Raw genomic sequence first — 220,911 nt, 5'->3', positions numbered from 1 at the left:
GCATGCCGGACGCGGCCCGGAGACGCGTCGGCACCCGGATTCGCGCCCGCTGCCGCCCGAACTCGCGGCGCTCGCGGCGACCGGTTTTCCGCCTGGCCCTCTGATGAACGCCCTTGCGGAGGCCGAGCGGGCAGGCGTCGCGCCGTTCGACGCGCTCGCCGCGTCCTGCGGCGTCTCGGAAGATTCCCTGGTGGCGACGCTCGCCGCGAGCATCGGCGTCGACGTCGTCCAGCCGGAGGACTTCGCCGGCGGGCCGATCGACGCCGACACATGGGCGCTCGCGCTCCGCAGCGGGGCGCTTCGGTCGGCGACCGCGGACGGCCGGACCCGCCTGATCGTTGCCGCGCGCGGAGAGCGGGTGGGGCGGCTGGCGCTTCTGGCGCGTGGCCGCGGACGCGAGATCAACGTCGCGCTGGCTGGCGCCCAGGCCTTCGCGGACCTGCTGACCGCGCGCGCCGGTCCGGCGCTCGCCGAGCGGGCCTGCGAGGGGCCGGCGGCGTTGTTCCCGGAGCTGAGCGTGGCGCGGCTGCCCGTCGTTCCGCGACCGCTGCGCTACGCGGCATGCGCGGCGGCGTTCGCCGTCGCGCTGGCCGCATTCTGGTTCGACTCCGTGGGGCTTGCGGCGATCGGAACGGCCGGCCTGCTGTTCGGGACGCTCAACGGCTTCCGGCTGTGGCTCGCATGCACGCCCGCAAGCGACGGCCAGCCTCTGCGGCGCGGCGAGGACCGCGATCTTCCGACCTATACGGTGCTGGTGGCGCTCGCCAGGGAGGCGGCGGTCGTGCCGGGACTGCTCGACGCGCTTGAACGGCTCGACTATCCGCCGGCGAAGCTCGACATCAAGCTGCTGATCGAGCAGGGCGACGCAGAGACGCTAGGCGCGCTCGCGGCGCGGCCGCCGCGGCCCGGGATCGAGGTGCTCGTCCTGCCGCCGGGCGGCCCGAAGACCAAGCCGCGGGCGCTCAACGCCGGCCTGCTCGGCGCCCGCGGCCAGTTCCTGACCGTGTTCGACGCCGAGGACAGGCCGGACCGCGACCAGCTCCGCGTCGCGGTGGATGCATTCCGGCGCGGCCCGGCGAATCTCGCCTGCGTGCAGGCGCGGCTCGCGATCGACAATCTCGCGGATGGCTGGCTCGCGCGGCAGTTCGCCATCGAATACGCCGCGCTGTTCGACGTCGTGCTGCCGGCGCTCGCGACGCTCGGCCTGCCGATCGCGCTCGGCGGAACCTCAAACCACTTCCGGACGGCGGCGCTGCGCTCGGTGGGCGGCTGGGACCCGGGCAATGTCACCGAGGACGCTGACCTCGGCCTCCGGCTCGCCAGGCTCGGCTGGACGACGCGCACGATCGACTCCACCACCTGGGAGGAGGCTCCGGTCCGGCTGTGGCCGTGGCTCAAGCAGCGGACCCGCTGGATCAAGGGCTTCATCGTCACGGCGGCGGTGCATGGCCGCGACCTGCCCGGGCTCGCGCGGCGGCTCGATCCGCTGAGCTTCGCGGCGGCGCAGATGCTGATCGGCGGCGTGGCGGCGACCGCGCTCGCCTACCCCTGGGTGCTGGCGCTGATCCTGTGGCGCGGGCTGGACGGGTCTCTGCTCGCGCCCGCCGAGAGCCTGGCGGGCGCGGCCTTCACCGGCCTGCACGTGACCAATCTGATCGTCGGCTATTCGGCTGGCCTGGCGTGCGGCTGGATGGGGATCGATCGCCGGGGGCCCTCGGCGCTCGTCCGCGACCTGATCACCATGCCGTTCTATTGGCTGCTGGTCGGCGCCGCGGCGTGGCGGGCGCTCTACCAGATCGCCACCGCCCGAACGAGCCACTGGGAGAAGACGACCCATGGCGTCTCCCGGCGTCGAGCGACGCCGCCTCAGATGTAGCGACGGATCTCGGCCGCGACCTCTTCCGGGGAGCGCTTCAGATTGAGCGGCGCCACGAAGTTCCCGTTGCGGTCCATCAGATAGACCACCGCGGTGTGGTCCATCGTGTAGTCGCCGCCCTCGAGCGGCTGCTTTCGCGCATAGACCTTGTAGGCCTTCACCATCCCGTCGACCTGCTCCTGCGTGCCCGTCAGGCCGCGGATGCGGGGCGAGAAGCTTTTGAGATAGCCTTTCATCGCCTCGGGGGTGTCGCGCGCCGGGTCGACCGTGACGAAGAACGCCTCGGTCTTCTCGGCGTCCGCGCCCAGCGCGTTGAGCGCCTGGGTCATCTCGTAGAGCGAGGTGGGGCACACGTCGGGGCAGTGGGTGAAGCCGAAGAACACGAGGTGCGGCTTGCCCTTCATGTCCGCCTCTGTGACCGCCTGCCCGTCCTGGTCCACGAGGATGAACGGTCCGCCGACCGAGGACGCCTGCGTCGCCGTCTGACTCTCGCCCTGGAGATGCAGCAGCGCGGCCGCGAGACCGGCGGCCCCGAGCGCGAACACGATCGCGCCGGCGAAAAAAGCGGTTCGAGGGGACATGACCCAAACTCCGTCAGAAGCACGCAGCGAGCGCGGCGAAGGCGGCCTGCATGAAGACCGAAGCGCCTTCCGAAGCCCACAGGGCGGCACCCCCGACGGCCAGCATGGCTGCGCCGAGGCCCGCTGCGATCCACGAGACCGTCGCAAGCCGCGGTCCCGCAGCGCCGCTGTCTGGCTGAACCTGACGCCCGCTCATGCGGCTCCTCGACTGCGGCCTCCCGCCGGCGCTTCCTACGCTTCTGTCGGGCCGGCGTCGACGTGCGGTCTCCGCGGGTCCGATCACGACCCTGCGTTCCGGCCGCCAAGACGCTGCAGCGGACGCTTGTCCGCGGCCGCAGCGCATCTTATGGTCTCGCGGCCGCGGGCGTAGTTCAATGGTAGAACGGCAGCTTCCCAAGCTGCATACGAGGGTTCGATTCCCTTCGCCCGCTCCAGTTCCTCCCGATCATCGCTGCTGCGCCGCCATCTTCCGGCTGCGCGCTTTGCCGGCTTCGGCAGGATGGCGTATCGGACGGCCAGACGTTCAGGCGCGGCGCGTTCGCCGCATGTGAAGGCCCGATGACTGTTCTCGACGCCGCCTCCCCCGTACCAGCCGAAACGCTCGCGGCGGCGCCGCGCCCGGATCATCTGCTGGTCGCCGAGATGGTGCAGCCGGGATCGCGCGTGCTCGACGTCGGCTGCGGCGACGGCGCGCTGCTGCGGCTGCTGATCGCGCGGCGCGGCGTCGACGGCCGCGGCATCGAGATCTCGCAATCCGGCGTCAACGCCTCCGTGGCGCATGGGCTTTCGGTCGTCCAAGGCGACGCGGACGCCGACCTCGCGCATTACCCGGACGACGCCTTCGACTACGTCATCCTGTCGCAGACGCTGCAGGCCACGCGGCGGCCAAAGGCGGTGGTCGAGGACCTGCTGCGCATCGGCCGCCGCGCGATCGTGTCATTCCCGAATTTCGGCCACTGGCGGGTCCGGATGCAGTTCCTGCTCGAGGGCCGGATGCCGCAGACGGCCAATCTGCCGGACCCCTGGTACGAGACGCCGAACATCCACCTCTGCACGATCCGTGACTTCGTCGATCTCGTGGACCTGTTGGGCGCGCGCATGGAGCGGGCGGTCGCGCTCAACGCCACCGGCCGCCCTGCGCCCGTCAACGCGCCGTGGTGGTTCTGGAACCTGTTCGGCGCACAGGGCGTGTTCCTGCTCAGCCGGAAGTGACGTCGCGATGCGGCGCAGGCGCCGGAACCCCGATCGGCGCTGGCCGCAAAATCCGCGCGGGCGCCACGCGCCGCGTGGAGCGGACCGGCAGCGGCCGCACCGCCTGCTTGCTCGCCTCGACGATGTGAACGCCTGCGAACGGCGCCCATAGCCGCGAGCCCAGACGCTCCAGCGGCACAGCGGACCGGAACACCAGCCCGCGCTCGACCGGCGGCATGAACAGCGCCTCGTCCCATCCCTCGGGCGCGAACAGCGCCTCGCGCAGCAGCTCGGTAAGCTGACTGCGGCTGAACGGCCGGCCGTGGCCGAACGGCGTTGTGTCCATCTTCGCCCAGGCCCCGCGGCGGTTCGGAACGATCGCGATCAGCCGCCCGCCCGGGGCGAGGCAGCGCCACGCTTCGTTGAGGAACTCCGTGGCGCTGCCGCAGGTCTCGAGCGCATGGACCGCAACGATCCGGTCGACCGCGGCGTCCGGCAGCGGCCACATCTCGTCGTCGACCAGGCCCGCGGCGTTCAGCCGGTCGAGCGGCCAACCCGCCACCCCCTGCTGCGACGGCGAAAACGCCAGCACGCGCTCCGCATCCTCCCGAAACACCCCCACGAAGGGCGTCGCGAAACCGATCCCGAGCACGCGCAGGCCGCGCACGTCGCTCCAGCGGGACCGCAGCTTGCCGCGCAGGATGCGGCGCGCGAGCTCGCCGAGCGGCCGGCTGTAGAAGTCGCGAAGATCGAGAATGTCCAAGGCCATGCTCTTCTTGTACCCGGCCCTTGCGCTTCATTCGACTCGCGGCTTCGGCGATCTCGTAAGCTTGACCGCGAGGCGGTCGCCTATAGCTTGAGCGCCCGTCCGAACTGGAGACGTCATGCCTGCCGAGATCGTCCTGATCCCCTGCCTGTCCGACAATTACGCGGTCCTGCTGCGCGACCCCGCGAGCGACACGGTCGCGCTGATCGATGCGCCCGAGACCGCGCCGATCGCAGAGGCGCTCGAGAGCCGCGGCTGGGGGCTCAGCCACATCCTGATCACCCACAAGCACAACGACCACATCGCGGGGCTCGCCGAGCTGAAGAGCCGGTTCGGCGCCACGGCGCTCGGCCCGGCGGCGGAGGCGGCTTCGATCCCCGGCCTCGACAGGACGCTCGCCGAGGGCGACGTCGCCGAGGTCGGCCCGTGGCGCTTCGAGACCATCGCGACGCCGGGCCACACCAAGGGCCACGTGGTTTTCCACGAGCCGACAGAGAAGTGGCTGTTCGCCGGCGATACGCTGTTCGTCATGGGCTGCGGGCGGTTGTTCGAGGACACGCCGGCGGCGATGTGGGATTCGCTGTCCAAGATCGCCCGACTGCCGAGCGACACCACTGTCTGGTGCGGCCACGAATACACCGCGTCGAACGCGCGGTTCTGCGCCTCCGTCCTCCCGGACGACGCGGCGATCGCCGAACGGCTGAAGAAGGTCGAGGCTCAGCGCGCCGCCGGCCGGCCGACAGTCCCGACCACGATCGGCGCCGAGAAGGCGACCAACGTCTTCCTCAGGGCCGGCGAAGACAAGGTCGCGGCGGCGCTCGGCCTGCCGTCCGGCGACCCGGTCGCGGCCTTCGCCGAACTGCGCGAGCGGAAAAACCGCGCGTGAGCGCGCTCGACGGCCTCTCGGCCGATGAGGTCGTGCGGCTGCTCGACCTCAAGCCCCATCCCGAGGGCGGCCATTTCCGGGAGACCTTCCGGGATCCGGCAACGGACGCGGACGGCCGCAGCCGCTCGACGGCGATCTACTTCCTGCTCGCGGCCGGCGAGCGATCCGCCTGGCACCGGGTCGACGCCATCGAGATCTGGCACTTCTACGCGGGCGACGCGCTGGCGCTCAGCCTGTCGGCCGACGGCGGCGCGACGCAGGTCGCCCGGCTCGGGCCCGACGTCATCGCCGGCGAGGCGCCGCAGCTCGTGGTCCCGACCGGCTGGTGGCAGGCCGCCGAGCCGCTCGGGCGCTGGACGCTGGTCGGCTGCACAGTCGCGCCGGGCTTCGATTTCGCGGGCTTCGAGCTCGCGCCGCCGGAGTGGCGGCCGTCAGGCGGCTGACGGTCCTCGGGAGCTTCTGCGGCGTGGCCGTCGAAGCGTCGCGAGCAGCGCGCCGCCGACGATGAGGCCGCAGCCCAGCGCCAGCGCGCGGCTCGGCGCCGCATAGCCGAACGCCACCAGCAGGAGCGTGGAGAGCAGCGGGGCGGCGTAGGCCGCGACGCCCAGGAGCCGCACGTCGCCGTGCTTCATCCCGACGTCCCAGGCGAAGAAGGCGAGCCCGACCGGCCCGAGGCCGAGCGCCGTCACCGCCAGCCATTCGCCCGTGCTTGCGGGCCAGACCGTCGGCTCCAGAGCGACGTGGCAGAGGCAAGCGAGCGCCGCGGTGGCGAGGCAGAAGCCGGAGAGCGCCTGGGTGGGCACGTGCGCAAGCAGCCGGCCGGTGACCGAATAGGCGGCCCAGATCACCGCGCAGGCGAGCGCGGCGCCGTAGCCTATAAGGTGAGCGCCGCCGAAGGCCAGTCCGGCGCCGCGCCCGCCGATCAGCAGCGCCGCTCCGGCGAGGCCGCAGAGCGCGCCCAGCGCATGGCGCGGCGCCAGCCGCTCCCCGGGCAGCGCGGCCGAGAACAGCACGATCAGCAGCGGCCACAGATAGGCGACAAGGCTCGCCTCCGCCGGCGGGCTGAGCCGCAGGGCGGTGAAGTAGAAGAAGTGGAACCCGAACAGCCCGCCGACGCCATGCAGCCAGACCGGCCATGGCTGGCGCAGCTTTGCGAGCCCGCCTGGGCGGCACGCCGCGACCGCAAGTCCGGCCGCGCCCGCGATCGCGAAGGTGAGCGCCGTCAGCAGGAAGGGCGGCGTCGCGCCGGTCGCGGCGGTGAGCAGCGCGAGCGTCGACCACAGCAGGATGGCGACGAAGCCGATGGCGGTGGCGCGGGCGGAGGGCATGGCGCGTTCCTAGACCGCCATGCCCTCGCCGTCATCGCGACCCGTGCGCCCAGTCGCGGTCAGGCGATGTATTGGCCGCCATTGATCGTCAGCGTCGAGCCGGTGACGAAGCCGGCCTTCTCGCCCGCCAGATACAGCACCGCGTCGGCGATCTCGTCGGCCTCGCCGAGCCGCCCGACCGGAATCGTGGCGATGATCGAGTCGCGCACCTTCTCCGGCACCGCCATCACCATCTCGGTGGCGATGTAGCCAGGCGCGATGGCGTTCACCGTGATGCCCTTCTTGGCGTTTTCCTGCGCCAGCGCCTTGGTGAAGCCGATCACGCCGGCCTTGGCGGCGGAGTAGTTCGCCTGGCCCATCTGGCCCTTCTGGCCGTTGATCGAGGTGATGTTGATGATGCGGCCGAAGCCGCGCTCGCGCATGCCGTCGATCACCGGCTTGGTCATCGTGAACATCGAGTCGAGATTGGTGCGCATCACGTCGCGCCACTGGTCGAACGTCATCTTGTGGAACATGCCGTCGCGCGTGATGCCGGCGTTGTTCACCAGCACGTCGACCGGACCCAGTTCGGCCTCGACCTTGGCGACGCCCGCGGCGCAGGCCTCCGGGTCGCCGACGTCCCACTTGTAGACGGCGACGCCATGCGCAGCCTTGAAGGCCTGGGCCTTCTCGTCATTGCCGGCATAGGTCGCGGCCACGTTGTAGCCGGCCTTCTTGAGCGCGATCGAGATCGCCTCGCCGATGCCGCGGGTTCCGCCAGTCACGAGCGCAGTGCGCGCCATTTCGTCCTCCCGTCGAGATCAGGGCGCAAGCGCCCCGCGGCCGGGACGACCGCGCCCCGCCCTGCCTGCCGTTGCAGCTTGAAGTTCCAGGACCGTAGAGACGTCAGTCCCGAGCGACGCACATGGCGATGCCCATGCCGCCGCCGATGCAGAGCGTCGCGAGCCCCTTCTTGGCGTCGCGGCGGATCATCTCGTAGATCAGCGTGGTCAGCACGCGCGCGCCGGAGGCCCCGATCGGGTGCCCGATCGCGATCGCGCCGCCATTGACGTTGACCTTGCCGGTGTCCCAGCCGAGATCCTTGTTGACCGCGCAGGCCTGGGCGGCGAACGCCTCATTGGCCTCGATCAGATCGAGATCGCCGATCGACCAGCCCGCCTTCTCGAGCGCGCGGCGCGAGGCCGGGATCGGCCCGGAACCCATCAGCGCGGGATCGACGCCCGCCTGCGCCCAGCTGACGATGCGGGCGAGCGGCTTCAGGCCCTTGGAGGAGGCGCGGGAGGCGGAGGTCACCACCAGCGCAGCCGCGCCGTCATTGATGCCCGACGCGTTGCCGGCCGTGACCGTGCCGTCCTTGGAGAAGGCCGGGCGGAGCTTCGCCACCGAGTCGAGCGTCGCGCCATGGCGGATGTACTCGTCCTGGTCGACGATCGTGTCGCCCTTCCTGCCGGAGATCGTCACCGGCGCGATCTCGTCCTTGAAGCGGCCCTCCTTCTGCGCGGCCTCGGCCTTGTTCTGGGAGGCCACGGCGAACTGGTCCTGCTGCTCGCGGGTGATCTGCCACTTCTCGGCGACGTTCTCGGCGGTGGTGCCCATGTGGTAGCCGTTGAAGGCGTCCCACAGGCCGTCCTTGATCATCGTGTCGATGAACTTGACGTCGCCCATCTTGGTGCCGGAGCGCATATGCGCGGCGTGGGCCGACTGGCTCATGCTTTCCTGGCCGCCGGCGACCACGATGTCGCTGTCGCCGTTGCGGATCGCCTGCGCGGCGAGCGCGACGGCGCGGAGCCCCGAACCGCACACCTGATTGATGCCCCAGGCCGACGCGCCGATCGGGATGCCGGCCGCGATCGACGCCTGGCGGGCCGGGTTCTGCCCCTGCGCCGCGGTCAGCACCTGGCCGAGGATGGTCTCCGACACCTCGCCGGCGTCGACGCCGGCGCGCTCGAGCGCCGCCTGGATCGCCACCTTGCCGAGCTCGTGCGCCGGCAGCGAGGAGAGGCCGCCGTTGAAGGCGCCGACCGGGGTGCGCGCGGCTCCAACGATGACGACGTCGGTGTCTGCCATGGAAGTCTCCTGATCGACGGGCCGCCACGACGGCCGCGAATGTCGCTGGTTAATGGGACGGGGGTCGGAAGAGCGTCAAGACGACCTTCGGAGTTGGAAGAAAGGCTTATCCGCCGAGCCGGCGGCTGGATCCGCAGCGAAAACCGCTCGCCTTCTCGTCCGCGAGATCGCGCGCCTTCTTCGCGTCTCCGGACGGCAGCACGGCCATCACGCAGCCGGCGCCGGAGGTTTCCAGACGATAGACCACCACGCGGCTCGCCGGGAGCGCGCCGGCGCGTTCGCCCACCCGGTAGCGCACGATCGCAGCCACCGGCCGGCCCAGCGAAGCCGGCGTCGCGCGCCACTCGACGCTCGCGTCGGGCCGGAACACCGTCCCGAGATTGAGGCTCTCCTTGAGCGGCTTGCGCCCGAACCACAGCGCCGCCGAGGCGCCGTCCGAACTCCAGACCACCGGCACGTTCGCGACGCCGAGGCACATCCGCGCACCCGGCCCCTCGCCCGAGGCAGGCGCCGCGGGGCACTTCTTGTAGTCGTGGCGCGTATAGGTGCTCGGCTTCAGGTCGAGCCCCGCCGCCGCTTTCGCCGCCGCCGGGCCGAACAGCAGCAGAGCGCCGGCGAGCGCCGCGCCTGCCGGCCGAACCCGCCGGACCACCGGGCTACCTTCGCAGTCTGATCGCATGCTCATCATCCGTCTAAGGTTCTACTCTGCACTGCACAAAAATCTGGCCGGTCTGCTGGTTTCGCCTTATCGTTCCGCTTCTCGTGGCCGCTCAGGCGGCTATCGCGCCGCGGAAGAACGAACAATGAAACCCTCGCCGGCCAGAGATCAGCGCGACATGTCGAGCACCAACAACGCGATCACGATCAAGAAATACGCCAATCGTCGGCTCTACAACACCGGGACCAGCACCTACGTCACTCTCGAAGATCTGGCCGCGATGGTGAAGCGGGGCGAGGATTTTCAGGTCGTCGACGCCAAGACGAACGATGACATAACGCACCAGGTGCTGACGCAGATCATCTTCGAGCAGGAGAACAAGGGGCAGAACCTGCTGCCGATCACCTTCCTGCGGCAGTTGATCCGGTTCTATGGCGACAGCGTCCAGAGCTTCGTGCCGAAATATCTTGAACTGTCCATGGGCGCGCTAACCCGCGACCAGGACAAGATGCGCGAAACCATGAAGACCTTTGGCGCGGGCTCGTTCCAGTCCGCCGTCGAGGAGCAGATGCGCACCAACGTCGCCATGATGGAACGCGCCTTCCGCATGTTCTCCGTATTCCCGGCGAGCGGCGAGGCGGCGCCTGAGGCGCCCGCGGCAGCCCAGCCGGCGCCGCGTGAGGCCGGGGCCGGCGACCTCGACACGCTGCGGCGCGAGATGGCCGAGATGCGCGCGCGTCTCGACAAGATGGCGCCCGCCAAGAACTAGCTCAGCTGTCCCGTGCGGCGACGAAGCGCGCAGCGCAACGCAGCGGCTCGGCCGCCTCGCCGAATGTCTCCAGGGCGCCGATCGCCTCGGCCGTGAGCGCCTCCAGCCGCCGCCTCGCGCCGTCGACGCCGTGGACCGCGACCAGCGTCGCCTTGCCGGCCGCCGCGTCCTTCCCAGTCTTCTTGCCAACGGTTCCGGTCGCGCCTTCGGCGTCGAGCAGGTCGTCCGCCACCTGAAACGCGGCCCCGAGCGCACGTGCGTAGCGACGCAGCGCGTCGCGCGCGGCAGGGCTCGCGCCGCCCAGAATCGCGCCCATCTCGATGGCGGCCTCGATCAGCGCGCCCGTCTTCATCGCCTGCATCCGCCGGATGTCCGCCTCGGACCGCACGTCCGCGCCGTCGAACCGGCCCTCGGCCGCGAGGTCGAGCATCTGCCCGCCCGCCATGCCGCCGAGACCCGCCGCCCGCGCGAGCGTGAGGACAAGCTCCACCCGCACGGCGGCGTCGGCGTGGACCCGCTCGCCCGCAAGCGTCTCGAACGCGATGGTCTGCAGGGCGTCCCCCGCCAGGATCGCGGTCGCCTCGTCGAATGCGCGATGCGCGGTCGGCCGCCCGCGACGAAGATCGTCATCGTCCATCGCCGGCAGGTCGTCATGCGCCAGGCTGTAGCCGTGGACGCATTCGATCGCGAGGCCGGCTGCGAGCGGCCCGTCGCCCTCCGCGCCGAACATCCGCGCCGCCCCGACGAGCAGCGCGGGACGCAGCCGCTTGCCGCCCCCGAGCATGACGTAGCGCATCGCCTCGACCAGCCGCGGTGGACGGGCGGCTTCGCCGGGTTGGGCCTTTGGCGACAGAATTTCGTCGAGCCCCTCCTCGATCCGGCGCGCGACGTCGGCGCGGAGTTCTTCAAAGGAGGGCTGCGGCATGAACGGTTTCCGGCAGGGCGCGCTTCGCCGCTTGCGCTGCCCGACCATGGCGGGCGCGTCAAGCCGGCCGCGCCGCGTCCGGCGCGTGGCTTAGCCGGAGCCGTCTGCTAGATTGCCCGCGCCGCGCGACCGGGGGAGGAAAGCAGTCGATGGCGTTCTTGGCGCGGACCGCGCCCGGTCAGAGGCTTCGGCCGAGGATGTCGGCGGTCGCCATCGTGATCCGCGTGCTGATCGCGCTCATGGCGCTTCCGGTCGTGCTGGCGCCGCTCTATGCGATCGTCCCGCCGGTCTCCACGCTGATGCTCGCGCGCTGGGCTATGGGGCGGCCCGTGGAGCGCGTCTGGACGCCGCTCGACCAGATTTCGCCGGCGCTGCCACGGGCGGTGCTCGTCTCTGAGGACGCCCGCTTCTGCCAACACCATGGCGTCGACTGGGGCGCAATCCGCGACGTCTTGAAGTCGGGCGGCGAGTCAGGGCCCGGGCGCGGCGCGTCGACCATCGCGATGCAGGTCGCCAAGAACCTGTTCCTGTGGCAGGGCGGCGCCTACGCGCGGAAGCCGATCGAGATCGTGCTGGCGCACTGGATCGACCTCGTCTGGAGCAAGCGCCGGGTGATGGAGGTTTATCTCAACGTGGCCGAGTGGGGGCCAGACGGAATCTTCGGCGCCCAGGCCGCCGCGCGGCGCGCCTTCGGCCGGGACGTGAAGGCGATCACCCCGCAACAGGCGGCGCTGCTAGCGGCGGCGCTGCCGAACCCCGTGCTGCGCGACGCCCGCCGCCCGAGCCGCCAGGCGCGCGTCCACGCGGCGATCGTGGCGAGCCGCGCCCGCGCGGCCGGCGCGCTGACCGCCTGCCTCAAGTGAGACGGGCGGCCTGATTCCTGCTGGCGTTCCGGCCGGGATGCCGCTATAAGCCCGCCCGACGAGGCGGCGACTGAGCTCCGCCCGCTTTTCTGCGCGCCGAACAGGCCGCGCACCCGAATTGACGGAGTTTGCGAAATGGCCGTTCCGAAGCGAAAGACGTCCCCGATGAAGCGCGGCCACCGGCGCTCCGCGGACGCGCTCAAGTCGCCCACTTACATCGAGGACAAGGACTCCGGCGAGCTGCGCCGTCCGCACCACCTCGACCTGAAGACCGGCATGTATCGCGGCCGGCAGATTCTGACGCCGAAGGCGGAAGCCTGACGCCTCGCAGATCTCGTTTCTGACAAAAGGCCGGCCTTGCGCCGGCCTTTTGCGTTTCCGCCTGTCAGGCGACGCCGCGGTCGCGCTTCGGCCGGTCGCGCGGCCAGCTATAGGCGGCGAGCGCTTCGGCCACGGCGGCCCGCCGGCGGACGCGCGTCTGCCCCACTCCGAGCGCGCCGGCGATCAGCTGCGCCACGAGCGGCGCGTAGCTACGTCCCGCCCAGCTTCGGCCGCCGCGCCGGGCGTCGGCCTTCTGCGGCTGCTCGGTCGGCCCGTTCGCCGCGGCGCTCTCGTCCGCCGGCTCGACGCGCGGCGTTTCGGCTCGCGGCGCCGCCTCGGCTTTTTTCGCCTTTTCGGGCTTCGCCCGCCCCCGCGCGGCGGCGCCCGATCTTTGGATGGGAGGCAACATCAGCATCGCAGTGCTGTCCCGCTCGTGGATTTTCTATGCTCGGGGCGCAATACGGACCATTAACCAAGTATCTCCGGCGCCCAAGCGGCCATCTGCGCTTACGAAGCTAGAGTTTTTGTGAGTAGAGTCCAGAGCACTGATTCGTCGTCCACATCTGCGCGTGGAACCAGCCGGGATGGCGCAAGCCCGAACCACCGCTCAGCCGGGCCTCAGCCAGGGTTCGCCGCTCGAGGATCTGCTGACCGCGGTCGGCGAGGCCGCCTATGTGTGGGACGTCGAGAGCGACCGGCTCGACTGGACGGCGGCCGCCCATGAGGTCCTCGGGCTCCCGCCGGCGACGCCGCTCGAGACCGCGACCCGGTTCGCGGCGCTGTTCGATCCGGACGCGCTGACCACGAGGCGCGAGGCGGTGTTCGGCGCGAGCGCCGCGGATCGCGGCGACGGCGTTCCGTTCGAGGTCGAATATCCGCTCGCCCCCGGCGGCCGCGCCAAGCGGCTCTGGGTGCAGGATCGCGGCCGCTGGTACGCCGGTCCCGAGGGTCGCCCCGCCCGCGTCGTCGGGGTCGTGCGCAGGCTCGGGGCGCATTACGAGCACGCCCACAACGCCGCGACGCTCGCCCGCTTTGACCCGCTGACCGGCCAGCTCTCCCGCGCCCGGCTGCTGGAGGTCGCGGGGGCGACGCTTTCGGCCACTCTGCGGATGCAGACCGCCTGCTGCCTGGTGCTCGCCTCGCTCTCCAATCTCGGCGCGATCAACGAATCCTACGGCTATGACGTCGGCGACCTCGCGGTGGTGGAGGTCGCCCGCCGTTTCAGGCTGGCGATGCGCGGCGGCGACACGCTCGGACGGTTCTCGACCTCGACCTTCGGCCTCGTGCTGCAGGAGTGCGACCGCGCCGAGCTCGACGTGGTGCTGCGGCGGCTCGCGGCCGCGGTCCATGACGAGCCGATCGTCACCCCGGCGGGCCCGGTGTCGGTCCGGATGGCGATCGGCGGCGTGGTCGCGCCCCGGCACGCGCGCGACGTCAACGAGTTCGTCGCGAAGGCGCGCGCCGCGCTTGCGCGCGCCTTCGCGCTCCCGACCGGGATCCACGTCTACGCGCCCGATCCCGAGCGCGAGGCCGCCCGCCGCACCCATATGCGGCTCGCCGACCAGCTCGTCACGGCGCTCAACGAGCGACGGGTGCGGCTCGCCTTCCAGCCGGTGTTCCGCGCCACGACGCGCGAGCACGTCTGGAGCGAAGCGCTGGTGCGCGTCGTCGCGGAGGACGGCGAAGTCTTTTCGGGCGGGCCGCTCGCGAGCGCCGCCGAGGAGGTCGGGCTGATCCACATGCTCGACCGCCGCGCGCTCGACCTCGCGGCCGCGCATCTTGCGAGCCTGCCCGAGGCGCGCGTCGCGGTGAACGTCTCGGCGGCGACGACCGCGGATGAAAGTTGGCTCGAGGCGCTGTCCTCCTGGCTGGCGATGCGGCCGGATCTGGCGGACCGCCTGATGGTGGAGGTCACGGAGACGGCGGCGATCGCCGATCTCGGCGTCACGGCCGCTTTCGTGACGGAGCTCCACGCCCGCGGGGTCAAGGTCGCGATCGACGATTTCGGCGCCGGCCACACCTCATTCAGGGCGCTGCGCGAGCTCGCGGTCGACCTCGTCAAGATCGACGGCACCTTCGTGCGCGATCTGCAGAACGACCCGCGGTCAGGCGCCTTCGTGCGCGCGCTTCTGGCGCTCGCGCGCGAGCTCGGCTTCGAAACGGTCGCCGAGCAGGTCGAGACCCGCGCGGCCGCCGAGATGCTGACGGAATGGGGCGCGACCTACCTGCAGGGCGAACTGCTGGCGGCCGCGGAGCTCGCCTGAGCCGTCATTCCGCGGCGTCGCGCCCGGCCGCGCCGCCGCCGAACCGGCGGGCGACATAGTCTTCCACCATCGCCTTGAACTCGGCGACCAAGCCCGGCCCGCGCAGCGTCGCGACCTTCTTGCCGTCGACGAACACCGGCGCGGTCGGGCTCTCGCCGGTGCCAGGCAGCGAGATGCCGATGTCGGCGTGCTTCGACTCGCCCGGCCCGTTCACGATGCAGCCCATGACGGCGACGTTGAGCGTCTCGGCCCCGGGATAGAGCGTCTTCCACTCCGGCATGCGGGCGACGATGTGGTCCTGGACCTCGCGGGCGAGCTCTTGGAACACGGTCGAGGTGGTCCGGCCGCAGCCCGGACAGGCCGCCACCAGCGGCACGAAGGTGCGGAAGCCCATCGTCTGCAGGATTTCCTGCGCGACCTTGACCTCCACCGTGCGGTCGCCGCCCGGCTCCGGCGTGAGCGAAACCCGTATCGTGTCGCCGACGCCCTGCTGCAGCAGCACGCCGAGCGCAGCGGAGGAGGCCACGATCCCCTTCGAGCCCATTCCGGCCTCGGTGAGGCCCAGATGCAGCGCGTAATCGGCGCGGCGCGCGAGCTCCGCATAGACGGCGATCAGGTCCTGCACGGCCGAGACCTTGGCGGACAGGATGATCTTCTCGCGCGGCAGGCCGAGCTCCTCGGCGCGCGCGGCGGACAGCAGCACCGAACGGATCAGCGCCTCGCGCGTCACCTCGCGGGCGTCCTTCGGGCGCGGGGCGGCGGCGTTCTCGTCCATCAGCCGGGTGAGCAGTTCGCCGTCGAGCGAACCCCAATTGCCGCCGATCCGGACCGGCTTGCCGTTGCGCGCGGCGATCTCGATGATCTGCGCGAAGTGCCGGTCCTTCTTGGCCCCGAAGCCGACATTGCCGGGGTTGATCCGGTATTTGGCGAGCGCCTCGGCGCAGGCCGGATGCTCGGCCAGCAGGGTATGGCCGATGTAATGGAAGTCGCCGACCAGCGGCACGTTCACGCCGCGCCGGGCGAGCTCGTCGCGGATGTGCGGCACGGCGGCCGCGGCCTCCGCGCGATCGACCGTGATGCGGACGAGCTCCGAGCCGGCGCGCGCCAGCGCGGCGACCTGCGCGACCGTCCCGGCGATGTCGGCGGTGTCGGTGTTGGTCATCGACTGCACCACGATCGGCGCGCCGCCGCCGACCGTGACGTCGCCCACCAGCACAGGCCGCGACGCGCGGCGCGCGGCGAGCGCGGCGGGACAATCCACCGGCGCGGACGAATGATCAGGCGTCAGCGGCATCGGGACTTCTCAGCTTGAGCTTGGCGCGACAATGGGCGCATTCGCCGGAGACCTCGATCACCGGCGCGCGCGGGCGAAAACCGGACGCCCGGGCGAGGCCCTGCAGCGCGTTCGCGAAGGCCTGCGTCGTCGCTTCGCCGACGGCCCCGCAATCCTCGCAGATCAGGAACACCACCGGCGCGTCGCCGGTCGCGCCGTGATCATGGCTGCACGCCACGAAAGCGTTGCGGCTCTCGATCCGGTGCACGAAGCCCTGCTCCTGAAGGAAATCGAGCGCGCGATACACTGTGATCGGCGCAGGCGGCCGCTCGCCGGGCCGCGACAGCCGCTCGATCACCTCATAGGCTCCGGCCGGCGCGTGGTCGGCCGCGAGCGCCTCCAGCACGCGGCGGCGGATGTCGGTCAAGCGCGCCCCGCGCTCCGCGCACAGCCGCTCGGCGCGCTGCAGGACTTCGCGCGCGCAAGCGTGATGGTTGTGCCCCGGCTCGGCGAAGGGACGTCCGGCGGCGGTCTCGGGGTGCGTCATCTCGACCGATCTCTTAGCACGAAGCGCCGCGCGTCGCGTCACCGCGGCGGCTCACATTGCGCATCGGCCCGCAGCGCGCCAGCTTAGCCGCGGCAGGACCCGCGCCATTCCCGAAAGGCCTCACAATGTTGCAGGACAAGACCGCCGTCGTCACCGGCTCCACCAGCGGGATCGGGCTCGCCATCGCCCGCGCGCTGGCCAAGGCCGGCGCTAACGTCGTGATCAACGGCTTCGGCGACAAGGCCGAGATCGAGCAGATCCGTTCCTCGATCGAGGCGGAGCATGGCCATGCCGTGGCGCATGACGGTGCGGACATGCTGAAGCCGCAGGAGATCGCCAGAATGATCCGGGCTGCCGAAGAGCGCTTCGGGGCGGTCGACATCCTGGTGAACAACGCCGGCATCCAGCACGTCTCGCCGGTCGACGAATTTCCCGAAGACAAGTGGGATCAGATCATCGCGATCAATCTGTCCGCCGCGTTCCACGCCACCAAGGCGGCGCTGCCGGGCATGAAGCGGAAGGGCTGGGGCCGCGTCGTCAACACGGCCTCGGCGCACGCGCTTGTGGCGTCGCCCTTCAAGTCGGCCTATGTGGCGGCCAAGCACGGCATTGCTGGGTTCACCAAGTCCTGCGCGCTCGAAGTGGCGCAGCAGAAGATCACCGTGAACGCGATCTGCCCGGGCTATGTGTGGACGCCGCTGGTCGAGCGGCAGATCCCCGACACAATGAAGGCGCGCGGCATGACAGAGGAAGAGGTCAAGCGCGACGTGCTGCTTGCGGCGCAGCCGACCAAGGAATTCGTTACGCCCGATCAGGTGGCGGCGCTCGCCGTCTTCCTGTGCTCCGACGCAGCGGCGCAGATCACCGGCGCGCTGCTCACGATGGACGGCGGCTGGACCGCCGCCTGAGGCGAGAGCGCGCAACCTGCGCGTCCCCAGGAGAATCGGTCAGCGCGGCTTCAGGTCGCCCGCCGGGGCCTCGGTGTGGCCGCGCAGCTTATCCGCCGAAGGATTGCCGCTCGACTTGGAAGACGGCGCCTGGCCGGCCATCGGCTCCGCGCCCGCGCCTGTCGCGCCGGCGCCCGACGAGCTCGTTCCGCTCGAGCCGGAGGCGCCCATATCGCCCGTGCTGGCCTTGCTGTCGCTCGGCGACGGCTTCGTGGAGTCGCTCGAATTGGGCTGAGCCCAGCCTGCCGCCGGGGCAGCCGCCAGCATTGTGGCGGTCAGCGCAACGGTCCATCGCTTGTTGAACTTCATAACGTCTCCCATGCGGACTGATTTGACATGGGATCAACTTCCGGAACGGCGCTGTGTTCCTCCGAATCATCACCGGACGTCCGGAAATGCGAGGCGGGGTCTGTTCGACCGCCGCCTCGCCCGGCTCCGGCGGGAATGGCTGACCGGAACCGTATCTGTCCGCAGCGCCAGATGATTAGACGCTGCGCAAGATCGGCGGCCCAGATGTAGAAGCACAGCCGCCGGCCGTTCAAACGAATTCGACTCGAATTTGACCGAAATGGCCACGATTTACTTGAGTGGTTAATCGCCGCCGGAGCGCTGTTCAGCGCCCGCGCGCTTCCGCCAGCGCGGCGCAGCCGACCAGTCCGGCGACCGGAGAGGTCACGAGCAGCGTGGCGGTTTCGCGCATCATCCCGCGATGCGGGCCCTTCGCCTCGAAGCTCGACCGGAACGCGCCCGTATCCACGAAGCCGATAAGCTTCGGCAGCACGCCGCCGCAGAAATAGACCCCGCCGGCGCCGAACGTCAGGGCGACGTCGCCGGCGAACCGGGCGAGGATTCGGAGAAAGATCTCGATCGTCTCGAGCGCCGCGGGATCATTGCGCGCGGCGCCTTCGGACACCGCCGCCGCCGAAATCGCCGCGCCGCCATGCAGCGCGCGATGAAGACGCGCCAGTCCGGGTCCGGACAGCACATGTTCGGCCGACACCCGGCCGTGCTCCCGCCGGATCGCCGCGAACGCCGCGTCTTCGCGCTCCCCCACCGCCGCGAGTTCGACATGGCCGCCCTCGCTCGCGACCGGCAGCCATGTGCCGCCGACCCGCAGCAGAGCGGCGACGCCGAGGCCGGTGCCAGGCCCGACCGCGGCCTTCACGGCCTCAGGCCGAGGCTCGGGGCCGCCGATGCGGCGCAACTCGTCCGGCGCGAGATGCGGCAGCGAGGCGGCCTGCGCCACGAAGTCGTTGATCACCTTCACCGCCGCAAAGCCGAAGCGGCGCGACAGCGCGGCGGCGTCGATCGTCCAGTCGCGGTTGGTGAGGTGAGCGGCGCCGTTCCGCACCGGCCCGGCGACCGCAAACGCCGCTCGGCGGGGCTTCTCGCTGGTCTTGTGCAGATAGGCCGCAACGGCGTCTTCGAACGCAGGATAGGCTTCGTCGGGCGCGGTCTCGACCGAGCGCGGCCGCAGCTCGCCGGCGCAGATGAGGCCGAAGCGGCTGTTTGTGCCGCCGATGTCGCCCACCAGCAGATCCGGTCGGGGCGCCTCAGCCAAGGTCGAGCAGGCGCACGCGCTGCCGCCTCACATAGGGTTTGACGGCCTCCTCGAAGGCGCGCCCGGCTTCTGTCGCATGCCGGGCGGATGCGGCGGCCTCGCTCTCATACAGCGCGGAGGTCAGGAAGAAGCCCGGCGTCGACGGGTCTTCCGCGATCGCGACCCCGCGGCAGCCCGGATCATTGCGCTCCACGGCGTTCGCATTCGCGAACACCGCCGCCCTGAAGGCGCCCGCATGTTCCGGCGCGACCTCGAAAACGGTGGAAACCAACTTCATGGCCGCGACATAGTGCGGCCCCGCCGTCCGCCCATACCGGGCGCCGCCGCAGAGTTCCATGCTCGATCCCTCAATCCTGTCTCCCGACGCCATCGCCTCCCGGGTGCTTCACCGCGACGGCCTGATGCTCATCCTCGACAAGCCGGCCGGGGTCCCGGTCCATGCCGGCCCGAAAGGCGGCCCGAATCTCGAGGCGAGCTTCGGCGCGCTGCGCTTCGGGCTGCCGCGCGACCCCGCGCTCGCGCACCGGCTCGACAAGGACACCAGCGGCTGTCTGGTGCTCGGGCGGCACCGCAAGGCGCTGGCGCGCCTCGGCAAGCTGTTCTCCTCAGGGCGCATCGGGAAGACCTACTGGGCGGTCGTGCAGGGCGCGCCGGAGGCCGACCAGGGCCGCATCGACGCGCCGCTCGCCAAGCGCAACCCCAATCGCGGCTGGTGGATGGCGGTCGATCCCGCGGGCCTTCCCTCGGTCACGGAATGGAAGGTGATGGCGCGCGGCGCCGGGCTCGCCTGGATCGCGTTTACGCCGCTGACCGGCCGCACCCATCAGATCCGCGCCCACGCCGCCCATGTCGGCATGCCGCTGCTCGGCGATCCGATCTATGGCGCCGCGCCGCAGGGCGGTCCGCCGCTGCACCTTCACGCCCGGGCGGTGTCAGTGCCGATGCGCGAGAGCCGGCCGCCGATCGAGGCCGAAGCGCCGCTCCCGCCCCACATGGCGGCGACCTTCGCGGCGCTCGACTGGCAGGCGCCGGCGCCCCGCGCCTCCTCCGTGGACGAAGCGTCCTGACCGCGATGGCGCGCTGCCTCGTCCTGCTCAACCCCCGCGCCGGCGCGCTGAAAGACCTGGAGCGCGCGCCGGGGCCGCAGACGGCGGCGGAGCGGATCGGGGAAGCGTTCGCGGCGGCCGGCAAGCAGGTCGAGGTCCGCATGGTCCCGCCACGCGATCTCGGCGCCGCGCTGGACGAGATCGCCCGCGCGGACAGCCATGACGAAGTCATCGTGGGCGGCGGCGACGGCTCGGTGTCGCGTTCGCTCGGCCGCCTGCTCGCGCTCGGGAAGACGTTCGGCGTGCTGCCGCTCGGAACCGTGAACCTGCTGGCGCGCGACCTCGGCGTGCCGCAGCCGCTGGAGGCGGCGATCGCCGCGCTTGCCCAGGCCGAGCCGCGGCGCGTCGACCTTGCCTCGGTCAACGGCCGCCCGTTTCACTCGATCTCCGGGCTCGGCTTCTTCGCCCAGATGGCGCGCGCCCGCGAGGCCGCGCGGAGCAGCCGCGGGCTCGGCCGATATCTCGGCTTCGCGCTGGCGGCGTTTCGGGCGTTCTTCCGGTCCGGACGCTCGCGCTACGAGCTCGTCATCGACGGCCGCGCGCAACGCGTGGACGCCACGGCGGTCCTGGTCACCAACAACGCCTTCGCCGACGACAGCTGGCGGCGGCCGCGGCTCGACGGCGGCGAGATCGAGGTGATCGTCGCCCATGCCGGCGGCATGCGGGAGCGGCTCCGGCTCGCGGTCGACGTCGTGACCGGAGGCTGGCGCAGCAATCCCCTGATCGAGGCGTTCTGCGCCCAGGAGGCCGTGGTCACCAAGCTCCGGCGGCGGCGGGTGTGGGTGGCGACCGACGGCGAGCTCAGCCGCGAAGCCTGCCCGCTGCGCTATGCAGCCCTGCCGGCCGCCGCGACCATGATGCGCCCGATCGTTCCGCTCGGCGCGGCGGCCGATGCGCCGCCTGCAGGCCAGCCCCGCGGAACATGACGGACCCAAGGGCGTTGGTGCGGGTGAGCGGAGGACGGCGATGAAAAATCCCTGGATGAGCGCCTGGCTGAGCACGGCGAACGCGCTGACGGGCGCGGCGCGCGGCCGAGCCTATTCGGAGGCCCGGCGCGCGCAGGAAGCCTGGCTCGCCGAGACGAACCGGCGGATGATGTCGCTGTGGTTTCCCGGCCTGGCGCAGCCCAAGCCGAAGCCTGTCCCCGTCAGACGCCGCAAGAGCCGCTGAGAGCGGCGTTCAGCTTGCGCAGTGCCGGATCAGCCGGCGCATAAAGGCTTCGCACTGCGCCAGCTGGGCCTCCTCGACGTATTCGTCGGCGCGGTGCGCCTGGGCAATTGAGCCCGGCCCGCAGACGACCGTCGGGATTCCGGCGGTCTCGACGAACAGTCCCGCCTCGGTTCCATAGGCGACCTTGGCGTGCTCGTTGCGGCCGGCGAGCCGTTTCACGAGCGTGACGATGTCGGCGTCGGGCGCGGTGGCGAGGCCGGGAAACTCCGATTTCATCGAGACGTCGACGGCCGCGCGCGGGTCACGCGCCTGCATCTCAGCCTCGAGCTCGGCCGCGTAGGCGCGGAACTCCTCCACGAGCGCGTCGGCGTCCTCTTCCGGCAGCACCCTGAACTCCAGTTCGACGACCGCTTCGTTGGGCACGATGTTGAGCGCGACGCCGCCATGGAAGACGCCGACATGGGCGGTCGAATGCGGGATGTCGTAGAGCGAGTCCTTGAGGCCGGACAATGCGAGCCGGCGGCCGATCTCGGTGGTGCGGGTGACCAGCCGGGCGGCGTATTCGACGGCGTTGACGGCTTCGGGCGCTCGCGAGGAATGGCCGCCGGTCCCTCGCACGTCGACTCGCAGCGAGCGCTTGGACTTGTGCGCGATCACCACCTGCATGTCGGTCGGCTCGCCCACGATGCAGCCGAGCGGCTTCACCGGCCGAGCCGCCAGCATCTCCAGCAGTTCCCGGACGCCCAGACAGCCGACTTCCTCGTCATACGAGAAGGCGAAGTGGATCGGTATCCTGAGCTCGGCGGCCGCCATTTCGGGCGCAAGCGCGAGGCAGACGGCCAGAAAGCCCTTCATGTCGCAGGCGCCGCGGCCATACAGGCGGGCGTCGCGCCGAGTCAGCCGGAACGGATCGGTCGACCAGCGCTGACCATCGACCGGCACGACGTCGGTGTGGCCGGAGAGCACGAGCCCCGGCCGATCGGCGGGCCCGATGGTGGCGAACAGGTTCGACTTGTCGCCATGGGCGCCGGCGGCGCGCTCATGCGCGATCCCGAGACCGTCGAGGTAGCTCTCGACATGCCGGATGAGCGGCAGGTTCGAATTCCGGCTCGTGGTGTCGAACGCGATGAGTTCGCCGAGCAGCTCGATCGTCTTGTCGGAGGCCATTTCGCGCCAATCAGCTCGTGAGCCCGCAGCCTAGACGCTGGGCCGCGCAAGCTGAAGGCGCCGTGCGGAACCCGGTTTGCACGAGGCGTTGCGCCCGAAAACGCGAGGAACGGAGAAGCGCCATGTCGAAGGCATACGCCGTCGGAGCCAAGGTCGCGTGGAACTGGGGCTCTGGACGCGGGCACGGCGAAGTCGCGGAGGTTTTCCGCCGCCGCGTCCAGCGCACCATCAAGGGCGCGAAGATCGTGCGCAACGGCAGCGACGCCGAGCCCGCCTATCTGATCGAGCAGCCGGACGGCGATCGCGTCCTGAAATCGCATTCGGAGCTCGGCGCAGACTAGGCCAAGCGTCGTTTCCTCCGCGGGCCCGCACCCTATCTGCTGCCATCTCTCTCCGTGACGCAGCTTTGTCCGCCTTCATGACCGTTCTGCGCCGCCTGCTGGCTGGACTTCTGGTGATCGCGGCGGCGTGCAGCGCGCCTGGTCAGCTGCGCGCTGAACCGGCGCAGAACCCTGAGCAGGCGCAGCCGTCCGGCGACGTCGACGCGCTGATCCGCATCCTGGAAGACGATCGTGCGCGGGCCGCGCTGATCGAGCGGCTCCGGGCCGCGCAAGGCCAGGCCGCGCCGTCAGGGGCGCCGGATCAGAACCAGCCGGTCAAAAAGCCGGGCGAGGTGGACGGGCCGTCTTCAGCGCCGGACGACGCCTCGGCCGTGCAGTCAGCCCGAGCCGCGGAGGGCGACGCCGAGCCGACGCTCGCGCGGCGGGCCGCCGAATACACGCGCGCCGTAGCGGAACGTGGCGCAGCGCTCGTGGCGGCAAGCTCGACGCTGATCGCCGATCTTGGAAGCATTTTCGCGGGCCCGCTGCAGCAGAACGTCGACTGGCCGCGGCTGCTCGCCCTGGCGCTCACGATCGGCGTCACGTTCGGGGCCTTTCTGGCCCTGCGGGCGCTCGGAATTCCATTTTACCGCAGCATCGGCCGGCGCTCGATCAGCGCCCGGCTGCCCGAACGGGTCGCGCTGATCGGGGTGAGCGCGCTTGTCGACGCCGTGATGGTGCTCGTCGCCTGGGCGGGCGGCTACGTGTTCGCGCTGCAGTTCGGCGCATATGGGGTGATCACGATCCAGCAGTCGCTCTTCCTGAACGCCTTTCTGGCCATCGAACTGCTCAAGGTCGTGCTGCGCGCGACGACCTCGCCCCGCTATCCCGGGCTTCGCGCGGCGCCGATTGGGGACGAGGCGGCAGCCTACTGGTACTTCTGGGCGAGCCGGCTGATCTCGACGCTCGGCTACACCTTCCTTTTCGTCGCCCCGATCCTCACCGCGGCGGTATCGCCCGGCGCGGCCCAGGCGGTCCGGGTGGTGGTCGCCTTCGCGAGCCTGATGATGGCGGTGGCGATCGTGCTGCAGAACCGCGAGCGGGTGCATCAGCGGCTCGCGGCGCGCACGCAGGCGGCGCACACCGAACTCGTCTCCGCCTTCTACGGCTTCCTCGCCCGCTTCTGGCATTGGATCGCGATCGCCTGGCTGGTGGCGCTGTTCACGGCGTGGCTCGTCAATCCCGGCGAGGCCCTGCCCTTCATCGCGAAGGCGACGCTTCAGACGCTCGCGGCCGTGGCGATCGGGGCGATCGCTACGGCGCTGATCTCGCGACTGATCGCCGGCGGCATGCGCGTGCCGGCCGACGTCAGGGCCCGGCTGCCGCTGCTCGAAAGCCGGCTGAACGCCTTCGTGCCCGCCGTGCTGAAGGCGGTGCGGCTGATCGTCCTGCTGATCGTCCTGCTCGCCGTGGCGCAGAGCTGGGCGCTGGTGGACCTGCTCGGCTGGCTGTCGACGGCGGCCGGCGCCCGGTTCGCGGCCTCCACCCTGACGGCCGGGCTGATCATCATCATCGGGCTCGCGGCCTATGTAGCGGTCTCCTCCTGGATCGAATACCGGCTGAACCCGGCGTTCGGGCACGTTCCGACGGCGCGCGAGAGCACCCTCCTCACGCTGTTCCGGAACGCCTTCACGATCGCCCTGTTCGTGCTCGTCGGCATGCTCGCGCTCGCCGAGATCGGCGTGAACATCGCCCCGCTGCTCGCCGGCGCCGGCGTGCTGGGGCTCGCGATCGGTTTCGGCGCCCAGAAGCTGGTGCAGGACATCATCACCGGCGCGTTCATCCAGTTCGAGAACGCGATGAACGCCGGCGACAACGTCAAGGTCGGCGGCGTGCAGGGCACGGTGGAGCACCTGACGATCCGCTCGGTCGGCATCCGCTCGGTCGACGGCGTCTACCACCTCATCCCGTTCTCGTCGGTCGACAGCGTGTCGAACGCGACCAAGACCTTCAGCTACCACATGGCCGAGATCGGGGTGGCGTATCGCGAGTCCATCCCGGAGGTGAAGCAGGCCATGCAGGACGCATTCGACCTGCTCAAGGAGGGGCCGCACGGCGCCGACATCACCGGGCCGTTCGAACTGCACGGGCTGACCAAATTCGGCGACAGCGCGATTACGGTGCGCGGCCGGATCAAGACCGTGCCGGGCCGCCAGTTCATGGTCGGCCGGGCCTATAACGAGATCGTCAAGGAGATCTTCGACGAGCGCGGCATCGAGATGCCGTTCCCGCATCTGACGCTCTACATGGGCGAGGACAAGCGCGGCGACGCGCCGCCGCTCCGGGTGACGGCGGCCGTCGATCTCGCGAGCCGCCGGGAGCCGCATTCCGCGGCGTCCGGCAGACAGGGCAAGGCGGCGCTGGCGTCCGAGACCTTCCAGGGTCATGACGGCGCGCCCGACGAAGGCGGCGGCGCAACCAACGGCTGACGCGCGGCCGCGCACGCGTTCGTGGGCGCGGGGGCTCGCCACCCTGCTGCAGTTTCGTGCTAGCCTCCAGGCTCGGCGGGGGGCTTCCCGCCGCGTCCCGGGCCTCGCGGCCCGTGGGAGCTTGCGGGCCGCCAGATGACGTCCATGCCTGCGACCTTCTGGAACGATCCCGCCGCCGAGCCGGAAGGCGGTCGCACGGCTCTTGAGCTGCCGCCGCCGGGTTCCCCCGAGACCTGGCTGAAGGCGCTGACCGACGACGCGCCGCAGATCGTCTGGTCGGCCCCCCTGACGGGCGAGCACGATTATTTTAATCCCCACTGGCGGCGCCTGACCGGGGCCCCGGAAGCCGAGGTCGGCCGCGACGCCTGGCTGTCGCGCATCCATCCGGACGACCGGCAGGAGTGCGCGACGCGCTGGAGCCGGAGCCTCATCACCGGCGAGCCGTTCGTGCTGGAGCATCGGCTGCCGGACGGAAGCGGCGGCTGGCGCTGGTTCCTCAGCCGCGGCTGGCCGCAGCGCGACGAGCGTGGCGCGGTGACCCGCTGGTTCTGCGTCGGCGACGACATCGACGAGGCCGCGCGGCTGCGCGAGGCGGCCTCGCGCCAGGAAACCGAGTTCGAGCGACTCGTCGCGCAGCGGACTGCGGACCTCGCCCACGCCTATCAGCGCGTGGCCGCCGAGGCGGCCGGTCGCCGCCACGAGGAGACCGCGCGGCGCCACATCGACGCGCTCTACGCCGCCTATGTGGACAACACGCCCGACGGCGTCTTCGTCGTCTCGATCGCCTCCGACGGCGCGGTCGCCGTCGAGACGATGAACCGCGTGCTGGAGCGGGCGCTCGAGATCGGCGAGGAGGGCGTCCAGGGCCGCCGGCTCGCCGAATTCATGCCGGCCCCGATGGCCGCCCGGCTGACGCGCAAGATCGCCGAATGCCTCGCGGCGGGCGCCCCGCTCCGTTACGAGGAGGTCGCGGAGATCCAGGGTCTCGAGCGCGTCTTCGAGGTCATGCTGGCGCCCGTGGAGGCTCTGGCCGGCGGGACGCGCCGTGTGGTGGGCTCGGCGCGCGATCTGACCGAACGCCGCGAGGCGGAACGCCAGTTGCGGCAGGCCCAGAAGATGGAGGCGATCGGCCAGCTTACCGGCGGCGTCGCGCACGACTTCAACAACCTGCTGCAGGTCGTGAAAGGCAATCTCGAGCTGCTCGCCGAGGAGCTTGCGGGCGCCATGACGCCGACGACCGAGCGACGGCTGCGCGACGCCATGGCGGGCGCGGCGCGCGGCGCCAAGCTGACGCGCCAGCTGCTCGCCTTCTCCCGCCGCCAGCCGCTGACGCCCAAGCCCACCCATGTCGGCGCGCTGGTCGCCGCCATGACCGATCTGCTCGACCGCACCCTCGGCGAGCAGGTCGAAATCGAGATCACGGCCGATCCGGAGCCGTGGGCGGCGCTGGTCGATCCGATTCAGCTCGAGAACGCCGTGCTGAACCTCGCGATCAACGGCCGCGACGCCATGCCGGACGGCGGCAAGCTGACGATCTCGGTCAAGAACCTCGCGGCGGACGAGAGAAATGGCGAGCGGATCGAGATCGCCGTGGCGGACGCCGGCTTTGGCATGACCCCCGCGGTGCTTGCGCGGGTGTTCGAACCCTTCTTCTCCACCAAACCGGAGGGGCGCGGCACAGGGCTCGGGCTGCCGCAGGTGCAGGGCTTCATCGAACAGTCGAACGGCGGCGTCGCGATCGAGAGCGTCGCCGGCCAGGGCACGGTCGTGCGCCTGACCCTGCCGCGCAGCGAGGCCGCGCCGCCGGAAGACGCCGAGGGCGTCGGCCGGGCCGATCTGCGCGCCCGGGGCGAGACGATCCTGCTGCTCGAAGACGACGACGGCGTCAGGACCGCCGTCTCCGATCTGCTCGTCGCGCTGGGCTACAAGGTCATCGCCGCGGCTTCCACGGCCGAGGCCACGCCGCTGATCGAGGGCCGGCAGGCGTTCGACCTGCTGCTGTCGGATGTGGTGATGCCCGGCGCGCCCAAGCCGCCCGAACTCGCCCGCCTGGCGCTATTGCGCCGCCCGGAGCTGAAGGTGCTGTTCATGTCCGGTTATGCGGAGAGCGCCATCGTTCACCAGGGCCGCGTCGATCCGAACGTGCATCTGATCGAAAAACCCTACCGCAAGGAGACGCTGGCGCTGAAGCTCCGCCAACTGCTCGACGACCGGAAGCCTGCGGCGCCCGAGAAGCCGTCGCCGCTCCGCATCCTGCTGGTCGAGGACGAACCGCTGATCGCGATGGGCGTCGCCGAACTGCTCGAGAGCTTCGGCCACACGGTCAAGCAGGCCCACAACGCCGCGGCGGCGCAGGCCGCGCTGGCGAACGACGCCACGATCGACCTGTTGCTGACGGATCTCGGCCTGCCAGACATGGACGGCGAGACGTTGGCCGAATGGAGCCGCGGCGTGAGGCCGCGGCTGCCGATCCTGTTCGCCACCGGGCGCGACGATTTCCAGGCGCCGCCGCTGCTGGCCGCCGGCGGACCGGTGGCGGTCGTCACCAAACCGTTCGACGGCCACACGCTGAAGCGCGGTCTCGAGGCCTGCGCATCCGGAAGCTTCTGACAGGGCTGCGCCGCCGCCGCTTGACCCGCGCAAGGCCGCGGGTGCATTCGACGCGCCGACAGGCCTTGTGACGCAGCGACCGATCGGAGCCGCATTGGAACTCGACAGCATGGACCAGGCGATCGCCGCGATCGCCGCAGGCGAACTGGTCGTCGTGGTGGACGACACCGATCGCGAGAACGAGGGCGACCTCATCATGGCGGCCGCCAAGGCGACGCCGGAGACGCTCGCCTTCATGATCCGCCACACCAGCGGCATCATCTGCGCGCCGCTCACCGCCGAGCGGGCCGAGGCGCTGAACCTCGCCCCGATGGTCGCGACCAATCTCGACCCGATGCGGACGGCCTTCACGGTCTCGGTCGACTACAAGATCGGCCTGACCACCGGCATCTCGGCCGAGGAGCGCGCCAACACCGTGCGCGCGCTCGGCTCCGACAACGCGATCTCGTCCGATTTCCTGCGGCCCGGTCACGTCTTCCCGCTGATCGCGCGCGAGGGCGGCGTGCTGACCCGCTCCGGCCACACCGAGGCCGCGACCGATCTCGCGACCCTCGCAGGGCTTCCCGCGGTCGGCGTGCTGGCCGAGGTCGTCAATGACGACGGCACCGTGAAGCGGCTGCCGGAGCTGATCGCCTTCGCCCGCGAGCACGGGCTGAAGATCGTCTCGATCGAGGATCTCATCAATCACCGGTCGAGGCGCGAGACCTTCGTGCGGCGGGTCGATCGGTTCGAGCGCCTGATCGGAGGCCGCGACGCCATCATCACGGTCTACGACACGCCGTTCGAGCAGACGCAGCATGTCGCGATCGCCGTCGGGGACGTCAGCGGCGACGGCGCCGTGCCCTGCCGCATCCACCGCGAGCACCTGCTGACCGACCTGCTGCGCGGCGCGGCGACCTCCAAGGGCTGGCTCGACAATGCGCTCGCCCGGTTCGGCGAAACCGGCCGCGGCGTGTTCATCCTGATCCGGGATCCCGCCGTGCTGCGCGACCCGCGCGACGCCGCCGGCGAGAAGGGCTCGGACGATCCGGCCGCCGAGCGCCATATGTCGGCCCGCCAGCGCCGCCAGCGCTGGCGCGAGATCGGCGTCGGGGCGCAGATCCTGCGCGATCTCGGGGTCCGCAAGATCTCGCTGCTCGCCGGCCACGAGCGGCAATATGTCGGCATCGCGGGCTTCGGCATCGCGATCGAGAAGACCGAGATCCTCGACGAGTAGCCGGAGACGCCGGCTTCAGGACGAGGCGGCGGGCTTCGGGTTCGCCGCCTTGGCCTTCTCGAGCTGCGGCCGCAGCGTCTTTTCGGCGCTTTCGTCGGTCAGCGGACCGACGAACTTGAACGCGATGCGGCCGTCGCCGCTCACCACGAAGGTCTCGGGCACGCCGTAGACGCCCCACTCGATCGCGGCGCGGCCGCCCGGATCGACCCCGACCTTCTGGTACGGATTGCCGAGACCGCCAAGGAAGCGCCGGGCGTTCTCGGGCGCATCCTTGTAGTTCAGCCCGAACATCCGCACGCCGCTTTGGCTGAGCTTAAGCAGAATCGGGTGCTCCTGGTGGCAGGGCACGCACCAAGACGCGAACACGTTGACGACCGTCACCTCGCCGGTCGCGAGATCGGCGCGCGAAAAACCCGGGACCGCGCCGCTTTCCCCCGTCAGACCTTCGAGCGCGGGGAGCGTCAGGTCGGGCGCCGGCCGGCCGATCAGCGCGGACGGCAGCGCCGAGGGATCGCCGCTGTAGAGGCGCACATAGAGCAGCGCGGCGAGCGCCACGAACACCACGATCGGAACCGCCACGAAGCCCCGCCGGCGCCAACCCGCCGCGGGCGCGGCGGCCTCGTTCTCCGGGGTCACGGGCGGCCCCGCCGGCGGCCGGAACGGGCCTCGAGCCGCTCGAGCGCGCGCGCCTGGACGCGGTGGTCCAGGACCGTCCACACGATCAGACCGGCCACGACCACGAACCCGATCGCGTAGGAGGCGACGATGAAGCCGAGATGCGGATCGCTCATTCGGCGGGCTCCGGCGCGAAGGCGGCCGACGCGGCCGCGGTGATCCGGAGCGTGCGCAGCCGCCGCCGGATCAGCTCCGTCCGCATCGCGGCGAGGTGCAGCGTCACGAACAGCAGCGTGAAGGCGAGCGCGTTCGTCAGCAGCGGCCACAGGATCGAGGGATCCATGGCGGGCTTGCCCATGCGGGTGATCGAGGCCGGCTGGTGCAGCGTGTTCCACCAGTCGACCGAGAACTTGATGATCGGGATGTTGACCGAGCCGACCAGCGTCAGCACCGCGCAGGCCTTGGCGGCGCGCGACGGCTCCTCGATCGCGGAGCGCAGCGCCATCAGGCCGAGATACATCAGGAACAGGATGAGGAACGAGGTCAGCCGGGCGTCCCACACCCAGTAGGTCCCCCACATCGGCTTGCCCCAGAGCGAGCCGGTGGCGAGCGCGAGAAACGTGAAGGCGGCGCCAAGCGGGGCCGCCGCCTTGGCGGCGACGTCGGCGAGCGGATGGCGCCAGATCAGAACGCCGAGACTCGCGACCGCCATGATGGTGTAGCCCATCATGCCGAGCCAGGCGGCCGGCACGTGCAGGAACATGATGCGCACGGTCTCGCCCTGCTGGTAGTCGGCCGGCGCGACCAGGAGGCCGAGATAGAGCCCGAGCGCCAGCGCGACCGCGGTCGCGCCTGCAAGCCAGGGCAGCGCGCGCGCCGCGAAGCCCGCGAACCGGGCCGGGTTGGCGAGCGCCGTAATGGAAGTGAGCAGGGCCATGGCTCGGCCTTTTATGTCGAACTCGGTCCTCACAACAGACGTCCGTGGCGAAAATCAGCGCGCCTCGGGGCCGCAGCGCAGCCTCAGCCGCTCATCCTTTCAGCTAACCGACGGCCTCTGGAACCGTTCAGCCTCTTCGTTCCTGCCGGAGCAGCCGGCCGGCCTCGACGTTCCGCGGCTGGGCCCGAGCCGTTCGGGAGCCATTTAGGGCGCTCGAGACCCAAGGAGCCGATCACATGAAAATCATCTCTCTCCTCGCCATTTCAGCGGTCGCGCTCGCGCTCGGCGCCTGCGAGCACGACCGGGCGCGGGGCTATGGCTACCATGACCGCACCTTCGTCGAAGGCGACCGCGGTCATTGGGGGCAGGGCCGCTATCGCCATGGCGATGGACGGTACGAGCGCAGCCGGTATGACGGCCGGCGCCACGACCGCGACCGGGACCGCCGTCACGACGGCCGCGAGCGGCGCGGCGACGACCGGGGCGGGCGGGAGCACGGCCGCATCGACGGTCGGTACTGAACGAACCTGAAGCAGGGCCGGGCCTTAGCGCCAGGCCCTGCCCGCGTCAGTCGCGCAGCAGCCGCAGGGCGGCCGCGGCCGCGACCGGGCCGAGCACCGCGTAGCCGAGCGCCAGCCCGGCCAGCACGCTCAGCGGCGCGAGGCTTTCGCGCGAGGGGTCGCAGGCCGCGACGCCGAAGATCAGCACCGGCACGGCGAGCGGCAGGATCAGGACCGGCACCAGCAGCCCGCCGCGCCGCAGCCCCACCGTCAGCGCGGCGCCGACGGCTCCCAGACAGGCGAGCGCCGGCGTCCCCACCAGCAGGGCGAGCGCCACGTGGCCGGAGACCGCCGGACCGACGTCGAGCATGACGCCGAACAGCGGCGCGGCGAGCACCAGCGGCAGCCCCGTCGCGAGCCAGTGCGCGAGGATCTTGGCGGCGACCTGCAGCTCCAGCGGGGCCGGCGCGAGATGCATGAGATCGAGGCTGCCGTCCTCATGGTCGGCCTGCAGCAGCCGGTCGAGCCCGAGCAGGCTCGCCAGCAGCGCGCCGAGCCACAGGATCGCGGGGCCGATGCGGGCGAGCAGCGCGAGATCGGGACCGACCGCAAATGGCGTCAGCGTCACGACCAGCAGGAAGAACATCACGCCAAGTCCTGCGCCCCCGCCCCGCGCCAAGGCCAGATCGCGCGACAGCACGGCGGCGAGCGGCGAGTTCATGCGGCGTCTCCGCGAGCCGGACTCAAGAAGAAGGACAGGCAGCCTCTCACGGGTATTTCACCTCCGACGCTGAACATATGCCCGCGATCCGCGTTGCTGATGACTGGTCAGCGTTTCGCCTGACCGAGACAGGAGAACAATCATGAGAATCAACCTTACTTCCTCACTGTCCGCTTTGGCGATCGCAGGCGTGCTGTCGGTAGCGCAGACCGCGCCCGGTTACGCCGCCGACGAAACCGAGATGGCCAAGAATGCGAAGGTCACGATCGGCCAGGCTGTCGAGGCCGCCGAGCAGAAGGGCATGGGCAAGGCCACCGAGGCCGAGTTCGAGGACGATTACGGCGGGCGCTGGGAGGTCAAGGTCCTGAGCCAGGGCGGCGACAAGCTGACCAAGTATTTCGTGGATCCGAACAGCGGCGAGGTGACTGGCCAGGAGGAGCAGACCTTCGAGAAATACTGGACCATGCTGAAGCCGGCGGATTTCCAGAAGGCGCAGACCCAGCTCAAGGAAGCGATCGCTGCGGCCGAGAAGGCGGCGAACGGCAAGGCGACCAGCGCCGAGGTCGAGCGCTCGGGCGACGCCGTCGCCTATGAGATCGACGTCGCCACCGCCGACGGCTCGAAGGACGTCGACGTCGACGCCAACGGCAAGGCGGTCGTGGACGACTGACTCATGCTGGGGCGGCCGCGCGCGCTCGTCGACTGAGATCGAGCGTCGCGCCGCCCTCGAAGCCGAGCTCCGCATGGGTGGCCGCGATCACCATGCCGCCGCGCCCGCGGTGCTCGGCGACCAAAGCCGCAAGCAGCGCCTGCCCGGCCGCGTCGAGCGCCGCGGTCGGTTCGTCGAGCAGCCACACCGGCCGCGGAGCGGCGATCAGGCGCGCAAGCGCCAGCCGGCGGCGCTGGCCCGCCGACAGAGCCCCGCCGGGGAGATCGGCGATCGCCCCGAGCCCCACGCGCGTAAGCGCCTCCGCCAGATCGCCTTCCCCGCCGAGGACGTCCCGCGCGAAGGCCAGATTGCGCTCGACACTCAGCCCCGCCTTGACGGCATCGAGATGGCCGAGCAGGTGCATCCGCTCCCTCACCGGCGCGTCCTCCTCGTCGCCTTCCAATCTGACCGAGCCTGACAGGGGCTTCAGCAAGCCGGCGAGCGTCCGCAGCAGGGTCGACTTGCCGGCGCCGTTGGGGCCGACGACCGCGAGCGCCCCGCCCTCCTCGACGGCGAGGCTCACCCCATCCAGGATCGGGCACCCGCCGCGGGCGACCGTCAGGGCTTCGGCGACGAGCCTCATGCGGCCGCCGGGACAGATGTTGGAACGCCTCGAAGCCCGGCGGTTTTCGCAAGGCGCACGCAGGACTCAAGCGTCTTCAACCGGGGCAAGACTTCACCTATAAGGACCTCACGTCTATCTTGTGCAGCGCACCCGCGCGGGTCCGAGCCGCCGCGCCGCCGTGCATTCCAAGGAGCGAGCCCCTCGTGTCCCATCCCGACAGCTTCCGTTCGGCCAAGACCCTGTCGGTGGGCGGCGAGACCTATCGCTACTACAGCATCCCCGACGCCGAGGCGAACGGACTTGCGGGCGTGTCCCGGCTGCCCTTCTCGATGAAGGTGCTGCTCGAAAACCTGCTGCGCTTCGAGGACGGCCGCACCGTGGTGGCCGACGACGCGCGCGCCATGACGGGCTGGCTCGCCGACCGGCGCTCGGATCGGGAGATCGCCTTCCGGCCGGCGCGCGTGCTGATGCAGGACTTCACCGGCGTGCCGGCCGTAGTCGACCTCGCCGCGATGCGCGACGCCATGAAGCATCTCGGCGGCGATCCGAAGAAGATCAACCCGCTGGTGCCGGTCGACCTGGTGATCGACCATTCGGTAATCGTCGACGAGTTCGGCAACGCCCGCGCCATCGGCCGCAATGTCGAGCTCGAATATGAGCGCAATGGCGAGCGCTACCGCTTCCTGCGCTGGGGCGCCCAGGCGTTCGACAATTTCCGCGTGGTGCCGCCCGGCACCGGCATCTGCCATCAGGTGAACCTCGAATATCTCTCGCAGACGGTCTGGACCCGGGACGAGGACGGCGCGACCGTCGCCTATCCGGACACGCTGGTCGGCACCGACAGCCACACCACCATGGTCAATGGCCTCGCCGTTCTGGGCTGGGGCGTCGGCGGCATCGAGGCGGAGGCCGCCATGCTGGGCCAGCCGATCTCGATGCTCATCCCGGAGGTGATCGGCTTCAAGATCACCGGCGCGCTGCGCGAGGGCGTGACCGCGACCGACCTCGTGCTGACCGTCACCCAGATGCTCCGCAAGAAGGGCGTGGTCGGCAAGTTCGTCGAGTTCTATGGCGCAGGCCTCGACAACATGGCGCTCGAGGACCGCGCCACGATCGGCAACATGGCGCCCGAATACGGCGCGACCTGCGGCTTCTTCCCGATCGACGCCGACACGATCCGCTATCTGCGCGAGACCGGCCGGGACGAGGCGCGCGTCGCGCTGGTCGAGGCCTACGCCAAGGCGCAGGGCATGTTCCGCACGTCCGGCACGCCGGACCCGGTGTTCAGCGACACGCTGGAGCTCGATCTCTCCACCGTCGAGCCGTCGATCGCCGGGCCGAAGCGGCCGCAGGACCGGGTGCTGCTGAAGGAGGCCAAGGCCGGCTTCCTGGCTTCGCTCGAGGGCGAGTTCAAGAAGCCCGGCGAGGCGGCGAGGCGGGTTCCGGTTGCGGGCCGGGACCATGATCTCGGCCATGGCGACGTGGTGATCGCCGCCATCACCTCCTGCACCAACACCTCCAATCCGAGCGTGATGATCGGCGCCGGGCTGCTGGCGCGCAACGCCGCCGCCAAGGGCCTGACGCGCAAGCCGTGGGTGAAGACCTCGCTCGCGCCCGGCAGCCAGGTGGTGGCGGGCTATCTGGAGAAATCCGGCCTGCAGACCGAGCTCGACAAGATCGGCTTCAACCTCGTGGGCTTCGGCTGCACCACCTGCATCGGCAATTCGGGACCGCTGCCGGAGGAAATTTCCGCCGCGATCAACGAGTCCGATCTCGTCGCCGCCGCCGTGCTCTCCGGCAACCGCAATTTCGAAGGCCGCGTGAACCCCGACGTGCGGGCGAACTATCTCGCCTCGCCGCCCCTGGTCGTCGCCTATGCGCTCGCAGGCTCCATGCAGATCGATCTCGCCACCGAGCCGCTCGGCGTCGGCTCGGACGGGCAGCCGGTCTACCTGCGCGACATCTGGCCGTCCTCGGCCGAGATCGCGGACTTCATCCGCCAGACGATCACCCGCGAGCTGTTCCAGTCGAAATACGCCGACGTCTTCAAGGGCGACGCCAACTGGCAGGGCATCCAGGTGTCGGGCGGCATGACCTATGAGTGGGTCAGCTCCTCGACCTATGTGCAGAACCCGCCTTATTTCGAGGGCATGGACCGCGAGCCCAAGCCGGTGACGGACATCGACGGCGCGCGGGTGCTCGGGCTGTTCCTCGACTCGATCACCACCGACCACATCTCGCCGGCCGGCTCGATCAAGCAGGCGAGTCCTGCGGGCGAATATCTGCGCGACCATCAGGTCCGCCCGCAGGACTTCAACCAGTACGGCACGCGGCGCGGCAATCATGAGATCATGATGCGCGGCACCTTCGCCAACATCCGGATCAAGAACCAGATGGTTCCGGGCGTCGAGGGCGGCGTCACCATCCACTATCCGAGCGGCGAGCAGCTGCCGATCTACGACGCCGCGATGCGCTACAAGGCCGAGGGCGTGCCGCTGGTGGTGTTCGCCGGCCGCGAATACGGCACCGGCTCGTCGCGCGACTGGGCCGCGAAGGGCACCAGCCTGCTCGGCGTGCGGGCCGTGATCGCGCAGTCCTTCGAGCGCATCCACCGCTCCAACCTCGTCGGCATGGGCGTCGCCCCGCTGACCTTCGAGGAGGGCACGTCCTGGCAGACGCTCGGCCTCAAGGGCGACGAGACTGTGACGATCCACGGGCTCGCCGACGGGCTGCGGCCGCGCGTGACGCTCGAGGCGGAGATCGCCTCGGCGGACGGCGCCGTGCGCAGGGTCCCGCTGCTCTGCCGGATCGATACGCTCGACGAGCTCGAATACTTCCGCAACGGCGGCATCCTGCACTACGTGCTGCGGAGCCTCGCGGCCTGAGCGGTCATCACGTCGCCGCGCGTCACCGCCATGTGAGTGGCGGGCGGCGGCGGCGATACCCATAACCTGCCTCTGGTTCATTCAAGCCCCGCCGGACCTGATGCGCTTCGCCCTGGCTGCTTTTCTCGTCGGATGCCTGACCTCGTCGGGCGGCGCGACGGCTGACGAGCAGACGCCGCGGGGCGTCGTCGAGCTGTTCACCAGCCAGGGCTGCTCGTCGTGCCCGCCGGCCGACCGGCTCGCGAGCGAGCTCGCGCGCGACGGCCGGACCCTCGTGCTGACCCTGCCGGTCGACTACTGGGACTATCTCGGCTGGAAGGACACGCTCGCCAGCCCGTCCAACACGGCGCGGCAGCGCGCCTATGCGCTCGCCCGCGGCGACCGCAAGGTCTACACGCCCCAGATCGTCGTCAACGGTCGCGAGGCCGCGGTCGGCGGCGACGGCGCGGCCGTGATGGGCGCCATCACGCGCGCCGAAGCGGACGGCGGGCTCGCACTGCCGGTGAACCTGAAGATCCGCGACGGCCGCATCGAAGTCGCGGTTGCCGAGCCGCGCCGGCCGCTCGCCGCGCCGCACGCGGAGGTTTGGGCGTTTTCGTTCGAGCGCGCCCACGAGGTGCAGATCGGGCGCGGCGAAAACGCCGGGCGCACCGCCACCTATGCGAATGTCGTGCGCCATATGACGCGGCTTGGCGCCTGGGACGGCGCGCCTGCGAAATTTGAGGTGCCGGCCGAAGAGGTTCTCAGAGCGGGCGCGGACGGGCTCGCCGTGCTGGTGCAGTCCGGCACCGGCGGACAGCCCGGCGCGATCCTCGGCGCGGCTCAGGCCGATCCGGCGGTGTTCGACGCCACCACGACCGCAGCCCGGCTGGCGCGCGATCCCTATTGAGAGCTCTCCGTCTCATCGCCGCGTTGCTGTGCGCAGCGCTTCCGGCGAGCGCCGGCTTGGCGGCCGATCACCCATCCTACGGGCCGGAGCTCGAAGGCTTCGATTACCCGCACGAGGTCCGGCGCTTCGACTTCGTCTCGCAGGGTCAGCGCCTGTCGATGGCCTATATGGACGTGGCGCCGGCCCGCCGGAACGGGCGCACCGTGGTGCTGCTTCACGGCAAGAACTTCTGCGGCGCGACCTATGAGAGCGCGATCTCGGCGCTGACCGCGGCAGGCTATCGGACGATCGCGCCCGACCAGATCGGCTTCTGCAAATCCTCCAAGCCCGACGGCTACCAGTTCAGCTTCCCGCAGCTCGCTGCGAACACGCACGCGCTGCTCGAGAGCCTCGGCGTCCACAGGGCGACGATTCTGGGCCATTCGATGGGCGGCATGCTGGCGGCCCGCTACGCCCTGACCTACCCGCAGGCGACCGAGCGGCTGGTGATGGTCAACCCGCTCGGGCTCGAGGACTGGAAGGCCGAAGGCGTACCCTACGCCACGATCGACGCGCTCCACGAGAGCGAGCTGAAGACCACCTTCGAGACCGTGAAGGCCTACCAGACGAAGTTCTATTACGCGGGCGAATGGAAGCCCGCCTATGACCGCTGGGCCGAAATGAACGCCGGCATGTATGCCGGGCCAGGACGCGACCGGATCGCCTGGATCGGCGCCCGCGCCTCCGAGATGATCTACGCGCAGCCGGTGGTCTACGAGTTCCCGCGGATCGCCGAGCCGACGACGCTGATGATCGGGCAGGCCGACCGCACCGCCCCCGGCGCCAATCGCGCGGCTCCGGAGATCGCGAAGCGGCTCGGCGACTATCCCGCGCTCGGCCGCCGCGCCGCAGCCGCGATTCCGGGCGCGAAGCTCGTCGAGTTCCCCGGCCTCGGACATGCGCCGCAGATCGAGGCCCCTGCGGATTTCGAGGCCGCGCTGCTCAAGGCGCTCGCCGAGTGACGCCGCGGCGCCTTGCGCCGGTCGGCTGCGTCCGCGATCATGGCCGCATGCCTTGGGGCGCTTTCTGGGAGGCTGAATGATCGATCCGGAGCCTATACGGCTTGTCCCGCGTCGCGCGTCTTCGGCGGCGGCTCCGGAACTCTCGCCCGCTCAGGTCACGTTCAACCGGCAGGAGCTCAACGAGATCCTCAATCTCTACGGCCGCATGGTCTCGGCCGGAGAGTGGCGCGACTACGCCATCGACTTCCTGAAGGACCGGGCGGTCTTCTCGGTGTTCCGGCGCGCCGGCGAGCTGGCGCTCTACCGGATCGAGAAGAACCCGGCGCTCGCCCGGCGGCAGGGCGCGTATTCGGTGGTCACGACCACCGGGCTCATCCTGAAGCGGGGCCCTGAGCTGAAGCGGGTCCTGGCCGCGGTCGACGGCGGGTCGCTGCGGCTCGTCAGTTCCTGACGCGGGCCGTCACCTCGATCTCGATCTTCATTTCCGGCTTCAGCAGACGGCACACGATCAGCGTGTTCGCCGGCCGGATCTCGCCGAAGATCTCGCCCGTGACCCGGAACAGCGCCTCTGCGTCGGACGGCTCCACCAGGTAATAGCGCGTCTGCACGACGTCCTCGAAGGAGGCGCCGGCTTCGGCGAGCGCCTTTTGGATCGTCGCGAAGGCGTTGCGGGCCTGCGCTCCGACGTCCTCCGGCATCGTCATCGTGGCGTAGTCATAGCCCGTGGTGCCGGACACGAAGACGAGGTCGCCATCCACGACCGCACGGCTGTAGCCCGCGGTCTTCTCGAAGGGGGAGCCGGTGGAGATCAGGCGACGTGTCATGGATCTGTCTCGGATGGACGCGAAAGTGAGGCGGGTCGCTTCCAAGGAAGCGGCCGTAGGGTTGAACTCAGGCGGAGGACAGGCCGGCCCGCGATCGGGGCCGGAGGAGAGCGGCAGGCGGAGACGCCGTCAGGCCCAGGGACGCTCCGCCGCGAGCTTCGTCTCGAAGCCCGCGATGCGGTCCGCCTTCTGCATGGTCAGGCCGATGTCGTCGAGGCCTTCCAGCAGGCAGCGCTTGCGGAACGGGTCGATGTCGAACCTGACCACGCCGCCGTCGGGGCCGCGGATCTCCTGCGCCTCGAGGTCGACGGTCAGGCGGGCGTTGGCGCCGCGCTCGGCGTCGTCCAGCAGCTTGGCGTGATCCTCGGGCGAGACCACGATCGGCAGGATGCCGTTCTTGAAGCAGTTGTTGTAGAAAATGTCCGCGAAGGAGGTCGAGATCACGCAGCGGATGCCCTTGTCGAGCAGCGCCCACGGCGCGTGTTCGCGCGACGAGCCGCAGCCGAAATTGTCGCCCGCCACCAGGATCTGCGCGTCGCGATAGGCCGGCTTGTTGAGGACGAAGTCCGGGTTCTCGCTGCCGTCGGCGTTATAGCGCAGCTCCGAGAACAGTCCCGCCCCAAGACCGGTTCGCTTGATCGTCTTCAGGTATTGTTTAGGGATGATCATGTCGGTGTCGATGTTGATCATCGGCAACGGGGCGGCGACGCCGGTCAGGGTATCGAACTTCTGCATTTCTCTGGCTCCTGAGGCCCGTGTCATGCTCCCGCCCGAAACGGCGGTCAACCCCGTCCGGCGCCCTCGCCTCGCAGGCGCGACCGTCGCGCAGCTCCCGGTCTGGAGACCTCTCGCCGCATGATCTTCTCGATCCACATCCCGAAAACCGCCGGCACCAGCTTCCGGAACGCGCTCAAGGAGCTTTATGGCGAGCGGCTCGCGCTGTTCTACGGCGAGAACGATCCGGCGACGCATCCGCTGCTTCGCGTGCCGCGCGCACAGCTCGCCTCCCGGCTGCCGGCGCTCGCCGACGAGGGCGTCGAGGTGCTGCACGGGCACTATTATGTCAGCCTCGTCGAATCCGCGATCGTCGATCCGCGCCGGCAGCTCTGGACCTGGCTGCGCGATCCGGTCGACCGCGTGATCTCGCACTACTCCTTCATCAAGGAGCGCCCGACCAAATGGGCGTTCGACAAGGAGATCAAGGCCGGCCAACTGCCGCTCACCCACTTCGCCCGCAAGCGCCGGATCCGCAACATCCACTCGACCTTCCTGGCCGGCGTCGAGCTCAAGGATTTCGCCTTCGTTGGCATCACCGAACGGTTCGAGCTCGGGCTCGCGCTGCTGTTCGGGTCCGACGCGCCGCAGCTCAACCGGCGCTACAACGCGATCAACGAGCGGGTCGATGTGACGCCGCGCGAGATCGCCAAGCTGCATGCGCTGAACCGCGCCGACATCAATCTCTACGCCGAGGGGCTCCGGCTGATGATCGATCGCGTCGCCGACGCCCAGGCGGTCGAGACCCCGGAACGGCCAAAGACGGCCGGCACCGGCATCGTGCGCCGGCTGATCCGCAAAGCCTCCTGAGCCGGGCGGCTCACCTCAACGGATAGGCGGCCTCGACCACATAGGGGCCGCCGCCGACCGAATCGCGCGACGAGTACAGCACGAAGCGCTCGGCCCGGAACGACAGGCCCGGCGGCCCGCCGCGCAGGCCGAGATAGTCCGCGACCGCGCGCGAAGAACTGTCGCGCAGCCGCGCCAGCGTGACATGCGGCGTGAACTTGCGCCGCTCGGCCGGCATCCCGGCGCGCCGCATCAGCCGCTCGTGCTCGGCCTGCAGCTCGATGATGGCGGAGGACGGCGTCACCCGGGCGATCAGCGCCCTCGGGCGCGCGCCGCCGAAGGCGTCGAGGCCGCCAAGCGTCACGTCGAACGGCGCCCGGCGGACCTGGCCCAGCAGATAGGCCGCCTCCTGAGCCGTGTCCTCGTCGATGTCGCCGAGGAAGCGCAGCGTGACGTGGTAATTCTCGGCGTCGAGCCAGCGGGCGCCCGAAAGCCCGCCCCGATAGGTCGACAGCGCCGCGCCGACGTCGTCCGGAATCTCGAGTGCGGTGAACAACCGCGGCACGCTGGCCTCCCTGGCGCCCTTCCCCCGTCCGCGGCGGCGCCGCTCAGGGGCAGGGATTGGTCCGCAGCAGATGGATCGCGTCCACCCGCCGTTCCGTCTCCTCGCTCCACGGCGCGTCGAAGGCCGCGAGGTCGTGCTCGAGCTGCTCCGGGCTGGTCGCCCCGATGATCACAGACGTCACGAAAGGACGGGTGGCGGCGAACTTCAAGGCGAGATGGGCGGGCGAAAGCCCGATCTCCCCAGCTAGATCGACATAGGCCTCTATCGCGGCGTCGGCGCCGGGCGTTTCGTAACGCTGCAGCCGGTCGAACAGCGTCTTGCGCGCGCCAGGGGGCAGCGCGCCGCCCCGGTACTTGCCCGTCAGATAGCCCTGCGCCAGCGGCGAATAGGCCAGCAGCCCGACATCCTCGCGCAGCGCGATCTCGGCGAGACCGCACTCGAAGGTGCGGTTGAGCAGGTTGTAGGCGTTCTGGATCGACGCGACGCGCGGCAGGCTCCAGGTCTGCGCCTCGGCGAGGAAACTCATCACGCCCCAGGGGCTCTCGTTCGACAGCCCGACATGCCGGATCTTGCCTTCGCGCTGCAGCTCGCAAAGCGCCTCGAGCGTTTCTCGGACCGAATGCTCGAGCGCCGGCTCCGGAGCGCGATAGATCGTCGGGTTGGAGCCGAACTGGCTGACCGGCCGGTCGGGCCAGTGCAGCTGGTAAAGATCGATGTAGTCCGTCTGCAGCCGCAGCAGGCTGCCCTCCACCGCCTCGCGGATCTGCGCACGCGACAGCTCCGCCGGCGCCGGCGGGTCGCGGAACCACTCCATTGCGCTCCGCCCCACCGCCTTGGTGGCGACGATCGTTTCGGCGCGGCCGCCGCGGGCCTTGAGCCACGTGCCGATGATCTCCTCGGTGCGCCCCTGGGTCTCAGGCTTCGGCGGGATCGGGTAGAGCTCGGCCGCGTCGAGGAAATTGACGCCGGCGTCCCGCGCGCGATCAAGCTGAGCGTGCCCCTCGGCCTCGGTGTTCTGCTCGCCGAACGTCATGGTCCCGAGGCAGCAGAGGCTGACCTCGAGCCCGGTGCGGCCGAGCTGGCGTCTTTCCATACGGGCGATCCTCAGGCGCGGTTGGTGGAGATCTGGTCGAGGAAGCGCTCGACCGTCGGGACGATGTCGCGGACGATCGCGGCGACCCCCTGCGCGTTGGGATGGACGCCGTCGCCCTGGTTGAGGCTGCGGTCGCCGGCTACGCCTGCGAGGAAGAACGGGTAGAAGATCAGCCCGCGCTCGCGGGCGAGATCGACATAGATCTGCTCGAACCGCCTGGCGTAGTCCTCTCCCAGGTTCGGCAGCGCGCGCATCCCGGTCAGCATCGCGGCGATGCGACGCTGTTGGAGCCGGTCGAGGATCCGGGTCAGCGCCGCGCGCGTGACCTTCGGATCGACGCCCCGCAGCATGTCGTTCGCGCCGAGCTCGACGATGACCCCGTCGGTGCCGTCCGGCACGGACCAGTCGACCCGCTCGGCCCCGCCGGTCGCGGTGTCGCCCGACACGCCCGCGTTCGCGATCGTGACCGACCGGCCGGCCGACCGGAGCGCCGCCTGCAGCCGGGGCACGAATCCGTCCTCCGGCGGCAGGCCGAAGCCCGCCGTAAGACTGTCGCCGAGGGCGACGAGCCTGAGAGGGGCCGCCGCCCCGGCGCCGCGCGGCAGCATCACGGTTGCGAGAGAGGCCGCGGCTCCGGCGATCACGACGCGGCGGGACGGGTGGCGCGTGGCCTCCCGATCAATATATGCGGGGTCCGGCCGAGCTTCCGGCCCGCTCCCCTCAGAGACGAAGAGCTTCATGGCGGCGATCGATCTCCTAGGCGTCAATCTGGCGCTCGGCCACGGCGCTGCGCGCGTGCATATCCTGAAGGACGTAAGCCTGAAGGTCGCGGCAGGCGAGACCGTGGGGCTGGTCGGCCCCTCGGGCTCCGGCAAGTCGACGCTGCTGATGACCCTTGCGGGGCTCGAGCGGCCGGACTCCGGGACGGTGCGGGTTCTGGACCAGGATCTGTCGCGGCTCGACGAGGACGGGTTGGCGCAATTCCGAGGCCGGAACATAGGCGTGGTGTTCCAGTCCTTCCACCTCATCCCGACGATGACGGCGCTCGAGAACGTGGCGACGCCGCTGGAGCTCGCAGGCGCGGAGGACGCCTTCGAGCGGGCGCGCGCCGAGCTCGCCTCGGTCGGGCTGGCGGAGCGCCTGCAGCATCGCCCGGCCGAGCTTTCCGGCGGCGAGCAGCAGCGCGTCGCGCTCGCCCGCGCGCTCGCGCCGCGGCCCGCCATCGTGGTCGCCGACGAGCCTACCGGGAATCTCGACGACGCGACCGGCCGCCAGGTGGCCGAGCTGCTGTTCGCCAAGACCGCGGAGCGCGGCGCGACCCTGGTGGTCGTCACCCATGACGCGAACCTCGCCAGCCGCTGCGCGCGGACGGTCCGGCTCCGCTCGGGCCGGATCGAGCCCGAAGCGCAGGCGGCCTGAGGAGCGTCCCGGTCTTGGCTTCCACGCACGCCTCTGACGCCGAGGGCGCGTCGGCCCCCCGGCCCGCGCCGCATCGTCTGGCCTTCGGCGTCATCCTGCGCCTCGCCGCCCGCGAGCTGCGCGGCGGCGTCCGGGGCTTTGCGGTGTTCCTGCTCTGTCTCGCGCTTGGCGTCGCCGCCATCGCAAGCGTCGGGTCGCTGGCGCGCAGCCTGACCGAAGGGCTTTCGCGCGAAGGGCGCGCCATTCTGGGCGGTGACGCGGCGTTCTCTCTCGTCCCCCGCGAAGCGTCTCCCGCCGAGCGCGGGCTGCTGGAGTCGAAGGGCCGCGTCTCCGCGATCGCGACGCTGCGCGCGATGGCGCGGGCGCCCTCCGGCGACGCTGCTCTGATCGAGCTCAAGGCGGTCGACCGCGCCTGGCCGATGGTCGGCGCCGCCGGGCTCGATCCGGCCGTGCCGCTTGGCGGCGCGCTGGCGGAACGCGACGGCGCCTGGGGCGCGGCGGTCGATCCCGCGCTGCTCGCCCGGCTCGAGCTGAAGCCCGGCGATCGCTTCGCCATCGGGTCGGCGACCTTCGAGGTGCGGACGCGGCTGACGAGCGAGCCGGACCGGCTCTCGGGCGGCGTCGGCTTCGGCCCGCGCGTGATCATCGGCGAGGACGCGCTGCGCGCTTCCGGGCTGATCCAGCCGGGCAGCCTCGTGCGCTGGACCTACCGGGTCGCGCTGCCGGACGCGGCGCGCGGCGACCAGGCCGTCCGGGACCTGGTGAGCGCGGTCGAGCGCGAAGCGCCGGAGGCCGGCTTCGAGGCGCGCTCGCGGCTGAACGCCGCCCCGCAGCTCGAGCGCAATGTCGGACGCTTCACCGAGTTCCTGACCATCGTAGGGCTCGCGGCGCTGGTCGTCGGAGGCGTCGGCGTCGCCAATGCGGTGTCGAGCTTCGTGGAGCGCAAGCGCGCCACGATCGCCATCCTGAAGAGCGTCGGCGCGTCGGGTCGGACGGTGTTCCTGATCCACCTCGCCGAGGTGGCGGCGCTGGGGGCGCTCGGAACCGCGCTCGGGGTTGCGGTCGGCGCCGCCCTGCCCTTCGGGGCGATCGCCGCGCTCAAGGGCCTGGTCCCGCTTCCGCTCGCGCCGTCGGTCTATCCGCGCGAGCTGGCGCTGGCCTTCGCCTATGGGGCGCTGACGACGCTCGCCTTCGCGGTCTGGCCGCTCGGCCGCGCCCATGACGTGCCGGTGGCGGCGCTGTTCCGCGAACATGTCGCGCCCGAACGGCGTCTCCCGCGCCCGGCCTATATGGCGGCCACCGCGCTGTTCGCGGCCGGGCTCGCGGCGCTCGCGGTGTTCGCCGCCTATGACCGGCGCATCGCCCTGATCTTCGTCGCCGCCGCGATCGCGGCCTTCGTGGCGCTGCGGCTGGTGGCGTGGGGCATCATGTGGGGCGCCGCCCGTCTGCCGCGGCCGCGGCGGGTCGAGCTCAAGCTCGCGCTCGCAAACGTCCACCGCCCGGGCGCCCTGACGCCCTCCGTGGTGCTGTCGCTCGGCCTCGGCCTCGTGCTGCTCGTCACGCTGACGTTGATCGACGCCTCGATCCGCCGGCAGATCGCAAATGAACTGCCGGCGCGGGCGCCGTCCTTCTTCTTCCTCGACATCCCGTCAGGCGAGCGCGAGCGCTTTACGGAGCTGATCCGCAAGGACGCGCCGGCCGCGACGTTGGACAGCGTGCCGATGCTCCGCGGCTCGTTCGCGACGATCAAGGGCGTGCCGGCGGAGGAGGTCAAGATCGACCCGGAATATCGTTGGGCGCTGCGCGGCGACCGTGGCGTGACCTTCGCGACCGACGTGCCGAAGGGCTCGAGCGTGGTCCAAGGCGAGTGGTGGCCAGCCGACTACGCGGGCGAGCCGCTGCTGTCGTTCGACCAGAAGCTCGGCGAGGCGCTCGGCCTCAGCATCGGCGACGAGATCACCGTGAACGTGCTCGGCCGCCCGATCGCCGCCAGGGTCGCGAACTTCCGCAAGATCGCCTGGGAGACGCTCGGCATCAATTTCTTCATGGTGTTCTCGCCGAACGCTTTCGCGGGCGCGCCTTACATGAACCTCGCCACGGTCTCCTTCCCCGGCGGCGGAACCGATCAGCAGGAATTCGCGCTGATGCGCGAGGCGACCCGCGCCTTTCCCTCGATCACGGCGATCCGGGTCAAGGACGCGCTGAGCTCGCTGTCGGAGGTCATCGGCAACCTCGCGCTGGCGATCCGCGTAGCAAGCGGCGTGACACTCGCCGCGAGCGTGCTGGTGCTCGCCGGAGCGCTCGCGGCCGGCCATCGCCGGCGCGTCTACGAGGCGGTGATCCTGAAGACGCTCGGCGCCACGCGGCGACGGCTGCTCACGGCCTTCGCTGCCGAATACGCGCTGCTCGGGCTGATCACAGCCGCGTTCGGCCTGGGCGTGGGGTCGCTCGCGGGCTGGGGCGTGACCGAAGGCGTGATGGGCATCGACTTCGCGTTCGACCCCCTGGGCGCGGGCCTTGCGGCTGTCGGCGCGCTGGCGCTCACCGTCGTGCTCGGGCTCGCCGGGACCTGGCGGATACTCGGCGAGAAGCCGGCGCGCCACCTGCGCGACATGTGAGCCGATCCGGCGTCGCGGCCAAAAGAAAAGGGCGCCGCGGCCTTGGCCGCTGGCGCCCTTTGTTCTGGCCCGGGGCTCAGCTCAGTGCAGGAAGCCGAGCAGCCAGAGCACGATGATGATCGGCAGCGGAATGCCGATCAGCCAAAGAAGTCCACCCTTGAACATCACTCGCCTCCCTGTTCCGTGTCACTGAACGCGCGGCCTAGGACAACGTTCCCGACAGCGTCCCGCGCCCGTGAGCGGCGGCGAAAGCAGCTCAGATCTGGTCGCGCTGGTCGGTGATCAGCCGAGCCCCGCGCTGGAAGGTCGCGAAGTCCCACACCCATTTGAACGCCACCGCGATCCGGTTGCGCGCCCCGATCAGGAAGTAGATGTGGGCCACGCACCAGAACAGCCAGGCGATCAGGCCGGTCAGGTTCATGAAGCCGAGCTTGAGCACGGCCGAGCGCCGCCCGATGGTCGCGATGTCCCCCTGGTGGCGGTACCGGAACGCCCGCGGCGGCACCGCGCCCCTGGCGCGCGAGGCGATCACGTCGGCCACATACGCGCCCATCTGCTTCGCCGCAGGCGCCACGCCCGGCACCGGGCTGCCGTCGTCGCGCTGCACCGAGGCGGTGTCGCCGATGACGAAAACCTCCGGGTGTCCCGGCACGCTCAGGTCCTTGTTGACGATCACCCGCCCCGCGCCGTCGCACTTGGCGCCGATCCACCGGCCGGCCTCCGAGGCGACGACGCCTGCGGCCCAGATCACCGTGGCGGCCTCGAGCCGGCCGCCCTCGAGATCGACGCCGGTGTCGTCGCAATTGGTGACGCGGGTGTTGGTCATCACCTCGACGCCCATGCGCTCCAGCGACTCGCGGGTGTACTGGGAGAGATTCTCCGGGAAAGCCGGCAGCACGCGCGGGCCGGCCTCGATCAGGATCACGCGCGAGGTGCGCGGGTCGATGTGGCGGAACTCGTTCGGCATCACGTGCCGCGCGACCTCGATGATGGCGCCGGCGAGCTCGACGCCGGTCGGTCCCGCGCCCACGATCGCGAAGGTCAGCAGCCGCTCGCGCTCGGCCGGATCCTCGGCGAGTTCGGCGCGCTCGAACGCGATCAGCATCCGGCGCCGGATGATGGTGGCGTCCTCGACGCGCTTGAGGCCCGGCGCCGACTTCTCCCACTCGTCATGGCCGAAATAGGAGTGCGTCACGCCGGTTGCGAGCACCAGCTCGTCGTAAGGCACGGTGGTCGTGTCCGCGATCACCTGCCGGTTCTCGAGGTCGATCCGGTGAACCGCGCCGAGCAGCACGCGCGCGTTCTTCTGCCGCCGCAGCACGTGGCGGATCGGCCAGGCGATGTCGGCGGGCGACAGTTCGGCGGTCGCGACCTGGTAGAGCAGCGGCTGGAAGCAATGGTAGTTGTGGCGATCCAGCACCGTGACGTCGACGTCTGCCTTGGCGAGCTTCGTCGCGACGGTGAGCCCGCCGAAGCCGGCTCCAACGATCACCACCCTCGGCCGCCTGAGCTCTGCGACGTCCATCCTGTCTGCTCCTCTGAGGGAAAGCCGCCGCCGCGCGACGGCGGTTGTATATAGGTCGCCCGCACGAGAGCGACGCCCCTCGGCGGCGGCAGGCGGGACTGCGAAACTGCAGGGTCTTCATTAAGAGCCGCTGAAGGCGAGCGCCAGCGGAGCGCCGCGGCCTTGTGACCTTTTGTCGATGACCGGCGCGCAATTGCATTCAAGGGCGGGTTCCCCCATTTGTGAGCCGATCGCGCAGGCGCCGCTGCGGGCGGCGCGAAAGGAGAGTCCGTATGGCCGCCGGAGATGACGTTCTGGCCTCCGCGCCCGACGATCTGATCGTCGAGACCACGACCCAGACCTTCATGACGGATGTGGTGCAGGCCTCCACCAGGACGCCTGTGCTGGTCGATTTCTGGGCCCCGTGGTGCGGGCCGTGCCGGCAGCTGACGCCGGTGCTCGAAAAGGTCGTCCGGGCGGCTGGCGGCAAGGTCAAGCTCGCCAAGATGAACATCGACGATCACCCCCAGATCGCGGGCCAGCTGGGCATCCAGTCGATCCCGGCGGTGATCGCCTTCACGCGCGGCCAGCCGGTCGACGGCTTCATGGGCGCGCTTCCCGAGAGTCAGATCCAGGCGTTCGTGGAGCGCATCGTGGGCGGCCCCCTGCCGGACGAGGCGGGCGACCTGCTGGCGGAGGCGGACGCGGCGCTGGAGGCCGGCGACGTCGCCGGCGCGGCCGCGATCTATTCCGAGCTGCTCGCCGAGGAGCCCGACTCGGCGCCCGCGATCGCCGGGCTCGCCCGCGTCCACATCGCGGCCGGCGATCTCGAACAGGCGAAGGCGACGCTCGCGTCCGCGCCGGCCGAAAAAGCCAAAGATCCGGCGATCGCCGCCGTCGCGGCGCAGATCGAGCTCGCCGAGCGGGCCGCCGCGATCGGCGATCTCGCGCCGCTCGAGGCGCGGGTCGCGACCGATCCTGCGGACCATCAGTCCCGCTTCGACCTCGCCCTTGGGCTGGCGGCGGCCGGCCTGCGCAAGGAGGCGCTCGACCACCTGCTGGAGATCGTGCGGCGCGACCGCGCCTGGAACGACGACGGCGCCCGCAAGGAGCTCGTCAAGCTGTTCGAGGCGTGGGGCCCGAAGGACGAACACACCATCGCGGGCAGAAAGCGGCTGTCCTCGCTGCTGTTCGCGTGATCTAACACGCGCATGGCCTCGAACGTCACCTACCACAAGATCGAGGAGCTGCCGGAGGTCATCCCGGTGTTTCCGCTGCGAGCGGCGCTGCTGCTGCCGCGCGGCGAGATGCCGCTCAACATCTTCGAGCCGCGCTATCTTGCGATGGTCGACGACGCGATCCGGGGCGAGCGCATCATCGGCTTGATCCAGCCGGACCCGGACTCCTCCGATGACGAAGAGCGGCCCGCCCTCGTGCGGGTCGGCTGCGCGGGGCGGCTGACGGCTTTCGGCGAGACCGGCGACGGCCGCTATCTGGTGACCCTCACGGGGATCTCCCGCTTCCGCGTGATCGACGAGCTGCCGGGCGACGCGCCCTATCGCCGCGCCCGCGTGTCGTTCGAGGACTTCGTGGCCGATCTCGCGCCCGGCGAGGGCCAGGAAAGCGTCGACCGCGAGGCGCTCCTGAAGACGCTCAAGGACTATCTTGAGGCCAACAATCTCGAGGCGGACTGGGACGGCATCCGCCGCGCTCCGAACGAGGCGCTGGTCAACGCGCTCGCCATGATGAGCCCGTTCGGCCCGCGCGAGAAGCAGGCCCTGCTCGAGGCCGCCGACCTGAAAACGCGTGCGGAGATCCTGGTCGCCGTGACCGAGATGGAGCTTGCGCGCGCCAGAGGAGACGCGAGTTCGTCGCTGCAATGACCGACGCCCCCGAAGACGCACGCCGTTCCGCCGGCGTTGACCCGAAACTCCTGGAAATCCTGGTGTGCCCGCTCACCAAGGCGACGCTGATCTATGACGCGGAGCGCCAGGAGCTGATCTCGCGGCCGGCGAAGCTCGCCTATCCGATCCGGGACGGCATACCGATCATGCTGCCGGACGAGGCCCGCCCGCTCGACGATTGAGCGTCTAAAGGCCCGACGCGGCCGCCACGATCCGGCGCTTGAGCGCCGGCGCGCGGTCCACGAGCCCCATGCCGACGTCCCGCAGCCCGCGCGTTCCGGGCGCGGCGAACAGCCGGTAGAGCGCGTCCGTCGCGGTCGCGACGCTCGCGACCTCGAAGCGCCGCGCGCTTTCATAGCCGTCCAGCACAGCGTCCGAGCCGATGTCTTCGCCCGCGCGGGCGGCGGCGGCGACGATCCGGGACAGCGCCGCGACGTCTCGGAGCGCGAGATTGAAGCCCTGCCCGGCGAGCGGGTGGACCACATGGCCGGCGTCACCCACCAGCGCGAGCCGCCTTCCCACGAAGCTTCGCGCCAGCACGAAGCGCAGCGGAAACGCGCCGCGCGGGCCTGCGAGGCTCAGGCGGCCATAGTCCGGGCCCGCGCGCCGCTCGGCCTCGCGCAGAAAGGTCGCGTCATCCGACTGCGCGATGCGCTCGGCCTCCGGCCGGCGCTCGCTCCACACCAGCGAGGAGACGTGCCCGCCGAGCGGCAGCATCGCGAAGGGACCGCCGGGGAGGAAATGCTGGACCGCGACCCCACGATGCGGCGCCTCATGGGCGAGCGTCGCGACCAAGGCCGTCTGGTCATAGGCGAAGGCGTAGGTCGGAACCCGTTCGCGGGCGCGGATCGGCGACCCGGCGCCGTCGGCCGCAGCGAGCAGGCGCGCGGCGGCCTCCCCGCCGTTCGGCAGCCCGAGCCGAACGTGGCCGCGCTCCTCAGAGTGGCTTTCAATCGGCTGCGCCACCAGGTCGACCTCCGCGGCCCGCGCACGCTCGAGCAGCCGCGTCCGAAGCGCAGCGTCGAACACCATGTGGGCGAACGGCGCGCCATCCGCGCGGGCCTCGCCGAGCTCCAGGAAGGTGGGACGGACCGCAGCCTCCAGGCGGCTGTCGGTGATGCGCAGCCCGGCGACCGGCGCGGCGTCATCCGGCCAGACGCCGATGCGCTCCAGCAGCAGCCGCCCGTCTGCGGCGATCATCGAGGCGCGGGCGTCGCGCGGCAGCGCGCGGCCGAGCGCCGGATCGAACACCGCGACCCGCAAGGACGGCCCGAGCTCGGCCTTCAGCGCCAGCGCGAGCGTGAGCCCGGTCGGCCCTGCGCCTGCGATCGCAACGTCCAGCGTCTGGGAGGGTCCTCGGATCATGGCGCGAGGCATAGCATGAAAGCCGGCGCGCCGGCCGTCATGCGGGGCGGCATTTCCACGATTTGACGAGCCAGCCGGGATGATCCTCGCCCCACTCGACGATCACCGTCTGGGCCTGGACCAGACAGGCCATGACCGGGCCTGAGAACTCGATCCGCTCCTCGCGGCATTTGTCGGCCTCGCCCTGGAGACAGACATGCATCAGGACGGCGAACAGCATGGCTCTTGTCTCCACCGCGAGCGCATTTCGGCATCAACTCGCGCGATCCCCTTTCCGTTCTACGTTCCGGGCCCGCCCGCCGATCATCGCCCGGCTGTGCCTCAGAGGTTGACGGCGGCGGCGTCCCGGCTCCTCCTCTGGACTGTCGCCCGCAGGGGAATCGCTTCGTGTCCGCCATCTCGCAACTGCTCGACATCCTCGACCTCGAGCCTCTGGAGCGAAACCTGTTTCGCGGCCGGAGCCCGCAGACCGGGTGGCAGCGCGTGTTCGGCGGCCAGGTGATCGGCCAGGCGCTGGTGGCGGCGACCCGGACGGTCGACGGACGTTGGCCGCACTCGCTGCACGGCTACTTCATGCTGCCGGGCGACCCCGCGGTGCCGATCATCTACGAGGTCGACCGCATCCGCGACGGGCGCAGCTTCGTCACGCGCCGGGTCGTGGCGATCCAGCACGGCCAGGCGATCTTCTCGATGTCCGCCTCGTTCCACCGCGAGGAAGAGGGCTTCGAGCACCAGATGGACATGCCTGACGTGCCGCGGCCGCACGAACTGCCTGACGAGCAGATGCTGAAAGAGCGCCTGCTGCCCGACATGCCGGAGGCGATCCGCAACTATTTCGAGCGGGAGCGGCCGATCGAACTGCGGCACGCCGATCCGATGCGCTATGTCGACGGCAAGCCGCGAGGGCTCGGCCAGAATGTCTGGATCCGCACCACCGGGCCGCTGCCGGACGAGCCGGCGGCGCATCAATGTGTGCTCGCCTACGCCTCCGACATGACGCTGCTCGACTCCGCGCTGGCGCCGCACGGCGCGTCGGTGTTCTCCGGTGAAATACAGGCCGCCAGCCTCGATCACGCCTTGTGGTTCCACAAGCCGTTCCGGGCCGACCAGTGGCTGCTTTACACCCAGGACACGCCGTTCGCCGGCGGCGGTCGCGGCCTTACCCGTGGCCGCATCTACACCGAGGCCGGCGAGCTCGTGGCGTCGGTCGCCCAGGAAGGCCTGATCCGCCGTCGCGCAAAATCCTGACTGGCTGCCGCTTTAATCGCCAGTGCTCAGCCGGAGCCGGAACAGCCGGGCAAACCTGCATAGATTCTATGCAGGTTGACGCCTAAGTGGGCGAAAAGCCGCCTTCCGGGCTTCCTTAGCCGGCCTCATGCCTCCCCACGGCCTCAAAATTCCGGATCGGCGCCGCCGATTTGGAGTTGGCACGCGCCTTGATTGCAGAGGCGGCAAGGCGCGGCCGCCAGAGGGCTGCGCCGTGTGATCATCAACTGTCGACCGTTCGGGCGCGCTTGCGCGGACGGTGGGCCAACGGGGAACGAGACGCATGAAACTCGTGATGGCCATCATCAAGCCGTTCAAGCTGGACGAGGTGCGCGACGCCCTGACCGGCATCGGGGTCCACGGCCTGACCGTCACCGAAGTGAAAGGGTACGGGCGCCAGAAAGGGCACACCGAAATCTACCGCGGCGCCGAGTACGCGGTGAGCTTCCTGCCGAAGCTGAAGATCGAGGTCGCCGTTGCGTCCGCCTCCGTCGACAAGGTGGTCGAGGCCATCGCGGCGGCGGCGAAGACGGGCCAGATCGGCGACGGCAAGATTTTCGTCTACGCGATCGATCAGGCCCTGCGCATCCGCACCGGCGAGACGGATGTCGACGCGCTTTGAGCCGCGTCCGACGCCCCCTTCCCCTTCTCAAGACGTCTCGGGAGTTCACTCGATGAAACTGGGTTCCGTACTCCGCTGGGGAGCGCCGGCTCTGGCCGCCGGCCTTCTGGTCGCGGCCGCCGCTTATGCGCAAGAGCCCGGCGTGGCCGCCGCCGCCGCGCCTGATCCGGCGCCCACCGTCGACAAGGGCGACACCACCTGGATGATGATCTCCAGCGTGCTGGTTCTGCTGATGACCGTGCCGGGCCTCGCGCTGTTCTACGGCGGCCTCGTCCGCCAGAAGAACATGCTGTCGGTGCTGATGCAGGTCTCGACGATCTGCTGCCTGATGATGGTCGTGTGGGTGATCTACGGCTACAGCCTCGCCTTCGGCGAAGGCGGCGCCTTCATCGGCGACTTCTCCAAGGTGTTCCTCTCCGGCGTGACCACGGAATCGACTTCGGCGACCTTCACCAAGGGCGTCGCCATTCCGGAATACGTCTTCATCTGCTTCCAGATGACGTTCGCCGCCATCACCCCCGGCCTGATCATCGGCGGCTTCGCCGAGCGCATCAAATTCTCGGCCGCGATTCTGTTCGCGGTGCTGTGGGGCACCTTCGTGTACTTCCCGGTCGCCCACATGGTGTGGGCTTCGAACGGCCTGGTCTTCGGCTGGGGCGGCCTCGACTTCGCCGGCGGCACCGTGGTGCACATCAACTCCGGCGTCGCCGCGCTGGTCGGCGCCCTGCTGCTCGGAAAGCGCCTCGGCTACGGCAAGGAAATCATCGCGCCGCACTCGCTGCCGATGACCCTGATCGGCGCCGGCCTGCTGTGGGTCGGCTGGTTCGGCTTCAACGCCGGCTCCAACCTCGAAGCGAACGGCGTCACCACGCTCGCGCTGATCAACACCTTCGTCGCCACCGCGGCCGCCGGCCTCGCCTGGATGTTCGCGGAGTGGATGACCAAGGGTAAGCCCAGCATGCTCGGCCTCGCGTCGGGCATCGTGGCCGGCCTCGTCGCCGTCACGCCGGCGGCGGGCCTCGCGGGTCCGATGGGCGCGCTGGTGCTCGGCGCGGTCGCGGCCGTGGTCTGCTACATCGCCTGCACCGGCCTGAAGAACGCGCTCGGCTATGACGACAGCCTGGACGTCTTCGGCATCCACGGCGTCGGCGGCATCGTGGGCGCGATCGGCACCGGCATCGTGGTCGCGCCGGCGCTCGGCGGCGTCGGCGTCGCCGACTACACCATGGCCGGCCAGGTCCTCACGCAGATCAAGGCGGTGCTCGTCACCGTGGTCTGGACGGGCGTGGGCAGCTTCATCCTGTTCAAGATCGTCGACGTTCTGGTCGGCCTCCGCGTCAGCCCGGACGCCGAGCAGGAAGGCCTCGACCTCGTCTCCCATGGCGAGCGGGCCTACCACGTCTGACGCAGCGCTCCCGGGGGCGGCCCCAGGGCCGCCCAACCTCCCAGGGCCCCGGCATCGCCGGGGCCTTTTTTCATTGGCGCTTCAATATTTTTCCCGCGGCGGCCCACAGTCGGCAAAGCCGCCAGCGGGATGCCGGGTAAGCGGCTCTTAACCCTCTTCGGCTACCGTCCTCCCGGAGATCGGAGAAAATCGATCAAGCGTTCACAAGGGATCGGCGTCGCAGATGCAGGCATCGGGCGGAGCAGCACGCGCGGCGGCGGCCGGCGCGGCGCCTCGGGTCTGTCACGGCCCGGGCGGGAGCATCCGATGAGCCTGCGCGCGATCAGAACGCGCCCGCGCGGCTTCCAGCCGGTGGCGATGCTGCCCGACGGCGTGCGCGCCATGCTGCTCAGGCGGGCGACGGAGCTCGGCGGGCTGTCGCTGGTCGCGGTCGCGGCGCTTTGCGGCGTCGCGCTCGCGACCTGGTCTGTGCAGGACCCGAGCCTGAGCCACGCCACCGACGGACCGATCCACAACCTTCTCGGGGGCGCGGGCGCGATCGTCGCCGACCTGCTGACCCAGCTGTTCGGGCTTGCGGCCGCAGCCTTCGTGCTGCCGATCGGGGTGTGGGGCTGGGCCCTGCTGACCCGCCGCTCGGTCGAGGGCGAAAAGCTCAAGCTGATCTCCTGGGCGATCGCCTCGGTGCTGCTGGCGGGTCTCGCCGGCCTTGTTCCGGCGCCGGCTTCCTGGCCGCTGCCGACCGGGCTCGGCGGCTGCCTGGGCGACCTGTTCGCCGTCGCGAGCGACGCGACGGGCCTCGGCTCCGGCGTCGGCCGACTGGCCGCCGGCGCCGCGCTCGCGATCTCCGGGGCGGCGGCGCTGGCGCTCGCCATGGGGGCGATCGCCCCGAGCTCGCGCGCCTTCGCTTCGGGCGGGGACGAGACCGCGCCGCGGCGAGAGCCTTCGGTCGCCCGCGACCGTCGGCCGGAGCCGGAGGCCGAGAATTTTGACGAGGAGGACGAGGACGACCAGCGGCTCGTGTCGCTCGGCCTCGTCGCGCACTGGGCGCTGTCGGCGCGCGCCGCGGTCGGCCGCGCGCTTTCGCGCGGCGGAGCCCGCCGGGACGATGACGAGCGCGCCCTGTCGCGCATTCTCGCCCGCGCCAGCCGCGACCCGGAGGATTTCAGCCCGCCCCGGCGCGAGCCGGCGTTCGGCGCTGGCGACGTCGGCCTCGACGGCGCGCCCGTCCGGGCGAACCGCCGCGCGGTGGTCGAAGACGAGCTGGCGGCCGTCCAGCCCGAAGGGCCTGCGCGCATCGCGCCGCCGGCAGGTCCGGTGCGGCCGGGCCGCCGGGCGGTCCGCGAGCAGCAGCCCTCGCTGCTCGACCGCGACGATTACGAGCTGCCGCCGCTCGCCTTGCTGGCCGAGCCCCGCAAGGGCGCCGCGCCCACGATCAGCCAGGACGCGCTCGAGCAGAACGCGCGGCTGCTAGAAGGCGTGCTCGAGGATTACGGCGTCCGCGGGAAGATCGGCAATGTGCGGCCCGGTCCGGTCGTCACCCTCTACGAGCTCGAGCCCGCGCCTGGCATCAAGTCGTCGCGCGTCATCGGGCTCGCCGACGACATCGCCCGCTCGATGAGCGCGGTCGCGGCGCGCGTCGCCGTCATCCCCGGCCGCAACGCGATCGGCATCGAGCTGCCGAACGCCCGGCGCGAGACGGTCTATCTGCGCGAGTTGCTGGCCTCGGCCGACTTCGAGAAGGCCAAGATGCGGCTGCCGCTCTGCCTCGGAAAGACGATCGGCGGCGAGCCGGTGATCGCCGAGCTCGCCCGCATGCCGCATCTGCTGATCGCCGGCACCACCGGCTCGGGCAAGTCGGTCGCCATCAACACCATGATCCTGTCGCTGCTCTACCGGCTGAAGCCCGAAGAGTGCCGGCTGATCATGATCGACCCCAAGATGCTGGAGCTCTCGGTCTATGACGAGATCCCCCATCTGCTGACGCCCGTCGTGACCGACCCGAAGAAGGCGGTGGTCGCGCTCAAATGGGCGGTCCGCGAGATGGAGGACCGCTACAAGAAGATGTCGAAGCTCGGCGTGCGCAACATCGACGGCTTCAACGCCCGCGCCGAGCAGGCGCTCGCCAAGGGCGAGGCCATCACCCGCACGGTGCAGACCGGCTTCGACCGCGAGACCGGCGAGGCGATCTACGAGCAGGAGGTGATGGAGATCGGGAAGCTCCCGTACATCGTCATCATCGTCGACGAGATGGCCGACCTGATGATGGTCGCGGGCAAGGAGATCGAGGGCGCGATCCAGCGGCTCGCCCAGATGGCGCGCGCGGCCGGCATTCACCTGATCATGGCCACCCAGCGGCCCTCGGTCGACGTCATCACCGGCACCATCAAGGCGAACTTCCCGACCCGCATCTCCTTCCAGGTCACGTCAAAAATCGACAGCCGCACGATCCTGGGCGAGATGGGCGCCGAGCAGCTCTTGGGCCAGGGCGACATGCTGCACATGCAGGGCGGCGGCCGGATCAGCCGCGTGCACGGCCCGTTCTGCTCCGACGCCGAGGTCGAGGCGATCGTGCAGCACCTCAAGCGGCAGGGCCGTCCGGCCTATCTCGATTCCGTGCTGGCCGAAGAGGACGACGCCGGCGCTGGGGACGACGGCGCGGTGTTCGACAAGGGCTCGTTCGGCGACGAAAGCGCCGACGTCTACGACCAGGCGGTCGCGATCGTGCTGCGAGACAAGAAGTGCTCGACCTCCTACATCCAGCGCCGGCTGCAGATCGGCTACAACCGCGCCGCCTCGCTGGTCGAGCGCATGGAGAAGGAAGGCGTGGTGGGTCCCGCCAACCACGCCGGCAAGCGCGAGATCCTGCTCGCGACCCAAGAGGCCGACGACGACGCGGCGTGAGCCTCAGTCCTCCTCCAGGAGCCGGCTGACGACGAGTCAGCGTCGATTTTCCAGAGCCGTTCGCGCCGACGAACATCACGATCGGCGCGTCGAGATCGAGCTCCTGCACCCAGCGATCGCAGGCAGGTTGTATGGGTAGGCGGCGCAATCCTCGACCCGCGCCCATTCCATCCGCAACGAGATCAACACTCTCGGCGCTCCCGTCATGGCGCCACGTGAAATCGCCACGAACGGACCCTAAGTGCGTCAGCGTGTCGACCCGATCTCCTGTCATCCGCCTGAGGACGCCATTGCCGATGTTTCGTCTCCGCCCGCTCGCCGGCCTCCTGCTCCTGACCGCGGCCCTTGCGGCGGCGCCGGCCGCCGCTGATCCGCTGTTCGGCGGCCTGTTCGGCGGCAAGAAGAAGGGCGTGCCGGTGACGCAGCTCGATCCGGCGCAGCGCGCCACGCTCCAGCGCGTCAACGCCTATTTCAACTCGATCCAGGACATCACCGCGAATTTCGAACAGACCGGCCCGGACGGCTCCCGCTCCGTCGGCAAGCTCTACCTCTCGCGCCCCGGAAAAATCCGCTTCCAGTACGCGCCGCCGAGCCCGCTCGAGATCGTCTCGAACGGCAGTTCGGTGATCGTCAAGAACCGCAGGCTCGCCACGCAGGAGCTCTGGCCGCTCAGCCAGACGCCGCTGCGCTTCCTGCTGGAGGACAAGATCGACCTCCTCCAGGACGCCAACGTCAAGGCGGTCTATCAGGAGCCGGAGATGGTCTCGGTGGTGCTCGAGGAGAAGAACGCGATCGGCGGCACGGCGCAGATCCAGCTGCTGTTCAGCGGCCAGAACTATGAGCTGAAGCAGTGGACGGTGACGGACGCACAGGGCATGGACACCTCCGTCACGCTGACGGACACGACCCGCACGGCGAAGCTCGACCCGAACCTGTTCAAGATCGTCCAGCCGCGCTGGCCGACCCAGGCGCGCCCCTGAACCGGGCTGCGCGCGCTCACGCAGACGTGCGCTTGAACTCTTTCGGGCGGCCCCCCATCTCGGCTTTCGAGCGAGGCGTCGCCACTCAGGCTGCGTTCCCCCGTCGCGGCCATGGCTAAGACGCTTCGTTTCCGCCGTTCCTCCGATCGGCGGAGCGCCCAGCGCGCGGACGCCCGGCCTTTCCCCCCGGAGGCCGGGCGTCTTTGCGTCTGTCCCCCTGCGCGGCCGCCGCTTCCCGAACGTCCTAAGCGCAGGTAAAGGGAGCGCCCGCCTCTTCCCCGGTCGCCATGCCCGTCCGTCTCGCCACCTGGAACATCAACTCCGTACGGCTGCGCATCGGCCTCGTGGCGAAGCTCGTCGACGAGCACGCGCCCGACGTGCTGTGCCTGCAGGAAACCAAGTGCGCGGACGACTGCTTTCCGCTGAGCGCGGTGCGCAAACTCGGTTATGAGCACGTCGCGATCCACGGCCAGAAGGGCTACCACGGCGTCGCGACCTTCTCGCGCTTCGCCTTCGCGGCGACGGCGCGCGAGCGCTGGGCCGACAAGGACGACGCGCGGCATCTCGCGACCACCTTCGCCGAAGGGCCGCTCGCGGGGGTCACGGTCCACAATTTCTATGTGCCGGCGGGCGGCGACGAGCCGGACCCGGCGATCAATCCCAAGTTCGCGCACAAGCTGCAGTTTCTCGACGAGCTGACGCACTGGTCCGGCCGCATCGCCGAGACCGGGGGGCGCATCATGGTCGGCGACCTCAACGTCGCGCCGCATGAGAGCGACGTCTGGAGCCACAAGCAGCTGCTCCGCGTGGTCAGCCACACCCCGGTCGAGACCGACGGCATGAACCGGATGCAGGAAGCCGGACGCTGGGTGGACCTCGTCCGGCGCCACACGCCGCACCCCGAAAAGCTGTTCTCGTGGTGGAGCTACCGGGCGGCGGACTGGCAAGCCTCCGACCGCGGCCGCCGCCTCGATCACGTGTGGGCGAGCGCGGACGTGGCGGAGCGCATGACGGAGGTCCGGACGGTGCGCGAGGCGCGCGGCTGGGAGCGACCGTCGGACCATGTTCCGGTGGTCGTCACGATCGGCTGACGCTTCGGCTACTTGCGCAGCAGCGCCTCGACCGACCTGAGCTCGGCCACATTGGCCTGCACGCGCGCGGCGAGCCGGCCATGCAGCTTTCGGGCGAGGTCCGGATATTCCTCGAACAGCCGCGAGAACAGGCCGCGGGCGATCTTCAGCACTTCCGAGGGTTCGTGCGCGGTGGCGGTGGCGGGCCTGGTGGTATCGCAGATCAGCGCGAGCTCGCCGAGCAGCGCGCCGCGGCCGACCGATCGCGTACGTCCGCCGGCGCGCGCGACCGTCAGCGCGCCCGAGACCACGACGAAGCCTGATTCGGCGCTATCGCCTTCCCGGAACAGCACGTCGCCGGCGTTCAGCCGCACCCGGTCAGCCGAGAAGGCGACCAGCCGCAACGCATCCCGTCCGAGTTCGTCGAACAGCGGCGTCTCGCTTAGAGCCCGGATGTCGTCCTCAAGCGCCACGCGCCTCTGCTTTCGCCATGCGCCAAGCCGCCCTTAAGGGACGAGCTTGTAGCCCCCTGCTTCCGTGACGAGCAGACGCGCATTGGACGGGTCGGCCTCGATCTTCTGGCGAAGCCGGTACACGTGCGTCTCGAGCGTGTGAGTCGTCACGCCCGAATTGTAGCCCCACACTTCCTGAAGAAGCGTTTCGCGCCCGACGACGGACGAGCCGGCGCGATAGAGGTAGCGCAGGATCGCGGTCTCCTTCTCAGTGAGCCGGATCTTGGCGTTCTTCTCAGTCACCAGCATTTTGGCGCCCGGCCGGAACGTGTAGGGCCCGATCGAGAAGATCGCGTCCTCGCTCGCCTCGTGGCTGCGAAGCTGCGCCCTGACGCGGGCGAGCAGCACTGCGAAGCGCACCGGTTTGGCGACGTAGTCGTTGGCGCCGGCCTCGAGGCCGAGGATCGTATCGGCGTCCGAATCCTGTCCAGTCAGCATGATCACCGGGCCGCGGAAGCCGTTGCGGCGCATGATCTTGACCGCCTCGCGGCCGTCCATGTCCGGCAGCCCGACATCCATCAGCACGAGGTCCAGGTGGTCCGCCTTGACGGCCTCGATGCCCTCAGCCGCCGTCGCGGCCTGCGTGGCCTCGAATTCGTCGTGAAGGTCGAGCTGCTCCGCGAGTTCCTGGCGGAGGTCGGCGTCGTCTTCGACGAGGAGGATCTTGCGCTTAGTGGCCATTCAGCAATCTCTGAGGGTCGAGCGCCGAAACGGCGCAGGCGCCAGTCAAGTAGGGCGCCCACACCACATTTCGCAAGTCAGAGACGCCTTTTGGCCACGTCCCACACCCCAAAGAAGCGCCTTCTGGCGTCGATCCGCGTGTTCGGGCTGCCGTCCGACCGCGCAAAGGGCCGGCTCGTCGCGGGCCGGCTCGCATTCCGTTGCGCGCTCGGGCCGGCCGGAATCGTCGCCTCGAAACGCGAGGGCGACGGCGCGACGCCGCGCGCCGAACTTCCGCTCCGCAGGCTGTGGCGACGGCCCGATCGCGGCCCGCGGCCGCCGACCTTGCTCGAGGTCCGGCGCATCCGGCACGATGACGGCTGGTGCGACGCGTCCGGAGACCCGCGCTACAACCGCCCGGTTCGGCTGCCGTTCGGCGCGTCGCATGAGCTCATGTGGCGGCAGGACGGGCTCTACGACCTGGTGGTCGAGCTCGGCTGGAACGATCGTCCCGCGCAGGCCGGCCGCGGCAGCGCGATCTTCATGCACGCCGCCCGGCCCGGCTTCACGCCGACGGCCGGCTGCGTGGCGCTCGCGCCCGGCGCGCTGCGGCGGCTGATCGCCCGGCTCGGCCCCGAAACCGTGCTCCGGATCGGCTTGCCGCCGCAAAAGCTGCGCGGCGGCCGCCGTTAGTACATCTTAGCCAAGCGCTTGTTCTGACGAAGATGTCAGAATCGAATGACCTTCGTGAACTTGTGCGGGGGGCCGCAATCCCCATATTCTTCGTGCCCAAAGGGACCGCCGCGCCGCGGCGGCCGCGACGGGACAATTCGCGAGGATTGCAGACGATGTCCGACTTTAACCGCAACGCTTATGGCCGGGCCGGCTTCGGCGGGGTCGCTGCGCCGAGCGCTGCGATCGACCCGGGCCTCCGGTCCTACATGCTGAGCGTCTACAACTACATGTCGCTCGGCCTCGCCATCACGGGCTTCGCCGCGATCGGCGCCTTCATGCTCGCCGTCACCAGCGATCCGGCTTCCGCGGTCGCCACCGCGCGCGGCATGCACCTGACCCAGTTCGGCTACGCGCTGTTCGCCAGCCCGCTGAAGTGGGTGGTGCTGCTCGCCCCGCTCGGCATGGTGTTCTTCCTGTCGGCGCGCATTCACAAGATGAGCGCCGCGGCTGGCCAGATCGCGTTCTACGTGTTCGCCGGCCTAATGGGCCTTTCGCTGTCGTCGATTTTCCTGGTCTACACCGGGGCTTCGATCGGCCGCGTGTTCTTCATCACGGCGGCGGCGTTCGGCGCGCTCAGCCTGTGGGGCTACACCACCAAGCGCGACCTGACCGGCATGGGCTCGTTCCTGGTGATGGGCCTTTTCGGCATCATCATCGCCAGCCTGGTGAACATCTTCATCGGCTCGAGCATGGTGCAGTTCGTCGTGTCGGTGCTCGGCGTGCTGATCTTCTCCGGGCTGACCGCCTACGACACGCAGCGCATCAAGGAGATGTATTACGAGCTCGACGACAGCGACACGATGGGCCGCAAGGCCATCCTGGGCGCGCTGTCGCTCTATCTCGACTTCATCAACCTGTTCACGATGCTGCTGTCGCTGTTCGGCAACCGCAACTGACCAAGGCCGTTCCGGCTCCGGCCGGAGATCGAGCGGAAGGCCCCGGCGGAGACGCCGGGGCCTTTTTCATGTCGAGCGCTTGCGTGTCGCCGGCGCTGCTGCATCTTCGCCCGCGCAAGACTCCAGGGAGGCCGCCATGGCGAAGATGATCCACTCGATGATCCGGGTGCGCGACGAGGAAGCCTCGGTCGCCTTCTACCGGACGGCCTTCGGGCTCGAGGTGGCGGACCGCTACCCGTTCGACGGCTTCACGCTGATCTACATGGCGAACGAAGAGACCGGCTTCGAGCTGGAGCTCACCGTCAACGCCGGCCGCGACGCGCCCTACGAGCTTGGCGACGGCTACGGCCATCTCGCGGTGTCGGTCGACGATCTCGCGGCCGAGCACGCCCGGTTCGAAGCTGCGGGCCTCAAGCCGAACCCGCTCAAGACCATGGAGCGCGACGGCAAGCCGTTCGCGCGGTTCTTCTTCGTCTCCGACCCCGACGGCTACAAGATCGAGGTTCTGGAGCGCGGCGGCCGGTTCAAGTGAGCGGCCGGGCGCACTAGGGCCGCGGAGCGCGCCGAAGCGACCAGCAGGAGGACGCCGCCGCGGCCGCGCGTCGCCGGGCGGCCGGCGCGCTGGGTTCGAGAAAGCTTGCCAACCGGGCGAGCCCCGGTCAAAACCCCGGCGGCTCTCTGGCATACACAGATGACGAGGATCCCCATGGCGGCCCAAAAGCTTCTTCTTCTGCCCGGCGACGGCATCGGCGTCGAAGTGCTGGCGGAAGTCCGTCGCATCCTCGCCCTGATCGAGCAGAAGGGGATTCTCTCCTTCGAGATCGAGGAAGATCTCGTGGGCGGCGCCGCCTATGACGCGCATGGCGTGGCGATCACCGACGCCGCCATGCAGAAGGCCAAGGCGGCGGACGCCATCCTGTTCGGCGCGGTCGGCGGACCGCAGTGGGACGGCGTGCCCTACGACGTGCGGCCGGAAGCCGGCCTGCTGCGGCTGCGCAAGGACCTCGAGCTGTTCGCCAATCTGCGACCGGCGATCTGCTATCCGGCGCTTGCCGACGCCTCCGCGCTCAAGCGCGAGCTGGTCGACGGGCTCGACATCGTCATCGTGCGCGAGCTGACCGGCGGTGTCTATTTCGGCGAGCCGAAGGAGATCATCGACCTTCCGAACGGCCAGAGGCGCGCCGTCGACACCCAAGTCTACGAGACTTACGAGATCGAGCGCATCGCCAAGGTCGCGTTCGAGCTCGCCCGCGTGCGCTCGAACCGCGTGACCTCCGCCGAGAAGCGCAACGTCATGAAGTCGGGCCTGCTGTGGAACCAGGTCGTCACCGCGACCCACAAGCAGGGCTACGAGGACGTCCAGCTCGACCACATGCTGGCCGACGCGCTCGGCATGCAGCTGGTGCGCGCGCCAAAACAGTTCGACGTGATCGTCACCGACAATCTGTTCGGCGACATCCTGTCCGACGTCGCCTCGATGCTAACCGGCTCGCTCGGCATGCTGCCCTCCGCCTCGCTCGGCGCCGAGGATCCGGCGACCGGCAAGCGCAAGGCGCTCTATGAGCCGGTGCACGGCTCCGCCCCCGACATCGCCGGCAAGGGCCTCGCCAACCCGATCGCGATGATCGCCAGCCTCGCGATGGCGCTGAAATATTCGCTCGGCAAGCCTGACCTCGCGAACCTGCTCGACCGGGCGATCTCCGAGGTTCTCGCGGATGGCCTGCGCACGGGCGACATCTGGACCGAGGGCATGACCAAGGTGGGCACCTCCGAGATGGGCGGCGCCGTGCTCAGGAAGTTCGACGCGCTGCTCTCGGCCTAAGACGGCTCACCCGACGCGACGGAGACGACAAAAAGCCCGGCGGCCCCCGCCGGGCTTTCTTGTTGCCGACGTGCTCAGACGAAGAGCGGTCTTTCCCTCCCTCGCTGAGGGAAGCGTGGACGGGCGAAGCCCAGCCGGGTGGGATGCGCGTAGGACGGGGCGCCGGGACCTCCGCGCGCGCCTTCACGACGTCGGAGGTTGCCGACGGGAGAAGTCCCATTGCCGCGTCAGAGCTTGACGCGGGGCGGTCGGGTCACGAGATGCCGATGCGGAAGCCGCGAGGGCTTCAGTAGCCCGGCAGGTCCAGGGTGGACGGCAGCGGCGAGCGGCTGAAGCTGATGCTGTTCCGCGCCTGATAGGTGGGCTGGTAGAGCGCCGAGGTGTCGTATTTCGCGGCTGACGGAGGACCGTCAGGGGTGGTCCGCGTGTTGAGGTAGCTCGGCTGCTTGGTGATGGTCACGGAGACGCCGCCGCTGCTCGCCGGCTCCCACGGGTCAGCCGACGCGAAGGACGCGATCAGCGGGACCGCGGCGATCGCCGCGGCGAAGATAAATGAACGCGTCAGGGGAAAGGACATCGGTCTGGCTCCGGCGCCTGAGTGCCACAATCCCGCAACGCGGGAAAGCGGCTTTGGTTGCGCCAGATCGGCCGCGGCCGTTGAATTTTCCGCCGTTTCACGGCATTGGAACGCCCGCGGCAAGACGCCGCTGAACTGAAGAGCCGCGGAGCGCGGCTCTATGGAGCTTGCAATGGGTTATCGGATCGCCGTCGTCGGCGCCACGGGCAATGTGGGCCGGGAAATGCTGAGCATCCTCGACGAGCGGGAGTTCCCGGTCGACGAGATCGTCGCGCTCGCCTCGCGCCGCAGCCAGGGCACGGAAGTGTCGTTCGGCGACCGGACGCTGAAGTGCCAGACGCTCGAGATGTTCGATTTCTCGAAGACCGACATCTGTCTGATGTCGGCCGGCGGCGCGATCTCGAAGGAGTGGTCTCCCAAGATCGCCGCTCAGGGCGCGATCGTGATCGACAACTCCTCGGTCTGGCGCATGGACCCGGACGTGCCGCTGGTGGTGCCCGAGGTGAACGCCGACGCGGTCGCGGGCTACACGAAGAAGGGCATCATCGCCAACCCGAACTGCTCGACCGCCCAGCTCGTCGTGGCGCTGAAGCCGCTGCACGACGCCGCGAAGATCAAGCGCGTGGTCGTCTCGACCTACCAGTCGGTCTCCGGCGCCGGCAAGGAGGCGATGGACGAGCTCTGGAACCAGACCAAGGGCATCTACGTGAACCAGGCGCCGGAGTTCGAAGGCGGCAAGTTCCCGAAGCAGATCGCCTTCAACGTCATTCCTCACATCGACGTCTTCATGGAGGACGGTTACACGAAGGAGGAATGGAAGATGGTCGCGGAGACCAAGAAGATCCTCGACCCGAAGATCAAGCTGACCGCGACGGCCGTGCGCGTGCCGGTGTTCGTCGGCCACTCGGAGGCGGTGAACATCGAGTTCGAGCGGCCGCTCTCGGCCGATGAGGCGCGCGACATTCTGCGCGAGGCGCCGGGCGTGCTGGTGGTCGATAAGCGCGAGCCCGGCGGCTACGTGACGCCGATCGAGTGCGTCGGCGACTTCGCGACCTTCGTCAGCCGCATCCGCGAGGACCCGACGGTCGACAGCGGGCTGGCGATGTGGATCGTCTCCGACAATCTGCGCAAGGGCGCGGCGCTCAACGCGGTGCAGATCGCCGAGTGCCTCGCCAATCGCGGCCTGCTGAAGCAGGCGGCGTGAGGGCGCGATGAAGCTCTACCGTTTCCTCACAGGCCCGGACGACGCGGCGTTCTGCCGCCGCGTCTCGGACGCGATCAACAAGGGCTGGAGCCTGCAGGGCGATCCGACGCTGACCTACGACCCGGAGAAGAAGACCGTGGTCTGCGGGCAGGCGATCGTGAAGGAGATCGTCGGCGTCGAGTGGTCGGACGACATCAAGCTGTCCGACTGGTGACGATCGACAGGGCCGGCCGGCGCGGCGGAGTCCGGCCGCTCTCCTGAACGTCGCCTTCGATCGCGACAAGCTTCGGCCGGGCGGGCTTCTGCTGGGGTCCGCGCAGCACGGTTTCGGCGCGCAGCAGCAGTTCCTTGGCCTGCGCCTGGGAGCCCACCGCCTGGAGCGTCGCTGCGAGCCGCAGGCAGCTCTGCGCGAGCTCCGGGGCGAGCGGCGCGAGCGAAGGCGCGGAGATCGCGACGAGGTCGAGGGCCACGGTGGCGGCGGCGCCGGCGGCCGAGACCTGGCGCCGGTCGCCCGTGGCGTTCACCGGCGCGCCGGCCTCCAGCGCCTCGCGAACCTCGCGCGTCCAGCCTTCGCCGAACGCCCGCAGGATGCAGCGCTGCTCGCAGGCGCGGGCCACCAGCATCAGCCGCGCCACGTCGTCGGACTGGGCGCTGAGATCGACGGTGAGGATCGCGACGCCGCGCACCAGAGCCTCTTCGGCCTCGCGCAGCGAGCCCTCCTCGGCGTCGGCGGTCCATTCCAGCGCGAAGCGCAGATAGCTCGCGGCGAGCGGCGCGTTCCAGTCCGAGCGGTCGGGGTGGGAGGACCGCAGTTGCTCCCAGGCCGTCCAGGCGTCGCGATAGCGGCCGGCCCGTTCATGCGCGAGCGCGAGGCGCGCAAGGGCTGCGACCGGCGACTGCGTCCCGCTTGTTACGGGCCGTTCTGCTGCGTCGCGCGCCATCTCGCATCCTCATCGTGTCGTCGAACGGCGGACCCCGCCGGCCGCCAGACAATGGCCCATCCGGCTTGAAGGCCGCGTGAAGCCAACGGACTCGAATCGCGCGATCGTCTTCATCCTCCGGAAAGGCCGTTCCCGACGACGAATGTCGATGTCGCCTCGTCAGGCGCGGCGTGCCACATACCGCAGCGCAACCAAAGCGGAGCGCGGCATGGCCGGAGCAGGTCGTTTCTTCGAGGATTTCGTCGTCGGCGACGTCATCAGGCACGCCACCCCCCGGACGGTGACGGTGGGCGACGTCGCGCTCAACCAGGCGCTCTACGGCAACCGGTTTGTGGTCCAGTCCTCTGATGCGTTTGCGCAGGCGGTCGGCTATCCGCGGAGCCCGGTCGACGACCTGATCGCGTTCCATGTGGTGTTCGGCAAGACGGTGCCGGACGTCTCGCTCAACGCCTTCGCCAATCTCGGCTACGCCTCCGGCCGCTTCCTCGCGCCCGTTTTCCCCGGCGACACGCTGGTCTCGACCTCGGAAGTGATCGGCGTGCGCCCCACCTCGAAGGGCGACGCCGGCGTGGTCTGGGTGCGGACCCGCGGCGTGCGCGCCGACGGCACGCCCGTGCTCGAATATGTCCGCTGGGTGCTGGTCCGCATCCAGGGCGGCCGCCCCCTGCCCGATCCCGTGGTGCCTACCTTGCCGAGCGCGGTCGACCCGTCGGAGCTCGGCGCCGCATGCCCGCGCATCGATCGCGCCGCCTGGGACGACGCCGAAGCCGGGAGCGCGCGCCGCTTCGACGACTATGCGGTCGGCGAGAAGATCGACCATGTCGACGGCATGACGATCGAGGAAGCCGAGCACCAGCTCGCGACCCGGCTGTGGCAGAACACGGCGCGGGTGCATTTCGACGGCTACGCGCAGAAGAGCAGCAAGATCGGCCGTCGCCTCGTCTATGGCGGCCACGTCATCAGTCTGGCCCGCAGCCTCAGCTTCAACGGCCTTGAGAATGCGTTCCACATCGCCGGCATCAATGGCGGCCGGCACGTCGCGCCGATCTTTGCGGGAGACACGCTCTACGCGTGGTCGGAGATCATCGACAAACAGCCCCTGCCGGGCCGCGACGACGTCGGCGCGTTGCGGGTGCGGATCACCGGCCTGAAGGACTGCCCACCGACGGAGTTTCCGCGCGCAGCGCCAGACGGAAAGGATCACCCTTCCGTGGTGCTGGACCTCGATCTGTGGGTCCTGATCCCGCGTTAGCGGCTCAGGCGGCCTCGAGCGACGGATTGTGGGCGATCGCGCAACGTCGCTCGCTCGCCTCGCCGGCATGCAGCCGGCGCAGCACCACGCGAATGCCGGCGTCCTGCGTTTCCGAGATCTGGCGTATCTCGTCGGCGTCGCTCAGCCAGCGCGGAGTCCGGAAGACGTGCTCGCGCACGCGGATCATCGTCATGGCGTTGTGCAGGGCGATCATCAGCATACGCTCGCCCTCGAGCATCGGCTTGCCGGCCAGGGTCGGCAGACCTTCCTCGCGCCGCCACTCGGCAAGCATGGCGTTCCAGAGCGGCAGGCTCTTGCTGGCGCTGCGATAGATCGGCTCCGCATAGGCGTCGAGGCCGGCGCGGAAGAACAGCCGCGTCGCCGTCGGCGTCATGCGCGGCAGCATGTGGCCGTAGACCTCCGCGACCCGATCGACCATCGGCGCTCCAGCCGACGCCTCAAACCGCTCGAGCGCGCCGACGCTCCAATGTTCGCGGAACACCTCCGCGAAAACGGCGTCGATCAGATCGGTCTTGCTGTCGAAATAGCGATAGAGAAGCGCCTGCGTGACGCCGATCGACGCCGCGAGGTCGCGAGTGGGTCCGCTGAAGCCGTTTTCCGCGAAGAACTGACAGGCGGCTGTGATGATCTGAGCGCGCCGCACGTCGCCAGCGAGCCGCGCGGCCCGAGGCCGAACGATGGGCTCGCCGCGGCTCATGATCGACGTGATCGTCATGTCTTCTCTCGCCTCAGCCCTACAGACCAAATCAGGATGAGGGGAACGCAACCCTGAGGCATAGTTAGGGCTGCTCCTTAGCGACAATATGCCGCGGGGTCATGTGCGTTTATTTTCTCGGTGTGGCTGCGCGCCGATTCGGCTCCCTACCAAAGAGGGCCGCAGACCCGGGCCGCGCGCCGTTGCGCTGCGGCGCACCATCCGCTAGTTGCTGTGCGCGCACTTCGAAAAGGTCCAAAACCCATGGACTCGCCGAAAGCGGCCCCTTCCGCGGCCCGGCCGCTGTCTCCGCATCTTCAGATCTATCGGCCGATGCTGTCGATGATGATGTCGATCGTGCATCGCATCACCGGAGGCGCGCTTTACTTCGGCACGGCGCTGATCGCGATCTGGCTCGTGGCCGCCGCCTCGGGGCCTTCGGCCTTCGCGACGATCCAGGAAATCTACGGCTCGATTCCGGGGCTGCTGGTGCTGTTTTTCTACACCTGGGCGCTCATCCACCATGCGCTGGGCGGCGTCCGGCATCTGATCTGGGACACCGGCCATGGCTTCGAGCCCCGCGAGCGTGAACTGCTCTACCGGCTGACTCTCGGCGGCTCGATCGTGCTGACGCTGCTGATCTGGACGGTCGGCTACGCCGTGCGCGGCGGCGCAGGCTGAAGGAGACGCTCATGAGGACGCCCCTCGGCCACGTTCGCGGCCTTGGCGCCGCGAAGGCCGGCACCGAGCATTTCTGGATGCAGCGCATGACGGCGGTCGCGAACCTGCCGCTGACCCTCTTCTTCGTGGCCGTGGTGGTCGCTCTGTCGGGGTCGAGCCACGCCGGCGCGACCGCAATGCTGGGCACGCCCTGGATCGCCATCCCGATGCTGCTGCTGACCCTCTCGGTCACCTTCCACATGCGCATCGGCATGCAGGTGATCATCGAGGACTACGTGCATGACGAGCTGCTGAAGCCGATCGCCATCATGGCGAACAGCTTCTTCGCCGTGGCGGTCGGACTCGCCAGCGTGTTTGCGCTCCTCAAGATCAGTTTCGGGGTCTGAGCTATGGCCGGACCTGCGAGCCCCTCCCGCGGAGCCGGCGTCACGCCGGCCGTCAACGGACGCGCCTACCCGTTCACCGACCACACTTTCGACGTGCTGGTCGTCGGCGCCGGCGGCGCCGGCCTCCGCGCTGTCGTGGGCTGCTCCGAGGCGGGGCTCAAGACCGGCTGCATCACCAAGGTGTTCCCGACGCGCTCGCACACGGTGGCGGCGCAGGGCGGCATCTCGGCCGCGCTCGGCAACATGGGCGAGGACGACTGGCGCTTCCACATGTACGACACCGTCAAGGGCTCCGACTGGCTCGGGGACCAGGACGCGATCGAGTACCTGGTCCGCAACGCGCCGGCCGCCGTCTACGAGCTCGAGCACTGGGGCGTGCCGTTCTCGCGCACCGAGGAAGGCAAGATCTACCAGCGTCCGTTCGGCGGCATGACGACCCATTACGGCAAGGGCACCGCGCAGCGCACCTGCGCGGCCGCCGACCGCACCGGGCATGCCATCCTGCACACGCTCTATGGAGCGGCGCTGAAGGCCAAGGCGCAATTCTTCATCGAATACTTCGCCATCGACCTGATGATGGACGAGGAGGGCGCCTGCATCGGCGTCGTCGCGCTCAGAATGGACGACGGCACGCTGCACCGCTTCCGGGCCAAGCGGACGATCCTCGCGACCGGCGGCTACGGCCGCGCCTATTTCTCGGCGACCTCCGCGCACACCTGCACGGGCGACGGCAACGCCATGGTGCTGCGCGCCGGCCTGCCGCTGCAGGACATGGAGTTCGTGCAGTTCCACCCGACGGGGATCTATGGCGCAGGCTGCCTGATCACGGAAGGCGCGCGCGGCGAAGGCGGTTATCTGACGAATTCCGAGGGCGAGCGCTTCATGGAGCGCTATGCGCCCTCAGCCAAGGACCTCGCATCGCGCGACGTGGTCTCGCGCTCGATGACGATCGAAATTCGCGAAGGCCGTGGCGTCGGCAAGAACAAGGACCACATCTACCTGCATCTCGACCACCTCGACCCCGCCATTCTGCACGAGCGCCTGCCGGGCATCTCTGAGAGCGCGCAGATCTTCGCTGGGGTCGACCTGACGCGGGAGCCGATCCCGGTCCTGCCGACGGTGCACTACAACATGGGCGGCATCCCGACGAACTTTCACGGCGAGGTGCTGACCAAGGTGAACGGCGATCCGGATTCGGTCGTACAGGGCCTGATGGCGATCGGCGAGGCGGCCTGCGTCTCCGTCCATGGCGCGAACCGACTCGGCTCGAACTCGCTGATCGACCTGGTGGTGTTCGGCCGCGCCACCGCCGACCGCTGCGCCGAATTGGTTGAGCCGAACTCCAGGCATCCGGAGCTGCCGCGCGGCGCCTCCGATCCGGCGCTGGCCCGGCTCGACCGGCTGCGCCACGCCTCCGGCGGCACGCCGACGGCCCAGCTCCGCCTGAAAATGCAGAAGGTGATGCAGTCCAACTGCGCCGTGTTCCGCACCGGCGAGGTGCTCGAGGAAGGGCGCGGCCTGATCCACGACGTCTGGTCCGGCTCCGACGACGTCGGCATCACGGACCGCTCCCTGATCTGGAACTCCGACCTGATCGAGACGCTCGAATTCGACAATCTGATCGCGCAGGCGGTGGTCACGATGGAGAGCGCGGTCAACCGGCAGGAAAGCCGCGGCGCCCACGCCCGCGAGGATTTTCCGGACCGGAACGACAAGGAGTGGATGAAGCACACGCTGGCCTGGGCCGACACGCAGACCCGCGAGGTGTCGATCGACTACCGCCCGGTGCACACCTACACGATGACGAACGACATCCAGTACATCGAGCCGAAGGCGCGGGTTTATTGACCGCCCTGGCGTCGGCCGGCGCGCCAAGAAGCGCCTCGAACCTGATCGGGGCCTGAGGGAACATGGTCCAGCTCACCCTCCCGAAGAACTCGCGGATCATCGAAGGCAAGACCTGGCCGAAGCCTGCTGCCAAGAACGTCACGCCGTTCAAGGTCTATCGGTGGAATCCTGACGACGGCATGAACCCGCGCGTCGACACCTTTTGGGTCGACCGGGACGACTGCGGCCCGATGGTTCTGGACGGGCTCATCTGGATCAAGTCGAACGTCGATTCGACGCTGACGTTCCGGCGCTCCTGCCGCGAGGGCATCTGCGGCTCCTGCGCGATGAACATCGACGGGACCAACACCCTCGCCTGCACCAAGGGCATGGATGACTGCGCCGGCGGCAAGATCGTGAAGATCTACCCGCTGCCGCATATGCCGGTGGTCAAGGACCTCGTTCCGGACCTCACCCAATTCTACGCCCAGCATGCTTCGATCGAGCCCTGGCTCAAGACCGACACCCGCGAGCCGGGCGACGAGTGGCGGCAGTCGCGCGAGGATCGGGCCAAGCTCGATGGACTCTACGAGTGCATCCTGTGCGCCTGCTGCACGACGTCGTGCCCGAGCTACTGGTGGAATGGCGACCGCTATCTCGGCCCCGCCGCCTTGCTGCAGGCCTATCGCTGGCTTGTCGACAGCCGCGACGAGCGCACCGGCCAGCGCCTCGACGAGCTGGAGGATCCGTTCCGCCTCTACCGCTGCCACACCATCATGAACTGCGCCAAGACCTGTCCCAAGGGCCTCAACCCCGCCAAGGCCATCGCTCAGATCAAGCAGCTCATGGTCGCGCGGCAGTTCTAACCCTGCCCGCCATCCGATTGCTCATCAGAGCGTCCGCCGATAATTTAGGCGTGCCTAGCTGTCGACGCGCTCCGGCCGCGCGCCTAGCTCCCTAGTGTCCATAGGGCAAGGGAGGCCGCAATGAACGACACCGTCGAGCAGGATCGTCCCTGGACGCTCGAAAACGTACAGCAGCTGCAGGAGCTCGCACGAGAGAAGGCCCCCGCTGGCCTGATCGCCATGCGCCTGCGCCGGTCGCAGTCCGACGTTCACGCCAAGGCGTCGGAACTCGGGCTCACCCTCGCGGCCGAGTAGCCGCGACCTGCCTCCAGCCGGGCGCGCGTCGCCCGGCCCGGAGTCTTTTGTCCCGCATGGTTAACAAAAGCCTTCGGTTTGCTCCCGAACTTGAGTCGAATGCGAACGAATCGAGAATCGGCGATTCGTCCGCGATTCGTTCTTCTGGAACGAACCGTGACTCGACTCCCGCTGATGGAGATGCAGGAGCTCAGGACTCGCCCGAGGTCCTGTTAGTCCCGCGAATACTTCCGGGCGATCAGCCTGGACTCGCCGCCGACTCAGCCGCGGAGGGTCGCGCCCGTCGCCTTGGCGACCTGCGCCACGATGCGCTCCGCGATGGCCTCGATCTCGGCGTCGGTAAGCGTCTTCTCACGCGGCTGCAGCGTGACCGCCAGAGCGAGCGAGACCTTGCCTTCCGGCACGCCCGGTCCCTCGTAGCGGTCGAACAGGTCGACGCGCGTGACCAGCTTGCGGTCAGCGGCTTGGGCGGCCCGGATCAGCTCGGCCGCCGGCACATCGCGGTCGGCCAGGAAGGCGAAATCGCGCGAAACCGGCTGCAGGGCTGAGCCCTCGAAGGGCGGCTTGGCCCGCGTCGGTTTCGCCTTGGGCTGCGGCGCGGCGTCGAGGGTCAATTCGAAGCCGACGAGCGGGCCGGAGGCGCCGAGCGCCTGCAGCGCCCGGGGGTGAAGCTCTCCGAACGCGCCGAGAATAACCTTAGGACCAAGCTGCAGCGCCGCCGACCGGCCCGGATGGAACCAGCTGGGCGCGGCCCCTTGGGCCACTTGGACGGAGGCGGGCGAAACGCCGAGCGCGGCGAGCGCCGCCAGCGCATCGCCCTTAGCGTCGAAGGCGTCCACGGGGAGCGTCGCCTCACCCCAATGCCTGCCGGCGCCACGCGCCTTCGCGGTTCCGCGCCGGACGCCGGCGGCCGACATGCGTTGGTCCTCTGGGCGGTCCCCCAGAAAGGTTTGTCCGACCTCGAACAGCGCCACGTCGCCGACGCCGCGGTCGGCGTTGCGCTGCGCCGCTGCGATCAGGGCCGGCAGCAGGCTCGGCCGCATGTCCGAGAGGTCGGCCGAGATCGGATTGGCGAGCGCGAGTTCCGCCTTGCCGCCCCCAAAGGCTTCGGCCTGAGCCTTCGACACGAAGGACCACGTCACCGCTTCTACCAGCCCCCGCGCGGCGAGCGTCCGCCGCGCGTTGCGCGCGCGGCGCTGGATCAGGCTCAGCCTCGCGCCCGACACGCTGGCGGTCGCCGGCAGCGGGGTCGCGGCGACGCGATCAAGTCCGATGATCCGCACCACCTCCTCGACGAGGTCGGCCTTGCCCTCGACGTCGGGCCGCCAGCTCGGAACCGCGACCTTCAGTCGATCGCCATGGCCGGTGACCCAGAAGCCAAGCAGGCCAAGCGTGGCCTTGATCTCGGCCGGAGCGAGATCAAGGCCGGTGAGACGGCGCACCTCCGAGACGGGGAAGTCGATGATCAGGTTCCGCTCGGGGACTGCGCCGGCCGAGACGATCTCGGACGGCTCGCCGCCGCAGATCTCGAGCACGAGCTGGGTCGCAAGCTCGAGGCCCGGAACCGTGAAGGCCGGATCGACGCCGCGTTCGAACCGGTAGCGGGCGTCCGAGTTGACGTTAAGCGTTCGGCCGGTGCGGGCGATGTTGAGCGGGTCCCAAAGCGCGCTTTCGATCAGCACGTCGGTCGTGCTCTCGTCGCAGCCGGTAGCCGCGCCGCCGATCACGCCGGCGAGCGACTGGACGCCATTGTCGTCCGCGATGACGCACATCGTCTCGTCAACCGCATAGGTCTTGCCGTCGAGCGCGAGGAAGCTCTCGCCGGCGCGCCCGCGGCGCACCATGAGGTCGCCCTTCACCTTGGCCGCGTCGAACACATGCAGCGGCCGGTTGCGGTCGAAGGTCATGTAATTGGTGACGTCGACCAGCGCGTTGATCGGCTTTTGGCCGATCGCCTTGAGTCGGCGGCGCAGCCATTCGGGCGCCTGGCCGTTCCGGACGCCACGCACCAGCCGCAGCGCGAAGAAGGGCGACAGCGGCTCCGCGTCGCCGAAGTCGAACCGCACCGCCTTGGGGCACGGGAAAGCGCCTACGACCGGCTTGATCGCCGGGTCGCGCAGTTCGCCGATCTCGGCGGCGGCGAGATCGCGCGCGACGCCGTGCACGCCGAGGCAATCCGGCCGGTTTGGGGTGACGGCGATCTCGATCACCGGATCGTCGAGCCCCACCATGGGGGCGAAGGGGCGGCCGACCGGCGCGTTCTCGGGCAGCTCCATGATGCCGTCATGCTCGTCGCCCAGCCCAAGCTCGCGCGAGGAGCACAGCATGCCGCCGGAGGCGACGCCGCGGATCTCGGACGCGCCGAGCTTCTGGCCCGTCGCCGGAATGACGGTCCCCGGGGCGGCGAACACGACCTTGAGGCCCGGCCGCGCGTTCGGAGCGCCGCACACCACCTGCAGGGGCGCGCCCTTGCCGACGTCCACCATGCAGACCTGGAGCTTGTCGGCGTTCGGGTGCCGGCTGGCTTCGAGGATGTGGCCGACGATGAACGCCGACAGATCCCCCGCCTTATCCTCGACGTGCTCCACCTCGAGGCCCACGCGGGTCAACGTGTCGGTGACCGTCTTGAGGTCGGCGTCGCCGCCGAGGTGCTCTTTCAGCCAGGAGAGCGAGAACTTCACGACGACAGCCCTCCGGCGAGCGTCGGGAAGTCGAGCGGGCGGAAGCCGTAATGCGCGAGCCAGCGGGCGTCCGCGCCGAACAGGTCGCGCAGATCCGGCATGCCGTATTTCAGCATCGCGATCCGGTCGATGCCGATGCCCCAGGCGAAGCCTTGCCAGACGTCAGGGTCGAGGCCGCAGTTCCGCAGAACGTTGGGATGGACCATCCCGCAGCCCAGAATCTCGAGCCAGTCGTCGCCCTCGCCGATCCGGATCTCGTTCGGCAGCTTGCGACAGCGGACGTCGACTTCCATTGACGGCTCGGTGAAGGGGAAGAAAGACGGCCGGAACCGCAGCTCGACCGACGGCACCTCGAAAAAGGTCTTGAGGAACTCTTCCAGCACCCATTTGAGGTGGCCGAGATGGGCGTCGCGGTCGATCACCAGCCCCTCGACCTGATGGAACATCGGCGTGTGCGTCTGGTCCATGTCGAAGCGGTAGGTGCGGCCGGGGCAGATCACACGGATCGGCGGCTCCTGCGACTGCATGGTCCGGATCTGCACCGGGCTGGTGTGGGTCCGCAGCAGCAGGCGCTCGCCGTTCTCCTTCTCCGGCAGGAAGAAGGTGTCGTGCATCTCCCGCGCCGGATGGCCGACGGGGAAGTTCAGCTTGGTGAAGTTGAGGTCGTCGGTCTCGATGTCCGGGCCTTCGGCGACGGAAAAGCCCATCGCGGAGAAGATCGCGACGAGTTCGTCCGTAACCTGACTGACTGGGTGAATGCGGCCGGTCTCGAGCGGGCTCTCCCGCACCGGAAGCGAGACATCGAGCTTCTCGGACGCGAGCCGCGCCTCGAGCGCGGCGTCCGCAATTGCCGCCTTCTTCTCCGCGATGGCGGCGGCGACGCGGTCGCGCAGCGCGTTCAGGGCCGGGCCGACCGTCCTGCGCTGCTCGGGGTCCATGCCGCCGAGCGTCTTCATCTTCTCGGAGACCGAGCCCTTCTTCCCGAGCGCCGCGACGCGCACGGCCTCGAGCGCGGCTTCGTCGGAGGCCGCGCCGATCGATCCGAGGATCTCGGCTTCAAGGGTGTTCAGGCTGTCGAGGTCGGACATGGGGGAGGACGCCGGATCGCGATACAGCGCCGTGCTCGCGACAACGGCGCCTCCACCCGCGGCGTCGTCCTCCGGTTCGACCGGAGGACCCATGTCGGGTCCGGAGCTCTACGCCTGAGATGGATCCTCCGGACAAGCCGGAGGATGACGAGCTCTATGCGGGAAGGCCGGCGCGGAGCCGGCCTCAGGGCCTCACGCCGGAAGCGCGGCCTTGGCCTTTTCGGCCAGAGCGGCGAACGCGGCCGGCTCGGCGATGGCGAGCTCCGACATTGTCCGACGGTCCATCTCGATGCCGGCCTTGCCGAGGCCGTCGATGAACCGCGAATAGGTCAGGCCGTGCTCGCGCACGGCGGCGTTGATGCGCTGGATCCAGAGCGCCCGGAAGGTCCGCTTCTTGTTCTTGCGGTCCCGGTAGGCGTACTGCATCGACCGATCGACGGCCGCCTTGGCGGCGCGGATCGTGTTCTTGCGGCGGCCGTAAAAGCCCTTCGCGGCGGCGAGGGTCTTCTTGTGTTTGGCGTGGGACGTAACGCCCCGTTTCACGCGAGCCATGGTCTAATCTCTCAAGCGTTTATGGGGAAAAGCAGCTTCAGCCGTAGGGCAGGAACGTCCTGACGATCCGCGCGTCCTGCGGCGTCAGGATGGTGGTGCCCCGCTGATTGCGGATCTGCTTGTTGGTGCGCTTGATCATGCCGTGGCGCTTGCCGGCCTGGGCAGAGATGACCTTGCCGGTCCCGGTGAAGCGGAAGCGTTTCTTCGCCGCCGACTTCGACTTGATCTTGGGCATTTCGCTCTCCGAAGTGAGGAGAGGCCTCGCTGAACGATCGCGCCGCCGCCGGGCGAACCGGAGACGGAGAAATCAGGCGCAAAGCCTCGAGCATGGGGCGCGCCACGGCAGCCCATACTGGCCGGGCCCGCGCGGAAGCCGGGCTTATAGGCTGCAGCCCGCGAATTTGCAACGGCTGGAGCCCGCCGACGCGCCGGTGCGGGGCGGCTATTTGGGCGGCGTCAGCGCGACGCCGATGCTGCGGCCCGGCGCATTGCTGATCTGCAGCGTGGCGGGGCCGGCCGAGAGCTCGTAACGCAGCGTCTTGCGGGCGCCTTCACAATCCAAGACGCCTGAGAATTCCGTTGGCTGAAGCGCCCTGCCGTCCTGCACCAGATCCGTCCACGCCGCTTCGGTCAGGGTGATCTGGTAGACGCCCGCCTTCGCCTCGAAGCGCAGAATGCCGCCTTGAGAGCGTGGCGCAGGCGTCCGCTGCGGCGGAAGGGCGAAATCCGCCGAGGCGTCGTCCTTCAAGCCAAGGCGCAACCCGATGGGCGCCGCGACGTCGACGCTCGCGCCGCTCTCCACCCAGCGCGGCTGCGCGAGCAGCTTCAGGTCAGGCGCGATCGGCCAGGCGAAGGCGCCGCAGCCGCCTGTCTGGGCTGCGCCGGCCGGCGCGGCCATGAGCGCGCCAGCCAGGATCAGGAAGCTGAGGCGAACGGGCTTCATTGCGACGCCTTTGCCCACTGTTGGTCGATCCCGCCGGTCTGTCAGGCCGACGCGCCGGTCAGCGCCCGCAGGGCCGCCCCGACCGGATGGCTCGAATCCAGCATCAGCCTGAGCGCAAGCGCAAGCGCGACCACGACCAGCAGGGGCTTCACGAGACCGACCCCATGCTTCAGCGCCAATGCCGAGCCGATGCGCGCGCCCACGAAGGCGCCGGCCGCCATGGCGAGGCCGGCCGACCAGACGATCGTGCCGGCGGCCAGGAAGACGAGCAGGCTCGCGACGTTGGAGGCGAGATTGAGGAGCTTGGTGCGCGCCACCGCGCGCAGGGCGCCGAGGCCCGCAAGGCCGACGATCGCGATCATGAAGAAAGATCCGGCGCCAGGGCCGAACAGACCGTCATAGAAGCCGATTGGGAGGGCCGCGCACAGGGCGAAAGCGCGCGGCGACAGGCGGGCCGTCACGTCGATGTCCGACATCCGGGGGCCGAAGGCGAAGTAGAGCGCGACCGCGATCAGCAGGAAAGGCAGCCCGACCCGCATCACGTGGATCGGCGCGAAAGCGATGCAAAGCGCTCCAAGGATAGAGCCGGCGAAGGAGGACGCCGCGAGCCCCCAAGTTTCGGCGGCGCGGAGGTCGAGCAGGCCGGCGCGCGCGAACCGGGCGGTCGCGGTCGCGGTTCCGAGCGTGCCCTGAAGCTTGTTGGTCGCGACCGCAGACGCCGGATCGAGCCCGCCGAGGAGCAGAACCGGCAGCGCGATCAATCCGCCGCCGCCTGCGATCGCGTCGATCGTGCCGGAAACGACGCCCGAAAGCGCGAACAGGAGCAGGGTTTCGGGCGGAAAGGACAACAGCAAGCCGGAGGCTGACGCGAGGCGGGGCATGCTGATAGCACCCCGGAAGAGCTCCGTCAGGCGTTCGGTCGCTGGCGCGCCTGCCGCAGGCTATCATGGCGCGAGATATTCGATGCAGGAGCGGGGATGATCGACGAAACGGCCGTGACTGCGCTGTTCGAGGCCGCGCTCACTGCGCGCGCGCATGCCTACGCGCCCTATTCGGGTTTTGCGGTCGGCGCGGCGGTGCTGACGCAGGATGACGCGGTCCATGCCGGCTGCAATGTCGAAAATGCCGCCTATCCGGTCGGCGCCTGCGCGGAGGCGGGGGCGATCTCGGCGATGGCGGCTTCCGGGGCCCGGAAGATCGCCGCCGTCCTTGTGGTGGCGGATGGCGAGGCGCTCTGCACGCCATGCGGCGCCTGCCGGCAGCGCATCCGCGAATTCGCGGCCCCGGACGCCGTTGTGATCGTCGCCGGCCCTGAAGGCGTCCGGGCGCGCTTCACCCTGGAAGCGCTGCTGCCGGAGAGCTTTGGCCCCGCCAATCTGCCCGACGCGGCCGCACGTGATTGACAAGCTCGTCTGCGGGACCCCAAACGTCCCGCGCCAGCACGTCAGGAGTTTTCGCCCATGAGCCACGCCGATCTCGCCTCCGTCATCGAGGCCGCCTGGGAGCGCCGCGCCGAGATCGGACCTTCGACCAAGGGCCCGGAACGCGAGGCTGTCGAGCGCGTCCTCGCCGCCATGGACAGCGGCGAACTTCGGGTGGCGACGCCCGAGAACGGCGGCTGGACGGTGCACCAGTGGGTCAAGAAGGCCGTGTTGCTGTCGTTCCGCCTGAACGACATGGAGCGCATCCCCGGCGGGCCCGGCAAGGCTGCCTGGTGGGACAAGGTCGCCTCCAAGTTCGACGGCTGGGACGAAGGACGCTTCAAGCAGGCCGGCTTCCGCGCGGTGCCGGGCTCGATCGTCCGACGCTCGGCCTATGTGGCGCCGGGCGTGGTGCTGATGCCGTCCTTCGTGAATGTCGGCGCCTATGTGGACAGCGGCACGATGGTCGACACCTGGGTGACGATCGGCTCCTGCGCGCAGATCGGCAAGGATTGTCACATCTCCGGCGGCGTCGGCATCGGCGGCGTGCTCGAGCCGCTGCAGGCCGGACCGGTCATCATCGAGGACAACTGCTTCATCGGCGCCCGCTCCGAGGTCGCCGAAGGCGTGATCGTCCGCAAGGGCTCGGTGCTGTCCATGGGGGTATTCCTTGGCGCCTCGACGAAGATCGTCGACCGGGTGATCGGAGAGGTTTTCGTCGGAGAGGTGCCTGAATACTCCGTCGTGGTTCCGGGCGCGCTGCCCGGCAAGCCGCTGAAGGATGGCTCGCCCGGCCCTGCCCTGTCCTGCGCCGTCATCGTGAAGCGCGTCGACGAGAAGACCCGCTCCAAGACCGGGATCAACGAGCTGTTGAGGGATTGAGGTCGTAAGCGGCCTGCCCTCTCCCGCTCGGGCGGCAGGGAAGAGACCGCCGGCCAGGCGCTACGGCTGGAGGACGCATCGATGAACGTCGATCCCCGGGATCCCGTCGCCGTCGCGCAGGCGCTGATCGCCTGCCCGAGCGTCACGCCCGAGGAAGGCGGCGCGCTCGCGCTGCTCGAGGGCCTGCTGCGGCCGCTCGGCTTCGAGGTTCACCGCCCGGTTTTTTCGGCCGAGGGAACGCCGGACGTCGAGAACCTGTTCGCCCGCAGGGGCGAGGGCGAGGCTTTCGTGTTCGCCGGTCACACGGACGTCGTGCCTCCGGGCGACGTCGGCCGCTGGCGGCGCGGACCGTTCTCGGGCGAGATCGTCGGCGGCGAGCTGTTCGGCCGTGGCGCGGTCGACATGAAGGGCGCGATCGCCTGCATGGTCGCGGCTGTCGCCCGCAATCCGAGCCTGAAGACGCCGCTGGCCTTCCTCATCACCGGCGACGAGGAGGGCCCGGCGGTGAACGGCACCAGGGCGCTGCTCGAATGGGCCGTCGCGCGCGGCGACCGTTTCTCCGCCTGCCTGCTCGGCGAGCCGACGAACCCGGAGGCCTTGGGCGACGCCGTGAAGGTCGGCCGGCGCGGCAGCCTGTCGGGAACCGTCACGATCCGAGGCGTCCAGGGCCACGTCGCCTACCCCCAGCTCGCCGACAATCCGATCCGCAAACTGCCGGGCGCGCTCGCAGCGTTGCTGGACGAGCCGCTGGACCGCGGCACGGAGCACTTCCAGCCGTCCAATCTGGAGATCGTCGGGCTCGAAAGCGGCGCGGGCGCTTTCAACGTGATCCCGGGCGAGGGGCGGGTCCGGTTCAACATCCGCTACAACGACCGTCACACGGCGCAGGAGCTGATGGCGCTGGTCGCCGCCCGCCTCGACGCAGCGATCGGGCCCGCGGCCTACCAGCTCGCGTTCGAGCCGCCGAACGGCGACGCCTTCCTGACGCCGCCGGGACCGCTTGTGGAGTTGGTGTCGGAGGCGATCGAAGCCGAGACCGGCCGCCGGCCGGAGCTCTCTACGAGCGGCGGCACGTCGGACGCCCGCTTCATCAAGGCTCACTGCCCCGTGGTGGAGTTCGGCCTCGTCGGCCGCACGATGCACCAGGTCGACGAGCGCGTCGCCGTGGAGGATCTCGAGCGGCTGACCCGCGTCTACGAGCGCATTCTGGAGCGGGTCGCTAGGCTCTAAGGGCGGCGCTCAGATCTTGCGGAGCCGCACCTCTTCGATGCGGTGGCTCTCGCCCTTCCTGAGGATGAGATCGGCGCGGGGACGCGTCGGGCGGATGTTCTCGCGCAGGTTCGGCAGGTTGATGTCGGTCCACAGCGTGTCCGCCGTCTCGAGCGCGTCCTGCCGCGACGCTTCAGCGTATTTGCGGAAATAGGACTGCGGATCGCGGAACGCGGTGTCGCGAAGACGCATGAACCGGTCGACATACCAGCGCCGCAACAGGCCCTCGTCGGCGTCGAGATAGATGCCGAAATCGATGAAGTCGGACACGAAGGGCTGCACGCGCCCGTTCCTCGGCTTGTCGCCGACCTGGAGCACGTTCAGGCCCTCGAGGATCACGATGTCGGGCTTCTCGATCACCATCTCCTCGCCCGGCACCACGTCATAGACGAGGTGGCTGTAGACCGGCGCTGTGACGCGCTGCTTGCCGGCCTTGATGTCGGACACGAAGCGCAGCAGGCCCTGGACGTCGTAGCTTTCCGGAAAGCCTTTGCGGCCCATCAGGTTCTCGCGCGCCAGGATCGCGTTCGGCAGCAGAAAGCCGTCGGTGGTGACGAGATCGACCTTCGGCATGTCGGGCCAGCGGGCGAGCAGCGCGCGCAGCACGCGCGCCGTCGTGGACTTGCCCACGGCGACTGAGCCCGCCACCGCCACCAGGAACGGCACGCGGGTTTCGCCGTGTCCGAGGAAGCGCTGCGTGGCGCGATAGAGCTCCTGGCGGGCGGCGACATAGAACGCCAGCAGGCGCGAGATCGGCAGGTAGATTTCCTCGACCTCGTCCATGTCGATCGGATCGCCGACGGAGGCGAGCCGATCGAGGTCGGCGTCGTCGAGCGTCATCGGCGTATCGGCGCGCAGGGCCGCCCAGTCGCGGCGCGTAAACGTCGTGTAGGGCGAAGGGCTACCGATCCGCGGCTTGTCGTCCATCAAGGCTCTTTCCGCGACGCCTTCTCCGCCAGCCCCGACTGGCCCGTGCGCTGCTCAAGCACCCGCATCACTTCAGCGAGCGTCACGCCGCGGACCTTGAGCGCCACCAGCAGGTGGTAGAGCACGTCAGCCGCCTCGGAAGCGAGATCGACCTTCGTGCCGGCGACCGTCGCGAGGGCCGCCTCTACGCCTTCCTCGCCGAGCTTCTTGGCGCAACGGGCGGGACCCGCGTCGATCAGCGCGCGCGTGTAGGAATCCGTCGCAGACGCGGAAGCGCGCGCTTCCACGATGCGTTCGAGGTCCTCGATGGTGAAGCGCGTCATCCGACAGCCTCTCGCTTGCGATCCGGGCGGCGCCTACGCGCCGGGATCAAGCCTGACCGGCAGGCCTGCCTCGGCCATACGAGCCTTTGCCTCGCCGATCGTGTGCTCTCCGAAATGGAAGATCGACGCGGCCAGCACGGCGCTCGCGCCGCCTTCGCGCACGCCCTCGACCAGATGGTCCAGCGAGCCGACGCCACCGGAAGCGACCACCGGGACCGGCACGGCCTCCACCACCGCCCGAGTGAGCGCGAGATCGTAGCCGTCGCGGGTGCCGTCGCGGTCCATCGAGGTCAGCAGGATCTCGCCGGCCCCGAGGCTCGCGACCTCCGCCGCATAGGCGACGGCGTCGAGACCCGTCGGCCGCCGGCCGCCATGGGTGAACACCTCCCAACGGTCGGGCTCGCCGGGCGCCGAAACCTTCTTGGCGTCGACCGCGACCGTGATCGCCTGCGATCCGAATTTCTCCGCCGCGCGCGCCACGACCGAGCGGTCGTTCACCGCCGCGGACATGATCGAAACCTTGTCGGCGCCCGCAAGCATCAGCGCCCGCACGTCCTCGACCGAGCGCACCCCGCCGCCGACGGTGACCGGCATGAAGCAGTTCTCGGCGGTGCGGGCGACGACGTCGAGCAGGATCGCGCGCTCCTCATGGCTCGCGGTGATGTCGAGGAAGCAGAGCTCGTCCGCGCCGGCCGCGTCATAGGCGATCGCCGCCTCCACCGGATCGCCAGCGTCGCGCAGGTCGACGAACTGGACGCCCTTCACGACGCGCCCGTCCTTGACGTCGAGGCAGGGGATGACGCGAACTTTCAGCATGAAGCAATATCTTTCGAACTCACCGCTGAATGTGTCTGCGAAGGATGGGGATCATGACGCCAGCCAGCCAGATCGTGGGATTCGCGGCAACCGGGGTCGGAGCTCTCTGCATCGCCTACACGATCTGGCTGGCGTCCCGCATGCAACGTCAGGCAGGTCACGACCCGGTTCTCGGCAAGGCCATATCCAAATTCCTTCTGACCCATCGGCCCCACATCGCAATCTGGTTTCTGCTGTACGGCGTGGTCCTCGCGCTGATGGTGACGGCCGGCATCCTGCAACGCCACTCCTAGTTCACGCCCCCTTGGCCGCCCTGACGAAGGCGAGCGCCTCACGGCCGTCGAGGCGACCGTCGTAAAGCGCCCGGCCGGTGATGGCGCCGGCGATCGCGGCGTTCTGGGGCTGCAGCAGGCGACGGACGTCCTCAAGGTCGGCGAGGCCGCCGGAGGCGATCACGGGGATCGACACGGCTTCCGCGAGTTCGCGGGTGCTTTCGAGGTTCAGCCCCTTGAGGAGCCCGTCGCGCGCGATGTCGGTGTAGATGATGGCGGCGACGCCAGCGTCTTCAAACCGGCGGGCGAGGTCGAGGGCCGTCATGTCGGACACCTCCGCCCAGCCCTGAACGGCGACTCGGCCGTCGCGGGCGTCGATGCCGACGGCGACCCGCCCGGGATGAGCCTGCGCCGCAGCCTTCACGAAGTCAGGGTCGCGCACGGCCGCGGTGCCGAGGATGACGCGGGAGACGCCGCGCTTCAGCCAGGCCTCGACCGCCTTCATGTCCCGAATGCCGCCCCCGAGCTGCACGGGCACGCCGGCCGCGTCCAGGATGCCGTCGACCGCCGCCGCGTTCACCGAGGCGCCGGCGAAGGCGCCGTCGAGGTCGACGACGTGGATCCAGCTGAAGCCGATCTCGGCGAAGGTGCGCGCCTGCGCGGCGGGATCGCTGCCGTAGACGGTGGCGCGCTCCATGTCGCCTTCCTTGAGGCGCACGACGGAGCCGCCCTTCAGATCGATCGCAGGATAGAGGATCACGGACGCCACCGCAGGAACGCGTCGAGCAGCGCCAGGCCGAGGCGCTGGCTCTTCTCGGGATGGAACTGGACGCCCGCGACGTTGTCGCGCGCCACGAGCGCGGTCACCGGACCGCCATACGACGCCGAAGCCACCACGTCCGCCGGATCGTCGGGAACAAGGTGGTAGGCGTGCAGGAAATAGGCGTGCAGACCCTGCGGCCCAAGCGCGAGGCCGTCGAGAAGCGGATGCGGCCGGCGCGCCTCCAGCGTGTTCCAGCCCATATGCGGGACCTTCAGGTCGGCTTCGCCCGGCTCGATCCGCAGCACCCGACCTGGAATCCAGCCAAGGCCCGGCGTCGGCCGGTATTCCTCGCCCTCGGTCGCAAGCATCTGCATCCCGATGCAGATGCCGAGGAACGGACGGCCGCGCGCCTTCACGACCTCCTGCAGAGCCTCCCCGAGCCCGGAGACGTCGCCGAGCGCCGCGCGGCAGTCCGGAAAGGCGCCGTCGCCGGGCAGAACGACCCGGTCGGCGCGCGCGATCACGTCACAGTCGCTCGTAACCAGGACATCGCTCGCGCCGGCGCGGATCAGCGCCTTCTCAACCGAACGGAGATTGCCGGCTCCGTAGTCGACGATCGCGGTCGTCACCGGGCGCCGCCCGGCTGCGGAAACAGACCCAGCACCATCGACGGCTGCGCGCGGTAGCCGCCGCCGTCACGGACGGACGAGGTCCGCTCGCGCGTCGTTTCGCCAAGCCATTCGTGGAAGAAGTGCGCCTCGGCTTCCTCCTGGGTGCGGGCGAGCGTCGACCCGACAAGCCGATATCCGCGCCGCTCCAGCGAGCGGGCGCGCAGCCAGGCGGCCTCGAGCCCGAGCGCCAGGTTCGGCAGGAAGGCGAGCACGACCGCGCTCCCGCCGCCGACCCCCGCCCATTGCACGACGATAGCGAGCGCGATCTCGACAAGCGCATAGACCACGAGCGCGGCCCAGCACCTGCGCCAGACGAGCCAGACCAGCGGGACCAGGAAAGCGAACTTCGAGAAGCCCTCCCGCACCGTGACGAACGCCTCGACGCCCTCGAGCGTCGGCTGCGCGCCGCCCGGCGGTTCATAGATCAGCCAGTTCCGCATTCCGAAAACCTTGTCAGTCGCCGATCCGGCCCTTGGTCGAGGGCAGCCGGTCGCCGGCGCGAGGATCGATCGCGAGCGCCGCCTTCAGGCAGCGCGCGAGCCCCTTGAAGCAGGACTCGGCGATGTGATGCGCGTTTGCGCCATAGAGCGTCTCGACATGCAACGTCACCGCCGCGTGGCTGGCGAACGCCTGGAAGAACTCCCGCACCAGTTCGGTGTCGAACTCGCCGATCTTCGGCACGGCGAACTCGGTCCGCCAGACCAGGAAAGGCCGACCCGAGACGTCAAGCGCGACGCGCGTCAGCGTCTCGTCCATCGGCATGTGGACGTCGGCGTAGCGCGTCAGGCCCTTCATATCGCCGAGCGCCTGCCGCACCGCCTGTCCGAGCGCAATCCCGACGTCCTCGGTGGTGTGATGAAAATCGACATGCGTATCGCCCTGCGCCCGCACATCGAGGTCGATCAGGGCGTGGCGCGACAGCAGCTCGAGCATGTGGTCGAGAAAGCCGACGCCGGTCGCGATTTTCGACGCGCCGGTGCCGTCGAGGTCGAGCGACAGCTCGATCTCGGTCTCGGCGGTTTTCCTCGTCACTTCGCCCCGTCGCATGGGCGCGTCTCCAGCGCGGCTCGCGCGCATGTGTCTTGGAACGAAACGGCGCGTGACTACCACGGCCGGCGCGTCAGAGCCATGGCCCGGACCAACCGCGGTCGAAATGCCCGTCGGCCCCGCGGAAATCAAGGCGTCGCGCCCTCTCGACATTCGTTGCGGAAAACATACCTCGGCCTGAGGCCGGCGCCGCGGCTCCCCTCATGCTCGACATCCGGCCCCCCCGGCGCGGCGGGCTTCCTTCCGGAGCCGCTTCCATGGCGAAGAACACGCAGAGCAAGAGCCAAAGCGGCAAAGCCGCGAAGATGTCCGAGGCGAGCGCGCAGGAGGCCAAGACGCGCCGAAAGGCGGCGCTCGCCACCCCGACGCGGCTCGGCTCGAACGCCACGCGCGACATCGAAGGCGCGATGAACGCGCTGCTCGCCGACACCTTCGCGCTGTTCCTCAAGACAAAGAACTTCCACTGGCACGTCAGCGGACCGCACTTCCGCGACTACCATCTGATGCTCGACGAGCAGGCGGCCCAGATCCTCGCGACCACGGACGATATGGCGGAGCGCGTGCGCAAGATCGGCGGCACGACCCTCCGCTCAATCGGCCACATCTCCCGGCTGCAGCGTGTCGCGGACAATAACGCGGACTTCGTGGAGCCGCTCGACATGCTGGCCGAGCTCCGCCAGGACAATCTCGACATGGTGGTGCGCATGAAGGAGGTCCACGACCTCTGCGACGATCATGACGACGTCGCGACCGAGAGCCTGATCGAGAACTGGATTGACGAAGCCGAGCGCCGCGCCTGGTTCCTGTTCGAAGCCTCGCGCGGGCCGTCGAGCGGCCACTGAAGTCATGACCGGCCGCTGGCGCTCCTGATTGTCGCGCCAGCGGTCCTGCAAACCTCGCCCTCGCGACGCAGGTCCTGAAGCCAAGTTGCCAAAGGCTCGCGAATGATTACGTGAGGCTCCGAATTCTCCTGCGGAGCCTCGATGTCCGACAATCAGATGCATGGCACGACGATCCTGCTCGTGCGCAAGGGCGGCCGCGTCGTGATCGGTGGCGACGGCCAGGTCAGCCTCGGCCAGACGGTCATGAAGGCTACCGCGCGCAAGGTTCGCAGGATCGCCAAGGGCGAAGTCATTGCGGGCTTCGCCGGCGCCACCGCGGACGCCTTCACGCTGTTCGAGCGGCTCGAAGCGAAGCTCGAACAGTATCCCGGACAGTTGCTGCGGGCCGCAGTGGAGCTCGCCAAGGACTGGCGGACCGACCGCTATCTCCGCCATCTCGAGGCGATGATGCTGGTGGCCGACCAGAACACGGCGCTGGTGATCACCGGCAATGGCGACGTGCTCGAGCCCGAAAACGGCGTCGCGGCGATCGGCTCGGGCGGCAATTACGCGCTCTCGGCCGCCCGCGCGCTGATTGACACCGAGGCGGAGGCCGAGACGATTGTGCGCAAGGCGATGAAGATCGCCGCCGAAATCTGCGTCTACACCAACGACAACGTCACTGTTGAGAGCCTTGAAACCGTCGGCTGACGGGCTCGAGGCCGCGGTCGCCGCCGGCGTGATCGACGCTGGCCAGGCGGAGCGGCTGCGGGCCTTTCTTGCCGCGCGAGACGCTCCGCCGCCGGCCGGCGCTCTGAGCCTGCCGGATCGCGAGGGCGTCCGCTTCGTGCGCGGCTTCCACGACGTCTTCATGAGCGTCGGCCTGGTGGTTTTGCTAGCGGGGCTTCGGCTCGCCATGTCCGCGCTTCTGCCGCCGCAGGCCCTGGCGGCGGGGATTGCGGCTGGCGCTGCGGTCGTCTGGGTGCTCGCGGAGGTCTTCACGCGCCGACAGCGCCTGGTGCTGCCGAGCATCGTGCTCGCCGCCGCCTTATCGATCTACGCCGCGATGGCGGCTTCGTTTGCGTTTGACGGCCGGGACTTCGACGATCCGCTGGGGACGCAGGCCCCTTGGGTGATCGCGGCGGCGCTCGCCGCGGCGGCGGCCTTCCGCCTGCGCTTCCGGCTGCCGTTCTCGGTCCTGTTGATCGCCGCCTGCGCGATCGGCCTTGTTCTGTCCCTGCTGGGCTTGCACGCTGAGGCTCTGCTGGAGCAGCGCTGGCGCGAGTTGCTGCTGGTCCTGGGCCTGCTCGTGTTCGCGACCGCCATGGCCTACGACCTGCGCGATCCGGAGCGCCGGACGCTCGCCGCCGACAATGGCTTCTGGCTGCATCTGCTGGCGGCGCCGATGATCGTGCACGCGCTGCTGAGCTTCGTGGTGGCCGAGCCTGCAAATCCTACGTCATCCGAAGCAGCAGCGGCGGTTGGGATCCTGGCGGCGCTCGCGCTGGTCGCGCTGGTCGTCGACCGCCGCGCGCTGCTGATGTCAGGCCTGATCTACTTCGGCGCGGCGATCGGGGCGCTGATCACCCGTGCGCAGTTCGACTCGGCCACCATCTTCGCGCTGACCCTTGTCATTCTGGGCGGCATCGTGGTCGCGCTGGGCGCCGGATGGCGTCCGGCGCGCCGTCTCGCGCTGGCGCCGCTGCCCGCTTCGCTGCGCGCCGCCCTCCCTCCATCGTCCTGAGATTCCGAAGCCCCGCATGACCGATCTTTCCCCCCGAGAAATCGTCTCCGAGCTCGACCGGCACATCGTCGGCCAGCGCGACGCCAAACGCGCCGTCGCGATCGCGCTCAGGAACCGCTGGCGTCGTCTGCAGCTGACCGGCGCGCTGCGGGAAGAGGTGCTGCCGAAGAACATCCTGATGATCGGCCCGACCGGCGTCGGGAAGACCGAGATCTCGCGCCGGCTTGCCCGCCTCGCCAACGCCCCCTTCCTGAAGGTCGAGGCCACCAAGTTCACCGAGGTCGGCTATGTTGGCCGCGACGTGGAGCAGATCGTGCGCGACCTGGTCGAGGTGGCGATCGGCCTGGTGCGCGAGACCAGGCGCAAGGACGTCCGGGCGAAGGCGGAGCTCGCCGCAGAGGAGCGCATCCTGGTCGCGCTGGTCGGTCCCGCCGCAAGCCCCGCCACCCGCGAGTCGTTCCGCCGGAAGCTGATGGCGGGCGAGATGGAGGACAAGGAAATCGAGATCGAGGTCGCGTCTTCCGGACCGGCCATGATGGAGATCCCCGGCATGCCCGGGCAGGTCGGCATGATCTCGCTCGGCGACCTCATGGGCAAAGCCTTCCAGGGCCAGAAGAAGGCGCGCCGCGTGCTTGTCAGGGACGCGCGCGACCAGCTGATCGCGGACGAGTCCGACAAGCTGCTCGACCAGGAGCAGCTCACGGCGGAGGCCATCAAGGCCGTCGAGAACGCCGGCATCGTGTTCCTCGACGAAATCGACAAGATCTGCGCCCGCGAGGGCCGCGCCGGCGACGTCAGCCGCGAAGGCGTGCAGCGCGACCTGCTGCCGCTGATCGAGGGCACCACGGTCGCGACCAAGCACGGGCCGGTGAAGACCGACCACATCCTGTTCATCGCGTCGGGCGCCTTCCACGTCGCCAAGCCCTCCGACCTGCTGCCGGAACTGCAGGGGCGGCTGCCGATCCGCGTCGAGCTCAACGCGCTCACCCGGGAGGACTTCGTCCGGATCCTGACCGACACCGAGGCGAGCCTGGTCAAGCAGTACGTGGCCCTGATGGCGACGGAAGGCGTGACGCTCGACATCACCGAAGACGGCGTCGCGGCGCTCGCCGACATCGCGGTCGAGGTCAACGCAAGCGTCGAGAACATCGGCGCCCGCCGGCTGCAGACCGTGATGGAGCGGGTGCTGGACGAGATCAGCTTCACCGCCGCCGACCGCGGCGGCGAGACAGTCGTGGTCGACGGCGACTACGTCCGCAAATATGTCGGCGACCTCGCCAAGAACGCCGATCTGAGCCGCTTCATCCTTTGACGCGGCTCAGCGCCGACCGCTGCGTCTGATCCGGACATAGAGCGCGCCGGCCCCGCCATGGACGGGGTCGGCGGGTTCGAAGCCGATCACGACGTCCCGCGCCGCCGGAGAGCTCAGCCAGTGCGGCACGGACCGGCGGAGGACGCCGCGTTCGGACCCGAAGGCCTCTTCTGCGCCGGGGCGGCCTTTGCCGGTGATCACCAGCACCACCTTGTGACCCTCCGCCTGCGCGCGGATCAGGAACGACGCAAGCCGCCGGTGCGCTTCGTCCTGCCTCAGGCCGTGAAGGTCGACGCGCGCGTCGATCTCGACCACGCCCCTGGCCAGTCTGCGCCGCAGCTTGGCCTCCAGGGGCGCGAGCGGCGGGGGCGACGGACGGAGGGGTTTCGGCGCAACGACGGCAGCCGACGGCGGCGAGGCGGGACGCTCCTCGACGGGCTTAGGCGGCGCCGGCTGCGCCACAGGTTCGGGAAGAGCGCGGCCGGGGAGCGGCTCGACCGTCTCGGCGACCTTCATCCACAGCGCGAGCTCTGCCTCGGAGACGACCCGGCGGCGCCTCCCGCCGCTCATCGTTCCGGAGCCGCGTCGCCGCGCGGCAACAACACGACAAAGCGGGTCTGTTGTTTCATGCCGCCCGCAACCGAGCCGGGGGCGTCGCCGGTTCCGGCGAAATAATCGGCGCGCGCGGCGCCGAGGATGGCCGACCCCGTGTCCTGGGCGATCATCAGCCTGCGGAGCGTCTCGCCGTCCGGAAAGCGGCTGTCGAGCCAGAAGGGCAGCCCATAGGACCAGAGGCCCCGGTCCACTGCGATGCTGCGCCTGGGCGTCAGGGGCACGTTCTCGGCGCCTCGCGGTCCGTCCTTCTCGTCGAGCGAATCGTCGATGCGGAAGAAGATGTAAGAGGCGTTCTCGCGCATCAGCGCGCGGCCCTCTCGCGGATTGGCCGCAAGCCAGGCGCGGATCGCGGCCATCGAGGCGCCGGACTTCGTCATCAGGCCGCGCTCGACCAGCAGCCGGCCGATGCCGCTGAACTTCCGGCCGTTGCGGCCGTCGAAGACCAGGCGAAGCGCGGAGCCGTCCGGCAGCCGCACGCGGGAGGAGCCCTGGATGTGGACGAAGAACGCGTCGACCGGCTCGACATAGACGAGCTCGAGGCCCCGTCCGGCAAGCGCGCCGTCCTCGATCGCGGCGCGGTCCGGATAGGGCTCGAAGCCGCCGCCTGCCGCCTTGCGTGCGCCGCCGAGTCCCGGCGGCACGCCCGGCAGGGTTTCGCCATCCGGAATGGTCACGAGATCGTCCGGCCGGGCCAGAAGCGGCGTGTTGAATCGCCCGATTGGCGTTCGCGAACCGTCTATCTCGGGCTCGTAATAGCCGGTGAGCATTCCATCGCCGACCAGGAACGGCTGAAAAGACCGCTCAAAAAACGCGCGGGCGGCGTCGCCGTCAGGCGTTCCGAGCCCCAGCGCATCCTCGCATGCCCGCACAAGGGCAGGTGTCGGCGGCAAGGCCGCCCGTGACGGCGGAACGCCGTCGCGGATCGCCCTGCATGAGGCCGCGAAGGTGCGGAAAGCCGCCGCATGGTCGTCCTGCGCCCAGCCGGCGAGATCCCCGAAGTTCATGGGCGTGAGCGTTCGCGAAGCGGCCGCCGCGCCCGGCGCCGGCAGCAGCGCCGCACAGATCGCCATTGCGGCCCCCCAGCCGCGCACCCCGCTTCCGCCTCCCGTCAGGAGCCGGTCGCGACGAGGCGCCAGTTCGGGTCGCGCGCGTTGAGCTCGCGGGCGAAGGTCCATACGTCGACGAGATCGACGATCTCCGTCGGGCTGCCGTCGATCACGGCGCCGCCACGGTCACGCGTCACGGTGATCAGCTTCGAGACGAACCGCAGCGTGATCTGAGCTGTGCGGCCAGCCACCTCCGCGCCCACGATCTCGGACTTGTCGATCGAGACGAAGTTCGACTCCATGGTCTCGCCGCGATTTTCGCGATCGGCGATCGCGGCCGAGAAGCTCTCGAACACGTCGCGCGCCAGCAGCGGCTTCAGGGTCTTCCGGTCGCCCGCGGCGAAGGCCGTCACGATCATCTCGTAAGCGCTTCGCGCGCCAGCGACGAACGCGCGGGCGTCGAAGCCCCCCTCCGCTTCGGCAATGCGGTCGAGACCAAGCGCAGCTGCGCTGTCCGGATCGACGAGTCCGGACCAGCGAGGACCGGGCTCCGGCTCGGCGACCTCCGGAGCCGGTCGCTGCGGCTCGGAATTCCGCTGCGGCAGCGGGATGACCTTGTCGTTCGCCGGCGGCTCCGGCTTCGGCTGAGGCCTTCCCACGAAAGGATCGCTCGGCCGCCGCTCATTGCCCGTGCGGGTGCCGAGCACCGACCGCAGCCGCAGGAAGATGAACACCGCCAGCACAAGGATGATCACAGTGTAGATGTCGAAGCCGTCGCTCATCTTGTCTCGCAGTCTGTCGGGCCTTGGCCCCGGCAATTTCGCGGGCGCACTCTATATGTGATGAGCGCGGCGCCCGATTCCAGTCACGCAAACGCGCTTGCGCTTGAATCAGGCGCGCATGAGCCCCCACATGATGACCTAAGCCGTTCGGCATCAAGGATCTTCACGGACACGTCATGCCTCGCATCCTCGGTCTGATACTCATCCTGCCCGTCGCTGAGCTGATCGCGTTCGTGCTGGTCGCGAGCGCCATCGGCTTCGGGAAGGCCATCCTGCTGCAGCTCGGCATTTCGCTGATCGGCGTCGCCATGCTCGGCTCGCTGCTGAGCGAGGCCAGAGTGCGCGCGCGCAGCGGCGGGGGCCTGATGTCGATCGCGCTCGACAAGTCGCACAGCCTGCGCGGCCTCGCCGGCCTGCTGTTCACCATCCCAGGCTTCATCACCGACACGCTCGGCGTGCTGGCGCTCGTTCCGGAGGTGCGCGAGCGGCTCAGCCGGCTTATCCGCGGCGCCGAGCCCGTCCGGCAGCAGCGGCCGCAGCAGCAGGCGGCTCGCGGCCGGGCCGAGATGCTCGACCTGGATCGGCAGGAGTGGCGCGAGGTGCAGCCGACCGGCAGGCGGGAAGCCTGAGCCGCTCATCGTCTTGAAGACGGCTGCCGCCTTGCGACGCCGGCGAACGTCATGCTACGCCGCGCCACCGTCGCGGCCTCATTGATCCGCCCGACGTCCCCTCGAGCCGATAGAGACGAAACGCATGGCCAGCAACAACGGCGCGCCCGCGGGCGAGAACAACGCGCCCGCCATCAACGTTCTGGCGCAATACGTCAAGGATCTGTCGTTCGAGAATCCTAACGCCCCGCGCTCCCTCGCGCCGCGCACGACGGCTCCGCAGATCGAGATCAAGGTGAACGTCAACGCCCGCAAGGTCGGCGACGCCGATTTCGACGTGGAGCTCGCGATCGAGGGCCAGGCGAAGGACGGCGAAAGCCTCGTGTTCCGGGTCGACCTGTCCTATGGCGGCGTGTTCCGGGTGATCAACATCCCCGAGGAGCAGCTGCACCCGGTGGTGATGATCGAGTGCCCGCGCCTGCTGTTCCCGTTTGCGCGGCAGATCGTGGCCGACGCGGTCCGCAACGGCGGCTTCCCCCCGCTGATGATCGATCCCGTGGACTTCGCGGCGCTCTATCGCGCCCGCGCCGAAGACGCTCAGGGCACCGCCTGAGCTCCTGAACTCAGGCCGCCGCCTCGGCGGCGGCCGTGTATTCCCGCCAGATCGGCTCGCCCCCGAGCGTCGCCACAAAGGCGAGATGCGCCGCGACGTCCGCCTCGGTCAGGCGCGGCTCGAGCGGCGTCGGCCGCTTCCCCACGCCTGCGCCCCGCGCCAGGGCGCGGCCGGCGAGATGCGACAGGCCGAGCGACGCCTGCCGGCCGCCAAGCAGCTCCAGATAGACCTCGGCGAGGATTTCGCTGTCGAGCAGCGCGCCGTGTTTCGTGCGGCGGGAATTGTCGATCCCATAGCGCTGGCACAAGGCGTCGAGCGAATTCGCGCCGCCTGGGTTCTTGCGGCGCGCCAGCATCAGCGTGTCGACCACCCGCTCGCGGCCGATCGGCGGACGCCCCAGGCGCTTCAGCTCCGCGTCCAGAAACGCCATGTCGAAGGCGGCGTTGTGGATGACCAGCGCTCCGTCGGCCACGAACTCCAGAAAATCTTCCGCGATCTCGGCGAAGCGCGGCTTGTCGGCCAAAAAGTCCGCTGAAAGGCCGTGAACGCGGAACGCCTCTTCGGGCATGTCGCGCTCGGGGTTCAGATAGACGTGGAACGTCGCGCCCGTGGGAATACGGTTGAGCAGCTCCACACAGCCGATTTCCACGACGCGATCGCCGGTCAGCGGATCGAGCCCGGTGGTCTCGGTGTCGAGCACGATTTCCCGCATTCTTCAGCGCCCCAGCAGGCGGGTAAGGGCGGCGCGGACCTGCGCCCGGGCGTCCTCGACGCCGCGGGACGTGTCGATCACGACATCCGCACGGGCGCGCTTCTCGGCGTCGGGCATCTGACGCGCGAGCACGCGCCGGAAGATCTCTTCCGTCATCCCCGGCCTTTCCATCACCCGCCGCCGCTGTTCGGCTTCGTTCGCGCTCGCCACCACGACAGCGTCCACCTGACCCGCGCGACCGGTCTCGAAGAGCAGCGGAATGTCGAGCACGGCCACCCGCACTCCGCTGGCGCGGGCGTCGCGCAGGAACTCGGCCTCCGCCTCACGCACCAGAGGATGGACGATCGCCTCGAGTTTCGCGAGGGCCGCGGCGTCTCCCAGAACCCTCTTCCCCAGCTCCTTTCGGTCCACCTGCCCGTCACGCGTGACGCCGGGGAAAGCGGCCTCGATCAGTGGCGCAGCCTTTCCTCTGTAGAGCGCATGTACGGCCGCGTCGGCGTCGTGAACCGCGGCGCCCTCCTCGGCGAACAGCCTGGCGGTGGTGCTCTTGCCCATGCCGATCGAGCCGGTCAGGCCGATCACCAGCATTTTTGGCGCGGGCGGCGGCGCCTTCGTCATCGACCGAGCAGGTTGTCGATCAGAATGCTGCGCAATTCCGGCGTGACCTCGGGCCGGACGCCGAACCAGCGTTCGAAGCCGGGCGCGGCCTGGTGGAGCAGCATCCCGAGCCCGTCAACCACTGCGTTTCCTCGGGCGCGAGCCGCCGCCAGCAGGTCGGTTTCGAGCGGAGCGTAGACCAGGTCGGTCACGACGGCGCTGCGGGAGAGCGGCGCGAGATCGATCTTGAGCGGCGGCTTGCCCGTCATGCCGAGCGACGTGGCGTTGACCAGGAGACCGGTCTCCGCAAGCAATTCGGGCAGATCGTCCGGCCCATAGGGTTCGCCGGCCCGCCCCGCGAGGCGAGCGACCTCGAACGCGCGGGACGCTGTCCTGTTCACCACCGCAACGCGCGCGAAGCCACGCCCGGCAAGCGCCGCAACAACGGCGCGCGACGCGCCGCCCGCGCCGAGCACCACCGCGAGCCGGCGGCGCCCTTCCCAGCCTGGAGCGGCGTCGTCGAGGTTGGCCAGGAAACCGAACCCATCCGTGTTCGTTCCCTTGAGAGCGCCGTTGTCGAGCCAGAGCGTGTTCGCCGCCTTCAGCTCCACCGCTGCAGGCTCCGCCGCGTCGAGCAAGGCATAGGCCGCCTCCTTGTGAGGCACCGTGACGTTCCCGCCCACGAAACCCTGCGCCGCAAAGCTTCGAACGAAGGCCTCGAACGCGTCGGGCTCGACCTCCGCAAGTTCGTAAGAGCCCTCGACTCCGTAAAGGCGGAGCCAATAGCGGTGGATCAGCGGGGAGCGCGACTGCCGGACCGGCCAGCCGATCACACAGGCTTTCGGCCCGTTCATGCTCGGATCGCTCCTTGGTCACGCAGGGCCGCGAGGAGCGGCAACAGCGGCAGGCCCAGGATGGTCCGGAAGTCTCCCGTGACCGCCGCGAAAAGATGCGCGCCAAGCCCCTCGAACTGGTAGCCGCCCACGCTCTTGAGGATCTCGGGGCCGGCGGCGGCCAGATAGGCGTCGACGAAGTCGGGCGACAGCGGCCTCATCGTCAGCCGCGCCTCGTCCACGAAGCTCCACAGAGCCTCGCCGCCCCGCGCGATCGCCACGCCCGAAAAGAGGCTGTGGGTCTGCCCGGACAGCCGCCGAAGCTGCTCCCGCCCGGCGGCGATATCGGCCGGCTTCGTGAATCTTTCCTCGCCCAGCGCGAGCGTCTGATCAGCGCCGATCACCAATCGATCCGGATATCGGGAGGAGACCTCCGCCGCCTTGGCGGTCGCGAGAGCGCGCGCGACTCCGGCTGGCGTTTTGTGCGCGGGATCGAGCTGAGCCTCGACGCGCCGTTCGTCAATCCGGGAAGGGACAATCTCCGGCGACAGGCCTGCCTCCCTGAGGATCTGAGCGCGAATTCCGCTTTTCGACGCGAGCGCCGGCGGCGCCCGGTCGAGCCATAGCGGGCTCACTGCCCCTCCGCCGCGCGCTTCGCCTTGTGCTCGGTGAGCATTGCGATCACGGACGCAGCCGTCTCCTCGATCGAACGGCGCGTCACGTCGATGGTCGGCCAGCCGTGACGCGCGCAGAACCGGCGCGACAACATGACCTCGGACGCCACAGCTTCGGGATCCACGTAGGAGCCGTCCCCAAGAACGCCGGGAGCCTGGCCCTCAAGGCCAAGAATTCGGTTATGCCGCATCGCAACGATCCGTTCGGGCGACGCCACGAGGCCGACGATGAGCGGGCCGGTCAGTGTCTCGAGACCATGGGGCGGCGGCAAGTTCGGCACCAGCGGGATGTTGGCGGTCTTCACGCCGCGATTGGCGAGATAGATCGAAGTCGGCGTCTTCGAGGTGCGGCTCACCCCCAGCAGCACGACGTCGGCTTCTCCAAGGTCGCCCGCCTCCTGACCGTCGTCATGGGCCATCGTGTAGTTCAGCGCCTCGATGCGCTTGAAATAGCCCGCGTTCAGCGCGTGCTGGGCGCCCGGCGTGTTCGCCTGCTCCGCGCCCAGATAGGACTGCAAAAGCTGGAACACCGGGGCGAGCACCGAGAGGCACGGACAGCCAAGGTCGCCGCAGCGGCTCTCCAGCATGTCGATCAGTTCAGGCTCGACCAGCGTATAGAGCACGATGCCGGGTTCGGACTGGATCTCGTCGAGCACCCGCTCCAGCTGCCGGACCGAACGCACCAGCGGGTAGACATGCTCGACGCTCGCGATGGCGGCGTATTGCGAGGCGGCGGCGCGCGCGACCGCGACCAGCGTCTCGCCGGTCGCGTCGGAAACGAGATGGAAATGGAACGAGTTCTGGGACGACATCAGAGCTGCAGTGCGGGGGACCGCCTGGCGTAAGGCTGTCGAGGATGCGGTGGACGCCTGTGGATGATCGAAGCCGCTTTGGCGGGCCGGGGCCGTACTGTCGCCGAGGCGGTCATTTTCATCAACACCCCTCAGCGTCGGGATAGCGATGCGGGCCGCTTTCGGGAAAATGGTGAACAACTCCTTAACCCGTCGGTAATGCAGGCTTCGCCTCAGGCGTTAACGGATGGTTAACGAGAGGGCGTCTGTGGACGGGTTGTGGAGGGGTCGTAACGGCTGTAATCCGCCTGCCTAGAAAAAGAAGCAGAAAGACTCGAATCTTAGAGTCTGGAAGAGAGGCCCGAGTGAACCCGCCTGTGGTTGAGCGAAGACAATCGCCTTCGAGAGACGGGTCTCTGTTCCTCAGAACGCTCGCCGGAGAGACGCTTCCGACGCCTCCGGTCTGGCTGATGCGCCAGGCGGGACGCTATCTCCCGGAGTACCGTGAGCTCAGAGCCAAGGCAGGCGGCTTCCTCGATCTCTGCTACACGCCGGATCTCGCGACAGAGGTAACGCTGCAACCGATCCGTCGGTTCGATTTCGACGCTGCGATCCTGTTCTCCGACATCCTGGTCGTCCCCCATGCGCTCGGGCAGCATGTCGGTTTCGTCGAGGGCGAAGGACCACGGCTCGAGCCGGTCTCCTCGCGCGCCGAGTTCGGCCGCCTGCGGGAGGAAATCGATCTGGCCATGCTCGCGCCGGTCTATGAGACGGTTCGGCGGGTTCGCGCCGAGCTCGCGCCGGACAAGGCTCTGATCGGCTTCTGCGGCGCGCCCTACACGGTCGCGACCTACATGGTCGCGGGCCGCGGCGGCGACGAGCAGGCCCCCGCGCGCCTGCTCGCCTATCGCGATCCAGACACGTTCGCGGAACTCATCGAGCGGCTCGTCGAGGCTTCCGCCGCGCATCTCCTCGCCCAGCTCGAGTCGGGCGCCGACGCGGTCCAGATCTTCGACAGCTGGAGCGGCGACCTGCCGCCAGATGAATTCACCCGCTGGTCGACCGAGCCGATCAAGGCGCTCTGTGAGCGCGTTCGCGCGAAAGCGCCAGACGCCAAGATCCTCGCTTTCCCTCGCGGCGCGGGGGCCAAGCTCGCGGGCTTCGCCCGCGAAGTCCCGGCAAACGCCTTCGGGCTCGCCACCTCGGAAGATCTCCGCGCCGCGCGCGCGGCCGTCCCGGCGGGAGTCGCGCTTCAGGGCGCCGTCGACCCACTGGCGCTGATGGCCGGCGGAGCGCCGCTCGACCGGGCGGTGGACCGCGTGATCGAGGAGCTCGGAGAGGGGCCGCTCGTGGTCAACCTCGGGCATGGGGTGAGGCAGCACACGCCCCCGGAACATGTGGCGCAACTCGTGGCGCGCGTGCGGCGAAGCCGCTAGGCTGCCTTTGCGCGGCGGTTCCGATTCGAGGGCAGATGGACGTCTATCTCTGGATCAAGGCGCTCCACGTCGCCGCGGTGATCGCCTGGATGGCGGCGATGCTCTACCTGCCTCGCCTGTTCGTCTATCACGTCGGGGCTCCAGCCGGCTCGGAGACCTCCGAGACCTTCAAGGTCATGGAGCGACGGCTGCTGAGAGGAATTGCGACGCCGGCGATGATCGTCACCTGGCTGGCAGGTCTCACGCTCGTCTGGCAGGGCGGCTGGATCACCTCCGGGTGGCTGCACGCCAAGCTGCTTTTCGTGCTGGTCCTGTCCGGCATGCACGGCGCGCTCGCCCGCTACACGCGCGATTTCGCGAATGACCGGAACGCCCGGTCGGCGCGCTTCTACAGGATCATCAACGAGGTTCCGGCGGTGCTGATGCTGGCGATCGTCATCCTGGTGATCGTCAAGCCGTTCTGACGTCTGAAATCCTCGTGACGCGTAGCATTCCCCTTGTGGAGCGCCGCGGCACCCGGTATGACGGACTCCTCTCAAGAGTCGGTTGTCGGCGCACGGGTTCAGTTCAGAGCTCGTTAAGTTCCGTGAGCGGGGCCTAGCCCCTCCGACGCCACGACCACGGAAGACCGGACGGTCCTCCGCTGACGCGCCGCCCGGCGAACGTCCGTCTCCTTCTCTCCTTCCTTTCGCCCGGCCAGCTTGCGCCGGACTCCACTGCCAAAGGCCCCCGATGCCAGAAGTCAGGCTCTTTGATCTCAAGGCCAAATCCCCGACCGAAATCCTCGCTCAGGCTGAGGAGCTCGAGGTCGAGAACGCGAGCACGCTGCGCAAGCAGGAGCTGCTGTTCGCGATCCTGAAGCAACTCGCGGCGCGGGACGTCGACATCATCGGCGGCGGCGTGGTCGAGGTCCTGCAGGACGGTTTCGGCTTCCTGAGGTCGCCGGACGCCAACTATCTGCCGGGCCCGGACGACATCTACATCTCGCCCTCGCAGATCCGGCGCTTCTCGCTCCGCACCGGCGACACGGTCGAGGGCCAGATCAGGAGCCCGAAGGAGAGTGAGCGTTACTTTGCGCTACTCAAGGTCAACACGATCAACTTCGAGGACCCTGACAAGGCGCGCCACAAGGTGCATTTCGACAACCTGACCCCGCTCTATCCGGACGAGCGGCTCAGGATGGAGATCGAGAACCCGACCAAGAAGGACATGTCGACCCGCGTGATCGACATCGTCGCCCCGCTCGGAAAGGGCCAGCGCGCGCTGATCGTCGCGCCGCCGCGGACGGGCAAGACGGTCATGATGCAGAACATCGCGACCGCGATCGCCGCCAATCACCCCGAGTGCTACCTGATCGTGCTGCTGATCGACGAGCGGCCGGAGGAAGTCACCGACATGCAACGCTCGGTGAAGGGCGAGGTGATCTCCTCGACCTTTGACGAGCCGGCGCAGCGCCACGTCCAGGTCGCCGAGATGGTGATCGAGAAGGCGAAGCGCCTCGTCGAGCACGGCCGTGATGTGGTCATCCTGCTCGATTCGATCACGCGCCTCGGCCGCGCCTACAACACGGTCGTGCCCTCGTCCGGCAAGGTGCTGACGGGCGGCGTCGACGCCAACGCCCTGCAGCGGCCGAAGCGCTTCTTCGGCGCGGCGCGCAACATCGAGGAAGGCGGCTCGCTCACCATCATCGCGTCGGCGCTGATCGACACCGGCTCGCGCATGGACGAGGTGATCTTCGAGGAGTTCAAAGGCACGGGCAATTCCGAGATCATTCTCGACCGCAAGGTCTCGGACAAGCGCGTCTTCCCGTCGATGGACATCACGCGGTCCGGAACCCGCAAGGAAGAGCTCATCGTCCCGGCCGATCAGCTCAAGAAGATGTATGTGTTGCGCCGCATCCTGAACCCGATGGGGACGGTCGACGCCATCGAGTTCCTGCTCGACAAACTGCGCTCAACCAAGACCAACGCCGATTTCTTCGAGTCGATGAACACCTGAGGCAGGATCGCCGGTCCCGCTTCGGCCGGCCTCGGCTTCCTTCGTGTGGCGCCGGCCGGACGGACCGGGGAACGGCGGCGGCTTCTGCTAAGTTTGCGCCATGATGACCACGCGCGTTCTCGGCAGACTTCTCGCGCTCACGATCTTCGCGCTCGCGGCGCTCGCGGCGCTCGCGCCCGCTCGGGCCGAGCTCTCTTTCCCGGCTTTCACGAATTATGTGGTCGATGCGGCGGACGTTCTGCCGCCCGCCAACGAACAGGCGCTGGTCGAGAAGCTCAAATCCTTCCGCGAGCGCACCGGCCACCAGTTCGCTGTCGCGACCGTTCCCTCCCTGCAGGGCACGAGTGTCGAGGACTTCGCCAACCGCCTGTTCCGTGAGTGGAAGCTGGGCGACGCCACGCGCAATGACGGGGCGCTGCTGCTCGTCGCTCCGAATGAGCGGAAGGTGCGGATCGAGGTCGGCTATGGCCTCGAGGGCGATCTGACCGACGCGGTCTCCCGGCTGATCATCGAGAACGCGATCCTGCCTCGCTTCCGCGCCGGCGACATACCGGGCGGAATTGCGCGTGGCGCCGACGACGTAATGGCGGTGTTCTCCGGCCAGGCCGAGGACTACAAGGCCCGCGCGGCGCAATTGAGCCAGCAGGAAGAAGCGCCGGCGGGCGTCAGCATCTTCATGATCCTGTTCCTGGCGTTCTTCCTTTTCGTGCTGTGGCGCTCGATCCGCGGCGGCGGCCGCTCCAGACGCTATTCGCCCTGGATCATTGGCGGGCCCGGCGGCTTCGGCGGCGGGGGCTGGTCGGGCGGCGGGGGCGGAGGTTTCGGCGGAGGCGGGGGCGGCTCATCGGGCGGCGGCGGAGCGTCCGGGGGATGGTGAGCGAAGCGCCCTGCGCCCAGCAAACGGCGCTCACCGCGGCCGACCGGGAGCGGATCACGGCCGCCGTACGCGCCGCCGAGAGCCGTACGGCCGGCGAAATCGTCGTGGTGATCGAGACCGAGCCTTGCGAGGAACGGGACGTCACGATCGCGCTCGTCATTGCGGGCTTTCTGGCGATCCTCTCGGCGGCGCCTTTGTCGCTGCTTCGCCTGCCGCTTGAGCACCTTGTGATCGGCCAGGCGGCGGTCTTCGCCGCGCTTGCGGTTCTCGCCGTGTCGCCGCGCGTCCGGGGCGCGCTTCAGCTCGACAGGCTGCCTGCGTCGGCTGCGCGCCGGGCGGCGGAGCGCGCCTTCTCGGAGCTCGGGCTCGGCCGCACCAAGGAGCGCACCGGGGTGCTGATCCATGTCGCCCTCGCCGATCGGCACGTCGAAGTCATCGCCGATCAGGGGGTGCACAGCGCCGTCGCGCCGGAGACGTGGCGCGAGACTGTGATGGCGGTGGTCGCCGCCGCCAAGCAGGGCCGGCTCGCGGACGGCATCGTCGCGGCGGTCGAACGATGTGGCGACGCGCTCGCCGATGTCCTGCCGCCGCAGCCCGGCCTCGGAGACGAACTCCCGAACGAGCCCGTGACGCGCTAAGCCGTCACCGTCCCTTGAACTGCGGCTTCCGTTTCTCCAGGAACGCCGCCATTCCCTCTTTCTGGTCCTCTGTCGCGAACAGCGCCTGAAACGCGCGTCGCTCCGCCCGCGCTCCGTCGGAAAGCGGACTCTCGAAAGCGGCGTTGACCGATTCCTTCGCGGAAAGCACCGCGACGCGCGGCAGCGATGCGATGCGATCTGCGATTTGGAGCGCCTCCTCGGTCAGGCGCTCGGCCGGGACGAGCCGCGCCACGAGTCCCGAACGCTCCGCCTCCTGCGCATCCATCATCCGCCCCGTCAGGACCAGGTCCATCGCCTTCGCCTTGCCGACGGCGCGGGCCAGACGCTGCGTTCCGCCGAAGCCCGGGATGATCCCGAGCGTGATCTCCGGCTGGCCGAACTGGGCGTCATCCGCGGCGATGATCAGGTCGCACATCATCGCGAGCTCGCAACCGCCGCCGAGCGCGTAGCCGGCGACGGCGGCGATCAGCGGCTTGCGGCAGCCGAGCAGCTTCCCCCAGCCCCTGCCGAGGTCGGCGAGGTAGACGTCGGAAAAGCTCTGCTCCGCCATCTCGCGGATGTCCGCGCCCGCCGCGAAGGCCTTCTCGTTTCCCCGGATCACCACCGCGCCGATCGCCTCATCAGCGTCACAGGCGGTCACCGCTTCGCCGAGCTCCCGGACGAGCTGCGCATTCAGCGCGTTCATCGCCTTTGGCCGGTTGAGCGTGATCAGCCCGACGGGGCCGCGCGTCTCGAGCAGGATGGTTTCGTAGGATGCAGTCATGGGGCCTCGGAGGTGGCGGGGGTCATCCGGCCGGAGCAAGACCGGGATCGCCCGCCAGCATAGAGCGCCTCACCCGGATGACGATCCGGGATCGGAGATCCGGCGCCCAGGACGACGCTCTGCCGCAGCCGCCGCGTTTGCGGGTCATTTTTGGCAGACGGGGCAAAAAAAGGTCGAGCGGCCGGTTTGCACGATCCGCCGAACGACTCCGCGGCAGCCAGGCGTCGGACACGGCGCGTCCTCGCGGTCGTACACTCGGAAGGAATGCTGGAAATAGCCGAGCTCGCCATCGGCGTGAGCAAAATCCCGCAGCGTCGAGCCGCCGGCCGCGATCGCCGCCTCCAGCACCTCGCGGATCGCCAGCGCCAGCCGCTCCGAACGCGCGGTGGACCCGCCATCCTTCCGCGCGATTGCGCCAGCAAGACGCTTCGGGGAGAGGCGGGCGCGGTGCAGCGCTTCGCAGACGTAGATGTTTCCCAGTCCGGCGATCAGCCGCTGGTCGAGCAGCGCCGCCTTCAGACTGGTCTGTTTGCCCTCGAACAGCCGCGCGAGCAGCCCGCCGTCGAGCTCGTTGCCGAGCGGCTCAATCCCGACATGTCGGAACAGCGGGTGCGCCACGAGCCCGGCGCGCGGGATCAGCGCCATGAAGCCGAACCGCCGCGGGTCGTTGTAGGTCACGGTCGCGCCGCCCGACATGGCGAACGCCACATGGTCGTGAGCGGCCGCTTTAGGGCGCGCGTGATGGAAAGCGCCCGGCGCCTCTTCGGCGTCCGGCAGCTTGACGCGGAACGAGCCGGACATGCCGAGATGCATCACCAGCGTCTCGCCGTCGTCCAGATCCGCCAGCAGGTACTTCGCGCGGCGGCCGAGCGACAAGACGGTCCGGCCGGCGAGCCGTTCGACGAAGCGCGGCGGGAACGGGAAGCGCAGATCCGGCCGTCGCGCCTCAACCCGCTCGATCCGGCGTCCCTCCATGACGGGCGCAAGCCCGCGACGCACGGTCTCGACTTCGGGCAGTTCGGGCATGGCGGGACTCTCGCGAACGCGCGGACCTTGGCGGGCGCTGAATGTCGGGTCCTGCGCGCCGCCGCTCAAGGGCGACGCGTTCGCGACTGGCGCCGCTACCGCCCCCGCGCTAGGGTCCGCGCCGCCCTCCCCGAGGATTGCGACGCCCATGGACGGACAGCACGGCCCCGGCTCCGGGACCGAAACCCATTTCGGCTTCACCGAGGTTCCGCTCGGCGCAAAGCAAGGACTAGTGGACGACGTCTTCCACAAGGTCGCGTCCCGCTACGACCTGATGAACGACCTGATGTCGGGCGGGCTGCACCGCGCCTGGAAGTCTGCGATGACGACGGCGATAGGCCTGCCGCGCGGACCGCGGCGGTTTGATCTGCTGGATGTCGCGGGCGGCACGGGGGACATCGCGTTTCGGGCGATCGGCGCCGGCGGCGTCGGGGTCGCCGTGACGGTGCTCGACATCAATGGCGCGATGCTCGACGTCGGCGCCGCCCGAGCGGCGAAGAAGCGGCTCTCCGACCGCATCACCTTCGTGCAGGGCAACGCCGAGGATCTGCCTTTCCCCGACCGCTCGTTCGACGCGGTGACGATCGCCTTCGGCATCCGCAACGTTCCCCGCATCCCGCTCGCGCTGAAGGAGATGCGGCGCGTGCTGAGGCCTGGCGGCCGGCTGCTCGTGCTTGAATTCTCGAAGGTCGACGTTCCGGGCCTTGACCGGGTCTATGACGCGTTCTCGTTCAAGGTCATTCCCCAGCTTGGGCGAATGGTGGCGGGCGACGCCGAGCCCTATCGCTACCTCGTTGAGTCGATCCGCAGGTTCCCGGACGCGGAGACCTTCGCGGACATGATTCGCGAGGCCGGCTTCGAGCAGGTCACGGCGACGCCGATGACCGGCGGCATCGCGGCGCTGCACGTCGGGTTCAGGATCTGACGTGGCTGTTTCGCGGAAACGCCGCGCGCGTCCGATCGGCTAGGCTTCGGCGATGCCCATCCTGAGCGCCGTCCCAAACCTGTTCCGGCTCGCCCGCGGCGGCTTCGTCATGTCGCGCGAGGGCGCGCTGCGGCTCGCCGATCCGCTGGAGCTTCCGCCCCTCGCCCGAACCCTCCTGCGTATCGGGCGGCTGATCGAGAAGCGCTCCGCCAAGGATGGCGGCGAAGGCCTCGCCAACGCGCTTGAACGGCTCGGGCCATCTTATGTGAAGCTCGGCCAGTTCCTCGCGACGCGGCCGGACGTGGTCGGCTTCAAGACCGCGCGCGACCTCGAACGGCTGCATGATCGTGTGCCGCCTTTTCCTCAGGAGGTGGCAGAGGCCGTCATCGTGGAGGCGCTCGGCGCGCCGCTCGAGGCGCGCTTCGTATCGCTCGGGCCGCCGGTGGCTGCGGCGTCGATCGCGCAGGTCCATCGCGCCATCGTGCGGGATGCGGACGGCCGCGAGCGGCCGGTCGCGGTGAAGATCGTGCGGCCTGATGTCGGCCGGCGCTTCTCCCGCGATCTCTCCGCCGTGTTCGTCGTTGCGCGGCTGCTGGAGCGCTGGGCGCCCAAGACGCGCCGGCTGAAGCCGATCGAGGTCGTCAGGACGCTTGCGCGCTCCGTGTCGATCGAGATGGATCTGCGGCTCGAGGCGGCTGCGCTCTCCGAAATCGCCGAGAACACCGCGGCTGATCCGGGCTTCCGAGTGCCGGCCGTCGATTGGGAGCGGACCACCCGCAGCGTCCTCACGCTCGAATGGATCGACGGCGTGAAACTCTCCGACCGCGCGGGCCTCGCGGCGGCGGGTCACGATCTGCCGGCGCTCGGCCGGCATCTGATGCAGACCTTTCTGCGCCACGCGATGCGCGACGGTTTCTTCCACGCCGACATGCATCCCGGAAATCTGTTCGTCGAGCCGGCCGGAACGCTGGTCGCGGTGGATTTCGGGATTACCGGGCGGCTCGGCCTCAAGGAGCGCAGGTTCCTGGCCGAAATCCTCCATGGCTTCATCGTGCGCGACTACCGGCGGATCGCCGAGGTGCATTTCGAAGCCGGCTATGTTCCGGCTGACGAGTCGGTCGACGAGTTCGCGCGGGCGCTTCGCGCCATTGGCGAGCCGATTCATTCGCGTACGGCCGACCAGATCTCCATGGCGCGCCTGCTGACGCTGCTGTTCGAGGTCACCGAGCTGTTCCGGATGCAGACCCGGCCGGAGCTGCTCATGCTCCAGAAGACCATGGTGGTGGTCGAAGGCGTCGCGCGCACGCTGGATCCGAAACTCGACATGTGGCGGACGGCGGAGCCCGTGGTGCGCGAGTGGATCGAGCGCAATCTCGGCCCGATCGGGCTCGCCGAGCGCGCCACGGGCGAGCTGCGCAAGCTGGCGCGCGGCCTCGAGGGCCTTCCGGACCTGATGCTGCGGGTCAACCGCACCTCCGTCGAACTCGAAGAAGTCGTTCGCGGCGGCTTCACCTTCTCGGACGAAAGCATCCAGGCGATCGCCTATGCGGTGCAGCGGCGCGCCTTCTGGGGCGATCTCGCGCTCTGGGTGATCGCGATCTCGCTCGTGATCTATGTGTTCCGCTGATCCGGGGGTTCAGGGTGGCCGGCTTGAGCGACACCGCAGGCGCAACGCGCATCCTTCTCGTCATCGGCGGCGGCATCGCGGCCTATAAGTCGCTCGACCTGATCCGCCGGCTGAAGGAGCGCGGCTATGCGGTGCGGGCGATCCTCACCGCGGCTGCGGCCGAGTTCGTGACGCCGCTCTCGGTTGCGACGCTTACCGGCGAGCGCGCCTTCCAGAACCTGTTCGACCTGACGGACGAGCATGACGTCGGCCACATCCGGCTGGCGCGCGACGCCGATCTGGTTCTGGTCGCGCCCGCGACCGCGGACCTCCTGGCCAAGATGGCGAACGGGCTCGCCAACGACCTCGCCTCGACAGCGCTGATCGCCACCACCGCGCCGGTGCTGGCGGCGCCGGCCATGAACCCGACCATGTGGGCGCATCCGGCGACGCGCCGCAATGTCGCGCGTCTGGAAGCCGACGGCGTGAGCTTTGTGGGGCCCGCAGAGGGCCTGATGGCGGAGCGCGGCGAGAGCGGGCTTGGCCGGATGAGCGAACCGCTCGAAATCGTCGCCGCCGCCGAAGCCCTGCTGCGCCCCACCGGAGCGCCTGGACTGTCTGGCCCGCTGGCCGGCCGGCGGGTGCTCGTCACCTCCGGTCCGACCCATGAGCCGATCGACCCTGTGCGCGTGCTGGCGAACCGATCTTCCGGCCGCCAGGGCCACGCCATCGCGGCCGCGGCCGCCCGCGCAGGGGGCGAGGTCACGTTGATCTCCGGCCCGGTCGCGATCCCCGACCCCGCCGGGGTGACGGTGGTCAGGGTGGAGACCGCCCGAGAAATGCTCAACGCGGTCGAGGCGGCGCTGCCCACCGACCTCGGCGTTTTCACCGCCGCGGTCGCCGACTGGCGCGTCGCGGACGGCGCCGCGCAGAAGATCAAGAAGGGCGCGGGCGGGCCGCCTGCGCTGACGCTCGTCGAGAACCCGGACATCCTTGCGACGGTGGCGCGCGGGTTGCGCCGCCCGGCGCTCGTCGTCGGCTTCGCGGCCGAAACCGAGAACGTCGTTGAGCATGCGCGGGCCAAGCTCACCCGCAAGGGCGCGGACATGATCGTCGCGAATGACGTCTCGCCCGCGACGGGCGTGATGGGAGGCGACCGCAACACCGTGCACATCGTCACCCATGACGGCGTCGAGGACTGGCCTGCGCTTTCGAAGGCTGAGGTGGCGGAGCGGCTGGTCAGCCGGCTCGCAGCGCTGCTGGGCCCCGGCTGATGGATCTGCGCGTCCGGTTTCTCGCACATGCCGAAGGGCTGCCGGCGCCGTCCTACGAGACCGCGGGCGCGGCCGGCATGGACCTGTGCGCCGCCGTTCCGGAGGACCAGCCGGTCCTGATTTCTCCCGGCGGCCGCGCTCTTGTCCCGACTGGGCTGGCGCTCCAGTTCCCGGTGGGGTTCGAGGCCCAGATCCGACCGCGTTCGGGGCTTGCGCTCCGGCATGGGGTGACGGTTCTCAACGCCCCAGGGACGATCGATGCGGACTATCGCGGCGAGGTCAAAGTTCTTCTGGTCAATTTTGGAAGCGAGCCGTTCGCCGTCGCGCGGGGAGCGCGGATTGCGCAACTTGTCGTCGCTCCGGTCGTTCAGGCGAAGGTGGTGACGGCTGAGACGCTAGATCCCACCGCAAGGGGGGAAGGCGGCTTCGGCTCAACGGGGCGGTGATCCCGCGAGGAGACGTCATGAACTTGTTGCCGCGTCGGAGCCTGTTGGCCGTCGCCGCCGTCGTGGACATCGCGTATCACGCGCGCCCCACTCCGATCGCCGCCAAAACGCTTGCGGCGCGTCACGGGCTGCCGCCGCGCCATCTCGAGACCCTGCTCCAGGTTCTGGTTCGAGCCGGCATCCTCAAGGGCGTGCGCGGGCCGCGCGGCGGCTACGAGCTCGCCCGCGAGCGGCGCCGCATCTCGATCGCGGACATCGTGCGGGCGGCGCTCGGGGAGCCGGAGGATGAGCCGGAAGGCCGCGCACGCGAGCCGAACGGCAAGATCATTCCCTCCCCGCTCGTGTCCGAGGTGGTCACGCCGATGATCCGCTCCGCGTCGGAGAGCTTCCTGGAGCGGCTGGACGAGATCACCGTCGACGACCTCTGCATGGAGGCGGAACGGCGGTCCGTGTTCGCCGACAGCCGGCCGACCTATGATTTCACGATCTGATTTTGGCTATGCGCCAATCATCGACATGCACCTGTGTCATGCCTATCTTGCGGTGACCTGAACGGCCGCGCCCGCCAGAGGCGCGACGATCCTGGAGGATGACCCGCATGAGCGAGCCCGCATACAAACTCTCCGAGCCGGCCGCGCATGCGCCGGGCCGCGGTCGCGTCTACGATTCGATCACCGACACGATCGGCGACACGCCCCTGGTGAGGCTGGACCGGTTGGCGGCGCACAAGGGCGTCAAAGGCACCATTCTGGCCAAGCTCGAGTTCTTCAATCCGATCGCGAGCGTGAAGGACCGCATCGGCGTCGCGATGGTCGACGCGCTCGAGCGCGACGGCATCCTCCGGCCGGACAGCGTGCTGATCGAGCCGACCTCCGGCAACACCGGCATCGCGCTCGCTTTCGTGGCGGCCGCGCGCGGTTATCGCCTCATCCTGGTCATGCCTGAGACGATGTCGATCGAGCGGCGCAAGATGCTCGCGCTGCTGGGCGCGGAGCTCGTGCTGACCGAGGGCGCAAAGGGCATGAAGGGCGCCGTCGCCCGCGCCCAGGAGCTGGTGCGCGAGATCCCGAACGCCATCATTCCCCAGCAGTTCGAGAACCCCGCCAATCCGGAGATCCACCGTCGGACGACCGCCGAGGAGATCTGGAACGACACTGCGGGCGAGGTCGATTATGTGGTGTCCGGCGTCGGCACGGGCGGCACCATCTCGGGCGTCGGGCAGGTGCTGAAGCCCCGCAAGCCTTCGCTCAAAATGGTCGCGGTAGAGCCTGAGGACTCGCCCGTCCTCTCCGGCGGCCAGCCCGGTCCCCACAAGATCCAGGGCATCGGCGCAGGGTTCGTTCCCGGCGTATTGGACCGTTCGATCATCGATGAGGTCGTGACCGTCGGCAATCAGACCTCGTTCGAGACCGCCCGTCTCGTGGCGCGTCTCGAAGGCGTGCCGGTCGGCATTTCCTCCGGCGCGGCGCTCGCGGCGGCGCTCGAGGTCGGCGCAAGGCCCGAGGCGGCCGGTAAGACGATCGTGACGATCATCCCGAGCTTTGCCGAACGCTATTTGTCGACGGCGCTGTTCGAAGGGCTCTGACCCTCACGCCTCCCACACCTCGCCAGGCCTGAGCGCGCGAAAGCGCTCAGGCGGAATGCTCTTCTCGCGCAGCGCCGCCTGGAGCGCGATGACGGGCGCGTCGATCCCCTCGGCGGTCAGGCGGAAGACGCCCCAATGGCAGCCGATGGCCTGTTCGGCGCGGAGCAGGCCGAAGGCCTCGACGGCTTCGGCTGGGTTGAGGTGCTGGTCTTTCATGAACCAGCGCGGCTCGTAAGCGCCGATCGGCAGGATCGCCAGCCGGAACGGCCCGTGCAGCTCGGCCGCATGGCGGAAATGCGCGCCGCTGAAGAGCCCGCTGTCGCCCGCGAAGTAGAGGCGGCCCGCGGAGCCGGCGTCGATCGCGAACGCGGTCCAGAGCGCCTTGCGGCGGTCCGTCACCCCGCGCGCCGACCAGTGGCAGGCGACGGTGAGCGCGGCGGTCACGCCGTCGCCCAGGATGACTCGGTCCCCCCAGTCATAGGCCTCGACGCGGGCGCGCCGATCGTTGGCTCTTACGATGACGTCGTTGCCCAGCGCGGTGACAATGCGCGGGTCATCCCGCGCGACGAGACGCGAGAGCGTCGCGACGTCGAGATGGTCGTAGTGATTGTGCGACAGCAGGATGACGTCGATCTTCGGCAGATCGTCGAACGCCACCCCGGGAGCGCAGACCCGCTTCGGCCCGGCGAAGCTCACCGGCGAGCAGCGTTCGGACCAGACCGGATCTGTCAGAATGTTGAGCCCAGCCGCCTGGATCAGATGCGTGGCGTGACCGACCGCCGTCACGCGCAGCCGGGATCCGGTGACTCGCGCCGGCGGCTTGTCGGCGAACGGGCTTGGCCAACTCTCCGGCCATGGGGCCTTTTCGGTGAGTTGCAGCGCCTGGAACGCCGCGAGCGGCGACTTGTCCGGCGGCTGCTCGGGATGGAAGAAGCGCAGCCCGTCGAAATGGTCCGAAGGCGGCCCGCCATAATAGGGGTTGCGGCGGCGGGCCCAGCCGAACCAGCCGGCGGCGGCGAGCGGCGCCGCGGCCAGGAGAGCGAGCAGGCGACGGCGGGTCATGCGCCGTCTCCGGCTTCAAGCGCGCGCTTCGCGCGGACAACCGCGTGTTCAAGCTGCTGCAGGAACCGGGACCGGTCGCGTGGCTGAAAGGCGCTCGGGCCGCCGGTGATCTCGCCGACTTCGCGGAGATGGCTCATCAGCTCGCGGCTGGCGAGCGCGGCGCCGATGTTCGCCTCGGTGAACGCGCGTCCCGAAGGACCGAGCGCCGCGGCGCCTTTGGCCAGACATCGCGCCGCCAGCGGCACGTCCGCCGTGACCACGATGTCGTGAGCCGTGGCGTTCTCGACGATCCAGTCGTCGGCTACGTCCGGCCCTGCCGGCACCACCTCAAGGCGCACCGCGGCGTCCCGTGGGGTGAAGATGAAGCGGTTCGCCACCACGATCGTTTCGAGCCCATGGCGTTCGGCGACGCGATAGACCTCGGCTTTGACCGGGCAGGCGTCGCCGTCGATGAACAGTCGAGGAAGCGCGCGCGAATGGCTCAAGAGGCGGTGGTCTCCTTCAGGCCGAGGATGAGACGAGAGCTGGCCGCCACGACTGGTCCAGCTCGAACGCCCGAGCGGCGTTGACTTCCCAAGGATTTGTCACGATCTTGGCTATAGACGGGCGGCGTGTAGCGCGCCGACGATACGTCAGCCTCGTGCTTGGACCACGGGGCCATTTGCGTTGGGACTCGTCGCTGTTTTGTCATCCAGAGGAGAATTCCGCCATTCGCCGACCCATGAGGCCTCTCGCGCCGGTCCAGAAGGACGGTCCGCGCGTCAATAAGGAGATCCGCGTCCTCGAAGTTCAGCTCATCGATGCTGAGGGGCGCAACCTCGGCCCCACGAAGATCAACGACGCGCTCCAGGCCGCCGAGGATGCGGGCCTCGATCTCGTCGAGATCGCGCCGAACTCCGTCCCGCCGGTCTGCAAGCTGCTCGACTACGGCAAATACAAATACCAGAACCAGAAGAAGGCCGCCGAGGCGCGCAAGAACCAGAAGATCGTTGAAGTCAAAGAGATCAAGATGCGTCCGAACATCGATGATCATGACTACGACGTGAAGCTGAAGGCGATGCGCCGGTTCTTCGAGGAAGGCGACAAGGTCAAGGTGACGTTGCGGTTCCGCGGCCGCGAAATGGCGCATCAGGATCTCGGCCTCAAGCTTCTGGTGAAGGTCCGCGAGGAAGTGGCCGAAATGGCCAAGGTCGAGACCGACCCCTCCCTCGAGGGCAGGCAGATGACGATGGTGCTCGCGCCCCGCTAAGACCGAGTCAGGTTCACCATCTTCTCGCTGGACGGCAGGGCTGCGTCGGGCGGCGGTTGATCCCGCCTGCCCCGGGGTATAGTGCTTCGATTGGTCGCGGCCCGCCTACGCGACTGGCGTCCGAGACGGCGGATCGCGGAGTGACGCGATGCAGATGATGGTTGATCCCGGCGCGGTCGGCGCGCCGCTGCCCGTTGAGGAAATGAGCCTCCTGATCGTCGATGACGACCGCGCCTTCGTCCAGCGGCTTGGACGGGCGATGGAGGCGCGTGGGTACGACGTGACGGTCGCCGAGACGATCAGGGACGGGCTCGAGGCGGTGGAGAAGAAGCCGCCGGCCTTCGCGGTGGTGGACATGCGCCTGGGCGACGGCTCCGGCCTCGACGTGATTCAGGCTCTGAAGAGCCGCCGTCCGGATGCGCGAGGCATCGTTCTGACCGGCTACGGCAACATCGCCACCGCCGTGACGGCGGTGAAGCTGGGCGCGGTCGACTATCTCGCCAAGCCAGCGGACGCCGACGAGATTCACAATGCGCTGAGCGCTGGCGACCACAAGCCGGAGCCGCCCGAGAATCCGATGTCGGCTGATCGGGTTCGCTGGGAGCACATCCAGCGCGTCTATGAACTCTGCGGACGGAACGTTTCCGAGACGGCGCGCCGGCTGAACATGCACCGTCGGACGCTGCAGCGCATCCTGGCGAAACGCGCCCCGCGCTGAGAAACGGACGACGTCGGCACATGACTGGCGGCGCGCTTATCACGTAAAAGCGCGCTCCGCCTGCGGACGTTCAGGCTCAGGCTGACTCAGGCGCTGCGTGCGCGTTTGGACGCGCGCGACCGAAATGGGTCTGCTGAAAGTTGCGTCAGGCGACGCGCGCGGGACGGAACGGGATCACCGATGCGCAGGGCGCGGCGGACTCGGCCGGAAAATCCTTGAGCTGTCCAAACTCGACGATGGCGTCGATCGCGCGCCGGAGGTCCTCCGGCTTGTCGACGTCGACGCCGAAGTCCGCCGCCAGCGTGGCCGCGGCTCCGATCAGAGCGGAGAAAACCACACGCGGATCCTCACCGCAGCGCTGAAGCGTGCGCGCGAGACGCAGGATGACCGCGTTCACGTCATCGTTCGACATCGAAATCTCCAACGCGCAGGATGTCAGGCGCGGGGGGGTCTGCGGGTTCGCGCCACGTGAGAGTAAAGCTGCCAGCGTTACGAATCACCCAAGTAAGACGGTCGGGGGCAGATTGTTCCGAAATGAGACCGCAAGGTGGCGAAATGTGGCGCCGTGGTCGGACTAGAGGAGACTCTGTGGTTGCTGCGGATCAAGCGTCGCTTGCAGCCGGAGCGCGGCGAGCCGCGCGAAACTGAGCGACATGGCCTTACGCCTCGCGCCAGCCAGCGGATGCGGAGAACTCGCCCGCATTTCGGCCGCGCCATAGCGGTCAGCGATCAGAAGGCCCACGTCTTGCGGGATCAGCGCCACCGGAAAACCGTGACCGACGGCGAAGTAGAACCGATCGCAGAACTCGCGATAGTCGGGCCATTTGCGATCCATCCGGAAGTCTTGCGGGCCGGACTTGATCTCCACGATGACGATCTCGCCCTGCGGGCCGAGTGCGATCACGTCCGCGCGGCGGCCTGACCGCAGCGGCGCCTCAAGCAAACATCCATAGCCGGCCGCGACGAGGTAACGGCACACGCCTCGAGCGATGCCGGCCGCAACCCCGGCGAGCGAGCCTGGTTTGAGCGGCCGATCTTCGTCGGGCAAGAGAAATGCGTTCTGCATACGTTCTAGTATGGCACGGAACCGGAACGGCGCAAGTGCTTCGACGACCGGCGGCGGGGCAGCGATTTCAGGGGGCGAGGAGGTCGCCCAGTCGACTGCGGTTGAGCGCGAGCCATTGCAGAGCGAGCAGCAAAAAGGCGTTGCGCGGCCGCGGATCGGCAAGGCTCGCGATCGCCTCGTCGATCGTGGCGGTGAACGGGCGCGTAAGCTCGTTTTCCAGAGGAGCGCCGCCGTGCTCCGGCAGGTCCGAGGCGTCGACCGCGACGAGGAACAGGGTTGCGCTCTCGTCGACGATTCCTGGAGTCGGCAGGAAGTCGAACAGCCGGACGATCTTGCCGGCTGGCAGCCCCGCCTCCTCGGCGATCTCGCGGGCCACCGCGGCCTCGGCGGCTTCTCCCGGCTCGACGCGTCCAGCGACGATCTCCACCAGATCGCCCCGTCCCGTGGCGAGAGCGGCCGGCAGCCGGAACTGCCGGATCAGCACGAGCAGCTCACGCTCGACGTCGACCGCGAGCGCCGCAACGCATGGCCCCGCGCGCAGCACTTCGCGCTCCTGCACGATCCGGCCGCGCGCGCCGGCTTCGGCCAGCGTGACCCGCCAGCGCTCAAGCCGACGGTAGCCGGCGTGGATCAGCTCCGGGCCTTCCAGCTCCACCGCGGCTTCGGCGTCGGCCGGCAGCCTTTCGTCGACGCTCATTGGTGCACGGCCGCGGTCTGCCGCGGCTCGAGATCGAAGGCCGCGGCCAGCAGCGCCCGGGTGTAGTCGGTGCGCGGCGAACTTAGGACCTCGCTCGCGGCCCCCTGCTCCACCACCTTCCCGTCGCGCATCACCACCACTTCGTTGGCGAGCGCCCTAACGATTTTCAGGTCGTGGCTTATGAACAGGAAGGAGAGCTTCCGGCGCGCCTGCACGGCGCGCAGAAGGTCCACGATCTGCGCCTGCACGGACATGTCGAGCGCGCTCGTCGGCTCGTCGAGCACGATGAAGCGCGGCTCCAGCGCCAGCGCCCTGGCGATCGCGATGCGCTGCCGCTGGCCGCCGGAGAATTCGTGCGGGTAGCGGTCCATCACCGAGGGGTCGAGGCCGACGTCGTTCAGCGCGCGCGCCACCGCGGCGCGCCGCTCCGGGGTCTTCATGCGCTTTTGCTGAATGGCCAATCCCTCAGAGACGATGTCGAGGACCGACATACGGGGGCTGAGCGACCCGTAAGGATCCTGAAAAACGATCTGCATTTCCCGGCGGATCGGCCGCATCTCGGAGAAGCCGAGACCCTGGAGAGACCGGCCCAGGAAGGCGACCTGGCCGTCGCTCGCGACCAGCCGCAGGATCGCCAGACCGAGCGTTGTCTTGCCCGAGCCCGACTCGCCGACGACGCCGACGGTCTGTCCCTCGCGAACCGTGACGCTGACGCCGTCCACGGCCTTGATGTGCCCAACAGTCTTGCGGAAGAAGCCGCGCCTGATCGGAAACCAGACCTTCAGCTCGTCGACCTCGACAAGGGGCCGCGCCGCGCCGTCGACGGTCGGAGGAGCGCCCTTCGGCTCGGCCGCCAGAAGCTTCTTCGTGTAGGTGTGCTGCGGACGGCGGAAGACCTCCTCGGTCGCGCCCTGCTCGACGATCTTGCCTTCGGTCATCACGCAGACCCGGTCGGCGATCTTCCGGACGATGCCGAGATCATGGGTGATGAACAGCATCGCCATGCCGAGCCGGCTCTGCAGCTCCTTCAGAAGGGTCAGGATCTGGGCCTGGACGGTGACGTCGAGCGCCGTCGTCGGCTCGTCGGCGATCAGCAGATCGGGCTCGTTGGCGAGCGCCATCGCGATCATGACGCGCTGCCGCTGGCCGCCGGAAAGCTGGTGCGGGAAGGCGTCGAGCCGCTCCTCCGGATTTGGGATGCCGACCTGCTGCAGCAGTTCAAGGACGCGCGCCCGGCGCTTCGGCGCCGACCAGCCTCGATGCACCTTGAGGATTTCGCCGACCTGCCGCTCGATCGTGTGCAGCGGGTTGAGCGAGGTCATCGGCTCCTGGAACACCATGGAGATATCTGCGCCCCGGACCTTTCGCAGTTCGTGCTCCGGAGCCGTCAGGAGGTTCTTTCCGCCGAACAGGATCTCGCCCGAAGGATGGCTCGCGGCCGGATAGGGCAGGAGCCGGACGACCGAGAGAGCGGTCACGGACTTTCCCGAACCGCTCTCGCCGACCAGCGCCAGGGTTTCACCCTTGGTCAGATCGAACGAAACGCGGTCGACCGCCACGGCCGCTCCGCCCTCGGCCGCGAAGGCGACCGAAAGATCGCGAACGGAGAGGAGGGGGCTCATCGAAACGTCTTCCGAGGGTCGAAGGCGTCGCGCACCGCCTCTCCGACGAAGATCAGCAGCGACAGCATCACCGCGATCACCAGAAATCCCGAGATGCCGAGCCAGGGCGCCTGCAGGTTCGACTTGCCTTGCGCCAGCAGTTCGCCGAGCGAGGGCGAGCCGGGCGGCAGGCCGAAGCCGAGGAAGTCCAGGGCGGTCAGGGTGGTGATCGAGCCCGACAGGATGAAGGGCATGAAGGTCAGCGTCGCCACCATCGCGTTTGGCAGCAGATGGCGGAACATGATGGCGCGGTTCGACGCTCCGAGCGCCCGGGCCGCCCGGACATATTCGAAGTTGCGCCCTCTCAGGAACTCGGCGCGGACCACGCCGACAAGCGCCGTCCATGAGAACAGCAGCAGGATGCCGAGCAGGACCCACACGCTCGGCGCCAGCACGGCGGACAGGATGATCAGCAGATAGAGCGTCGGAACCGAGGTCCAGATTTCGATGAAGCGCTGGAACAGCAGATCGGTCCAGCCGCCGAAATAGCCCTGCACGGCGCCTGCGAGCACGCCGACGATCGAGGACAGGATCGCGAGCGCCAGGCCGAACAGAACAGAGAGACGGAAGCCATAGAGCAGCCGAGCGAACACGTCGCGCCCCTGGTCGTCGGTCCCGAGCCAGTTCCACTCGATGTCGCCGCAGGTCTTCGCCCGCGGCGCCGCTGCGTCGATGCGGGCGGCGTCGCCTGCGGGCGTGCGAGCGGCGGCGGCCTTCGCGCAGGCCGCATCGTCGAGCAGCCATGTCGGCGGCGACGGCGCAGGCGTCGGCAGGTTGTAGTTTATGGTGTCGTAGCTGTACCGCACCGGCGGCCAGACCATGTAGCCGCCGGACTTCTTGATCAGATCCTGCAGGTAGGAGTCGCGATAATCGGCCTCGGTCTCGAAGTCTCCGCCGAAGGTCGTCTCGGAATAATAGTTCAGGGCCGGGACGTAAAACGCGCCGTCGTACTTCACCAGGAACGGCTTGTCGTTGGCGATGAACTCCGCGAACAGGCTCAGCACCAACAGCACCGTGAAGAGCAGGAACGACCAGTAGCCGCGCTTGTTGGCGCGGAAGTTGGCCCAGCGCCGGCGGTTGATCGGACTCAGCCGACGCCGCGGCGCAGGAGCAGGCGGCGCGCCTGGAGTCGGAGGCGGGGTTGCGATGGCGGCGTCGGTCATTCCTGGACGCCCTCGCGCGGTCCGCTGGCGCGGCCGGTCTTCCGGGCCGCCATCAGACCTCCCTCGTCTCGAAGTCGATGCGCGGGTCGACCCACATGTAGCTGAGGTCGGAGATGAGCGTGACGACCAAGCCCAGCAGCGAGAAGATGTAGAGGTTGGCGAACACGACCGCGTAGTCGCGGTTGACGATCGATTCGAAGCCAAGCAGCCCCAGCCCGTCGAGCGAGAAGATCGTCTCGATCAGCAGCGCTCCGGTGAAGAAGGAGCTGATGAAGGCGCCCGGGAAGCCGGCGATTAGAATCAGCATGGCGTTGCGGAAGACGTGGCCGTAGAGCACCTGACGCTCGTTCAGCCCCTTCATGCGCGCAGTCTGAACATACTGCTTGCGGATTTCGTCGAGGAACGAGTTCTTCGTCAGCAGGGTCGTGGTTGCGAAGGCGCTGATCGCGAGCGCGGCGAGCGGCAGCGCCATGTGCCAGGCGTAGTCGACGATCTTCCCCCAGACCGACAGCTGGCTCCAGTTGTCGGAGGTGAGGCCGCGCAGCGGAAACCAGTCGAGAAAGGTGCCGCCGGCGAACAGCACGATGAGCAGGATCGCGAACAGGAAGCTCGGAATGGCGTAGCCGATCACGATCACGGTCGAGGTCCAGACGTCGAAACGCGAGCCGTCCCGCACCGCCTTGGCGATCCCCAGCGGGATGGAGATTGCGTAGGAAATCAACGTCATCCAAAGCCCGAGCGAGATTGAGACCGGCATTTTCTCCAGGATGAGATCGACGACGTCGATGTCCCGGAAATAGCTCCGGCCGAAGTCGAACCGGGCGTAATCCCACATCATCTTGGCGAAGCGTTCGGGCGCGGGCTTGTCGAAGCCGAACTGTTTCTCGAGCTGCTTGATGAATTCCGGATCGAGTCCCTGCGCGCCGCGGTACTTTGAAGTCACCGGGTCGTTGGAGGCGGCGCGCTGGCTTTGGAGCGAATTTGCGAGGTCGTTGCCCGAGCCGCCCGAGAAGCGCTCGGTCGCGTTCGTCCCCTGCCCGGTCACCTGCGCAATGATGCGCTCGATCGGCCCGCCCGGGGCGAACTGGATGATCACGAACGACACCAGCATGATGCCGATAAGTGTCGGGATCATCAGCAACACGCGGCGCGCGACATAGACGAGCACGTCTAGCGAGCCCCCGCATCGACAATGTCGGCGAGGCCTGTCACGCCTTCACCCCCGCCGCGTCGGCCTTGCCGGCGTCCCACCACCAGGTTTCGGGCGCGCCGCGGGCGTAGCGCGGTTTCTCCGCAGGATGGGAGAAGGCGTCCCAGTAGGCGAGCGTGTGGGTGTCCTTGTGCCAAGCGGGGACCCAGTTGCGCAGCGACCGCAGCACCCGGTCCAGCGCACGGCATGCGACGTTGAGGTCCTCGCGCGATTTCGCCGTCACGATGGCTTCCACCAGCGCATCGACAGCCGGATCGGCGATGCCGGAGAGATTATTCGATCCCGGCAGGTTCGCAGATTCCGAGGAGTAGACCTGCCGCAGCCCTTCTCCGGGCGTGGCGGACATGTTCATCCGCTGGCTTACGACGTCATAGTCGAAGCCGTTGACGCGCTGCTGGAACTGCGCGGCGTCGACCAGCCGGATGGTCGACTCGACGCCGATGACCTTCAGGTTCTTGATGTAGGCGGAGACGTGCGGATCGAGGCCCGGATCGAACTCCAGAAACTCGATCGTCAGCGTCTCGCCGTCCGCGTTGGTCGCCCTGCCGCTCTTGCTGACATAGCCGGCGTCGCGCAGCAGCTTCAGCGCCTGGCGCAGGAGATTGCGGTCCTGGCCTGATCCGTCGCTGACCGGCGGAAGATAGGGCTCGCCGAACACCTCGTCGGACACCTTGCCGCGGAACGGCTCAAGCAGCGCGAGCTCCGCTCCTTCCGGCTTGCCGGCCGCCATCATCTCCGGCGCGCCCTGGAACACTGACGAGGTGCGCTTGTAGGCGCCGTACATCAGGTTCTTGTTCATCCACTCGAAGTCGAAGGCGAGGTTCAGGGCCTCACGGACACGCGGGTCCTGAAACTTCTTGCGGCGCAGATTGAAGAACCAGCCCTGTCCGCCGGAAGGCGTCAGATCCGGCAGCGTCTCGCGCCTCACCTTGCCGTCGCGCACGCCCGGGAAATCGTACCCTGTCGCCCAGGTCCGGGAGGTGAACTCCTCCCGGAACAGATAGGCCCTCGCCTTAAAGGCCTCGAAGCCGACGTCCCGGTCGCGGAAGAACTCGAAGCGCAGCTTCTCAAAATTGTTCTGGCCGACATTCACCGGGAGGTTGTTCGCCCAATAGTCGGCGACCCGCTCGAACTCGATGAAGCGGCCCTGCTCGAAGCGGCCGACCCGGTACGGGCCGGACCCGAGCGGCGGCTCCAGCGTTGCGGCGTCAAATGGTTTGCCGGCGTAGTACTTGCTCGAGAAGATCGGCAGGGCGGCGAGCGTCAGCGGCAGGTCGCGCGTCCGGCTCGGCGCCAGGCGCAGCACGACCGAATCCTCCGCCTCGACCTCGACCGCCTGAAGATCGCGGATCGCTTGCGCCACCAGCGGATGGCCCTTCTGTTTCAGCGTCTCGAGCGACCATTTAACGTCCGCCGCGGTGAGCCTGGAGCCGTCGTGGAAACGCGCCTCCGGCCGCAGCCGGAACCGGTAGGAGAGCCCGTCTTCGGACGCCGCCACCGAACGCGCCACAAGGCCATAGAGCGCGTCAGGCTCGTCGGCGGCCCGCGCCATCAGGGTGTCGAACGTCAGTCCCATGCCCTGCGCGCCGTCGCCTTTCAGGATGTAGGCGTTCAGCGTGTTGAAGGTGGTGAAGCTCTGATTGAGCTCGCGGGTGGGCGGAATCTGGCTGAACGTCCCGCCCTTCGGGGCGTCGGGGCGCACATAGACGAAGCGTCGGAAGTCGGGACCGTAGCGCAGGTCGCCGAAGGCGGAGAGGCCGTGCCGTTCGGGTCCGAACGCGGCGCGGCCGCTTTCGTGCGGCGCGGCGGCCGCGCCCTGCTGCTGGGCGCGAGCGCCGAACGGCGCCAACGCCGCCGCCACCCCGGCGTAGACCAGCGCCTCGCGTCGCGAGAGGCGCGGCGATCCGGCCTCGCCCGCCAGATCGGTCAAGAACGGCCTCCAGCCGCGGCGGCCTTGGCCGGGTCCCACCACCAGACCGTGGGGAACATGGCGCCGCGCGGCGGCAGCCTGTCGGGCCGCGAGAAGCGGTCCCAGCGGGCGGTGCGATCCTCGAGGCTCGTGAACTGCGGCACGACGTAATCGTGAGCGAGCAGCACGCGGTCGAGCGCATGTGTCGCGGCGGTCAGCTCCTCGCGGCTCTTGGCGTAGATGACGCGGTCGATCAGCGCGTCGACGCCCGGGTCCTTGATGCCGACGACGTTTTGCGAGCCGGGCGTGTCGGCCGCCTGCGATCCCCATTGGTCACGTTGCTCGTTGCCCGGCGACAGGGACTGCCCCCAGCCCATGGTGACGACGTCGAAATCGAACGAGCGGATGCGGTTGACGTACTGGCTGTCGTCGAGCAGCCGCTGCGTCACCTGCACGCCCAGCCGCTCGAGCGCAGGGACGTAGAAGCTCAGGATCCGCTCGGCGCTCGGGTCGGCATAGATGAACTCGACGGTTAGCGGCTCGCCCCTGGCGTTGCGCAGCACGGGCTTGCCGCCGCCCTCCCGAGAGATCGTCCAGCCGGCCTGCTTCAGGAGATCGAAGGCCTCGCGCAGATTGGCTCGCGTGGCGTCAGGCGAGCCGCCCACGGGATTGCGGTACGGGGTCGTGAAGACCTCGGGCGGAACCTTGTCCTTCACGCTTTCGAGAATCTCCTTCTCGAGTCCCTCCGGCGGCGCCTTGGGAGCCGCGAGATCGGTTCCGAAGAAGAAGCTGTCGATCCGGACATACTGTCCGAACATGATCGTCTTGTTGATCTCTTCGAAATCGAAGGCGAGGTTGAACGCACGACGGACCCTCGGGTCCTTGAACTTATCGCGCCGGATGTTGAAGGCGTAGGCCTGCATCCGGCCCGACTGGCTGTCCCGGAATTTCTCTAGGATCACCCGCTTCTGCTGGACCGCGGGGAAGTCGTAGGCCGTCGCCCAGTTCTTCGCGCTGTTCTCGAACCGGTAATCGATCTGGTCGCCCTTGAAGGCTTCGAGCAGCACCGTGGTGTCGCGGAAATAATCCCAGCGCATCTCGTCGAAATTGTTCGTGCCGACCCGGACCGGCAGCTTCGCCGCCCAGTAGTCCGGCGAGCGCTCGTAGACGATCCAGCGCCCGGGCGCGAAGTCCTTGATCCGATACGGGCCGGAGCCGAGCGGCTTCTCGAGCGTGCCTTCCTCGATGTTGCGCTTCCTGCCCTGCGCGTCCGCGCCCTGCCACCAATGCTTCGGCAGGATCGGGAACTGGCCGGTGATCTGGGGGAGCTCCCGATTTCCGGGACCCGAGAAGGTGAAGGTGACCTCGCGCTCGCCGGTCTGCTCCGCGCGGACCACATCGTGGTAGTAGCGCGCGCGCAGGGGATCGATGCGCTTCAGCGTCTCGAACGACCAGATGACGTCTTCCACGGTGATCGGAGAGCCGTCATTGAAACGCGCCTCGGGCCGCAGCCGATAGGTGACGGAGGAGAAGTCGGCCGGGTAGCGGACGCTCTCCGCGACCAGCCCGTACTCCGTCGCCGGCTCGTCCGCCGACTCGGTCAGAAGCGTGTCGTAGAGCAGGTCGAGGCCGGCAGCCTCGCTGCCCTTCGGGATGAAGCCGTTGAAGCTGTCGAACGTCCCGAACGCCCCGAGGCGCACAGCGCCGCCCTTGGGCGCATCCGGGTTCACATAGTCAAAATGCTTGAAGTCGGCCGGATATTTGACGTCGCCGAGCAGCGACAGGCCATGTCGCCAGCCGCCGGCCTGCGGCGCGTCCTGGGCGGCGGCCGGCGCGGCGAAGGCCAGAACGGCGGCGAGAGCGGCGGCGCGGAAGGTCATCGTCGGCAGGCGATCCTCGAAAGCGTGTCGCGGGCGCCATTATGTCGTTAAAGGCGGCGGCTTCCAGGCGAACCGGTCCCGGAAGGCCGCGTCAACGGCGTCGTGATACGAAAAGGCCGGGCGCGAGGCCCGGCCAGTCGTTGCGTCAATCGCCTGCCGTCACGGCTGCTTCGGCGCGTCTGCGGGCGGCGCGGCCGGAGTCGCAGGAGCCGGAGCCGGAGCGGACGGTTCCGTCCCGGATGGCGCAGGCGCCGGGCTCGGGGCCGGAGCGGCCTGGTCTGCCGGAGCCGGGGCCGGCTTGCTTTCGGGGGCCGGGGCCGCCGCGGGCGGGGTCTCGGCAGCCGGCGCGGGCTTGGCCTGCTCCTGGTCGCCGCCGGACTGCTCGTTCGCCGGCTTCTTCGCCTCAGGCGTCGCCGGGGCGGGAGTCGCGGCCGGAGCGGGCGCGGCGCCGCCGGAGAGCTGCTGCGGATTGTCGGAGTTCTTGTTCAGATAGGCGATGAGAGCGGCGCGCTCGTCCGGGTTCTTGATGCCCGCAAACGCCATCGTGGTGCCGGGAATGTACGCCTTCGGATTCTCGAGCCACTTGTCGAGCGAGGCGATGTCCCAGTTCCCGCCGGATTTCTTCATCGGGTCCGAATAACCGAAGCCCTCCTGATGGGCGTGCTTGGCGCCGACCACCCCGTAGAGGTTCGGGCCCACCTTGGCGGGCTCGCCCTTGCCGAAGGAGTGGCAGGCGGAGCAGCGCTTGGAAATCTGCTCGCCCTTGGCCGGATCGGCCGCTGCGACCTTCGCTTCGACGTCTCCGGCGCCGGTCGCCTTGGCCACCGCCTTGTCCGAACCTTCCGCGCCGGTCTGGTCGCCAGGCGCCTTCTGCCCGCCGGGAGCGTTGTCGTCGGGCTTGCTGCCGGCGTCCTTCGGGAGCGGCTTCGGCGCGTCGGAGTTCTTATTCAGATAGGCGACGAGGTTGGCGCGCTCTTCGGGGCTCTTGATGCCCGCGAAGGCCATCGTGGTGCCCGGGATGTAGGCCTTGGGATCCTCAAGCCACTTGTTGAGCGAGTCGAAGTCCCAGTTCCCGCCCGACTTCTTCATCGGGTCCGAATAGCCGAAGCCCTCCATGTGAGCGTGCTTCGCGCCGACGACGCCGTAAAGGTTCGGCCCCATCTTGGCGGGTTCGCCCTTGCCGAAGGAATGGCAGGCGCCGCAGCGCTTGGCGACCTGCTCGCCCTTGGCAGGGTCGGCCGAGGCGAGAAGGACATGGAAGTCGCCACCGGCGCCCTTCGAGGCGGCCTCGCCGCCGCCGCCGCTCTTCTCGTCCTTCACAACCACGTCATAGCCGGGCTTTTCCGGCTTCTCCTCGTGGAAAAGGCCGTGGGCTATCGCGTTCACGCCCAGAATGACGGTCAGCGTCCCAAGAATCGCGCCTGCGATTTTGTTGAGTTCATACGCGTTCATATCGGCTCCGGCTTATCGGTCTCCGGAGAGCGCCCCCCGCTGCTCCGCGCGGTTAGGCGTGCTCCAAAAAGGCTGATCGACATAGTCAAACCGCAGGGCTTTCCCCAAAGGCGCGCGACGCTAGCCGCTTTTGCCGAACGCCCGCAACTCGGCTATGACCGCGACGCTTTAAACCTTGGCGCCATGACGGCCCGGACAGGCGCGGCCGGGCCCCTCCAGAGTGCATTTTCGATGCCGACCGTGCGCGGGCCGCTGCGTCCGCTTGTGCTGATCCCGGCGCGTCTTGGGGCGACCCGGCTGCCGAACAAGCCGCTCGCGGAGATCGCCGGCGAGCCGATGATCGCGCATGTCTGGCGGCGGGCGCGCGAGGCCGGCGTCGGGCCGGTGGTGGTGGCGACCGATTCGGCCGCCGTCGCGGAGGCGGTCGCGCGCGTCGGCGGCCAGGCCGTGCTGACGCGCGCCGACCACGCCTCCGGCTCCGACCGCATCTACGAGGCGCTGACCGCGGTCGATCCCGATCGCGACTTCAACCTCGTGGTCAACGTCCAGGGCGACCTGCCGACGCTCGACCCGCAGGCGATCCGCAAGAGCCTGGCGCCGCTCGAGGACCCGGAGGTCGAGATCGCGACGCTGGTCGCCGAGATCCGCCGCGAGGAGGAGAAGACCGCGCCGAGCGTCGTCAAGATGGTCGGCGCCGAGGTCGCGCCCGGGCGCTTCCGCTGCCTCTATTTCACGCGCGCGACGGCGCCTTCGGGGCCGGGGCCGCTCTACCATCACATCGGACTCTACTGCTACCGGCGGGCGGCGCTCGAGCGCTTCGTGCGGCTGCCGCCGTCGCCGCTCGAACGGCGCGAGAAGCTCGAGCAGCTGAGGGCGCTCGAGGCCGGCATGCGGATCGACGCCGTCGCGGTGGATGTCGTCCCGCTCGGCGTCGACACGCCCGAAGACCTCGAACGCGCAAGAGAGATCATGGCGGGGGCTGGCCAGTGAGCGGGCAGGGCAAGATCGCCTATCAGGGCGAGCCGGGGGCGAACTCCCACATGGCTTGCGCCCAGGTCTATCCCGGGATGGAGGCGGTCCCCTGCGCGAGCTTTGAGGACGCGCTCGACGCGGTCGCCTCCGGCGCCGCCGAGCTCGGCATGATCCCGATCGAGAACTCCGCCAACGGCCGTGTGGCGGACGTTCACCACCTGATGCCGACCGCGCAGCTCCACATCGTCGGCGAGTACTTCATGCCGATCCATCATCAGCTGTTGGCCGCGCCGGGCGCGACGCTGAAAACGGTCCGGACCGCGCAGAGCCACGTTCAGGCGCTTGGGCAGTGCCGGCGCAAGCTCCGCGAGCTCGGGCTGACGCCGGTTATCGGCGCCGACACCGCCGGCTCGGCGCGCGAGATCGCGGAGGCGCGCGACCCGAGCCGCGCTGCGATCGCATCGCCGCTCGCCGCCACGGAATACGGGCTCGAGATCCTTGCGGCCGATATCGAGGATTTTGCGAACAACACCACGCGCTTCCTCATCCTCTCGCGGCGGAAGGACTGGGCCCCGGCCGGCGACGGGCTGACGGTCACGACCTTCGTGTTCAAGGTGCGCAACATTCCGGCCGCGCTATACAAGGCGCTTGGCGGCTTCGCGACCAACGGCGTGAACATGACGAAGCTCGAGAGCTACCAGCTCGACGGCGCCTTCGTGGCCACCCAGTTCTACGCCGACGTCGAGGGCCATCCGGATGACCCGGCGCTCAAGCGGGCGCTCGACGAGCTTGCCTTCTTCTCGAGCGAGCTCGCGATCCTGGGCGTCTACCGCGCGCACGAGTTCCGCATCGCGGCGCGGCTCGCCGAGGCCGAGAAGGCGCAGGCGAAAGGCGGGCGCTAGCCGCTCACGAACCGCCGCAGCAGGTGATGTGCGATCGCCGCCGACGGCGGCGCGAACCAGCCTTGCGGGTGGCGGCGCTCCAGCATCGCCGCCGCTTCCTTCCGGTCGAACCAGCGCGCGTCGTCGAGCTCGGCGTAGTCGGGCCGCAGCTCCTCGCCGAGCGCCTCGGCCCGCATGCCGACCATGAGCTGCGAGGGGAACGGCCAGGGCTGCGACAGTTCGTAGCTCACGCGGCCGATGGCGACGCCGGCTTCCTCGAGCGTCTCGCGCCGCACCGCCTCCTCGAGCGTCTCGCCGGGCTCCACGAAGCCCGCGAGGCACGACCACATGCCTGCCGGAAACCGTGGCTGCCGCCCGAGCAGGCAGCGGTCGCCGCGCGTCACCAGCATGATCACCACCGGGTCCACGCGGGGAAAATGATGCGCGCCGCAGGTCGGGCAGTCTCGCCGCCAGCCGCCGGCGGCCGGCGCGGTGGCTGCGCCGCAATTCGCGCAGAAGCGATGCCGCGCGTGCCAGGAGAGCAGGCTTTTGGCGCAGCCGGCGAGCGCGAGATCCGGGGCCGAGAGCCGGCCGTCGCTTGCGAGCGCCCGCAGGTCCTCCAGCGCGACGCCATCGGCGACCGCGTCCTCCGACACCGTCGCGGCGAAGACCGGCCCATCGGGCGACCGGCCGAGGAAGATCTGCGGGTCGCCCGCGCCGAGCCGGGCCGCCTCCGCCTGATCGAACAGCAGGCGGAGAGCGCCATCCGCAGCGGGCCTCAGCGCGAGCCTGTCGCCTGCGAGCAGCGCCGTTCGGCGCGCCGGGCTCCGTGCTTCGGCGGCGACGACCTCAGGATCGTTGCGACCGTCGCCGAGGCGGTCGAGCGCGAAGCCCGCATAGCCGAGATCCGGCTGATCGGCGAAGGGCGCGTCCTGGGCCATGACTCTGGGAATCCCGAATGAAGAGTCGCGCGGCTTGCATCGGGGCGGCGCGGTGGCCCATATAGGGTCGGGAGGTTGGCGGTGGACGTGTCCCTCGCCAACCGGGTCAGGTCCGAAAGGAAGCAGCCCCAACGAGACCGATACGGGTCGTCGTCCGACCTCCCACCCTTCTCTACGACGAGGCGCCCGCGTGATGACGGCGACGGCCGGCGCCTCTCTCTCCGCCGCCGACCCGGAGCGCCGGGCCGCATGAGCGCTGTTCCTTACCGCGTCCTTGCCCGCAAATACCGCCCGCAGCGCTTCGAGGACCTGATCGGCCAGGAGCCGATGGTCCGCACGCTGCGCAACGCGTTCTCGTCGGGCCGCATCGCGCAGGCCTGGATTCTCACGGGCGTCCGCGGCGTCGGCAAGACCACGACGGCGCGCATCCTGGCGAGGGCGCTGAATTACGAGCGCGCCGACGGCACCGGCGGTCCGACCACCGATCTTTCCGAACTCGGCGTGCACTGCGAAGCCATCATGGAATCGCGCCATGTCGACGTGGTCGAGATGGACGCGGCCTCCCACACCGGCGTCGCCGACGTGCGCGCGATCCTGGAGACGGTGCACTACGCGCCCGTCACGGCGCGCTACAAGGTGTTCATCATCGACGAAGTGCACATGCTGTCGACGAGCGCCTTCAACGCCTTCCTGAAGACGCTCGAAGAGCCGCCGCCGCACGTCAAATTCATCTTCGCGACGACCGAAATCCGCAAGGTTCCGGTGACCGTCATGTCGCGCTGTCAGAGCTTCGCGCTGCGGCGGGTGGCGGCCGACGAGATGTCCGCGCACCTGACGCGCGTCTGCGCGGCCGAAGAAGTCGCGATCGAGGACGAGGCGCTCGCCGTCATCGCGCGGGCCTCCGAGGGCTCGGTGCGCGACGCGCTGTCGCTGCTCGACCAGGCGATGGCGCATGGCGAGGGTCGGGTCGAGGCCGCCGCCGTGCGCGGCATGTTGGGCCTCGCCGACCGCGCCGGCGTGCTCGATCTGTTCGAGGCGGTGATGAGCGGCGACGCGGGAACTGCGCTGGACGCCTTTCACGCCCAGCATGCGGCCGGCGCCGACCCGGCCTCCGTGCTGGCGGACCTCGCCGAGACGACGCATCTCGTCACCCGCATTAAGATCGCGCCAAAGACGGCGGACGATCCGGCGCTGAGCGAAAGCGAGCGCAATCGCGGCCGCGATTTCGCCGAGCGGCTGTCGATGCGGTCTCTCTCGCGAGCCTGGCAGATGCTACTGAAGGGCGTGCCCGAGGTGCAGGCCGCCCCGAAGCCCGCGCAGGCCGCCGACATGGTTCTGGTGCGGCTCGCTTATGTGGCCGACCTGCCGACGCCCGACGAACTGCTGCGCACGCTCTCCGAAGGCGGCCAGCCCGCGCCGCGCGATCCGGGACCGAGCGGTCCCTCAGGGGGGCCGCGCGCGCCTGAGCCGATGGCGCCCTCGCGGGGCGGGCCGGCGCTCGCCGCCGCGCGGGATTTCGCGCGTGCGCCTGAGGCCGCCCAAGCCGCGCCGCGGGCCGAGGCGCAGCCGACGGTGCGGCTGCAGCGCTTCGAGGATCTCGTCGCGCTCGCGGCGAAGAACCGCGACATCCTCATGCAGGACGCGCTGACGCGGCAGGTGCGCGTCGTGCGGTTCGAGGACGAGGTTCTGGAGTTCCAGCCGACGGCTGACGCGCCGCCTGACCTCGCCGGCGCGATCTCGAAGAAGCTGCAGGAATGGACCGGCGCGCGCTGGATGGTGGCGGTGGCCGCCGGCGACGGGGCGCCGACATTGCGTGAGCGCGCCGACGCCGAGGCCGCGGCGCGGCTTGCCGGCATCCAGGCCCACCCCCATGTCCGGGCGATCCTCGATCGCATGCCGGGCGCCGTTATCGTCGACGTGAGGCCGCGCGCGCAGGCGGCGGACGCCGAGCTTGACGCGGCGGAAAGCGACGCCCTACCTGCGGTCGAAGACGACGACGAGTTCTGACGCGGAAGGAGCGCCTATGCGCGACCTCATGGGTATGATGGCGAAGGCCAAGGAGCTCCAGCAGAAGATGCAGGACGCCCAGGCCGAACTCGAGCGCATCGAGGTCGAGGGCGCATCCGGTGGCGGCGCAGTGCGCGTGACGCTCTCAGCCAAGGGCGACCTGCGGAGCGTGAAGATCGACCCGAGCCTGCTGAAGCCCGAAGAGGCTGAGATCCTCGAAGACCTTCTGGTGGCGGCCCACGCGGACGCGCGCGGCAAGGCCGAAGCCGCCGCGCAGGAAAAGATGCAGGGCCTCACCGCCGGCCTGCCGATCCCGCCCGGGATGAAACTGTTCTGAGTTTTCTGTACCTCCCGGCCGTTGCGGGACGGACGAGCCCCTCACCCTGATGTCCCGCACCGCCGCCGGCCCCGAGATCGAGCGCCTGATCCAGCTCCTGGGCAAGCTGCCGGGCCTTGGCCCGCGTTCAGCCCGCCGGGCGGCGCTGCACCTGCTCACCCGCAAGGACAAGCTGCTTGAGCCGCTGTCGGACGCGATGCGGCTCGCATGCGAGCGCGTCACGACCTGTTCGGTCTGCGGAAACGTCGACACCCAGGATCCCTGCGCGATCTGCCGTGATCCGCGCCGCGACGGCGCGACCATCGTGGTCGTCGAGGACGTGTCCGACCTCTGGGCGCTCGAGCGCTCGGGCGCGGTGTCGGCGCGCTATCACGTGCTCGGCGGCACGCTGTCGCCGCTTGACGGCCGAGGCCCGGAGGATCTGAACCTCGCGACGCTCGCCGATCGCGCCGGGGCCGCGGAGGTGCGCGAGGTGATTCTCGCGGTGAACGCCACGGTCGAGGGACAGACCACCGCCCACTACGTCACCGATCTGCTCGCCGACGCCGACGTGAAAGTGACCCGGCTCGCCCACGGCGTGCCAGTCGGCGGAGAGCTGGACTATCTCGACGACGGCACGCTTGCGGCGGCGATCCGGAGCCGTACGACGTTCTGAGGCCGCGCCTACTCCGCCGCCTCGCGGCGCAGCGGGTTCGGCAGCGTCTCGGCCGCCGGCGCGACGCCGAGCTCCATCTGCTCAAGCCGGGCCCCGCGCCGGGAAATCTTTTCGGCCGAGATCGCGATCTGGTCGAGATCGCTGACGGTCTGGCCAAAATGCGCCTTCAGCTTCTCGACCCGCTCGCCGATGCGCCGGACGTCGTCGAGAAGCCGGCCGACCTCCGCCTGCAGCAGATGGGCTTGGTCGCGCATCGCGGCGTCGCGCGTCAGCCCCTGCACGACCTGAACGGCCAGCATCAGCAGCGAGGGAGACACGATCAGCACACGCGCCCGGTGGGCGCGCGCCACCACATCCTCGAAGCGCTCGGCGAGCTCGGCGTGGATCTGCTCCGACGGCACGAACAGCAGCGCGACGTCCTGGGTCTCCCCCGGCAGCAGATATTTGGCGGCGACGTCCGCGACATGCTTGCCGACGTCGCCGCGCACCCGCGCCTCAGCGGCCTTCTGGGCGTCCGCCCCGTCGGCCGCGCGCAGCCTTTCGAAACCTTCGAGCGGGAACTTCGCGTCGATCACGAGCGGACGGTCGTCTCCGGGCAGCCGGATCAGCGCGTCAGGCCTGACGCCCGTCGAGAGCTGCGCCTGGAAGGCGCAGGCTGAGGGCGGCAGCGCATCCTTGAGAATGGCCTCCATACGGCCCTGCCCGAACGCGCCGCGGGCCGGCTTGTTGGCGAGGATCGCCTTGAGGTCCGTCACCTGACCGGCGAGCGCGCCGATGCTCGCGCCTGCGGCGTCGATCACCGCGAGCCGCGCCTCGAGCCGCGCGAGCTGTTCGGCGGTCGCCTGCCCGTTCGCCGCCAAGCCGTCGCCGACCCGCGCGCCGACGGCGTCGAGCCGCTCCGCCACGCCGCGCGCGAGGTCGGCCTGCCGCGCGCCGAGCGCGGAAGCGAACGCCTGCAGCCGCCCCACCGCCTCGGACTGCATCCGCTCGACGGCGGCGAGCCGGCGATCGGCCTCCTCGGCGCGGAACGCAGCCTCGCGGGCCTCGGCCCGCCGAGCGGCTCCGGCGCGCAACAGCGTGATCAGCAGCAGGCACAAGGCGGCCACCGCAGCGGCGCCAAGCCCCGCCAGCGCTTCGCCGGAGGTCACGGCGCGGCCACCGAGGACAAAGAGGACCTGATCAGTCATGGCAGTCCTTGTAAGCAGAACAAATAATGAACATGTTGACGTACAGGACGCAAGGTCCTATCGGCGGTCTCTGACCTTCCGCACGCACCTATGTTGAGACATGGCAGTCGCGCCGCTCGTTTATCTGCCCGACCCGAAGCTCAGGCTCGTGAGCGCCCCCGTGGCGCAAAGCGACGCCGAGGTGAAGGCGCTCGTCCAATCGATGTTCGACACGATGTACGATTCGGCCGGCATCGGGCTCGCGGCGATCCAGATCGGCGTGCAGAAGCGCGTCGTGACGATTGATCTCGCCGGGCAGGACGAGGAGCCGCAGCCGCTCGTGCTGATCAACCCGGAGATCGTCGAAGCCTCGACGGAGCGCCAGGTCTACGACGAGGGCTGTCTCTCCATTCCGGAGTATTTCGAGGAGGTGGAGCGGCCGGCCCGGGTGACGGTGCGCTATCTCGACCTCGAGGCGCGGCCGCAGGAACTTCAGGCCGACGGCCTGCTCGCGGTGTGCGTCCAGCATGAGATCGACCATCTGAACGGCGTGCTGTTCATCGACTACATCTCGCGCCTCAAGCGCGACCGCGTGACGCGCAAGTTCGAGAAGGCGCGGGCGTTGGGCGAACTGCCGTCGTTCCCGAAGCGGGAGCGCGATCGGCGCGAGCCAGAGCCGGTCGCGTCCTGAGCGGGGCCTTGCGAGCGGGCGCGGTGGAATGACGCTGCGGCTCGTCTTCATGGGCACGCCGGACTTCGCCGTGCCGACGCTTTCGGAACTCGTGGGTCAGGGCCATGAGATCGCCGCGGTCTATACGCGCGCGCCGAAGGCGGCGGGTCGTCGCGGCATGGATCTGACCAAGACGCCGGTTCATCGCTTCGCCGAGAGCCTCAATCTTCCCGTCTACACGCCGCGAACGCTGCGCGACCCGCAGACGCTCGAAGCGTTCGCCGCGCATGAGGCGGACGCCGCGGTGGTGGTCGCCTACGGGCTGCTCCTGCCGAAGGCGGCGCTGGACGCGCCCCGGCTCGGCTGCCTCAACCTGCACGCCTCCCTGCTGCCGCGCTGGCGCGGCGCGGCGCCGATCCAGCGCGCGGTGATGGCCGGCGACGCAGAGACGGGCGTCATGGTCATGCGGATGGAGGAAGGGCTCGACACCGGACCGGTCGCGGCTGCCGAGCGCGTCGCGATTGGTCCGGACGAAACGGCCGGCGAACTGCACGACCGGCTCCGCGCGCTTGGCGCCGACCTGATGGGTCGCGCGATCGGCGGGCTGGAGCGCGGCAGCCTCGTCTTCCGGCCGCAGGGCCAGGACGGCGTCACCTATGCGGCCAAGATCGACAAGACCGAGGCGCGCATCGACTGGAGCCGCCCGGCCGCCATCGTGCACAATCAGATACGCGGGCTGTCGCCCTTTCCGGGCGCGTGGTTCGAACTCGCCGGTCCCCGTGGCCCGGAGCGCGTCAAGGTCCTCCGCTCGACCCGCGCCGAAGGCGCAGGCGCGCCGGGCGACCTCATCGACGACCGGCTGACGGTCGCCTGCGGGGAGGGCGCGGTGCGGCTTCTGCTGCTGCAGCGCGCCGGCAAGGCCCCGGTCGACGCGGGCGCCTTCCTGAACGGCGCCCGGCTCGATGCAGGCGTGCGGCTCGGCTGACGCGCGATGCCACGCTACCGCTTGATCGTCGAGTATGACGGCCGGCCCTTCGTCGGTTGGCAGCGCCAGGCGAACGGCTCGTCCGTGCAGGGGGCCCTCGAGACCGCGATCGCCGCGTTCACGGGGGAGTCTGTAAGCGTCAAGGGCGCCGGGCGCACCGACGCCGGCGTTCATGCTTCCGGGCAGGTGGCGCATGTCGACCTGTCACGCAGGGTCCGGCCGGACGTGCTGCGCGACGCCACGAACGCGCATCTGCGACCGCAGCCGGCGGCCGTCTTGGAGGCGTCAGAGGTCTCGGAGGCGTTTGACGCCCGATTCTCGGCGATCCGCCGGCACTACGTCTATCGAATCGTCGACCGGCGGCCCCCGCTGACGCTCGATCTCGGTCGCGCCTGGCGCGTTCCCAAGCCGCTCGACGTCGCGGCGATGGACGCGGCCGCAAAGCGGCTTCTCGGCAGGCACGATTTCACCACGTTCCGCTCCGCAGCCTGCCAGGCCTCGAGTCCGATGCGCACGCTCGACCGCCTCGACGTCGAGCGCTCAGGGAATGCGGTTTTGATCAGCACGAACGCGCGTTCGTTCCTGCACAATCAGGTGCGGTCCATGGCGGGTTCGCTCGTCCAGGTCGGCCTCGGTCGATGGACCGCAGACGAGCTGGCGGCCGCGCTCGCTCGGGCGGATCGGACCGCCTGCGGCCCGGTCGCGCCGCCCGACGGGCTAACGCTCGTGCAGGTGGATTACCCGGCGGATCATCCGGACGCCGGCCAGGGCCCCGCGGCCTAGCGCGCCTTCGCCGTCGGTCGGCATTCGGCGTTGATCTTGTCGAGGGCAGCCGAAATGCCCGCGAGCGAATAGCTCTGCGTCGCCGGCCGGCCACGCGCCGGAACCGCTTTGACCGTCATGTCCTTGCGGCCCTCTCGCATCGCGTTCACCAGCGCCTGCTGCTCCTCGTTGGAGCTCATGAAGGCGCCGTCGCCCCGCACGAACAGCGTAAACTTGGCGTCGTCGACACCGAGCTCGACCTGGCTTTCCGGCTTGAGGGCGAAGCCCGGCATCACGCTGACCTCGTTGACGACGCCGTCCTGGGGCCTGTTGGAGATGAAGAAGTACGCGCCGGCAGGCGGATTGGCGGAGCGTCGCCGGCCCTTTTCGGGCGTGGCGAGCGCGTAGCAGACCTTGCCGCCTTTCACCGGGGCCGCATAAGCGTTCCAGTCCTTGAATTCACCCAGCTGGCTGGGCTGCACGCCCGCCGGCGCGCCTTGAGCCAGCGCGCCGTCGCTCCCGCAAACGGCGAGGCCAGCAGCGAACAGGAGAGCAAGGCGGAGGCGGTCGGTCATGGCGTCGCTTTCGGTTCAGGCGCGCGGCTCTCAGGCCGCCTCGCGTCGAAGAGTGGGCGCGTCGCGAAGGCGCATCTGGGGCGGAGGCCGTATGTCGCGCATGAGATTACGTCGAAAAGTTTAGAAAATTCGACCATGCGACACAGGTTAGCCTCAGCGAGGAGGTCGTGCTTTAGTGCGGCTCGGCGCAGAACGTCCAGCCGCTGGCCGGCAGGTGTCGCGAAACAGTGATGTCGTCAGACCGCTCCTCCGAAATGGCGCTGCTCGTCGCCCGGGTCGCAGAGATCCGGGATCGCGACGCTTTCGCGGCGCTGTTCGACCATTATGCGCCGCGGCTCGCCGTCTATCTCCGCCGGCTGGGCGCCGACCCTTCGACCGCCGAGGAGATTGCGCAGGACGCGATGCTCGTGCTCTGGCGGAAGGCCGATCTGTTCGATCCCGCAAAGTCGTCCGTAGGCACCTGGCTCTACCGGATCGCACGCAACCGGCGCATCGATCTGCTTCGGCGCGGACGGGGCGCAAGCCTCGATCTCGACCAGGTGGTCGCCATGGTCGACGACGCTCCGCGGCCGGACGAATCGCTCGGGGCGCGGGAGAGGGAAGATTTCGTCCGCCGCGCCATGGGCGTCCTGCCGCCGGAGCAGAGCTCGCTCGTCAGGCTCGCCTTCTACGAGGGTCGGTCGCACAGCGAAATCGCCGCCGTCACCGGTCTGCCGCTCGGCACCGTGAAGTCCCGCATCCGCCTCGCCTTCGGGCGGCTGCGCCGGAAGCTCGAGTCCGACGGCGTCCTGGACGCCACCTGAGGATCCCCTGTGAAAGCCGTGTCATGCGTCGAGCTCGGACCGCCCGAGCGCCTGCAACTCGTCGACCTGCCGGACCCGGAGCCCGGGCATGACGAGGTGGTCATCGACGTCGCCTATGCGGCTCTGAACTTCTTCGACACGCTGATCATCCAGGGCAAGTACCAGACCCGCCCGACCTTGCCGTTCTCACCCGGGGGCGAAGTCTCCGGCTGGATCTCCGCGGTCGGCTCGAGGGTCGAGGGATTGACGATCGGCGATCGGGTCGCCGGGTATCTCGGGTATGGCGGCTGCCGGGAGAAGGTGGTGGCGCGCCCGGAAGCGCTGACCCTGGTGCCGGAAGAGCTCGATCTCGACCGCGCCGCCGGGCTCATCATCGCCTACGGCACCACGCTGCACGCGCTCGCCGACCGGGGCGAACTCCGACCGGGCGAAACGCTGGCCGTGCTGGGGGCCAGCGGCGGCGTCGGACTGGCGGCTGTGGAGATCGGCAAGCTTCTCGGCGCGCGCGTCATCGCCTGCGCGTCATCCGCTGACCGGCTCGCCTTTGCCCGTGAGCGCGGCGCGGACGAGACGATCGACTATTCGTGCGAGGATCTGAAGGACCGGCTGAAGGAGCTCACCGGCGGCGCGGGCGTGGACGTGGTCTACGATCCGGTCGGCGGGGCGTTCACAGAGCAGGCGGTTCGGGCGCTCGCCTGGCGTGGACGGCTGCTGGTGATCGGGTTCGCGGCCGGCGACATTCCAAAGTTGCCGCTCAACCTGCCGATGCTGAAGGGCGCCGACATCCGCGGCGTGTTCTGGAGCGAGCACGCCCGGCGTGAGCCGCAGGCGCATGCGGCGGAGCTCGCGCGGCTGTTCGACTGGGCGGTGGACGACCAGATCTCCGCGCATGTCGACGCCGTGCTGCCGCTCGCCGAGACGCCGGAAGCGATCGCCCGCCTCGCCCGCCGGGAGGCCCGCGGCAAGATCCTGGTCAGGCCCTGAGCGTCTACTTCCCGAGCGCCGCGTCGATCAGCTTCAGCCCCTCCGCGCTCGCCCACTCGGCGGGGCCCGGCAGATAGCCGATCTCGCAGCCGGTCCGGTCCAGGATCAGCGTCGTGGGCAGGCCGCTGCCGCGCCCGACCGACTTCATCGCCTGAAGCATCTTGCCGGAGGGATCGGCGTAGAGCGGCAGGTTCTGCGCGCCGATCTCCTTGAGGAAAGCCTTCGGCTTGTCCGTCGAGCCGAGATCGAGCGAAACCGGCACGACTGCGAAGTCGGCGCCGCCCCTCTGCTTCTCGAGCGCGTCGAGCGCCGGCATCTCGCGCCGGCAGGGCGCGCACCAGGTCGCCCACAGGTTCAGCAGCACGATTTTGCCGCGGAACCGCTCAAGACCGAGATCGGCGCCGTTCGCGTCCTTGAAGGAGACGGCGGGAAGCGCGCGCGGCGCGGCGGGCGTGACGACTCCCGCAAGCTCGCCGACCGCAGCGGCGTTGATCGCCGCGAGCGTCTCAGGCCGCGCTTCGCAGGCCGCGGCCTTGTCCCGGCCCCCGATCCCGTATAGGGCGAGCGCGCCCGCTCCAAGAGCGAGAACGACGGCGACGACGCCCCATCGGGCGTAGGCGCGGCGCGGCCGGGCCGACGGTTCGGACATGGACTTCAACCTCGATCGGCGCGGCGCCGGAGCCGGCCAGGAACGCGACAGACGATGAGCAACGCGATGTGGGGCGGCCGTTTCGCCGAGGGGCCGGACGCGGTCCTCGAGGCGATCAACGCGTCGATCGATTTCGACCGCCGCTTCTACGCCCAGGACATCCGCGGCTCAAAGGCCCACGTCGCCATGCTGGCCGCGACAGGCGTCGTCACGCAGGAAGACGCCGCCGCGATCGCCGAGGGTCTGGACCAGGTGCTCGCCGAGATCGAGAGCGGCCGCTTCACCTTCTCGCGAGCCCTCGAAGACATCCATATGAACGTCGAGAGCCGGCTCGCCGAGATCGTCGGGCCGGCCGCCGGGCGGCTGCACACCGCGCGCTCGCGCAACGACCAGGTCGCGACCGACTTCCGCCTGTTCGTCCGCGACGCCCTGGACGCGCTCGGCGCCTCGCTGCTGCGGCTGCAGCAGGCGCTGGTGGAGAAGGCGGAGGCGCACGCCGGCGACGTCATGCCGGGCTTCACCCACCTGCAGAGCGCGCAGCCGGTCACCTTCGGCCATCATCTGCTCGCCTATGTGGAGATGATCGGTCGTGATCGCGGCCGGCTCGCGGACGCCCGCAAGCGCCTCAACGAGTCGCCCCTCGGCTCCGCCGCGCTCGCCGGCACCTCCTTTCCGATCGATCGGGAGATGACCGCGAAGGCGCTTGGCTTCGACCGGCCGACGGCGAACTCCCTCGACGCCGTGGCCGACCGCGACTTCGCGCTCGAGACGCTGGCGGCGGCCTCGATCTGCGCCGGCCACCTGTCGCGTTTCGCGGAGGAGATCGTGCTCTGGTCGACGCCGCAGTTCGGTTTCGTGCGGCTTTCGGACCGGTTCTCGACCGGTTCCTCGATCATGCCGCAGAAGCGCAACCCGGACGCGGCCGAGCTGGTGCGCGGCAAGTCCGGCCGCGTCGTCGGCGCGCTCGTCGGGCTGCTCACGGTGATGAAGGGACTGCCGCTCGCCTATTCGAAGGACATGCAGGAGGACAAGGAGGGCCTGTTCGACGCGCTCGACACGCTCGACCTCTGCATCGCGGCGACCGCCGGCATGGTGACGGACATGACGCCCGACGTGGCCGCCATGCGGCGCGCAGCGGGGGCCGGCTACGCCACTGCGACCGACCTTGCCGACTGGCTGGTGCGGGCGCTCGGCATGCCGTTCCGCGAGGCGCATCACGTCACCGGCCGGGTCGTCGCGGCGGCCGCCGAGCGCAAGGTCGCGCTCGAGAAGCTGCCGCTCTCGGTCATGCAGGAGATCGAGCCGCGGATCACCGACGAGGTGTTCGGCGTGCTTGGCGTGAAGAATTCGGTCCGCAGCCGCACCAGCTATGGCGGCACGGCGCCCGCCAATGTCCGTCGGCAGGCGGCGCGCTGGCGCCGGACGCTTGCGAAACAGCTTTCTGCGCTGGAAAAGAAGGCGTAGCTCTCGGGCGTCGAAGGCCGCACGAAGTGCGTTAGGGGGAAAGTCGTGTCGAGCCGCACCATCGCCGTCGCCGCACTGCTCGCCGTCGCCATGGCGCTTTCCGCGTGCGGCAAGAAGGGCGATCCGGAATTCCCCCCCGGCACCCAGTTCGAGACCGTGCCCAACTCTCAAGGCAAGCCCGACAAGCGTCCGAAGAAGCCGCAGCGGCCCTTCGCGCTCGACGGCCTGCTGAACTGATCGCCGCGACGGTCCATCCGACATGCACCATTTCGACTACCGCGACGGCGCCCTGTGGGCCGAAGGCGTGCCGCTCGAGCGCATCGCCGCCGAGGCCGGCACGCCGACTTACGTCTATTCGACCGCGACGCTGACCCGGCACGTCCGGGTGTTCGCCGAAGCCTTCGCAGGCGTCGACCATCTCGTCTGCTACGCCGTGAAGGCGAACTCGAACCAGGCGGTGCTGGCGACGATCGCGCGGCTCGGCGCGGGCATGGACGTGGTCTCGGGCGGCGAACTGGCGCGAGCGCTCCACGCCGGCGCGCCCGCAGACCGGATCACCTTCTCGGGCGTCGGCAAGACCGCTGAGGAACTCGCGGCCGCGCTCGAAGCCGGCATTCTCTGCTTCAACGTCGAGAGCGAACCCGAGCTGCGGCTGCTGTCACAGATCGCGGAGCAGAAGGGGCTCAGGGCGCCGGTCGCGCTTCGGGTGAATCCGGACGTGGACGCCAAGAGCCACGCTAAGATCTCGACCGGTTCGGCGGAGACCAAGTTCGGGATTCCGCTCGACGCCGCCCGCCGGGTCTACGCCGAGGCCGCAGCCATGCCGGGCGTCGCGATCGCCGGCGTCGACATGCACATCGGCAGCCAGATCACCGACCTCGACCCGTTCGAGCGCGCAATTGCGCGGCTCGTCGACTTCGTGGGCGAGCTCCGCGCCGACGGGCACGCGATCCACCACGTCGATCTCGGCGGCGGCCTCGGCATTCCGTACCGGCTCAGCAACGAGCCGCCGCCGCTCCCGGCGGCTTACGCCGAGATGGTGAAGCGGCTCACGGCCGGCATCGACGCCAGGCTGATCTTCGAGCCGGGGCGGCTGATCGTCGGAAACGCCGGCATCCTGCTCACCCGCGTCATCTATGTGAAGCAAGGCGCACAGAAGACCTTCGTGATCGTCGACGCCGGCATGAACGATCTGATCCGGCCGACGCTTTATGAGGCGCATCACGAGATCTGGCCGGTGACGCAGCCGGCGCCTGACGCGCCGCGGGCGCGCGTGGACGTGGTCGGGCCGGTCTGCGAAACGGGCGACTATCTTGCGCTCGACCGCGAGATGCCGCTGCCGAAGCCCGGCGACCTGCTGGCGGTGATGACCGCCGGAGCCTACGGGGCGGTCCAGGCGTCGACCTACAATTCGCGCCCGCTGGTGGCCGAGACGCTGGTTGATGGCCCGCATTACGCGGTGATACGGCCGCGGCCCTCCATCGAGGATCTGATCGCACTGGACCGCGTCCCGGACTGGCTAGCCTGATCCGGAACGCCATCGGTGCTGGCCCGTCCTGCGGTCCATGATAACATCGTTGCCGGGGCGTTCTCGGCGGGGGCCGGAGACCGGCGGATTGGCGATCGAAGAGCGCGGCGCGCCGCGTGAATCCCGACTGGAGGCGCTCGTCCGGAGGGCGCGTCTTGCGCTGCTCTGGGAGAGCGCCTGGCCGTGGCTCGCCGCGGCGCTCGCCGTGGTGCTGCTGTTTCTCACAGTCTCCTGGCTCGGCGTGTGGGATGCGCTGCCGCCGCTCGGCCGCATGGCGGGCGTTGCGCTGTTCGCGCTGGGCATCGCCGCCGCGCTCGCGCCGCTCGTCAGAGCCGCGGCGCCTGATCGCCGAGCGGCGCTCAACAGGGTCGACCGCGAGAGCGGCGTCGCCCATCGGCCGGCCACCAGCCTCGACGACTCGCTCTCCGGGGCCGGCGAAGACCCGCTCACGCGCGCTCTCTGGCGCGCTCACCAGCAGAGGAACGCGGAGGAGGCCGACCGTCTGCGGGTCGGCGCGCCGGCTCCGCGGCTTGCGGCGCGCGATCCTTACGCGCTGCGCTTCCTTCTCGGCCTTGTCGCGGTCGCGGCGTTCGCTTGCGCGGGCTCCGACCGTGGCGATCGAGTGCTCGCGGCGTTCGACTGGCGGAGCCCGGCGGCGGACGTCGTGCCGGTGCGGATCGACGCCTGGCTGGCGCCGCCAGCCTATACCGGGCGTCCGCCGATCTTCCTGACCGCGCGGCAGGGCGCGAAGGACGAGCCGGCCGCAGAGGCGGCTCCCGGGGAGATCGAGACGATCCGCGCGCCGCAGAATTCGGTCATCGTGGTGCGAGCCGCGGGCGGGACCGCCGAAATCGCGGCGAGCGGCGGCGCCGAACCGGTTGAATCTCAGGAGAAGCAACCTGAGGGCGTCACGGAGCGGCGGTTCAGGCTGGGCGGCGAAGCCGAGTTGAAGATCGCCGCGGCGGGCGCGCCCGATCGGGTTTGGCGGTTCGCGGCGATCCCCGATGCGCCGCCGGCGATCAAGCTCGCAGGCGCGCCCGAACTGAACGCGCGCGGAAGCGCGACGATCGCCTACGAGGTGAGGGACGACTATGGCGTCGCCGCCGCCGAGGCCCGGTTCGAACTGAAGCGGGAGCCGCCGAAGCCCCATGGGAGGGCCTCCGGGGAGGACACGGCGCCCACGCCTGCGGCGCGGCCGCTCTACGAGGCGCCCCGGGTCGCGCTGGCGCTGCCCCGCGCCAAGGCGCGCGAGGGCCGCGCGGAGACGCCGCTCGACGTCATGGAGCATCCTTTCGCCGGCGCCGAGGCGACCATGACGCTCTACGCCCGGGACGAGGCCGGGCAGGAAGGCAAGAGCCAGTCGCTCCAGATCCGGCTGCCAGCGCGGAGCTTCAAGAAGCCGCTGGCGCGCGCGCTGGTCGAGCAGCGCCGGATCCTGGCGTCCGACGCCAACGCCAAGCCCAACGTGCTGCAGGCGCTGCGTGCGCTGATGATGTTTCCCGAAGAGTTCACGCCGCAGGCGGCGGTCTATCTGGGCCTGACCACCGCGTACCGCCGGCTCGAGAACGCCCTGAGCGACGACGAACTGCGCGGCGCGGCCGATTACCTCTGGGAGATCGCGCTGCGCATCGAGGACGGCGACCTGCCCGACGCCGAGCGCGAGCTTCGCGCCGCGCAGGAGGCGCTGCGCAAGGCGCTCGAGAACAACGCCTCCGAGCAGGAGATCCAGAAGCTCACCCAGGATCTCCGGCAGGCGCTCGAAAAGTTCATGCGCGAGATGGCCCAACAGGCGCGGCAGCAGCCTCAGAGTCCGCCGCGCGACGGCCAGCGCGGCGCGCAGGAGGTCCGCCCGCAGGACCTCCGAAACATGATCGACCGCATGGAGAACCTCGCCAAGCAGGGCTCGCGTGACGCCGCCAAACAGGCGCTCGCGGAGCTGCGCAACATGCTCGAGAACCTCCAGAACGGGCAGCAGCAGTCGGATCCGAACGCGCAGGCGCAGCAGGAGCGTCTGGACAAGCTGCAGGATATGATCCGCGAGCAGAGCAAGCTGCGCGACAAGACCTTCCAGCAGTACCGGCGGAACCAGCAGACGGACCGAAACCTGCGCGGCCAGCCTCAACAGCGGCGGAAGGAGCAAGGTGAGGACGGCGAGCAGGCGATGCGCGAGCTCGCCGAACAGCAGAAGCGGCTTCGCCAGCAGCTCGACCAGATGACCAAGGAGATGCAGCAGGGCCAGCAGCAGGGCCAGGAGGGCGACGAGCAGCAAGGCCAGCGACAGGGCCAGCAGCAGGCTCCGGGTCAGCAGCCGGGGCAGGGAGAGGGCGAACAGCCGGGCTCCGACGCGCTGGGTCAGGCGGGGAAGAGCATGGGGCAGGCGCAGGGTTCGCTCGGCGAGGGCCAGACCGGTCAGGCGCTGGATCAGCAGCAACAGGCGCTGGAGAACATGCGCAAGGGCGCGCAGGCCATGGCGGAAGCCATGGACGGCGAGGGCCAGCAGCCGGGCCAGAAGGGCCGGCAAGGTCAGCAGCGGGCGCGGAACGGCGAAGAAGGCAATGGCGACGACGATCCGCTCGGCCGCCCGTCGCGACGCCGCGAGAGCGATGGTCAGACCACCAAGGTTCCGGGCGAGATCGACGCCCAGCGGGCGCGGCGCGTGCTGGACGAGCTGCGCCGCCGGCTTGGCGACACTGACCGCTCACGCGAGGAGCTCGACTATCTGGAGCGGCTGCTGGCGCCCTGAGACGTCACTCCCCGACCGCAACGCCCTCGCGCCGCGGATCGGCGGCGGCCTCGAGCCCGTCCGGCGTGATCACGATCGCCTGGAGCCCGGAGGTCAGATCGGTGAGCCGCGTTTCGTAGCCGAGGTCACGCAGCGGTGCCGCCAGGGCTTCGGCGGCCGTGCCCCGTTCGAGCTCGAACGGCCCGTTCCGGTTCAGCATGTTCGGCAGCGCGATGGCGCTCGCGACATCCATGCGCCAGTCGAGATGTGCGACGAGAGCCTTCACCACGAAGCCGATGATCTGACTGCCCCCCGGCGAGCCGATCGCGAGCGTCGGGCGGCCGTCCTTCAGCACGATCGTGGGCGCCATCGAGGAGCGCGGCCGCTTGCCCGGCTCGACGCGGTTTGCGACCGGGCGACCCTCCCGCTCGGCCAGAAAAGAGAAATCGGTCAGCTCGTTGTTGAGCAGAAAACCGTGCGTCATGAGCCGTGAGCCAAAGCCGGCCTCGATGGTCGTCGTCATCGAAACGACGTTCCCCTCCGCATCCACGATCGACAGATGGCTCGTTCCGGGAAATTCGATCGCGGCGTCAGGCGTGAAGTTTTCCGCGCGCGTGCCCTTGGGCGAGCCGGCCTCGACGCTAGGCAGGGCGCGTGCGCCGCTCAGCAGCCGGCTCCGCTCCTGAAGGTAGTCGCGCGCCAGCAGCCCCGCCGTTGGCTGAGGGATGAAGGCGGGGTCGGCGAGGTAACGGTCCCGATCGGCGAAGGCGAGGCGAGAGGCGTCGCCGATCAGCCGCCAGGCCTTCGGGCTGTTCGGGCCAAGCGCCGCAAGGTCGGTCGGCTCGAGAAGACCGAGGATTTCGGCGAGCGCCACGCCTCCGGAGGAGGGCGGCCCCATTCCGCAGACCTGATAGCCCCGGTAGCCGCCGCAGACCGCAGGCCGCTCGATCGCCTGGTAGCCGGCGAGATCCTCGGCCGCCAAGCCTCCGGGGTTCGGCGCGTTGCGGACGGTCGACACGATGTCGGCCGCGATCGCGCCCTTGTAGAAGGCGTCCGCTCCGTCGTCGCGAAGCGTCCGCAGCGTCTCCGCATAAGCGGGGTTTTTCAGCCGATCGCCGGCTCCGAGCGGTCTGCCCGCCGGCAGGAAGTAAGCGCGAGCAGCCGCGTTGCGGGTGAGACGCGGCGCATCGGCTGCGATCTGGGTCGCGAGCCGCGGCGAGACGTCAAAGCCCTCTTCGGCGAGCGCCAGCGCAGGGCCGAACAAGCGAGCCCACGAGAGCTTACCGAAGCGGCGATGGGCCGCTTCGAGCAATCGCGGCGTTCCGGGCGTCCCCACGGATCGGCCGCCGACCACCGCGTCCATAAAGGCGAGCGGCTCGCCGCGCTCGTCCTGAAACAGCGACGGCGTCGCAGCCGCGGGAGCGGTCTCCCTGCCGTCGAGCGTCGTCAGGTCCTTGCGCGCGGCGTCCCAGACGACCAAAAACGCGCCGCCGCCGAGACCTGACGATTGCGGCTCCACCAGGCCGAGCACGAGTTGCGCGGCGATCGCCGCGTCGACCGCGCTTCCGCCTGCGCGCAGCATCTCGGCCGCCGCGGCGGCCGCGTGCGGATTGGCGACCGCCGCCATCCAGCGGTGCGCGCGGACCAGCGGCTTGGGCGCAAAGCCGGTCGCGATCTCCGGCGCTGTGCGGGCCGGGGGCGGCGCCTCCTGCGCAAGCGCTCCCGTGACCGACAGCACGAGGGCCAGGGCAAGGATGTTCCGGCGCTGCATGGCGTCCTCTTTCCGCTCTCGCGATGATGGGCCGGCGCCGCGGCTCGGCAAGTCGGACGATGACTGTTAACCACATGTTAGGGTTAACGAATTATCACCGTCTGACTTGCTCGCGCGCTGAGACGGAGCCTGTTCATGCCGGTCGGCACCTCATTCCTGATCCGCGGCCTAGCCGCCGCGACCCTGGCGGTCGCCCTGAGCGGCTGCATGGCGGATCGGGACGTCACCGGTTCGATCATGAAGACGAGCGCGTCGCGCGAGGTCACGCCGGAGCAGCGCGAAGCGCGGTGGCGGCAGCTCGCTTCGTCCTACGGCGCGGCCTACCAGAAAGACCCGGGCGACGCGTCCACCGCCTACGGCTATGGCCTCGCATTGCGGGCGCTCGGGCAGAAGGCGCAGGCTCTCGCTGTGCTCGAATCCGCGAGCATCAAGCATCCCCAGCAGAAGCAGATTCTCGGGGCCTACGGTCGAGCGCTCGCGGACGTCGGTCGCCTCGACGACGCGATGGCGGTGCTGGAGCGCGCTCATACGCCCGACAGTCCCGACTGGCGCATCCTGAACGCTCAGGGCGCCATTCTGGACCAGCTCGGCCGCAGCGGCGATGCGCGCGGCTACTACGAGGCGGCGCTCAAGATCGCGCCGGGCGAACCGTCGGTCCTCTCCAATCTCGGCCTGTCCTACGCGCTCACGAAGGAACTTCCCAAGGCGGAGGCGGCGCTTCAGCAGGCGGCGGCGAGCCCGAAGGCGGGCGATGACGTCCGCGCCAATCTCGCGCTGGTCCTTAGCCTGAAGCGTCAGGACCCCACGACGATCGGCAAGACCGTCAAGGCGAAGCCGGCCGCCTGAGTCAGCTCGCGCCGAAGGTCGAAGCGCCGCCGTGAGCGGCGGACCACCGCGCGGGCTCGTTCAGGAAAGCCTCGACCTCGGCGAGCTTCGCCGCATCGATCTTTCCATCCTCCTTGGCGACCGCCAGCACGTCCCAGAAGGTCGCAAGCTCGTGGAACTTGACCCCGATCTGCTCCATCGTGGCGCGGCTCTCGGGGAAGATGCCGTAATGGAAGACCACGAAGGCGTGCTCGACCACCTGCCCCGCCTCGCGCAGCGCTTCGCAGAAGGCGACCTTTGAGCGCCCGTCGGTCGCGAGATCCTCGATCAGCAGCGTGCGAGCGCCTTCGGTGACCGCGCCTTCGATCCTGGCGTTGCGGCCAAAGCCCTTGGGCTTCTTCCGGACGTAGAGCATCGGAAGCATGAGCCGCTCCGCGATCCAGGCCGCGAACGGAATGCCCGCGGTCTCGCCGCCTGCGACCGCGTCGAGGCTCTCATACCCGACCTCCCGCAGGATGGTGGCGGCGGCGTCATCCATCAGCTGACGGCGCAGTCGGGGGTAGGAGATGAGCTTGCGGCAGTCGGTGTAGACAGGGCTTGCCCAGCCGGAGGTGAAGATGAAGGGCTCCTCGGGCCGCACGTGGATGGCGCCGACTTCGAGCATCATCCGGGCCACGCGGCGGCCGATGTCGTCTCGGGAGGGAAGCGCAGGCTCGTTCATGCGGCCGATCCGGTAAAAAGCGTCGTTCACGCGGCGTCTTTCTGCTTCTTCTCGACGAGCACGGACTCAAAGCCCTCGAACTGGGGATGGCCGGCGTACATCGGCTTGTTGTCGCCTGCGCTGCGGTGGGCGGCGCGGAACGCCTCCGATCGCGTCCAGGCTTCGAAGTCCGCGCGCGAACGCCAGATCGTGTGGCTGGCGTAGAGCACGGTGTCCTCGGCCTCCGGGCCCTTGAGGAGCGCGAACTCGACGAAACCCGGAACCTCGTTCAGGTGGCGGTCGCGATCGCGCCATACGGCTTCGAAAGCCTCGGCGTCCTTCGCGAACACCTTGAAGCGGTTCATAGCGACGAACATGGAGGCTCTCCCGAGACGTGGCGGCTCGCGCCACCTCTAGCGCGCCCGAGGCGGCGCGCAAAGGTTCGGCGGCGACGTCGCCGCCGCTCAGGTTTTATGATCGAGGCCTGAAGGCCAATGGCGGCCGCGAGGCCTACCGCCAGACATAGGCGAACTTCTCGAGCGTAATGTCGCCGAAATGCTCGACGCCGCGGGCGGCGAGCTTGCCGCCGAGCCTGGCGTAGAAGCCGCAGGCGGGGTCGTTGCCGGCCAGAGACCAGGCCGCCGCGCCGGAGAGCCCGCGCGCGGCGAGCTCGCTGCGGGCGGCCGAGAACAGCCGCCGTCCAAGGCCGAGGCCCTGATATTCCGGTTTGAGATAAAGCTCGTAGACCTCGCCGCCGACCGCGAGCGACGAGGCGCGGTTGCGGCCGGAGCTCGCATAGCCGACGGTCTCGCCGGCGAAGATCAGCAGGCTGACGCGGCTGCCGCGGCGAATCGCGCCTGACCACCATGACGGGCCGCGCCGCTCGATCATCCGCTCCAGCTCTCGGCCGGGGATCAGGCCGCGATAGGCGTTGCGCCAGGCCGAGTCGTGAACGCCGGCGATCGAAGCGGCGTCGTCAGCATGCGCAGGCCGGATCTCGATGGCGACTGTGCTCACCGGATGAGAGTAAGCCGCAGCTTCGCGTCCGGACAAGCACGGAAACGCTCCGGCCAACGCTTCTCGTCCGAAAGTGTGGACGCCGGCCGCGAAACGGCTGCATAGGGACGTAAATCCATTTGATCTGCGTTGTTTTCCGATGTGGCGCGCCACCATTCTCACGCTCTATCCCGAGATGTTTCCGGGCCCGCTCGGCCATGCGCTCGCCGGCCGCGCGCTCGACCGCGCCTGGCGGCTGGAGGCGCGCGACATCCGGGCGCATGCCCTCGACCGGCATGCGTCGGTGGACGACACGCCCGCGGGCGGCGGCCCCGGCATGGTGATGCGTGCGGATGTCCTCGCGGCCGCGATCGATGACGCTGAGCGGCAAACCGGCCCATGCCCCCGGATTCTCCTGACGCCTCGCGGGAGGCCGCTTGAACAGGCGCGGGTTCGCGAGCTTGCGGCCGGTCCGGGCGTGACGCTCGTCTGCGGGCGGTTCGAAGGCGTGGACCAGCGGGTGATCGAGGCGCGGGCGCTCGAGGAGGTGGCGGTCGGGGACGTCGTGCTGTCGGGAGGCGAGGCCGCCGCCCTGCTGCTGCTCGACGCCTGCGTGCGTCTGCTGCCGGGCGTGATGGGGGACGCCGCTTCCGGCGACGATGAGAGTTTCGAGGGCGGGCTGCTGGAGCATCCGCAATACACCCGGCCCCGCGAATTTGAAGGTCGATCAATCCCGCAGGAGCTTTTGAGCGGCGATCACGCCGCGGTCCGACGCTGGCGCCGGGCGGCCGCGCTGCGAGACACGCGCGCCCGCCGCCCCGATCTCTGGGCGAAATATGTCGCCGGGACCGTCGACAAACCCGCGCAAACCGAGTAATAGCCGCGCCACATCACGAGATCCTCAAAACTCTCGTGCGCCCCGCCATGCGGGTGACGCGGAGACCACGGCATGAACATTATCGAACAGCTCGATCGCGAGCAGATGCAGGCTGTCGCGGAGAAGCGGCAGATTCCGGAATTCGCGCCCGGCGACACCGTGACGGTCAACGTCAAGGTCAAGGAAGGCGAGCGCGTCCGCGTACAGGCCTATGAGGGCGTGGTGATCGCGCGCTCGGGCGGCGGCCTGAACGAGAGCTTCACCGTGCGCAAGATCTCGTATGGCGAAGGCGTGGAGCGTGTCTTCCCGCTCTATTCGCCGCTGATCGACAGCGTGAAGGTCGTCCGCCGCGGCAAGGTGCGGCGCGCCAAGCTCTATTATCTGCGCGAGCGCCGCGGCAAGTCGGCCCGCATCGTGGAGAAGCAGGACCGCAGCCAGAAGGCTCTGGCCTCGAAGAACAAGGGCGCGGCCGCAGCCGCCAAGTAACCTAGGCGCAGCCTACTGGTGCTTCCTCAAAGGGCGCGGCTTCGGCCGCGCCCTTTGGCGTTTCAGGCTGGCGTCAATCGCGGAGCGGCTCGGCGCGGCGCGCGAGGCCCGAGCTTCGCCCGGCGATCAGCCAATGGACCAGACCGCCGACCAGCCCGCAGAGCACGACCTCCGGCGCCGTAAAGATCGGGCCGTCGAACCCGCTCGGGCTCAGGGCCCACGGCAGGGTGGCGGTCACCGCGCCGGCGACCGCATGGTAGGCCCAGGAGCGGATCGAGAACATCTCCGCAATCAGCACTGCGACGATCGCCGGCGCCGCCATCAGCGGCGCGAGCAGGAAGAGCGCCGTCGCGGCGCTGACCGACATGTCGTAGCCGAGCAGGACGATCTCGTCCGGCAGCGCGCTGATGGGCGTCAGATCTTTGCTCGTCAGGAAGGCGAGCATCGCAAATCCGGCCAGAACGCCGCAGGCGAAGCCGAGGGGCGCGAGCAGAAGGCGGGCTGCGAGACGGGCGAGCATGAAATCAGAACGCCGGTCGCCCGGCTCCGTTGCGCGCCGCTCGCCAATCACTCGGCGGCGAGCGCTAAGCGCTCTTTCGCCCTGACGCGCTGCGTCTCGGATTTGAGCTGTCCGCATGCGGCCGAGATGTCCCGACCGCGCGGCGTGCGTACTGGACTTGCGTAGCCGGCGCGGAACACGATCTCGGAGAACCGCTCGATCGTCTCCCAGTCCGAGCACTCATAGGGGCTCGCCGGCCACGGATTGAACGGGATCAGGTTGATCTTCGCCGGAACGCCCTTGAGCAGCCGCACCAGTTCGCGCGCTTCTGCCGGGCTGTCGTTGATGCCCTTCAGCATCACGTATTCGAAGGTGATGCGGCGGGCGTTCGACGCCCCAGGGTAGCTCCGGCAGGCCTCGAGAAGCTCGGCGATGGGGTATTTGCGGTTGATCGGAACCAGCACGTCGCGGAGATCGTCCCGCACCGCGTGCAGCGAGATCGCGAGCTGGGCGCCGGTCTCCTCGCCGAGCCGACGCATCTCGGGCACGACGCCGGAGGTCGAAACGGTGATCTTGCGCCGACCGACTCCGAGACCCTCGCCGTCGGCCATCACCTCGATGGCGTCACGCACGGAATCGAGATTGTAGAGCGGCTCGCCCATTCCCATGAACACGATGTTTGTCACGAACCGGCCGCCGTCGCCCGGGACCATCGCGCCTTCCGGGGCTGCGCCGCCCGACCAGTCGCCGAGGCGGTCCCGCGCCAGCACAAGCTGGCCGACGATCTCGGCCGCGGTCAGGTTGCGAACAAGCGTCTGCGTGCCCGTGTGGCAGAAGCTGCAAGTCAGGGTGCAGCCGACTTGGCTCGAGACGCACAGCGTGCCGCGGCCCTCTTCGGGGATATAGACGGTCTCGATCTCGGCGGGCCGAGATCGCGGGCCCTGAGCAGGCAGCCGCAACAGCCATTTTCGTGTGCCGTCGACGGAGATCTGCTCAGAGACGATCTCGGGGCGGGCCAAGGTGAAGCGTTCGGCAAGCGCCGCGCGCAGATCCTTGGAGACGTTCGTCATGGCGTCGAAGGACGCGGCGCCGCGATTGTGCAGCCAATGGTTCAGCTGCGCCGAACGCATCTTCAGCTGGCGTTCCGGGACGCCGGCCTCAGCGAGCGCCTCGGCGAGCCGGACGCGGGTGAGCCCGACGAGCGAGGGATTCGCCGCGACCGGAGCCGCCGGCGCGGCGCCGGGTACTGATGCGCGAGAGGGAAGCTCGATCGTGGTCATCGGCTGCGGACGTCGTTCGGGTGGAGTGCGGAAGGCCGGCCTTTAGCACGAAGCCGCCTGCGAATCGACCGCCAGGCGCTCAGGCCCCGGCCGGCGCGAACGCCCTCAAGAAGGTGTCGACGGCGGAATCCACCACATAGGCGATCCGCTCCTTCGGCGGCGGCGCCTCGCCGCCAAGCAGGACCGGCATCGTCACCGCCGTGTGGCACATCGTGAGGAACTGCCAAGCCGCAAGCTCCGGATCGCGGCAGGTAAGCTCGCCCTGGGCGATCTTCGCCTCTATCCAGGTGGAAAGCCGCCTCACGCCGGCCCTGGGGCCGGCCTCGACGAACAGCCGCCCGATGTCGGGCTTTCGGTCCGCCGAGCCGATCACCATCCGGATGGTCGCGACATGGGTCGGCTCGATCATCGCGCCAGCGAAACTCAGGCCCAGACGCGTCAACGCCTCGCGGAGGTCGTGATTGTCCACGTCGAGCTCGAACAGCCGTTCGGCGGTCAGCGCGCACTGACACTTCACCAGGGCTGCGAACAGCTCCTCCTTGTTCTCGAAGTAGACGTAGAGCGTGCCCTTCGACACGCCGGCCGCTCGCGCGATCTCGCCCATGCTGGCCGCGTCAAAGCCCTGGGCCAGAAAGACCTGGCGGGCGCCGTCGACGATCTGGCGACGCTTGGCGCTGTCGAGCGCCGTGTCCAAAGAGCTTTCCGCAGAGTGCTGCTGCATGGTCCTGTCGTTGTTGAGTCCTGCCACGGCGGCGCGCGAATGGGCTCGGATGCTGGACCCTCGCTCACTGGAGCGGGCTGCGCAATCGGCGAAACGGGCAGGCATAGCGGCTAAATCCGATAGCTCGATCCTATTGACCGAACCGTTCGGTCATAAATAGGGAGCGTGGTCTCGCATGTCGAGCCTGCAGCTCCACCGGGGGTCAGCCCTGCGCTCCGCACAGCGCTGGGCGGAATTCATTTACCTTGTTGCCCGATGATCCAGCGCGACGTGAAGGCGAGGTGGATCGTGGCGAACAGAATGCTGGGCCTGGCGGTCGCGGTGGCCGCCCTGGCCGGAAGCGACCCGGTTTGGGCCGCCTCCGACGACGGCATTGGACGATTGATCGTCGGACAGGCGCAGCTGAGCGAGCCGGAAACGACCGGTTCGGTCGACGCCGGCGCGGCGCCCGCGGCGGCTCCGCTTGCGCCGGCGGCCGCTGCTGCGCCCGCTTCCCCGAGGCCTGCGGTCAGAGCGCCGCATGAGGCCGCCGAGGCCTATCCGATCGACCTCCTGATTTCGCTCGCCAACGATGCGGTCTTCACCCCAGACCCTTATCCGAAGGGCCGGCGCTCCGACCCTCGCATGATCAAGCTGCAGGTGCTGCTCGACCGCAACAACGCCTCGCCCGGCGTGATCGACGGACTGTTCGGCGACAATGTCGTCAAGGGCGTCATGGCTTTCGAGGAGATGGTCGGGCACAAGGTCGACGGTCAGCTCGACGCCGAACTCTGGGCGGCGCTCGAGAAGACCTCCGCGGAGCCGGTTCTGGTCTCCTACACGATCACGCCGGAGGACGTCGCCGGGCCGTTCATTCCCGAGATGCCGCAGGATTATGCGCTTCAGGCCGAACTGCCGGGGCTGGCGTATCGCGACGCGGCCGAGATGCTGGCCGAGCGCTTCCACATGGACGAGGCTTTTCTTCGCCGTCTCAATCCCGAAGTCAGCTTTGCCGAAGCCGGCGCGGAGATCGTGGTGGCGAATGTCGGGAAGCCCCTGAAGGCCAAAGTTGCGAACATCGTCGCCGACAAGGGCCGCAAGCAACTGCGCGGCTATGACGCCGCCGGGCGGCTTGTCGTCGCTTATCCGGCCACGATCGGCAGTTCTGACCTGCCGTCGCCGAGCGGCGTCCATGCCGTAAAGGCGATCGCGATCGATCCGGAATATTGGTACCGGCCAAAGGTCAACTTCGTTCAGGGTACGAACACCAAGGCGTTGCGCCTGCCGCCCGGTCCGAACGGCCCCGTCGGCGCGACGTGGGTCGGGCTGGATAAGCCGACCTATGGGCTGCACGGCACGCCCGAGCCCTCGAAAATCGACAAGACCAACAGCCACGGCTGCGTCCGGCTGACCAACTGGGACGCTCGTGAACTCGCAGGCCTGGTCCAGCCGGGCGTGCCGGTCGACTTCCAGGAGCCGGAGGGCGCTTCCGCGCCAGTCGTCGCTGAGCAGCCGGCTGTCAGCGACGCAGAGGCCGCTCCGTTGCCTGCCGAGCCTGTTCAACCGGAGTTCTCTCCGGAGCCCGCGCCCGCCCGTATTCCGCCGTTGCGAGATCGGCACGCGGACATCCGTTAGCTCAGGGGCGAACGGTCTCCGCTACGATGGAGGCCAATCGCCCAGGCTCAGCCACGGGGCTCGAACAGCGCGATCCGGCGCACACGAACGCCGCCGAGCCGCTGACCTGCGCCGCTCGCACCGGATGACGCTCCGGAAGCGCCTCTCCATCCGTGGCGCATCGGACGACCCGCTCCGTCCAAGGCAGCGCCAACGCTTCCTGATGGAGAGCCCGCGCCGCGTCGTCGTCGCCGACGATCACGATGGAAGCGAGCCGCATGCGCGCGTCGAGCGCGTTCAGAAGACCCGCATGGCCGACCGGGTTCTGGCCCATCCTGCCCATCAGGGCCGCGAGTTCTCCATCAAGCCGGCCGAGCCGGTCCTCGTCCGCGTCGAACGCCGCCAGGCGAAGCGCCGCGTTCAGCAGCAGCGCCGTACCGCTCGGCAGCGCCTCATCGACGGTGGCTTCCGGACGGATGACGAGCTGCGGCGCGTCGTCTGCGTCCATCGCGAAGCCAGGCCCATCAGGATTGCGGTGCCTCAGCCAGGCGGCTTCGATCCACCGGGCGGCGTGGTTGCGATACGACAGCTCGCCCGTCGCGCCAGCGAGCGCGAGCGCCGCCAGCGCCATCGCGCCGTAGTCCGTGGCAAAACCCGGATAAACCAGCCTCCCTTGCCGCCAGGCATGCCCGAGATGGTCGCCCCGCGTCATCCTGGAAACGACGGAATTAAAGGCGGAGCGGGCGAGCTCCAGGGCGTCAGGCCGGCGAAGCGCTGCGGCCGTCTCGGCGAGCGCCGCGATCATCAGCCCGTTACAATCGGCCAGCACCTTGTCATCGCGGCCCGGCCGGGTTCGGGTCTCCCGGTAGGCTAGCATCCGCGCCTTGACCTGCCGCAGCCTGGACTCATCCACCTCGACGGCCGCGGCCTTGCGGAGGCGGTTTGGAATGGACGCGCCCTCCCAGTTCCCGGCCGGAGAGATGTCGAGGATGTCGGCCGCGAACGCGGCGTCCTCCGGGCCGAGCGCCTGCTCCAGTTCCTCGCGGCGCCAGACGTAGAACCTGCCTTCGACGCCTTCGCTATCGGCGTCCAGGCTGGAGGCGAAGGCGCCCTCGACAAGCATCTCCCGCGCTAGCCAGTCGATGATGCCGTGCGCGGCGTCCAGCATCCCGGCGTCTCGGGCTGCGCTTCCGACATCGGCGAACAGCGGCAGGAGCTGCGCATTGTCGTAGAGCATTTTCTCGAAATGCGGGACCAGCCAGCGTTCGTCGACGGAGTAGCGCGCGAACCCGCCGCCGATGTGATCGTGAATGCCGCCCTTCGCCATCTGACGCAGGGTGAGCGCGGCAGGAGCGGCGAGCTCCACCCGCCCGGTTCGGCGGGCCGCCCGCAGCAGCAACTCCAGCGCGCCGGCCTGCGGAAATTTGGGCGCGCCCTGGAAGCCGCCGTTCTGCTGGTCGAACACGCCGGCGAGGCGCGAGGCGACGTCATCGAGCTCCGCCGGCCCGAACGAGCCTGGAGGCGTCGCCGCAGGCTTCAATCTGCCTACGATCGCGGCCCGGTTCTGCGCGACCTTCTCGGGCTCTCTGGCGTAAACTTCTGCGATCGTCCGCACCACGTCGGCGAAGGCCGGCCGTCCGTATTGCGCCTCCTTCGGGAAATAGGTGCCGCCCCAGAAGGGCTCCGCATCTGGCGTCAGGAACATGGTGAGCGGCCAGCCGCCCTGCTGTCCCAGCGCGTGCAGCGCCGCCATGTAGATCTGGTCGACGTCCGGCCGCTCCTCGCGATCGACCTTGATCGCGACCACATGCTCGTTCATCACCGCCGCGACGGCCTCGTCCTCGAAGCTTTCATGCGCCATGACATGGCACCAGTGACAGGCGGCGTAGCCGATCGACAGCAGGACCGGGCGGTTCAGCCGCCGGGCCTCCTCGAAGGCTTCCGGCGACCACTCCCACCAGTCGAGCGGGTTGTCGGCGTGCTGCAGCAGATAAGGGCTGGCCGAGCGGGCGAGGCGATTTGCCATGATGGATGCGACGCTCTTTCCTGATCGGGACAGTGAAGGTTCACCTAGGGCGGCCGAGCGGCGGGACACGATCATCGCGCTGTCGACCGCGCGTGGCCGGGCCGCGGTGGCGGTCATTCGTCTGTCGGGGCCGCAGGCAGGGCCGGCGCTGGATTTGCTGGCGGGGGCGCGCCCCGCGCCCCGCCGCGCCGCCTATCGGAGCTTTCGGCGGCCCTGCGATCACGAGATCCTCGACCGGGGCTTGGCGCTCTGGCTTCCGGGGCCCGCAAGCGCGACGGGCGAGGACGTGGCCGAGCTGCACATCCATGGCGGTCCGGCCGTGATCTCCGCCGTGCTGGACGCGGCGCTTGCTGTCCCGGGCGTCCGCATGGCCGAGGCCGGCGAGTTCACCCGGCGCGCTTTTCTCGCAGGCCGAATGGATCTCGCCGAGGTCGAGGGGCTCGCCGATCTTCTGGAGGCCGAGACCGAGGCGCAGCGCAGGCAGGCGCTGCGGCAGAGTTCCGGCGAGCTGTCCGCCCGGGTGGAGGCCTGGCGCGAGCGGCTCGTCGGCGCAATGGCGCAGATCGAGGCCGCCATCGACTTTTCCGACGAGGGCGATGTCCCGGATGGCCTGCGGGAGCGAGCGCGGGGAGAGATCGAAAGTCTCGCCGTAGACCTCGCCGCGGCGCTCGCCGATACACGGGCGGAGCGGCTGCGCGAGGGGTTTCGGGTTGCGATCGTTGGTCCGCCGAATGCAGGCAAGTCTTCGCTGCTCAACCTGCTTGCGCGGCGCGACGCCGCCATCGTCGCCGACATGCCGGGCACGACGCGGGACGTGATCGAGACGTATCTCGATCTTGGCGGCGTGCCGGTGATCGTCGTGGATACGGCCGGCCTCCGGGAGAGCTCCGACGCCGCGGAGCAGGAGGGCGTCCGCCGCTCCGCGGCGCAGGCCAGGACGGCCGACCTCGTCATCTGGCTGGAGGATGCAGCCGACCCCGTAGAACCGGCGGTCGAGGGCGCGGCCGGACTCTGGCGCGTCGCCAACAAGGCTGATCTGGCAGGCGCGGGGAGAGGTCGCGCGGATCACTTCATATCGGTGCGCTCGGGCGTCGGCGTGGAACGCCTCATCGCTGCGCTGACCGCAGCGGCGCAGGAGGGAACCAGCGGCGAGGCGGCCGGCCTGACGCGCGCCCGACACCGCGACGCGCTCCAGGCGGCCCTCGTCGCTCTCGACGCCTGCCGAAATGGATGGGACGCATTACCGGACGAGCTTGCTGCCGAACTCCTTCGCCAGGCGGCGGCGGAGCTTGGCCGCGTCACAGGCCGGGTTGGGGTCGAGGATGTGCTCGATCGGGTGTTCGCCACCTTCTGCATTGGGAAGTAGCGCCGCGTTTCACGTGAAACATTGCGACCCTTCGACGAACTCCCTAAAGCAGCCCCATGATCGAAATCGCTCCTGTCCCTGCAGCGCCGCGCTATGACGTTATCGTCGTGGGCGGCGGCCACGCCGGCTGCGAGGCCGCCGCCGCCGCGGCCCGGATGGGCGCGGCGACGGCGCTGGTCACGCACCGGATCGCGACCGTCGGCGCGATGTCCTGCAACCCGGCGATCGGAGGGCTCGGCAAGGGCCATCTGGTCCGCGAAGTCGATGCCCTCGACGGGCTGATGGGGCGCTGCGCCGACGCGGGCGGAATCCAGTTCCGCGTCCTCAACCGCAGCAAAGGCGCCGCGGTGCGCGGCCCGCGCGCACAGCAGGATCGGAAGCTCTATGCCGCCGCCGTCAGGCAGGCCTTGGCCGAGCAGACCAACCTCAACCTGATCGAGGGCGAGGTCGATGATCTCGACGTCCAGAACGGGGCAGTCGAAGGGGTCGTGCTGTCGGACGGGCGCCGGATAACGGCCGGCGCGGTGGTGCTCACGACCGGCACTTTCCTGTGCGGGCTGATCCACGTCGGCGAACAGACGATCCCCGCCGGCCGCGCCGGAGAGGCGCCGGCGCTCGGGCTCTCCAAACGCCTGCGGGCGTTCGAACTGCGGCTTGGCAGGCTGAAGACCGGAACGCCTCCCCGGCTCGACGGCCGCACCATCGACTTCTCGGAGCTTGAGGCCCAGCCGGGAGACGAGCCGCCGGAGCCGTTCTCGACGCTCACCTCCCGCATCGACCGCGCGCAGATAGCCTGCCACGTCACGCGAACCACATCCGAAACGCACGCACTGATCCGCGCCGATCTCGGCCGCTCGCCGCTCTATTCCGGTCGAATCGAAAGCCGGGGTCCTCGGTATTGCCCATCGATCGAGGACAAGGTGGTTCGGTTTGCGGACCGCGAGAGCCATCAGGTCTTCCTTGAGCCCGAGGGCTTGGACGATCCGACGATCTACCCGAATGGAATCTCGACCTCCTTGCCCGAGGCGACGCAGCTTGCGCTGGTCCGGAGCATGCCGGGTCTGGCGAAGGCCGAGATCGTGCGGCCCGGCTATGCGATCGAGTACGATTATGTCGACCCGCGAGAACTCAATCCGACGCTTGAGTTAAAACGCCTTCCCGGGCTGTTTCTCGCCGGGCAGATCAACGGCACGACCGGTTATGAGGAGGCTGCGGCGCAGGGCCTGTTGGCGGGCCTGAACGCCGCTCGGCGGGCGGGTGACGGCGACGGGGTCGTGCTCGCTCGCTCCGAAGCCTATCTGGGCGTAATGGTCGACGATCTGGTGACGCAGGGCGTCACCGAGCCGTACCGCATGTTCACCTCCCGCGCCGAGTACCGCCTGTCGCTGCGCGCCGACAACGCTGACCTGCGGCTTACGGCCAAGGGCGAGGCGTTTGGCTGCGTCGGCGCCAAGCGCGCGCAGGCGTTTCAAACCAAGGCCAGACGACTTGCGGAGGCGGAGGCGCTCGCGCGCTCGCTCAGCCTCACGCCCAACGAGGCTCGGATAGCCGGCGTCGCCGTGAACCAGGATGGTCGCCGTCGAACCGCCTATGAGCTGCTTTCGCTGCCCGGCTTCGGCCGGGAGGACCTCCGGCGGATATGGCCGAGCTTTGGGGCCGTCAACGAGGTCACCCTTGCCCAGCTGGAAATCGACGCGGGCTACGCCGTGTATCTCGACCGCCAGCACGCCGACATTCAGCGCCAGCGCGCGGAGGAGGAGGCCGCTCTGCCGGCGGACATCGATTATCGGGCCATCCCCGGACTTTCCTCCGAGCTCCGGGAGAAACTCGTCGCGGTCGCGCCACGCACCCTTGGCCAGGCGGGGCGGATCGAGGGCATGACGCCTGCGGCGCTCGCCCTCGTTGCCTGGCGCCTTCGCCGCGAGCGTCGCGCCGTTGGATAGGGCGGAGGACCGCGCCGCGGCCGAGCGGCTCGTCGATGTTCCACGTGAAACATGGGCGCGGCTGGAGGGCCTCGTCCAGGCGCTGGACCGCTGGCAGGCGAAGACAAATCTCGTCTCGCCCGCCACGCTTCCGGCGATTTGGACGCGGCATGTCGCCGACAGCCTCCAGCTCCTCCGGTTTGCTCCCACCCCGTTCAACACTTGGGTCGACATCGGCTCAGGCGGCGGATTTCCGGGCCTTGTGGTCGCCGCTGCGCTGGCGTCTCAAGGCGAGGTGCATCTCGTCGAAAGCAATCTGAAGAAGGCCGCCTTCCTGCGCGAGGCCGCCCGCGATCTCGGCGGCTCAGTTCGCGTGCATTCGGACCGAGCGGAAAAGGTGCTCGGCCGCACCGTCACGAAGGCGGACGTGATCAGCGCGCGCGCCCTCGCGCCCCTCTCGCAGCTTCTCGATCTCGCGAGTCCGTTGTTGAAAACGGGCGCGATCGGGCTGTTTCCGAAGGGGAAGGAGGCGGAGGCCGAATTGACCGAAGCGCAGGAATCCTGGAGATTCAAAGCCTCGCTCCATCCGAGCCTGACGGACCCCGCCGCCTGCATCGTGCGGATCGACGCGTTCGAAGGACCCAGATAGAGGCTTGGCGCGATCGCTGCGCCGGAGTCGTCGCTCATGCTCTCCAGCAACTTTCCTCCGGGCGCGCCACGCGTGCTCACGCTCGCCAATCAGAAGGGCGGCGTCGGCAAGACCACGACCGCGATCAATCTCGGAACGGCTCTGGCCGCGATTGGCGAGACGGTGCTGATCGTCGATCTCGACCCCCAGGGAAACGCTTCGACGGGTCTCGGCATCGACCGCAAGGTCCGCAAGCTTTCAACGTATGACGTGCTGGTCGGCGAGGCCGGCCTGCGGAAGGCGATCCATGACACCGCCGTTCCGCGCCTGCATGTCGCGCCTTCCACGATGGATCTGCTGGGCGTCGAGCTCGAGATCGCGTCCGCAAAGGATCGCGCCTTCCGGCTGCGGGACGCCATCGCGGCGCTTCACGCGTCCGAAGGCGAGCCGCGCTTCACCTATGTGCTGGTCGACTGTCCGCCTTCGCTCAATCTCCTGACGATCAACGCCATGGCGGCCGCCAATGCGATCGTGGTGCCGCTGCAGTGCGAGTTCTTCGCGCTCGAAGGTCTCAGCCAGCTCCTCCGAACGGTCGAGCAGGTGCGCGGCTCGCTCAACCCCAAGCTCGCGATCCATGGGGTGGTGCTGACGATGTTCGACCCGCGGAACAACCTGTCCAACCAGGTGGTGGAGGATGTGCGCCGCTTCATGGGCGACAAGGTCTATGAGACCATGATCCCCCGCAACGTGCGGGTCTCCGAGGCTCCGTCCTACGGCAAGCCGGTGCTGCTCTACGATTTCAAGTGCATGGGTTCGCAGGCTTATCTGAAGCTCGCCTCCGAGGTCATCCAGCGCGAGCGCGCCCTCCGGGCGGCCTGAGGAGACGGCGATGGCGGAGACGAAGATGGAAGAGCCTCAGCGCTCGCGGCTCGGCCGGGGACTGGCCGCGCTGATCGGAGACGTGGGCGACGAGTCCGCAGTGATGGAGCGCGCCCGCCCTCAGCGCCGCGCTCCCATCGCGCAGCTGCGCCCGAGCAAGGCCAATCCACGCCGCAGCTTTCGCGAGGATGACCTCGAAGAGCTTACCGCCTCGGTGCGGGAAAAGGGCGTGATCCAGCCGATCCTGGTCCGTCGCGTTCCGGAAGAACGCGAGACTTACGAGATCATCGCCGGCGAGCGCCGTTGGCGGGCTGCGCAGCGCGCCGGCGTTCATGATGCGCCGATCGTGGTGCTCGACGTCACCGAGCGAGAGGCGCTTGAGATCGCCATCGTCGAGAACGTCCAGCGCGCCGACCTGAACGCGATCGACGAAGCCGCCGGCTATGACCAGCTGATGGGTCAGTTCTCCTACACGCAGGAAGATCTTGCGCGCGTCATCGGCAAGAGCCGCAGCCACATCGCCAACACGCTCCGCCTGCTGAAACTGCCTGACAGCGTGAAGGCGCATGTCGCGGGCGGCGCGCTCACGGCTGGACATGCGCGGGCGCTGCTTGCTCTGCCGGACCCGGAAGCCGCCGCCGCAAAGGTCGTGGCCAAGGGGCTTTCGGTCCGCGAGGTCGAGGCCATGGCGCGCGCGCCGGAGGTCAAGAGCGTCGCCCGCAAAACCCGCGACGCCGAAAAGGACGCGGACGTTCGCGCGCTGGAGGCCGAGCTTGCTGAGGCGCTCGGACTGGACGTGACGCTCATGCCGCGCGCTGTCGGAGGCGAGATCGCGATCCGCTATCGCAGCCTGGACCAGCTCGACATGATCGTGCGCCGCCTGCGCGGCTGAGCCTTTTGCTCTCTTTTTCGTTCGACCGGCCGAGTTCGGGAGGCCGTTGACTCCTGCGGGCCTTGGACGACCCGCAGAAGCCCGCCTCCCTCGGCCGGTCCAATCACACTGGCCGCTTCCGAAATCGCCGCCAGCGAGTCCCTGAAGGGCGACTGCTTTTCGGAACCGACACAACCTACACGAGAATTATCGGCCGGCGCGGGCCGCTTCGGCGGCCGTCGCGAGCAGCGCGCGTTCGGAGGCCGCCTCGCCGAGCGCGGGGCTCCGGCGGGTGAGCGCCACCGCATCGGCGAAGCGCGAGACGGCGCCGATCAGGCGTTCGGAACTCCAGCGGGACAGCGCCCGCTCGACCGCATCCTTGCGGCGGAAATGGATCGCGCCGCCGGCGCTCTCGACGACCGAGCGGGCGGAGCGGCCGCCATCGACGTCGCCGCGCATGCGATGCAGCGACAGCGCGTGCCGCAGCGCTGCGCCCACCACGACCGACGACGGCGTGCCGCCGACCTTGAGCGAGCGGAGCAGCGCCGCGGTGTCGGCGGTTCGCCCCGTGAAGGCGGCGTCCACCGCCTCGTCCATGCCGATGTCCCCTGCGTCGGCGATGACGGCCGTGACATCGTCCGGCTCGATCCGGCCTCCGCCCATCGCGTAAAGGCAGAGTTTGCGCACCTCTTCGCGCGCCGCCATGCGGTCGGCTGCGAGATGGGCGGTGAGCAGCGCGCGGGCCTCCGGGGCGATCGACAGCCCGGCCGCGCGCATCTCCTCGTCGATCAGCCGGTCGCGCCCGGCGGCCTCATCAGGGTAGCAGGGCAGGGCGGCGGCCCTTGGGCTTTTCTCGAACAGCGCCCGCAGCGGCGCGGACTTCTTGAGGTCGCCCGCCTCCACCACCGTCAGGGATTCCGGGGCAGGCCCGCCTAGCAGAGCCTCGACGGCCGCCGTGATGGCGCGGCCGCCGGCGCGGACGCGGATGACGCGCTTGCCGCCGAACAGCGCGATGGTGCGGGCTTCGTCGGCGAGGCGGCCGGGATCGGAAGCGAGTTCGTCGCCCTCGAGCCGGACGAGGCCGAACGGGTCGCCGGAGCCTTCCAGCGCCTTCGCGGCCAGCCGCTCCGCGCGCTCGGCCACCAGTCCGGCATCCGGCCCGTAGAGCAGGACGGCGAAGGCGTCGGGTTGCGGCCGCGCCAGAAAGGCGTCGACCGCGGAGGCTTTGATGGCGACCATGGCCGGACCGTGCGGTTCGCCCGGCCGGTCGTCAAGCGTCCGTCAGCCGACCAGCGCGCGGATCGGCACGACCGCGCCGCCGCTCTCGATCGTCATGTCGAGTTCGCCGGCCTCGTTGCGGAAGACGCGGTAGCCGATCTCCTCGGCGACCTCATTGTCCGGCCGGAAGGTCAGCACCGTCGGGCTGGCGGAGATCACCTCCTCGACGTCGCCATAGGTCGCCGAGGCGATGATCACCTCGTCGCCGATCTGGCAGGTGCGCGCGGCCGCGCCGTTCAGGATGCAGCAGCGCGAGCCGGCGACGCCGTACAGCACGTAAGTCGAGATCCGCGCGCCGGAGTTCTTGTTCCAGATCTCCACGAACTCCAGCGGGTCGATTCCCGCCCGCCGGCAGATCTCCGGGTCGAGAGTGATCGAGCCGTGGTAGTTCAGATCGGCCCCCGTCACCCGGAGGCCGTGGAGCTTGGCGCGGACGAAACGCTGCATCAGGCCGCCGCGGACGGCTTCGACGCCTGGTAGGCCTCGACCACGTCCTCCACGGTGCGCAGTCCGGCCCGCGGCGCGTTGACCAGCACGGCCATGTTGCCGGGCGCATGCTGGTTCTTCCACATCTTGGTGTGCGCGGCCGGGATGTCGTGGAACGAGAACACCTCCGACATGCACGGGTCGACCCGCTGCTCCAGGACGAAGCGGTTGGCCGCCGCGGCCTGCTTCAGATGGGCGAAATGCGAGCCCTGGATGCGCTTCTGCCGCATCCAGACATAGCGGGCGTCGAAGGTGATGTTGTAGCCGGTGGTGCCGGCGCAGAACACCACCATGCCGCCGCGCTTCACCACCAGGCACGACACCGGGAAGGTCGACTCGCCCGGATGCTCGAACACCATGTCGACGTCGACGCCCTTGCCGGTGATCTCCCAGATCGCCTTCCCGAAGGCGCGGGCGCTCTTCACCCACACATTGTATTCGGGGCTGTTGACCTTGGGCATCTGGCCCCAGCAGTCGAAATCCTTGCGGTTGATCACGCCCTTGGCTCCGAGCCCCATGACGTAATCGCGCTTCGATTCGTCCGAGATCACGCCGATCGCGTTCGCCCCGGAGGCGGCGATCAGCTGAACCGCGAACACGCCGAGACCGCCCGAGGCGCCCCAGACCAGCACATTGTCGTTCGGCTTCAGCCCGTGCGGCGCGTGGCCGAACAGCATGCGGTAGGCGGTGGCGAGGGTCAGCGTGTAGCAGGCCGCCTCCTCCCACGTCAGGTGCTTCGGCCGCTCCATCAGCTGGCGCGACTGCACCCGGCAGAACTGCGCGAAGGAGCCGTCCGGCGTCTCGTATCCCCAGATCCGCTGGCTGGACGAGAACATCGGGTCGCCGCCATTGCACTCCTCGTCGTCGCCGTCATCCTGGTTGCAGTGGATGACGACCTCGTCGCCGACCTTCCAGCGCTTCACCTTGGCCCCGACGGCCCAGACGATGCCGGAGGCGTCGGAGCCGCCGATGTGGAACGGCGAGCCATGACGGTCGATCGGCGAGATCGGTTCGCCGAGCGAGGCCCAGACGTGGTTGTAGTTCACGCCGGCGGCCATGACGTAGACCAGCACGTCCTCGTCGCCGAGCGGCCAGGTCGGCACGACCTCGAGCTCGTTCGCGCTTTCGGGCGGGCCATGGCGCTCCTTGCGGACCACCCAGGCGTGCATGTTTGCGGGCACGTGGCCAAGCGGCGGCATTTCGCCAAGGTCGTAGAGGTCTTTGCGCTCGGCGGTCGCGGTCATGTCGCGGCTCTCCGGTCCGGGTGGGCGTTGTGGCCACGCAATATGCTTCGCCGCGACGCCTGCGCAATGCGACCATCGCCGGGCGCCGCGCTGCGGCATGGCCAATTCGGTGCGCCGCCTTATCTCCATCCGGCGGCGGCGGAATAGGCCGTCCCCGTAGGCATCGAGGCGCAGCACATGGAACCCTTCGCAGGCTTCGGCATCATCGCGATCCTGATCATCGGCGCCATCGCCGGCTGGCTCGCCGGGCTGATCGTCCGCGGCTATGGCCTCGGCATCATCGGCAACATCGCGGTTGGCGTGATCGGCGCCTTCATCGGCGCCTGGCTGCTCGGCCGGCTCGGCATCTTCGTCGGCAACGGCATTTTGGGCGCCATCGTCGGCTCAACCATCGGCGCGGTCGTGCTGCTGCTGATCATCGGCCTGTTCCGACGGGTGTAGGCGCGCCGCCCTTTTCTCCCTCCTCGCCGCGAAGCGGTGGGGAGGGTGGCCTCGGCCTAGCGGCCGAGGTCGGGTGGGGCCTCGGGCGTAGCGCTCCCCTCGCGTCCCGGCCTTGAGCCGGGACCCAGAACCGACGCCGCGCGCAGAACACCCTCCGCCTTCCCCACTCTCGTCATGCCCGCCTTCGCGGGCATCCACGACTTACCTCCAGCCGCGCCGGCTCACGACCAAGTCGTGGATACCCGCGCGAAGGCGCGGGCATGACGGGAGAGGTTCAGGCGCACGACGGCGGACGCGCGTCATCCGCCGGGTCGCACGGCGCGAACTCCCTTCCTCCGGTTTAAACAGCGACAGCGGAAGGCGCGGAGCGCCGGGCCACCGTGGTTTTACGCGTAATCTTTGCCGGTCGCCCGGCGCTCCACGCGCGGCGGCTTGGCGACGACTGCGGAAGCCGCGCTCCGGTCGCGGGCGGCCCGTAGCCCCCTTTGGGAGCCGGTCCCTTTGCGGATCTTTGACCTCGCCGCCTCCGAAGAAGCGCCTTGGCCCAAAACCCATCCCGCGCCTTAAGGCGCTCGACGGCGCGGCCCCGTCCTAGTGCGGGGCGGGCGGCCTGTAATCCCGTTGGGAAGCAAGCTCCCCATTAGGCCCGCAGCCGACGTCCCGGGACCGCGAGCTCCGGTGCTCGCAGGCGCAGGCGCCGCTCCTCCCCCGCATGGCCGGCCGGTCCGGACACGCCTTCCTGTCGGGGAAGGACAGTGGAAGGAGAGCACGAGGGAGGCGAGAAGTCAAGGAATAAAAGCCTAGACCTCCCTTTCCCCTCCTCACGCGCAGCGTGGGGAGGGTGGCCCCTCGCGGAGCGAGGGGTCGGGTGGGGTCCTTGGGCGTAGAGCTCAGTCTTGTGAACACCCCACCCGCCCGGGCTGCGCCCGTCCACCCTCCCTTTCCGAGGGAGGGAAAGAGCGCCCTTCGGCTGCCGCGCGGCGTTCCGGAAGGCTCAGCTCCGTTCGTCGATCAGCCTTGCGATCGCGGCGCGCAGCTCTTCGAGGCCGATGCCCTCGCGGCTGGAGGTCGCCAGCACGACCGGGAACGCGGCCGGGCGCCGCGCAAGCGCCGCCGCCGTCTGCGCGATCCGCTCCTCGCGCTCCGGCGGCTTGAGCTGGTCGAGCTTGGTCAGCACGATCTGGTAGGAGGTGGCGGCCTGGTCGAGCAGGTCGAGCGCCTCGCGGTCGACCTCCTTCAGCCCGTGTCGGGAGTCGATCAGCACGAACACCCGCCCGAGGCTGGCGCGGCCGCGCAGATAGGATTTCACCAGCGCGGTCCAGGCGCGCACCTGGTCTACGGGCGCCTGGGCGTAGCCATAGCCCGGCATGTCGACCATGTAGGCGCGGCCGCCGAGGTCGAAATAGTTGAGCTGCTGGGTCCGGCCCGGCGTGTTGGACGTCTTGGCGAGCGTCTTGCGGCCGGTGAGCGCGTTGACGAGGCTCGACTTGCCGACATTGGAGCGACCCGCGAAGGCGATCTCCGGCCGGTCCATCTCGGGCAGCTGCGCGAGCTTCGCCGCGCCCATCACGAAGTCGCAGCGGCCGGCGAACAGCTTTCGGCCGATCTCCGGATAGGGGTCTTCGTCGGGAGAAGTGTCGTCGCTCACGGGAGGCTTCCAGATGGCGTCATCCCGGCCGGAGCGGCGGAGCCGCGTAGAGCCGGGATGGTCTGAAGAAAGAAGCGCTCGATCCTGAACGCGATCCCAGAGCGCCGCTTCGCGGCGTCCGGGATGACGAAGGTCGCTATGTCTTCGTGGCGTCCGCCGGCTTCTTCTTGCGGAACGCGTCGCGGATGTTGCCCAGCAGATCCACCTTCACGCCCTGGCGCTTCATGATGATCGACTGCTGAATGATCGACAGCGTGTTGTTCCACGACCAGTAGATCACCAGACCCGCCGGGAACGACGCCAGCAGGAAGGTGAAGAACACCGGCATCCAGGTGAACACCACCTGCTGGGCCGGATCCTGCGGCGCGGGGTTGAGCCGCATCTGCAGGAACATCGTCACGCCCATGATCAGCGGCCAGATGCCGATCATCAGGAAGTGCGGCGGCGTCCACGGGATCAGGCCGAACAGGTTGAACAGCGTCGTCGGATCGGGCGCCGCGAGGTCGTGGATCCAGCCGAAGAACGGCGCGTGCCGCATCTCGATGGTGATGAACAGCACCTTGTAGAGCGAGAAGAACACCGGGATCTGCACCACCACCGGTAGGCAGCCGGCCAGCGGATTGATCTTCTCTCGCTTGTAGAGCTCCATCAACTCCTGCTGCTGCTTCGCCTTGTCGTCCTTGTAGCGCTCGCGCAGCCGCTGCATCTCGGGCTGGACCAGCTTCATCTTGGACATCGAGACGTAGGACTTGTTGGCGAGCGGGAAGAACAGCAGCTTCACGATCACCGTCACGATCAGGATCGAGACGCCGAAATTGCCCACGAGCTTGTAGAAGAAGTCGAGCGCGTAGAACATCGGCCGGGTGATGAAGTGGAACCAGCCCCAGTCGATCAGCAGCTCGAAGCGCTGGACGCCGCCCTCCTTCTCGTAGCGGTCGAGCACCGAGACCTGCTTGGCGCCGGCGAACAGCCGGTTCGAGGTCTCGGCGGTAGCGCCCGGCGCGAGCGTGACGGGATCGAGCAGATAGTCGGCCTGATAGGCCTTGCCGCCCTCGGTGGTCGCCGCGAAGCGGGCCCCATAGGGCTTGTCCTGCGGCGGGATCAGCGCCGAGGCCCAGTATTTGTCCGTGATGCCGAGCCAGCCGCCGGTCGCCTTGAAGGTGCGCGCGCCCTCGGAAATCTTCTTGTAGGGCAGCTCCTGAAGCCCCTCGTCGCCCATCACGCCGATCAGGCCTTCATGCAGGATGTAGTAGCCTGCGACCTGCGGCTCGCCGCGCCGCGAGATCAGCGCGTAAGGGTAGAGGGTCTGGGGCGCCGCGCCCGAATTGGCGACGCTGTCCTTGATCGTGAACATGTAGTCGGCGTCGATCGCGATCGTGCGCCGGAAGGTCAGGCCCTGACCATTGTCCCAGGTCAGGGTGACGGGCGTCTTCGAGGTGAGCGGGCCGGACGTCTCGGCCTTCCACTCGGTCTGGCCGTCCGGCAGCTTCACCGTCCCGCCGGGCGCATTCACGAAGCCGAACTCGGCGTAATAGGGCTGCGGGCTGCCGAGCGGCGCGAACAGCACGATCTCGGGGCTCTTGGGGTCGACGGCCTCCCGATAGTCCTTCAGCGAGACGTCGTCGATCCGGCCGCCGGTGAGCGCGATCGAGCCGTTCAAGCGCTCGCTGTCGATCGCGACGCGGGGGCCCTGCTTCAAGACGTCTTCGCGGGAGCGCGGGGCGGCTTCGGTCGCCGGGGCGGCCGGGGCGTCGGGCCGCTGGGCGGACTGGTCGCCCGTCGCGGGCGCCGGAGCGCTCTTGTCGGCGTTCAAGGCCTGCTGGGTCGCCTGCTGCTGGCGCTGCGCCTCGATCTGCGGGCGCGCAAAGAAATATTGCCAGCCGATGAGGACGCTGATCGACAGGGCGACCGCGAGAATCGTGTTGCGAGTGTCCATCACCGTCCGCTTTCGCGCCGGCTGTCCGACGCCGGAGAAGACCCGGCGTTGGCCGGGCCGGCGGGTCTGCTGCGCCCATGGGCGCGCTTCGCCGCGTCTTGGATGTCCCGCAGGATGCGCTCGAACGGGACCTCGAGAACAGCGCGGCGGGCGATCAGCACGTAATCGCAGCCCGGCCGCGCGACGTCGGTCAGAACCGCGCGCGCGGCGGCGCGCAGCCGCCGCTTCATCCGGTTCCGCTCGACCGCGCCGCCGACGCGCTTCGTCGCGGTGAAGCCCACGCGGGCGCGGGCGTCCGGCTCGCCGCGATCGCGCAGCTGCAGCCCGATGATCGGGCCGCCGACTTTGACGCCGTCATGCGAAGCCGCGACGAAGTCGCGCCGCAGGCGGATGGTCTCGAGCGGAGCCGGCATGGGCGCGCCGTTCGGTGCGCCTGCGAGCTCGCGCGTCAGGCGCTCAGCCGCTTGCGACCCTTGGCGCGACGCGCGGCGATGACCTTGCGGCCGCCGACCGTCGCCATGCGCGCGCGGAAGCCGTGGCGGCGCTTGCGGACGAGCTTGCTGGGCTGGTAGGTCCGTTTCACGAACGTAGTCTCCGGTCGCCGAACCGCCCGACGCCCTCTGGGGCGAAAGGCTTGCGGCGCGGCCAAAACGAAAAAGCCCGCGGCGGACGCGGGCGCGATCACGGCCGGCTTATACGGGAGCGCGGCGCCGCAAGTCAACGCCGCGGCGGCGTTCGCCGGGCCTGCGGGCCGCTCCCGGGCGGCCGCTCGCGACGACGTGTTCGGCCGCGGGCCGAGGCGGCGGCTCAGGGTTTGACGAAGCCTGCCCCGAACCGGCATCATCCGGCGCGCGCCCGCCGCTTCGTGGCGCGAACAAGATCATGACGCACCAGACGACCCACGCGGACGCCACCACCGGACGCCTCGGCCTTTCCGGCAAGCTGCTCGCGCTGACGGCGCTGTTCGTCATGGTGTCGGAAATCCTGATCTTCGTGCCGTCGATCGCGAATTTCCGCCTCAACTACATCGACGACGAGATGAACCGCGCCCGCACCGCCGCGCTCGCGCTCGACGCGGCGCCGGACGGCATGGTGGCGGAGCCGCTCGCGCGGAAACTGCTCGCGAGCATCGGGGCGCGCGCGCTCGTGCTGAAATCCGGCGACGCGCGGCGTCTGCTCGCCGTCGCCGACATGCCGCCTGAGGTCGCGATCACGGTCGACCGGCGCGAGCCCGCCGGCGCCAGCGCGGTGCTCGACGCCTTCGACGTGCTGCTCAACGGCAAGAAGCGGCTGGCGCGCGTTGTCGCCGACGCGCCCGAGCAGGGCGACTTCATCGAAATCGTGGTCGAGGAGACCGCGCTGCGCAACGCCATGCTGGGCTTTGCGCGCAACGTTCTGCTGGTCGCGCTGGCGATCTCGCTCGCGACTGCCGCGCTCGTCTATCTCGCGCTCGACCTGCTGATCGTGCGGCCGGTGCGGCGGCTCACCGCCACCATGGTGGGCTTCGCCGAAGCCCCCGAGGATCCGAGCCGCATCGTGGTGGCCTCCGGCCGCGCCGACGAGATCGGCGTCGCCGAGAGCGAGCTCGAGCGCATGCAGAGCGAGATCCACGGCCAGCTGCAGCAGAAGTCGCGGCTCGCCGCGCTCGGCCTCGCGGTCAGCAAGATCAACCACGACCTCCGAAACCTGCTGGCGGCCGCGCAGCTGATGTCCGACCGGCTCGGGACCGTCTCGGACCCCACGGTCCAGAAGCTCGCCCCAAAGCTGATCGCGACGCTCGACCGCGCCATCAGCTTCTGCCAGTCGACGCTGTCCTACGGGGCGGCGCAGGAGACCCCGCCCGCCCGCCGCATGGCGTCGCTCGCCGACATCGTCGAGGACACCCGCACCGCGCTCGGCCTCGCCACCGAGGAGGCCCAGATCGGCTTCGCGCCGGCGATCGAGCGCAGCCTGCAGATCGACTGCGATCCCGACCATATCTTCCGCGTCCTGCTCAATCTCGGCCGCAACGCCGCACAGGCGTTCGAGAGCCGCGGGACGCCTGACCCGACGCGCGACCAGATCCGCATCTCCGGCCGCCGCGAGGGCGCGGTGGTGGTGATCGAGGTGTCGGACACCGGCCCCGGCCTGCCGCCCAAGGCGCGCGAGCACCTGTTCGAGCCGTTCCAGGGCTCCACCCGCACCGGCGGCTCCGGCCTTGGGCTCGCCATCGCGGCCGAGCTGGTGCGCGCCCATGGCGGCTCGATCGCGCTGGTCGAGGGCACCATGGGCGCGACCTTCCGGATCACCATCCCGGACCGGCCGATCGACCTTCAGGCGCGCGCCCGCGAGCGCGCCCGGGCCTGACTTGCCCCGCCGCTACGGCCTTCTGCGAGGGCCGCACAGGCGCCCGACAGGCGCCGGCCGGACGTTCGGCGGGCTCCCGCCAAACGCCTTTCGAGGCCCTTGCCAAGCCGCCGCCGAGCGGCTAACACGACGCCTCCGCGGCGGCCGTCAGGCTGGCCCGGACGCGCGCCCGTAGCTCAGCTGGATAGAGCACCAGACTACGAATCTGGGGGTCAGAGGTTCGAATCCTTTCGGGCGCGCCATTTTCCTTCTCCAGTCAGATCAGACGTTTGCTCGCCCAAGTCTCGGTCGGGGCGCATCGGCGGCGGGTGGTCGCACCTGCCCTCCATCCACGCCTCCAAGCACTGGAAGACGCGCGGCGGCGACAGATATCTGTCGCCGTCCCTCGGCGCGCCCGCCTGGCGCGCCGGACGTCCACGGTTGCTGATGAGGCGACATGTCTGCTGCTCCTTCGCCCTCCTCCGCGGTCGCGCAGGCGACCCGGGTCGCCGCGGGCGACGACCGCACGCGCTATGACGATTTCGCGATCGCCCTGCACTGGCTGACCGCCGGGCTGGTGATCCTGCTGTTCGGCCTCGCGCAGATCTGGGGCCTGTTCGACAAGCCGACGCGGCATCTGCTGATCGTCGGGCACATGTCGTTCGGGATCATGCTCACCGCGGTGATCGTGGTCCGCGTCGTGTGGCGGCTCATGCCGGGCCATCAGGTTCCGGCCGCCGTGTCGGGCTGGGTCGAGATCGCCTCCAAGATCGTGCATTACGCGCTCTATGCGCTGCTGATCGCCCAGGCCGTGCTGGGCTTTGCGCTGCGCTGGTCGGGCGACGAGGCGATGAGCTTCTTCGGGCTGCTGATTCCGCCGCCCTTCGCCAAGACCTCGAAGCCGGTTCATGAGGCGATCGAGGAGGCGCACGAGCTGATCGGCTGGGCGATCGTGGTGATCGCCGCCGGCCACGCGTCGGCCGCGCTGTTCCACCATTACGTCCTGCGCGACGACGTGCTGTGGCGGATGCTGCCCGGCGCGCAGGCCCGCCGGCAGGCGCGCGGGGCGCCCGCGCCGCGCTGACGCGGCGCAAGCCGGCCGCGGCGCCCCGTCGCGGACTCTCGTCCGGGCTGCATCTTGTAACGTTATAATGTTACATATATGGATCGCGCAGAAGGAGCCCTCATGGCCGCGCGCGATCCTTTCCTGTCCTCGATGCTGACGCAGCCGGCGACCCGGCGCGTCGCTGCGGCCGCGGCAGCGCTGACGCTGCTGTGGGGGGCGATCGCCTGGGCGATCGCGCTGCCATGAGCGGCGGCGCGATCAGCCTGCGGGACGTCACGGTCGCCTATGACCGGCACCCGGCGGTGCACCATCTTTCGGGATCGTTCGCCCCCGGCAGCCTGACCGCGATCGCCGGACCGAACGGGGCCGGAAAGTCGACGCTGCTCAAGGCCCTGATGGGCGAGCTGCCCGTCAGCGAGGGCGCGATCGACCGCGGCCGGCTGTCGGTCCGGGATTTCGGCTACCTGCCGCAGGCGGCGGAGATTGAGCGGCGCTTCCCGATCACGGTCGCGGACGCCGTGACGCTCGGCGCCTGGCGGCGCACCGGCGCCTTCGGCGGCGCGACCCGGGCGATCGCCGGAGAGGCCCGGCGGGCGCTGAGCGCAGTCGGCCTCGAGGGTTTTGAGCGCCGCCACATCGGATCGCTGTCGGCCGGCCAGTTCCAGCGCGTGCTGTTCGCGCGCCTGCTGATGCAGGACGCCGAGGTCATCCTGCTCGACGAGCCCTTCACGGCGATCGACGCTCGCACCACCCGCGACCTGCTGGAGATCATCCGGCGCTGGCGCAGCGACGGCCGCACCGTGATCGCGGTGCTGCACGATTTCGAGCAGGTGCGGGCGCATTTCCCCGAGACGCTGCTGCTCGCCCGCGAACCGATCGAATGGGGCGCGACCGCCTCCGCGCTGTCGCCCGCAAACCTGCTGCGCGCCCGCGCCATGGCGGAAAGCTGGGACGAGGCCGCGCCGCCCTGCCGGCCCGGCGCGCACGACCATGCCCACGCGCACGACCACGCATGACGCTCTATTCCGCCCTCGTCGAGCCGTTCGCGGATTATGGCTTCATGCGCCGCGCGCTGGTCGCGACGCTCGCGCTCAGCCTCGGCTCCGGGCCGATCGGCGTGCTGCTGATGCTGCGCCGGATGAGCCTCGTCGGCGACGCCATGGCGCACGCCGTGCTGCCCGGGGCCGCCATCGGCTTCCTGATCGCCGGGGGCCTGTCGCTGCCGATGATGGGCCTGGGCGGCCTGGTCGCAGGCCTCAGCGTCGCGCTCCTGTCAGGGCTCGTCAGCCGGACCACCGCGCTCAACGAGGATGCGAGCTTCGCGAGCTTCTATCTGTCGTCGCTCGCGCTCGGCGTGCTGATCGTCTCGTTGCGCGGCTCGAACGTCGACCTGCTGCACGTGCTGTTCGGCACGATCCTCGCGATCGACGCGGAGTCGCTCTGCCTGGTCGGCGGCATCGCCTCGCTCACTTTGCTGGCGATCGCGGCGGTGTACCGGCCGCTGGTCGCGGAATGCTTCGACCCCGGCTTCCTGCGCGCCGTCGGCGGACGCGGGCCGCTCTACCACCTGCTCTTCATGTTCCTGGTGGTGATCAACCTCGTGGCGGGCTTCCAGGCGCTCGGCACGCTGATGGCGGTCGGCATGATGACGCTGCCGGCCGTGGTCGCCCGGCTGTGGGCCCAGACGCTGCCGGGGATGTTCGCGGTCGCGACCGGGGTCGGCGCGGTCTCGGGCCTCATCGGCCTGATCGCCTCCTTCCACCTCGGGGTCGCGTCCGGCCCAACCATCATCCTGACGGCGAGCGTGATCTACGCCGCGTCGCTGCTCGCCGGCCCGCCAAGCCCGCTGAGGCGGCTCGTTCGGCGGCCGCATCTTTCCGCCTGAACCGCATGAGGACGACCCGATGAACCTCCGTTCGCGCCTGCTCGCGGGCCTCGTCGCCGCCGCCGCGCTCGCCGCTCCGGCCGCCGCCTCCGCCAAGACAATCAAGGCCGTGGTGAGCTTCACGGTGCTGGCCGACGTCGTGAAGAATGTCGGGGGCGACCATGTCGAGGTCCAGAGCCTGGTGCCGCCGAACGGCGACCCGCACGAGTTCGAACCCGCTCCGGATCATGCGCGGTCGCTGAAGGGCGCCGACATCGCCTTCGTGAGCGGGGACGGGCTCGAGACTTGGTTCGAGCGGCTCGCCAAAGCCGCCGGCTACAAGGGCCGTCCGGTCGCGGTTTCGACGGGCGTGAAGACCGCGACCATGGAGGAGGACGGCGAGACCGTCACCGACCCGCATGTCTGGAACAGCCCCGCTAACGTGCTGGTCTGGGTGGCCAACATCGAGAAGGCGCTGGCTGAGGCCGACCCGGAGGACGCCGCGGCCTTCAAGGCCAACGCGGCGCGCTATGCGGAGGAGCTCCGGGCCGTGAACGCCTATGGGCACGCGCGCTTCGACGCCGTGCCGCGGGACCGGCGCAAGGTGCTGACCAGCCATGACGCCTTCGGCTATTTCGCGCGCGAATACGGCGTGACCTTCCTGTCGCCGCTCGGGATCTCGACCGAGGCGGAGCCGTCGGCCGGCGGCGTCGCCGCCCTGATCCGGCAGATCAGGCAGGAAGGCGTGAAGGTCTATTTCCTCGAAAACTCCAACGACCCGCGCCTGATGCGCCAGATCGCGGAGGCGACCGGCGCGCAGCCGGGCGGCGAGCTTTACCCGGAGGCGCTTTCGGGTCCCGACGGGCCGGCCGCGACCTATTTGGCGCTGATGCGCCACAACATCGATCAGATCGCCGGAGCGGTCGCCACCCGGAGCGCCGCGCAGGGCCGCTAACCGCCTGTCAACGCGGCCCGGCGTAGCCTCGTCCGGCATCGGGGACACCGGAGGCGATGACCGGACAGGCGCAGCGGGCCGTAGGGCCGCGGGCCCGAGGGCTCAAAGGGGCGGCGGCGCTGTTCGTCGCCGCGATGGCGGCGCTCATGCTCGCCTCGATCGCCGACAAGCGGTTTCCGTTCCGGGGGGCGGACGAGCAGGGCCACTTCTCCTATGTGGCCCATTTCGCCCACGACGACGCCTTCTGGCCCGATCTCGGCGCCATGCCGCTCTACGATCTCGACGGCGCGCCGACCGACCGGCCGAACTTCATCAATCACCCGCCGCTGTTCTACTGGACCGCGCTGCCGCTCTACGACGCGCTCACCACGCGGCATGTCGACTTCAAATGGCTGCGGGCCTATCCGGTCGCGCTGACGCTCGCCGCCTTGGCCGTGATCGCGGCGTTCGGGCTGCGGATGCGGTTCGGCGCCTTCGGCTTCGCGGTGCTGTTCGCCGGAGCGACGCTGCTCGACGCCACGACCCTCGCGGGCGCCTTCAGCAACGACCAGATGGCGGTTCTGGGCGGCGCGCTGGCCTGTCTCGGGGCGGCGCGACGGGTCTCGTCCAACTCGGACGGGACGGGACTTGCGCTGCTGCTCGCCGGCGTCGCGCTCTGTTCGGTGAAGCTCACGGCTTTGATGCTGGTCGGCGGCTTCGCCGGCCTCTGCCTGCTGCTCGCCCCGGGCGAAAAGCGCGACCTCAAGGGGCTCTCAGCGCTGGCCGCGGCCGGCCTGATCCTGGCGGTCCCCTACCTGATCCTGTGGCGGAGCTACGGCTCGCCGGCGCCCGACACCGCCGGCCAGACGCAGATGCTCAAGGACTACATCGCCGAATTCGGCTGGGACAAGGTTCCGCGCGTGAGCCTCGCCGCCTATCTCGCCGACGCGCCGTCGCTGTTCGCCGTGCAGCTCGGACGGAGCTTCGCCTATGTGGCGCTGCTGATGGCGATGTGCGCCAGCGCGTTGGTGGGATTCCTGCGCGAGGAGCGCGCGGAGCGGCCCGTGGCGGCGACGCTGGTGCGCGCCGCCGCGCTCGCGACCGCCGGCGTGCTCTGCGTGCACGTCGCCTTCGCGTATCGCCGCTACGCCGCGTATGGCTGGCTCGGAGATCTTTATCCCCGCTACTATTTCCCGCTGCTCGCGGTCTATGGCCTCGGCTGGACGCTCGCGCTCCGGCGGCTCGCGGGCGTGTGGCTCCCGCGAGCAAGCCCGGCCGCGGCGGCCGACACCTGACCGGTCAGCCGGCGGCGCCGTCCTGCGGCACGCGGCCGTGAACGAGGTCGTGGATGAAGCCGAGCTTCTGGATCACCGGTTCGGTGAGCACGAACGGGTAAGGATCGGGCGCGCCCATCGAACGGTTCAGCGCGTTCAGCGCCGACGACAGAGCGAGCCAGGATTCCGCGATGTCCGCCATGGTGGTGTTGGGCGAATAGACGTCGAAATTGATCATGGCGGTCAGCAGATCCTCATGATCCTCGCGCGGATTGACCACGAAGCCCCACGCGCGTCCGGTGTCGAGCGTGTCGGTGATGTGGAAGTAGTGCGCCCAGGTCTCGGCGAAGTCCTCCCAAGGGTGCGCGGCCGCGTAGGACGACACGAAGTGAAGCTGCCAGTCCGGCTTCGGGCCATTGGCGTAGTGCCGCTTCAGCGCCTCGCCATAATCCTGCGAGTCGTCGCCGAACACGGCCCGGCAGGCCGATAGCCGGCCGCCGTCGCGCACCAGCCGGTCCCAGTACCAGTGGCCGATCTCGTGGCGGAAATGGCCGAGCAGCGTGCGGTAGGGCTCGCCCATCGAGGTGCGCCGGCGCTCGCGCTCGGCGTCGTCGGCCTCGGCGAGCGCGATGGTGATCAGGCCGTTGTCGTGCCCGGTCATGACGTGGCCGCCATTCTCGGGATCGTGGCTCAGGAACTCAAAGCCGAGCCCTTCCGGGTCTTCTTCGCGCGTCACGAGTGGCAGCTTCAGGCGCAGCAGCGAGTAGATCAGCCGGCGCTTGGCGATCTCCATCTTCTGCCAGAGCGCGACGTTCGAGGCCTCGCCCAGATTGGGCACGACGAGGTTGTGACGGCAGGCGAGGCAGAAGCCGCCCTCGGTCTCGCCGGGAACCAGCCAGTTGCACGCGCCATGCGCGTAGTTCTCGCAGTAGCGCCACGGCCTGCCGTCGGCGTGGCGACCAACCGAGACCCAGCCGCCATTGTCCGCCGTCTCCAGCGCCAGCATCGCGTTGGTCTCTGGCTCGTAGCCGAGCGCGTGGTTGCAGCGCTCGCACAGGACGTTCTCGAAGAACACGACCTGATCGCAGGCCGGGCAGGAAAACAGCTTCATCGGACGTCCTTCGCGCGACGCGTTGCTTGCGGCGCCCGACAATGCCGCGAGGCGTTAAACAGTTCCGCGACATGACATGCCGCGCCGCGGGGATCAGCCTTGCTGCGCCGCGAAACGCCACTAAGCTGCACGCCGCCAGAACCCGGAGCGCCGCGCCACGCATGTCGATCCTCGCAGCTCTCCACCACGTCACGCACTACAAATACGATCGGCCGGTGGTGCTGGGCCCGCAGGTCATCCGGCTGCGGCCCGCGCCGCATTCGCGCACCCGGGTGCCGTCCTTCTCGTTGAAGATCACGCCGGCGAACCACTTCATCAACTGGCAGCAGGATCCGTTCGGCAACTATCTCGCCCGCGTGGTCTTTCCGGATGTCGCCACCGAGCTGAAGATCGAAGTTGATCTGCTGGCCGACATGACGGTCTACAATCCGTTCGACTTCTTCCTGGAGGAGGACGCGGAAACCTGGCCGTTCACCTATGAGGAGACGCTGCGGACCGACCTGACGCCCTATCTGGAAACGGGGCCGGCGGGACCGGAGCTGCAGGCGTTTCTCGCCAGCGTCGACCGCAGCGATCCGCGCACCATCGACTTCCTCGTCGGGCTCAACCGGAAGGTCTCGCAGACCGTCCGCTACCTGATCCGCATGGAGCCCGGCGTCCAGGCGCCGGAGGAGACGCTCCAGAAGGGCTCGGGCTCCTGCCGCGATTCGACCTGGCTGCTGGTGCACGCGCTGCGCAATCTCGGCTTCGCCGCGCGTTTCGTGTCCGGCTATCTGATCCAGCTGAAGCCGGACGTGGTCGCGCTCGACGGCCCGGCCGGCACCGATCACGATTTCACCGACCTGCACGCTTGGGCGGAGGTCTATCTGCCGGGCGCGGGCTGGATCGGGCTCGACCCGACGTCCGGCCTGCTGACCGGCGAGAGCCATGTGCCGCTGGCGGCGACGCCGCATTACCGCTCCGCCGCCCCGATCTCCGGCGTCGCCGGCTATGCCGAGGTCGACTTCGACTTCTCCATGTCGGTCGCCCGCATTTCGGAGCGGCCGCGCGTCTCCTATCCGTTCTCCGAGGAGAGCTGGAAGGCGCTGGACCGGCTGGGCGAAGCGGTCGACGCCGAGCTCGCCCGCAACGACGTGCGGCTCACCATGGGGGGCGAGCCGACCTTCGTGTCGATCGACGACTTCCAGTCGCCCGAGTGGAACGCGGACGCCACCGGGCCGCAGAAGCGGGCGCTCGCCGACGAGCTGATCCGCCGGCTGCGCGACCGTTTCGCGCCGGGCGGATTCCTGCATTACGGCCAGGGCAAGTGGTATCCGGGCGAGACGCTGCCGCGCTGGACGTTCTCGCTGTACTGGCGGAAGGACGGCAAGCCGATCTGGAAGAACGCCGAGCTGATCGCCCGCGAGCGCGCCTCGAGCGCCGCCGACGCCGCCGCGGCCGAGGCGCTCGCGACCGAGGTCGCCGCGCGGCTCGGCGTGCCGGCCGCCAATGTCACGCCGGCCTATGAGGATCCGGCTTATTGGCTGGCGCGCGAGGCGCAGCTTCCGGAGAACGTCGACCCGTCGAATCCGGAGCTCGCCGATCCGGAGGAGCGCGCCCGCATCGCCCGCGTGTTCGACCGCGGCCTCAATGCGCCGACCGGCTATGTGCTGCCGATCCAGCCCTGGCAGGCCGCGCCCGCGATCCGCTGGGTGTCCGAGCGCTGGTCGACGCGCCGCGCCAAGCTGTTCCTGACGCCCGGCGACAGTCCGGTCGGATACCGGCTGCCGCTCGGCTCGCTGGCGCATCTGTCCAAGACGGAGTTCCCGTATTTCTTCCCGGCCGATCCGGTGCGGGCCTTCGATCCCCTGCCGGATCCGAACGAGATCGCGCTCGGCCATGAGCAGCGCCAGATCCGCGCCGAAGAGCAACCCGTCGCGGCCGCCCCTGCGGCCCGGGAGGACGAGATCGTCGGTTATGTGCGCACCGCGCTGACCGTCGAGCCGAACGAGGGCAAGCTCTCGGTCTTCATCCCGCCGATGGAATCGATCGAGGCCTATCTGGACCTGCTCGCGGCGATCGAGGGCGCCGCCGAGGCGCAGGGCGTGCCGATCCAGATCGAGGGCTACGCGCCGCCCCACGACCCCCGCGTCAACGTCATCCGGGTCGCGCCCGATCCTGGCGTCATCGAGGTCAACGTCCATCCCGCGGGCTCCTGGCGCGAGGCGGTGACGATCACCACCGGCGTCTACGAGGAGGCGCGGCTGTCGCGGCTGGGGGCCGACAAGTTCATGGTCGACGGCAAGCACTCCGGCACCGGCGGCGGCAACCATGTCGTGGTCGGCGGCGCGACGCCGCTCGACAGCCCCTTCCTGCGCCGGCCGGACCTGCTGAAGTCGCTGATCCTGCACTGGCAGCGGCATCCGTCGCTGTCCTACCTGTTCTCGGGCCTGTTCATCGGCCCGACCAGCCAGGCCCCGCGGATCGACGAGGCCCGCCACGACGCGCTCTACGAGCTCGAGATCGCGATGGCGAACGTGCCGCCGCCGGGGGCCGGCTCGCCGCCGCCGCCCTGGCTGGTCGACCGCCTGTTCCGCAACCTGCTGATCGACGTCACCGGCAACACGCACCGCTCCGAGATCTGCATCGACAAGCTCTATTCGCCGGACGGTCCGACCGGGCGGCTCGGCTTGGTCGAGTTCCGCGCCTTCGAGATGCCGCCAGACGCGCGCATGAGCCTGGCGCAGCAGCTGCTGATCCGGGCGCTCATCGCGCGGTTCTGGAAGGAGCCCGCGCAGGGCGGCTTCGCGCGCTGGGGCACGCAGCTGCACGACCGCTTCATGCTGCCGGCCTTCGTCTGGAGCGATTTCCTCGACGTGCTCGGGGATCTCGGCTGGGCGGGTTACCCGCTGCGGCCCGAGTGGTTCGAGGCGCAGGCCGAGTTCCGCTTCCCGTTCTGCGGGCGGATCGAGCGCGAGGGCATCGCGCTCGAGCTGCGGCAGGCGCTCGAGCCCTGGCACGTGATGGGCGAGACCGGCGCGATCGGCGGCACCGTGCGCTTCGTCGATTCCTCCGTCGAGCGCCTGCAGGTGAAGCTGTCGAACGCCGACCCCGTGCGCTACGCGGTCGCCTGCAACGGCAGGCTGGTGCCGCTCGCCCCCGCGGGCTCGAGCGGCGAACTCGTCGCCGGCGTGCGCTTCAAGGCGTGGCAGCCGGCCTCGGGGCTGCATCCGACCACCCCCGTCCACGCCCCGCTGACCTTCGACATCTACGACCGCTGGTCGAAGCGCTCGATCGGCGGCTGCGTCTACCACGTCGCTCATCCGGGCGGCCGGAACTACGACTCCTTCCCGATCAACGCCTACGAGGCCGAGGCGCGGCGTCTTGCCCGCTTCCAGGACATCGGGCATACGCCGGGGGCCTTCGAGCCGGCGCGCGAGCCGGTAAATCCGCACTTCCCGCTCACGCTCGACCTCAGGCGACCGGCGGGCCTCGCGGCCTGATCGTCCGCGTCGCCAAGCACGCCGGCGGGCGCCATGATGCGCCCGCTTGCCCTGGAGCCCGCACCGGTGCCCCGACCCTCAACCGCCGACGCCACGCTGGCCGCTGCCGACGAGCGGCCGGCCGCCGGCCTGCTGCGCGGCTACCGCCCGCCGGCGGGCGTGTTCGACGAGGCGGTCGACGCCGATGGCGCGGTGCGCCCGCATTACCGCGCGCTGATCGCCGCGCTCGCCGCGATGGACGAGCCGGAGCGCGAGCGGCGCTTCTCCAGCGCCGGCCAGTATCTGCGCGAGGCGGGGGTCTACTACCGGATCTATGGCGGTGCCGAGCGCGGCGAGGACGCACGGGCCTGGCCGCTCGCGCAGCCGCCGCTGATCATCGCCCAGCGGGAATGGGCCGAGCTCGCGGCGGGTCTCGAGCAGCGCGCGCAGCTGCTCGAAAAGCTGCTCGGAGATTTTTATGGCGAGCGCCGCCTGATCAGCGACGGCGTCCTGCCGCCGGCGCTGCTCGGCCGCAACCCGGAATTCCTGCGGCCGCTCGCCGACCAGGCGGCCTCCGGCTCGCCGCTGATCCGCTTCATCGCGGTCGATCTCGGCCGCGGCCCGGACGGCCGCTGGTGGGTGCTCGGCGACCGGACCCAGGCGCCGTCCGGCTCCGGCTTCGCGCTCGAAAACCGGGTCGCGACCTCGCGCGCCTTCCCCGATCTGATCCGCGACCTCAAGATCCAGCGCCTCGCTGGCTTCTTCCAGCGCTTCCGCGAGACGCTGAACGCGCTCGACGACGGCCGCGGCGCCCGAGTCGGCGTGCTCTCGCCGGGGCCGCACAACGAGACCTATTTCGAGCACGCCTATCTCGCCCGCTATCTGGGCTTCCTGCTGCTCGAGGGCGGCGACCTCGCGGTCCACGGCTCCTCGGTGGTGGTCAAGACGGTCGACGGCGCCAAGCCCATACGGGTCCTGTGGCGCCGCCTCGACGCCGACTTCGCCGATCCGCTCGAGCTGCATGCGCGCTCGCGCATCGGAACGCCGGGGCTTGCGCGCGCGGTGCGGGCGGGCGCGGTCGAGATGGTCAACGCGCTCGGCTCCGGAATCCTGGAGACCCGCGCGCTGCTCGCCTTCCAGCCGGCGCTCGCGCGTGCGCTGCTCGGCGAGGAGCTGCGGCTGCCGACGGTCGCGACCTGGTGGTGCGGCCAGGAGGCGGAGCGGGATTACGTCTCAAAACATCTCGAGCGACTGTCGATCGCCCGCGCCTTCCCGCAGACCGTCGAGGAGGAGGAGCATCGCCGGCCGCTCGATCTCGGCATGCGGCGCGCGCCGTCGGACCGGCTGCTCGACGATTTGGCGAACGACCCGGCGAGCGTGGTCGGCCAGGAGCTCGTGGGGCTTTCGACCGCGCCGATGTTCGTCGACGGCAGGCTGGAGCCGCGACCGGTGACGCTGCGCGTCTATCTGGCGCGCCACGCGAATGGCTGGAGCGTGATGCCTGGCGGCTTCGCGCGGGTGGCGAGCTCGACGGATCCGCTTGCGGTGACGATGCAGTCCGGCGGCCGTTCGGTCGACGTCTGGGTGACCTCCGACCGGCCGGAGCGGCCGGTCTCCCTGCTCGAGGCCACGTCCGGCTTCGCGCGCCGGCTGCCGAGCGCCCCGCCGGCGCGCGCGGCCGACAATCTGTTCTGGCTCGGCCGCTATGTGGAGCGCGCCGAGGCGGCGACCCGGCTGGTGCGGCTGCACGCGGCGCGGCTCGCGGAGGGCGAGCGGCGCGGCGCGCTCGAAGCCGAAGTCGGCGAGCTGCTCGCCGGCATCGGCGTCGACGCCGCGCTCGGCGACCCTGCGGAGGGCCTGCTGCGCCGCGTGCGCGCGGCTTTCGAAACGGCCTCGCGCATCCGCGACCGCTTTTCGCCCGACGGCTGGCGCGTGCTGCGCGAGCTGGTCGACCTGATCGAGCGGCGGCTGGAGCGTGATGAGACCGACGACCTGCCGGGACTCGCGAGCGAAGTCCTGATCCGGCTGTCGGGCTTCACGGGCCTGGTCCGCGAGAACATGTACCAGTTCACCGGCTGGCGCTTCCTGCAAGCCGGCCGGCTGCTCGAGCGCGGCCAGCTGACGGCGCGGCTGGCCGCGGCGCTGACCCGCGATGAGCCGCCCGAGGGGGCGCTCGAGGCGCTGCTCGAATTCGCCGACAGCCGGATCACCTATCGCCGGCGCTATTCGGTGACGCTGTCGCGCGAGACGGTGATCGACCTGATCGTGCTGGACCCGCTCAATCCGCGCTCGATCGCCTTTCAGGTCAACGGCTTCAAGACGCTGCTCGACGAGCTCCCCGGCATGCGCCGCGGGGAGACGCCCGCTGCGGTCTCCCGCCGCGCCGCGCGGCTTCAGGTGCGGCTCGCGACCGCCGACCCGGCCGAACTCAGCCATCTGTTCCTGGCGCGCGTCGCCGCCGATCTCGGCGACATCTCGGACCTTTTGGGCGAACAGTTCTTCAGCGCGGCGCCGACGGCGCGCGGCGAACGGCCTGAAGCCGAATGATCTACGACGTCACGCTCAACATCGCCTACGACTACCCGGCCGCCGTGAAGGACGCCCGCCACGTCCTGCGGGTCCGCCCGCGGGAGCTCGACGGCCAGAGCGTCCGCACGGCGCGCGTGACGGTCGCGCCGCATCCGGACGAGGCCGGGCGCGAGCTCGACTTCTTCGGCAATGCGCTCGACCAGCTGCTGATCCTGCCGGAGCATGAGGCGCTCTCGGTCGCCATGCGGGCGCGCGTCGAGGTGCGGCGCGCATTGCCCGATCTCGAGGCGACCCCCACCATCGCCGATCTGGCGGCCGCCGCGGCCGCCGACCGCGAGACCGGGCCGACGGGACCGATGCATTTTCTTGGCGACAGCCGGATCGCGCGGAGAATCGATGCGGTCAGCGCCTATGCACGCGAGCTGATCGACCCCGCCGCGCCTGCGGGCGAGGCGGTGCTGGCCTTTGCGAGCCGCATGAAGGCGGACTTCACCTTCGCGCCCGGCGCGACCACGGTGGACACGCCGCTCCAGGAGGCCTTCGCCAAGCGCGAGGGCGTCTGCCAGGATTTCGCGCATGTGATGATCGCAGCGCTGCGCGGCGTCGGCGTGCCGGCCGCCTATGTCAGCGGCTTCCTGAGGACCTCGCCGCCGCCGGGCCGGCCGCGGCTCGAGGGCGCCGACGCAATGCACGCCTGGGTCGACGTCTGGCTCGGCCCCGACATGGGCTGGCAGGGGTTTGACCCCACCAACGGCGTCACGGTGCTGGACGACCATGTGGTGGTGGCGATCGGGCGCGACTATTCGGACGTCGCTCCGATCGACGGGGTGGTGCTGACCGCCGGCCCGCAGAAGACCAGCCACTCGGTGGACGTCGTTCCGGTCGGGGAACGGGTCAGGAAAGCCTGACGCCAGGCCGAAGCGTCGGCCTCCCCCCTGTTGGGGAGAGGTCGCCGCGCGGCGTGAGGCGGCGTTACGCCACCTCGGCTTCGGCCTTGCGGCTTTCGCGCTTGCGGTCGTTAGGGTCGAGCAGGCGCTTGCGCAGGCGGATTGACTTCGGCGTCACCTCGACCAGCTCATCGTCCTGGATCCAGGCGAGCGAGCGCTCCAGCGTCATCCGGATCGGCGGCGTGAGGCGCACGGCCTCATCCTTCGACTGGGTGCGGATGTTGGTGAGCTTCTTGCCCTTGAGGACGTTGACCTCGAGGTCGTTGTCGCGGCTGTGGATGCCGATGATCATGCCCTGATAGACCTTCCAGCCCGGCTCGATGATCATCGGGCCGCGGTCCTCGAGGTTCCAGAGCGCGTAAGCCACCGCCTCGCCCGGCTCGTTGGCGATCAGGACGCCATTGGTGCGGCCGGCGATCTCGCCCTTGTAGGGACCGTAGGCGTGGAACAGGCGGTTCATGATCGCCGTGCCTTTGGTGTCGGTCAGCAGCTCGCCCTGATAGCCGATCAGGCCGCGCGTCGGCGCATGGAACACCAGCCGCAGCCGGTTGCCGCCCGACGGGCGCATCTCGAGCATGTCGGCCTTACGCTCAGACATCTTCTGCACGACGATGCCGGAATGCTCCTCGTCGACGTCGATCACGACCTCTTCGATCGGCTCGACCAGCTCGCCGGCCTCGTTGCGCTGCATCACCACGCGCGGTCGCGACACGCCGAGCTCGAAGCCTTCGCGGCGCATGGTCTCGATCAGGATCGCCAGCTGCAGCTCGCCGCGGCCGGAGACGATGAACGAGTCCTTGTCCTTGGATTCCTCGACCTTGAGCGCGACGTTGCCCTCGGCCTCCTTGAGCAGGCGGTCGCGGATGACGCGGCTCGTCACCTTGTCGCCTTCGGTGCCGGCGAGCGGGCTGTCGTTCACGATGAAGCTCATCGAGACCGTCGGCGGATCGATCGGCTGCGCCTGGATCGGCTCGGTGACCGCGGGATCGCAGAAGGTGTCGGCGACCGAGGCCTTCACCAGGCCAGCGATCGAGACGATGTCGCCCGCCTCGCCGACGTCGATCGCGGTGCGCTCGATGCCGCGGAAGGCGAGGATCTTCGACACGCGGCCGGTCTCGACCAACTGGCCGTCGCGCGACAGCACCTTGACGGTCTGGTTGGGCTTCACCGTGCCGGAGATGATGCGGCCGGTGATGATGCGGCCGAGGAACTGGTTGGCTTCCAGAAGCGTGCCGAGCATCCGGAACGGACCTTCTTCGGTCTTGGCCTCCGGCACGTGCTTGAGCACCAGCTCGAACAGCGGCGCCAAGCCCTCGTCCTTCGGGCCCTCCGGCGAATGGTTCAGCCAGCCGTCGCGGCCCGACCCGTAGAGGATCGGGAAGTCGAGCTGCTCGTCGGTGGCGTCGAGCGCCGCGAACAGGTCGAACACCTCATTGATGACCTCCGAGGCGCGCGCGTCCGGCCGGTCGACCTTGTTGACCGCGACGATCGGCTTCAGGCCGATCTTCAGCGCCTTCGAGACCACGAACTTGGTCTGCGGCATCGGGCCTTCGGCGGCGTCCACCAGCACGATCACGCCGTCGACCATCGACAGGATGCGCTCGACCTCGCCGCCGAAATCGGCGTGGCCGGGCGTGTCGACGATGTTGATGCGCGTGTCCTTCCAGACGACCGAGGTCGCCTTGGCCAGGATGGTGATCCCGCGCTCCTTCTCGAGGTCGTTGGAGTCCATCACGCGCTCGGCGACGCGCTGGTTCTCACGGAACGAGCCGGACTGCTGCAGGAGCTTGTCCACCAGGGTCGTCTTGCCGTGGTCGACGTGCGCGATGATCGCGATGTTGCGGAGTTTCATGGAAACGACGTGCCTCAAGGCCCGCGAGCCGCGCGGGCCGCCCTTCGATCAGATTGTCTGCTGTGCGGCGCAACAGATGCGGGAGAAGGCCGCAAAACGCAAGGGCTGGCGCAGAAAGCCGCTCAGGATGCGGCGGGTTTGGGGCTCGCCTGCACCCGTGCGACCATCTCCTCGACGACCTCCAGGACGTCCGCCCGGTCCGCCTCGGACGCCGCCTCGAAGTCGAACACGGAGGGCTCGTAGCGGCGCTCGGGGCAGAGCTCCGCCCAGGAGCAGCCGAAATAGGCCTGCGCGAAGGCCTCGTTGGCGGGCGCGAAGCGCTCGCGGATCGCGCGGTAGCGCTCCTCCGTGAGGCCCACATAGGGAACCGCCTCCCAGCCGCGGCCCTCCATCAGCTTCAGGAAGTGTTCGTAGAGGTCGATGTAGTTCGGCAGCGACCGGATGCGGACGTCGACCCGGCGCATGATCTCCTGTGCGGCGAAGACGCCTTTTACGCCGAAGTTCGGGTTGATCCGCGGCGGCTCCTCCAGCTTGAAGCTGTGGGGCACGCCGACGGCGTCGAGCACGCTGCGGGCGAGCCCGTGCTTCACGGCCCGCTCGAACGAGATCGGCCGCACCGTGATCCGCGGATGCTCGATGGCGCGCTTCAGGAACGCCCACGGGTCCATGTAGCCGCGCTTGATCACATGCGCCTGGAACTCCGCGAAGCTGCGGCGCGACGCGAAGTTCTTCTGGTCCTGCGTGTACCAGGAGTTCATCCAGATCGGCTGGTCGCGCACGAAGGCGACCACCACCACCCGGAAACCGTGCTCCTCGAAGAAGCCGATGATGCGCTCGAACCAGCGGTCCCGACGCAGCAGGATCGCGAAATGCTCGCTGGAGACGACGATCGAGCCCGGCGTCTCCGCGAGCAGCGCGCTGAACTCGTCCCACACCGGGGCGTCGCGAAGCTCGCCCGGCAGCCGCAGATAGGTCTTGCGGGCGAGCGGCGTGTGGTTGCGCCGCCGCCTGCCCTCGCTCCCGAGCGTCGTCGGGTAATACAGCCCGAGCCGCCCCAGGCGCTTCGCATTGACGTAGAGGGCGTGCTGGATCGAGGTCGAGCCGGTCTTGTGCGGCCCGATGTGCAGATAGCAGACCCGCTCCGTGGTCGCAGGCGGCTTCCGGCGGAGCAGGTCGAGGATCATCGGAGCGGGCGGAGACCGACCGCGCTCAGGCGCCGCGCCGCCGCCGCGCGCCGAGCGTGCGCAGGCGGAGCGCGTTGAGCTTGATGAAGCCCGCCGCGTCGCGGTGATCATACGCCACGGCGCCGTCCTCGAAGGTCACCAGCTCCTGGTCGTAGAGCGAGTTGGGGCTCTCGCGGCCGGTGACGATGACGTTGCCCTTGTAGAGCTTGAGGCGGACGCGGCCCGAGACCTCCTTCTGGCTGAGGTCGATCGCGGCCTGCAGCATTTCCCGCTCAGGCGAGAACCAGAAGCCGTTGTAGATGAGCTCCGCATAGCGCGGCATCAGCTCGTCCTTGAGGTGCATGGCGCCGCGGTCGAGCGTGATGGACTCGATCGCGCGATGGGCCGCCAGAAGGATCGTGCCGCCCGGGGTCTCGTAGACGCCGCGCGACTTCATGCCGACGAAGCGGTTTTCGACGAGGTCGAGCCGCCCGACGCCGTTAGCCTTGCCGAGCGCGTTGAGCCGCGCCAGCAGGTCGGCCGGCGACAGCTTCTCGCCGTCGACCGCGACTGCATCGCCCTGCTCGAAGTCGATCGACATCAGCGTCGGCTCGTCGGGCGCATCCTCGGGCGCGATGGTGCGCATGTGGACGTCTTCGGGGGCCGGCAGGCTCGGATCCTCGAGCACCTTCCCCTCGGAGGAGGAGTGCAGCAGATTGGCGTCGACCGAGAACGGCGCCTCGCCGCGCTTGTCCTTCGCGATCGGGATCTGGTGCTGCTCGGCGAACTCGATGAGCTTCGTGCGGGAGGTCAGGTCCCATTCGCGCCAGGGCGCGATCACGGTGACGTCCGGCTCGAGCGCGTAATAGGACAGCTCGAAGCGGACCTGGTCGTTGCCCTTGCCGGTCGCGCCGTGACAGACCGCGTCCGCGCCGGTCGCGCGCAGGATCTCGATCTGCCGCTTCGCGATCAGCGGCCGGGCGATCGAGGTGCCGAGCAGATACTGGCCCTCATAGACCGTGTTGGCCCGGAACATCGGGAACACGTAGTCGCGGACGAACTCCTCGCGCAGATCGTCGACATAGATGTTGTCCGGCTTGACGCCGAGCAGCTCGGCCTTCTTGCGCGCCGGCTCCAGCTCCTCGCCCTGGCCGAGATCGGCCGTGAAGGTCACGACCTCGCACTGATAGGTGGTCTGCAGCCACTTCAGGATCACCGAGGTGTCGAGGCCGCCCGAATAGGCGAGCACGACCTTCTTGACGGATTTGGGTTCGGTCATCGGGGAGTCCGGAAGAGGGGTGAGCGAGCGCGGCGCACTCTAGTCATGAAGGGCCGCGAGGCAAGCAGGCGTCCTGCCTAGGGCGGCGGGGTCTCGCCGTCAGCCGCCAAAGAGCTTCTTCAGGAAGCCGAGCGGCTCGCGGATGGGGTTCGGGGCGCGGCGCTCGCGGACGACGTAGCCGTCGCGCGGATAATCGCCCGCATAGGGTTCTTCTTCCGGCGGCGGGCCCTGGCCGGGGCCGGTCTGGTAAACGTCGCCCGGCTGCTCCTCATAGCCGGCGACGCGCGGGCTCCAGTCGCCCGGCAGCGCGGCGACCTCCGCGCCCTCATGGGCGCGCGTCATGAAGCGGCTCCAGATCTCGACCGGCAGGCCGCCGCCGGAGGCGTGCTTGGTCGGGCTGTTGTCGTCATTGCCGAGCCAGACGGCCGTGACCATGCGGGAGGTGTAGCCGACGAACCAGGCGTCGCGGAACTCCTGGCTGGTGCCGGTCTTGCCCGCGGCCGGCCAGCCGGAGAGCTTCGCCGAACGCGCCGTGCCGGAGCGCAGCGTCTCCTGCAGCATGGCGTTCATCATGCCGACCCGCTCGGGGTCGACGATCTCCTTGGGCGGGTCGACGCGCCGCTGGTAGAGCGTCTCGCCGTCCGCCGTTTTGACCGAGCGCACGATGTAGGGCTTCGCCTCGAAGCCGCCATTGGCAAAGGGCGCATAGGCGGTCGCGAGTTCGAGCGGGCTGACCTCCGAGGTGCCGAGCGCGATCGACGGGTTCGGCGCGAGCTGCGAGGTGATGCCCAAGCGGTGCGCCGTGTTGACGACGTTCTCCGGGCCGACCTCGACGCCGAGCCGCACCGCGACCGTGTTGATCGACTGCGACAGCGCGCGGGTGAGCGTCATCGGGCCAGCGTAGCGGCGGGTGTAGTTCTCCGGGTTCCAGCCCTTGATCTGCACCGGCCCGTCGACGCGGATCGAGTCCGGATTGAGCCCGAGTTCGAGCGCCGTGAGATAGACGAACGGCTTGAAAGCGGATCCCGGCTGGCGCTTGGCCTCCACCGCGCGGTTGAACTGGCTTTCCGCATAGGACTTGCCGCCGACCAAGGCGCGCACCGCGCCGTCCGGCTCCAGCGCGACCAGCACCCCTTGCGTCACCTTCAGCTTGGCCCCGCGCTTGGCGATGCCGTCGGCGAGATCGCGCTCGGCCTCGGCCTCGAGCGCGGGGTCGATCGTGGTCTGGACGATGAGATCCTCGTCATAGATTCCGACCAGCGAGTCCAGCTGATCCATCACCCAGTCGGCCGCATAGCCGACCGCGCCCTCGGGCTTCGGTTGCGGCGAGGGCGGCGAGGCCCGGAACGCCGCTTGGGCCTGGTCGCGGGTGATGTAGCCCTCGTCCGCCATCGCCCGCAGCACGACGTCGGCGCGCGCCCGCGCGGCCTCCGGGTCATGGCTCGGGGACAGCCGCGACGGAGCCTTCACCAGCCCGGCCAGCATGGCCGCCTCGGTGATGTTCACCTTGCGGATCGACTTGCCGAAATAGCGCTGGGCCGCGGCCTCGACCCCATAGGCGCCCGCGCCGAAATAGACGCGGTTGAGGTACATCTCGAGGATCTTCTGCTTGCCGAACTTGCGCTCGAGCCAGAACGCCAGCACGGCCTCCTGAACCTTGCGCTCGAGCGACCGCTCCGGCGTCAGGAACAGGTTCTTGGCGAGCTGCTGGGTCAGCGTCGAGCCGCCCTGGGCCACGCCGCCGTGTTCGATGTTGGCCTTGAGCGCGCGCGCCAGACCGTACACGTCGACGCCCCAGTGATCGTAGAACCGCCGGTCCTCGATCGCGATGAACGCCTGCGGCACGAATTTCGGCATCTCCGACAGCGGCACGCTGGCCCCGCCGGTCTCGCCACGGTTGGCGATCGGCTTGCCGTCGAACGAGACGATCTGGACGTTTGGCGGCCGCTTCGGAACCTCCAGGTTCTGGATCGGCGGCAGGCGGGACGCGTAATAGGCCACCACGCCGCCCGCGCCCACCGCGCCGAACAGGCACAGCGTCAGGGCGAGCGCGATGAACCGGCCGATGAAGCTGCGCCGTCGACGGGGCGGCCGGCTCGGCTCGCGGCGCTTGCGCGCAGGGCGGCTGCGGCCCATCACCCAGTCCCAGTAGGAGATTTTTTCGCGCGGAGGGTCTTTGGGGGCGTCATCGCGCGGCGCTCCGAAGCCAGGCTCCCGGCGGCCGTCCTCCGGCCGCGCGTCGAACAGCGGCTCCTCGCGACCGGAGGCGCGTTCCGGCTCTCGCGCCGGCCCGGCCGTCGGGCGATCGTCCGGCGAGAGGCGCAGGTCGGGCGCGTCGGGCCTGACGTCGAAGCGCGGCTCGCGTCGTTCCTCCCGCCCCCGTCCGATGCCCATCTCGCCAAAGCCTCGTCACGCCGCACGCCGCGGCCGCTCCTGGGGAGCGACCGTCCCATGTTCCATCGGTTGGACTTTGAATGCGGCAGGTTTAAGGGCCGTTACGGGCGCAAACGCCGGTCCGCCCCTTGGGTTCCGAGGCGTTTGGCGTCGCTTGCCGCCACCTGCTTGTGGAGGTGGACGAAGAAAGCCGTTGCGAACAGAGGGGTGAGCAGGTTCGCGAACGGAATCACGGCGAGGCCCGCCACCAGAAGGCCGCCGAGGAACACCTTGCCGCTGTGACGGCGGCGCAACGCCGTCGCCTCCGCTTCGCTGCGGAAGCGCATGGCGGCGAGCGCAAAATATTCGCGGCTGAGCAGGTAGCCGTTCACGCCGAGCCAGGCGACGAGATTGATCCCCGGCAGGAACAGCAACACCAGCAGGAGCAGGTTGAGCCCGAGCACGAGCAGGGCGAAGCGCGCCGACAGCAGCAGCCCGCGCCAGAACGGCAGCGCGACCCCCGGCGGGTCGTTCGGGTAATGCGCGCGCTCGACGTGGCCGGCGATGTCGTCGAGGAACAGCCCGGCCACCATCGCGGTCACGGGCGTCACCAGGAACAACAGCCCGAACGTCGCCCCGAGGCCCGCGAGCAGATGCGCGATCCAGTTCGCCGTCGGGTTCGGCAGCGTGACGAGGCGCTCGGCCGCCGCCTCGAGCGCGAACCAGCCGAAGATCAGCAGCGCGAGCGTGATCCCGATCGACTTCCACAGCACCACGCGGAATTCGGGCGAGAAGGTCTGCCGCGCCGCCTTGACCGCCGCGTCCCACATCGGCGGCGCTCAGGCCGCGTCGTCGGGCGAGCGGACCTGCGCGTCCGGCCGGCCGAGCAGCGCCGCATTGGTGAGCCTGCGGACCTCGCGCTCGACCGCGGCGGCGAGGCGCTTGCGGTCAGTCGCCGGATCGGCCGCGATCGGCTCGCCGAAGGTCACGGTCGCGTCGATCGCGCCGTCGCGCAGGATCGACCACAGGTGCTGCGGGAAGCCCATGTCGCCGTACCAGGCCACGAAGGGACGGCCGAGGCGCCCGAGCGGCAGGCCGTTGCGGTGCGTGTAGGCGATCGAGACCGGCTGCACCCAGACCGCTGCGGCCTCGCCGCCTGCGAGCAGCGCGTTCTGCGTCGCGCCGAGCAGCGCGGTGCGGAACGGCAGCACGCGGTTGCCGTCGCTCGACGTGCCTTCGGCGAACAGCACGACCGGTTGCCCGGCCGCCATCCGCTCCGCCATCCGGCGGTTCACGTTCCCGGTGGCGCTGCGGCGGGAACGGTCGACGAAAATCGAGCGCTGCAGCTTTGCGAGCCACCCGAACACGGGCCAGTCGGCGATCTCGGACTTGGCCACGAAGCACATCTGGCAGACCGAGCCGAGCACCGGGATATCGAGCCAGGAGGAGTGGTTCGAGGTGATCAGCAGCGGCCGGGCGCCGGCGGGCGCGCCGATCACCCGCACCCGCATGCCGACGATCCTGAGCGCCAGACGGTGGAACCTCAACGGAATGGTCTCCGCCGAAGGCCGCCCGAGGCGCAGCATCAGCATCTGAACGGGCGCGAGCGTCACGACGGTCGCGATGAGCGCGACCGCAGAGGCCGCCGCGCGGAGCCGCCTGTGCGCCAAGCCTAGCCCTCGTCGTCGAGCGGGATGGCGTAGAGCTCGAGCCGGTGGTCGACGAGCCGGTAGCCGAGGCGCCGCGCGATCTCGGCCTGCAGCTCCTCGATGGCCTCGTCGCGGAACTCGATGATCTTGCCCGTCCTGAGGTCGATCAGATGGTCGTGATGCTCGTCCGGCTGCGGCTCGTAGCGCGAGCGGCCGTCGCGGAAGTCGAGACGCGCGATGATGCCCGAATCCTCGAACAGCTTCACCGTCCGATAGACCGTCGAGATCGAGATCCGGGGGTCGACTGCGGAGGCGCGGCGGTAGAGCTCCTCGACGTCGGGGTGGTCGTCCGCCTCGCCGACCACGCGCGCGATGACGCGGCGCTGCTCGGTCATCCGCATGCCCTTGGCGGCGCACAGCTGCTCGATGGAATCGGTTCTAAGCGTTGACACTTCGGGCCTCGTCCCCGGTCGTCTCGCGGCCCTCAAGGGCGACATGGCCATCAGTGTTCGCTTATAGGAGCGGCGCGCGGCGGCGTAAACACGCCCCCTCAGGGCAACTCCAGCGCGAGCACCTTGGCGGCGCCGCGGGTTCCGTCCGCCCGCGCGTAATAGGCCGGCCGGCGCCCGACCTGGGCGAAGCCGAAGCGGCGGTAGAGCGCCAGCGCGGCGGCGTTCTCCTCGTCGACCTCGAGCACGATGCGGCGCACGCCGCGGCCGCAAAGCCTGCCGAGGTGATGGCTGAACAGCGCTGCGCCGCCGCCGGAGCCGCGCCGCGCCTCCGCGACCGCGACCGACAGCACCTCGGCCTCGTCCTCGGCGACACGCGACAGCGCGAAGCCGAAAGCCCGCTCGCGGCCCTCGCGCCGCAGCACGCAGCCGATCACGGCGCGGTCGTTCAGCAGCGCGTCCATCTCGTCGACGCTCCAGCCGCGGGCGAAGGCCGCGCGGTGAAGCTCCGAGAGTTCGTCGGCGTCGCCCGCGTCGGCCGGTTCGACCGCCCAGGCGGCGGAGCGCGAAAGATAGGCGTCCCAGAACCACCAGTACATCGACGTCTCGTTCACCGGCGCGCGATCCGGCCGCCCTGCTGCGGATGCGCGTCCGCAGCCTTCAGGTAGAGGGGACGCGGCGGCTGTTCGGCAGGATCGCACGCCGCCCCGAGTCGCGCGAGCCAGACCGGCTCCGGCGCCTCGTGCCGCGCCTCCGCCTTTCGGATGCTGGGGTCGTCGGCGGCCGCGATCACCAGGTCCGCGCCCGACCCGACGACCAGCGCCGGACCCTCTCCGAGCGCCCGCGCGGCCTCGCGCGCCTCGATCAGCCGCGGCGACACCAGCGAGCGGCCGTCGCCGCCGAACGCCTGGAAGAACACGCGGCCGTGCCGGGCGTCGATCGCGGCCGCGACCGGCGTGGCGCCGTCGCCGCCGTCGAGCACCGGCGCGGCGAGCGCCGAGAGGGTCGTGACGCCGACGACCGGCAGGCCGGCGCCGAGCCCGATCGCCCGCGCGCAGGCGAGCCCCACCCGAAGACCGGTGAAGCTGCCCGGCCCGACCGTCACGACGACGCGTTCGACGCCCGCAAGGCCGCCGGCGGCGTCGAGCACGCGCTTCACCTCGGGCATCAGCGCCTCGGCGTGGCCGCGGGTCATCTCGAGCGAGACGACGTGCGAGGGGCCGCCCGCCGTGTCCACGACGGCGGCCGAGCAGGCCCCGAGAGCTGTGTCGATCGCTAGCACGCGCATGCGGGCTGAGTAGCAGGTTTCGGCCCGTGCGGAAGCCGAGCCTCAGGCGGGCGGCCGCGACAGCCTCAGCCGGCGCTCATTCAGACGATTTTGCAGAACTCGTCGAAGTCGGGCCGCGGCAGCCGCTCCTTCACGCCCTGCGGATCGCCATAGCCGAGATTGACGAGGAAGTTCGTCCTGTAGGTCGTCCCCGCGAAAAACGCCTCGTCGACCATCTGCTTGTCGAAGCCCGACATCGGGCCGCAGTCGAGGCCGAGCGAGCGGGCGGCGAGGATCAGATAGCCGCCCATCAGCGTGCCGTTGCGGAACGCGGTCTCCTCGATCAGGGCCTGGTTGCCTTCGAACCAGCTCTTGGCGTCGGTGTGCGGGAAGAAACGCGGCAGGTTGTCGAGCCAGCGCATGTCATGGGCGACGATGACGACGACCGGCGCGGCCATGGTCTTGTCGCGGTTGTTGGCCGAGAGCGCCGGTTTGAGCTTCGCCTTGGCCTCCTCGGAGGTCACGAACACCAAGCGGCCCGGCAGACCGTTGGCGCTGGTCGGCCCAATCTTCACGAGCTCGAACAGCGCGCGGAGCGTCGTGTCCGACACGGGCTCCGGGTGGAAAGCGTTGAAGGTCCGGGCGGCGCGGAACAGCGTGTCGAGGGCGGCGTCGTCGAGCGGCGCGCGATGGGGTCCGGTCAATGGTTCGTCCTTGGCTGAATCGGGCGGGCGGAGACTAGCAGCGCAGGCGCGCGAAAGGCGCCGTCAGATCGTGTCCGCCACGCCGCCGTCGACTCTGAGCGCCGCGCCCGTGGTCGCCGAAGCCTGCTTCGAGCAGACATAGACCACCATGTTGGCGACCTCCTCGACCGTGGCGGCGCGCTGGATGATCGAGCTCGGCCGGTGCGCCTTCACGAAGGCAGCGCCCGCTTCCTCGAGGCTATGCCCGGTCTTGGCGACTTCGTCCTTCAGCATCTCGGCGACGCCCTCGGAAAGCGTCGGGCCGGGCAGCACCGAGTTCACCGTCACGCAGGTCCCCGCCATGCGCTTGGCGAGGCCGCGGGAGATCGCAAGCTGCGCGGTCTTGGTGAAGCCGTAATGCACCATCTCGACCGGGATGTTTATGGCGGATTCCGAGGAGATGAACACGATGCGGCCCCAGCCGCGCTCGGCCATGCCCTGCGCGTAGGCGCGCGACAGGCGCACGCCGGACATGACGTTGACCTCGAAGAACCGGGCCCACTCCTCGTCCGGGACCTCGAAGAAGTCCTGCGGATTGAAGATGCCGACATTGTTCACGAGGATGTCCGGCGCCGGGACCGCCGCGACCAGCGCCGCCGCGCCCTCGGCGGTCGCGAGATCGGCCGCCACGCCCTGGAGCTTGGCGCCCGGGACCGCGGCTGCGATGTCGGCGATCGCCTGGTCGACCGCCGGCTGCTTGCGGCCGTTGATGACCACCGTCGCGCCGGAGCGGGCAAGGCCGAGCGCGATACCGTGGCCGATGCCGACCGTCGAACCGGTGACGATCGCGGTCTTGTCCGAAAGATCGATTATCATCGCAGCGGCTCCCTGAAATTGCTTAGGCGGCAAGGTCGTCCGCCGCGCCTCAATTTTCCAGAGCGGTCCGCTTGCGCCGCCGCAAGCCCGGCGACGCGGCCGCGCCGCTCAGGCCGCGGCGGCGTCGAGCGCCTGCGTCTCCGCCTCGGTGAACAGACGCGAGCGGATGTGGAAGCGCACCTCGCGGCCGTTCTCGAGGCTGAACATGCCGCCGCGGCCCGGCACGACGTCAAGCGTCAGGTGCGTGTGCCGCCAGTACTCGAACTGGGACGGGCTCATGTAGAACGGCGCGCCGCCGACTTCGCCGAGCTTCACGTCGTCGTCGCCGACGATGTAGTCGCCGACCGCAAAGCACATCGGCGAGGAGCCGTCGCAGCAGCCCCCGGACTGGTGGAACAGCACGTCGCCATGCTCGGCCCGAAGGGCGTCGATCAGGTCGAGCGCCTTCTGCGTGGCCTCGACGCGGAGCGGGATCGTCTGGGTCATAAGGGCTCCTCCGGACGGTCAACATAGGCCGGACGGCGGCCGCGGCGAAGCCCCGGCGTTCAGGGTTCGCTGTCGAGCATCGCCCTCCGGACGGGCGGGTGACTGACGGCGAAGGCTCCTGCGTTCACGCGCCCTCGGCCGCGATGCTCCGCAGCACGCCCAGAAGGTCGGGCCCGGTGAGCACCTCGCCGCTGTCGAGATCGGCGACCGAGACGTTCTCGACCCCTTGATCGGAGAGTTCGATCGCTTTCAGCAGCGCCTGGTCGCGGGTCTCGAACGGGTAGGAGAGCGGCTCCGCCGCATTCGTCACGGCCGAGGTCACGAAAGGCATTGCGGCTCTCCTCGCAGTGTTGGGGCGCAAACAGATGGGGCGGCCGAAGCGGCCCCCAAGTCTCGTCTCCTCCGGCCGAAACGCCGCTTCTTCGCCGTGCGCCTCGCATCGCGTCGAGCTGGCCCCCGCCGGACGGGCTCCTACGGCCGCACGGGCCGCACGCCCGTGGCGCTCCGCCAAACGAGCCGGGCGGGCGGCGGCCGTGCCCGGCTGAGCGCAGGCTTCACAGGCTCAGGCGAATGCTTCGGTACTCATCGACGGCGTCCGCGTCGACCTCGACCGTGACGCCGCTTTCAGCGGGATGCATGTTCGAGCCACGTTGCTTGACGCCCGAGATCCAGAACTCTTCTCCGGATTCAACATCGAAGAAATTGCCGCGGACGCCGCCTCCCTTGGCTTTCTGCAGGACGCGGTCACGGTAATAGATCGTCTTGCCGGTCTTCGAGAAGCTGACCCATCCGATCCGTGCGGCCACACCTTCGATGTGACCATCCTTGTTCTCAAGGTACATCACCCGCCGGGCAAGACCCTTGGTGAGCTGCGAGCGCATCTTTCGCTCCGAAATACTATCCGTTCGCAGATAAGACTGCGGAGCGAGCGAAAAAGAAAGGGCGGCCCGGAGGCCGCCCTTCGCAGTTTCGAGGTCGCTCGTCCGCTCAGAAGAAGCCCAGCTTCTTCGGGCTGTAGCTGACCAGCATGTTCTTGGTCTGCTGGTAGTGGTCGAGCATCATCTTGTGGGTCTCGCGACCGATGCCGGACTGCTTGTAGCCGCCGAACGCCGCGTGCGCGGGGTAGGCGTGGTAGCAGTTCGTCCAGACGCGGCCGGCCTGGATGCCGCGGCCGAAGCGGTAGGCGCGATTGATGTCGCGGGTCCACACGCCGGCGCCGAGGCCGTAGAGCGTATCGTTGGCGATCGACATCGCGTCAGCGTCGTCCTTGAAGGTCGTGACCGACAGCACCGGGCCGAAGATCTCCTCCTGGAAGATCCGCATCTTGTTGTGGCCCTTGAACACGGTCGGCTTGACGTAGTAGCCGCCCGCGAAATCGCCCTCGAGCTGGTTGCGGCCGCCGCCGGCCAGCACTTCCGCGCCTTCCTGCTTGCCGATGTCGATGTAGCTCAGGATCTTCTCGAGCTGCTCGTTGGAGGCCTGCGCGCCCACCATGGTGGAGGGGTCGAGCGGCGAGCCGAGCTTGATCGCCTCGACGCGCTTCAGCGCCTTCTCCATGAAGCGGTCATAGACCGACTCCTGCACCAGCGCGCGGCTCGGGCAGGTGCAGACCTCGCCCTGGTTGAGGGCGAACATCACGAAGCCTTCGACCGCCTTGTCGAAGAAATCGTCGTCCTCGGCCACCACGTCGGCGAAGAAGATGTTCGGCGACTTGCCGCCGAGCTCGAGCGTCACCGGGATCAGGTTTTGGCTGGCGTACTGCATGATCAGCCGGCCGGTCGTGGTCTCGCCCGTGAAGGCGATCTTGGCGATCCGATTCGACGAGGCGAGCGGCTTGCCGGCCTCGAGGCCGAAACCGTTGACGACGTTCAGCACGCCCTCCGGCAGGATGCCGGCGATCAGCTCCATCACCACCATGATCGAGGCCGGGGTCTGCTCGGCGGGCTTCAGCACCACGCAGTTGCCGGCCGCGAGCGCCGGCGCGAGCTTCCACACGGCCATCAGGATCGGGAAGTTCCACGGGATGATCTGCCCGACGACGCCGAGCGGCTCGTGGAAATGGTAGGCGATCGTGTCGTGGTCGATCTCCGAGAGCGCGCCTTCCTGGGCGCGGACGCAGCCGGCGAAATAGCGCCAGTGATCGATCGCCAGCGGAATGTCGGCGGCCATCGTCTCGCGGATCGGCTTGCCGTTGTCCCAGGTCTCGGCGAGCGCGATCGCCTCGAGGTTCTGCTCCATCACGTCGGCGATCTTGAGCAGCAGGCCGGCGCGCTCGGCCGGCGAGGTGCGGCCCCAGGCGTCCTTCGCCTTGTGGGCGGCGTCGAGCGCGAGCTCGATGTCCTCCTTCTGCGAGCGGGCGACCTCGCAGATCTTCTGGCCGGTGATCGGGCTGGTGTTGTCGAAGTAGCGGCCGCCGACCGGCGCGACGAACTTGCCGCCGATGAAGTTGTCGTAACGCTCCTTGAACGGCGAGCGGACAAAGGCGTCCATGCGTTCGGGCTTGTTCATGTCACTCCCTCCCAGGCTTGTTGTTTGAGGCTGGCCGCGCCATCGCAGCCTTCGTGCCAATCGGGCCGCGCCGGAAAAAGATCGTCGCTGCGCCGCGGCAAGTCTCTGGCGGCAAAGATGTTTGGCGAGACCGGTCGCCGAGCGCCCGAGGGTTGCTGTGGACTCTGCCCGGCGTCTGGCGCCACACTGTCGCGGACAGCGACGAGAAGCGCTGCGACATGTCGCTGAATGCGACACCAGGGACGAAACGCCGATGAGCGCCGCTGCCCCGCGCGCCGATCTGATGCAGGCGCGCCGCGACTTCTTCGACCGCCACGCCGAACCCATGGACGTGGTGCCGCCCTCGATCCTGCGCTCCTGGCGGCGCTGCGTGGAGCGCGGCTTCGACAGCCACGCCGAGCCGCGCATCGAGCCGGTCGGCTCCGCGGCGCTGCGCGAACATCATGAGCGCAACGACCGGCTGATCCGGCTGTGCCGGCCGGAGCTCGAGGCGCTGGCCGCCGAAGCGCGCGACACCGGCAGCCTGGTGATCCTGACCGACGGCGGCGGGCTGGTGCTGGACGCGGTCGGCGACCCGGGCTTCGCCGGCAAGGCGGCGGGGGTCGCGCTGCGTCCCGGCGTGCGCTGGGCCGAGGCCTCGACCGGCACCAATGCAATCGGCGCGGCGCTGGTCGAGCGGCGGCCGATCGAGGTGCGCGGGGCGGAGCACTATTTCGAGTCCCACCGCATCCTGACCTGCGCCGCAGCCCCGATCTTCGACCCGCGCGGCGCGCTGGTCGGCGCGCTCGACCTTTCCGGCGCGGCGACGATCCCGCATCTCCACGCGCTGTCGCTGATCCGGCTCGGCGTCGACCAGATCGAGCACCGCATGTTCGCCGAAGGCTTTGCGGGCTGCGACGTGCTCCGCCTGCACGCCGACCCGGCGCTGCTCGGCACGCCCCAGGAGGGCGTCGCGGTGTTCGAGGGCGCCCGGCTCGTGGCCGCCAATCGGCACGCGCTGAAGCTTCTCGGGCTCGACTGGAACGCTCTCGGCGCGCGCACCTTCGGCGACCTGTTCGACGGCGGCCATCTCGCCCGCGCCGAGGCGCGCACGCTGCGCAGCCGCGCCGGAACGGTGCTGCACGCACGCCTGCCGGCGCCGGCGCCCCTGGTTCCGGGCGCGCGGCTGAAGCCTGCGGCTCCGCCGGCGGCGCCGGCTGGACCGGTGTTCGACGCCGCCACCCGGGCGAACCTCGCGCGGGCGGTCAAGCTCGTCGACGGCGACATCCCGATCCTGATCCAGGGCGAGACCGGCTCGGGCAAGGAGATGTTCGCCCGCGCCGTCCACGCCGCGAGCGCGCGCGCCGAAAAGCCGTTCGTGGCCGTCAACTGCGCGGCGCTGCCCGAGGGTCTGATCGAGTCCGAGCTGTTCGGCTACGAGCACGGCGCCTTCACGGGCGCGCGGCGGACGGGCTCCAAGGGCCTGTTGCGCGAGGCCGACGGCGGCGTGCTGTTCCTGGACGAGATCGGCGACATGCCGCTGCCGCTGCAGGCGCGGCTGCTGCGCGTCGTGCAGGAGCGGGCGGTGACGCCGCTCGGCGGCGGCCGGCCGACGCCGCTCGACGTCAGGCTGATCTGCGCCACCCACCGCGATCTGCAGGCGCTTTCCGCGCAGCAGGCGTTCCGGCCCGACCTCTATTTTCGCCTCGCCCAGTTCACCTTCGCGCTACCGCCGCTGCGCGCGCTGCCGGACCGGACGGCGCTGATCGAGGCGCTGTGGCGCGGACTGGCGACCGAGGGCCGCAGGTTTTCGCCGGCCGCCATCGCGGCGATGCGACGCTACGACTGGCCCGGAAACCATCGCGAGCTCGTCGGCGTGCTGAAGGCGATGATCGCGCTGTCGTCGCCGGGCGAGTCGCTCGGGCCCGACCTGCTGCCGGCGTCCGTTCTGCAGGGGGCCGCGCCTCCGGCTACGCCGGCGGAGGCGGCCGCGGGCGGGCTCGACGCCATGGCGCGCGGCGCGATGCTGGCCGCCGTGGAGGCCTGCGGCGGCAATGTCGCGGCGGCCGCCCGCCGCCTCGGCGTCAGCCGCAGCACGCTCTATCGCCGGGCGCTCTCCCGGCGCTCCTGAGCGGCCCCGAGGTCGTCAGGACGCACTTGTCCGCCGCGGGGGGCGGAACGATGTGTCCCGCATGACCTTCACGCGGCCACACAGGGAGCTTCACCATGAGCAACGCGAACGCCGCCGCCTCCGGGACCTATGATCTCGGCGGCCAGACCATCCATCGCCTCGGCTTCGGCGCCATGCGGGTCACCGGTCAGGGCATCTGGGGCGAGCCCCAGGACCGGGAGGAGAGCCTCCGGACGCTGCGCCGCCTGCCCGAGCTCGGCGTCAACTTCATCGACACCGCCGACAGCTACGGCCCGTTCGTCAGCGAGGAGCTGATCCGCGAGGCGCTGCATCCCTACACGGAAATGCTGATCGCCACCAAGGGCGGCCTGACCCGCCACGGCCCGGACATCTGGATGCCGGTCGGCCGGCCCGAATATCTCCGGCAGTGCGTGCTGATGAGCCTGCGCCGGCTCGGCGTCGAAACGATCGACCTGTGGCAGCTCCACCGCATCGACCCCAAGGTTCCGCAGGACGAGCAGTTCGGCGTCATCCGCGACATGCAGAAGGAAGGCCTGATCCGCAATGTCGGGCTGAGCGAGGTGAGCGTCGCCGAGATCAAGGCGGCGCAGAAGTTCTTCACGGTCGCGACCGTCCAGAACCGCTACAACCTCGTCGACCGCACGAGCGAGGACGTGCTGGACTTCTGCGCGCAAAACGGCGTCGGCTTCATCCCGTGGTTCCCGCTGGCGGCCGGCGAGCTCGCCAAGCCCGGCTCCGTGCTCGACACGATCGCGAAGAAGATCGGCGCGAGCCCGAGCCAGGTGGCGCTCGCCTGGGTGCTGAAGCGCAGCCCCGTGATGCTGCCGATCCCCGGCACCTCCAAGGTGAAGCATCTCGAGGAGAACGTCGCGGCGGCGGCGATCGAGCTTTCCGACGAAGATTTCGACGCGCTCGACAAGCAGGGCAGGGCCGAGTTCCAGAAGGCCGCCTGAGAGGCTGCGCCGCTCCCCCGCCTCTCCGCCCCACGCCCCGGCCCGCGGGAGCGTGGGGCGCCGCCTCATGAAAGGACCAGCCGATGCCGATGCGTCTCGACGGTTCCTGCAAATGCGGGGCGGTGCGCTTCTCGGTCGAGAGCCACGCGCCCTATCCCTACCAGCTCTGCTACTGCTCGATCTGCCGCAAGACGGCGGGCGGCGGCGGTTTCGCGATCAATCTCCATGCCGACGCCCGCACGCTGAACACCGAGGGCGCGAAGGCGATCGGCGTGTTTCGCGCGGAGCTCGCCGGCGAAGACGGCCAGCTTCATCGCAGCACCGGAGAACGGAATTTCTGCACGCGCTGCGGGTCCGCGCTGTGGCTGTTCGACCCGACCTGGCAGGAGCTCCTGCACCCGTTCGCCTCGGCGATCGACTCCGACCTTCCGGTCCCGCCGGTTCGCACGCATCTGATGCTCGGCTCCAAGGCCTCCTGGGTCGAACCGGTCATCGGGCCAGCGGACCTCGCCTTCGACGAATATCCGGAGCAGTCGATCGAGGAGTGGCACCGCTCGCACGGCCTCTGGATCGACTGAGCCGGCGGCTCACGGGGCCGCCGGGAACGTCTTCCCCCTGGGATGGTTCTTAATCGGGCGGCGGGCCGCTCGTCCGAACCATCCACGAGAGGGGAAGCGCAGTGGCAGAAGCCAGGCCGGCGCCCGGCGCCGTATCCGTATCGCTGACGATCAACGGAAAATCCCACGCGGTTTCGGTCCCCCCCTCCACCACCGTGCTGGACCTCCTCCGCGAGCGGCTGCACCTCACCGGAACGAAGAAGGGCTGCGACCAGGGCCAGTGCGGCGCCTGCACGGTTCTGATCGACGGCCGGCGGGTGAACTCCTGCCTGCAGCTCGCCGTCATGAATGACGGCCGCGAGATCACGACCGTCGAGGGGCTCGGCGCGCCCGGCCGGCTGCATCCGATGCAGGAGGCGTTCGTCGCCCATGACGCCTTCCAGTGCGGCTACTGCACGCCCGGACAGATCTGTTCGGCGGTGGCGCTGCTGAAGGAAGGCCGCGCCCGGTCGCGCGCGGAAATCCGCGAGCTGATGAGCGGCAATCTCTGCCGCTGCGGCGCCTACACCAACATCGTCGACGCGATCGAGGCCGTCATGGGCGCGGGCGCCATGCAGGAGGCCGCGGAATGATGAACTTCTCCTACACCCGCGCCGAAACCGTCGCGGACGCGATCAGCGCCGTCTCCGGGGATCCCGGCGCCCGCTACATCGCCGGCGGCACGAACCTCGTCGACCTGATGAAATACGACGTCGAGCGGCCCGGCCGGCTGGTCGACATCACGCGGCTGCCGTTGCGCGACATCGAGGCGACCCCGGCCGGCGGACTGCGGATCGGAGCGCTGGTCCCGAACTCCGACCTCGCCTATGACCCGCGGGTCGAGCGCGACTATCCGCTGCTCGCGAGCGCGATCCTGGCCGGCGCTTCGGCGCAGCTCCGCAACGCCGCCACCACCGGCGGCAACCTGCTGCAGCGGACGCGCTGCTACTACTTTTACGACGTCGGCACGCCCTGCAACAAACGCGCGCCCGGAACCGGCTGCGGCGCGATCGGCGGCGTGAACCGCATCCACGCGATCCTGGGCGCGAGCGAAAGCTGCATCGCCACCCACCCGTCCGACATGTGCGTCGCGCTCGCGGCGCTTGAAGCCGTTGTGCATGTCGCGGGGCCTGAGGGCGAGCGGACGGTCGCCTTCGAGGATTTCCACCGCCTTCCGGGGGATCGTCCGGAGATCGACAACACGCTGAAGCACGGCGAGATGATCACGGCGGTCGAACTGCCGGCGCCCCGCTTCGGGACGCGCCACACCTACATCAAGCTGCGCGACCGGCTGTCCTACGCGTTCGCGCTGGTGTCGGTGGCGGCAGGGCTGGAGATGGACGGCGGGTCGATCCGGGAGGCGCGGATCGCGCTCGGCGGCGTCGCGCACAAGCCTTGGCGGGTTCCGGAGGCGGAGGCGCTGCTCGGCGGCCAGGAGCCGTCGCGCGAGCTCTTCGGGGCGGCGGCCGAGCGCCTGCTCCAGGGCGCGCAGGGCCAGGGCGAGAACGACTTCAAGATCGAACTCGCCCGCCGCGCCGTCATCCGCGCGCTCGGACAGGCCGCGGCTGGCACGCCGCAGGTCCAGTCCGTCAAGTCGATCAACTGAGGGAGGCGGCGGATGTCCAACGTGCAATACGTCGGCGGCGCCCAGCCGCGCGTGGACGGACCGCTGAAGGTCAGCGGCCTCGCCAAATATGCCGGGGAGTTCCCGGCCGAAGACCTCGCCTATGGGGTCGTGGTCTCAAGCTCGGTCGCGAAGGGCCGTATCCGGCGGCTCGACCTAGACGCGGCGCGCGCCACGCCCGGCGTGGTGGCGATCCTGACGCATGCGGACCGACCGACCGTCACGACCGACGCCAAGAAGCATCAGGACCAGGCGGCGCCTCCCGGGTTCCCGTTCATCCCGCTGCATGACGACCGCATCGTCTATAGCGGCCAGCCGGTCGCCCTGGTGGTGGCGGAAAGCTTCGAGGCCGCGCGCGACGCCGCTGCGCTCGTCCGGGTCGAGTACGAGACGGAGCCGGCGGTGGTCGACGTCGCGCAGCGTCGCGACGCAGCCTATGACCCGCCGGAGAAGCGCGACGGCGTTCCGCCTCCCCCGCCGCCGCGGGGCGACGCGGACGCCGCTTTTTCGGCCGCGCCGGTCAAGATCTCGGGCGACTACCGGATCGCGGTCGAGCATCACAATCCGATGGAGATGCACGCCTCCACGGTGTTCTGGGACCGCGGCAAGCTGGTCGTTCACGACAAGGTCCAGGGCGTCACCAACACCAAGGCCTTCGTGGTCAATGTGTTCGGCCTGCCGGAGGACGACGTGCGCGTCCTGTCGCCCTTCGTCGGCGGCGCCTTCGGCAGCGGGCTGCGCCCGCAGTACCAGCTGACGCTCGCCGTCATGGCGGCGCTGAGGCTGAAGCGCTCGGTCCGCGTGACGCTGACGCGCGACCAGATGTTCACCTTCACCTACCGCCCGGACACGCTGCAGACGGTGGCGCTCAGCGCCGACAGCGACGGGCGGCTCCAGTCGATCCGCCACGACGCCGTCGCCTGCACCTCGACCTTCGAAGACTATCAGGAGGCGGTGGTGAACTGGTCGGGGCTGATCTACGCCTGCGACAATGTCAGCCTGTCCTACCGGCTGGCCAAGATCGACACCTACACGCCCGGCGACATGCGGGCGCCTGGCGCGACCACCGGCGTCTATGCGCTGGAGGCGGCGATGGACGAGCTCGCTTATGCGGCGAAGGTCGATCCGCTGGAGCTCCGGCTGCGCAACTACGCCGATCACGACCAGAACGACGACAAGCCGTTCTCCTCAAAGGAGCTGCGGGCGTGCTACGAGCGCGGCGCGCAGGCCTTCGGCTGGTCGCGCCGCTCCGCGGAGCCGCGCTCGATGCGCGACGGGCGCGACCTCGTCGGCCTCGGCATGGCGACGGGCTGCTGGGAGGCGATGATGCAGCCGCACTCGGCGCGCGCCACCCTGACCCCCGAAGGCAAGCTCGAGGTCGCCTGCGCGACGGCCGACATCGGCACCGGGACCTACACCATCCTGGCGCAGATCGGCGCGGACGCGATGGGGCTGCCGATCGAGGACGTCGTGGTGCGGATCGGCGACTCCTCGCTGCCGATGGCGCCCGTGGAGGGCGGATCCTGGGCCGCGGCGTCAGCCGGTTCGGCGGTCCAGGCCGCCTGTCGGGGCCTGCGCGAGCAGATCCTGACGCATGCGCGCGCGCTCGAGAACTCGCCGCTCGCCAACGCCAGCCTCGACCACGTCGTGTTCTCGGGCGGGGGCGTCGCGCTCGCAGCCGATCCGGCCCGGTCCGTCCCCTATGGCGAGGCGCTGCGGGCCTCGGGATTGCAGCGACTCGAGGCGAACGCCGACTTCGCGCCCGACGAGGCGTTCACCAAGAAGTTCGCGGCCTACACGCATTCCGCGGTCTTCGTGGAGGTGCGGGTCGACGAGGAGCTCGGCGTCATCCGCGTCAGCCGCGTCGTGAGCGCGATCGCGGCCGGCAAGATCCTCAACCAGATGACGGCGCGCAGCCAGATTCTCGGCGGCGTCGTGATGGGCATCGGCATGGCGCTGCACGAGGAGAGCATGCCGGACCGCCGTCTCGGCCGCTTCATGAACCACAACTATGGCGAGTATCACGTCCCCGCCAACGCGGACATCCACGACATAGAGGTGATCTTCGTCGACGAGATCGACGAGGCCAATTCGCTCGGTATCAAGGGCCTCGGCGAGATCGGGATCGTCGGAACCGCTGCGGCGGTCGCCAACGCGATCTTCCACGCGACCGGCCGGCGCGTCCGGGACCTGCCGATCACGCCTGACAAGCTCCTGTAGGGGCGCGGCCGAGGCCGCGCCGCCTCACCGCGAGATGCTGTCGCCCGAGCGGAGCCGGACCGGCGCTTCGTCGTCGGGCTCCGCCGCCTGCTCGAGCTGCCGCTCATAGCGATGCGAGGAGGTCTCGCCGGTGCGGGCGTACTGCTCCGCGTCGCGCCCGGCCGACGAGGAGTAGTCCGCGACCGGCTGCGGCCCGACCCGCCAGCCGAGCTCAGCCGGGCTGGCGTCCCGCGCCGGCGGCGGCGCGCGATATTCGAGCGGCTCGCGCGATGCGACCCGGGTCGGCTTGGGCGCTGCGGCTCCGGCGGGCGCCGCCAGAGGACGACTCTCGATCCGCTGGTTCTGGTTCCGCCAGCTCTGGGGCGAGCCGTACATGTCACGCGGCTCGTCGAGCTGGGCGACCTCGTAGCTGCGCTGTGGCTCCAGGCGGGGCTGCGGGTCCGCCCGGCGCGCGGTCCGTGCGGGCTCGGCCGGCAGCGGCTCATATTGCGGAACCGGCTCAGCCTCCTGCAGGGCTTCCTGGCGCGCCTCCTGGCGGCTCTCCTGTCGCCGCGCTTCCGGCAAAGGCTCGTATTGCGGGATCGGCGCCTCGTTGCGCGCGATCTGGATCGGCCGCTCCGCGGGGCGCGGCGGAGCCACAGGCTCGGCGGCCGCGACCTCGATCGGCGCCGGTCGCGCATGCGCAGGACGGTCGTCGATGATCTCGGTCTGCGCGACCATGATCGGTCCGCCGTCGATCCGCTCGGTCGGGGCCGGGGGCGGACCCCAGCGGCCCTCGCCGCCCCACCAGGTCTTCGGCGGACGCTGCTTGTCGTAGAAGGCGTTGCCGCCCGCGACCAGCACGTAGCGCATGTTCCGGTAGGGGAACTTGTAGCCGGCGGTGTGGAAGAACTGGGCCTTCTGAACGCCCGGATGGCGGCGGCCGGCCAGCACGGCGTCGGCCACGCGGCGGGCGCGCGGCGCGCCGCGGTCGGTCATCGGCCGGGTCAGCACCCCGGGCGCGAACTGGTTCTTGGCGCCGACCACCTGGCAGATCGTCGAGCCGTACCGGCCCGACTTGAGCCGGTTCATCACCACCGTGCCGACCGCCAGCATGCCGGCGTCGCTCGATCGGTTCGATTCGAAATACATGGCGCGCGCGAGACATTCGCGCTCGCTCAGACGAACGCGCTGGACTCCTGTCGAGGACGCGCAGCCGGCGAGGCCGGCAGCCACCATCGTCACGACGAAAGCCGCGCGGAGACTGACCATCGAAGGTCCTGTCACGCCGGTACTCCAAACTCGATACGCCACGCCATTCGGAGCTGATTGTGGCTCTCCGGCCACATCTCCGGCGAGAAGCGAGCCCGCTCCCCACGCGTCAAGAAAATGCGAAGAGTCTGAGGAAAGCTTTAACCGATCGAGGATTTTGGCCGCCTGCGGGCTTCGGGACGGCGCCCGCGCCTAGGTCTCCACGGCCGCGACCTGATCGCGCAGCCAGCCCAGATAGCCGGCCGAGCCGCCCAGCACCGGCGTGACCAGAACCTCCGGCAGCTCGTAATTGTGCAGCCTCGCGATGGTCCGCTGGAGACGGTCGGCGGCGTCGGCGGTCGTCTTGAGCTCGACCACGAATTCCGGCGTGCGGCAGAGCTCGCTTTGCCAGCGATAGACGCTTTCGGCCGAGCCGATCCGAGCGCACGCGGCCTCGCCGGCCTCCACCGCGGCCTGGGCGATGGCGTCGGCGACTGCGCGCTCGTCGGTGGTGGTGGTGACGATCACGAACTCCGTCACGTTCGCGTGGCTCCCGGAAGTGAGGCGCGGCCGGGGGCCGGCCGCGCCGGTTGCTATCTGGCCTCGGAGGCCGGAGCGCCCATGGCCTTCAGCATCTCCTTCATCTCCGCGATCTCGCGCTCCTGATCGTCGACGATCCGCTGCGCGAGCTTTCTGACGTCCGCGTTCTGGCCGTATCGCAGGACGATCCGGGCCATCGCCACCGCGCCTGCGTGATGTGGGATCATGTGGTTCAGGAAGTCGCGGTCCGCATTCCCTGTGAACGGCGAGCGCATCGCCTCATGCATGGCGGCTTCCGCCGCTTCATAGGCCGCGGTGGAGGGAGCGGCGCCGGAGCCCATCCCCATGTGCTGCATGGCGTCGTGGCTCATATGGTCTGCGCTCGCGGGCGGCCCGGACCCGTCCTCGGCCAGGGCCGCGGCCGGGGCGGCGAACAGAAGAGCGGCGGCGAGGCCGCTCGAAATCATGCGCATGGCGCTTCATCCTCTTGATCTGCGTGATGTTTCGGTCGGCTTATGAAACTCACGCGGGTCGGGGAGGCGGCGCGGCCGGCATGCGCGGAGCGTCCTCGAGGACCGCGGCGACCTCTGCGGAGGGCGCATGCGCGCCGACCTCGAGCGGCGGCAGGGCCGCCGTGGCGGCGGGCGCGCAGCAGCACGCGCAGCAGGATTTGAGCGCCAGATGGGCCGCGCGCCCGTCGTGGCAGGGCGTGGGCTTCGAGTGGATGGACGCGCCGTCGCCGGCCGCCGCGACGGCGCAGCCGCCGAAGGCCGGCAGGCTGAAAGCTCCGGCCGCGAGGCAGAGGATCAGAAGAGCGAGCAGCCGCGCCATCAGGTGTCCGTCCGCACGCGCCCTGTCGGGGCGTTGGTCCAGAATGGCGCCGTTCAGAGCGGTGCGCTATCCTTGGGCGTCGCGCGGATCTGAGGGAGACGTCATGGCGGCCGGCCGATTTCGGGCGAGTTTGACGTTGATGTTAGGGCTCGGCTGCGGGCCCGCCTGGGCGCAAAACCCGTTCGCCGGAACCTGGGCGCCGAGCTGCGATCCGGCGCCCGCCAAGGTGGTGGACAACAAGCTCGCCACGCTGGTGTTTCTCGACGGCGCCATGAAGTTCTCGGACTACCAGTGCGAGATCGCCGGCTGGCGGAAGCAGGGCAAACGCTACCGGTCGGACCTGACCTGCTTTCGCAAAGGGGCGGAGCCGGTCAAGCGCCAGCTCGCCGTCCGCCAGATCGGCGACCGGCTGAAGGTCGTGGTGAGCGACGGGGCCTACAAGAAGACGCTGCAACGCTGCGGCGACTGACGGTACGGAACGCCACTTGGCGGCCTAGCGCCGCCACCAGTATTCCTTGATGTTTCCGCGGCGGCCGGCCGAGACGTCGTAGCGCGACTGCAGCTCCTGCTCCGGCGACTGGTACATCGGGCCGTAGGGGGTGTCGTCCGCCTCTTGGTCGTCGCGATATACGTAGGTCCTCGGGGCATGGCGACGCGCCGCCATATGGCTGCGCCGCCGCTCGGCCGCGTGACCGGCATGCGCGGCCGGCCGGCCAGCGCGCGGCTCGGCGCGGCTCCAGTCCGCGGCCTGCGCGGCCGGCAGCGACAGAAGGATAGTTGCGAAGGCGAGCGCGACGGTCTTCATCGGGGCGCGGCTCCTGTGCGGACCAGGCCGGCCGTCCCGCCGAGCCTCTTCCCACGGACAGACATGCTGGGGCAACGTCCTCTCCTTCCCAACGTTCCGCGGCTGCGCGGATGAACGGCGCCACGCGGCAGCGCTACGAGGCGCTCGTCCGTTCGGGCGCGCTCGACCGCGATCCCGCACAGGAGCGGCTGGTCGCGCGGCTCGACGCGCTGGAGGCGCGCCTGCGCGAACGGCTGCGCGGCAAGTCGGGCGCGCTCAACTGGCTGTTCGCCCGCCGCGCCGATCCGCCGCCCCGCGGCCTCTATGTCTGGGGCGACGTCGGCCGGGGCAAGACGCGGCTGATGGACATCTTCTTCGAGGCCGCTCCGGTCGAGGCCAAGCGCCGCGCGCATTTCCACGACTTCATGCTCGACGTGCACGCCCGCATCCACGCCGCGCGCCTCGCCGCCAAGGAGGGCCGCGGCCCGGCCGGCGACGTGATCCCGCCGATCGGCGACCAGCTTGCGCGCGAGGCCTCGCTGCTCTGCTTCGACGAGTTTCACGTCACCGACATCGCCGACGCGATGATCCTCGGGCGGTTGTTCGAGCGGCTGTTCGCCGCCGGCGTGATCATCGTCGCGACCTCGAACGTGCCGCCGCCGGAGCTCTACCGGGACGGCCTCAACCGCTCTCTGTTCCTGCCCTTCATCGCGATGCTGCAGGAGCACATGGAGGTGCTCCGGCTCGACGCCCGCACCGACTTCCGCCGGGAGAAGCTGGGCGACGGCCGCATGTGGCTGACGCCGGCCGACGACGGAGCCCGCGCGGCGCTCGACGCCGCCTTCCTGGCGCTCGCCGGCGAGGAGGGCCGTCCCACGAGCCTGCCCGTGCAGGGGCGGACCGTCGAAATCCCGCACGCGGCGCACGGCGTCGCGCGCGCCTCCTTCAAGGAACTCTGCGGCCGGCCGCTCGGCGCGGCGGACTATCTGGCGATCGCCCGCCGCTTTCACACGCTGATCCTCGACGCCGTTCCCGCGCTCGACGAGCGCCGGCGCAACGAGGCGCGCCGGTTCATGACGCTGGTCGACGCGCTCTACGAGCATCACGTCAAATTACTTGCGTCCGCCGAGACGGCACCGGACCGGATCTGGCAGGGCGCGGAGGGTTACGAGACCTTCGGTTTCGCCCGCACCGCCTCTCGGCTCGTGGAGATGGGTTCCGACGAATGGCTGTCGCGCCCGCACGGCAGGCCGGACAGCGCGGCGAGCGGAGCGACCACCGGCCTCGTCGAAACCTGACCAACGGAACACGGCCGTGGGGCCGCCGATCCCTTGAACGGCTTCGCTGATCGGGCTAGTTGCGAAGGCCTGACCGCCCGCGGGGCTCCGCGCCTCGCCACGCCCGCACTCTCTCGGCACTGAGGATCCCAATGGCGCGCAGCAAGATCGGACTCGTCGGCGGCGGCCAGATCGGCGGCACGCTCGCTTTGCTGGTCGGCCTCAAGGAGCTCGGCGACGTCGTCCTGTTCGACATCGTCGACGGGGTGCCGCAGGGCAAGTCGCTCGACATCGCCGAGGCCTCGCCCATCGAGGGCTTCGACGCGCGCCTCAAGGGCACCTCGTCCTATGAGGATCTTTCGGGCTGCGACGTGGTGATCGTCACCGCGGGCGTGCCGCGCAAGCCCGGGATGAGCCGCGACGACCTGCTGGGCGTCAACCTCAAGGTGATGGAGCAGGTCGGCGCCGGCATCGCCAAATACGCGCCCGACGCCTTCGTGATCTGCATCACCAACCCGCTCGACGCCATGGTATGGGCGCTGCGCACCGCCTCCGGCCTGCCGACCCACAAGGTGGTCGGCATGGCGGGCGTGCTCGACTCCTCCCGCTTCCGCTACTTCCTCGCCGAGGAGTTCGGGGTCTCGGTCGAGGACGTCACCGCCTTCGTGCTCGGCGGCCATGGCGACACCATGGTGCCGCTGCCTCGCTACTCGACGGTCGCCGGCATTCCGCTCCCGGACCTCGTGAAGATGGGCTGGACGACCCAGGAGCGGCTCGATGAGATCATCCAGCGCACGCGCGACGGCGGCGCCGAAATCGTCGGCCTGCTCAAGACCGGCTCGGCCTTCTACGCGCCGGCCGCCTCCGGCATCGCGATGGCGGAGAGCTATCTTCGCGACAAGAAGCGCGTGCTGCCCTGCGCGGCCCACCTCACAGGCCAGTACGGCGTCGACGGCATCTATTGCGGCGTGCCGGTGGTGATCGGCGCCGGCGGCGTCGAGCGCATCGTCGAGATCGAGCTCGACCGCGCCGAAAAGGCCGCCTTCGACAGGTCCGTGGACGCCGTGAAGGGCCTGATCGAGGCCTGCAAGGGCATCGCGCCCAATCTCGGAAAGTAAGGCAGTCCCGGCCTTCTCCTCACGGCGGGGCCAAGGGAGCGACGACGTTACGGCCCGCCCGGTGGCGAATTCCGGCGGGCCGTGCTTATAGGCGCCGGAGAACGGCCGACGCGGCGCGCGCCTCGCGCGGAGCTCGCCTCGCCGGAGGGAGGAACTTCATGAACATACACGAATATCAGGCGAAGGCTTTGCTCAAACGGTTCGGGGCGCCGGTGCCGGCCGGGGCGCCGATCCTGTCGGCGTCCGACGCCGACGCCGCGATCGCGTCCCTGTCGGGTCCGGTCTGGGTGGTGAAGTCGCAGATCCACGCCGGCGGCCGCGGCAAGGGCAAGTTCGTCGAGGCCGAGGCAGGCGAGCTCGGCGGCGTGCGGCTGGCGCGCTCGGCCGAGGAGGCCAAGGGCTTCGTCCAGGAGATGTTCGGCCGCACGCTGGTGACCAAGCAGACCGGGCCGGCCGGCAAGCAGGTCAACCGGCTCTACGTCGAGGAAGGCTCGGCGATCGACAAGGAGTTCTACCTCTCGGCGCTGGTCGACCGCACGACCGGCGGGGTCGCGTTCGTGGCCTCGACCGAGGGCGGCATGGACATCGAGGAAGTGGCGGAGAGCCACCCGGAGAAGATCCACACCATCGCGATCGACCCGGCCACCGGCGTGATGCCGCATCACGGCCGCACGCTCGCCAAGGCGCTCGGTCTGTCGGGCGACCTCGCCAAGCAGGCCGAGAGCCTCGCCGCGACCCTCTATGAGGCGTTCGTCGCGACCGACATGTCGATGCTCGAGATCAACCCGCTGATCGTCACCAAGGACGGCCAGCTGCGCTGCCTCGACGCCAAGGTCTCGTTCGACTCCAACGCGCTCTACCGCCATCCGGAGCTCGCCGAGCTGCGCGACCTGACGGAAGAGGACGCCAAGGAGATCGAGGCCTCCAAATACGACCTCGCCTATATCGCGCTCGACGGCACGATCGGCTGCATGGTGAACGGGGCCGGGCTCGCGATGGCCACCCTGGACATCATCAAGCTGTACGGCGAGGAGCCGGCGAACTTCCTGGACGTCGGCGGCGGCGCCTCCGAGGAGAAGGTCACGGCGGCGTTCAAGATCATCACCGCCGACCCGCAGGTGAAGGGCATCCTGGTCAACATCTTCGGCGGCATCATGAAGTGCGACGTGATCGCGAACGGCGTGATCGCGGCCGTGAAGGCGGTCGGGCTCCAGGTGCCGCTCGTGGTGCGGCTTGAGGGCACGAACGTCGAAGAGGGCAAGCGGATCATCGCCGAGAGCGGCCTCGACGTGCTGCCGGCCGACGATCTCGACGACGCGGCGCAGAAGATCGTCGCCGCGGTGCGGGGGAGGAGCTGAGCATGTCGATCCTGATCGACGCGAACACCAAGGTCATCTGCCAGGGCTTCACCGGCAAGAACGGCACCTTCCACTCCGAGGCGGCGATCGCCTACGGCACCCGCATGGTCGGCGGCGTGGCGCCCGGCAAGGGCGGCAAGACGCATCTCGGCCTGCCGGTGTTCGACACGGTGAAGGAGGCCCGCGAGGCGACCGGGGCGGATGCCTCCGTGGTCTACGTGCCGCCGGCCGGCGCGGCGGACGCGATCTGCGAGGCGATCGCGGCCGAGATCCCGCTCGTGGTGTGCATCACCGAGGGCGTGCCGGTGCTCGACATGGTCAAGGTCAAGCGCGCCCTGGTCGGCTCCAAGACCCGCCTCATCGGCCCGAACTGCCCGGGCGTGGTGACGGCCGGCGAGTGCAAGATCGGCATCATGCCGGGCAACATCTTCTCGCGCGGCACCGTGGGCGTGGTCTCACGCTCCGGCACGCTGACCTATGAGGCGGTGTTCCAGACCACCCGCGAAGGGCTCGGCCAGACGACCGCGGTCGGCATCGGCGGCGACCCGGTCAAGGGCACCGAGTTCATCGACATGCTGGAGCTGTTCCTCGCCGATGAGCGGACCGAGTCGATCGTGATGATCGGCGAGATCGGCGGCTCGGCCGAGGAGGACGCGGCGCAGTTCCTGAAGGACGAGGCGAAGCGCGGCCGCAAGAAGCCGACCGTCGGCTTCATCGCCGGCCGCACCGCGCCTCCCGGCCGCCGCATGGGCCACGCCGGCGCGATCATCTCCGGCGGCAAGGGCGGCGCCGAGGACAAGATCGCGGCGATGGAAGCCGCCGGCGTCCGCGTCTCGCCCTCTCCGGCGCGCCTCGGCAAGACGCTTGTGGAGTTGCTGAAGGGCTGATCCGGCGCGCGCTGCGGCCTCTCGACGGGGCCGCAGCGCGTTCCAGCCACCCGCCTCTTGCAAAAAAACTGAAACACTCATTAGGAGAAGTTGAAGGGCGATTTCCCGGCCGCCATGCGGATTTCGCATTTCTGGCGTTCAAATCCCCCGATGCCGGTCTATATTGCGCTGCGAAAGGCGCTTCGGCGCGTTCGAACTCGAGGTTCTCCTCAATGTCACGCCAGGCGGCGAACGACGCTCTTGCCCGCACCTCATTCCTCTGGGGCGGGAATGCCGCCTATGTGGAGGACCTTCAGGCCCGCTACCTGAAGGATCCGTCCTCGGTCGACCCGGCCTGGAAGGCCTTCTTCGACGATCTCGGCGACGAGCCCGAGGCGGTCGAGAAGACCGCCGAAGGACCCTCCTGGGAAAAGCCGAACTGGCCGACGCCGCTGAACGGCGAGCTGGTCTCGGCGCTCGACGGCAATTGGGGCGCGATCGAGCTCGCGCTGGGCGACAAGCTCAAGGCCCGGTCAGGAGCTGCCGGAGCGCCGCTCACCGAAGAGCAGATCAAGGCCGCGACGCGCGACTCCACGCGCGCGCTGATGATGATCCGCGCCTACCGCATCCGCGGTCATCTGGCAGCCGACCTCGACCCGCTCAAGCTCGAGCCGCGGCCGGAGCGCGAGGAACTCGACCCGGCCTCATACGGGTTCGGCGAGAAGGACCTCGACCGCAAGATCTTCATCGATCACGTGCTCGGCCTCGAATTCGCGACCGTGCGCGAGATGCTGGCGATCCTGAAGCGGACCTATTGCGGCACGCTCGGCGTCGAGTTCATGCACATCTCGGAACCGGGCGAAAAAGCCTGGATCCAGGAGCGCATCGAAGGGCCGGACAAGGCGATCGCCTTCACGCCCGAGGGCAAGAAGGCGATCCTGAACAAGCTCGTCGAGGCCGAGGGCTTCGAGAAGTTCCTCGACGTCAAATACACCGGCACCAAGCGGTTCGGTCTGGACGGCGGCGAGTCGATCGTCCCGGCGCTCGAGCAGATCATCAAGCGCGGCGGCGCGCTCGGCGTCCGCGAGATCGTGGTCGGCATGGCGCATCGCGGCCGGCTGAACATCCTCTCCCAGGTGCTCGGCAAGCCGCACCGGGCGATCTTCCACGAGTTCAAGGGCGGCTCCTGGACCCCCGACGAGGTCGAGGGCTCGGGCGACGTCAAGTACCATCTGGGCGCCTCGTCGGACCGCGAGTTCGACAACAACCAGGTCCATCTGTCGCTGACCGCAAACCCCTCGCATCTCGAGATCGTCGATCCGGTGGTGCTCGGAAAGGTGCGGGCCAAGCAGGACCAGCGCACCGACGTCGACCGCGTGCAGGTGATGCCGCTGCTGATCCATGGCGACGCGGCCTTTGCGGGCCAGGGCGTGGTGGCGGAGTGCTTCGGCCTTTCGGGCCTGCGCGGCCACAAGACCGGCGGCTCGATCCACTTCATCATCAACAACCAGATCGGCTTCACGACGAGCCCGCGCAACGCGCGCTCCTCACCCTATCCGTCCGACGTCGCCAAGATGATCGAGGCGCCGATCTTCCACGTGAACGGCGACGACCCGGAGGCCGTGACCTTCGCGGCCAAGATCGCGACCGAGTTCCGGCAGAAGTTTCACAAGCCGGTCGTGATCGACATGTTCTGCTACCGGCGGTTCGGCCACAATGAGGGCGACGAGCCGGCCTTCACCCAGCCGCGCATGTACCGGAAGATCCGCAACCATCCGACGGCGCTCGAGACCTATGCGGAGCGTCTCGAGAGCCAGGGGGTGATCGCGCCCGGCGAGGTCGACGAGATGCGCGCCGCCTTCCGCGCGCGGCTCGAGGAGGAATACGAGGCCGGCCAGGCCTACAAGCCCAACAAGGCCGACTGGCTGGACGGCCGCTGGGCCGGCATCAAGGCGGCCCGCGACCCCGACGACCCGCGCCGCGGCAAGACCGGCGTCGCGGTCGAGCGGCTGAAGGAGATCGGCCGCAAGCTCGCTGAGGCCCCGGAGGGCTTCCACGTCCACCGCACGATCCAGCGCCTGCTCGACAACCGCCGCAAGATGGCCGAGGAGGGCGAGGGCGTCGACTGGGCGATGGCGGAGGCGCTCGCCTTCGGGTCGCTGCTGACGGAAGGCGTGCCGGTGCGGCTGTCCGGCCAGGACGTCGAGCGCGGCACCTTCAGCCAGCGCCATTCGGTGCTCACCGACCAGGAGACCGAGGCGCGCTTCACGCCGCTCAGCAACCTGTCCAAGGACCAGGCGCGGTTCGAGGTCATCAACTCGATGCTCTCGGAAGAGGCCGTGCTGGGCTTCGAGTACGGCTACACGCTGGCCGAACCGAACGCGCTCACGCTGTGGGAGGCGCAGTTCGGCGATTTCGCCAACGGCGCGCAGGTCATCGTCGACCAGTTCCTGTCGTCGGGCGAGCGCAAATGGCTGCGCATGTCAGGCCTCGTGATGCTGCTGCCGCACGGCTATGAGGGGCAGGGGCCCGAACACTCCTCGGCCCGTCTGGAGCGCTATCTGCAGATGTGCGCCGAGGACAACATGCAGGTCGCGAACTGCACCACGCCGGCGAACTACTTCCACGTCCTGCGCCGGCAGATGGTCCGCGAGTTCCGCAAACCTCTGATCCTGATGACGCCGAAGTCGCTGCTCCGGCACAAGCGCGCGGTCTCGCCGCTCGCCATGATGGACGAGGGAACCTCGTTCCATCGCCTGCTGTGGGACGACGCGCAGCTGACGCCGGGGTCGACGCTCGCGCTGAAGCCGGACGCGGAGATCCGCCGCGTCGTGCTGTGCTCGGGCAAGGTGTATTATGACCTCGTCGAGGAGCGCGAGAAGCGCGGCGTCGACGACGTCTACCTCCTGCGCGTCGAGCAGCTTTACCCGTTCCCGATCAAGGCCGCGGTGAACGAGCTCGCCCGCTTCAAGCACGCCGAGATCGTCTGGTGCCAGGAAGAGCCGCGCAACATGGGCGCCTGGTTCTTCGTCGAGCCCTATCTCGAATGGGTGCTGAACCAGATCGGGGCGGCGCACCGGCGGCCGCGCTACGCCGGCCGTCCGGCCTCCGCGGCGACCGCGACGGGACTGATGTCGAAGCACCTCGCGCAGCTGCAGGCCTTCCTCAACGACGCGCTCTCGGAATAGCGATCGGAAATTTCAATCGACCGATCGCAATTCCAAATCCGATCCGCTAGAGAGGGTCGGCGCCGCCAGAACGGTCCCGACGGGGCCGAAAAACGGAACCGGGAGGCTCCTCCGGGAGCGGGCATATGAGCACTGAGATACGCGTTCCGACGCTCGGCGAATCCGTCACCGAAGCGACCATCGGCCGGTGGTTCAAGAAGCCCGGAGAGGCGGTCGCGGCGGACGAGCCGGTGGTCGAGCTCGAGACCGACAAGGTCACGCTCGAAGTGCCCGCGCCAGCGGCCGGGGTGCTTGGAGCGATCGAGGCCAAGGACGGCGAGACCGTCGGGGTCGGCGCGCTGCTCGGCTCGATCGAGGACGGCGCCGGCGCGACCCCGGCGGCTCCGAAGGCCGCGAAGCCGGCCGAGCCCGCCAAGGCCAAGGAAGAGAAGGCCGCAGCGCCTCTGAAGGACGAGGCCAACGAGGTCCGGCCGAAGCCGAATGGCGGCGCCGCGCCCGCCGGGAGCGATCTCGCGCCGTCGGTCCGGCGGCTTGCGGAGGAGACCGGCGTCGATCCCTCAGGGGTCGCCGGCACGGGCAAGGACGGCCGCGTCACCAAGGGCGACATGCTGGCGGCCGGCGAGCGCGGCGGCGAGGCTTCGCCCCCGCGCGCTCAGCCGGCCCCTGCCCCGGCGCCGTCTGCGCCCCTGCAGGTGCGCGCCCCCGCGGCCCCCGACGACGCGGCGCGCGAGGAGCGCGTCAAGATGACGAAGCTGCGCCAGACCATCGCGCGCAGGCTCAAGGACGCACAGAACGCCGCCGCCATGCTGACGACCTTCAATGAGGTCGACATGAGCGAGGTTATGGGGCTGCGCTCGAAGTACAAGGACGTGTTCGAGAAGAAGCACGGCGTGAAGCTTGGCTTCATGGGCTTCTTCGTGAAGGCGGTGATCCAGGCCCTCAAGGACATCCCGTCGGTCAACGCCGAGATCGACGGCGGCGACGTCGTCTACAAGAACTACTACCACATCGGTATCGCGGTCGGGACCGACAAAGGCCTGGTGGTGCCGGTGGTGCGCGACGCCGACCGGCTCGGCCTCGCAGGCGTCGAGAAGGCCATTTCGGACCTTGGACGGCGGGCGCGCGACGGCAAGCTCGGCATCGACGAGATGCAGGGCGGCACCTTCACGATCACCAATGGCGGCATCTACGGGTCGCTGATGTCGACCCCGATCCTGAACGCGCCGCAGTCGGGCATTCTCGGCATGCACAAGATCCAGGAGCGCCCGGTCGCCGTGGGCGGCAAGATCGAGATCCGCCCGATGATGTATCTGGCGCTGAGCTACGACCACCGCATGGTCGACGGCAAGGAGGCCGTGACCTTCCTGGTGCGCGTGAAGGAAAGCCTGGAGGATCCGTCCCGGCTCGTGATGGACCTGTGACGAGCCGGCGGCGCGCCGCGAGGCGCGCCGCGTCGCCGAAGGTCAGCTCACATTGGCGGAGATGATCTTGTTGAGCTCGAACATCGTGGCCTTCTTCTTCCCGAACAACTTCTCGAGCGTGGCGTCGGCGAGAATCTCGCGGCCGTCGTCCGGGTTCTGGAGCTTGTGCTTCTTGATGTAGTCCCACATCTTGCTGACGATTTCGCTGCGCGGCAGCGGGCCTTCGCCGACGATCGCGCCGAGTTCCGACGATGGCTTGACCTTGGCGTGAATGCCGTCGGTCCGGTTCGACTTCTTCGCGGCGTCAGGTTTCTTGGTAGTCGCCATAGGTGCCCTCCTTGTTCCTGCGCATTGGTAACGGTCACGCAGACCGCGTTCCAGTCCTTCAACTGCGCGGACTTCAAGACGTTCCGAGCGTCTCCGCGCCCTCGCCTTCGGATTGCGTCGAAGGTCAGTCAGAGGCGGCTTCCCATGGCTGATCGTGATCGACATCCCAAGGTCGAGCCGCATCTTTGCGTGGCGGGCGGCGCCGAGGCGCTCGCCTTCTACCGGAAGGCGTTCGGCGCGAAGGTGGTGATGACGGTGCCGGCGCAGGATGGCGTCCGGCTGCTGCACGCCACCGTCCAGCTGTTCGGCGGCGAAGTGCTGGTGCATGACGAGTTCCCGGAGACGACCGGGCCGGGCTCGGTGCGCGCGCCCACTTCGGCCGGCGGTCCGAGCGTCGCGATCAACGTCAATCTCGCGAGCGCGGCGGAGGTCGACGCCGCCATCGACCGCGCGGTGGATGCCGGGGCGGTCGTCGTCATGCCGGCCGACAACACCTTCTGGAACGCCCGATACGGCCGCGTGCAGGATCCGTTCGGTCACGTGTGGGCGTTCAACGCGCCGCTTGATTGAGCGTCCCCTCAGCCCGAACCTGAAAGAGACCCATGGCTTACGATCTCGTCGTCATCGGCACCGGTCCCGGCGGCTATGTGTGCGCGATCCGCGCCGCGCAGCTCGGGCTGAAGGTCGCGGTGGTCGAGAAGCGCGCCACCCATGGCGGCACCTGCCTCAATGTCGGCTGCATCCCCTCCAAGGCGCTGCTCCACGCCTCGGAGCTGTTCGAGGAGGCGGGCCACAAGTTCGGGAAGATGGGCATCGGCGTCGGCGATCCGACGCTCGACCTCGCCCAGATGATGGCGTTCAAGGACGAGGGCGTCGCGGGCAACGTCAAGGGCGTCGATTTCCTGTTCAAGAAGAACAAGATCGAGACCTTCCACGGGACCGGCAGGATTCTTGGAGCCGGCAAGGTCTCGGTGTCCCCGGAGAAGGGCGAGGCCCAGGCCCTCGAGACGAAGGCGATCGTGATCGCGACCGGCTCGGACGTCGCGCGGCTCAGGGGCCTCGACATCGACGAGACCACGATCGTGTCCTCGACCGGCGCGCTCGCGCTGCCGCAGGTCCCGAAGAAGCTGGTGGTGGTGGGCGGCGGCGTCATCGGGCTCGAGCTCGGCTCGGTCTGGCGGCGGCTCGGCTCGGAGGTCGTGGTCGTCGAGTTCTTGGACCGCATCCTGCCCGGCATGGACGTCGACCTGGGGCGGCAGTTCCAGCGCCTGCTGGAGAAGCAGGGCATGACGTTCCGGCTCGGCTCGAAGGTCACCGGCGCCGCGAAACAGGGCGAGCGTCTTGCGGTCACGGTCGAGCCCGCCAAGGGCGGCGAGGCCGAGACGCTCGACGCTGACGTCGTGCTGGTCGCGATCGGCCGCGTCCCCTACACCGAAGGCCTCGGCCTCGCGGAGGCGGGCGTCGCGCTGGACGATCGCGGACGGGTGAAGACCGACGGCCATTTCAAGACCAACGTGGACGGCGTCTACGCCATCGGCGACGTCATCGCCGGGCCGATGCTGGCCCACAAGGCGGAGGACGAGGGCGTCGCCGTCGCCGAGATCCTCGCCGGCAAGGCCGGGCACGTGAACTACGGCGTGATCCCGAACGTGGTCTACACCTATCCGGAGGTCGCCTCGGTCGGGCGGACCGAGGAGGAGCTCAAGGCGGAGGGCGTCGATTACCGCGCCGGCAAGTTCCCGTTCACGGCCAATGGCCGCGCCAAGGCGAACGGCACGACCGAAGGTTTCGTGAAGATTCTGGCGGACGCCAAGACTGACCGCGTGCTGGGCGTCCACATCATCGGCCCCGACGCCGGCACGCTGATCGCGGAAGCTGCGCTGGGTATGGAGTTCAGCGCCTCTTCCGAGGACATCGCCCGCACATGCCACGCCCATCCGACGCTGTCGGAGGCGGTGAAGGAGGCGGCGCTCGCCGTCGAAGGCCGCGCCATTCACATGTGAGGCCGCGCGCCGACGAGCCTAGATCGGCAGATCGACGCCGCGCGCCTTCAGCCGAGACCGGAACGCCTGGTCTATCTCGGCCACCACCGCCGGCATGCGGTCTGCCGAGAGCCGCACGCTGTCGGCGATCACGTTCGGCATCACGCGAAGCGCCTTCTGGCCCGTTGGCGAGCGGTAGAAGGCCAGCATGTCGCGCAGCTCGTCGGCGGTGAAATAGGTCGCGTAGATCGCCGGCGCGGCGGCCACCAGGTCCTTGGTGTGCTGCACCACAATGGTCTGGAACTCGGATTTGAGCGAGGCCATCGTGGCCGGCGAGGCGCTAGGCATCGAGTGCCTGAGCTGCGGCTCGAAGGCCGGCCAGGACCGCGCGACAAGCTGCGCCACCATGTCGTCCTTCGAGATCTCATTCACGAGCTCGACGGCGACATGCAGCGCCTGGTCGCGCGGCGAGCGCTCCTGCGAGACGCCCGAATCCGGCGTCAGGCAGAGCGCGATGACGAGCCCGAGCGGCGCGATGCGGTTCATCAGCGACATGATTCGTTTCCCCCGATCGTGTCGCCTCCAATGAAGCAAGCGCTGCGCCAGCTTGACCAGTACGGAGAACTCCCTAGCGGCCGCGGTTGCGCTGCTCGCTCAGCGTGAACCAGCCGACGCCGGCGAGCACGAGCGCGGTGCCGATCACGTCGACAGAGGTCACCCGCTCGCCCAGGAAGGCGGCGGCGAAGACCAGGGTGGCGACCGGGCTCACCGTGCCGATCGCGGCGTTCGCCTGCGCAGAGATGCGGTGCAGCGCGGCGCTGAGCAGAAAGCTCGGCAGGATCGTCCCGATCAGCGCGATCAGCGCCGCGATGAGCCACACCTTGCCGGACAGTCCGGCGATCACGCCGACGTCCCGCACCAGCGCGAACTGGATTAGCGCGCCGAGCGCCGCGGCCGACATCGCAATGCAGGTGAAGAGCTTTGGACCGATGCGGCCGATATAGCCCTTCGCCAGCAGCTGGTAGAGCGCGAAGGCGACGGCCGAGGCCAGCACCAGCAACGAGCCGGCGCGCGCCGAGGCGAGCCCCGCGATCTGCATGTCCTTGGTGAACACGAGCGCGAGGCCCGCATAGCTCACTCCGAAGGCTGCGAGCGCCTTCAGCCGGAACGGCTGGCCGAAGAACGCCGCCCCGAGCAGGACCGTGAACAGCGGGTAGGTGAACAGGATCAACCGCTCGAACGGCGCCGAGATGTAGGCGAGCCCGAGGAAGTCGACGTAAGACGCGAACCAGTATCCGAGGAGTCCGATGGCGAACGCGGCGCCGAAGACGTTTCGATCGAGCCCGGCCGGCGTTCCGCTCCGCGCCACCGACGCCAGGCCGATCGCGACATAGACCGGGACGGACAGCCCCATCCGGAGCGCGAGCAGCGTCTCCGGGTCGACGCCTTCCGCATAGGCGAACTTGATCAGGATGCCTTTGCTGGAGAAGAAGATCGCGCCCCCCGCGGCGAGCGCATAGCCGAGCCAGGGCGAGGCGGCGCGTTCAGCCGCGGCGTCGGCGACGACCTCGGGATCGGCGTTGGTTGAGGCGGGCATGCGGTCGTCCTCGGAGGCTTTGGGCCGTCCGGAGAGCGCGTCGCTTGAGCCGGGGTGGTCGGCGCCGCGCATCTCCGCGCGGCCCGGGGTTTTCGACGCGCTCAGGCGTTCCCCGGTCCGCGGCAGGCGCGGATAAGGCGGATCGCGGCGAGAGGGCGGGCGCGAACGGTCGACATCACCGGCCGCTTATCACGCGCGCCGCGCCTCGACCAGACGCGGCCGCGCAGATCCGCTCGGCGCCCGCGCGTCGCGGCCCTCAGCCTGCCCGGGCGCGCGGATGATAGGCCGCGTGGATCGCCATCAGCCGCGCGCCGTCGACTTCGGTGTAGAGCTGCGTGGTCGAGAGGCTGGCGTGGCCGAGCAGCTCCTGGATCGTGCGGAGGTCGCCGCCGCGCGCCAACAGGTGGGTCGCGAAGGAGTGCCGCAGCGCGTGCGGCGTCGCGCTGTCCGGCAGACCCAGCGCGCCCCGCATGCGCGCGACCGCGGCCTGCACGATCCGTGGGCTCAAGGGGCCGCCCTTGGCTCCCACGAACAGCGGGCCTT

231 protein-coding genes, 2 tRNA genes and 1 other RNA gene (2 of these 234 cut by a window edge) are annotated in these 220,911 nt (G+C 69.5%); 123 read left to right on the top strand and 111 right to left on the bottom strand.

The annotated features are described in order from the left end of the window. On the top strand, positions 1-1,876 hold the 3' portion of the coding sequence (locus VM780_RS14160; RefSeq protein WP_325448401.1) for a glycosyltransferase family 2 protein. 77 nt of this gene lie to the left of the window's left edge; 1,876 of the gene's 1,953 nt are visible here — the last part of the coding sequence; the start codon falls outside the window, past its left edge; it ends in the stop codon at positions 1,874-1,876. Here the strand turns inward: VM780_RS14160 and VM780_RS14155 are convergent. Both VM780_RS14155 and VM780_RS14150 read right to left on the bottom strand, forming a co-directional pair. Further along, positions 1,867-2,457 carry an SCO family protein gene (locus VM780_RS14155; RefSeq protein WP_325448399.1) on the bottom strand — a complete coding sequence of 197 codons (591 nt, stop codon included), beginning with the start codon at positions 2,455-2,457 and terminating at the stop codon, positions 1,867-1,869. The two genes, VM780_RS14160 and VM780_RS14155, sit on opposite strands and share 10 nt — an antisense overlap. Before the next feature lie 13 nt (positions 2,458-2,470). Further along, entirely contained in the window at positions 2,471-2,653 is a 183-nt protein-coding gene (locus VM780_RS14150; RefSeq protein ID WP_325448397.1) for a hypothetical protein, read from the bottom strand. A 164-nt stretch (positions 2,654-2,817) separates the two neighbouring features. Here VM780_RS14150 and VM780_RS14145 point away from each other — a divergent pair. Both VM780_RS14145 and metW read left to right on the top strand, forming a co-directional pair. After that, positions 2,818-2,891 (top strand) — tRNA-Gly (locus tag VM780_RS14145). A 124-nt stretch (positions 2,892-3,015) separates the two neighbouring features. Next, positions 3,016-3,669, top strand: coding sequence for a methionine biosynthesis protein MetW (gene metW / locus VM780_RS14140; RefSeq protein ID WP_325448395.1), 654 nt, complete (start codon positions 3,016-3,018; stop codon positions 3,667-3,669). On the opposite strand, the gene VM780_RS14135 is transcribed toward metW, so the two are convergent. Next, the gene (locus VM780_RS14135) at positions 3,656-4,417 is read right to left on the bottom strand and encodes a methyltransferase domain-containing protein (protein WP_325448393.1); all 762 of its coding nucleotides are present in this window, start codon (positions 4,415-4,417) and stop codon (positions 3,656-3,658) included. The genes metW and VM780_RS14135 overlap by 14 nt on opposite strands. A 115-nt stretch (positions 4,418-4,532) precedes the next feature. On the opposite strand from VM780_RS14135, the gene gloB reads away from it, so the two are divergent. Beyond that, positions 4,533-5,300, top strand: coding sequence for a hydroxyacylglutathione hydrolase (gloB, locus tag VM780_RS14130; RefSeq protein ID WP_325448391.1), 768 nt, complete (start codon positions 4,533-4,535; stop codon positions 5,298-5,300). Then, on the top strand, positions 5,297-5,743 hold the full coding sequence (locus VM780_RS14125; protein ID WP_325448389.1) for a cupin domain-containing protein: 447 nt from the start codon (positions 5,297-5,299) through the stop codon (positions 5,741-5,743). The genes gloB and VM780_RS14125 overlap by 4 nt, the downstream gene beginning before the upstream one ends. On the opposite strand, the gene VM780_RS14120 is transcribed toward VM780_RS14125, so the two are convergent. From VM780_RS14120 to VM780_RS14105, 4 genes are all read right to left on the bottom strand, one after another. After that, positions 5,732-6,628 (bottom strand): DMT family transporter, encoded by an 897-nt coding sequence (locus tag VM780_RS14120; protein WP_325448387.1) that lies wholly within the window; start codon positions 6,626-6,628, stop codon positions 5,732-5,734. The two genes, VM780_RS14125 and VM780_RS14120, sit on opposite strands and share 12 nt — an antisense overlap. Positions 6,629-6,687: 59 nt before the next feature. Continuing rightward, positions 6,688-7,410 carry an acetoacetyl-CoA reductase gene (phbB, locus tag VM780_RS14115; protein WP_325448385.1) on the bottom strand — a complete coding sequence of 241 codons (723 nt, stop codon included), beginning with the start codon at positions 7,408-7,410 and terminating at the stop codon, positions 6,688-6,690. A 103-nt stretch (positions 7,411-7,513) separates the two neighbouring features. Further along, positions 7,514-8,695 carry an acetyl-CoA C-acetyltransferase gene (locus VM780_RS14110; protein WP_325448383.1) on the bottom strand — a complete coding sequence of 394 codons (1,182 nt, stop codon included), beginning with the start codon at positions 8,693-8,695 and terminating at the stop codon, positions 7,514-7,516. Between the two features lie 106 nt (positions 8,696-8,801). Next, positions 8,802-9,347, bottom strand: a complete 546-nt coding sequence (locus VM780_RS14105) for a hypothetical protein (RefSeq protein WP_325448381.1) — start codon at positions 9,345-9,347, stop codon at positions 8,802-8,804. Positions 9,348-9,531: 184 nt separating this feature from the next. Here VM780_RS14105 and phaR point away from each other — a divergent pair, with 184 nt between their 5' ends. Then, entirely contained in the window at positions 9,532-10,122 is a 591-nt protein-coding gene (gene phaR, locus VM780_RS14100) for a polyhydroxyalkanoate synthesis repressor PhaR (RefSeq protein WP_325448379.1), read from the top strand. Between the two features lies 1 nt (position 10,123). On the opposite strand, the gene VM780_RS14095 is transcribed toward phaR, so the two are convergent. Further along, a complete protein-coding gene (locus tag VM780_RS14095; RefSeq protein WP_325448377.1) occupies positions 10,124-11,047 on the bottom strand; it encodes a farnesyl diphosphate synthase in 924 nt (307 codons plus the stop codon). A gap of 197 nt (positions 11,048-11,244) precedes the next feature. Between VM780_RS14095 and mtgA the strand changes: the two genes are divergently transcribed. After that, positions 11,245-11,910 (top strand): monofunctional biosynthetic peptidoglycan transglycosylase, encoded by a 666-nt coding sequence (gene mtgA / locus VM780_RS14090; RefSeq protein WP_325448375.1) that lies wholly within the window; start codon positions 11,245-11,247, stop codon positions 11,908-11,910. A gap of 135 nt (positions 11,911-12,045) precedes the next feature. Continuing rightward, a complete protein-coding gene (gene rpmF, locus VM780_RS14085; RefSeq protein ID WP_325448373.1) occupies positions 12,046-12,231 on the top strand; it encodes a 50S ribosomal protein L32 in 186 nt (61 codons plus the stop codon). A gap of 64 nt (positions 12,232-12,295) precedes the next feature. Here the strand turns inward: rpmF and VM780_RS14080 are convergent, their stop codons facing one another. Then, a complete protein-coding gene (locus VM780_RS14080) occupies positions 12,296-12,646 on the bottom strand; it encodes a hypothetical protein (RefSeq protein ID WP_325448371.1) in 351 nt (116 codons plus the stop codon). 169 nt (positions 12,647-12,815) lie between these two features. Between VM780_RS14080 and VM780_RS14075 the strand changes: the two genes are divergently transcribed. Then, on the top strand, positions 12,816-14,495 hold the full coding sequence (locus VM780_RS14075) for a bifunctional diguanylate cyclase/phosphodiesterase (RefSeq protein WP_325448369.1): 1,680 nt from the start codon (positions 12,816-12,818) through the stop codon (positions 14,493-14,495). A gap of 4 nt (positions 14,496-14,499) precedes the next feature. Here the strand turns inward: VM780_RS14075 and ispG are convergent, their stop codons facing one another. Next, entirely contained in the window at positions 14,500-15,789 is a 1,290-nt protein-coding gene (gene ispG, locus VM780_RS14070; protein WP_325448368.1) for a flavodoxin-dependent (E)-4-hydroxy-3-methylbut-2-enyl-diphosphate synthase, read from the bottom strand. After that, positions 15,773-16,315, bottom strand: coding sequence for a transcriptional repressor (locus VM780_RS14065; RefSeq protein ID WP_325448366.1), 543 nt, complete (start codon positions 16,313-16,315; stop codon positions 15,773-15,775). Before VM780_RS14065 ends, ispG begins: the two co-directional genes overlap by 17 nt. 125 nt (positions 16,316-16,440) lie before the next feature. Between VM780_RS14065 and VM780_RS14060 the strand changes: the two genes are divergently transcribed. Continuing rightward, entirely contained in the window at positions 16,441-17,223 is a 783-nt protein-coding gene (locus tag VM780_RS14060; RefSeq protein WP_325448364.1) for a 3-hydroxybutyrate dehydrogenase, read from the top strand. Between the two features lie 39 nt (positions 17,224-17,262). Here the strand turns inward: VM780_RS14060 and VM780_RS14055 are convergent, their stop codons facing one another. The 3 genes from VM780_RS14055 to VM780_RS14045 all read right to left on the bottom strand — a co-directional run bounded on the left by VM780_RS14055 (position 17,263) and on the right by VM780_RS14045 (position 19,160). Further along, complete coding sequence (locus VM780_RS14055) at positions 17,263-17,571, bottom strand: hypothetical protein (RefSeq protein WP_325448362.1); 309 nt, start codon at positions 17,569-17,571, stop codon at positions 17,263-17,265. Positions 17,572-17,875: 304 nt separating this feature from the next. After that, complete coding sequence (locus tag VM780_RS14050) at positions 17,876-18,793, bottom strand: glucokinase (RefSeq protein ID WP_325448360.1); 918 nt, start codon at positions 18,791-18,793, stop codon at positions 17,876-17,878. A 22-nt stretch (positions 18,794-18,815) separates the two neighbouring features. Then, positions 18,816-19,160, bottom strand: coding sequence for a putative quinol monooxygenase (locus VM780_RS14045; RefSeq protein ID WP_325448358.1), 345 nt, complete (start codon positions 19,158-19,160; stop codon positions 18,816-18,818). On the opposite strand from VM780_RS14045, the gene VM780_RS14040 reads away from it, so the two are divergent. The 3 genes from VM780_RS14040 to VM780_RS14030 are packed head-to-tail and all read left to right on the top strand — an operon-like array spanning position 19,159 to position 21,099. Beyond that, complete coding sequence (locus tag VM780_RS14040) at positions 19,159-19,890, top strand: RNA pseudouridine synthase (RefSeq protein ID WP_325448356.1); 732 nt, start codon at positions 19,159-19,161, stop codon at positions 19,888-19,890. The genes VM780_RS14045 and VM780_RS14040 overlap by 2 nt on opposite strands. A gap of 5 nt (positions 19,891-19,895) precedes the next feature. After that, positions 19,896-20,855, top strand: coding sequence for a diacylglycerol/lipid kinase family protein (locus VM780_RS14035; RefSeq protein ID WP_325448354.1), 960 nt, complete (start codon positions 19,896-19,898; stop codon positions 20,853-20,855). Positions 20,856-20,895: 40 nt separating this feature from the next. After that, entirely contained in the window at positions 20,896-21,099 is a 204-nt protein-coding gene (locus VM780_RS14030) for a hypothetical protein (protein ID WP_325448352.1), read from the top strand. Between the two features lie 9 nt (positions 21,100-21,108). On the opposite strand, the gene argE is transcribed toward VM780_RS14030, so the two are convergent. Further along, positions 21,109-22,266: an acetylornithine deacetylase gene (gene argE / locus VM780_RS14025; protein ID WP_325448350.1), complete on the bottom strand. Its 1,158-nt coding sequence runs from the start codon at positions 22,264-22,266 to the stop codon at positions 21,109-21,111. 122 nt (positions 22,267-22,388) lie between these two features. On the opposite strand from argE, the gene VM780_RS14020 reads away from it, so the two are divergent. The 4 genes from VM780_RS14020 to ribB all read left to right on the top strand — a co-directional run bounded on the left by VM780_RS14020 (position 22,389) and on the right by ribB (position 28,901). Then, positions 22,389-22,607, top strand: a complete 219-nt coding sequence (locus tag VM780_RS14020; RefSeq protein WP_325448348.1) for a DUF2945 domain-containing protein — start codon at positions 22,389-22,391, stop codon at positions 22,605-22,607. 77 nt (positions 22,608-22,684) lie between these two features. Continuing rightward, a complete protein-coding gene (locus VM780_RS14015) occupies positions 22,685-25,075 on the top strand; it encodes a mechanosensitive ion channel domain-containing protein (protein WP_325448346.1) in 2,391 nt (796 codons plus the stop codon). 135 nt (positions 25,076-25,210) lie between these two features. Continuing rightward, positions 25,211-27,685: a hybrid sensor histidine kinase/response regulator gene (locus VM780_RS14010; RefSeq protein WP_325448344.1), complete on the top strand. Its 2,475-nt coding sequence runs from the start codon at positions 25,211-25,213 to the stop codon at positions 27,683-27,685. Between the two features lie 94 nt (positions 27,686-27,779). Continuing rightward, on the top strand, positions 27,780-28,901 hold the full coding sequence (ribB, locus tag VM780_RS14005; RefSeq protein ID WP_325448342.1) for a 3,4-dihydroxy-2-butanone-4-phosphate synthase: 1,122 nt from the start codon (positions 27,780-27,782) through the stop codon (positions 28,899-28,901). Positions 28,902-28,916: 15 nt separating this feature from the next. Here ribB and VM780_RS14000 read toward each other — a convergent pair whose 3' ends face one another. Genes VM780_RS14000 through VM780_RS13990 form a run of 3 tightly spaced genes read right to left on the bottom strand, consistent with a single transcriptional unit; the run spans position 28,917 to position 30,453 of the window. Beyond that, the gene (locus tag VM780_RS14000; protein WP_325448340.1) at positions 28,917-29,537 is read right to left on the bottom strand and encodes a DsbE family thiol:disulfide interchange protein; all 621 of its coding nucleotides are present in this window, start codon (positions 29,535-29,537) and stop codon (positions 28,917-28,919) included. Beyond that, positions 29,534-29,692: a heme exporter protein CcmD gene (gene ccmD / locus VM780_RS13995; RefSeq protein ID WP_325448338.1), complete on the bottom strand. Its 159-nt coding sequence runs from the start codon at positions 29,690-29,692 to the stop codon at positions 29,534-29,536. The genes VM780_RS14000 and ccmD overlap by 4 nt, the downstream gene beginning before the upstream one ends. Then, positions 29,689-30,453, bottom strand: coding sequence for a heme ABC transporter permease (locus VM780_RS13990; protein ID WP_325448336.1), 765 nt, complete (start codon positions 30,451-30,453; stop codon positions 29,689-29,691). Before VM780_RS13990 ends, ccmD begins: the two co-directional genes overlap by 4 nt. A 236-nt stretch (positions 30,454-30,689) precedes the next feature. Here VM780_RS13990 and VM780_RS13985 point away from each other — a divergent pair, with 236 nt between their 5' ends. Next, positions 30,690-30,974, top strand: coding sequence for a hypothetical protein (locus tag VM780_RS13985; RefSeq protein WP_325448334.1), 285 nt, complete (start codon positions 30,690-30,692; stop codon positions 30,972-30,974). Positions 30,975-31,020: 46 nt separating this feature from the next. Here the strand turns inward: VM780_RS13985 and ccmB are convergent, their stop codons facing one another. After that, positions 31,021-31,674, bottom strand: coding sequence for a heme exporter protein CcmB (gene ccmB, locus VM780_RS13980; RefSeq protein ID WP_325448332.1), 654 nt, complete (start codon positions 31,672-31,674; stop codon positions 31,021-31,023). Positions 31,675-31,816: 142 nt separating this feature from the next. Here ccmB and VM780_RS13975 point away from each other — a divergent pair, with 142 nt between their 5' ends. Next, positions 31,817-32,344: a PepSY domain-containing protein gene (locus VM780_RS13975; RefSeq protein ID WP_325448330.1), complete on the top strand. Its 528-nt coding sequence runs from the start codon at positions 31,817-31,819 to the stop codon at positions 32,342-32,344. A 1-nt stretch (position 32,345) separates the two neighbouring features. On the opposite strand, the gene ccmA is transcribed toward VM780_RS13975, so the two are convergent. Next, positions 32,346-32,966 (bottom strand): heme ABC exporter ATP-binding protein CcmA, encoded by a 621-nt coding sequence (gene ccmA, locus VM780_RS13970; protein WP_325448328.1) that lies wholly within the window; start codon positions 32,964-32,966, stop codon positions 32,346-32,348. 185 nt (positions 32,967-33,151) lie between these two features. Between ccmA and acnA the strand changes: the two genes are divergently transcribed. From acnA to VM780_RS13950, 4 genes are all read left to right on the top strand, one after another. Continuing rightward, on the top strand, positions 33,152-35,833 hold the full coding sequence (gene acnA, locus VM780_RS13965; protein WP_325448327.1) for an aconitate hydratase AcnA: 2,682 nt from the start codon (positions 33,152-33,154) through the stop codon (positions 35,831-35,833). A 100-nt stretch (positions 35,834-35,933) separates the two neighbouring features. Next, positions 35,934-36,722, top strand: coding sequence for a DUF1223 domain-containing protein (locus VM780_RS13960; RefSeq protein ID WP_325448325.1), 789 nt, complete (start codon positions 35,934-35,936; stop codon positions 36,720-36,722). Then, positions 36,719-37,723 (top strand): alpha/beta fold hydrolase, encoded by a 1,005-nt coding sequence (locus VM780_RS13955; RefSeq protein ID WP_414652827.1) that lies wholly within the window; start codon positions 36,719-36,721, stop codon positions 37,721-37,723. The genes VM780_RS13960 and VM780_RS13955 overlap by 4 nt, the downstream gene beginning before the upstream one ends. Before the next feature lie 76 nt (positions 37,724-37,799). After that, entirely contained in the window at positions 37,800-38,174 is a 375-nt protein-coding gene (locus VM780_RS13950) for a DUF2794 domain-containing protein (RefSeq protein ID WP_325448321.1), read from the top strand. Here the strand turns inward: VM780_RS13950 and VM780_RS13945 are convergent. Further along, positions 38,164-38,547, bottom strand: a complete 384-nt coding sequence (locus VM780_RS13945) for a RidA family protein (protein WP_325448319.1) — start codon at positions 38,545-38,547, stop codon at positions 38,164-38,166. The genes VM780_RS13950 and VM780_RS13945 overlap by 11 nt on opposite strands. A 129-nt stretch (positions 38,548-38,676) precedes the next feature. Then, a complete protein-coding gene (gene leuD, locus VM780_RS13940) occupies positions 38,677-39,282 on the bottom strand; it encodes a 3-isopropylmalate dehydratase small subunit (protein ID WP_325448317.1) in 606 nt (201 codons plus the stop codon). A gap of 120 nt (positions 39,283-39,402) precedes the next feature. Here leuD and VM780_RS13935 point away from each other — a divergent pair, with 120 nt between their 5' ends. Next, positions 39,403-40,131: a hypothetical protein gene (locus tag VM780_RS13935; protein ID WP_325448315.1), complete on the top strand. Its 729-nt coding sequence runs from the start codon at positions 39,403-39,405 to the stop codon at positions 40,129-40,131. A gap of 10 nt (positions 40,132-40,141) precedes the next feature. Here VM780_RS13935 and thpR read toward each other — a convergent pair whose 3' ends face one another. The 3 genes from thpR to VM780_RS13920 are packed head-to-tail and all read right to left on the bottom strand — an operon-like array spanning position 40,142 to position 42,508. Beyond that, the gene (thpR, locus tag VM780_RS13930; RefSeq protein ID WP_325448313.1) at positions 40,142-40,675 is read right to left on the bottom strand and encodes an RNA 2',3'-cyclic phosphodiesterase; all 534 of its coding nucleotides are present in this window, start codon (positions 40,673-40,675) and stop codon (positions 40,142-40,144) included. Between the two features lie 43 nt (positions 40,676-40,718). Further along, positions 40,719-41,768 (bottom strand): aldo/keto reductase, encoded by a 1,050-nt coding sequence (locus VM780_RS13925; protein WP_325448311.1) that lies wholly within the window; start codon positions 41,766-41,768, stop codon positions 40,719-40,721. Positions 41,769-41,779: 11 nt separating this feature from the next. Beyond that, a complete protein-coding gene (locus VM780_RS13920) occupies positions 41,780-42,508 on the bottom strand; it encodes an arylesterase (RefSeq protein WP_414652826.1) in 729 nt (242 codons plus the stop codon). Here VM780_RS13920 and VM780_RS13915 point away from each other — a divergent pair. Both VM780_RS13915 and VM780_RS13910 read left to right on the top strand, forming a co-directional pair. Beyond that, the gene (locus tag VM780_RS13915; RefSeq protein ID WP_325448309.1) at positions 42,507-43,187 is read left to right on the top strand and encodes an ABC transporter ATP-binding protein; all 681 of its coding nucleotides are present in this window, start codon (positions 42,507-42,509) and stop codon (positions 43,185-43,187) included. The genes VM780_RS13920 and VM780_RS13915 overlap by 2 nt on opposite strands. Before the next feature lie 14 nt (positions 43,188-43,201). Then, complete coding sequence (locus tag VM780_RS13910; RefSeq protein WP_325448307.1) at positions 43,202-45,805, top strand: ABC transporter permease; 2,604 nt, start codon at positions 43,202-43,204, stop codon at positions 45,803-45,805. 256 nt (positions 45,806-46,061) lie between these two features. Here the strand turns inward: VM780_RS13910 and VM780_RS13905 are convergent, their stop codons facing one another. Then, positions 46,062-47,330 (bottom strand): NAD(P)/FAD-dependent oxidoreductase, encoded by a 1,269-nt coding sequence (locus VM780_RS13905; protein WP_325448306.1) that lies wholly within the window; start codon positions 47,328-47,330, stop codon positions 46,062-46,064. Positions 47,331-47,602: 272 nt separating this feature from the next. Here VM780_RS13905 and trxA point away from each other — a divergent pair, with 272 nt between their 5' ends. From trxA to VM780_RS13890, 3 genes are read left to right on the top strand one after another with little or no spacing between them, the layout of a single operon-like run. Beyond that, positions 47,603-48,508 (top strand): thioredoxin, encoded by a 906-nt coding sequence (gene trxA / locus VM780_RS13900; RefSeq protein ID WP_325448304.1) that lies wholly within the window; start codon positions 47,603-47,605, stop codon positions 48,506-48,508. 12 nt (positions 48,509-48,520) lie between these two features. Next, entirely contained in the window at positions 48,521-49,192 is a 672-nt protein-coding gene (locus tag VM780_RS13895; RefSeq protein WP_325448302.1) for an LON peptidase substrate-binding domain-containing protein, read from the top strand. Beyond that, positions 49,189-49,395 (top strand): Trm112 family protein, encoded by a 207-nt coding sequence (locus VM780_RS13890; RefSeq protein WP_325448300.1) that lies wholly within the window; start codon positions 49,189-49,191, stop codon positions 49,393-49,395. Before VM780_RS13895 ends, VM780_RS13890 begins: the two co-directional genes overlap by 4 nt. A 4-nt stretch (positions 49,396-49,399) precedes the next feature. Here VM780_RS13890 and VM780_RS13885 read toward each other — a convergent pair whose 3' ends face one another. Both VM780_RS13885 and VM780_RS13880 read right to left on the bottom strand, forming a co-directional pair. Further along, positions 49,400-50,578 (bottom strand): FAD-dependent monooxygenase, encoded by a 1,179-nt coding sequence (locus tag VM780_RS13885; RefSeq protein ID WP_325448298.1) that lies wholly within the window; start codon positions 50,576-50,578, stop codon positions 49,400-49,402. A gap of 37 nt (positions 50,579-50,615) precedes the next feature. Then, positions 50,616-50,798, bottom strand: a complete 183-nt coding sequence (locus tag VM780_RS13880) for a hypothetical protein (protein WP_325448296.1) — start codon at positions 50,796-50,798, stop codon at positions 50,616-50,618. Positions 50,799-50,965: 167 nt separating this feature from the next. Here VM780_RS13880 and tesB point away from each other — a divergent pair, with 167 nt between their 5' ends. The 6 genes from tesB to VM780_RS13850 all read left to right on the top strand — a co-directional run bounded on the left by tesB (position 50,966) and on the right by VM780_RS13850 (position 58,843). Then, positions 50,966-51,826 (top strand): acyl-CoA thioesterase II, encoded by an 861-nt coding sequence (gene tesB / locus VM780_RS13875; RefSeq protein ID WP_325448294.1) that lies wholly within the window; start codon positions 50,966-50,968, stop codon positions 51,824-51,826. Positions 51,827-52,127: 301 nt separating this feature from the next. Continuing rightward, entirely contained in the window at positions 52,128-52,466 is a 339-nt protein-coding gene (locus VM780_RS13870; protein ID WP_325448292.1) for a P-II family nitrogen regulator, read from the top strand. Between the two features lie 52 nt (positions 52,467-52,518). Next, a complete protein-coding gene (locus tag VM780_RS13865; protein ID WP_325448291.1) occupies positions 52,519-53,871 on the top strand; it encodes an ammonium transporter in 1,353 nt (450 codons plus the stop codon). A gap of 306 nt (positions 53,872-54,177) precedes the next feature. Continuing rightward, on the top strand, positions 54,178-56,772 hold the full coding sequence (locus VM780_RS13860) for a DNA translocase FtsK (protein ID WP_325448290.1): 2,595 nt from the start codon (positions 54,178-54,180) through the stop codon (positions 56,770-56,772). 296 nt (positions 56,773-57,068) lie between these two features. Continuing rightward, positions 57,069-57,752: a LolA family protein gene (locus tag VM780_RS13855; protein WP_325448288.1), complete on the top strand. Its 684-nt coding sequence runs from the start codon at positions 57,069-57,071 to the stop codon at positions 57,750-57,752. A gap of 287 nt (positions 57,753-58,039) precedes the next feature. Next, positions 58,040-58,843 (top strand): exodeoxyribonuclease III, encoded by an 804-nt coding sequence (locus tag VM780_RS13850; protein ID WP_325448286.1) that lies wholly within the window; start codon positions 58,040-58,042, stop codon positions 58,841-58,843. A gap of 8 nt (positions 58,844-58,851) precedes the next feature. On the opposite strand, the gene VM780_RS13845 is transcribed toward VM780_RS13850, so the two are convergent. Continuing rightward, positions 58,852-59,295, bottom strand: a complete 444-nt coding sequence (locus VM780_RS13845; protein ID WP_325448284.1) for a cyclic nucleotide-binding domain-containing protein — start codon at positions 59,293-59,295, stop codon at positions 58,852-58,854. A 33-nt stretch (positions 59,296-59,328) separates the two neighbouring features. Then, positions 59,329-60,015, bottom strand: a complete 687-nt coding sequence (locus tag VM780_RS13840; protein WP_325448282.1) for a response regulator transcription factor — start codon at positions 60,013-60,015, stop codon at positions 59,329-59,331. A gap of 90 nt (positions 60,016-60,105) precedes the next feature. On the opposite strand from VM780_RS13840, the gene VM780_RS13835 reads away from it, so the two are divergent. The 4 genes from VM780_RS13835 (at position 60,106) to leuB (ending at position 63,447) form a co-directional block, all read left to right on the top strand. After that, on the top strand, positions 60,106-60,687 hold the full coding sequence (locus VM780_RS13835) for a L,D-transpeptidase family protein (protein WP_325448280.1): 582 nt from the start codon (positions 60,106-60,108) through the stop codon (positions 60,685-60,687). Between the two features lie 155 nt (positions 60,688-60,842). Then, a complete protein-coding gene (locus VM780_RS13830) occupies positions 60,843-61,625 on the top strand; it encodes a Bax inhibitor-1/YccA family protein (protein ID WP_325448278.1) in 783 nt (260 codons plus the stop codon). 136 nt (positions 61,626-61,761) lie between these two features. Then, positions 61,762-62,157 carry a VOC family protein gene (locus VM780_RS13825; RefSeq protein ID WP_325448276.1) on the top strand — a complete coding sequence of 132 codons (396 nt, stop codon included), beginning with the start codon at positions 61,762-61,764 and terminating at the stop codon, positions 62,155-62,157. Positions 62,158-62,331: 174 nt separating this feature from the next. Next, entirely contained in the window at positions 62,332-63,447 is a 1,116-nt protein-coding gene (leuB, locus tag VM780_RS13820) for a 3-isopropylmalate dehydrogenase (protein ID WP_325448274.1), read from the top strand. A 286-nt stretch (positions 63,448-63,733) separates the two neighbouring features. Here the strand turns inward: leuB and VM780_RS13815 are convergent, their stop codons facing one another. Then, on the bottom strand, positions 63,734-63,907 hold the full coding sequence (locus VM780_RS13815) for a hypothetical protein (protein WP_325448272.1): 174 nt from the start codon (positions 63,905-63,907) through the stop codon (positions 63,734-63,736). Here VM780_RS13815 and VM780_RS13810 point away from each other — a divergent pair. Genes VM780_RS13810 through VM780_RS13800 form a run of 3 tightly spaced genes read left to right on the top strand, consistent with a single transcriptional unit; the run spans position 63,900 to position 65,442 of the window. After that, a complete protein-coding gene (locus VM780_RS13810) occupies positions 63,900-64,163 on the top strand; it encodes a hypothetical protein (RefSeq protein ID WP_325448270.1) in 264 nt (87 codons plus the stop codon). The two genes, VM780_RS13815 and VM780_RS13810, sit on opposite strands and share 8 nt — an antisense overlap. A gap of 33 nt (positions 64,164-64,196) precedes the next feature. After that, positions 64,197-65,228, top strand: a complete 1,032-nt coding sequence (locus tag VM780_RS13805; protein ID WP_325448268.1) for an aspartate-semialdehyde dehydrogenase — start codon at positions 64,197-64,199, stop codon at positions 65,226-65,228. A gap of 7 nt (positions 65,229-65,235) precedes the next feature. Next, positions 65,236-65,442 (top strand): DUF1737 domain-containing protein, encoded by a 207-nt coding sequence (locus VM780_RS13800; RefSeq protein WP_325448267.1) that lies wholly within the window; start codon positions 65,236-65,238, stop codon positions 65,440-65,442. Here VM780_RS13800 and VM780_RS13795 read toward each other — a convergent pair. Beyond that, positions 65,423-66,169 (bottom strand): hypothetical protein, encoded by a 747-nt coding sequence (locus tag VM780_RS13795; RefSeq protein ID WP_325448265.1) that lies wholly within the window; start codon positions 66,167-66,169, stop codon positions 65,423-65,425. The two genes, VM780_RS13800 and VM780_RS13795, sit on opposite strands and share 20 nt — an antisense overlap. 208 nt (positions 66,170-66,377) lie before the next feature. Between VM780_RS13795 and VM780_RS13790 the strand changes: the two genes are divergently transcribed. Beyond that, positions 66,378-67,421 carry a MaoC family dehydratase gene (locus VM780_RS13790; protein ID WP_325448263.1) on the top strand — a complete coding sequence of 348 codons (1,044 nt, stop codon included), beginning with the start codon at positions 66,378-66,380 and terminating at the stop codon, positions 67,419-67,421. Between the two features lie 4 nt (positions 67,422-67,425). On the opposite strand, the gene VM780_RS13785 is transcribed toward VM780_RS13790, so the two are convergent. After that, the gene (locus VM780_RS13785) at positions 67,426-68,157 is read right to left on the bottom strand and encodes a helix-turn-helix domain-containing protein (RefSeq protein WP_325448261.1); all 732 of its coding nucleotides are present in this window, start codon (positions 68,155-68,157) and stop codon (positions 67,426-67,428) included. A 243-nt stretch (positions 68,158-68,400) separates the two neighbouring features. Between VM780_RS13785 and sdhC the strand changes: the two genes are divergently transcribed. The 5 genes from sdhC (at position 68,401) to VM780_RS13760 (ending at position 72,190) form a co-directional block, all read left to right on the top strand. Further along, positions 68,401-68,817 carry a succinate dehydrogenase, cytochrome b556 subunit gene (sdhC, locus tag VM780_RS13780; RefSeq protein ID WP_325448259.1) on the top strand — a complete coding sequence of 139 codons (417 nt, stop codon included), beginning with the start codon at positions 68,401-68,403 and terminating at the stop codon, positions 68,815-68,817. A gap of 11 nt (positions 68,818-68,828) precedes the next feature. Further along, the gene (gene sdhD / locus VM780_RS13775) at positions 68,829-69,203 is read left to right on the top strand and encodes a succinate dehydrogenase, hydrophobic membrane anchor protein (protein ID WP_325448257.1); all 375 of its coding nucleotides are present in this window, start codon (positions 68,829-68,831) and stop codon (positions 69,201-69,203) included. A 3-nt stretch (positions 69,204-69,206) separates the two neighbouring features. After that, positions 69,207-71,051 (top strand): succinate dehydrogenase flavoprotein subunit, encoded by a 1,845-nt coding sequence (sdhA, locus tag VM780_RS13770; RefSeq protein WP_325448255.1) that lies wholly within the window; start codon positions 69,207-69,209, stop codon positions 71,049-71,051. A 62-nt stretch (positions 71,052-71,113) separates the two neighbouring features. After that, positions 71,114-71,896, top strand: coding sequence for a succinate dehydrogenase iron-sulfur subunit (locus tag VM780_RS13765; protein WP_325448253.1), 783 nt, complete (start codon positions 71,114-71,116; stop codon positions 71,894-71,896). A 120-nt stretch (positions 71,897-72,016) separates the two neighbouring features. Next, entirely contained in the window at positions 72,017-72,190 is a 174-nt protein-coding gene (locus VM780_RS13760) for a hypothetical protein (RefSeq protein ID WP_325448251.1), read from the top strand. Positions 72,191-72,450: 260 nt separating this feature from the next. On the opposite strand, the gene pheT is transcribed toward VM780_RS13760, so the two are convergent. From pheT to VM780_RS13730, 6 genes are all read right to left on the bottom strand, one after another. Beyond that, positions 72,451-74,871 (bottom strand): phenylalanine--tRNA ligase subunit beta, encoded by a 2,421-nt coding sequence (pheT, locus tag VM780_RS13755; RefSeq protein WP_325448249.1) that lies wholly within the window; start codon positions 74,869-74,871, stop codon positions 72,451-72,453. Then, positions 74,868-75,959 carry a phenylalanine--tRNA ligase subunit alpha gene (gene pheS / locus VM780_RS13750; protein WP_325448247.1) on the bottom strand — a complete coding sequence of 364 codons (1,092 nt, stop codon included), beginning with the start codon at positions 75,957-75,959 and terminating at the stop codon, positions 74,868-74,870. The genes pheT and pheS overlap by 4 nt, the downstream gene beginning before the upstream one ends. Positions 75,960-76,151: 192 nt before the next feature. Then, positions 76,152-76,511, bottom strand: a complete 360-nt coding sequence (gene rplT / locus VM780_RS13745) for a 50S ribosomal protein L20 (protein WP_325448245.1) — start codon at positions 76,509-76,511, stop codon at positions 76,152-76,154. A 37-nt stretch (positions 76,512-76,548) separates the two neighbouring features. Then, on the bottom strand, positions 76,549-76,746 hold the full coding sequence (rpmI, locus tag VM780_RS13740) for a 50S ribosomal protein L35 (protein ID WP_131003061.1): 198 nt from the start codon (positions 76,744-76,746) through the stop codon (positions 76,549-76,551). A 207-nt stretch (positions 76,747-76,953) separates the two neighbouring features. Further along, entirely contained in the window at positions 76,954-77,454 is a 501-nt protein-coding gene (locus VM780_RS13735) for a hypothetical protein (protein WP_325448243.1), read from the bottom strand. A gap of 41 nt (positions 77,455-77,495) precedes the next feature. After that, positions 77,496-78,335, bottom strand: coding sequence for a TSUP family transporter (locus VM780_RS13730; RefSeq protein ID WP_325448241.1), 840 nt, complete (start codon positions 78,333-78,335; stop codon positions 77,496-77,498). Positions 78,336-78,431: 96 nt separating this feature from the next. Here VM780_RS13730 and VM780_RS13725 point away from each other — a divergent pair, with 96 nt between their 5' ends. From VM780_RS13725 to dapE, 3 genes are all read left to right on the top strand, one after another. Further along, on the top strand, positions 78,432-78,857 hold the full coding sequence (locus tag VM780_RS13725; RefSeq protein WP_325448238.1) for a cytidine deaminase: 426 nt from the start codon (positions 78,432-78,434) through the stop codon (positions 78,855-78,857). A 57-nt stretch (positions 78,858-78,914) separates the two neighbouring features. Next, the gene (dapD, locus tag VM780_RS13720) at positions 78,915-79,757 is read left to right on the top strand and encodes a 2,3,4,5-tetrahydropyridine-2,6-dicarboxylate N-succinyltransferase (protein ID WP_325448237.1); all 843 of its coding nucleotides are present in this window, start codon (positions 78,915-78,917) and stop codon (positions 79,755-79,757) included. An 81-nt stretch (positions 79,758-79,838) separates the two neighbouring features. Continuing rightward, positions 79,839-80,987, top strand: a complete 1,149-nt coding sequence (gene dapE, locus VM780_RS13715; RefSeq protein ID WP_325448235.1) for a succinyl-diaminopimelate desuccinylase — start codon at positions 79,839-79,841, stop codon at positions 80,985-80,987. 9 nt (positions 80,988-80,996) lie between these two features. Here dapE and coaA read toward each other — a convergent pair whose 3' ends face one another. The 3 genes from coaA to hisF are packed head-to-tail and all read right to left on the bottom strand — an operon-like array spanning position 80,997 to position 83,092. After that, on the bottom strand, positions 80,997-81,953 hold the full coding sequence (coaA, locus tag VM780_RS13710) for a type I pantothenate kinase (protein WP_325448233.1): 957 nt from the start codon (positions 81,951-81,953) through the stop codon (positions 80,997-80,999). Beyond that, positions 81,953-82,276, bottom strand: a complete 324-nt coding sequence (locus VM780_RS13705) for a phosphoribosyl-ATP diphosphatase (RefSeq protein WP_325448231.1) — start codon at positions 82,274-82,276, stop codon at positions 81,953-81,955. Before VM780_RS13705 ends, coaA begins: the two co-directional genes overlap by 1 nt. 33 nt (positions 82,277-82,309) lie before the next feature. Then, a complete protein-coding gene (gene hisF / locus VM780_RS13700) occupies positions 82,310-83,092 on the bottom strand; it encodes an imidazole glycerol phosphate synthase subunit HisF (protein WP_325448229.1) in 783 nt (260 codons plus the stop codon). Between the two features lie 53 nt (positions 83,093-83,145). Here hisF and VM780_RS13695 point away from each other — a divergent pair, with 53 nt between their 5' ends. Then, complete coding sequence (locus VM780_RS13695; RefSeq protein WP_325448227.1) at positions 83,146-83,385, top strand: hypothetical protein; 240 nt, start codon at positions 83,146-83,148, stop codon at positions 83,383-83,385. Between the two features lies 1 nt (position 83,386). Here VM780_RS13695 and hisA read toward each other — a convergent pair whose 3' ends face one another. The 4 genes from hisA to hisB are packed head-to-tail and all read right to left on the bottom strand — an operon-like array spanning position 83,387 to position 85,845. Beyond that, on the bottom strand, positions 83,387-84,133 hold the full coding sequence (gene hisA, locus VM780_RS13690) for a 1-(5-phosphoribosyl)-5-[(5-phosphoribosylamino)methylideneamino]imidazole-4-carboxamide isomerase (protein ID WP_325448226.1): 747 nt from the start codon (positions 84,131-84,133) through the stop codon (positions 83,387-83,389). Next, complete coding sequence (hisH, locus tag VM780_RS13685) at positions 84,121-84,756, bottom strand: imidazole glycerol phosphate synthase subunit HisH (protein ID WP_325448224.1); 636 nt, start codon at positions 84,754-84,756, stop codon at positions 84,121-84,123. The genes hisA and hisH overlap by 13 nt, the downstream gene beginning before the upstream one ends. Further along, positions 84,753-85,238 (bottom strand): DUF2628 domain-containing protein, encoded by a 486-nt coding sequence (locus VM780_RS13680; protein ID WP_325448222.1) that lies wholly within the window; start codon positions 85,236-85,238, stop codon positions 84,753-84,755. Before VM780_RS13680 ends, hisH begins: the two co-directional genes overlap by 4 nt. Positions 85,239-85,251: 13 nt before the next feature. Beyond that, positions 85,252-85,845, bottom strand: a complete 594-nt coding sequence (gene hisB, locus VM780_RS13675; protein ID WP_325448220.1) for an imidazoleglycerol-phosphate dehydratase HisB — start codon at positions 85,843-85,845, stop codon at positions 85,252-85,254. 305 nt (positions 85,846-86,150) lie between these two features. On the opposite strand from hisB, the gene VM780_RS13670 reads away from it, so the two are divergent. The 4 genes from VM780_RS13670 (at position 86,151) to hslU (ending at position 89,722) form a co-directional block, all read left to right on the top strand. Then, positions 86,151-86,687 carry a DNA starvation/stationary phase protection protein gene (locus VM780_RS13670; RefSeq protein ID WP_325448799.1) on the top strand — a complete coding sequence of 179 codons (537 nt, stop codon included), beginning with the start codon at positions 86,151-86,153 and terminating at the stop codon, positions 86,685-86,687. A 141-nt stretch (positions 86,688-86,828) separates the two neighbouring features. Beyond that, complete coding sequence (hslV, locus tag VM780_RS13665) at positions 86,829-87,377, top strand: ATP-dependent protease subunit HslV (protein ID WP_325448218.1); 549 nt, start codon at positions 86,829-86,831, stop codon at positions 87,375-87,377. Beyond that, the gene (locus tag VM780_RS13660) at positions 87,352-88,410 is read left to right on the top strand and encodes a hypothetical protein (protein WP_325448216.1); all 1,059 of its coding nucleotides are present in this window, start codon (positions 87,352-87,354) and stop codon (positions 88,408-88,410) included. The genes hslV and VM780_RS13660 overlap by 26 nt, the downstream gene beginning before the upstream one ends. 16 nt (positions 88,411-88,426) lie before the next feature. Beyond that, on the top strand, positions 88,427-89,722 hold the full coding sequence (gene hslU / locus VM780_RS13655; RefSeq protein ID WP_183394886.1) for an ATP-dependent protease ATPase subunit HslU: 1,296 nt from the start codon (positions 88,427-88,429) through the stop codon (positions 89,720-89,722). A gap of 6 nt (positions 89,723-89,728) precedes the next feature. Here hslU and VM780_RS13650 read toward each other — a convergent pair whose 3' ends face one another. Genes VM780_RS13650 through VM780_RS13640 form a run of 3 tightly spaced genes read right to left on the bottom strand, consistent with a single transcriptional unit; the run spans position 89,729 to position 92,165 of the window. Next, on the bottom strand, positions 89,729-90,292 hold the full coding sequence (locus VM780_RS13650; RefSeq protein ID WP_325448213.1) for a Smr/MutS family protein: 564 nt from the start codon (positions 90,290-90,292) through the stop codon (positions 89,729-89,731). Beyond that, complete coding sequence (locus VM780_RS13645; RefSeq protein WP_325448211.1) at positions 90,289-91,428, bottom strand: murein transglycosylase A; 1,140 nt, start codon at positions 91,426-91,428, stop codon at positions 90,289-90,291. The genes VM780_RS13650 and VM780_RS13645 overlap by 4 nt, the downstream gene beginning before the upstream one ends. A 17-nt stretch (positions 91,429-91,445) precedes the next feature. Continuing rightward, positions 91,446-92,165, bottom strand: a complete 720-nt coding sequence (locus VM780_RS13640; RefSeq protein WP_325448209.1) for a Tim44/TimA family putative adaptor protein — start codon at positions 92,163-92,165, stop codon at positions 91,446-91,448. Positions 92,166-92,341: 176 nt separating this feature from the next. Between VM780_RS13640 and VM780_RS13635 the strand changes: the two genes are divergently transcribed. After that, the gene (locus VM780_RS13635) at positions 92,342-92,794 is read left to right on the top strand and encodes an FxsA family protein (protein WP_325448207.1); all 453 of its coding nucleotides are present in this window, start codon (positions 92,342-92,344) and stop codon (positions 92,792-92,794) included. A 124-nt stretch (positions 92,795-92,918) separates the two neighbouring features. After that, positions 92,919-93,386, top strand: coding sequence for a protein-export chaperone SecB (gene secB / locus VM780_RS13630; protein WP_325448205.1), 468 nt, complete (start codon positions 92,919-92,921; stop codon positions 93,384-93,386). A gap of 10 nt (positions 93,387-93,396) precedes the next feature. Here the strand turns inward: secB and dnaQ are convergent, their stop codons facing one another. Genes dnaQ through VM780_RS13605 form a run of 5 tightly spaced genes read right to left on the bottom strand, consistent with a single transcriptional unit; the run spans position 93,397 to position 97,014 of the window. After that, a complete protein-coding gene (gene dnaQ / locus VM780_RS13625; RefSeq protein WP_325448203.1) occupies positions 93,397-94,098 on the bottom strand; it encodes a DNA polymerase III subunit epsilon in 702 nt (233 codons plus the stop codon). Between the two features lie 3 nt (positions 94,099-94,101). Continuing rightward, the gene (coaE, locus tag VM780_RS13620; protein WP_325448797.1) at positions 94,102-94,686 is read right to left on the bottom strand and encodes a dephospho-CoA kinase; all 585 of its coding nucleotides are present in this window, start codon (positions 94,684-94,686) and stop codon (positions 94,102-94,104) included. 26 nt (positions 94,687-94,712) lie between these two features. Next, the gene (locus tag VM780_RS13615) at positions 94,713-95,549 is read right to left on the bottom strand and encodes a shikimate dehydrogenase (RefSeq protein ID WP_325448201.1); all 837 of its coding nucleotides are present in this window, start codon (positions 95,547-95,549) and stop codon (positions 94,713-94,715) included. Next, positions 95,546-96,163 (bottom strand): Maf family protein, encoded by a 618-nt coding sequence (locus tag VM780_RS13610; protein ID WP_325448199.1) that lies wholly within the window; start codon positions 96,161-96,163, stop codon positions 95,546-95,548. The genes VM780_RS13615 and VM780_RS13610 overlap by 4 nt, the downstream gene beginning before the upstream one ends. Continuing rightward, positions 96,160-97,014 carry a pyruvate, water dikinase regulatory protein gene (locus VM780_RS13605; RefSeq protein ID WP_325448197.1) on the bottom strand — a complete coding sequence of 285 codons (855 nt, stop codon included), beginning with the start codon at positions 97,012-97,014 and terminating at the stop codon, positions 96,160-96,162. Before VM780_RS13605 ends, VM780_RS13610 begins: the two co-directional genes overlap by 4 nt. A gap of 63 nt (positions 97,015-97,077) precedes the next feature. Here VM780_RS13605 and VM780_RS13600 point away from each other — a divergent pair, with 63 nt between their 5' ends. From VM780_RS13600 to VM780_RS13575, 6 genes are all read left to right on the top strand, one after another. Further along, on the top strand, positions 97,078-97,248 hold the full coding sequence (locus VM780_RS13600) for a hypothetical protein (RefSeq protein WP_325448195.1): 171 nt from the start codon (positions 97,078-97,080) through the stop codon (positions 97,246-97,248). 215 nt (positions 97,249-97,463) lie between these two features. Next, the gene (gene hemE, locus VM780_RS13595) at positions 97,464-98,429 is read left to right on the top strand and encodes a uroporphyrinogen decarboxylase (RefSeq protein WP_414652825.1); all 966 of its coding nucleotides are present in this window, start codon (positions 97,464-97,466) and stop codon (positions 98,427-98,429) included. A gap of 35 nt (positions 98,430-98,464) precedes the next feature. Then, positions 98,465-98,893: a protoporphyrinogen oxidase HemJ gene (hemJ, locus tag VM780_RS13590; protein WP_325448193.1), complete on the top strand. Its 429-nt coding sequence runs from the start codon at positions 98,465-98,467 to the stop codon at positions 98,891-98,893. A 268-nt stretch (positions 98,894-99,161) separates the two neighbouring features. Further along, positions 99,162-100,427, top strand: coding sequence for a transcription termination factor Rho (rho, locus tag VM780_RS13585; RefSeq protein WP_183394897.1), 1,266 nt, complete (start codon positions 99,162-99,164; stop codon positions 100,425-100,427). A gap of 100 nt (positions 100,428-100,527) precedes the next feature. Next, positions 100,528-101,304: a TPM domain-containing protein gene (locus VM780_RS13580; protein ID WP_325448190.1), complete on the top strand. Its 777-nt coding sequence runs from the start codon at positions 100,528-100,530 to the stop codon at positions 101,302-101,304. Beyond that, positions 101,298-101,942 carry a TPM domain-containing protein gene (locus VM780_RS13575; protein ID WP_325448188.1) on the top strand — a complete coding sequence of 215 codons (645 nt, stop codon included), beginning with the start codon at positions 101,298-101,300 and terminating at the stop codon, positions 101,940-101,942. The genes VM780_RS13580 and VM780_RS13575 overlap by 7 nt, the downstream gene beginning before the upstream one ends. A 4-nt stretch (positions 101,943-101,946) precedes the next feature. Here the strand turns inward: VM780_RS13575 and VM780_RS13570 are convergent, their stop codons facing one another. Together VM780_RS13570 and mutM are read right to left on the bottom strand one after the other, a co-directional pair. After that, complete coding sequence (locus VM780_RS13570; RefSeq protein ID WP_325448186.1) at positions 101,947-102,726, bottom strand: enoyl-CoA hydratase; 780 nt, start codon at positions 102,724-102,726, stop codon at positions 101,947-101,949. A gap of 144 nt (positions 102,727-102,870) precedes the next feature. Then, positions 102,871-103,752, bottom strand: coding sequence for a bifunctional DNA-formamidopyrimidine glycosylase/DNA-(apurinic or apyrimidinic site) lyase (gene mutM / locus VM780_RS13565; protein WP_325448184.1), 882 nt, complete (start codon positions 103,750-103,752; stop codon positions 102,871-102,873). A 148-nt stretch (positions 103,753-103,900) separates the two neighbouring features. Here mutM and ubiE point away from each other — a divergent pair, with 148 nt between their 5' ends. The 6 genes from ubiE (at position 103,901) to cysK (ending at position 109,588) form a co-directional block, all read left to right on the top strand. After that, complete coding sequence (gene ubiE, locus VM780_RS13560) at positions 103,901-104,677, top strand: bifunctional demethylmenaquinone methyltransferase/2-methoxy-6-polyprenyl-1,4-benzoquinol methylase UbiE (RefSeq protein WP_325448182.1); 777 nt, start codon at positions 103,901-103,903, stop codon at positions 104,675-104,677. A 52-nt stretch (positions 104,678-104,729) separates the two neighbouring features. Beyond that, positions 104,730-106,304 carry a 2-polyprenylphenol 6-hydroxylase gene (gene ubiB / locus VM780_RS13555; RefSeq protein ID WP_325448180.1) on the top strand — a complete coding sequence of 525 codons (1,575 nt, stop codon included), beginning with the start codon at positions 104,730-104,732 and terminating at the stop codon, positions 106,302-106,304. Positions 106,305-106,327: 23 nt separating this feature from the next. Further along, positions 106,328-107,557, top strand: a complete 1,230-nt coding sequence (gene coaBC, locus VM780_RS13550) for a bifunctional phosphopantothenoylcysteine decarboxylase/phosphopantothenate--cysteine ligase CoaBC (RefSeq protein ID WP_325448178.1) — start codon at positions 106,328-106,330, stop codon at positions 107,555-107,557. Further along, entirely contained in the window at positions 107,557-108,003 is a 447-nt protein-coding gene (gene dut, locus VM780_RS13545; protein WP_325448176.1) for a dUTP diphosphatase, read from the top strand. The genes coaBC and dut overlap by 1 nt, the downstream gene beginning before the upstream one ends. 17 nt (positions 108,004-108,020) lie before the next feature. Then, on the top strand, positions 108,021-108,494 hold the full coding sequence (locus tag VM780_RS13540; RefSeq protein WP_325448174.1) for an Rrf2 family transcriptional regulator: 474 nt from the start codon (positions 108,021-108,023) through the stop codon (positions 108,492-108,494). A 107-nt stretch (positions 108,495-108,601) separates the two neighbouring features. Then, positions 108,602-109,588, top strand: a complete 987-nt coding sequence (cysK, locus tag VM780_RS13535; RefSeq protein WP_325448172.1) for a cysteine synthase A — start codon at positions 108,602-108,604, stop codon at positions 109,586-109,588. 3 nt (positions 109,589-109,591) lie between these two features. On the opposite strand, the gene VM780_RS13530 is transcribed toward cysK, so the two are convergent. Together VM780_RS13530 and VM780_RS13525 are read right to left on the bottom strand one after the other, a co-directional pair. Further along, positions 109,592-110,650 (bottom strand): MBL fold metallo-hydrolase, encoded by a 1,059-nt coding sequence (locus VM780_RS13530; RefSeq protein WP_325448170.1) that lies wholly within the window; start codon positions 110,648-110,650, stop codon positions 109,592-109,594. Further along, entirely contained in the window at positions 110,647-111,135 is a 489-nt protein-coding gene (locus tag VM780_RS13525; protein ID WP_325448168.1) for a YaiI/YqxD family protein, read from the bottom strand. The genes VM780_RS13530 and VM780_RS13525 overlap by 4 nt, the downstream gene beginning before the upstream one ends. Before the next feature lie 224 nt (positions 111,136-111,359). On the opposite strand from VM780_RS13525, the gene infC reads away from it, so the two are divergent. Together infC and VM780_RS13515 are read left to right on the top strand one after the other, a co-directional pair. After that, positions 111,360-111,899 carry a translation initiation factor IF-3 gene (infC, locus tag VM780_RS13520; protein ID WP_325448793.1) on the top strand — a complete coding sequence of 180 codons (540 nt, stop codon included), beginning with the start codon at positions 111,360-111,362 and terminating at the stop codon, positions 111,897-111,899. A gap of 148 nt (positions 111,900-112,047) precedes the next feature. Next, on the top strand, positions 112,048-112,617 hold the full coding sequence (locus tag VM780_RS13515) for an ActR/PrrA/RegA family redox response regulator transcription factor (RefSeq protein WP_325448166.1): 570 nt from the start codon (positions 112,048-112,050) through the stop codon (positions 112,615-112,617). Between the two features lie 145 nt (positions 112,618-112,762). Here the strand turns inward: VM780_RS13515 and VM780_RS13510 are convergent, their stop codons facing one another. The 9 genes from VM780_RS13510 to VM780_RS13470 all read right to left on the bottom strand — a co-directional run bounded on the left by VM780_RS13510 (position 112,763) and on the right by VM780_RS13470 (position 123,655). After that, positions 112,763-113,029, bottom strand: a complete 267-nt coding sequence (locus VM780_RS13510) for a hypothetical protein (RefSeq protein ID WP_325448164.1) — start codon at positions 113,027-113,029, stop codon at positions 112,763-112,765. Positions 113,030-113,191: 162 nt separating this feature from the next. Next, the gene (locus tag VM780_RS13505; protein ID WP_325448163.1) at positions 113,192-113,845 is read right to left on the bottom strand and encodes an MmcB family DNA repair protein; all 654 of its coding nucleotides are present in this window, start codon (positions 113,843-113,845) and stop codon (positions 113,192-113,194) included. Continuing rightward, positions 113,751-114,380, bottom strand: coding sequence for an NUDIX domain-containing protein (locus VM780_RS13500; protein ID WP_325448162.1), 630 nt, complete (start codon positions 114,378-114,380; stop codon positions 113,751-113,753). Before VM780_RS13500 ends, VM780_RS13505 begins: the two co-directional genes overlap by 95 nt. Further along, positions 114,377-116,002 (bottom strand): ABC transporter ATP-binding protein, encoded by a 1,626-nt coding sequence (locus tag VM780_RS13495; protein ID WP_325448160.1) that lies wholly within the window; start codon positions 116,000-116,002, stop codon positions 114,377-114,379. The genes VM780_RS13500 and VM780_RS13495 overlap by 4 nt, the downstream gene beginning before the upstream one ends. Beyond that, on the bottom strand, positions 115,999-117,204 hold the full coding sequence (locus VM780_RS13490) for an ABC transporter permease (RefSeq protein WP_325448158.1): 1,206 nt from the start codon (positions 117,202-117,204) through the stop codon (positions 115,999-116,001). Before VM780_RS13490 ends, VM780_RS13495 begins: the two co-directional genes overlap by 4 nt. 52 nt (positions 117,205-117,256) lie before the next feature. Then, positions 117,257-118,372: a microcin C ABC transporter permease YejB gene (locus tag VM780_RS13485; protein ID WP_325448157.1), complete on the bottom strand. Its 1,116-nt coding sequence runs from the start codon at positions 118,370-118,372 to the stop codon at positions 117,257-117,259. Positions 118,373-118,412: 40 nt separating this feature from the next. Continuing rightward, on the bottom strand, positions 118,413-120,344 hold the full coding sequence (locus VM780_RS13480) for an extracellular solute-binding protein (protein ID WP_325448155.1): 1,932 nt from the start codon (positions 120,342-120,344) through the stop codon (positions 118,413-118,415). Continuing rightward, positions 120,341-122,203: an extracellular solute-binding protein gene (locus VM780_RS13475; RefSeq protein ID WP_325448153.1), complete on the bottom strand. Its 1,863-nt coding sequence runs from the start codon at positions 122,201-122,203 to the stop codon at positions 120,341-120,343. The genes VM780_RS13480 and VM780_RS13475 overlap by 4 nt, the downstream gene beginning before the upstream one ends. 159 nt (positions 122,204-122,362) lie before the next feature. Then, on the bottom strand, positions 122,363-123,655 hold the full coding sequence (locus VM780_RS13470; RefSeq protein ID WP_325448151.1) for a cytochrome c family protein: 1,293 nt from the start codon (positions 123,653-123,655) through the stop codon (positions 122,363-122,365). A 231-nt stretch (positions 123,656-123,886) separates the two neighbouring features. On the opposite strand from VM780_RS13470, the gene VM780_RS13465 reads away from it, so the two are divergent. Then, complete coding sequence (locus tag VM780_RS13465) at positions 123,887-124,645, top strand: 3-deoxy-manno-octulosonate cytidylyltransferase (protein ID WP_325448150.1); 759 nt, start codon at positions 123,887-123,889, stop codon at positions 124,643-124,645. Continuing rightward, positions 124,642-125,529, top strand: a complete 888-nt coding sequence (locus tag VM780_RS13460) for a prephenate dehydratase (RefSeq protein ID WP_325448148.1) — start codon at positions 124,642-124,644, stop codon at positions 125,527-125,529. The genes VM780_RS13465 and VM780_RS13460 overlap by 4 nt, the downstream gene beginning before the upstream one ends. Here VM780_RS13460 and nudC read toward each other — a convergent pair. Further along, complete coding sequence (gene nudC / locus VM780_RS13455; RefSeq protein ID WP_325448146.1) at positions 125,526-126,449, bottom strand: NAD(+) diphosphatase; 924 nt, start codon at positions 126,447-126,449, stop codon at positions 125,526-125,528. The two genes, VM780_RS13460 and nudC, sit on opposite strands and share 4 nt — an antisense overlap. A 69-nt stretch (positions 126,450-126,518) precedes the next feature. Here nudC and ffs point away from each other — a divergent pair. From ffs to recR, 4 genes are all read left to right on the top strand, one after another. Beyond that, positions 126,519-126,616: signal recognition particle sRNA small type (gene ffs / locus VM780_RS13450), an RNA gene on the top strand. 82 nt (positions 126,617-126,698) lie between these two features. After that, positions 126,699-128,456 (top strand): DNA polymerase III subunit gamma/tau, encoded by a 1,758-nt coding sequence (locus tag VM780_RS13445; protein WP_325448144.1) that lies wholly within the window; start codon positions 126,699-126,701, stop codon positions 128,454-128,456. Between the two features lie 16 nt (positions 128,457-128,472). Next, positions 128,473-128,793 (top strand): YbaB/EbfC family nucleoid-associated protein, encoded by a 321-nt coding sequence (locus VM780_RS13440; protein ID WP_325448141.1) that lies wholly within the window; start codon positions 128,473-128,475, stop codon positions 128,791-128,793. A gap of 49 nt (positions 128,794-128,842) precedes the next feature. After that, complete coding sequence (gene recR, locus VM780_RS13435; protein ID WP_325448139.1) at positions 128,843-129,448, top strand: recombination mediator RecR; 606 nt, start codon at positions 128,843-128,845, stop codon at positions 129,446-129,448. A gap of 8 nt (positions 129,449-129,456) precedes the next feature. Here the strand turns inward: recR and VM780_RS13430 are convergent, their stop codons facing one another. Next, positions 129,457-130,635: a DNA recombination protein RmuC gene (locus VM780_RS13430; RefSeq protein WP_325448137.1), complete on the bottom strand. Its 1,179-nt coding sequence runs from the start codon at positions 130,633-130,635 to the stop codon at positions 129,457-129,459. A 100-nt stretch (positions 130,636-130,735) separates the two neighbouring features. Between VM780_RS13430 and def the strand changes: the two genes are divergently transcribed. Genes def through truA form a run of 3 tightly spaced genes read left to right on the top strand, consistent with a single transcriptional unit; the run spans position 130,736 to position 133,052 of the window. Next, entirely contained in the window at positions 130,736-131,305 is a 570-nt protein-coding gene (gene def / locus VM780_RS13425; protein ID WP_325448135.1) for a peptide deformylase, read from the top strand. Positions 131,306-131,333: 28 nt separating this feature from the next. Then, on the top strand, positions 131,334-132,269 hold the full coding sequence (gene fmt / locus VM780_RS13420) for a methionyl-tRNA formyltransferase (protein WP_325448133.1): 936 nt from the start codon (positions 131,334-131,336) through the stop codon (positions 132,267-132,269). A gap of 6 nt (positions 132,270-132,275) precedes the next feature. Beyond that, entirely contained in the window at positions 132,276-133,052 is a 777-nt protein-coding gene (gene truA / locus VM780_RS13415) for a tRNA pseudouridine(38-40) synthase TruA (protein WP_325448131.1), read from the top strand. Here truA and VM780_RS13410 read toward each other — a convergent pair. After that, positions 133,049-133,606, bottom strand: a complete 558-nt coding sequence (locus VM780_RS13410; protein ID WP_325448129.1) for an invasion associated locus B family protein — start codon at positions 133,604-133,606, stop codon at positions 133,049-133,051. The two genes, truA and VM780_RS13410, sit on opposite strands and share 4 nt — an antisense overlap. 230 nt (positions 133,607-133,836) lie before the next feature. Here VM780_RS13410 and VM780_RS13405 point away from each other — a divergent pair, with 230 nt between their 5' ends. Continuing rightward, entirely contained in the window at positions 133,837-134,409 is a 573-nt protein-coding gene (locus VM780_RS13405; RefSeq protein WP_325448128.1) for a sigma-70 family RNA polymerase sigma factor, read from the top strand. Positions 134,410-134,418: 9 nt separating this feature from the next. Next, entirely contained in the window at positions 134,419-135,393 is a 975-nt protein-coding gene (locus VM780_RS13400; RefSeq protein WP_325448126.1) for an NADPH:quinone oxidoreductase family protein, read from the top strand. A gap of 4 nt (positions 135,394-135,397) precedes the next feature. On the opposite strand, the gene tlpA is transcribed toward VM780_RS13400, so the two are convergent. Beyond that, positions 135,398-136,042 carry a thiol:disulfide interchange protein TlpA gene (tlpA, locus tag VM780_RS13395; RefSeq protein WP_325448124.1) on the bottom strand — a complete coding sequence of 215 codons (645 nt, stop codon included), beginning with the start codon at positions 136,040-136,042 and terminating at the stop codon, positions 135,398-135,400. A gap of 54 nt (positions 136,043-136,096) precedes the next feature. Here tlpA and argH point away from each other — a divergent pair, with 54 nt between their 5' ends. The 4 genes from argH to VM780_RS13375 all read left to right on the top strand — a co-directional run bounded on the left by argH (position 136,097) and on the right by VM780_RS13375 (position 141,777). Continuing rightward, a complete protein-coding gene (argH, locus tag VM780_RS13390) occupies positions 136,097-137,506 on the top strand; it encodes an argininosuccinate lyase (protein ID WP_325448122.1) in 1,410 nt (469 codons plus the stop codon). Between the two features lie 45 nt (positions 137,507-137,551). Further along, positions 137,552-137,743 carry an LPS translocon maturation chaperone LptM gene (lptM, locus tag VM780_RS13385; RefSeq protein ID WP_325448120.1) on the top strand — a complete coding sequence of 64 codons (192 nt, stop codon included), beginning with the start codon at positions 137,552-137,554 and terminating at the stop codon, positions 137,741-137,743. Between the two features lie 22 nt (positions 137,744-137,765). Further along, entirely contained in the window at positions 137,766-139,034 is a 1,269-nt protein-coding gene (gene lysA / locus VM780_RS13380; protein ID WP_325448118.1) for a diaminopimelate decarboxylase, read from the top strand. A gap of 88 nt (positions 139,035-139,122) precedes the next feature. Then, positions 139,123-141,777 carry a TIGR02302 family protein gene (locus tag VM780_RS13375; protein WP_325448116.1) on the top strand — a complete coding sequence of 885 codons (2,655 nt, stop codon included), beginning with the start codon at positions 139,123-139,125 and terminating at the stop codon, positions 141,775-141,777. 4 nt (positions 141,778-141,781) lie between these two features. On the opposite strand, the gene ggt is transcribed toward VM780_RS13375, so the two are convergent. Next, a complete protein-coding gene (ggt, locus tag VM780_RS13370; protein WP_325448114.1) occupies positions 141,782-143,527 on the bottom strand; it encodes a gamma-glutamyltransferase in 1,746 nt (581 codons plus the stop codon). Positions 143,528-143,662: 135 nt separating this feature from the next. Between ggt and VM780_RS13365 the strand changes: the two genes are divergently transcribed. Next, complete coding sequence (locus VM780_RS13365; protein ID WP_325448112.1) at positions 143,663-144,373, top strand: tetratricopeptide repeat protein; 711 nt, start codon at positions 143,663-143,665, stop codon at positions 144,371-144,373. Position 144,374: 1 nt separating this feature from the next. Here VM780_RS13365 and VM780_RS13360 read toward each other — a convergent pair whose 3' ends face one another. The 3 genes from VM780_RS13360 to VM780_RS13350 form a co-directional block, all read right to left on the bottom strand. After that, positions 144,375-145,073 (bottom strand): orotate phosphoribosyltransferase, encoded by a 699-nt coding sequence (locus VM780_RS13360; RefSeq protein ID WP_325448792.1) that lies wholly within the window; start codon positions 145,071-145,073, stop codon positions 144,375-144,377. Between the two features lie 26 nt (positions 145,074-145,099). Beyond that, entirely contained in the window at positions 145,100-145,429 is a 330-nt protein-coding gene (locus VM780_RS13355; protein ID WP_325448110.1) for an antibiotic biosynthesis monooxygenase, read from the bottom strand. Between the two features lie 133 nt (positions 145,430-145,562). Beyond that, positions 145,563-146,069: a GNAT family N-acetyltransferase gene (locus VM780_RS13350; RefSeq protein WP_325448108.1), complete on the bottom strand. Its 507-nt coding sequence runs from the start codon at positions 146,067-146,069 to the stop codon at positions 145,563-145,565. 139 nt (positions 146,070-146,208) lie between these two features. Here VM780_RS13350 and trmD point away from each other — a divergent pair, with 139 nt between their 5' ends. Continuing rightward, the gene (trmD, locus tag VM780_RS13345; protein WP_325448106.1) at positions 146,209-146,925 is read left to right on the top strand and encodes a tRNA (guanosine(37)-N1)-methyltransferase TrmD; all 717 of its coding nucleotides are present in this window, start codon (positions 146,209-146,211) and stop codon (positions 146,923-146,925) included. 72 nt (positions 146,926-146,997) lie between these two features. Continuing rightward, positions 146,998-147,411, top strand: coding sequence for a 50S ribosomal protein L19 (rplS, locus tag VM780_RS13340; RefSeq protein ID WP_325448104.1), 414 nt, complete (start codon positions 146,998-147,000; stop codon positions 147,409-147,411). Between the two features lie 73 nt (positions 147,412-147,484). Here the strand turns inward: rplS and VM780_RS13335 are convergent, their stop codons facing one another. The 3 genes from VM780_RS13335 to VM780_RS13325 all read right to left on the bottom strand — a co-directional run bounded on the left by VM780_RS13335 (position 147,485) and on the right by VM780_RS13325 (position 149,911). Further along, on the bottom strand, positions 147,485-147,931 hold the full coding sequence (locus tag VM780_RS13335; RefSeq protein ID WP_325448102.1) for a hypothetical protein: 447 nt from the start codon (positions 147,929-147,931) through the stop codon (positions 147,485-147,487). Between the two features lie 47 nt (positions 147,932-147,978). Continuing rightward, positions 147,979-149,190 (bottom strand): 23S rRNA (adenine(2503)-C(2))-methyltransferase RlmN, encoded by a 1,212-nt coding sequence (gene rlmN, locus VM780_RS13330; RefSeq protein ID WP_325448097.1) that lies wholly within the window; start codon positions 149,188-149,190, stop codon positions 147,979-147,981. 79 nt (positions 149,191-149,269) lie between these two features. Beyond that, positions 149,270-149,911 carry a TetR/AcrR family transcriptional regulator gene (locus VM780_RS13325; protein WP_325448095.1) on the bottom strand — a complete coding sequence of 214 codons (642 nt, stop codon included), beginning with the start codon at positions 149,909-149,911 and terminating at the stop codon, positions 149,270-149,272. 288 nt (positions 149,912-150,199) lie between these two features. Here VM780_RS13325 and VM780_RS13320 point away from each other — a divergent pair, with 288 nt between their 5' ends. Beyond that, complete coding sequence (locus VM780_RS13320; protein ID WP_325448092.1) at positions 150,200-151,525, top strand: L,D-transpeptidase family protein; 1,326 nt, start codon at positions 150,200-150,202, stop codon at positions 151,523-151,525. A gap of 1 nt (position 151,526) precedes the next feature. Here VM780_RS13320 and VM780_RS13315 read toward each other — a convergent pair whose 3' ends face one another. Next, a complete protein-coding gene (locus VM780_RS13315; protein WP_325448090.1) occupies positions 151,527-153,530 on the bottom strand; it encodes a thioredoxin domain-containing protein in 2,004 nt (667 codons plus the stop codon). On the opposite strand from VM780_RS13315, the gene mnmE reads away from it, so the two are divergent. Genes mnmE through VM780_RS13290 form a run of 5 tightly spaced genes read left to right on the top strand, consistent with a single transcriptional unit; the run spans position 153,529 to position 159,217 of the window. Then, positions 153,529-154,896 carry a tRNA uridine-5-carboxymethylaminomethyl(34) synthesis GTPase MnmE gene (gene mnmE, locus VM780_RS13310; RefSeq protein WP_325448088.1) on the top strand — a complete coding sequence of 456 codons (1,368 nt, stop codon included), beginning with the start codon at positions 153,529-153,531 and terminating at the stop codon, positions 154,894-154,896. The two genes, VM780_RS13315 and mnmE, sit on opposite strands and share 2 nt — an antisense overlap. Positions 154,897-154,952: 56 nt before the next feature. Further along, positions 154,953-156,839, top strand: a complete 1,887-nt coding sequence (gene mnmG / locus VM780_RS13305; protein ID WP_325448086.1) for a tRNA uridine-5-carboxymethylaminomethyl(34) synthesis enzyme MnmG — start codon at positions 154,953-154,955, stop codon at positions 156,837-156,839. Further along, positions 156,832-157,467 (top strand): 16S rRNA (guanine(527)-N(7))-methyltransferase RsmG, encoded by a 636-nt coding sequence (gene rsmG, locus VM780_RS13300; RefSeq protein WP_325448084.1) that lies wholly within the window; start codon positions 156,832-156,834, stop codon positions 157,465-157,467. The genes mnmG and rsmG overlap by 8 nt, the downstream gene beginning before the upstream one ends. A gap of 36 nt (positions 157,468-157,503) precedes the next feature. Further along, positions 157,504-158,325 (top strand): ParA family protein, encoded by an 822-nt coding sequence (locus tag VM780_RS13295; protein WP_325448082.1) that lies wholly within the window; start codon positions 157,504-157,506, stop codon positions 158,323-158,325. A gap of 10 nt (positions 158,326-158,335) precedes the next feature. After that, positions 158,336-159,217 carry a ParB/RepB/Spo0J family partition protein gene (locus VM780_RS13290; protein ID WP_325448080.1) on the top strand — a complete coding sequence of 294 codons (882 nt, stop codon included), beginning with the start codon at positions 158,336-158,338 and terminating at the stop codon, positions 159,215-159,217. A 186-nt stretch (positions 159,218-159,403) separates the two neighbouring features. Here VM780_RS13290 and holA read toward each other — a convergent pair whose 3' ends face one another. Genes holA through ccrA form a run of 3 tightly spaced genes read right to left on the bottom strand, consistent with a single transcriptional unit; the run spans position 159,404 to position 162,204 of the window. Further along, complete coding sequence (holA, locus tag VM780_RS13285) at positions 159,404-160,435, bottom strand: DNA polymerase III subunit delta (RefSeq protein WP_325448078.1); 1,032 nt, start codon at positions 160,433-160,435, stop codon at positions 159,404-159,406. Positions 160,436-160,477: 42 nt separating this feature from the next. Beyond that, positions 160,478-160,921: an aspartate 1-decarboxylase gene (locus tag VM780_RS13280; protein WP_325448076.1), complete on the bottom strand. Its 444-nt coding sequence runs from the start codon at positions 160,919-160,921 to the stop codon at positions 160,478-160,480. Beyond that, positions 160,921-162,204 (bottom strand): crotonyl-CoA carboxylase/reductase, encoded by a 1,284-nt coding sequence (gene ccrA, locus VM780_RS13275; protein ID WP_325448074.1) that lies wholly within the window; start codon positions 162,202-162,204, stop codon positions 160,921-160,923. Before ccrA ends, VM780_RS13280 begins: the two co-directional genes overlap by 1 nt. A gap of 177 nt (positions 162,205-162,381) precedes the next feature. Between ccrA and VM780_RS13270 the strand changes: the two genes are divergently transcribed. Next, the gene (locus VM780_RS13270; protein ID WP_325448072.1) at positions 162,382-162,645 is read left to right on the top strand and encodes a GlsB/YeaQ/YmgE family stress response membrane protein; all 264 of its coding nucleotides are present in this window, start codon (positions 162,382-162,384) and stop codon (positions 162,643-162,645) included. 994 nt (positions 162,646-163,639) lie between these two features. On the opposite strand, the gene yihA is transcribed toward VM780_RS13270, so the two are convergent. From yihA to rpmH, 4 genes are all read right to left on the bottom strand, one after another. Then, positions 163,640-164,293 carry a ribosome biogenesis GTP-binding protein YihA/YsxC gene (gene yihA, locus VM780_RS13265; protein WP_325448070.1) on the bottom strand — a complete coding sequence of 218 codons (654 nt, stop codon included), beginning with the start codon at positions 164,291-164,293 and terminating at the stop codon, positions 163,640-163,642. A gap of 136 nt (positions 164,294-164,429) precedes the next feature. Beyond that, a complete protein-coding gene (gene yidC, locus VM780_RS13260; protein ID WP_414652824.1) occupies positions 164,430-166,229 on the bottom strand; it encodes a membrane protein insertase YidC in 1,800 nt (599 codons plus the stop codon). Next, complete coding sequence (rnpA, locus tag VM780_RS13255; protein ID WP_325448068.1) at positions 166,229-166,642, bottom strand: ribonuclease P protein component; 414 nt, start codon at positions 166,640-166,642, stop codon at positions 166,229-166,231. Before rnpA ends, yidC begins: the two co-directional genes overlap by 1 nt. A 35-nt stretch (positions 166,643-166,677) precedes the next feature. Then, entirely contained in the window at positions 166,678-166,812 is a 135-nt protein-coding gene (gene rpmH / locus VM780_RS13250) for a 50S ribosomal protein L34 (protein ID WP_020179492.1), read from the bottom strand. A gap of 299 nt (positions 166,813-167,111) precedes the next feature. Here rpmH and VM780_RS13245 point away from each other — a divergent pair, with 299 nt between their 5' ends. The 8 genes from VM780_RS13245 (at position 167,112) to VM780_RS13210 (ending at position 173,713) form a co-directional block, all read left to right on the top strand. Further along, positions 167,112-168,575 (top strand): HAMP domain-containing sensor histidine kinase, encoded by a 1,464-nt coding sequence (locus VM780_RS13245; protein ID WP_325448063.1) that lies wholly within the window; start codon positions 167,112-167,114, stop codon positions 168,573-168,575. 165 nt (positions 168,576-168,740) lie between these two features. Then, positions 168,741-168,817, top strand: a tRNA-Arg gene (locus tag VM780_RS13240). A gap of 194 nt (positions 168,818-169,011) precedes the next feature. After that, positions 169,012-169,638, top strand: a complete 627-nt coding sequence (locus tag VM780_RS13235; RefSeq protein ID WP_325448061.1) for a cytochrome b — start codon at positions 169,012-169,014, stop codon at positions 169,636-169,638. A gap of 102 nt (positions 169,639-169,740) precedes the next feature. Continuing rightward, complete coding sequence (locus VM780_RS13230; protein ID WP_325448059.1) at positions 169,741-169,866, top strand: hypothetical protein; 126 nt, start codon at positions 169,741-169,743, stop codon at positions 169,864-169,866. Further along, positions 169,863-170,636 carry an ABC transporter ATP-binding protein gene (locus tag VM780_RS13225; protein WP_325448058.1) on the top strand — a complete coding sequence of 258 codons (774 nt, stop codon included), beginning with the start codon at positions 169,863-169,865 and terminating at the stop codon, positions 170,634-170,636. The genes VM780_RS13230 and VM780_RS13225 overlap by 4 nt, the downstream gene beginning before the upstream one ends. Continuing rightward, a complete protein-coding gene (locus tag VM780_RS13220; protein ID WP_325448057.1) occupies positions 170,633-171,505 on the top strand; it encodes a metal ABC transporter permease in 873 nt (290 codons plus the stop codon). Before VM780_RS13225 ends, VM780_RS13220 begins: the two co-directional genes overlap by 4 nt. A 19-nt stretch (positions 171,506-171,524) precedes the next feature. Then, entirely contained in the window at positions 171,525-172,439 is a 915-nt protein-coding gene (locus tag VM780_RS13215; RefSeq protein ID WP_325448055.1) for a metal ABC transporter solute-binding protein, Zn/Mn family, read from the top strand. 56 nt (positions 172,440-172,495) lie between these two features. After that, the gene (locus tag VM780_RS13210) at positions 172,496-173,713 is read left to right on the top strand and encodes a hypothetical protein (RefSeq protein WP_325448053.1); all 1,218 of its coding nucleotides are present in this window, start codon (positions 172,496-172,498) and stop codon (positions 173,711-173,713) included. Positions 173,714-173,717: 4 nt separating this feature from the next. Here VM780_RS13210 and VM780_RS13205 read toward each other — a convergent pair whose 3' ends face one another. Continuing rightward, complete coding sequence (locus VM780_RS13205) at positions 173,718-174,803, bottom strand: putative zinc-binding peptidase (RefSeq protein WP_325448051.1); 1,086 nt, start codon at positions 174,801-174,803, stop codon at positions 173,718-173,720. Between the two features lie 161 nt (positions 174,804-174,964). Here VM780_RS13205 and VM780_RS13200 point away from each other — a divergent pair, with 161 nt between their 5' ends. From VM780_RS13200 to VM780_RS13190, 3 genes are read left to right on the top strand one after another with little or no spacing between them, the layout of a single operon-like run. Then, positions 174,965-178,285 carry a transglutaminase family protein gene (locus tag VM780_RS13200; protein WP_325448049.1) on the top strand — a complete coding sequence of 1,107 codons (3,321 nt, stop codon included), beginning with the start codon at positions 174,965-174,967 and terminating at the stop codon, positions 178,283-178,285. 33 nt (positions 178,286-178,318) lie between these two features. Continuing rightward, positions 178,319-180,811 carry a circularly permuted type 2 ATP-grasp protein gene (locus tag VM780_RS13195; RefSeq protein ID WP_414652823.1) on the top strand — a complete coding sequence of 831 codons (2,493 nt, stop codon included), beginning with the start codon at positions 178,319-178,321 and terminating at the stop codon, positions 180,809-180,811. After that, positions 180,808-181,701 (top strand): transglutaminase family protein, encoded by an 894-nt coding sequence (locus tag VM780_RS13190; RefSeq protein ID WP_325448045.1) that lies wholly within the window; start codon positions 180,808-180,810, stop codon positions 181,699-181,701. The genes VM780_RS13195 and VM780_RS13190 overlap by 4 nt, the downstream gene beginning before the upstream one ends. Positions 181,702-181,765: 64 nt before the next feature. Here the strand turns inward: VM780_RS13190 and typA are convergent, their stop codons facing one another. The 15 genes from typA to adh form a co-directional block, all read right to left on the bottom strand. Next, positions 181,766-183,592, bottom strand: coding sequence for a translational GTPase TypA (gene typA, locus VM780_RS13185; protein ID WP_325448043.1), 1,827 nt, complete (start codon positions 183,590-183,592; stop codon positions 181,766-181,768). A gap of 122 nt (positions 183,593-183,714) precedes the next feature. Then, entirely contained in the window at positions 183,715-184,776 is a 1,062-nt protein-coding gene (locus tag VM780_RS13180; protein ID WP_325448041.1) for a hypothetical protein, read from the bottom strand. Between the two features lie 25 nt (positions 184,777-184,801). Next, on the bottom strand, positions 184,802-186,034 hold the full coding sequence (locus VM780_RS13175) for an argininosuccinate synthase (protein ID WP_325448039.1): 1,233 nt from the start codon (positions 186,032-186,034) through the stop codon (positions 184,802-184,804). 99 nt (positions 186,035-186,133) lie between these two features. Further along, entirely contained in the window at positions 186,134-188,428 is a 2,295-nt protein-coding gene (locus VM780_RS13170; protein ID WP_325448037.1) for a penicillin-binding protein 1A, read from the bottom strand. 101 nt (positions 188,429-188,529) lie between these two features. Then, entirely contained in the window at positions 188,530-189,237 is a 708-nt protein-coding gene (locus VM780_RS13165; protein WP_325448035.1) for a sulfate transporter family protein, read from the bottom strand. Between the two features lie 9 nt (positions 189,238-189,246). Further along, positions 189,247-190,077 (bottom strand): lysophospholipid acyltransferase family protein, encoded by an 831-nt coding sequence (locus VM780_RS13160; RefSeq protein ID WP_325448033.1) that lies wholly within the window; start codon positions 190,075-190,077, stop codon positions 189,247-189,249. Between the two features lie 2 nt (positions 190,078-190,079). Then, on the bottom strand, positions 190,080-190,457 hold the full coding sequence (locus tag VM780_RS13155; protein ID WP_325448790.1) for a Fur family transcriptional regulator: 378 nt from the start codon (positions 190,455-190,457) through the stop codon (positions 190,080-190,082). A 149-nt stretch (positions 190,458-190,606) separates the two neighbouring features. Further along, positions 190,607-191,119 (bottom strand): GNAT family N-acetyltransferase, encoded by a 513-nt coding sequence (locus VM780_RS13150; RefSeq protein WP_325448031.1) that lies wholly within the window; start codon positions 191,117-191,119, stop codon positions 190,607-190,609. Then, the gene (gene tsaB / locus VM780_RS13145) at positions 191,116-191,793 is read right to left on the bottom strand and encodes a tRNA (adenosine(37)-N6)-threonylcarbamoyltransferase complex dimerization subunit type 1 TsaB (RefSeq protein WP_325448029.1); all 678 of its coding nucleotides are present in this window, start codon (positions 191,791-191,793) and stop codon (positions 191,116-191,118) included. Before tsaB ends, VM780_RS13150 begins: the two co-directional genes overlap by 4 nt. An 80-nt stretch (positions 191,794-191,873) precedes the next feature. Further along, positions 191,874-192,476: a malonic semialdehyde reductase gene (locus VM780_RS13140; RefSeq protein WP_325448027.1), complete on the bottom strand. Its 603-nt coding sequence runs from the start codon at positions 192,474-192,476 to the stop codon at positions 191,874-191,876. Between the two features lie 63 nt (positions 192,477-192,539). Then, positions 192,540-193,331, bottom strand: coding sequence for an SDR family NAD(P)-dependent oxidoreductase (locus tag VM780_RS13135; protein WP_325448025.1), 792 nt, complete (start codon positions 193,329-193,331; stop codon positions 192,540-192,542). Between the two features lie 108 nt (positions 193,332-193,439). Then, entirely contained in the window at positions 193,440-193,817 is a 378-nt protein-coding gene (locus VM780_RS13130; RefSeq protein WP_325448023.1) for a DUF779 domain-containing protein, read from the bottom strand. Positions 193,818-193,941: 124 nt separating this feature from the next. After that, positions 193,942-194,148, bottom strand: coding sequence for a hypothetical protein (locus VM780_RS13125; protein WP_325448021.1), 207 nt, complete (start codon positions 194,146-194,148; stop codon positions 193,942-193,944). A gap of 223 nt (positions 194,149-194,371) precedes the next feature. Continuing rightward, positions 194,372-194,698 carry a hypothetical protein gene (locus VM780_RS13120; protein ID WP_325448019.1) on the bottom strand — a complete coding sequence of 109 codons (327 nt, stop codon included), beginning with the start codon at positions 194,696-194,698 and terminating at the stop codon, positions 194,372-194,374. 106 nt (positions 194,699-194,804) lie between these two features. Further along, positions 194,805-196,325: an aldehyde dehydrogenase gene (adh, locus tag VM780_RS13115; RefSeq protein WP_325448017.1), complete on the bottom strand. Its 1,521-nt coding sequence runs from the start codon at positions 196,323-196,325 to the stop codon at positions 194,805-194,807. A 253-nt stretch (positions 196,326-196,578) separates the two neighbouring features. On the opposite strand from adh, the gene VM780_RS13110 reads away from it, so the two are divergent. The 6 genes from VM780_RS13110 (at position 196,579) to VM780_RS13085 (ending at position 203,849) form a co-directional block, all read left to right on the top strand. Beyond that, on the top strand, positions 196,579-198,435 hold the full coding sequence (locus tag VM780_RS13110) for a sigma-54-dependent Fis family transcriptional regulator (protein WP_325448015.1): 1,857 nt from the start codon (positions 196,579-196,581) through the stop codon (positions 198,433-198,435). Positions 198,436-198,530: 95 nt separating this feature from the next. Further along, positions 198,531-199,409, top strand: a complete 879-nt coding sequence (locus VM780_RS13105) for an aldo/keto reductase (RefSeq protein ID WP_325448013.1) — start codon at positions 198,531-198,533, stop codon at positions 199,407-199,409. 83 nt (positions 199,410-199,492) lie between these two features. Then, positions 199,493-199,987: a GFA family protein gene (locus VM780_RS13100; RefSeq protein WP_325448011.1), complete on the top strand. Its 495-nt coding sequence runs from the start codon at positions 199,493-199,495 to the stop codon at positions 199,985-199,987. 101 nt (positions 199,988-200,088) lie between these two features. Further along, the gene (locus VM780_RS13095) at positions 200,089-200,598 is read left to right on the top strand and encodes a (2Fe-2S)-binding protein (protein WP_325448010.1); all 510 of its coding nucleotides are present in this window, start codon (positions 200,089-200,091) and stop codon (positions 200,596-200,598) included. Further along, complete coding sequence (locus VM780_RS13090) at positions 200,595-201,611, top strand: xanthine dehydrogenase family protein subunit M (protein ID WP_325448009.1); 1,017 nt, start codon at positions 200,595-200,597, stop codon at positions 201,609-201,611. Before VM780_RS13095 ends, VM780_RS13090 begins: the two co-directional genes overlap by 4 nt. Before the next feature lie 12 nt (positions 201,612-201,623). After that, positions 201,624-203,849 (top strand): xanthine dehydrogenase family protein molybdopterin-binding subunit, encoded by a 2,226-nt coding sequence (locus VM780_RS13085; RefSeq protein WP_325448007.1) that lies wholly within the window; start codon positions 201,624-201,626, stop codon positions 203,847-203,849. 24 nt (positions 203,850-203,873) lie between these two features. Here the strand turns inward: VM780_RS13085 and VM780_RS17595 are convergent, their stop codons facing one another. From VM780_RS17595 to VM780_RS13065, 4 genes are all read right to left on the bottom strand, one after another. Continuing rightward, positions 203,874-205,100, bottom strand: coding sequence for a cell wall hydrolase (locus VM780_RS17595; RefSeq protein WP_414652822.1), 1,227 nt, complete (start codon positions 205,098-205,100; stop codon positions 203,874-203,876). A gap of 192 nt (positions 205,101-205,292) precedes the next feature. Then, complete coding sequence (cutA, locus tag VM780_RS13075; RefSeq protein WP_325448005.1) at positions 205,293-205,619, bottom strand: divalent-cation tolerance protein CutA; 327 nt, start codon at positions 205,617-205,619, stop codon at positions 205,293-205,295. A gap of 53 nt (positions 205,620-205,672) precedes the next feature. Beyond that, the gene (gene copM / locus VM780_RS13070) at positions 205,673-206,092 is read right to left on the bottom strand and encodes a CopM family metallochaperone (protein WP_325448003.1); all 420 of its coding nucleotides are present in this window, start codon (positions 206,090-206,092) and stop codon (positions 205,673-205,675) included. 49 nt (positions 206,093-206,141) lie between these two features. Beyond that, a complete protein-coding gene (locus tag VM780_RS13065; protein ID WP_325448002.1) occupies positions 206,142-206,450 on the bottom strand; it encodes a hypothetical protein in 309 nt (102 codons plus the stop codon). Between the two features lie 139 nt (positions 206,451-206,589). Here VM780_RS13065 and VM780_RS13060 point away from each other — a divergent pair, with 139 nt between their 5' ends. Continuing rightward, positions 206,590-206,919, top strand: a complete 330-nt coding sequence (locus tag VM780_RS13060) for a hypothetical protein (protein ID WP_325448001.1) — start codon at positions 206,590-206,592, stop codon at positions 206,917-206,919. Between the two features lie 24 nt (positions 206,920-206,943). Here VM780_RS13060 and VM780_RS13055 read toward each other — a convergent pair whose 3' ends face one another. After that, a complete protein-coding gene (locus VM780_RS13055) occupies positions 206,944-207,255 on the bottom strand; it encodes a hypothetical protein (protein ID WP_325448000.1) in 312 nt (103 codons plus the stop codon). Between the two features lie 110 nt (positions 207,256-207,365). Here VM780_RS13055 and zapE point away from each other — a divergent pair, with 110 nt between their 5' ends. The 6 genes from zapE to odhB all read left to right on the top strand — a co-directional run bounded on the left by zapE (position 207,366) and on the right by odhB (position 216,462). After that, positions 207,366-208,532, top strand: coding sequence for a cell division protein ZapE (gene zapE, locus VM780_RS13050; protein ID WP_325447998.1), 1,167 nt, complete (start codon positions 207,366-207,368; stop codon positions 208,530-208,532). Between the two features lie 131 nt (positions 208,533-208,663). Then, entirely contained in the window at positions 208,664-209,629 is a 966-nt protein-coding gene (gene mdh, locus VM780_RS13045; protein WP_325447996.1) for a malate dehydrogenase, read from the top strand. Between the two features lie 158 nt (positions 209,630-209,787). Next, positions 209,788-210,987: an ADP-forming succinate--CoA ligase subunit beta gene (gene sucC / locus VM780_RS13040; protein ID WP_325447994.1), complete on the top strand. Its 1,200-nt coding sequence runs from the start codon at positions 209,788-209,790 to the stop codon at positions 210,985-210,987. Positions 210,988-210,989: 2 nt separating this feature from the next. Further along, entirely contained in the window at positions 210,990-211,874 is an 885-nt protein-coding gene (gene sucD / locus VM780_RS13035) for a succinate--CoA ligase subunit alpha (RefSeq protein WP_325447992.1), read from the top strand. Positions 211,875-212,086: 212 nt separating this feature from the next. Next, positions 212,087-215,041 (top strand): 2-oxoglutarate dehydrogenase E1 component, encoded by a 2,955-nt coding sequence (locus VM780_RS13030; RefSeq protein ID WP_325447990.1) that lies wholly within the window; start codon positions 212,087-212,089, stop codon positions 215,039-215,041. Positions 215,042-215,166: 125 nt separating this feature from the next. Continuing rightward, positions 215,167-216,462, top strand: a complete 1,296-nt coding sequence (gene odhB / locus VM780_RS13025) for a 2-oxoglutarate dehydrogenase complex dihydrolipoyllysine-residue succinyltransferase (RefSeq protein WP_325447988.1) — start codon at positions 215,167-215,169, stop codon at positions 216,460-216,462. Positions 216,463-216,504: 42 nt separating this feature from the next. On the opposite strand, the gene VM780_RS13020 is transcribed toward odhB, so the two are convergent. After that, entirely contained in the window at positions 216,505-216,789 is a 285-nt protein-coding gene (locus VM780_RS13020) for an SWIB/MDM2 domain-containing protein (protein WP_325447986.1), read from the bottom strand. 144 nt (positions 216,790-216,933) lie between these two features. Here VM780_RS13020 and VM780_RS13015 point away from each other — a divergent pair, with 144 nt between their 5' ends. Continuing rightward, positions 216,934-217,359, top strand: a complete 426-nt coding sequence (locus VM780_RS13015) for a VOC family protein (protein WP_325447984.1) — start codon at positions 216,934-216,936, stop codon at positions 217,357-217,359. Between the two features lie 32 nt (positions 217,360-217,391). Next, positions 217,392-218,792: a dihydrolipoyl dehydrogenase gene (gene lpdA / locus VM780_RS13010; protein ID WP_325447982.1), complete on the top strand. Its 1,401-nt coding sequence runs from the start codon at positions 217,392-217,394 to the stop codon at positions 218,790-218,792. An 18-nt stretch (positions 218,793-218,810) separates the two neighbouring features. Here the strand turns inward: lpdA and VM780_RS13005 are convergent, their stop codons facing one another. The 3 genes from VM780_RS13005 to VM780_RS12995 all read right to left on the bottom strand — a co-directional run. After that, positions 218,811-219,326, bottom strand: coding sequence for a DUF2059 domain-containing protein (locus VM780_RS13005; protein WP_325447980.1), 516 nt, complete (start codon positions 219,324-219,326; stop codon positions 218,811-218,813). Positions 219,327-219,399: 73 nt separating this feature from the next. Then, entirely contained in the window at positions 219,400-220,368 is a 969-nt protein-coding gene (locus VM780_RS13000) for a DMT family transporter (RefSeq protein ID WP_325447978.1), read from the bottom strand. Between the two features lie 256 nt (positions 220,369-220,624). Then, a protein-coding gene (locus tag VM780_RS12995) for a tyrosine recombinase XerC (protein WP_325447976.1) crosses the window boundary here: on the bottom strand, positions 220,625-220,911 show its end. The gene runs 679 nt beyond the window's last position; 287 of the gene's 966 nt are visible here — the last part of the coding sequence; the start codon falls outside the window, past its right edge — the gene reads right to left on this strand; it ends in the stop codon at positions 220,625-220,627.

Source organism: Hansschlegelia sp. (genome assembly GCF_035538955.1).
GTDB lineage: Bacteria > Pseudomonadota > Alphaproteobacteria > Rhizobiales > Methylopilaceae > Methylopila.
The sequence above is the reverse complement of the archived record's forward strand: the minus strand, read 5'-3'. Positions and strand labels throughout refer to the sequence as shown.

Coding starts and splice junctions, on each gene's coding strand:
- VM780_RS13960 (WP_325448325.1), top strand. CDS start 35,934: ATGCGCTTCGCCCTGGCTGCTTTTCTCGTCGGATGCCTGACCTCGTCG.
- dnaQ (WP_325448203.1), bottom strand. CDS start 94,098: ATGCGGGAAATCGTGCTCGACACCGAGACCACCGGGCTCGATCCGCTG.
- dut (WP_325448176.1), top strand. CDS start 107,557: ATGGATCTGCGCGTCCGGTTTCTCGCACATGCCGAAGGGCTGCCGGCG.
- VM780_RS13615 (WP_325448201.1), bottom strand. CDS start 95,549: ATGAACGGGCCGAAAGCCTGTGTGATCGGCTGGCCGGTCCGGCAGTCG.
- copM (WP_325448003.1), bottom strand. CDS start 206,092: ATGCGCATGATTTCGAGCGGCCTCGCCGCCGCTCTTCTGTTCGCCGCC.
- trxA (WP_325448304.1), top strand. CDS start 47,603: ATGGCCGCCGGAGATGACGTTCTGGCCTCCGCGCCCGACGATCTGATC.
- VM780_RS13055 (WP_325448000.1), bottom strand. CDS start 207,255: ATGAAGACCGTCGCGCTCGCCTTCGCAACTATCCTTCTGTCGCTGCCG.
- VM780_RS13015 (WP_325447984.1), top strand. CDS start 216,934: ATGGCTGATCGTGATCGACATCCCAAGGTCGAGCCGCATCTTTGCGTG.
- truA (WP_325448131.1), top strand. CDS start 132,276: ATGCCACGCTACCGCTTGATCGTCGAGTATGACGGCCGGCCCTTCGTC.
- VM780_RS13355 (WP_325448110.1), bottom strand. CDS start 145,429: ATGTTCGTCGCTATGAACCGCTTCAAGGTGTTCGCGAAGGACGCCGAG.
- VM780_RS13130 (WP_325448023.1), bottom strand. CDS start 193,817: ATGACCCAGACGATCCCGCTCCGCGTCGAGGCCACGCAGAAGGCGCTC.
- VM780_RS13220 (WP_325448057.1), top strand. CDS start 170,633: ATGACGCTCTATTCCGCCCTCGTCGAGCCGTTCGCGGATTATGGCTTC.
- nudC (WP_325448146.1), bottom strand. CDS start 126,449: ATGGCCCAGGACGCGCCCTTCGCCGATCAGCCGGATCTCGGCTATGCG.
- gloB (WP_325448391.1), top strand. CDS start 4,533: ATGCCTGCCGAGATCGTCCTGATCCCCTGCCTGTCCGACAATTACGCG.
- VM780_RS13670 (WP_325448799.1), top strand. CDS start 86,151: ATGTCCGAGGCGAGCGCGCAGGAGGCCAAGACGCGCCGAAAGGCGGCG.
- VM780_RS13165 (WP_325448035.1), bottom strand. CDS start 189,237: ATGTGGGACGCGGCGGTCAAGGCGGCGCGGCAGACCTTCTCGCCCGAA.
- lysA (WP_325448118.1), top strand. CDS start 137,766: ATGCACCATTTCGACTACCGCGACGGCGCCCTGTGGGCCGAAGGCGTG.
- argH (WP_325448122.1), top strand. CDS start 136,097: ATGAGCAACGCGATGTGGGGCGGCCGTTTCGCCGAGGGGCCGGACGCG.
- VM780_RS13495 (WP_325448160.1), bottom strand. CDS start 116,002: ATGAGCCCCCTCCTCTCCGTTCGCGATCTTTCGGTCGCCTTCGCGGCC.
- VM780_RS13920 (WP_414652826.1), bottom strand. CDS start 42,508: ATGAAGCTCTTCGTCTCTGAGGGGAGCGGGCCGGAAGCTCGGCCGGAC.
- VM780_RS14010 (WP_325448344.1), top strand. CDS start 25,211: ATGACGTCCATGCCTGCGACCTTCTGGAACGATCCCGCCGCCGAGCCG.
- VM780_RS13270 (WP_325448072.1), top strand. CDS start 162,382: ATGGAACCCTTCGCAGGCTTCGGCATCATCGCGATCCTGATCATCGGC.
- VM780_RS13935 (WP_325448315.1), top strand. CDS start 39,403: ATGATCTTCTCGATCCACATCCCGAAAACCGCCGGCACCAGCTTCCGG.
- VM780_RS13850 (WP_325448286.1), top strand. CDS start 58,040: ATGCCCGTCCGTCTCGCCACCTGGAACATCAACTCCGTACGGCTGCGC.
- VM780_RS13830 (WP_325448278.1), top strand. CDS start 60,843: ATGTCCGACTTTAACCGCAACGCTTATGGCCGGGCCGGCTTCGGCGGG.
- VM780_RS13230 (WP_325448059.1), top strand. CDS start 169,741: ATGGCCGCGCGCGATCCTTTCCTGTCCTCGATGCTGACGCAGCCGGCG.
- ccmD (WP_325448338.1), bottom strand. CDS start 29,692: ATGAGCGATCCGCATCTCGGCTTCATCGTCGCCTCCTACGCGATCGGG.
- tsaB (WP_325448029.1), bottom strand. CDS start 191,793: ATGCGCGTGCTAGCGATCGACACAGCTCTCGGGGCCTGCTCGGCCGCC.
- argE (WP_325448350.1), bottom strand. CDS start 22,266: ATGGCCTCCGACAAGACGATCGAGCTGCTCGGCGAACTCATCGCGTTC.
- VM780_RS14075 (WP_325448369.1), top strand. CDS start 12,816: ATGGCGCAAGCCCGAACCACCGCTCAGCCGGGCCTCAGCCAGGGTTCG.
- VM780_RS13855 (WP_325448288.1), top strand. CDS start 57,069: ATGTTTCGTCTCCGCCCGCTCGCCGGCCTCCTGCTCCTGACCGCGGCC.
- VM780_RS17595 (WP_414652822.1), bottom strand. CDS start 205,100: ATGGTCAGTCTCCGCGCGGCTTTCGTCGTGACGATGGTGGCTGCCGGC.
- VM780_RS13880 (WP_325448296.1), bottom strand. CDS start 50,798: ATGCTGTTCGCCGTCCTGATGCATGTCTGTCTCCAGGGCGAGGCCGAC.
- VM780_RS13005 (WP_325447980.1), bottom strand. CDS start 219,326: ATGTCGCTGATGAACCGCATCGCGCCGCTCGGGCTCGTCATCGCGCTC.
- lpdA (WP_325447982.1), top strand. CDS start 217,392: ATGGCTTACGATCTCGTCGTCATCGGCACCGGTCCCGGCGGCTATGTG.
- adh (WP_325448017.1), bottom strand. CDS start 196,325: ATGAACAAGCCCGAACGCATGGACGCCTTTGTCCGCTCGCCGTTCAAG.
- VM780_RS13190 (WP_325448045.1), top strand. CDS start 180,808: ATGATCTACGACGTCACGCTCAACATCGCCTACGACTACCCGGCCGCC.
- VM780_RS14020 (WP_325448348.1), top strand. CDS start 22,389: ATGTCGAAGGCATACGCCGTCGGAGCCAAGGTCGCGTGGAACTGGGGC.
- VM780_RS13785 (WP_325448261.1), bottom strand. CDS start 68,157: ATGACGATCACGTCGATCATGAGCCGCGGCGAGCCCATCGTTCGGCCT.
- VM780_RS13020 (WP_325447986.1), bottom strand. CDS start 216,789: ATGGCGACTACCAAGAAACCTGACGCCGCGAAGAAGTCGAACCGGACC.
- rplS (WP_325448104.1), top strand. CDS start 146,998: ATGAACATTATCGAACAGCTCGATCGCGAGCAGATGCAGGCTGTCGCG.
- VM780_RS13155 (WP_325448790.1), bottom strand. CDS start 190,457: ATGCGGATGACCGAGCAGCGCCGCGTCATCGCGCGCGTGGTCGGCGAG.
- VM780_RS13500 (WP_325448162.1), bottom strand. CDS start 114,380: ATGAGCGTCGACGAAAGGCTGCCGGCCGACGCCGAAGCCGCGGTGGAG.
- mdh (WP_325447996.1), top strand. CDS start 208,664: ATGGCGCGCAGCAAGATCGGACTCGTCGGCGGCGGCCAGATCGGCGGC.
- VM780_RS13410 (WP_325448129.1), bottom strand. CDS start 133,606: ATGACCGACCGCCTCCGCCTTGCTCTCCTGTTCGCTGCTGGCCTCGCC.
- VM780_RS13065 (WP_325448002.1), bottom strand. CDS start 206,450: ATGGCGCGGCTGCTCGCTCTTCTGATCCTCTGCCTCGCGGCCGGAGCT.
- VM780_RS13810 (WP_325448270.1), top strand. CDS start 63,900: ATGGTCACGGAGACGCCGCCGCTGCTCGCCGGCTCCCACGGGTCAGCC.
- VM780_RS14015 (WP_325448346.1), top strand. CDS start 22,685: ATGACCGTTCTGCGCCGCCTGCTGGCTGGACTTCTGGTGATCGCGGCG.
- recR (WP_325448139.1), top strand. CDS start 128,843: ATGTCCCGCACCGCCGCCGGCCCCGAGATCGAGCGCCTGATCCAGCTC.
- ubiB (WP_325448180.1), top strand. CDS start 104,730: ATGCCCATCCTGAGCGCCGTCCCAAACCTGTTCCGGCTCGCCCGCGGC.
- VM780_RS14110 (WP_325448383.1), bottom strand. CDS start 8,695: ATGGCAGACACCGACGTCGTCATCGTTGGAGCCGCGCGCACCCCGGTC.
- hemJ (WP_325448193.1), top strand. CDS start 98,465: ATGGACGTCTATCTCTGGATCAAGGCGCTCCACGTCGCCGCGGTGATC.
- rpmI (WP_131003061.1), bottom strand. CDS start 76,746: ATGCCCAAGATCAAGTCGAAGTCGGCGGCGAAGAAACGCTTCCGCTTC.
- VM780_RS14080 (WP_325448371.1), bottom strand. CDS start 12,646: ATGCTGATGTTGCCTCCCATCCAAAGATCGGGCGCCGCCGCGCGGGGG.
- ccrA (WP_325448074.1), bottom strand. CDS start 162,204: ATGACCGCGACCGCCGAGCGCAAAGACCTCTACGACCTTGGCGAAATG.
- hslU (WP_183394886.1), top strand. CDS start 88,427: ATGACCGATCTTTCCCCCCGAGAAATCGTCTCCGAGCTCGACCGGCAC.
- VM780_RS13515 (WP_325448166.1), top strand. CDS start 112,048: ATGCAGATGATGGTTGATCCCGGCGCGGTCGGCGCGCCGCTGCCCGTT.
- hisB (WP_325448220.1), bottom strand. CDS start 85,845: ATGCGACGGGGCGAAGTGACGAGGAAAACCGCCGAGACCGAGATCGAG.
- VM780_RS13105 (WP_325448013.1), top strand. CDS start 198,531: ATGAGCAACGCGAACGCCGCCGCCTCCGGGACCTATGATCTCGGCGGC.
- hemE (WP_414652825.1), top strand. CDS start 97,464: ATGCGCCAGGCGGGACGCTATCTCCCGGAGTACCGTGAGCTCAGAGCC.
- VM780_RS14045 (WP_325448358.1), bottom strand. CDS start 19,160: ATGGAACTCTGCGGCGGCGCCCGGTATGGGCGGACGGCGGGGCCGCAC.
- sdhD (WP_325448257.1), top strand. CDS start 68,829: ATGAGGACGCCCCTCGGCCACGTTCGCGGCCTTGGCGCCGCGAAGGCC.
- VM780_RS13175 (WP_325448039.1), bottom strand. CDS start 186,034: ATGACCGAACCCAAATCCGTCAAGAAGGTCGTGCTCGCCTATTCGGGC.
- VM780_RS13730 (WP_325448241.1), bottom strand. CDS start 78,335: ATGCCCCGCCTCGCGTCAGCCTCCGGCTTGCTGTTGTCCTTTCCGCCC.
- VM780_RS13600 (WP_325448195.1), top strand. CDS start 97,078: ATGATCGAAGCCGCTTTGGCGGGCCGGGGCCGTACTGTCGCCGAGGCG.
- ubiE (WP_325448182.1), top strand. CDS start 103,901: ATGGACGGACAGCACGGCCCCGGCTCCGGGACCGAAACCCATTTCGGC.
- metW (WP_325448395.1), top strand. CDS start 3,016: ATGACTGTTCTCGACGCCGCCTCCCCCGTACCAGCCGAAACGCTCGCG.
- leuB (WP_325448274.1), top strand. CDS start 62,332: ATGGCGGCCCAAAAGCTTCTTCTTCTGCCCGGCGACGGCATCGGCGTC.
- VM780_RS13060 (WP_325448001.1), top strand. CDS start 206,590: ATGTTAGGGCTCGGCTGCGGGCCCGCCTGGGCGCAAAACCCGTTCGCC.
- VM780_RS13170 (WP_325448037.1), bottom strand. CDS start 188,428: ATGGGCATCGGACGGGGGCGGGAGGAACGACGCGAGCCGCGCTTCGAC.
- VM780_RS13325 (WP_325448095.1), bottom strand. CDS start 149,911: ATGCAGCAGCACTCTGCGGAAAGCTCTTTGGACACGGCGCTCGACAGC.
- VM780_RS13885 (WP_325448298.1), bottom strand. CDS start 50,578: ATGATCCGAGGACCCTCCCAGACGCTGGACGTTGCGATCGCAGGCGCA.
- odhB (WP_325447988.1), top strand. CDS start 215,167: ATGAGCACTGAGATACGCGTTCCGACGCTCGGCGAATCCGTCACCGAA.
- phbB (WP_325448385.1), bottom strand. CDS start 7,410: ATGGCGCGCACTGCGCTCGTGACTGGCGGAACCCGCGGCATCGGCGAG.
- VM780_RS13765 (WP_325448253.1), top strand. CDS start 71,114: ATGGTCCAGCTCACCCTCCCGAAGAACTCGCGGATCATCGAAGGCAAG.
- sucC (WP_325447994.1), top strand. CDS start 209,788: ATGAACATACACGAATATCAGGCGAAGGCTTTGCTCAAACGGTTCGGG.
- VM780_RS13680 (WP_325448222.1), bottom strand. CDS start 85,238: ATGCGGAACTGGCTGATCTATGAACCGCCGGGCGGCGCGCAGCCGACG.
- rlmN (WP_325448097.1), bottom strand. CDS start 149,190: ATGACCACGATCGAGCTTCCCTCTCGCGCATCAGTACCCGGCGCCGCG.
- VM780_RS13570 (WP_325448186.1), bottom strand. CDS start 102,726: ATGACTGCATCCTACGAAACCATCCTGCTCGAGACGCGCGGCCCCGTC.
- VM780_RS13825 (WP_325448276.1), top strand. CDS start 61,762: ATGGCGAAGATGATCCACTCGATGATCCGGGTGCGCGACGAGGAAGCC.
- VM780_RS13905 (WP_325448306.1), bottom strand. CDS start 47,330: ATGGACGTCGCAGAGCTCAGGCGGCCGAGGGTGGTGATCGTTGGAGCC.
- sucD (WP_325447992.1), top strand. CDS start 210,990: ATGTCGATCCTGATCGACGCGAACACCAAGGTCATCTGCCAGGGCTTC.
- VM780_RS13180 (WP_325448041.1), bottom strand. CDS start 184,776: ATGATCCTCGACCTGCTCCGCCGGAAGCCGCCTGCGACCACGGAGCGG.
- VM780_RS14055 (WP_325448362.1), bottom strand. CDS start 17,571: ATGAAGTTCAACAAGCGATGGACCGTTGCGCTGACCGCCACAATGCTG.
- VM780_RS13235 (WP_325448061.1), top strand. CDS start 169,012: ATGTCTGCTGCTCCTTCGCCCTCCTCCGCGGTCGCGCAGGCGACCCGG.
- VM780_RS13840 (WP_325448282.1), bottom strand. CDS start 60,015: ATGGCCACTAAGCGCAAGATCCTCCTCGTCGAAGACGACGCCGACCTC.
- VM780_RS13440 (WP_325448141.1), top strand. CDS start 128,473: ATGCGCGACCTCATGGGTATGATGGCGAAGGCCAAGGAGCTCCAGCAG.
- VM780_RS13290 (WP_325448080.1), top strand. CDS start 158,336: ATGGCGGAGACGAAGATGGAAGAGCCTCAGCGCTCGCGGCTCGGCCGG.
- VM780_RS13225 (WP_325448058.1), top strand. CDS start 169,863: ATGAGCGGCGGCGCGATCAGCCTGCGGGACGTCACGGTCGCCTATGAC.
- VM780_RS13860 (WP_325448290.1), top strand. CDS start 54,178: ATGAGCCTGCGCGCGATCAGAACGCGCCCGCGCGGCTTCCAGCCGGTG.
- VM780_RS13315 (WP_325448090.1), bottom strand. CDS start 153,530: ATGGCAAATCGCCTCGCCCGCTCGGCCAGCCCTTATCTGCTGCAGCAC.
- VM780_RS13990 (WP_325448336.1), bottom strand. CDS start 30,453: ATGGCCCTGCTCACTTCCATTACGGCGCTCGCCAACCCGGCCCGGTTC.
- VM780_RS14135 (WP_325448393.1), bottom strand. CDS start 4,417: ATGGCCTTGGACATTCTCGATCTTCGCGACTTCTACAGCCGGCCGCTC.
- VM780_RS13915 (WP_325448309.1), top strand. CDS start 42,507: ATGGCGGCGATCGATCTCCTAGGCGTCAATCTGGCGCTCGGCCACGGC.
- VM780_RS13695 (WP_325448227.1), top strand. CDS start 83,146: ATGACGCCAGCCAGCCAGATCGTGGGATTCGCGGCAACCGGGGTCGGA.
- mnmE (WP_325448088.1), top strand. CDS start 153,529: ATGATGGATGCGACGCTCTTTCCTGATCGGGACAGTGAAGGTTCACCT.
- ggt (WP_325448114.1), bottom strand. CDS start 143,527: ATGCAGCGCCGGAACATCCTTGCCCTGGCCCTCGTGCTGTCGGTCACG.
- zapE (WP_325447998.1), top strand. CDS start 207,366: ATGAACGGCGCCACGCGGCAGCGCTACGAGGCGCTCGTCCGTTCGGGC.
- VM780_RS13000 (WP_325447978.1), bottom strand. CDS start 220,368: ATGCCCGCCTCAACCAACGCCGATCCCGAGGTCGTCGCCGACGCCGCG.
- VM780_RS14035 (WP_325448354.1), top strand. CDS start 19,896: ATGGCGCGCTGCCTCGTCCTGCTCAACCCCCGCGCCGGCGCGCTGAAA.
- VM780_RS13200 (WP_325448049.1), top strand. CDS start 174,965: ATGTCGATCCTCGCAGCTCTCCACCACGTCACGCACTACAAATACGAT.
- holA (WP_325448078.1), bottom strand. CDS start 160,435: ATGGTCGCCATCAAAGCCTCCGCGGTCGACGCCTTTCTGGCGCGGCCG.
- sdhC (WP_325448259.1), top strand. CDS start 68,401: ATGGACTCGCCGAAAGCGGCCCCTTCCGCGGCCCGGCCGCTGTCTCCG.
- VM780_RS14150 (WP_325448397.1), bottom strand. CDS start 2,653: ATGAGCGGGCGTCAGGTTCAGCCAGACAGCGGCGCTGCGGGACCGCGG.
- hisF (WP_325448229.1), bottom strand. CDS start 83,092: ATGCTGAAAGTTCGCGTCATCCCCTGCCTCGACGTCAAGGACGGGCGC.
- VM780_RS14040 (WP_325448356.1), top strand. CDS start 19,159: ATGCTCGATCCCTCAATCCTGTCTCCCGACGCCATCGCCTCCCGGGTG.
- ispG (WP_325448368.1), bottom strand. CDS start 15,789: ATGCCGCTGACGCCTGATCATTCGTCCGCGCCGGTGGATTGTCCCGCC.
- VM780_RS13090 (WP_325448009.1), top strand. CDS start 200,595: ATGATGAACTTCTCCTACACCCGCGCCGAAACCGTCGCGGACGCGATC.
- VM780_RS13280 (WP_325448076.1), bottom strand. CDS start 160,921: ATGCAGCGTTTCGTCCGCGCCAAGCTCCACGGCCTCCGGGTGACGGGG.
- coaA (WP_325448233.1), bottom strand. CDS start 81,953: ATGGACGACAAGCCGCGGATCGGTAGCCCTTCGCCCTACACGACGTTT.
- typA (WP_325448043.1), bottom strand. CDS start 183,592: ATGAAACTCCGCAACATCGCGATCATCGCGCACGTCGACCACGGCAAG.
- VM780_RS13985 (WP_325448334.1), top strand. CDS start 30,690: ATGAAAATCATCTCTCTCCTCGCCATTTCAGCGGTCGCGCTCGCGCTC.
- fmt (WP_325448133.1), top strand. CDS start 131,334: ATGACGCTGCGGCTCGTCTTCATGGGCACGCCGGACTTCGCCGTGCCG.
- VM780_RS13405 (WP_325448128.1), top strand. CDS start 133,837: ATGTCGTCAGACCGCTCCTCCGAAATGGCGCTGCTCGTCGCCCGGGTC.
- VM780_RS13470 (WP_325448151.1), bottom strand. CDS start 123,655: ATGAACGCGTATGAACTCAACAAAATCGCAGGCGCGATTCTTGGGACG.
- VM780_RS13125 (WP_325448021.1), bottom strand. CDS start 194,148: ATGCCTTTCGTGACCTCGGCCGTGACGAATGCGGCGGAGCCGCTCTCC.
- tlpA (WP_325448124.1), bottom strand. CDS start 136,042: ATGTCCGAACCGTCGGCCCGGCCGCGCCGCGCCTACGCCCGATGGGGC.
- VM780_RS13605 (WP_325448197.1), bottom strand. CDS start 97,014: ATGTCGTCCCAGAACTCGTTCCATTTCCATCTCGTTTCCGACGCGACC.
- rho (WP_183394897.1), top strand. CDS start 99,162: ATGCCAGAAGTCAGGCTCTTTGATCTCAAGGCCAAATCCCCGACCGAA.
- VM780_RS13215 (WP_325448055.1), top strand. CDS start 171,525: ATGAACCTCCGTTCGCGCCTGCTCGCGGGCCTCGTCGCCGCCGCCGCG.
- VM780_RS13465 (WP_325448150.1), top strand. CDS start 123,887: ATGCCGACCGTGCGCGGGCCGCTGCGTCCGCTTGTGCTGATCCCGGCG.
- VM780_RS14060 (WP_325448364.1), top strand. CDS start 16,441: ATGTTGCAGGACAAGACCGCCGTCGTCACCGGCTCCACCAGCGGGATC.
- VM780_RS13510 (WP_325448164.1), bottom strand. CDS start 113,029: ATGTCGAACGATGACGTGAACGCGGTCATCCTGCGTCTCGCGCGCACG.
- VM780_RS14095 (WP_325448377.1), bottom strand. CDS start 11,047: ATGCCGCAGCCCTCCTTTGAAGAACTCCGCGCCGACGTCGCGCGCCGG.
- VM780_RS13635 (WP_325448207.1), top strand. CDS start 92,342: ATGCCTCGCATCCTCGGTCTGATACTCATCCTGCCCGTCGCTGAGCTG.
- VM780_RS13430 (WP_325448137.1), bottom strand. CDS start 130,635: ATGACTGATCAGGTCCTCTTTGTCCTCGGTGGCCGCGCCGTGACCTCC.
- VM780_RS13030 (WP_325447990.1), top strand. CDS start 212,087: ATGTCACGCCAGGCGGCGAACGACGCTCTTGCCCGCACCTCATTCCTC.
- VM780_RS13760 (WP_325448251.1), top strand. CDS start 72,017: ATGAACGACACCGTCGAGCAGGATCGTCCCTGGACGCTCGAAAACGTA.
- ccmA (WP_325448328.1), bottom strand. CDS start 32,966: ATGAGGCTCGTCGCCGAAGCCCTGACGGTCGCCCGCGGCGGGTGCCCG.
- coaE (WP_325448797.1), bottom strand. CDS start 94,686: ATGCTGGTGATCGGCCTGACCGGCTCGATCGGCATGGGCAAGAGCACC.
- VM780_RS13945 (WP_325448319.1), bottom strand. CDS start 38,547: ATGACACGTCGCCTGATCTCCACCGGCTCCCCCTTCGAGAAGACCGCG.
- VM780_RS13735 (WP_325448243.1), bottom strand. CDS start 77,454: ATGAAGCCCGTTCGCCTCAGCTTCCTGATCCTGGCTGGCGCGCTCATG.
- VM780_RS14030 (WP_325448352.1), top strand. CDS start 20,896: ATGAAAAATCCCTGGATGAGCGCCTGGCTGAGCACGGCGAACGCGCTG.
- VM780_RS13135 (WP_325448025.1), bottom strand. CDS start 193,331: ATGATAATCGATCTTTCGGACAAGACCGCGATCGTCACCGGTTCGACG.
- leuD (WP_325448317.1), bottom strand. CDS start 39,282: ATGCAGAAGTTCGATACCCTGACCGGCGTCGCCGCCCCGTTGCCGATG.
- dapE (WP_325448235.1), top strand. CDS start 79,839: ATGAACGTCGATCCCCGGGATCCCGTCGCCGTCGCGCAGGCGCTGATC.
- VM780_RS13210 (WP_325448053.1), top strand. CDS start 172,496: ATGACCGGACAGGCGCAGCGGGCCGTAGGGCCGCGGGCCCGAGGGCTC.
- mutM (WP_325448184.1), bottom strand. CDS start 103,752: ATGCCCGAACTGCCCGAAGTCGAGACCGTGCGTCGCGGGCTTGCGCCC.
- VM780_RS13800 (WP_325448267.1), top strand. CDS start 65,236: ATGAAGCTCTACCGTTTCCTCACAGGCCCGGACGACGCGGCGTTCTGC.
- yidC (WP_414652824.1), bottom strand. CDS start 166,229: ATGGACACTCGCAACACGATTCTCGCGGTCGCCCTGTCGATCAGCGTC.
- VM780_RS13575 (WP_325448188.1), top strand. CDS start 101,298: ATGGTGAGCGAAGCGCCCTGCGCCCAGCAAACGGCGCTCACCGCGGCC.
- VM780_RS13360 (WP_325448792.1), bottom strand. CDS start 145,073: ATGAACGAGCCTGCGCTTCCCTCCCGAGACGACATCGGCCGCCGCGTG.
- rnpA (WP_325448068.1), bottom strand. CDS start 166,642: ATGCCGGCTCCGCTCGAGACCATCCGCCTGCGGCGCGACTTCGTCGCG.
- VM780_RS13580 (WP_325448190.1), top strand. CDS start 100,528: ATGATGACCACGCGCGTTCTCGGCAGACTTCTCGCGCTCACGATCTTC.
- hslV (WP_325448218.1), top strand. CDS start 86,829: ATGTCCGACAATCAGATGCATGGCACGACGATCCTGCTCGTGCGCAAG.
- phaR (WP_325448379.1), top strand. CDS start 9,532: ATGTCGAGCACCAACAACGCGATCACGATCAAGAAATACGCCAATCGT.
- rpmF (WP_325448373.1), top strand. CDS start 12,046: ATGGCCGTTCCGAAGCGAAAGACGTCCCCGATGAAGCGCGGCCACCGG.
- VM780_RS13295 (WP_325448082.1), top strand. CDS start 157,504: ATGCTCTCCAGCAACTTTCCTCCGGGCGCGCCACGCGTGCTCACGCTC.
- mnmG (WP_325448086.1), top strand. CDS start 154,953: ATGATCGAAATCGCTCCTGTCCCTGCAGCGCCGCGCTATGACGTTATC.
- VM780_RS13805 (WP_325448268.1), top strand. CDS start 64,197: ATGGGTTATCGGATCGCCGTCGTCGGCGCCACGGGCAATGTGGGCCGG.
- pheS (WP_325448247.1), bottom strand. CDS start 75,959: ATGTCCGACCTCGACAGCCTGAACACCCTTGAAGCCGAGATCCTCGGA.
- VM780_RS13195 (WP_414652823.1), top strand. CDS start 178,319: ATGATGCGCCCGCTTGCCCTGGAGCCCGCACCGGTGCCCCGACCCTCA.
- VM780_RS13110 (WP_325448015.1), top strand. CDS start 196,579: ATGAGCGCCGCTGCCCCGCGCGCCGATCTGATGCAGGCGCGCCGCGAC.
- VM780_RS13085 (WP_325448007.1), top strand. CDS start 201,624: ATGTCCAACGTGCAATACGTCGGCGGCGCCCAGCCGCGCGTGGACGGA.
- dapD (WP_325448237.1), top strand. CDS start 78,915: ATGAGCCACGCCGATCTCGCCTCCGTCATCGAGGCCGCCTGGGAGCGC.
- VM780_RS13530 (WP_325448170.1), bottom strand. CDS start 110,650: ATGACCCGCCGTCGCCTGCTCGCTCTCCTGGCCGCGGCGCCGCTCGCC.
- VM780_RS13445 (WP_325448144.1), top strand. CDS start 126,699: ATGAGCGCTGTTCCTTACCGCGTCCTTGCCCGCAAATACCGCCCGCAG.
- trmD (WP_325448106.1), top strand. CDS start 146,209: ATGTGGCGCGCCACCATTCTCACGCTCTATCCCGAGATGTTTCCGGGC.
- VM780_RS13490 (WP_325448158.1), bottom strand. CDS start 117,204: ATGACCGACGCCGCCATCGCAACCCCGCCTCCGACTCCAGGCGCGCCG.
- sdhA (WP_325448255.1), top strand. CDS start 69,207: ATGGCCGGACCTGCGAGCCCCTCCCGCGGAGCCGGCGTCACGCCGGCC.
- VM780_RS13890 (WP_325448300.1), top strand. CDS start 49,189: ATGACCGACGCCCCCGAAGACGCACGCCGTTCCGCCGGCGTTGACCCG.
- VM780_RS13650 (WP_325448213.1), bottom strand. CDS start 90,292: ATGAGCGGCGGGAGGCGCCGCCGGGTCGTCTCCGAGGCAGAGCTCGCG.
- ccmB (WP_325448332.1), bottom strand. CDS start 31,674: ATGAACTCGCCGCTCGCCGCCGTGCTGTCGCGCGATCTGGCCTTGGCG.
- VM780_RS13795 (WP_325448265.1), bottom strand. CDS start 66,169: ATGGCGCGCGACGCAGCAGAACGGCCCGTAACAAGCGGGACGCAGTCG.
- def (WP_325448135.1), top strand. CDS start 130,736: ATGGCAGTCGCGCCGCTCGTTTATCTGCCCGACCCGAAGCTCAGGCTC.
- VM780_RS13475 (WP_325448153.1), bottom strand. CDS start 122,203: ATGACCTTCCGCGCCGCCGCTCTCGCCGCCGTTCTGGCCTTCGCCGCG.
- VM780_RS13120 (WP_325448019.1), bottom strand. CDS start 194,698: ATGCGCTCGCAGCTCACCAAGGGTCTTGCCCGGCGGGTGATGTACCTT.
- VM780_RS13705 (WP_325448231.1), bottom strand. CDS start 82,276: ATGACGCGCTTCACCATCGAGGACCTCGAACGCATCGTGGAAGCGCGC.
- mtgA (WP_325448375.1), top strand. CDS start 11,245: ATGTCGGCGGTCGCCATCGTGATCCGCGTGCTGATCGCGCTCATGGCG.
- VM780_RS13725 (WP_325448238.1), top strand. CDS start 78,432: ATGATCGACGAAACGGCCGTGACTGCGCTGTTCGAGGCCGCGCTCACT.
- rplT (WP_325448245.1), bottom strand. CDS start 76,511: ATGGCTCGCGTGAAACGGGGCGTTACGTCCCACGCCAAACACAAGAAG.
- VM780_RS13870 (WP_325448292.1), top strand. CDS start 52,128: ATGAAACTCGTGATGGCCATCATCAAGCCGTTCAAGCTGGACGAGGTG.
- VM780_RS14065 (WP_325448366.1), bottom strand. CDS start 16,315: ATGACGCACCCCGAGACCGCCGCCGGACGTCCCTTCGCCGAGCCGGGG.
- VM780_RS13245 (WP_325448063.1), top strand. CDS start 167,112: ATGACGCACCAGACGACCCACGCGGACGCCACCACCGGACGCCTCGGC.
- VM780_RS13950 (WP_325448321.1), top strand. CDS start 37,800: ATGATCGATCCGGAGCCTATACGGCTTGTCCCGCGTCGCGCGTCTTCG.
- VM780_RS13640 (WP_325448209.1), bottom strand. CDS start 92,165: ATGAGCGACGGCTTCGACATCTACACTGTGATCATCCTTGTGCTGGCG.
- VM780_RS13790 (WP_325448263.1), top strand. CDS start 66,378: ATGGCCGGAGCAGGTCGTTTCTTCGAGGATTTCGTCGTCGGCGACGTC.
- secB (WP_325448205.1), top strand. CDS start 92,919: ATGGCCAGCAACAACGGCGCGCCCGCGGGCGAGAACAACGCGCCCGCC.
- VM780_RS14120 (WP_325448387.1), bottom strand. CDS start 6,628: ATGCCCTCCGCCCGCGCCACCGCCATCGGCTTCGTCGCCATCCTGCTG.
- VM780_RS13540 (WP_325448174.1), top strand. CDS start 108,021: ATGAACTTGTTGCCGCGTCGGAGCCTGTTGGCCGTCGCCGCCGTCGTG.
- VM780_RS13865 (WP_325448291.1), top strand. CDS start 52,519: ATGAAACTGGGTTCCGTACTCCGCTGGGGAGCGCCGGCTCTGGCCGCC.
- VM780_RS13925 (WP_325448311.1), bottom strand. CDS start 41,768: ATGGAAAGACGCCAGCTCGGCCGCACCGGGCTCGAGGTCAGCCTCTGC.
- VM780_RS14155 (WP_325448399.1), bottom strand. CDS start 2,457: ATGTCCCCTCGAACCGCTTTTTTCGCCGGCGCGATCGTGTTCGCGCTC.
- VM780_RS13205 (WP_325448051.1), bottom strand. CDS start 174,803: ATGAAGCTGTTTTCCTGCCCGGCCTGCGATCAGGTCGTGTTCTTCGAG.
- VM780_RS13100 (WP_325448011.1), top strand. CDS start 199,493: ATGCCGATGCGTCTCGACGGTTCCTGCAAATGCGGGGCGGTGCGCTTC.
- cysK (WP_325448172.1), top strand. CDS start 108,602: ATGAGCGAGCCCGCATACAAACTCTCCGAGCCGGCCGCGCATGCGCCG.
- VM780_RS13365 (WP_325448112.1), top strand. CDS start 143,663: ATGCCGGTCGGCACCTCATTCCTGATCCGCGGCCTAGCCGCCGCGACC.
- VM780_RS13975 (WP_325448330.1), top strand. CDS start 31,817: ATGAGAATCAACCTTACTTCCTCACTGTCCGCTTTGGCGATCGCAGGC.
- VM780_RS13895 (WP_325448302.1), top strand. CDS start 48,521: ATGGCCTCGAACGTCACCTACCACAAGATCGAGGAGCTGCCGGAGGTC.
- VM780_RS13335 (WP_325448102.1), bottom strand. CDS start 147,931: ATGCTCGCCCGTCTCGCAGCCCGCCTTCTGCTCGCGCCCCTCGGCTTC.